This window comes from Aureimonas sp. Leaf454 (assembly GCF_001424685.1).
In the GTDB taxonomy this organism is placed as follows: Bacteria; Pseudomonadota; Alphaproteobacteria; order Rhizobiales; family Rhizobiaceae; genus Plantimonas.
The window spans coordinates 169,399-397,309 of record NZ_LMQT01000001.1; the positions used below are offsets into that span (position 1 = coordinate 169,399).

Consider the following 227,911-nt stretch of genomic DNA (forward strand, 5'->3'; position numbering starts at 1 on the left):
CGGCCCGCACCAGAGCCTCGATCGCATGCGGGTCGCGCTCGCCGCGCGCGACGGCGTCGCCGGCTCGATCCAACGCCGCCGGAATGACGGCCGCGGCCCTGCGGTCTTCCGCGGACAGGCGGACATTGCGCGAGGAGGCGGCGAGCCCATCCGCGTCGCGCACCGTCGGAACGCCCAGGATCTCGATGCCGAAAGACAGATCCCGCACCATCCGCCGGATCGTGGCGAGTTGCTGGTAGTCCTTTTCCCCGAAGACGGCGACGTCGGGCGCGACGATGTTGAAGAGCTTGGCGACGACGGTCGCCACGCCCCGGAAGTGTCCCGGACGTTGAGCCCCGATGAGGATGCCGGACAGGGACGTGACCTCGACGGCGGTCTCCATCGGCTGGGGATACATCTCGGCGACGTCGGGGGCGAAGACGATCGCGACTCCGTGGCGCGCGCAAAGCGCGAGATCGCCGTGGAGATCGCGCGGATAGGTCGACAGGTCCTCGCCCGGCCCGAACTGCGTCGGATTGACGAAGATCGAGACGACCACGGTGTCGCTGACGTCCCGCGCGCGGTCGACCAGCGCCATGTGCCCGCGATGCAGGTATCCCATGGTCGGCACGAGCCCGATGCGTCGCCCGCCGCGACGCTCCGCGTTCAAAGCCGCGCGCAGTTCGGCGATGGTCCTGGTGACGAGAGGAAGCTTCATGATGATCGCAGTGCCCAATTCCGGGGCAGCGTTTGCCAGTTTTGTCGCCCCGCGTCGACTTTGATTTCGGCCGAGGTCTTGCCGGACCCCGCGAACACTGGCAACGACCGGCGTAATCGTGTTTGTAACCCTTTGCGGATCGACGGGTTTCCGCCAATTTCGGGAGAGAGGCGATGCGCCGGACCACTGCTTTCGCCATCGGTTGGGTCCTGATCGGACCGGCCGCGGCTCAAACGACGGCGACGCAGGCCGGAGCCGACGCCCTGGCGGGAGCGCTCGCCGCCTATACGGGTCCGTCGGCCTTCGAAAAGAAGATCATCGCCGTCGCGCCGGAGGGCGCCGGCTACCGCATCACGCTGTCTCCGAACGCCGCGATCGCCGCCCTTCTCGAACCCGGCTCGACGTTCGATGTCGCGCCCGTCTCGCTCCTCGTCGCGGAGCGTGCCGACGGCAACTGGGATGTCTCGAGCGCCGAAGCACTGTCCATCCGGTTCGACGTGACGAGCCAAGGCGTGCGCCAGAGCGCGGACTACCGGGTCGAGGCCGGCACCTTCAGCGGCGTCTATGCGCCGAAACTCGGCACGTTCCTGTCGGGAAGCGCGAGCTATCCCGGCGCGACCATCACGGCGAGCGACGCGGCTTCGGACGTGAAGGCGACCATCGGCCGGATTGGCTACGAGATGTCCGGCAGGGATGGCGGGAACGGTGCGGTCGACGCGACGGTTCGCCAGACGGTGACCAATCTCGTCGAAACCGTTTCGATCAAGGCCGACCCCGCCGCCGGAACGCCGGACGCCACCGTCGACGTCACCGCCGCGACGATGGACAGCGCCAGCGTCTTCACTGGAATGAAGAGCCGCGCGCTCCTCGACCTCTGGGCCTTCGCCGTGTCCAAGGCCGACAAGGACTCCATCGTGGCCGACCAGGAGGAACTGCGGACCCTTCTGAATGCCGCCTTGCCGATCTGGACGACGATCGACGGTCATTCCACGTTCGGCCAGACCCAGATCTCGTCCGCCTTCGGGAAGCTTTCGATGACCAAGGTCGCCGTCAAGCTGCGGGGCGACGGCATCTCGAAATCCGGCGCTCTCGGCTATGCGCTGGAGCTGGAAGGCCTGTCCGCACAATCTCCCCTGATGCCGGGCTGGACGGCCAGCCTCATGCCGCAGGACATCACGCTGGCGCTGAAGGTCGACGGCCTCGATCTCGAGACGCCGGCCAAGCGTGCCATCGCGGAGTTCGACCTGTCGAAGGATCCGGCGCTTCCGGCGGAGACGTCGGACGCGATCGCCCTTGCCTTCTCCGAGAATCCGCCGCGCTTCACCCTCGAACCCAGCCGGCTGAAGGCCCGCGACTTCGACGTGACGTTCAGCGGCGACGTGGTTCTCGCCGGCATCCAGCCCGAGATGAACATGACCATCGAGGCCGCCGGTCTCGACACCGTCATCTCGACGCTCCAGGCCGAGGCCGCGACGGATCCCTCCGTCAACCAGATCGTCGGCGGCCTTTCGCTCGCCAAGGGATTTGCGAAGGCGCTGCCGGACGGTCGTTCGCAATGGATCGTGTCGACCAAGGCCGACGGCTCGGTGGTTCTGAACGGCAACATGCTCGTGCCCCCGACGGCCGAGACCGGACCGGCGCCGACGGACGAGAACGCCCTACCGACCGAAGATCCGCTCGGCCTGGACGAACCCGCCGAACAGTAAAGTCGCGCTGCGATCGACGCAGGGTCCCGACCGGCGATCATAGGCGCGCACGCGACGGGCTGGCGCCCGGGCCTTCGCTGAGGGCCGGGCGATCGATGACGTCTGGTGATGCCTTCCATCACCAAAAGCGGCTCACCCTCGGCGAGGAACCCGCATAGGATCGGCGCCGGGGCTCGAGGAGATCAGCCATGTCCACGCATGCCAAGCCGCAGACCTCGGGAGCCGCAACCCCGTGGCTGGTGATTCTCGCGGGCTGCACCATCGCCATGCTGACCTTCGGTCCGCGCTCGGCCATCGGCTTCTTCCAGCTGCCGATGCTGGCCGATACGGGCTGGGGACGCCAGGATTTCGCGATGGCGATCGCGGTTCAGAACCTTCTCTGGGGCGCGGGACAGCCGATCTTCGGCGCCATCGCGGACCGCTGGGGAACGGCGCGCGTCCTCGTCATGAGCGGCATTCTCTATGCCGCGGGGCTCGCCATCACCGCCGTGGCCCCCTCGCCGGCCTGGCTCACGATCGGAGCCGGCGTCCTCGTCGGCCTCGGCGTCGCCGCCGGCTCCTTCGGAATCGTCCTCGCCGCCTTCGCGCGCAACGTCTCGGCGGAGCAGCGGTCCTTCGTCTTCGGCCTCGGCACGGCCGCAGGCTCGCTCGGCATGTTCGTCTTCGCGCCCCTCAGCCAGGGCCTCATCGACCGCTTCGGCTGGAGCGATTCCCTCCTCGTCCTGTCCGCCATGATGCTCCTGGTGCCGCTTCTCGCCGTCGCCTTGAAGGGCAACCGCAGGAGCGGCGGCGTCACGCGCGAGGAGGTCGAACAAAGCATGGGCGCGGCCATGCGCGAGGCCTTCGCGACGAAGAGCTATCTTCTCCTCACCTCCGGCTTCTTCGTCTGCGGCTTTCAGGTCGCCTTCATCACCGCGCATTTCCCCGCCTATATCGCCGACCTCGGCATCGCTCCCGTCTGGGCGGTGACGGCCCTCGCCCTCATCGGCTTCTTCAACGTCATCGGCTCGATCGCGTCCGGGATCATCGGACAGCGCTATTCCAAGCCGATCTTCCTCGCCCTCATCTATATCGGCCGCTCGATCGCCGTGACCGTCTTCCTGCTGGTCCCGGCCTCGCCGACGACGGTCGTCGTCTTCTCCGTCGTGATGGGTCTTCTCTGGCTGTCCACCGTCCCGCCCACGAACGGGCTCGTGGCCATCATGTTCGGCACGCGCCATCTGGGGCTTCTCGGCGGCATGGTCTTCCTGTCGCACCAGATCGGCTCGTTCCTCGGCGTGTGGCTTGGCGGCAGGCTCTATGCGCAGACTGGCTCCTACGACGTCGTGTGGTGGCTGGGCGTCGGCATGGGCATCTTCGCCGCCATCGTGCATTGGCCGATCCGCGAGGCGCCCGTCGAGCGGGCTCTCGTCCCCGCCTGACGCGGAGACGGGAGGGGGGAAGACGATCGCGCCGATCAGCCCTCGGCCGCCACCGTCGCGGCGTGGATTGCGGCGATCATGCCGTCGCGCGACGGCGGCTCGTCGATGCCGCGGGCGTCCCAGACATGGCGGGCGAAGAAATGCCGCGTCAGCCGGAAGCCCTCCGCCAGCGCTCGTTCGTCGGCCCGTCCTCCCTCTTCGGCGAGGAAGCCCGGCAGAGCGAGCATCCGATCGTGCCAGGGCCGACCGGCTTGGCGACTGACCGCACGGCCGGATTTCGGCGAGACATAGACGAGGTCTTCGCTGGAACCCGTCGCGGCGCAGGTGGTCAGGTCGAGACCGAAGCCGAGCTCTTCCAGAAGCGCCAGTTCGAACCGCAGGAGAAGTTCTCCCGATCGCCGGGCGTCGCCCAGATGCTCGGCGATGATCTCCAAGCCGTCATAGAGGCGGGGATGGGGATCTCGCTCCGGCAGGAGTCGCAGATGCGCCGCCAGGAGCTGGATGCCGTGGAGACCGATCGGGGTCTCCATGAGGCGGGCTGCGCGCAGCTCCACCGGCTCGATGACGAACGTGCCCATGTGCTCGTCGAGCCGTGCCCGCCAGGTCGCCTCGACCTGGTTTCCCGGCTGGAGCACCGGCTGCTGCTTGCGCGATCGGCCGCCCCGCACGAGCCCGAGATGGCGCCCGCGCGCCCGCGTCATCAGTTCCGCGACGACGCTGGTCTCGCCGTGGCGACGAACCCCGAGAACGATGCCCTCCTCACGCCATTCCATCGCCCGGTTCTCTCATCGACCCATCCGCGTGACGGCATGCAGACGAAACGTCGCTCGCTGTCCTTCAGATAGGAACGGCAGGGCTCGGAAACCCCGGTCAGCCCGAAAAATCGAGGCCCATCTCGCGATAGCGTTCGGGATCGTCGCCCCAGTTCTCGCGGACCTTCACGAAGAGGAAGAGGTGAACGCGCTCTTCCGCGGCTTCGGTGATCTCGCGTCGCGCAGCGGAACCGATCGCCTTGATCGTCTCGCCCTTGTGGCCGATCACGATCTTCTTCTGGCTCTCGCGCTCCACGTAGATCGTCTGCTCGATGCGCACCGAGCCGTCGTCCCGCTTCTGCCAGAGCTCGGTCTCGACATGGCTCGAATAGGGCAGTTCCTGGTGCAGGCGCAGGAAGAGCTTCTCGCGCGTGATCTCGGCCGCGAGCTGGCGGATCGGGAGATCCGTGATCTGGTCCTCGGGATAGTACCAGGGGCCCTCCGGCAAACGCTGCGCCAGCCAGGCCATCAGATCGGCGCAGCCCGAACCGTTCAAGGCGGAGATCATGAAGACCTTCTCGAAGTCGACGCCCCGCTCGGTCAGGTCCTTGGTGAGGCCGAGAAGCTTGTCGCGCTGGATGCGGTCGACCTTGTTGAGGAGGAGGATCACCGGATTGCGGCTGTCCTTCAACCGCTCCAGGATCGCCTCGACCTCCTCGTTGACGCCTCGCTCGGCATCGACGAGCGCGGCGACGATATCGGCATCCTTGGCGCCGCCCCAGGCCGTCTTCACCATCGCGCGATCGAGCCGCCGCTTCGGCGCGAAGATTCCGGGCGTGTCGATGAAGACGATCTGCGTGCGATCCTCGATGGCGATGCCGCGCACGAGGGCGCGCGTGGTCTGAACCTTGTGCGTCACGATCGAGACCTTGGTCCCGACGAGCTGGTTGAGCAGCGTCGACTTGCCGGCGTTGGGCGCGCCAAGAAGCGCGACGAAGCCCGAACGCGTGGGTGCGGCCTCCTGCGTCGCAGCGCCCGCCGCGGGGGTCTCGTCCTGGTGTGCGTCGTCGCTCAACTCTCGTCCTTCCAAATGCCCTCGCGGCGCAGAATCAGCGCCGCCGCCTCCTGCTCGGCCAGACGCTTGGAGCGCCCGCTGCCGTCCGCCGGCTCGACGTTCTCGATGATCGCTCGCACGGTGAAGACGGGATCGTGGTCGGGACCGGTGCGGTCCACCATCTCATATCGCGGCGGCTTCGTCGTCCTCGTGTGCACCCACTCCTGGAGCGCGGTCTTGGCGTCTCGCCGGGCCTCGCCCACCGAACCGAACTTCTGCGACCAAAAGCGCAGGATGAAATCCCGCGCGTCGTCCATGCCGTTGCCGAGATAGATCGCCGCGATCAGCGCTTCCACCACGTCGGCGCGCACCCCCTTGGTCTTCTCGCCCTTGACCTTCTTGAGATCGCCGCCGTGGCGGATGAACGGGGCGAGGCCGATCTCGTCGGCGATCTCGGCGCAGGCCTCCGCGCTGACCAGCGCGTTCAGCCTGAGCGACATCTCGCCCTCGCTGGCGCTCGGAAACATCTCGAAGAGCTTCTCGGCGACGACGAGGCCGAGCACGCGGTCGCCGAGAAACTCAAGCCGCTCATAGCTCGAAGCGGCATTGGATTTCAGACTGGCATGGGTCAGCGCCCGTTCGAGCCGCGCACGGTCGGCGACCGTCAACCCGATCCGGCGTTCGAGCTCCTCGAGCGAGCGGTCGATCTTCAGCTGAGCCATGTGAAGAAGCGGCTCGGACGCAGCTCCGTCGGCCAGAGCCAAAGCTTCAGCGGCGACTCGCCGCCGTCGATGGAGAAGAAGATGATCTGCGCCTTGCCGATCAGGTTGTCGAACGGCACGTAGCCGACGTCGAACCGGCTATCGAGCGAATTGTCGCGATTGTCGCCCATCATGAAGAAATGGCCGGGCGGCACGACGAATTCGCGCGTGTTGTCGCCGGTCGAAGCGGGATTGAGGTCGAGCGTCAGATAGGTGACGCCGTTCGGCAGCGTCTCGCGGAACTGCGGAACGCGACTGCCGTCGTCGGCGATGAAGTCGTCGGTCGCCTCTCGCGGCACCGCGACGTCGTTGATGTAGAGAACGCCCTCGCGAACCTGGATCTTGTCGCCGGGCAAGCCGATCAGGCGCTTGATATAGTCGATCTCCTCCTCGTGCGGCTTGCGGAAGACGACGATGTCGCCCCGCTCCGGCACCGAGCCGAGTGCGCGCCCCTCGACCGGAACGTAGCCGACATACGGCGGCAACGACGGCAGCGAATAGCGGCTGAAGCCGTAGCTCCATTTGGAGACGAAGATGTAGTCGCCCTCGACCAGCGTCGGCATCATCGAGCCGGAGGGAATGGAGAAGGGCTGGAACAGGATGGTGCGGATCACCAGGGCGAGCAGAAGCGCCTGCACGATGACCTTGAGGGTCTCGCCGAAGCCGCCGCTCTCTTTCGTTTCGGTCCGATCGACCATGCTCAAACCCCGTCCTGACCCACGCGGCCCGGCCGCTGGCGCCTTATAACACCGCAAAGCCCCGTGGAAACCGCCCCGGCGCCGATTTACGAGGCCTCCGCCTCAGCCCTCCCGAAGCGGTCGCGCCTCGATGACGACGAAGGCCTGCGCGAGGGGATGGTCGTCGGTGATGGTGACGTGGATCGCCGCGACGCATCCAGGCGGCGTGATCGCCTCGAGCCGTGCCAGCGCCCCGCCGGTCAGCGCCATGGTCGGCGCGCCGCCGGGCAGGTTCACGACGCCCATGTCCCGCCAGAAGACGCCGCGCGAAAGACCGGTGCCGAGCGCCTTGGCACAGGCCTCCTTGGCCGCGAAGCGCTTGGCATAGGATGCGGCCCGCTGGGCCCGCCGGTCGGATCGCGCCTGCTCGATCTCGGTGAAGACGCGCGCCGTGAACCGTTCGCCGTGCCGCTCCAGCGTCTGTTCGATCCGCCGGATGTCGATGAGATCGCTGCCGATGCCGATGATCATGAAGCGGTCTCGACGGAGGACGGGACGAGCGAGCCTTTCGCCCGAAGCTCCTGGATGCGCAGCGCCCGCCGACGCTGGAACGAGCGCGCGCCGACGAAGACGGCGGCGTAGGCCACGCCGGCGAAACCGATGCCGAGCGGCAGAGAGCCGATCAGCATGGGCTTCACGATCGGGTCCCAGATCGCGAGAAGGTCGCGGTTCAGGAGCGCGTGGGCGATGCCGGCCGGGGCGGCGCCGTCGCCGACCGCCGGCGAGACGCCGAGCATCAGGCGGCCGACCTCGTAGGTCGCGGCCCAGACGGCGGGAAAGGTCAGGGGATTGCCGAGAAGGCAGCCCAAAGCCGCCGCCGCCATGTTGCCGGACAGGCAGAAGGCGATCGCGAAGGCGATAAGGAAGTGGAAACCCACGAAGGGCGTGAAGGACGAGAAGACGCCGGCCGCGATACCGGCCGCGATCGCATGCGGATGCGCTTTGAGGCGCAGCACGCGCTTCTGGAAATAGGCGGCGGAACGGCGGAAGGAGCGGCGCGGCCAGATGGCCGTGCGCGTCTTGGTCCAGAAGGTCTGCGGTTCGCGCCGCCGGAAGAGCATGACAGTCTCGATCGTCGTCGGGGCGATGGCGCCGGATCTTCGGTGTGGAACGGCTCGTCGTCGTTTGACGGATCGCCGTCGTCAAAAGTGCGGGCCGGTCGAGCCGCGCGTTCTAGAGGGATCGGCTACCGGGCTTCACCGGCGGAATTGCGGCAAGCTCGGGCGGCAGTGCGTCCGCGGGATAGGCCGGAACCTCGTATTCGGCCAGCGCGATCAGCGGCACGCCGACATCCGCCTTCCCCGCGGAGCGATCGATGATGCAGGCCGCAGCGACGACCTCGACGCCGAGCGCCGTCATGCAGGCCACCGTTTCGCGGATCGACAGACCGGTCGTCACGATATCCTCGACGATGACGACCCGCGAGCCGGGCGCGATCTCGAATCGACGAAGGCGGAAGACGCCGGCCTCGCGCTCGACCCAGATCGCAGGCACCTTCAGATGCCGTGACGTTTCATAGGCCGGAATGAGGCCACCGACGGCCGGGCCGACGACGGCGTCGATCCGGCCCGGAACCCCGGCCTCGATGCGCGCCGCCAAAGCCTTGCAGAGCCGCTCGGTGAGATCGGCATGCATGAAGACGCGCGCCTTCTGCAGGAAGATCGGGCTGCGCAGACCCGAGGTCAGGATGAAGTGGCCTTCCAGATAGGCGCCCGCCTGCCGAAAGATCTCGATGACCTCGCGCGTGTCCATTCCGTCCGCCTTCTTCCGCTCGAAACCGCTCAGCCGTTGATGCGGCTCGCTTCGGAGACGCAGGGCTTGCCGCGCAGCTGGTTGAGCGTGCGCGTCAGGTGCTGCAGATCCCACACTTCGAGGTCGATGACCATGCTCGTGATGTCGGGCGCCGGCTTGACCATCGAGAGATTGTGGATGTTCGCATCGTTGGCTGCGATCGTCTCGGCGACCTCGGCGAGCGTGCCCGGCTCGTTGGACACCGCGACGAGAATGCGCGCGGGGAACCGGATGCTCATCTCCGAGGAAATGTCCCAGCGAACGTCGACCCAGCGTTCCGGGTGATTGTCGAAGGCGGCCAGAGCGGGCGACTGGATCGGATAGATCGTGATGCCGCGGCCGGGATCGAGAATGCCGACGATGCGGTCGCCCGGCACGGCGCCCTCCGCGCAGAACTGCACCGGCGTATCCACGCCCGCCCCCCGGATCGGGATGGCGAGGCCCTGCTTCTCCGCTTCGGCGATGGACGGAATGCGAAACATCATGCCGGTTGCCGCGCGCAACTGAAACCAGCCGTCCTCGTCGCTGCGCACGCCCGCCTTCGTCACGCGGCTGTCCTGGAAGTCCGGGTGGACGGCGCGCAGGACGTCCGCGGTCGCGAGCTCCCCGCGTCCCACGGCGGCCAGCGCATCGTCGACCTCGCGATGTCCGAGCTTGGCGAGATAGGGCTTCAGCCCTTCCCGCGTGAAGGTCTTGCCCGAGCGCGAGAAACTGCGCGCGAGCATCTGCTGGCCGAGGCCTGCATATTGGCGGCGGATGGCGAGCCGGGTCGACTTGCGGATCGCCGCCCGCGCCTTTCCGGTGACGGCGATCGTCTCCCAGGCCGCCGGCGGCGTCGCGCCCTTGGAGCGGATGATCTCGACCTCGTCGCCGTTCCCGAGCTCGGTCACGACCGGCATGATGCGCCCGTCGATCTTGGCGCCGACGCAGGTGTCGCCGACATCGGTGTGGACCGCATAGGCGAAGTCGATCGGCGTCGCGCCGCGCGGCAGCGCGATCAGCCGCCCCTTGGGAGTGAAGCAGAACACCTGATCCTGGAACAGCTCGAGCTTGGTGTGCTCCAGGAACTCCTCGGGGTTGTCGCCGTCCGCGAGGAGTTCGATGGTCCGGCGCAGCCAGGCGAAGGCGTTGGACTCGCTGGACAGTACGACACGCCCCTCCCGGCCGGGCTCGGCTTCCTTGTAGACCGCATGCGCGGCCACGCCCTGCTCGGCGATCTGGTGCATGTCGCGCGTGCGGATCTGCAGTTCGACGCGCTGGCGCGACGGCCCGACGATCGTCGTGTGGATCGAACGGTAATCGTTCTGCTTGGGGATCGAGATATAGTCCTTGAAGCGGCCGGGCACCATCGGCCAGGCCCGGTGGACGATGCCGAGCGTGCGATAGCAGGCATCCTCGTCCTCGACGATGACGCGGAAGCCGAAGATGTCCGAGAGCTGCTCCAGCGAGAGCGCCTTTCTCTGCATCTTGGAGAAGACCGAATAGGGTTTCTTCTGCCGGCCCTTGACCTTGGCGACGATGCCGCTCTGAGCGAGACGCTCGGTCAGGTCGGCCTCGATCTGCGCGATGGTTCCGGCATGCTTCTCGCGAAGCTCGGACAGCCGCGCGGTGATCGTCTCGTAGGCTTCCGCATTCACATGGCGGAAGGCCAGGTCTTCCAGCTCCTCGCGCATGTCCTGCATGCCCATGCGGCCGGCCAGCGGCGCATAGATGTCCATCGTCTCCTGCGCGATGCGCAACCGCTTGTCCTGCCGCATGTGGCCCAGCGTGCGCATGTTGTGCAGGCGGTCAGCGAGCTTCACGAGGAGGACGCGGATGTCGTCGGCAATGGCGAGAAGCAGCTTGCGCAGATTCTCCGCCTGCTCCGCCTTCTTCGACACGAGGTCGAGCCGCTTCAGCTTGGTCAGCCCCTCGACGAGTTGGCCGATCTTGGCGCCGAAGAGCTGGTCGATCTCCTTGCGGGTGGCGTCGGTGTCCTCGATCGTGTCGTGCAGGAGCGCGACCGCGATGGTCGCCTCGTCGAGGCGCATCTCGGTCAGGATCGCGGCGACTTCGAGCGGATGGGAGAAATACGGGTCGCCGCTCGCGCGCTTCTGCGAGCCGTGCTTCTGCATGGCGTAGACATAGGCGCGGTTGAGAAGCGCTTCGTCGAGATCGGGCTTGTAGCTCGCCACCTTCTCGACGAGTTCGTATTGGCGCATCATCGGGCGGGGCTGGCGTCCTGCAGGTTGGGCGGGAATGGAGCGGGGTCGTTCGTCGGGAATCAAAAAGGGCGCCCCGCAGCCGCGAAGCGCCCTTCCCAATATAGGTAGACTTTCGTCTCAGCCGAAAGCCGAAACGTCACTCAAACCTCAGAAATCGTCGTTCTTCTCGGGCGCCACCAATCCCTCGATGCCGGCGAGAAGCTCGTCCTCGGACATGCGGTCGAAGGCGATGTTCTCGTCTGCATCTTCGGAAGAGCCGAACACGGTCGCGGCATCCTCGGCGATGCTGGCCGGCGCGGGCGCCTGCGGCTCCGGCTCGTCGACCTCGACATGCTTCTGCAGCGAATGGATCAGGTCTTCCTTCAGATCGCCCGGCGACAGCGTCTCGTCGGCGATCTCGCGCAGAGCGACGACGGGGTTCTTGTCGTTGTCACGATCGATGGTGATCGGCTGACCCTGGGCGATCTGGCGGGCGCGGTGGCTGGCGAGCAGGACGAGCTCGAAACGGTTCTCGATCTTGTCGACGCAATCTTCCACGGTGACGCGGGCCATGCCTGTCTCCCCTTACGCTCAGGACTCGGACGGTAAGCTGGTCTCCTTAAACCGTAGCCCCTTCGGGCACAAGCGCGTCTTTCGCAAAAAGCAAGCCGCTCCGCGATGTTTTTTGTTCGTTCAACCCTCGATCCGGTCCGTGCAACTTTCACGAAACGTTGGCAATGCGCCGCCCACAGCCTAAGACATGCAAAGGGGCCCGTCGCGAGGACGAGGGCCCTCTTGTATCGCCGCCCCTTCCCGCGAGGACGGGAGCGGACGCTTGGCAGGTCTCATTTCCCCATGTTCGATTCCCGCGAAAAGATCGCTCTCTTCATCGATGGCGCCAACCTCTACGCAACGTCGAGAAGCCTCGGCTTCGACATCGACTACAAGAAGCTGCTCGCGGCCTTCCAGAAGCGCGGATACCTCCTTCGTGCCCACTATTACACCGCCCTGATCGAGGACCAGGAATACTCCTCCATACGGCCGCTGATCGACTGGCTCGACTACAACGGATATCGTCTCGTGACCAAGCCGGCCCGCGAGTTCACCGACTCCGCCGGCCGCCGCCGGATCAAGGGCAACATGGACATCGAACTGGCCGTCGACGCCATGGAACTGGCGGACACAGTCGATCACTTCGTCCTGTTTTCGGGCGATGGGGATTTCCGTTCGCTCGTCGCCGCCCTCCAGCGCAAGGGGCGCAAGGTCTCGGTCGTGTCGACGCTGACGACGCAGCCGCCGATGATCTCCGACGATCTCCGCCGGCAGGCCGATCACTTCATCGATCTCGCCAGCCTGCGGTCCGAGATCGGCCGCAGCGCGGCCGAACGCGAAGCCCGCCTCGCCCGCAGGGCCGAATGCGAGCCCGAGGCCGAAGCCGACACGGACGACGAAAGCTGAGCGCCGCGACCGACCCGCGGACCGAAGCGGCGGCATCGAGCCAGACGGCCGCGCCGCCGCAGCCCGATCACGATTGTCCGCTCTGCCCGCGCCTCGTCGACTTTCGTGAGGTCTGGCGCGCCAAGGAGCCGGACTGGCACAACGCGCCGGTTCGCACCTTCATGCCACTCGGCGGACCGGACGCCGTCCAACTCCTGATCGTCGGGCTCGCGCCCGGCGTGCGCGGCGCGAACCGCACGGGACGCCCCTTCACCGGCGACTATGCCGGCGATCTCCTCTACGCGACGCTCGCCAAGTACGGTTTCGCCAACGATCGCTTCGCCGCGCGCCCCGACGACGGGCTGGAGCTTCACCGGACCGCAGTCATGAACGCCGTCCGGTGCGTGCCGCCGGAGAACAAGCCGCTTCCGGTGGAGATCAACACCTGCCGCCAGTTCCTGACGCCGACGTTGACGGGGCTTCGGAACCTTCGCGTCGTCGTCACCCTCGGCCGGATCGCGCACGATTCGACGCTGCGGGCGCTCGGCGTGAAGCTGAAGGACGCACCCTTCCGGCACGACGGCCGCCACGACGTCGCCGGTTTGCGCATCGCGTCGAGCTATCACTGCTCGCGCTACAACACGAACACCGGCGTCCTCACCACGGAAATGTTCGAGCGCGTCTTTGCGGGCGTCGCGGAATATCTGGATTGATCCTCGCGCGCCGGTCCTCTCATTCGAGAGTGACGGTGGCGACAACGCGTGAGCGGCACGGCGCCTCAGACGCGATCGAGCCGGCTTGAGGTTTCACGGGATGGGTCAACAAACGTCGCTGAAGCCGCGGTGTCGCGAGCTCTCTTCAGCCTAGCTCGGAACGCTCCGGTCCGCTAAAGCGCGAGCCCCCGCGAACGGTGGGTCCCGGATCGGCTCTCCAAGTCTCGGTGACGATCACCGGTCGCCGCACCACCGGCGATGCTCGACGCTCCTCAGCGATTTTCCTTCATCAGCCGCTGCTTCTGGCGGTTCCAGTCGCGTTCCTTCTCGGCCTCGCGCTTGTCCGGCGCGTTCTTGCCCTTGGCGACGGCGAGTTCGAGCTTGGCCATGCCGCGATCGTTGAAATAGATTTTGAGCGGCACGAGGGTCATGCCGTCGCGCTGGATCGCGCCGGCGAGACGGTTCAACTGCTTCTTGTGGACGAGCAGCTTCCGGCGTCGCTTCGGGACGTGGTTGAAGCGATTGGCCTGCAGATATTCCGGCACGTAGGAGTTGATGAGCCAGAGCTCGCCCCCCTCCTCCGTCGCGTAGGACTCCGCGATCGTCGAGCGACCTTCGCGGAGCGACTTGATCTCCGTGCCGGTGAGGACCATGCCGGTCTCCAGCGTGTCGATGATCTCGTAGTGGAACCGCGCCTTGCGGTTCTCCGCGGCGATGTTCGACTTCTGCTTCGCGGGTTTGGCCATGATCGTCCGGTCTCATGCGACGAGGGCCGGACCGTCCGGCCTTCGTCTGTCGGATATGGGGTGCCGAAGGCCTGCCAGCCAGACGGGCGATCCCGTCGGCCGCTCAGCCGCTCCCGGCCGAGGGCTTCAGTTCAGCAGTCCTGCATGCTGAAGGGCGGCGTCGATCGCGTCCTGCGTCGACGTCTCGATCGTCACCAGCGGCGAGCGCACGACGTTCTGCACCTTGCCGAGGCGCGACAGCGCATATTTGACGCCCGACACGCCGGGCTCGATGAAGATCGCCCGGTGAAGCGGATAGAGCCGGTCCTGGTACTCTAAGGCACGCGCGAAGTCGCCGGCAAGGCACGCCACCTGGAATTCGGAGCAGAGGCGCGGCGCGACATTGGCCGTCACCGAGATCGCGCCTTGCCCGCCCAGCGCCATGTGGGCGAGCGCGGTCGCGTCCTCGCCGGTGATCTGGAGGAAGTTCGGCCCGCAGGCATGGCGCTGTTCCGAGACGCGATCGAGCTTGGCGGTGGCATCCTTCACGCCGATGATGTTCGGGAAGTCGGCATGGAGCCGCGCCATCGTCTCGACGCTCATGTCGATCACCGAACGCGGCGGAATGTTGTAGATCAGGATCGGCAGGCTCACGGCCTTGGCGATGGCCGCATAATGACCATAGAGGCCGCGCTGCGTCGGCTTGTTGTAGTAGGGCGTGACGACGAGCAGCCCGTCCGCGCCGGCGCTTTCGGCGAAGCGGGCGAGGTCGATCGCCTCGGCCGTGTTGTTGGAGCCCGCGCCCGCGATGACGGGAACCCGACCCGCCGAGACCTCGATGCACATCTCGACGACGTGCTTGTGCTCGTCATGCGTCAGCGTCGGGCTTTCGCCGGTCGTCCCGACCGGCACGAGACCATGGGACCCCTCCCCGATCTGCCACTCGACGAAGGCGCGGAACGCCGCCTCGTCGACCGAACCGTCGGCCGCGAACGGCGTCACAAGCGCCGGCATCGAACCCTTGAACATGCCCTGTGTCACTCCCGACCTGTCCTGCCGCGCACCCGGCGCATCCTTATGAGCGATGCCAGGCTGCGGGTGCGGCGTTCGAGCGGCGAGGTCGCTCGGCCGAACCACCGGCATCCTCGACATGAAAACGGCCGCTTTGCCTTCCACGAAGGCCGGCACCATAGTGAACGACGCCCCGCGAAACAAGCGATGGAACCGGCGAGATCGAAGGAGAAAGACCCATCGGCAGCGGGCTTTACGATGTGTTCATGGCGCCCGTGCACAATCGGGAAACCATAGAGCGCGCTTTGTCCGTCGGCGCGCCGACGTGCCCACGGATCCGTCGAAAGGTTGCCATGCTGTTCCCGGCCCTCGCCAAGCGCATTCTCCTGCAGAGCCTTGCTGCGACCCTTGTCGTGCAGGTGGCCGGCGCGCAGTCCGTCTTGCCGCCGGTCGGCCCCATGCCGGTCGTTCGTCCGATGGGAGCGACGGGAGTCGCCATCGACCCCGCCCGGTTCGGACGCTCGGCGCCGGCTTCCCGCAATCCCCTCGTCGCGCCGGCCCAGCGCGCGGCGCCGGCGCCATCGGGCGTCGATACGAGCGCGCAGGCCTTCACCGCCTCGATCTCCGCCATCTCGTCCCGTCCGAGCGAGATACGGGCGATCGCGGGAGAACTCTCCGCCGGACTGAAGTCGCTCTCGGGCGGCGACGTCAATCGCGCCCGCGCCATCCGCGAGGGCATGCGCCGCGGCAGTCTCGACCGGCAGATCCTGACCTGGGCGATCGCGCTGAACGGCGGCCGCGACGTCCCGGCGCGCGAGATCGCCGATGCAGCCGCCGAGCTCGATGGCTGGCCGGGCATGAAGACTCTGCGCGCCAATTCCGAGCGCGCGCTCTACCGCGAGCAGCCGGCGGCCGGCGACGTCGTGCGCGCCTTCGGCAACACCAGGCCCCAGACGGCGGAAGGGGCGATGGCACTCGCACGCGCCCTGACCGAACTCGGCCAGGCCGGAGAGGCGCGGCGCGTGATCGGCCGCGTCTGGCACGAAGACAAGATGGATCGCGCCGTCGAGAGCCAGATCCTGAAGACCTTCGGCCCGATGTTGACCAAGGCCGACCACAAGCGGCGCATGGACATGCTGCTCTACGCCGATCGCGTCTCGGATGCCGAACGCCTGAAGACGCTCGCCAATTCCGAACGCCTGTTCGCCGCGCGCGCCGCCGTCGTGCGCGAAACCAAGGATGCGGGCAGCCTGCTGGCCGCCGTGCCGAGCAGCCAGCGGGGCGATCCCGGCTATCTCTATGCGCAGGTCGAGTATCTGCGCAAAGCCGACAAGATCGAGGAAGCCGCGCGCATCCTGCTGCAGGCGCCGACCGACCGCGACTCGCTGGTCGATGCCGAAGCCTGGTGGAACGAGCGCCGCATCATCGCGCGCGACCTTCTCGACCGCGGGCGGTTCAAGGATGCCTATCGGGTCGCGGCCGCGCATTCGGCGGAGAACGCGACCGAGGCTGCGGAGGCCGAATTTCACGCCGGCTGGATCGCGCTGTCCTTTCTCGGCGACACCAAGGCGGCCGGGCGCCATTTCGGCAAGATCGCGGAACTGTCCAACCGCCCGCTGTCGCAGTCGCGCGCCTATTACTGGCTCGGAAGGACCGCCGATCGGAGCGGATCCGGACGGTCCGCCGATTATTACAGCCGCGCCGCCGCCTATTCGACGACCTATTACGGGCAGCTCGCGGCATCGCGCCTCGGCAAGGGGCCAGGAAATGTCGCCTATCCCAAGCCGAGTTCGGCCGAGCGGCAGCGATTCGAGAGCCGCGGCGCGGTCCGCGCCATCCGTCGCCTCGAGGAACTGGGTCTCGAAAGCCGCGCGAACATTCTCTATCGCGCATTGGCCGACGAGCTGACCAGCCCCGGCGAGCTCGCTCTCCTGGCCGCGCAGGCCGAGCGGCGCGGCGACCATTATCTCGCGCTGAAGGTCGGCAAGCAGGCGAACTTCCGCGGCGTCGATGCCGCGGCCCTCGCCTTCCCCATCGGCGTCATCCCCGCCTCGGCCAACATCTCGGCCGCCGGCAAGGCGCTGGCCTACGCCATCGCGCGTCAGGAATCGGAGTTCAACCCAGGCGCCAAGTCGCCCGCGGGCGCGCTCGGCCTGCTCCAGCTGATGCCCGGCACCGCGAAGGCCGTCGCCAAGAAGGCCGGCGTCGCCTTTTCGCTCGCGCGGCTGACCAGCGATCCCGGCTACAACGCGGCCTTGGGCGCCCGCTTCCTCGGCGAGCAGATCGACAATTTCTCCGGGTCCTACATCCTGACCTTCGCAGCCTACAATGCCGGTCCGCGCCGGGCCCGCGAATGGGTCGAGCGGTTCGGCGATCCGCGCGGCAAGTCGATCGAGGAGGTCGTGGACTGGGTGGAGCGGATTCCGTTCACCGAAACGCGCAACTACGTCCAGCGCGTGATGGAGAACTACCAGGTCTACAAGATGCGGCTCGGTGCGGGATCCGACATCGAACGCGATCTCATCTACGGCCGCCGATCCGGCTGACCGACGGCGCCTTGCCCTTGAATGAAAAAAGCCTCCGGCGGTCCCGGAGGCTTTTTTCATGGGCTCATGTGACGCCGTTCTGGGTCGAGCGGGTCCTTGCCTTCGCGCAGAACCGGCCGCGTCCTGTCGAAACATCCGCCACCGCATCCCGCCCAAAGGCGCGGCATCCGCCCGACCTCGCCGGACACGCGCGCCGTCCGGGCGGACGAGCTTGGTGCGGCGAACCGCCGATCCTGCGCCGAAAGAACCATCCCTGCCCCCGGGACCGATGATCGCTCGTCGACCGCGGCATGGGTCGCCGCCTCCCCCGGAGGAGGCCGATGGCGCCCGAATGGAATCCTCCACACGACATCTCGTCGCTCGACGATCCCGGCCAGCGGCCGCCTTTCCCGGGAAACGTCCCCTGCCTCGCCTGGGCGCAGCGGGCATGGCAGACGCCGCCGCCGGGCCGAAACGACGAAAGGCCCGGCGTTGCCGCCGGGCCTCCCTGATCCGATCGGAAAGATCCGATTAGAACGTGCGCTTGAACTCGATGAAACCAGCAGTCGTGTCGAGGTCGTTGCTGATGGTCTGCGGCAGGTCGACTTCGCGGTACGAAACTTCGCCCAGAACCGAGAAGTTCGAGGTGATGTTGTAGCCGACGTTGCCGGCGACGCCCCAGTACTCGGCGCTGCCGAGGTTCTGCGTCTGCACGCCGTTCGCGGTGCCGGCGCCGGGAAGGCCGACCGGGATGAACGACTGGATCGAACGCTCGAGGTCGAAGGTCTCGCCGTAGACGCCGGAGACGGCGACGAACAGCTTGTCGATCTGCTGCTGGTAGCCAGCACCGATCTGCCACTCGCTCGACAGGAGGTAGTCCTGCGTGGAGTTCAGGTCGACGACCGAGATCGGGTTGCCCGGGAGAGCCGAGGTGAAGATGCCCTGGTTGCGGAAGCCGCCGTTCGGGACGATGTAGTTGCCGCCCGTGTCGCCAGCGTAGATCGTCGGATCGAACGCGTAGTGACCTTCAACCTTCAGCTGCGAACCGGTCGCGATGAGGTCCTTCAGGGTCACGCCGGCCTTCAGAGCGAAGGCGCCGTCGTCGGAGTCGTTCAGGTCGCCCTGGTAGAGAGCAGCGACGATCGGGTTGAAGCCGAGGACGTTCGGGTTGTCGATGACGAAGGTGTTGAGGAAGCCGGGAACGGCGAAGTTCGCAGCCGTCGTGGCCGAGGTGCCGAAGCGCTGGATGCTGGAGAAGCCGCTCTGCTCGTCGTAGACGCCAGAAACGTAGGCCTCGCCCCAGCCGCCTTCGTAGGCGAGCTGACCGACGACGTCGGGAACGAAATCGCCCGAGCCATCGTCTTCGGCCGAGATCGCGGCGGTGAAGCCGGCAACGGCGAAGGTGTAGGAGACGCGGTTGGTGGTCAGATCGCCGACCGACCAGTCGTTGTCGGTGAAGAGGCCGTCGCGCTCAGCCCAGAGGCTGTCGAGCTTGCCCATGGTGAGGCCGCCGAGCTGGATGTAGGCCTGGTCCATCGTGTAGGCAGCATCCGAACCCGAAGTGTTCGTGGCCTGGACGCGGGCGAAGGCGCGGAGCATGCCGAGTTCGGTCTCTTCGCGAGCATCGAAGTCGAGACGAGCGCGAACTCGCGAACGGACGCGGTAGTCGTCGTTCGAGAAGCCGCGGTTGAAGAGGCCGGGGATCGAGCCGATGACGCCGGCGTTGCCAGCCGAGATCGTGGTGCTGTTGCCGTTGACGTCGACGAGCGTGCCGTTTGCGAAGGCGGCGCTGTTCAGGTTGTCGAGGTCGATGTCGCCGTTCGAGATGTTGTCCCGGGCCTCGATGCGCATGCGGACGTAGCCGCCGATCTTGAGGCAGGTCTCGGTGCCGGGGATGTAGTAGAAGCCGGTGCCGTAGACGTCGCAAACGCGGACGTATTCCATCGGCTCGGGCTCGACCATGACGACGGCGTCCGCAGCGCGGGCGCCGGAAACTGCGTGTTCATGTCCTGACCTCCAGTCAAGTTACTAGGTTAGGGTTGGGCCTTGTTATGAAGGGCAAAGCCTTCCCTGCCCCATCCCCTGCGTCGAAAGCCCGAAGCGTTGACCGCGTTCTTTCTGTTCACGACATTATCGCGCACGGCGGCAGACGCAATAATTGAATGGCGCTACAGACCGTCTGGAGCCCTTTGGACACACCCGTGTGACCCGAATGCCACTAATTCGCTTACGGTCTGTTCACCTTCGTTAATCGAGGCTGAATCGAGGCTGGATCCGGTCAGTTTGAGGCAAGTTTCGACCGGGATCGCGGCGGAATCGGCCGCCCTCGTGGCGAGTCCGGGGCAGCGAGTCGCCGAGGGTGTGCGGGGAGTGGCGAAGGCGCGAAGTCCTTCTCGCGACAACGCAATGTATAAGGACACACGAACGGCCGCCCGACCCGCGGTTCGCCGACCGCCTGGACGGCTTGGCCGTCGCGCCGGTCTCAACGCGTCCTGTCGGCGCTTCGACGTCGATCGGACCGGACCAGCCGACCCCGCCAGCATCGCGGCGTCAGGCGGGTTCCGCCGGCCTCCCCCGGCCCGCATCCCGGCCGCCGATCTCGTCCGCGGTGCCCCTTCGATCGTCCTCTCCATCGTCGCAGGACGAGGAACCTCGGATAGTCCGGTGGATTCACTGGCCGAATCAAGGGCTTCCGGTGAGCGGCCAAGGGATTCAAAAGATTCAGGAAATGCGAGTCGGAACAGGGGCATAGCAGCGGCGTTCGACTCCCACGTCCAGCGTATGGCGCGTCCTCTTCTCGGAGTCTGCCGATGGCATCCCGTCCCGTCTGGAAAGGCCAGATCCGGCTTTCCCTCGTTTCCATTCCCGTCGAGATCTATGCGGCGACGACGTCGGGCTCGGCGATCGCCTTTCGGCAGATCCACCGGGAGAGCGGCAAGCGCATCCATTATCAGAAGGTGGCCGAGGGCATCGGCCCGGTGGACGCCGACGAGATCATCAAGGGCTACGAGGTGGAGAAGGACGAATACGTCCTCCTGACCGACGAGGAGATCGAGGGCGTGAAGCTGGAGACGAAGAAGACGCTGGAACTCGTCCAGTTCGTCGACAGCCACGAGATCCCGCCGCTCTATTTCGACAAGCCCTATTATGTCGTCCCGCAGGACGACCTCGCCGAAGACGCCTTCCGCGTGGTGCGCGATGCCTTGAGACAGGCCAAGAAGACGGGACTGGGTCAATTGTCGATGCGCGGCAAGGAATATCTCGTCGCGCTCCGCCCCTGCTCGAACGGCCTCCTCCTGGAGACGCTCCGCTACGAAGACGAAGTGCGCAAATCGGACGGGGTCTTCGCCGACATTTCCGAAGGTTCGGCGGAAGACGATCTTCTCAGCGTCGCGAGCGAACTCATCAAGCGCAAGTCATCGCCCTTCAAGGCGTCGAACTTCAAGAACCACTACACCGAGGCGCTGAAGCGCCTGATCGCGGAGAAGCGCAAGGCCGGCGGCGAGGACAAGCTCGTGATCATGGACGAGTCGTCCGATGCCGGGCGCGGCAAGAGCAATGTCATCGATCTCATGGCCGCCTTGAAGAAGAGTCTCGAATCGGGCGGCAGCGCGTCGGAGGAGGATGACGACGGCGCAGGCAGCGGAGCCGAAGCCGCGACGAGCCGCAGCAAGGCGGCGAGGCGTCCGCGTGCTGCGACGGCGAAGGCGAAAGCCGCCAAGACGAGCGCGGCCAAGCCGGCGGTGTCGAAGTCAACGGCCGCGCGCGGCCCGAAGCGCAAGTCGGCCTGAGGAGTCAACGACGATGGGCGCAGGGGCCGACGACCGACTTCGGACGTACCGGGAGAAGCGCGACTTCGAGGCGACCGCCGAGCCGTCCGGAACGAGCAAGCGTCGGCGCAGTGGCGATGCCGGTCTCGCCTTCTGCGTCCAGAAGCACGACGCGACGCGGCTCCATTATGATTTTCGCGTGGAGTGGCAGGGCGTCCTGAAAAGCTGGGCGGTGACGAGGGGTCCCAGCCTCGATCCGGCCGACAAACGCCTCGCGGTTCGCACCGAGGATCATCCGCTCGATTACGGTGATTTCGAAGGTACGATCCCGGCAGACCAGTATGGCGGAGGGACGGTCATGCTGTGGGATCGCGGCATTTGGGAGCCGGAACCCGGAACCGATCCGGAGACGGGACTGGCCGCGGGCAATCTGAAGATGGTGCTGCGCGGCGAGAAGATGAACGGCCGCTGGGCGCTGATCCGCATGAAGCCGAGAGCCCGAGAGAAGCGCGAGAACTGGCTTCTCATCAAGGAGAAGGACGCGACCGCCGATCCCGGCGCCGATCTCCTCGCGAGCGATCGCAGCATCAAGACCGGGCGCGGCCTCAAGGAGATCGCGGCGGGAGCCGCCCCGCGTTTCGTCGGCGCGGACGGTTCGAAGAGCGCCGGAAAGGCTTCGGCTGTCTCGAACCCGCCGGCCAGGACCGCGAAAGCGAAGGGGGTCGAGCCGCCCGCGAAGACGACGAGGCCGGCTCGCTCCGCCAGCCAGCCCCTATCCGTTCCCGCCTTCCGTCCGCCGCAGCTCGCCACGCTCGTCGATGCGCCGCCGGAGGGCGCAGGCTGGATCCACGAGATGAAGTACGACGGCTATCGCGTCCTCGTGGCGCTCGGCGGGGGCGTGGCGAAGCTGTTCACGCGGAGCGGCCTCGACTGGACGGATCGGTTCGGAGCGCTTCGGCCCGCCATGGAGCGGCTTGCCTGCCGGAGCGCACTGATCGACGGCGAGGTCGTCGCCTTCGACGGCGCCGGACGCACGGACTTCTCGACGCTCCAGGCACGCCTGAAGAATGGGGGCCCGCTCTCCTGCTTCTGCTTCGATCTTCTGGAACTCGACGGCGTCGACCTCGCCGCCGAGCCTCTCTCGGAGCGAAAGGCGCGGCTTCAGAACCTCCTGTCCGGCGAGCAGGACGGCACGCTTCTCTTCAGCGAGCATGTCGCGGGGCGCGGCAAGGCCGTCCTCGACGAAATCTGCAAGGCCGGTCACGAGGGCATCGTGTCCAAGCGCGCGGACGCGCCGTATCGGGCCGGACGCGGATCGGCCTGGCTGAAGACCAAGTGCACGCGCCGCCAGGAATTCGTCATCGGCGGCTATTCCGTCTCCGACAAGAAAGGACGCCCCTTCTCCTCGATCCTCGTCGGCGTCAAAGACGGCGACCGCCTCGTCTATCGCGGCCGGGTCGGCTCGGGCTTCGACGATCGAACGCTGGATGATCTCGCGGAGAGCTTCGACAGTCTCGCCAGCGCGACGTCGCCCTTTGCCGACCTGCCCGCACCGATCCGCCGGACCGCGCGCTTCGTGAAGCCGACCCTCGTCGCCGAGATCGACTTTGCGGAAATCACGGCCGACGGGCAGATCCGGCACGGCGTCTTCAAGGGCCTGCGGGCGGACAAGAAGGCGGACGAGGTCACGGGAGAGGGAGCGATGAGGACGACGCCGACGCCCCAGAAGCCTTCGAACCGCGCGACGTCCCGGCCGGACCCGGCGAGCCGAAGCTCGAAGGATGCGATCGCCGGCATTGCCCTCTCCCATGCCGACCGCGTGGTCTTTCCCGGCATCACGAAGGGCGACATCGCCGCCTATTATGAAGCGGTCTCGGAACGCATGCTGGTTCATGCGGGCCGCCACGCGCTGTCGCTCGTGCGCTGTCCGAAGGGGCCGAAACAGCACTGCTTCTTCCAGAAGCATGATTCCGGCGGCTTCCCCGACGCGATCCGAAAGGTTCCGATCGCGGAGAAGGACGGGGGAACGGAGGACTATCTCTTCGTCGAGGATGCGGCGGGCCTTGTCGGCTGCGTCCAGATGAACGCGCTGGAGTTTCACGTCTGGGGCTCGCGGATCGACCGGATCGAAACGCCGGACCGGATGGTCTTCGATCTCGATCCCGACGAGGGCCTCGGCTTCGGCAGCGTGCGCGAGGCCGCCGGCGACGTCCGCAACATCCTGAACCATCTCGGTCTCGAGAGTTACGCGCTGGTGACGGGCGGCAAGGGCATCCATGTCGTGGCGCCCCTGACGGGCCGGCAGAGCTTCGACGTCGTCAAGGATTTCGCGCGCACCCTTGCGACGAAGCTTGCCGACGGTGATCCCGCCCGGTTCGTGGCCACGATGTCGAAGGCCAAGCGCCGGGGCCGCATCTTCATCGACTGGCTGCGCAACGAGCGCGGCGCCACGGCCATCGCCCCCTATTCCACGCGGGCTCGCGACGGAGCGCCGGTCGCGACGCCGGTGTCCTGGAAGGAACTCGATACGCTGGAGGCCGCCAACACCTTCCGCATCTCCGATATAACCGCTCGATTGAACGACGAAGACCCTTGGGCAGCCTATGGCACGATCCGGCAATCCCTGACCAAGCCCGTCCTCGCTCGCCTTGCCCGGCTCTGATGCCCGGCTTGACCCTTCGAGGACCCTGAAGCAGTGTCCCGGCGCGAAAAGGGGACGGGCATGGCGATCTACGAACTCGACGGGCAAGCACCCGAACTGCCGGCGGACGGCAGCGCCTTCATCGCGGATGGCGCGCGTGTCGTCGGCAAGGTTCGCATCGGGCAGGACGTCAGCATCTGGTTCGGCGCCGTCCTGCGCGGGGACAACGAGCCGATGCGGATCGGGGCCTCGACCAACGTTCAGGAGAATGCCGTTCTTCACAGCGATCCCGGCTTTCCGCTGGAGATCGGCGAGGGCTGCACGATCGGACATGGCGCGATCGTGCATGGCTGCACCCTCGGCGAGAACGTCCTCGTGGGAATGGGCGCGACGATCCTGAACGGGGCCCGCATCGGCCGAAACTCGATCGTCGGCGCGAATGCCTTGGTGACCGAGGGCAAGGATTTTCCGGAGAACTCGCTGATCGTCGGCGCTCCAGCCAAGGTGGTGCGGGAACTGGATGCGGCCGCAGCGGCCGCCTTGAAGGCCTCCGCGGCGCATTACGTGGAAAATGGAAAGCGGTTCTCGACCGGGTTGAAGCGGATCGACCGGACTCCATGACGCCGGCAGCGCCTCTCCTCTTCACCCCGATCGCCCGCCAGCTTCCCGCAACGGTCCCCTTCGTCGGCCCGGAGGCCATCGAACGACGCAGCGGAACGCGCTTTCTCGCGCGTCTCGGCGCCAACGAGAGCACGTTCGGTCCCTCGCCTCTGGCGCTGGAAGCGATGCGCGCGGCGGCCGGAGAGAGTTGGGCCTATGCGGACCCGGAACTCTTCGACGTGAAGGCGGCGATCGCGCAACGGCTGGGCCTCGCGCCCGGCCATGTCGCCGTGGGCGAAGGCATCGACGGGCTGCTGGGAAACCTCGTGCACCTCGCCGTCGGTCCGGGGGATGCGGTCGTGACCTCGCTCGGGGCCTATCCGACCTTCAACTTCCACGTCGCGGGTCGCGGCGGCGTGCTTCACGCCGTTCCGTATCGCGAGGACCGGGAAGATCTCGATGCGCTTCTCGACGCGAGCCTCAGACTGCGGCCGAAGCTCGTCTACCTCGCCAATCCCGACAATCCGACCGGCTCGTGGCACGGCGCGGAGGCGGTCGTCGACTTCGCCCGCGCTCTGCCGGAAGAGACGATCCTCGTCCTCGACGAGGCCTATGGCGATATGGCGCCGGCAGGCGTCCTGCCAGCGTCGGATCTGCTGCGACCGAACCTGCTCCGCTTCCGGACCTTCTCGAAGGCCTATGGCATGGCGGGGGTTCGGATCGGCTTCGTCTTCGGGCGGCCGGAAACGGTCGTCGCCTTCGACAAGGTGCGCAATCATTTCGGCGTGTCGCGGATGGCCCAGGCCGGAGCGATCGCGGCGCTGGCCGACGATGCGCATCTCCATGCGACGCTGGACCTCATCGAGAGAGCGCGTCTCGTTCTCGCGGAGATCGCGGCGCAAGCGGGTCTTCGGGCGCTCCCCTCGGCGACGAACTTCGTCGCGATCGATGCCGGACGCGACGGGACCTATGCGGCCAGACTGCTGGAGGGCGTGATCCGGCGCGGCGTGTTCATCCGCAAGCCGCAGGTGGCGCCGCTCGATCGGCTGATTCGCGTCACGGTCGGTCGCAGCGAGGAGCTTGCGCTGTTCCGGACGGCTCTTCTGGAGACGGTGGCCGAACTCGGCTGAGCGATCAGTGGATCGTCAGCCAGTCGCGGGCGGCACGAAGCGCGCGGGAAACCTCGCCCTTCGACATCTGCGACGCGATTTCCTGGCGATGGAAGGCGGCATCCTCGACGCCGTTGCGGTCGGCGAGATTGAAGTACATGTGGGCCGAGACGAGATCGATCTTGCCGTTGCGTCCCGTGGCGCAGCGAAGGCCCATCTCGAAGAGAATGTCGCCCGAGGATGCGGAGAAGGCGGAGCCGGCGGTCGACATTTCGGGGTCGAGAAGTTCGAAGCGAGCCATGGTCGAGATCCCTGTCTGCGCCGGTCGTGGCCGGCTTGGTTTCGATGACCCAAGAGTGCCCGACGGCTTTCAAGAACTCGCTAAAATGCACGGCTAATTTGAGCTAAACGTCTTGTATAGGGATCGGTAAGACTTGCAGATCGCACAGTCGAAGATCCCTGCGCCGCAAGGACATCACAGCATCGAAAGCTTTCGTTCAGCAACACAGCGGAAAGGTCTTCGAAACCACGTCGGACGTTCCGCCGGGAAAAGCCCTTGGCGCATCGCGCAGCGGCGGGGGGATGACGCCAACTCGGGCAGCTGCGCGGCGAAGCCTCGCGTCGCACCGGCGAGCCCCTGAAGCGACGGGCTCTGCGATCGTCGGCCGGGGACGTCGTCGTGCGCCGTTCATGGCGAAAAAGCCGCTCTCGACGCCCGCCCTGCGCACGGTGAGGACGGCCCCGGCGACACCGGTCCTGGCAGAGGTTCGTCGGCCGAAGTCGCGGACCTTTTCCCCTTGGTTTTCGGCCGCGGCGCGGTTACGCTTACGTCAAGGGAAGAAGAACGGCCGCGGCCGTCGCCCTTCGATCCAACGGGAGGACAGAATGAAACGCATCGCCATCGCCACGGGCCTCGTCTTCGCGGGCCTTCTCTGCGCGCAGGCCGCGGAGCCGGTCGTCGGCAACTGGACGACGGCCAGCGGCGAGACCGCCAAGATCGCCTCGTGTGGCGGTGCCTATTGCATCACGCTGACGACCGGGCAGTTCAAGGGCCAGCAGATCGGTCGCATGAGCGGCTCCGGCGACTCCTACGACGGGGAGATCACCGATCCCAAGGCCGAGAAGACCTATGCCGGCAGCGCCGAGGTCAACGGCTCCAAGATGAAGTTGACGGGCTGTGCGCTGAAGATCTTCTGCAAGACGCAGAACTGGACCAAGCAGTAATCCTCTTCCCGTCGCATCCCGCCGGCATCGGGCCCTCCTGTCCCGAGGGTCCGACCAGGCCGGCGGGCCGATGCGGCTTCGATCCTGCCGCGCGCCCTCAGCGGGCGCGCTGATTGAAGAGGACCGCCTGCGCGTCCTTGTCCTCCGCGAGGTTCTTGCGCAGCTCCCGGCCGACGGCGAGCCCTCGCTCCACGGCGGGACGGGCCTTCACAGCCTCGAACCAGCGTTTGAGATGCGGCGTGTCGTCGAGGTTCTGACCTTGGTTCTCGTGGGGAACGATCCAGCCGATCGAGGCCATATCCGCGATCGAGTAGTCGGCGCCGCCGAGATAGGCGTTGTCGGCGAGCCGTCGGTTCATGACGCCGTAGAGGCGGTTGACCTCGTTCGTATAGCGGTTGATGCCGTATTCGATCGTCTCCGGCGCATATTGACGGAAGTGGTGCGCCTGCCCCGCCATCGGCCCGAGCCCACCCATCTGCCAGAACAGCCACTCGTCGACCGCCACGCGCGCCCGCTCGTCGGTGGGATAGAAGCGGGAGAACTTTCGGCCGAGATATTGAAGGATCGCCCCGGACTCGAAAACCGAGATCGGCTCGCCCCCCGGCCCCTCGGGATCGACGATCGCCGGCATGCGATTGTTCGGCGCGATCTTCAGAAAGGAGGGCTCGAACTGCTCGCCGGCGCCGATGTTCACGGTGTGGAGCTCGTAGGGCACGCCGAGTTCCTCCAGCATGATGGAGATCTTCCATCCGTTCGGCGTCGGCCAATAGTAGAGCTCGATCGGCTGCGTCTGGCTCGTCATCGGGGACCGTTCCTTCTCAAGACTGAGCGCGAAGCTAGCGCAGCCGGCGACGGACGCCAGCGTGGCGGCGTTGACGCATCGTTCAGACCGTCGAACGCGGGATGATCGAAGCGATCAGGCTCGGGCCAGCTTGGCCCCGCTACGGTGCTCCGGCTCGCCCGGAGGTTTTCCATGATCGCTCGCCTGACCATCCTCACGTCTCTCCTCGCCCTCTTCGCCCTGTCCTTCGCGGGGCTCATCGAGACCACGCGTCCGAGCCACGCGTCATTTTCGGCGACGGCCCCGGCCTGCCTCGATCGGGGCCTCGTCTGCCCCTCGAATTAGACGTGCGGACGACCTGCGGACACATGTTCCGGGCTTTTCGCGAAGCCGTCTTCCTCCGGTTGCGTCCGACGATGTAAGAGAGGTCATGACGGAGCTTTTCCAGGCCAGGACCACCCCCCTCTTCGTGACGCCGGACGCGATGCCGGGTCGGCTCTTCGACGATGCCGAAGCGGCCGTCGCCGAACTTCGCCGGCTCTACGACCGTGCCGTGACCTTCCTCTCCGACCGCTTCGAGGAGGTGCTGGAAAGCGGCGACACGTCGAAGCGGTATCGCGCCTTCTATCCGCAGGTGACGCTCGTCACCGACAGCCACGGCCGCGTCGATTCGCGGCTCGCCTTCGGCCATGTGCCCGGCCCCGGCCGCTACGCCGCCAACATCACGCGGCCGGATCTCTTCGAAGGCTATCTCACCGAGCAGATCGCCCTCCTGATCCGAAATCATGCCGAGCCCGTCTCGATCGGCGACAGCGATACGCCGATCCCGCTGCACTTCGCCTTTCCCGAGGGCATCTATGTCGACGGCACGGCGGCGGAGCGCCTGGACAAGCCGCTGCGCGACATCTTCGACGTGCCGGACCTTGCCTCCACCGACGATCGCATCGTCAACGGCAACTATCATCCCAAGGGCGACGAAGCGTTGCCGCTGGCGCCCTTCACGGCCCAGCGCGTCGATTATTCGCTGCATCGGCTGGCGCACTACACCGCGACCAGTCCTGTTCATTTCCAGAACTTCGTGCTGTTCACGAACTACCAGTTCTATGTCGACGAGTTCTGCATGATGGCGCGCGAGATCATGGCGCGCGGCAGCGGCGGTTACACGGGTTTCGTCGAGCCCGGCAATCTCGTGACGCGACCCGGCGCCAGCGAGCCCGAGCGCGGCATCGCGCCCCTGCGCCTGCCGCAGATGCCGGCGCACCATCTGGTGCGCGAGGACGGTTCGGGGATCACCATGATCAACATCGGCGTCGGCCCGTCCAACGCCAAGACGATCACCGATCACGTGGCGGTGCTTCGGCCGCATGCCTGGCTGATGCTCGGCCATTGCGCCGGCCTACGCAACAGCCAGGAGCTCGGCGACTACGTGCTCGCCCATGCCTATGTGCGCGAGGATCACGTGCTCGACGCGGACCTGCCCGTCTGGGTGCCGATCCCGCCGTTGGCGGAGGTGCAGGTGGCGCTGGAAGAGGCGGTGGCCGAGGTGACGGGCCTGTCCGGCTACGAGCTGAAGAAGATCATGCGCACCGGCACGGTCGCCACGATCGACAACCGCAACTGGGAGCTTCGCGACCAGACCGAGCCGGTGGAGCGCCTGTCGCGCTCGCGCGCGGTGGCGCTCGACATGGAATCGGCGACGATCGCGGCCAACGGCTTCCGCTTTCGCGTGCCCTACGGAACCCTGCTCTGCGTGTCCGACAAGCCGCTCCACGGGGAACTGAAGCTGCCGGGCATGGCGACGGACTTCTACAAGCGGCAGGTCTCGCAGCACCTCCGGATCGGCATCAGGGCCATGGAGAAGCTCGCCGGGATGGCACCGGAACGCCTGCATTCGAGAAAGCTTCGCTCCTTCTTCGAAACGGCCTTCCAATAGTCGCCGCCGCCGCGCCCGTCTCCGCCGTGCGGCTGCGCCGGTTCGATCGCCTCCTCGTGGCGGGCGCCTTTGCCTTGGCCTTCGGCATCGTCGGCGGCTTCTTCGGCCACGCGCTGCCGCTCCTCGATACGCTCGGTCAGTTTCGGGCGCATGGATCGGCGGTTCTCGTGATCCTCGCCGTCGTCCTGACGATCCGGCGCTTCCACGCCGCCGGTTTCGCCGCGCTCCTCGCCGCCGGGCTCGGGCTTTATACGGTTTGGCCCTTCATGATCCCCCTGTCGCAGACCGCGGAGGGCACGCTTCCCCCGAGCATGCCGCGCTACCGGCTTCTCCAGATGAACGTGCGCTACGATTCGAACGACAAGTCGAAGGCGCTCGATCGCATCCGGCAGCTCGACCCGGATGTCGTGACCGTCGAAGAAATGACGCCGGGTTGGGAGAAGGCGCTTCGCAGCCTCTCCGACCGCTATCCCTATCAGTCCTATTGCGCGCCGCCGGAGCGCTGGGGCGACGTCGCGATCCTGTCGCGGCGCCCCTTCGTCGAAGGCGCACGCGAGACGTGCCTGCCGCGGGCGGGTTTCGAGGCGCGCGTCGTCGACTTCGACGGACACCCCGTCACGGTGGGGTCCCAGCATCTTCGCTGGCCCTGGCCCGGCCGGCAATGGCGACAGGTCGACGCCATCGCGGAAGGGCTCGCGGCGCTGACGACGCCCGCGATCATCGGCGGCGACTTCAACGCCGCCCCGTGGAGCGCATCGGTCGCAGCCTATGCCGCGGCGGGCGGCTTGCGGATCGTGGCCGGCATCGGACCAACCTGGGGGCCGAACTGGCTGCCATCCTGGCTCGCGCGCTGGGCGGGCCTGCCGATCGACAACGTCCTCGTGTCGCGCGAGATCCTGATCCTGTCGGTGTCGCGGCCGGAGGCGACCTCGTCCGACCATCTCCCGGTGCTCGTCACCTTCGCGATACCGTTTCCGAAGGCCGCGGAGCCGGAGGTGCAGAGCGTGGAGCGACGGCCGAGCGGAACAAGCGACGCTTCGGCGGGCTCGCCGCCGAAGCGCGCCGTCGCTCCTCACATCGTCTGGTAGACGGGTCCCTCGCCGCCCTGGGGGGGGACCCAGGTGATGTTCTGGTTGGGATCCTTGATGTCGCAGGTCTTGCAGTGGACGCAGTTCTGCGCGTTGATCACGAAGACCGGCTCGGCATCGGGCGCCTCCAGCCACTCGTAGACGCCGGCCGGGCAGTAGCGCTGCGAGGGACCGGCATAGACGTCGTGCTCGGAGCGTTTCTGCAGCTCCATGTCCTTGACGAGGAGATGAACCGGCTGGTCCTCCTCGTGATTGGTGTTCGACAGGAACACGGAGGACGCCTTGTCGAAGGTCAGCTTCCCATCGGGTTTCGGATAGGCGATCGGCTTGTGCTGGGCCGCCGGCTCGGTCGAGGCATGATCGGGCTTGCCGTGGCTGAGGGTGCCGAAGAGCGAGATGCCGAAGACCTGATTCATCCACATGTCGATGCCGCCCAGACCGACACCGAGGACCGTTCCGAACTTCGACCAGAGCGGCTTGACGTTGCGCACGCGCTTCAGGTCCCGTCCGATCGACGAGGTGCGCCAGCCGTCCTCGTAGGCCTGAAGCCGGTCGTGCGCCCGTCCTTCCGCAATCGCCGCGGCGGCGATGTCGGCGGCCTGCATGCCGGACGCCATGGCATTGTGGACGCCCTTGATGCGGGGCACGTTCACGAAACCCGCGGAGCAGCCGACGAGGACGCCGCCGGGAAAGGCAAGCCGCGGCACCGACTGCCAGCCGCCCTCGGTGATGGCGCGCGCGCCGTAGGCGATGCGCTTGCCCCCTTCGAGAAGCTCGGCGATATCGGGATGCGTCTTGAAACGCTGGAACTCGTCAAAGGGCGAGAGATAGGGGTTCTTGTAGTTGAGGTGGACGACGAAGCCGACGTAAACCTGGTTGCCTTCGAGATGGTAGAGGAACGAGCCGCCGCCGGTGGCGAGATCGAGCGGCCAGCCGAAGGAATGCTGCACGAGGCCGGGCTTGGCCTTCGCCGGATCGATCTCCCAGAGTTCCTTGATGCCGATGCCGAACTTCGGGGGATCGCGCCCCTCGGACAGGCCGTAGTCGCGGATGACGCGCTTGGCGAGCGAGCCGCGCACGCCTTCGCCGATCATCGTGTACTTGCCCAGAAGCGCCATGCCACGCTGAAAGTTCGGGCCGGGCTCGCCATTGCGCTCGATGCCCATGTCGCCGGTCGCGACGCCGATGACGGCATTGGACTCGTCGGTGAGAAGCTCCGTCGCGGCAAAACCCGGATAGATCTCGACACCGAGCGCCTCGGCCTTTTCGGCCAGCCATTTGCACATGAGGCCGAGCGAAATGACGTAATTGCCGTGATTGTTCATCAGCTTCGGCATCAGCGCATTTGGCAGGCGCACGCCGCCATGCGCGCCATAGACGTAGAACTTGTCCTCCGTGACCTTCTGGCGGATCGGCGTCTCCTCGGAGCGCCAGTCCGGCAACAGCTGATCCAGCGCGGAGGGATCGAGCACGCAGCCGGACAGGATGTGTACGCCGACCTCGGACGCCTTCTCCAGGACGACGACGGACAGATCGGGATCGACCTGCTTCAGGCGGATGGCGGCGGACAGGCCGGCCGGACCCGCGCCGACGATCACCACGTCGAACTCCATCGCTTCGCGCTCGGGCAGAGCCTCGGTTTCGGTCATGTCCAAGATGGTCGTTCCTCTGCTGCCGTCTTCGAAAGCCAGGCGGTTTTGACGTGCACGTCAAACGGACATAGCAAAAGCTTGGAAGAATTCGAAGTGTCTCGACGCGCCGATGGCGTCGCAGATGAAACGAAAGCGGTGGTTTTGCAGCGCCATCGTCGCCCGGCTCCTGGCGAAGCGGGATCGCGCGTGTCGCGCGCGGCAGCGCGATAGGCTATGGAGACGCCATGACGGACAGCCCGATGGCCGATACGGCGCGCGATGCGCTCGGCGCCCTTCTCGACTGGTATGCGAGCGCCGGCGTCGACGCCCTGCTGGAAGAAGCGCCCCGCGATCGATTCGCGGAAACGGCGGCGGAGCTCGAAGCCCGGCGCCCGGCTCTGCGCCACGCCGAGAAGGCTGGCGACGACCGTGGCCCCGCGAGCCCGCCCCGCAACGCCGCTCCCCCGCCGCTCCCCGCGCCCGCCGTTCCTTCCACGCGCACGGTGGTGCCGGACGACGTCGCGGTCGCCGACGCGCGGGAACGGGCACGGGCGGCCGGGACGCTGGACGAACTCCAAGCCGCGCTGTCGAGCTTCGAGAGCTGCAATCTACGCCGCTCGGCCAAGTCGCTCGTTTTCGGCGATGGCTCCGCGACGGCGTCCGTCATGATGATCGGGGAAGCGCCGGACCGCGAGGAGGATATCGCGGGCGAGGCCTTTGCGGGACGATCCGGCGGGCTTCTCGACCGCATGCTGGCGGCGATCGGCCTCGAGCGTCCCGCCGTTCGCCTGGCGACCGCCCTGCCCTGGCGCCCGCCCGGCGGCCGGCAGCCGACGCCGGCCGAGATCGAGATCTGCCTGCCGTTCCTCGCCCGGCACATCGAACTCGTGCGCCCCAGAGCCGTCGTCAGCTTCGGAGCGCTGAGCGCGCGCATGCTGCTGCGCGCCGACGGCAACATTCTGCGCCTCCGCGGGCGCTGGCAGAGCTATGCCTTCGGTCTCGATCCCGGCGAGGCGGTGGACGTGCTTCCCATGTTCCACCCGACCTATCTTCTCCAGCATCCTGCGCAGAAGCGACTGGCCTGGGAAGATCTCCAGCGCCTGCGGTCCCGCCTCGACGAGAAAGGCTGATCCGCCGCCGTTTCCGCCACCCGTCGTCGTAAAGCGATGCGAGTTTGAGGATCCGCGTCGTTACTCTGGTCGAGACCTGTGACGCCGGCCGAAGCGCTTGCCCTCTTCGTGCCCTGCGAAAGCCCGTGCCATGTCCGCTCTCCTGCCTATCGTCTCGCTGCTGCTCTCGACCTTCTTCCTGATGGCCGGCGCGGGTCTTCAGGGCATCGTCCTGCCCGTGCGCGGCTCGCTCGAAGGCTGGTCGACCTACGAGATCGGCTTCATGGGAACCGGCTACGCCGTGGCCTTCACCATCGGCTGCCTCGTCGTGCCGCTGATCGTCCGGCGGGCGGGTCACGTGCGGACGTTCTCGAGCCTCTGCGCGCTTCTCGTGATCGCGGTCCTTCTGTTCGGGCTGATCGTCCATCCCATCGCCTGGATCTTCGTGCGCGGACTGACCGGCTTCACTCTGGCCGGCAGCTACATGATCATCGAGAGCTGGCTGAACGAGCGCGTCACCAACGAGACGCGCGGCAAGATCTTTTCGGTCTACATGATCGTCTCGATGACGGCGATGATGGGCGGGCAATACATCATGCCGCTCACCGATCCCGGCCTCGCGACGCCCTTCATGATCGGCGCCATCCTGTTCGCCCTGGCGGTCATTCCGACCTCCCTGTCGCAGGCGCCGACGCCCAAGCCCTTGAAGCAGGCGACGCTGGACCTCAGATCGATCTTCAAGAACTCGCCGGCCGCCGCCGTCGGCGTGTTTCTCGCCGGCGTCCTCTCCGCCTCCTGGAACAACATGTCGCCGGTCTTCGGGCAGCGCGTCGGCTTCTCCAACGCCGAGATCGCCACGCTGCTGGCCGCCACCATGGCCGGCGGCATCGTCTGCCAATATCCGCTGGGACGCCTCTCCGACCGCCTCGATCGGCGTTTCGTCATGACCGGCGCCGGGCTTTTCGGCGTCGCCGTCGCGGCCGCCGCGATGTCGCTCGACAGCAAGGCGCCGCTGACGCTCTTTGCGATCGCCTTCTGCCTCGGAGGCGTGATCTATCCCGCCTATTCGCTGACCGTGGCGCATGCCAACGATTACGCGCGGCCGGAGGATTTCGTGAAGGTCTCGGGCGGCCTGCTCATCCTCTACGGCTTCGGCACGATGGGCGGGCCGCTGCTCGCGGCCTGGCTGATGGAGACCTTCGGCCCCTCCGGCATCTTCGCCGCGACCGGCGCCGCCCACGCGATTTTTGCGGCCTATGCGTTCTACCGAACCTTCCGCAGACAGGCGCCGGCCGCGAGAGCCGACTTCCAGACGACGCCGCTCGCGCGAACGCAGACCCCCGCCTCCTTCTCCCTCGACCCCCGCGCCAAGGAGGCGCCGGGACACGTTTGATGCGCCGGACGCATCGGCGTCGTCGGCGGTCGGTGCGCTTCTCGCTCAACCCTGCGGCGGGGTCACCTTGCGGGCCTTGGCGCGTTCGATGCCGAGGCGGTGCTCGCGCACGATGATGAAGATGCCGGCGGAGATCACGATGGCCGCGCCGAGCAGCGTCGTCGCGCTGGCGGTCTCGCCGAAGAGCATCGCCCCGATGGCGATCGCGAGCACCATCGACGTGTATTCGAAGGGCGCGATGGTGGAGGCGTCGGCGTAGCGGTAGCAGGCGGTGAGAAGCAATTGCCCGACTCCGCCGCAAAGTCCGGCCAGGATGAGGAAGAAGGCCTCGTTCGCGCTCGGCCAGACCCAGCCGAAGGGGAGCGAGACCAAGGCTATTCCGCTCGACGTCAGCGAGAAATAGACGACGATCGTCGCGGTCTTCTCCGTGCGCACGAGGCGGCGAATCTGGATCATCGCGACGGCCGCGACGGCGGCGGCGGCAAGGGCTGCCAGCATGCCGATGCCGTGCGCGGTCGACACGCCCTCGTTCAGCATCGTGAGGTTCGGCACGGAGACGACGGTGATGCCGACGAGGCCGACCACGACCGCGCTCCAGCGGTAGAGCCGCACGACCTCCTTCAGGAACACCGCCGCGAAGACCACCGTCAGGAGCGGCGCGGCATAGGAGATGGTGATCCATTCGGGATAAGGCAGCCGCGTCAGCGCGAAGAAGCCCAGACTCATGGAGGTGACGCCGATCAGGCCGCGCCAGACATGGCCGCGAAGGTCCTCAGTCTTCAAGGCCGTGCTGAGGTCGCCGAGCCAGGCGAGGTAGATCGCGACCGGGATCAGCGCGAAGAACGAGCGGAAGAAGACGATCTCGCCCGCGGGAATGTCGGCTCCGGCCATCTTGATCGAGGTCTGCATGCCGACGAAGACCACGACGGAGAGGATCTTCAGCCCGATGCCCCGGATCGGGTCTTGATGCAGCCTCGCGCCGCCGCGGTCCTCGTCCATGTCATGCCTTCGCCCCGACGCCGCGCGGAAAGTCCGCGCAGCGTCAGCGGTCGTCCAGACGGGGCCGCGCCCCGATATTGCGGGGTTCGACCAGCCTTATGTCGCAGCCTGCAGCGCGTTCCAGACGCGCATCGGCGTCGCCGGCATGTCGATCGGCTTGGCGCCGGCCGAGCGAAGGGCGTCGGCGACCGCGTTCATGACGGCGGGCGCCGCCCCGATCGTGCCGGCTTCGCCCGCGCCCTTGATGCCCAGCGCGTTCGTCGTCGAGGGCACGTTGCGGGTGCGGAACTCGAAATACGGAAAATCCTCCGCGCGCGGCATCTGGTAGTCCATGAAGCTCGCGGTGACGAGCTGTCCGTCCGCGTCGTAGACCGCGTTCTCCGTCAGCGCCTGCCCGATCCCTTGCGCGACGCCGCCATGGATCTGTCCCGCCAGAAGCATCGGGTTCACCGTCACGCCGAAATCATCGACGATGGAATAGCGCTCGATCGTGACATGGCCGGTCTCGGGATCGATCGAAACCTCACACACATGCGTGCCGTTGGGATAGGTCGCTTCGGTCTGCTTGAACTCGCCGACGGCCTTCAGCTGATCCTCGCTCTTGGCGCTCGCGGCCAGGCCGGCGAAATCGATGGAGCGATCGGTGCCGACGACACGCGCGGTGCCGCCGGAAAGCTCGATGTCGGCAGCCGAGGTCTCGAGCTCGTCCGCGGCGAGCTTCTTCAGCTTCTCCGCAAGGCCCTCGCTCGCCCGCCGGACCGAAACCGCACCGAGCGGGATCGAGCGCGAGCCGCCGGTTCCCCCGCCGGTCGGCGTATCGTCAGTGTCGCCCTGTCGCACGTCGATCGCATCGTAGTCGAGATCGAGCGCTTCGGCGACGAACTGGGCATAGGCGGTGGCATGGCCCTGCCCGTTCGACTGCGTGCCGATCTTCAGTTCGACGCGGCCCGTTTCCCGAAGCTCGACATAGGCGGGCTCGGAGCCGGGAAAGGCGCAGGCCTCGACATAGGTCGCAAGCCCGATCCCGCGCAGCTGTCCCGCCGCCTTGGAAGCCGCGCGACGCGTCTCGAAATCCTCCCAGCCGGACTGGCGAAGGGCCTCGGCGAGATGGCCGGAAAAGTCGCCGGTGTCGTACATGCGACCGAGCGGCGTCGTGTAGGGCAGCTGGTCGGCCTGGATGAAGTTGCGGCGCCGTATCTCGTCGCGCGGCACACCGAGGTCGACCGCGCATTCGTCCACGAGACGCTCGATGAGATAGGCGGCTTCCGGCCGTCCCGCGCCGCGATAGGCGTCCACGGCCACCGTGTTCGTGTAATAGAGCTTGGCGTCGACGTCGATCGCCGGAATGTCGTAGAGCCCCGTCGCCATCGACATCCCGAACCACGGGATCATCGGCCCGTATTGCGAGGTGTAGGCTCCGAGATTGGCGGCAAGCTCAATGCGCAGCGCCAGGAAGCGGCCGCGGTCGTCCATCGCCATCTCGGCCGTGACGATGTTGTCCCGGCCGTGCGTATCGGACACGAAGTGCTCCGACCGGTCGGCCGTGCACTTGACCGGCTGGTCGAGGCGCTTGGCCGCGATGAGGACGAGCGCGTGCTCCCGATAGAGGAAGGCCTTCGTGCCGAAACCGCCGCCGACATCGCGCGTGACGACGCGGATATGATCGGCCGGAACCTTCAGAACGGCCTCGGCGAGCGTGTCGCGCATGCCGTGCACGCCCTGGCTGCCGGTCGTCAGGAGATACTTGCCGGTCTCCGGCGCATATTCGCCGATCGCCGAACGGACCTCCATGTAATTGCAGACGAGGCGGTTCTGGACGAGCCGCACCGAGGAGACATGCGCCGCATCGCGAAAGGCCGCGTCCGTCCGCGCGCGGTCGCCCTCGTGAAGACGGCCCGCCAGATTGCCGGCCTTGTCGTCCCAGACGAGCGGCGCGGCTTCCGAAATGGCCGCGGCGAGATCGCCGACGGCGGGCAGCGGCGTGTAGTCGATCTCGACGAGTTCGGCGGCGTCCCGCGCCTGGAGGGGCGTTTCGGCGACGATGAAGGCGACGGCGTCGCCGACATGGCGCACGGTGCCGCGGCACAGGACCGGAGTGTCGTGCGCGTCCATGGGCGTACCGTCGGCCTGCTTGGCGCGCGCCTGACAGGGCAGATCGCCGATGTCGGGAATGTCCTCGTGCGTCAAGATGAGGCGCACGCCCGGCGCGCTGCGCGCGGCCGAGAGGTCACCGAGGGTGAAGCGCGCATGGGCGTGAGGAGACCGCACGACCACGGCATGCAGCAGGCCCTCCCGCGTCTCGTCGTCGGTGTAGCGACCGAGGCCGCGAATGAAGGCGTCGTCTTCCTTGCGCAGGACCGAGGCGCCAAGGCCGAACTTCGGGGTCATGATCGTCATGGAATACCTCGGCTAGTCGACCGCAGCGATGAATCGGTCTTCGACCGAGAACGCGTTGTCACCAATACCATTCCATTTATGGCGGTGGAACGCGCCCGTCGAGCGCAAAGCGCGCTGGAACGTGCGAAGCGATTTGGCAAAGCCTTCCCACAGGGATAAGTCGTTCTCACGCTTCGCCATATCCAAGGAACGCCCGATGCTTCGCACCGACCAGGGACAGCCCATCCGCATCGAGGACTATCGGCCGACCGACTTTTCCGTTCAGGACGTCGGCCTGACGTTTCGCCTCTTCGACGGAGCGACCGACGTCGAAGCCATCGTCCTCATGGAGCGACGCGAGGGGGTCGCCGCCGACGCGCCGCTCGATCTCGTCGGTGACGAACTCTCCCTCGAAAGCGTGACGATCGACGGCGAGCCCCTCGCTCCGGATCGCTACGATGCCTCCCCCGACCGCCTCGTCATCCGTGGCCTCCCGGCATCGGGGACCTTTCGACTGGGTCTGACGACGCGTCTTCGGCCCGAGGCGAACACCAAGCTGATGGGTCTCTACCGGTCCAACGGCATCTGGTGCACGCAGTGCGAAGCCGAAGGCTTCCGCCGGATCACCTATTTCTACGACCGTCCCGACGTGCTCGCGACCTACCGCGTCCGGATCGAAGCGGACAAGGCCACCGTGCCGGTCCTCCTGTCGAACGGCAATCCCGCCGAGCACGGACTTCTCGAGGGCGGTCGCCATTTCGCCGTCTGGCACGACCCGTTCCCGAAGCCCTCCTATCTCTTCGCGCTGGTGGCGGGGGACCTCGATCGGCTCGACGACCACTTCACCACCATGAGCGGACGCAAGGTGGACCTTGCGATCTATACGGAGAAGGGACGCGCTCACGAATCGCTTTACGCCATGGATGCGCTGAAGCGCTCCATGGTCTGGGACGAGCGTCGCTTCGGCTGCGAATACGATCTCGACATCTTCAACATCGTCGCGATCTCGGACTTCAACATGGGAGCGATGGAGAACAAGGGTCTCAACGTCTTCAACCACAAATACGTCCTGCTCGATCCCGACACCGCCTCGGATGCGGACTATGCCGGCGTCGAGACGGTGATCGCGCATGAATATTTCCACAACTGGACCGGCAACCGCATCACCTGCCGCGACTGGTTCCAGCTCTGCCTCAAGGAAGGCCTGACCGTCTATCGCGACCAGGAATTCACCGCCGACGAGCGTTCGGCGCCCGTCAAGCGCATCGCGTCGGTGCGCGGGCTGAAGGCGCACCAGTTCCCCGAGGACCAGGGGCCGCTCCAGCATCCCGTCCGCCCGAGCCGCTATCGCGAGATCTCGAACTTCTACACCTCGACGATCTACGACAAGGGCGCCGAGCTCGTCCGGATGATCGACACCATTCTCGGCCGTGAGCGCTTCCGCACCGGCATGGATCTCTATCTCGACCGTCACGACGGCGACGCCGCGACGATCGAGGACTTCATCCGCTGCTTCGAGGAGGCGAACGACGCCGACCTTTCCCAGTTCGCCCTCTGGTACCACCAGGCGGGCACACCCACGCTGACGGTGGAAGAGGACTTCGACCAGGCCGCCGGCCGCCTGACGCTGAAACTCGCCCAATCTCTGAAGCCGGGGGCGGCCGGCACCGGCACGAAGCCGATGCACATTCCCGTCCGCTTCGGACTGGTGGGCTCGAACGGACAGGACATGGAGGCTCGTCCCGCCGCCGGCGCCGAGGTCGACGGCGACGTCATCCATCTGCGCGACGCGGAGGAGACCGTGATCTTCGAGGGACTGGCCGAGCGGCCCTACCTGTCCATCCTGCGGGACTTCTCGGCGCCCGTCGACCTCAAGTTCCAGCAGCGCGACGCCGACCGGCTGGCTCTCGCACGCCTCGACACCAATGCCTTCAACCGGTGGCGCGCTCTTTCGGACCTCGCCGGCGAGGCCCTCGAACGCGCGGCCCGCACCGCGCGCGACGGAGACGAGGCCGCATTCGATCCCGCCCTCGCCGATGCGCTGGTCGCCACCGCGACCGACGAAGCCCTGGAACCGGCCCTCAGAGCCCAGGCGCTGGCGCTCCCCAGCGAATCCGACATCGCCCGTCTTCTCGGCGACAATGTCGATCCCGATGCGATCCACAGGGGGCGACGCGACGTCGTGCGCCGCATCGGCCTGCGCGGCGCGGAGCGGTTCCGCAGCCTTCGACATGATCTCGCGGGATCCGGCCCGTTTTCGCCGGACGCCTCGAATGCAGGACGTCGCGCTTTGTCGAACGTTCTCCTCGACTACGTCGCCGCCGCGGAGGGCACGCCGGCCACGGCGGCGGCGAGCTATGCGGGCGCGGGGAACATGACCGACCGGCTCGCCGCGCTTTCGGTCCTGGCGCACCGCTTTCCCGATGCGCCGGACACCGAGGCCGCGCTCGACGACTTCTACAAGCGCTTCGAGGACAATGCCCTCGTCGTGGACAAGTGGTTCCAGCTGCAGGCGACGGCGCCTCACGCGGGGGCCCTCGACCGCGTTCGTCAACTGGCGCGGCATCCGAAGTTCAACCTCGCCAATCCGAACCGGGCCCGCTCGCTGATCGGCGCCTTTGCGGCGGGCAATCAGGTCGGCTTCAACCGGACGGACGGCGCGGGTTACGCCTGGGTGGCGGAAATGATTCAGTCCCTCGATCAACTCAACCCGCAGATCGCCGCGCGCATCGCGACGGCCTTCCGATCCTGGCGCTGTTTCGAGCCGCAACGACGCGAAACCGCACGCGCATCCCTCGTGCAACTGTCTGAAAAGGAAGGTCTTTCCGTCGATCTTCGAGACATTGTGGATAGATCGTTGAGCTGATTGACTCGGCGGCATCCAGCGCCTGAACAGATGCCCTCAAGGTCTAGACAAGGCGATTCGCCTCTGATCAATTCACATCGATTCGGATGTGCGGCGTGCCGAGTCGAGACGAGGTCAATCAAAAGGCGGCATGATGAATTCGGACGCGTCGAGCGTGCCGGCAGGGGGACGCTTGTCTCGAATCGAGGGCCTGCTCAAAGCACGTGAAGAGATCGTCGGACTGGCCCGCTGGCTGGCTCGACCCTCCTATCAAACACTTCTGAACGCGGAACCCGCGCTTCGTCGTGCCATCCCCGTTCTCATCGTCACCTTCCTGGCCATCCTGGCTCTGGCGCGGTTTCTGGCGCTTCTCGACGAGAGGCACGCCATCGAGGACAATGCGACGCGCCATCTGACGCTCGCGTCGAGCCTCATGCGCGCGGAGCAGACCGCCCTCGCCGCCGCCGATCTCACCGCCGAAGAGCAAGGCAGCGCGCTTCTCACGAGCGCCATGCCGGCGGGCTTTGCCGGCGAAGGCCGGATCGCGCTCGTCACCGATCCCGCCGGCCTCGTCGTCTCCACCGCGCCCGGCTACGAGCGCTATCTCGGCACCGACCTCGCGGACATGCTCGCGAGCGTCCAGCCCCTCATGATGTTCGGCGAACGTGCGGGCGTCCTGTCCACCATGTTCGACGGTCGCGCCGTCTATGTCGCCAATGCCACCCTGCGCGAGCCGCTCGGATCGGTGACGCTCATCCAGGACAAGACCGAGCTCTTTTCCGACTGGCGCCGCTCCGTGTCGGTCAACGTCACGATGTTCGCGCTGACCAGCCTCATCATGCTCGTCATCCTCTACGCCTACTTCCGGCAGGCCATGCGGGCCCGCGAGGCGGACGCGCTCTATCTCGTCGCGCATCAGCGGGTCGATACGGCGCTCTCGCGCGGCCGATGCGGCCTGTGGGACTGGGATCTCGCCCGCGGCCGCATGTACTGGTCGCGTTCGATGTACGAGATCCTCGGCATGCCGGCCAAGGACGGCGTCCTCTCCTTCGGCGACATCGCCCACCTCATGCATCCCGACGACGGCAGCCTCTTCGAGGTGGCCCGCTCCGTCGCATCCGGCCGGATCGGCAATCTCGACCGGTCCTTCCGCATGCGTCGCTCGGACGGCTCCTACATCTGGCTGCGCGCGCGCGCCGAGGTCACGCGCACGGCCGGCAACGACGTCCATCTCATCGGCGTCGCCGTCGACGTCACCGAGCAGCATGCCCTGGTGCGCCGCACCGACGAGGCGAATTCACGGCTCCACAATGCCGTCGAGAACATTTCGGAGAGCTTCGTTCTCTGGGACAGCCACAACAAGCTCGTCCTGTGCAACCATCGCTACCAGGAGGTCTTCGGCCTCAGCGACGAGGACGTGCGGCCCGGAACACCCTACGAGGACGTCGCCGCCCGGTCGCGCAAGCCGATCGGCATCAAGCAGATCACCAGCCCGAGCTTCGTCGAGGGTGAGCGCGTGATGGAGGCGATGCTGGCCGACGGGCGCTGGCTGCAGATCTCCGAGCGCACGACGAACGACGGCGGCTACGTCTCGATCGGCACCGACGTCACGCAGATGAAGGTGCACCAGGAACGCCTCAGCGACAGCGAACGCCGGCTGATGGCCACGATCAACGATCTCTCCTCCTCCCGTCGCGACGCGGAGGCCAAGGCGCGGCAACTCGCCGACCTCAACACCAGCTACGTCGTCGAGAAGGAGCGCGCGGAAGGCGCGAACCGCGCCAAGACGACGTTCCTCGCCAATATGAGCCACGAGTTGCGCACGCCGCTGAATGCCATCATCGGCTTCTCCGAGATCATGCGCGAAGGCTCCTTCGGACCGCTCGGCTGCGCCAAGTACACCGAATACGCGTCCGACATCCACGACAGCGGGCATTATCTCCTGAAGCTCATCAACGACATCCTCGACATGTCGAAGATCGAAGCCGGCCGTCTCGTCCTGGCGCAGGAGAAGATCGATCTGTCCGAAATCGTCATGGAGGCTTCGAAGATCGTCGAGGTGCAGGCCCTGCAGAAGGGCCTCAACATTCGCTCGGAGGGCTCGGAGCACCTGATGCTCTTCGCCGATCGCCGCGCAACGAAGCAGATCCTCCTGAACCTCCTCGCCAATGCCGTGAAGTTCACCGGCGGCAACGGCGAGATCACCGTGCGCGCGCGCGCCGTCGACGATGTCGCCGTCCTGTCCATCTCCGACACCGGCATCGGCATTCCCAAAGCCTCGCTCCAGTCGCTCGGCCGGCCGTTCGAGCAGGTCGAGAACGAACTGACCCGCACGCACAAGGGCACCGGCCTCGGCCTCGCCATCGCGCGGTCTCTGGTGGAACTGCACGGCGGGCGGATGCGCATCGCCTCGCGCGTCGGCCATGGCACCGTCGTGTCGATCCGCATGCCGCTGGATTGCCGCCGGGCGCTCGCGCCGGACGAAGTTCTGAACGCCAGGGCCGCCTGACGCGGAGAAGCGCCGTTCAAGGCAAGAGGCCCCCGGAGCGATCCGGGGGCCTCGTTTCATCAAGCCAGTCTCATCAGTCGAAGCCGCGCTCGCCGCCGGGCATCCGGTCCCAGCCATGGCCGCGCTGGTGCCAGCCCTCGCCAGCGTGCCGGCCGTGACGCTCGCCGTGACGACCGTAGCCGACCGGACGCTCATGCCGATCGCCGCCCCGCCGCATCTCCCCCGGTCCCATGCCACGATGGAGCGCGGCGAGTTCGCGGGAATCGAGACGACCGTCGTCGTTTCGGTCGTAGAGCGCGAAGCGCTTGTCGCGCATGCTCTCGATCTCCGCCAGCGTCACCCGACCGTCGCCGTTTATGTCGAGCCGCCGTTCGAGACGAGCCGCACGACGTTCGGCGATCTGCTGCAATACCATGGCCTCGAGCTCCGTCTTCGATAGGGTTCCGTCGCCATTCGCATCCGCCTTGCGTAACCGCTCGACGCGCTGGCCCTGGAATTCGTCCTTGCCGATCGCGCCGTCCTGGTTCGCGTCCATCCGGCCCATCCGATGCGGGCCGCCGCGTCGATCGCCGCGGGTCTCGCCGCTCTCCGGAGCGGCCGGTTCGGCGGAGGTCTCGGCCGAGACGTCCTCGTCGTCGGCGTCATCGTTCATCTCGTCACCGGGCAGGGACAGATCGTCGCCCTCCTCGCCGGGCTGCGCGGTGGACGGCGCGGGCGGCATGGACCCGGTGGATGTGTTCGGAGTGGCGGCGGGCGGCGCGGGCAGCGTGGTGGACTGACTGTGAGCCCAACCGGTCGCCGCCAGCGAGAGAACCAGTCCGGAAAAGGCCAGTGTCTTGAAATTCGTCATGGATCGTCCTCCTGGCATGCGATGCAATGCCGTTGGTGGGCGCATCGCCGGGCGATGCTTCAAACCGTCGGAGTCGCCTCCGACGGCGCGTGTGGCAACAGCGCCTCGAACGCGGGGGCGACGAGGGCCGCGATGTCGTCGACCTCCCGGTCGAGATCCCCGCCCGCTCCGGCACCGATCGCCGCCGCGATCCGCTCGCCGAGGCCACGGGGAAGTTGCTGCGTCTCGTGAACCCCGGAAGGGCCGAGACGCATCAACTGGAGAACCCGTGTGTAGGCGATGAGCGATGAATGCAGGCTGACGGCAGGCTTACCATTCGGTAAGACGCCGGCTTCGACGACCTCCTCCAGGATCTCCGCCGTCGAGCGGCCGATCGCGTCCAGCGGGACGAGGCCGGCGAGGACCGCCCACTGGGCGACGAATTCGAGATCGACCAGTCCGCCGGCGCGCAGCTTCACGTCGAGCGGACCGCGACCGGGCTTCTCCTCCGCGATGCGCCGGCGCATCGCGGCGACGTCCCGCGCGATGCCCGCCGCATCCCCCTGCCGGGACCGGATGGTTTCCCGGATGGCCTCCCGCGCCTCCCGCGCCAAGGTCTCGTCGCCGGCGATCGGGCGAGAGCGCGTCAAGGCCATTCGCTCCCAGGTGCGGGCCTCGCGCGCCTGATAGGTGCGGAACGCGTCGATATGGGTTGCGAGCGGGCCCTTGTTGCCGGACGGTCGAAGCCGGAAATCGACCTCGTAGAGAACGCCCTCGCCCATCGGGGCCGTCAACGCCGCGATCAGCCTCTGGGTCAGACGGGCGTAGTAGAGCGAGGGCGCGAGCGGTCGCTCTCCATCGGACGCTTCGGCCTCCTCGGCATGGTCGTAGAGGAGAAGGAGATCGACGTCGGAGCCTGCGGTCAGTTCGCCGCTGCCGAGACGGCCCATGCCGAGAAGCGCCAGTCGGCCGCCTGCAACGCGGCCGTGCCGCGCCGCGAACTCGTCCTCGACCGAGCGGAGCGCAGCCGCGATCACGAGATCCGCGATGGCCGTGAAGGCGGCGCCCGCGACCTCGCCTTCGATCGCGCCGGACAGGAGCCGGGCGCCGACGAGGAACTGCTGCTCGGAGGCGAAGATGCGCAGCCGGATCAGCAGGTCCTCGTAGTCGGTCGCATCGCCGAGAAACGCATCGAGGCGGGTTTTGAGGAGCTTCCGGTCGAGAGCCTCGGCGAAGAAGGCAGGGTCGAGCAGGGCGTCGAACACGTGCGGCCGACGGGACAGGGTTTCGGCGAGACGCGGCGCAGCCGTGATGATCAAAGCGAGAAGGTCGAGGATCTTCGGATTGGAGGCAATCAGCGCGAAGAACTGCAGGCCGGAGGGGAGGCGCGCCAGAAACGTGTCGAAGGCCGCCGCAGCCGCATCGGGATCGCGGCCCCGAGCGAGAGCGCCGAGGAGCGCGGGCAGAACGCGCACGAGATGGGTGCGCGTCGCCTCGGCCCGGGTCGCGCGATGCCGGCCGGCGCCCCAGGCGCGCAGGATGCGCAGGATGTCGGCCGGCCGCGCGAAGCCGAGCTCCGCCAGCATGTCCTCCGCCTTCGGATCGTCCCCGTCCCTCAAAAGGCTGCCGAAGCGGCTTTCGTCGTCCGCGCCGTCGCCGCTTCGTCCGGCGAAGAGGCCGGAGAAGCGACGCTCCACCAAGGCGAGCCGGGCGCCCAGCGAATGGTTGAAGTCGGCGAGTGCCGGAATGCCGACCAGCCGGGCGATGCGCAGCAGTCCCGCATCGTCCGCGGGCAGCGTGTGGCTCTGCTCGTCGGCCACCATCTGGATCGCGTGCTCGACCCGGCGCAGAAACCAGTAGGCTTCCGTCAGTTCCTCGGCCGTCTCCGGCGAGATCCAGCCCCCGGACGCCAAAGCCGCCAGCGTCTCGTCCGTCCGCCGGAGTCGAAGCGCAGGATTGCGTCCGCCGGCGATCAGCTGCTGCGTCTGCGCGAAGAACTCGACCTCGCGGATGCCGCCCGGCCCGAGCTTCACGTTGTGGCCGGCGACCGCGATGCCCTCGAAGCCGCGATGCCGGTCGATCCGGTCCTTCATCGCCTGAATCTCGGCGATGGCGGCGAAATCGAGATACTTGCGCCAGACGAAGGGCGTCATCTCGTCGAGGAAAGCCGCGGCCGCCGCCTCGTCGCCCGCGATGCAGCGCGCCTTGATCATCGCGGCGCGTTCCCAGTTGCGACCGCTCGCTTCGTAGTAGGTGATCGCGGCCGGCACGGGGATCGCCAGCGGCATCGCGCCGGGATCGGGGCGGAGCCGCAGATCCGTGCGAAAGACGTAGCCCTCGCCCGTCCGCTCGCCGACGATCCGAACGAGCCGCTTCACGAGGCGGGAATAGGTCTCGACACCCTCCTCCGGATCCACGAGGGCGGGACAGTCGGGATCGAAGAAGACGATGAGATCGATGTCGCTGGAATAGTTCAGCTCGCGGCCGCCGAGCTTGCCCATGCCGAGCACGAAGAGCCCGCATCCCGCTTCGGGATCCTGGCGATCGGGAAGCCGAATCTTTCCGCGCGCTTCGAGGTCCAGCAATCCGAAGCGGAGTGCGGCCTTCACCGAGGCTTCGGCGAGCCGGGAGAGATCGCGCGTCGTTTCGTCGGGCGACGCCGCGCCGAAGAGGTCGCGAAGCGCAAGGAGCAGCGAGACCTCGTACTTGGCCAAACGCAGATGCGCCATCAGCGCGCCTTCGCCTTGTCCTTCCCTCGGAAAAGCGGAGAGACCGTCGACGACGTCGGCGATGCGACGGCCAGCATCCGCGTGGAACAGCGTCTCCAGCCATTCGGGATGGGCCATGGCGAGATCGCGCAGATGCGTGGAGAGATCAAGGACGGCCCCGAGCCTCAGACGATCGGGATGAGAGCCCGAAAGGAAGGCCGCCAGTCGATCGGCTTCGGCATCGCGGGCACGCCTCAGGAGATCCCCGAGACGATCCTCGGCCTTGGCCGCGTCGAGCGCGACGAGATCCGCCGTGCCCCCGAGGCCGAGCCCACCGTCATGCGAACCTCGCGCTTCAACCGCTTCCCTCGGCTCGTCTTGCATCGCCACCCGAAGCCTCCCCGCTTCTTCCGTCCAGCGGGAGATCTAGCACGACGCGAAGACCCGGCGACGCGTCCTCCAGGATCAATCGTCCGCCATGCAGTCGCGCGACCGCTTCGACAAGGGAGAGGCCGAGGCCGGATCCGGGTTTGGAGCGGCTTTCGTCCAGCCGATAGAACCGTTCCAACACGCGTGCATGCTTGGCCTCGGGTATCCCCGGACCGTTGTCGGCGATGGACAGGCGATAGCGATCGCCGAGCAACTCGAGGCGCGCCGTGATCAAGGTCTCGCGGCCTTCGACCTCGGCATATTTCAGCGCGTTGTCGATGAGGTTCGAGATCGCCTGACCGATGAGTTCGCGGCTGATCGTGGCGACGACCGGCCCTGTCGTCTCGACCAGGATCCGTGCACCCGCGTCCTCCGCAACCGGCTCGTAGAGCTCGCAGACCTCGGCGACGACCGCAGCGACGTCGATCTGCGTCTTCTCCGCCGGATGAAACCCGGCATCGACGCGGCTGATCATCAGGAGCGCATCGAAGGTCCGGATCATCTGGTCGGCTTCGGCGATGTTGCTTTCCAGAGCCGGCCTCGGATCCTCGCCGCGCGATGCATCGGCGAGTGCCGCCTCCGCGCGGTTGCGAAGGCGCGTCAGCGGCGTCTTCAGGTCATGCGCGATGTTGTCCGACACCTGTCGCTGCCCCTCCTGGAGAAGCGAGATGCGGGCGAGAAGCGTGTTGAGATTGGCGGATAGACGGTCGAATTCGTCTTCGGCGCCGGTTACCGGCAGACGTTCGCTGAGATCGCCGGCGAGGATCCGGGCGCTGGACGCCGACATCTGGTCGAGCCGCTGCAAGGCCCGCCGTCCGACGAGCAGCCAGGCGAAGAGCGCGCCGGCGCTCATCAGCGCCAGAGCCAGGATCAGCGCACGCCGGACGATCAGGCGAAAGCGCTCCTGCTCCGTCTGATCGCGTCCGACAAGCACCCGCATGCCATTCGGAAGACTGACGATCTCGGCCAGTGCGAGATGGTAACGATCCGCCACGTCGTCGCTGAAACGCTCGTAGCCGAACGCCTCTTTCGTGAAGCCGGGATCGTCGAGAATGCCGGGTTCGAGACTTTCGACGTTCCCCGCAAGGATGCGGCCCGTCGGGTCCGTCACGAGATAGAGCGATGCGCCTGGCTGCCGCGAACGGCGCTCGATCGAACGGACGAGCCCGACAATCCCCGCATTGCGATAGATCCGCCCGAGCTCGCCGATCTCCTCGGCAATCGTCTCGCGGCTCTGCGTCTCCAGGATGCTCGCGGCCGTCGCGGTGACGTAGACGACGAGGACGACGCTGAAGATCGCGAACAACGCGAGATAGACGGCCGACAGACGCACGGAGGTCATGCGCAGGAGCGCACGCAGTCGCTTCATGTCTGGAGGCTCCGACCGGTCACAAGGCCGGCGTCAGTCACCGGCCCGCATGATGTAGCCCGAACCGCGCACCGTGTGGAGCAGCGGCGCGTTGAACTCGCGCTCGATCTTGGAGCGCAGCCGCGAAATGTGGACATCGATGACGTTGGTCTGCGGGTCGAAGTGATAGTCCCAGACGTTCTCGAGAAGCATCGTGCGCGTCACCACCTGCCCCGCATGCTTCATGAGATATTCGAGCAGGCGGAACTCGCGTGGCTGGAGCACGATCGGCTTGCCTGCCCGCTTCACCTCGTGGGACAGACGATCGAGTTCGAGATCGCCAACCTTGTAATGCGTCTCGACATCCTTGCCGCCGCGCCGCCGGCCGAGCACCTCGATGCGGGCGAGCAGTTCGGAAAAGGCGTAGGGCTTGGCGAGGTAATCGTCGCCGCCGGCGCGCAGACCGGTCACGCGGTCGTCGACTTGGCCGAGGGCCGAGAGGATCAGCACCGGCACGCCATTTCCCTTCTCCCGCAAGCCCGCGACCACGGAGAGCCCGTCCCGTTCGGGCAACATGCGATCGACGACGAGGACGTCGTAGTCGCGCGTCGTCGCCATGTGGAACCCGGTCTCGCCATCCGACGCCTGGTCGGTGACGTGGCCCGCCTCCTTCAGCGCCTTGACGAGATAGGCCGCCGCTTCCCGGTCGTCTTCGATGATGAGGATACGCATGGCCTCGGATGTAGCGGATGGGATGGTTTCGGCCATCATCTTTGAAGCTCCTCGCATGCCGCTTCCCGGAAAAACGGACGGCGGCGGATCGATGGGATCCGCCGCCGTCCGAGCTGTCCTGGCCGCGCGGCGGCCGGACGGATCAGCCCTTCGCGACGGGCAGCGCCACGAAGCGGTTCTGCTCGCCCGTCCGCAGCTGGAACAGCGCAGCCTTGCGGCCCGACTTCGACGCGTCCGTCAGGGCGTTTTCGACGTCGCGCTGGGAGGTCACCTCCTTGCCGTTGACCGAGACGATGACGTCGCCGGCCGCGACGCCCTTGTCGGCCGCCGAGGAGGACGGATCGACGTCGGTGACGACGACGCCCTGGCCGTCGTCGGACGGCGTCAGGGTCAGGCCGTAGCCGGACAGCGCGGAGGGATCGACCGGCGCACCGCCCTGCCCGCCGGCAGCCGAAGCGGACTCGTCGAGGGTCGAGAGATCGCCCAGCGTCACCTTGACGGTCGAAGCCTTGTTGTTGCGCCAGATCGTGACGTCGATCGCGGTGTTCGGGGCATATTCGGCAACCTTACGGGCCAGCTCGCGCGGGCCGTTGACCGTCTCGCCGTTGATCGCCGTGATGACGTCGCCGGTCTGGATGCCGGCCTTCGTCGCCGGCGTGTCCGAATCCGGCAGCGTCACGATGGCGCCCTGGTCGGTCGACAGACCGACGGCCTCCGCGATGTCGTCCGTGACCGGGGCGATCTGCACGCCCAGCCAACCGCGCTGGACATTGCCCTTGTCACGCAGCGACTGCACGACCGTCTTCGCCGTCGAAGCGGGAATGGCGAAGGCGATGCCGACATTGCCGCCCGAGGGCGAGAAGATCGCCGTGTTGACGCCGATCACCTTGCCGTTGAGATCGAAAGCGGGACCGCCGGAATTGCCGCGGTTCACGGCGGCGTCGATCTGGATGAAGTCGTCGTAGGGCCCCGCGCCGATGTCGCGACCCCGCGCCGAGATGATGCCGGCCGTCACCGAACCGCCGAGACCGAAGGGATTGCCGACCGCCACCACCCACTCGCCGACGCGGATCTTGGAGTCGTCGCCAAAATCGACATAGGTGAACTTCTGGTTCTTCGCGTCGACCTTGAGGACCGCGAGATCGGTGCGCTTGTCGGTGCCGATCAGGCGCGCCTCGTATTCCTTGCCGTCATCCATGACGACGGTGAAGTTCTCGCCGTCCTCGACGACGTGATTGTTGGTGACGAGATAGCCGTCCTCGGAGATGAAGAAGCCGGAGCCCTGCGCCATCGCTTGGCGGTTCTCCTTGCGCGGCTGGGCGTTGCGGGGGGCATTCTGGCCACCGCGCGGCGTATTCGGATTGCCGAACTCGAAGAAGCGACGCATCGGATGGTCTTCGGGAAGGTTCTCGAAGGGATTGTCGCCATCGCTGTTGAGGCCGCTCGCCTGAACCTCGGCCATCTTCTCCTTGACGCGGACGGAGACGACGGCGGGAGAGACCTTCTCGACGACATCGGCAAAGCCGAAATTCTGAGACGGCGCCGCCACGGAAACCGGCTCGGCGAAGCTCGGAACGACATTGCTGATCAGGCCGCCGGTGATGACCGAGCCGGCAACGCCTGCGGCCAGGGCCGTAGCGAGGAGACGGTTGCGCTTGGGTGATTGAACGGAAGTCGCCATGAAATTCCTCTTTCCCTCGAAGTCCGCGACACCGGGCGGACCGGTGGTCCGACGGGCGCCGCGACATGCTTGAAGCCTGGGGGCCGCGGGATGGTTCGTCCGCCGCCGACAGGAGGGAAGATAGGAAGGCAGAGCTTACGGGACCCCTTCAAGCCGGTGAAATCTTGGTAAGGTTGCGATCTCCGGCTCCTGCCCTCAGAAACCCTTTTCGCGCAGGGCCGCCTCGACCGCGCGCTCCTCGTCGGGCGTCAGTCTCACCGTCGGCCGTTCGGCCCGCCGACGGCGCGAAGACAGGAGCGCGAAGGCACCGCCGGCCAACAGCAACGCGACCGGCGTGCCCCAGAGGATCAGCGTCCCCGTGGAAAGACGGGGTCTCAGCAGCACGAACTCGCCGTAGCGCGCGACGAGGTAATCGATCACCTCTCCGTCGCTGTCGCCCGACTCGAGCCGTTCGCGCACGAGAACGCGCAGATCCTTCGCGAGATCGGCATCGGAATCATCGATCGACTGGTTCTGGCAGACGAGGCAACGCAGGCCCGCGGAAATCGCGCGCGCCCGGCGTTCCATCTCGGCATCGGGCAGGATCTCGCTCGGCTGAACAGCGTTCGCCGACATGCCGATGCCCGCCAGCGGATCGACCGGCAGCGGACCCGAGACCGGCAGAAGAAAAAGGCCGCCGGCGACAAGCAGGATCTCGCGAAGGTGCCTCATGCCGGTGCCGCCTCCGGAACCGCCTTCCCCTTCTGCCGCGAACGCGCGGGCGCGCCGACGCGCAGGCGGCGGTCGGCCAGCGAGAGCATGCCGCCGGCCGCCATCGCCACGGCGCCCAGCCAGATCAGCGTGATCAGAGGCTTGCCCCAGAGACGAACGACGACGGCGCCGTCGGGCGACGTGTCGCCGATCGCGATGTAGAGCTGGCTGAGCCACCGCGTGTGGATGCCGGCTTCGGTCGTCGGCATCTGGCGCGCGGGATAGAAGCGCTTGGAGCTTTCCATCGACGCCGCCGCGACGCCGCCGCGCAGCAGCGTGAAGCGCGCGACCTCCTCGTTGTAGTTGGAGCCCTGCCGCGGCTCCATCCGATCGAAGCGGACCTGATAGCCGCCGGCATCCCGAATTTCACCGGGACGCATCGAGGTCACGAGTTCGGTCTGGAACGCGGATGTCGAGATGACGCCGAGAACCGTCAGTCCGAGCCCGGCATGGGCGAGCGCCGTGCCGAAGGCCGCACGGGGAAGCCCGATCAGTCTTCGCAGGGCGACAAGCGGCGAAACCTTGGGCAGACCGGCCCGCCCCGCCAGATCGACCACGGAACCGGCCATGAGCCAGACCGCGAGGCCGAAGCCGAGCGCGGCGAGAATGCGCGTTCCCGACGTCGCCGCGATCACGGCGATCACGGCCAGGAGCGACACGCCGAAGGCGAAATAGAGCCTCTGCGCCGCCGCATAGAGATCGCCACGCTTCCAGGCGAGCAACGGCCCGAACGGAACGGCCATCAGCAGCGGCACCATCAGCGGCCCGAAGGTGAGATCGAAGAACGGTGCGCCGACGGAGATCTTTTCGCCGGTCAGGACCTCGAGGACCAACGGATAGAGCGTCCCCGTCAGAACGGTCGCGCAGGCCGTGGTCAGGAAGAGATTGTTGAAGACGAGCGCGCCCTCGCGGCTGATCGGTGCGAAGAGGCCGCCGGCCTCGAGCGTTCCCGCCCGCACCGCGAAGAGCGCCAGCGATCCCCCGATGAAAAAGATCAGGATCGCGAGGATGAAGACGCCGCGCGTCGGGTCCGTCGCGAAGGCATGGACCGACGTCAGCACGCCCGACCGCACGAGGAACGTGCCGAGCAGCGACAGCGAGAAGGTCAGGATCGCGAGCAGCACCGTCCAGATCTTCAGAGCGGACCGCTTCTCCATGACCACGGCCGAATGCAGGAGCGCCGTGCCGGACAGCCAGGGCATGAAGGAGGCGTTCTCGACCGGATCCCAGAACCACCAGCCGCCCCAGCCGAGTTCGTAATAGGCCCAGTAGGAGCCCATCGCGATCCCGAGCGTCAGGAAGATCCACGCCAGCAGCGTCCAGGGCCGCACCCAGCGCGCCCAGGTCGCGTCGATCCGCCCGTCGATGAGGGCGGCGACGGCAAAGGAGAAGGCGATGGAGAAGCCGACATAGCCGAGATAGAGCATCGGCGGATGGATCGCGAGGCCGATATCCTGGAGGATCGGGTTGAGATCCTGGCCTTCGAAGGGCGCCGGATCCAGCCGCTGGAACGGGTTCGACGTCAGGAGGATGAAGGCGAGGAAGGCCGTCGTGATCCATCCCTGGACGCCGAGGACGTTCGCCTTGAGGCTTGGCGGAAGATCGCGGCCGAACAGAGCGACGAGCGCGCCGAACAGGGTCAAGATCAGCACCCAGAGGAGCATCGAGCCCTCGTGATTGCCCCAGACGCCGGTGATCTTGAAGAGCATCGGCTTGGCCGAATGCGAATTGGCGAAGACGTTCATGACCGAGAAGTCGGATGTGACGTAGGCCGTCGTCAGGCATCCGAATGCGAGCGCCAGCAGCGCGAAACCGGCGATCGCCGTCGAGCGGCCCGTCTCCATCAGTCGGGCGTCCACGAGGCGCGAGCCGACCATCGGCAAGATCGACTGGACGATCGCGGTCGCGAGCGCGAGGATCAGCGCGTAATGCCCGATTTCGACGATCATGAGCCTGCTCCCAGCGATACCGGCATCGCCTTCGCATCGTCGCCGGATGCCGTCTTCGGCTTCCCGTCCTCCCAGAGGCCGCGCTTCTTCAGATCGTCCACAACCTCCTTGGGCATGTAGGTCTCGTCATGCTTGGCGAGCACGGTGTCGGCGACGAAGACCCGGTCCGGACCGAGCGTGCCTTCGGCGACGATGCCCTGTTCCTCGCGGAAGAGATCGGGAAGGATGCCTTCGTAGACGACCGGCACGCTCTCGACCGAGTCCGTCACGCGAAACCGCACCGTGCTCGCGCCGGCACGATCCACCGAACCCTTTTCCACGAGCCCGCCGAGCCGGATGCGCTGCGAGGAGCCCGGCGCCTGGGCGACGAGGTCGGTCGGCGAATTGAAATAGGCGAGCCCGTCCGACATGGCGGACAGGACGAGCCCGACGGCGCAGGCGAGGACACCGAGGATGGCCCCGATCGAGGTCAGCCGCTTCTGCTTTCGCGTCATCGATTCGTCCCGGTCATCGCTCGTCGCATCATCGCCTCGCCGTTCACGCTATCATTGCGCCGTCGTCTCGGACCCGGCTTGCAGGCCGAGTTCCAAAGCGAATCGCTCGATGTCCTGCCGCTCGGACGTTCCTTCGGCAAACACGGCGGAGGCCTGCCGGAGGGATTCCCTCGCCCGTTCCCCGTCGCCCAGCACCGTATAGGATCTCATCAGGCGCTTCCAACCTTCGACGTCGTTGGGGGCGGATTTCAGGCGCTCGGCGAGTTGCGACACCATGCCTTCGATCATCGCCGTCCGATCCGCCTGCGGCAGATCGGCCGCCGCGGCGACATCCCCCTCTGTCGGGCCGGGTTGCGCGGGGGGCGGGTTCGCAGCCGCAGCCACCCGCTTGTCGGCATCGGCGATGGCGAGATTTGCGATGTCGAGCCAGGGCGCACCGGGCGGGCTCTTCTCCACGAGATCGCGCCAAGCGCGGCCCGCTTGCGCAAATTGACCCTCCTGCGACAGGTCGAGAGCGAGGAAGAAGCGCGCAGGAAGAAAGTCGGGGTTCATGGCGAGGGCGCGCTCGAAACTCGCCTTCGCCTCGTCCGTGACCTCACCGGAAGCGGCCTGCGCCAGCGCCTCGCCCCGCGTCGCCTCGCGCTCCGGCGTCGGTCCCAGCAGCCGGATCGCCTCGCTGGCGGCCCGCAGCGCCTCCTCGGATCGCCCGCTGCGCAGATAGATCGGCGCCAGCATGTCCCAACCCGCACCGTCCTCGGGGCGAGCCCTCAGCTTGGCCTCGGCCTGCGCGATGAGGGTCGGCAGATCGGCCTTCGCCGGATCGACCGCCAGCCGCGCGGCAAGCGGGAGGTCCCCAAGGTTCGGGGAGCCGAACGTCGTGTAGGCGTAGAGCGTCGCAGCGGGCACGCCGAGCCCGACGAAGAACACGGAGAATGCCAGGAGGCCGCGTCGTCCTCGGGAGGGTACGAGCCGGGCTTCCGGTGCGGATGTTTTCAGAAGACGGCGCCCGATCTCGGCCCGCGCGACGGCCGCGTCCTCGTCGGAGATCGTGCCGCGCCGTCGATCGGCATCGAGTTCGCGCAACTGCGCCGCATAGACTTCGGCGTCGTGCTCCGATCGGGGAAGCGCCTCGACGGGATGGGCCCTCAGGATCGGACGCAACAGGACGGCGACGACGAAGACGGTGAGAAGGCCGGCAATGATCCAGAACAGCATGGTCGTCCCGTCTAGCGGCTCCAAGCGGCCGGCCCCAAGGTTTCCGGCCACGCCGAGCCTCTGTCGAGTTGCGCCTCTAGCAAATGCAGCATGCGGCCGCCACTCAAGTCGCCGTCAGGCGACGGGACGCCAGAACCCGTCCTCGGTCCGACAGGCGGTTCCCAAGGTCTTCGCCTCCCGGCCGTCGCGAAGGACGGTCTGCGAATAGCCGCGGCAATCCTGGGACCCCACACGATAGAGCTGCGTCGGCACCACGCTCCCCCGAACCTTGCCGGCCTCCCAGGCGACCGACTGCCCCGCCGGCATGAACTGCAGCGCCTGGTATTCCGCATCCAGCGCCCGCATGCGGGCCTCGGACGACAGCTTCAGCGCCTTGTCACGACCGATGAGACCGTCCCCCAGCGCGGCAGCGCCGGCCGAGATCGGCGCGCTCGTGCCGAAGCCGAGCGTCTCTCGGCCGATCGACGAACAACCGGTCGCGATCGGCAGGATCAGGAACGGCAGGCAAACCTTCGCCAGGCATCTTCTCATCGCACGATCCCACTCGGCACTCCGGCCGATGCACCCGCATCCAAGGGCCGACTCCCGCGGACTGGCCCGCGCTCGCTGCCTCTATCCTAGGAAGTCTCGGGATCGAGAGCCAGTGGTAGAACGAGCGCAGCGCACAATCCGCCGATCGAAGATCGCGAGAGCGTGAACGTGCCGCGATATTCCTCGGCCGTGTCGATCACGATCGAGAGACCGAGCCCACTTCCCGGCTTTTCCTCGTCGAGGCGCCGGCCGCGCTTGACCGCCTCCGCCGCGTCTGCCTCGTCGAGCCCCGGCCCATCGTCTTCGACGCTCGTGCGAAACGTGCCGTCGCCGAGCGGCGCGACGGAAAGACGGATGCGTCCACGCGTCCACTTCGCCGCATTCTCGAGAAGATTGCCGACCATCTCCTCGTAGTCCTGGCGCTCCCCGGCAAACACCAGCGGTTTCGCGTCGAGCCCGGCGAACTCGAAGCGAAGCTTGGGGTTCAGCTTGACGAGGACTCGCGCCAGGCGCTCCAGCGTGGACTGGACGGGCGTGCGAAAGACGATCCCTTCGCTTTGCGCCGCGATCCGCGCCCGGTCGAGATAATGCTGCACCTGATGGCGCATTCGATCGCCCTGGTCCGCGAAGAGCCGTCCCTTGTCCCCACCCATGGCCTCCGCCTCGTTCATCAAGACCGCGATCGGCGTCTTCAGCGAGTGCGCGAGATTGCCGACCTGCGTCCGCGCCCGTTCGACGATCCGGCGATTGTTGTCGATCAGCGCGTTCATCTCGACCGTCAGGGGACGGATCTCCGCGGGGAAAGCGCCCATCAAACGCTCGGCCCGCCCGTTCCGCACCTCGCCGAGCGACCGGCGCACGCTGGTCAGGGGCTTCAGGCCGTAGAGAATGGCGACGGCGTTGATGAGGATCGAGCCGAGGCCGAACAAGGAAAGATAGAAGAACAGCGTCTGGTCGAACTGGTCGATATCGGCCTGCACGAGGCTCGCATTCCCCATCACCCGGAAGCGGGCGATGTGATTGTCCTGATCGAGCACGATCTCGGTCTCGACGACCTTCAGCGCTTCGCCCTCGAGGCCCCTGGCTTCGTAATCGCGGCGGTATTGCGGATCGAAGGGAAGGAGCGCGGTCGAAGGAGATGCGATGTCGGCCGGCCCGAGCGAGATCGAGGCCAGTCGCCCCTTCGTGTTGTCGCTGGCCGGCAGCACCTCCCAGTACCAGCCCGACAGAGGCTGGGAATAACGGAGATCTCCGAGATCCGGCGAGCCCGACAGGTTCCCCTCGGGCGAGACGGAGACGACATTGACGATGTTGTAGAGCTGCGCGACGAGCAGCTCCTCGAAGCCGCGCGAAGCGGTCCGGCCGTAGATCGTGGAGATCAGCCCGCCGACGACGACGAGCCCGGTGATCGCCCAGAGGCTCGAAAAGGCGATGACGCGGACGGCGAGACTGTCAAACGCCCGGAGTTTCATCCCGGATCCTGTAGCCGAGGCCGCGCACGGTCTCGATCAGGTCAAGCCCGATCTTGCGACGCAGGCGGCCGACGAAAACCTCGATCGTGTTGGAGTCCCGGTCGAAATCCTGGTCGTAGAGATGCTCGATCAGTTCGGTGCGCGAAACGATCTCGCCGACATGGTGCATCAGGTAGGAGAGCAGTCGATATTCGTGAGAGGTGAGCTTCAGCGCCGTTCCGTCGACGGTCGCCTTGGACGCTCTGGTATCGAGGCGCAACGGCCCGCAATGGATATCCGAAGAGGCATGGCCGGCGGCACGCCGAATGAGGGCGCGCACGCGGGCGAGGATCTCCTCGATGTGAAAGGGCTTCGTCACGTAATCGTCAGCTCCCGCGTCGATCCCGGCGACCTTGTCGCTCCAGCGATCCCGTGCGGTGAGGATCAAGACGGGCATCGTGCGTCCGTCGCGACGCCAGCGTTCGAGGACGCTGATTCCGTCCATCGACGGCAGTCCGACATCGAGGACGACGGCATCGTAGGGCTCGGTATCGCCGAGGAAATGCCCCTCTTCGCCGTCGAAGGCCTTGTCCACGACATAACCCGCGCCCTGCAGGGCCTCGACCAGCTGCCGGTTGAGGTTCGGGTCGTCCTCGACGATCAGAAGTCGCATGAATTCCGTCCGCTCCGTCCTTCGTCCCGCCGCGGTCGGCCGGACGGCGTGGCGCTTGCGCGATCATTGCGGCACGGTGATGGTCCGCTTGCGCGGACGCTCTCCCTCGCCGCCCGGCACGAGCACGGTCACCACGCAGAGCGTGCGCCCGCCCTCCTCCCGGCTGGAGACGGACAGCACCTCCCCTCCGGTTTCCGCCGCCGCCTCGGCCGCGGCGGCCGAACAGTCGGCATCCGCCATGCGCACTCCCTCGGCGGCGGGGCTCCCCCTGGTCTCGGGCAGCGCCGCATCGGTCCAGATCGAGAGCGTCAGACTTGCTCCAGTCCGCAGGACGTCCGCTTTCGACGGCGACAGCGAGGCGCCCAGCAGCAGGGAACCGACGAGCACCGCCACGATCGGGATCTTGCGGAAATGGGCACGAGGGATCATCGGGCGTCCAACTCTTCAACGTGCATCGTTCTAGCCGATCCCCTCTGAATGTCGAATGAATGGACCGGCGCGGCTCCCGATCCGGAACGCCGCGCCGAGGCGTTTCAAGCGATGGGCTTGACCGCTTCCAGACGACCCAGGATGGCGACGATCGCTCCGATAGCGGAAGCCGCCTGCGTCAGGGCCAGCGTCAGCGCGCTCCCCTCGGCCGCGTCGAGATCGAGTCCGACGAGGCCTCCCATCGCGGCCAGAAGTGCGACGATGCCGCCCCAGATCGTCTTCGATCGATACCAGCTCTTCATCTCGTCCATTCCACGCTCTCCTTCTTCTTCCGTGGGTCGAAAGGGGGGTCTGCCTGCTGGAAAGGCACGCACGGCATCATGCGGGCCGCGCGAACACCGATCGCCTCGGCAAGCCTGGCCCGGCCGTCAGGCTGAGCTGGCGCACCTCCACGTCGAGAGTCTCGGGCAGCGAAGCGAAGGCCGCGAGCTGTTCGGCGACGGAGAGCGAGACGCTCGGCACCGGCGTTTCCCGTCGGATCTCGAGCCCGTTGGCGCTGACCCGGACGAGATATCGCTCGATCTCTTCGCCGAGCGGGACGTCGAGGCCTTCCCATCGATCGCCGCCGACGCGGGTCCGCCGCACGAAGCCGATCGACACGGCGCCGTCGGCCGCGAAGCTTGCGGTGAGATGCACCGGCGACAGCGGCAGAAGCGCGCGACCTCCGAGGGCGACCGCCGGGTACAGCCCCACCGAGGGATCGTCGAGCGGCCGCCCCACCGGCACGATTCGCCAATCCAGGGGCCGGGCGACATCGTCGGGCGAGAGATCGGGGGCAGCGGGTGCGCCGTCGAGCAGCACGAAGGCGGCGCCCACCTCTGCGCCGCTCGCCATCGCGTCCTCGCTCCCGTTGCCGCCTCGCAGAAGGAGGCTCAGCCGAAAGCGTCCGGGACCGATCTCTTCGGCGGTTTGAAACTGCAGCATCTCCCATGCGCCGTTCCGGCATTTCACCGCGCAGAGATTGGCACCGCCGAGCATCGCCTCCGGCGTGACGCTTTCCATCGCCCCGCGATGAAGCGAGACCTCGAGCCGCGTCGACCGATCGATCAGAGCGTCCGGCCCGGGTGACAGTTCGACGGCCAGAACCCCCATCGTTGCCGGGCTGGTCGCCGTCGCGAGCGTCCGTTGAGGACCGCCGGCAACCAGAGCCTGGATCACGACGGGCACGAAGGGTTCGGCATGAACGGCGATGCGCGACGCCTGCGAAGGCCGTTCGGCAGACCCGAGCGGTAGGTCCAGAAAGGCCAGGAGTGGGCGCGAGACGGTGACGGGTCCCTTCGGCGCAGGGCTTGGCACGCCGATCCGTTCGTCGACGGCCCCACGCGGGGCGTCGCCGATCCCGCGAGCCTCGATGCGCCGCGTCTCGCCATCCTCGATGCGCGTGATGATCCAGCGCCCCGGCAGGTCCGCCAAGGCCACGACGTCGCCCGGTTCGATGGCGATCTCGCTCGGTGGGAGCGAAAAGCGGATCGTGTCGCGCCCCTCCGCCTCTTCGGCCAGAAGAGCCGATGCGAAGCGCCGCGCCTCCTCTTCCCGAAGGATCACCGGCAGTTCCACCGTTGTCTTGCGGGGATGGCGGCTTCGGCTGCGAACGGCCTCCGCGGCGGCCGGCTGATAGGACCGCGCGGGATCGCCGAAGCCCACGACGACCTCCTGCGATGTTTCGCTGTCCTCCATCCGCCGTTGCTCGATCAGGGGTTCGCCGTCCCGCTCTTCCGCCAGACGGCTGATGGTTCGTGCGACGGAGGCTCGCGACAGAGACGAGAAGACGACCCGCCCGCCGCTGGCATGCGCCACGATTCCGCACAGGCGCATCAGTTCCTGCAATTCTCCACGCGCAGAGCCGGGGCCTGCGACGAGATAGCCGCCGACGAGGGCGTCGACGCCCGATACGTCGACATCGGCGCCGGATAGGACCGTTTCGTCGTCCGCGTCCGCGTGCTCGCAGAGAAGCTGCCGGATCAGTTCGGCCACCGGTGCGCGCCCCAGCCGTCCGGTCAGCCAGTGTCCGCGCCGCCAGTTGTCGCCGTCGCTCCAGATGTCGGTCCGATCGGGAAAGGCGGGAAAGGGCCGCGTGTCCCAGGTCCAGAGATGAACCGCCGCCGGCTCGACCATCCGCCCGCCGTAGAGGGGCGATACGGGATTGGCGGCTTCGACGAAGCCCGGAGATGCCGGATCCCAGTGTCGAAGCTGCGCTTCGAGAGCCCGCCGCTGCAGGAGGTCGTCTGGCGCGCCGGTGGAAAAGTTGGGGGCGAAGCTCTCGGACGATTTGGGGTCGAGGAAGACGTTCGGCTGGTTGGCGCCCTTGTCGATCGCGGGACAGCCGAGCTCGGTGAACCAGATCGGCTTCGACATCGGCACCCAGGCCGTCGCCCCGCTTCGCTCGATACCCGCCCGCCGCTCCACATGCGGGCGGCTCCACCAGTTGACGAGATCCTTCGCCCGATAGACCCAGGGCTTGCCCGCGCTTCCATCGGTGATCGGCGTCCGCAGACGCGCCTGCCGGTCGGCATTTGAGGCATAGAACCAGTCGGCATACTCTCCGTGATCGACCCCCCGATCGAGAGCAAGGGCATCGTAGGGAGACGCCGCCCCGTCCGGCCCCTTCCCGCCGGCATCCTCCGCCCGCCAGTCCGACAGCGGCATGTAGTGGTCGATGCCGATCATATCGATCGCGGGATGCGACCAGAGCGGATCGAGATTGAAGAACACGTCGCCGGAGCCGTCGGCTGGGTGGAATCCAAAATACTCGCTCCAGTCCGCGCCATACGTGACCTTCGCGCCCGGCAGGACCGATTTTACGTCGCTGGCGAGCGAGATCAGCGCCTCCACGAACGGAAAGGCGTCCGAACTGTCCCGCAATCGCGTCAGCCCGCGCATCTCGGAGGCGATCACGAAGGCGTCGACCCCGCCGGCCAGCACCGCCAGATGGGCTTGGTGCAGCACCATCCGGCGAAGGCTCCACTCGCCCGCCGGACCTGAAAACCGGACGGTCCCGCCGCGCGTCGAGAAGTGATGCGGGGACGCCGTTCCCACGAAGGCGGCGATATCGGCTCGGGTCGCCTGCGTGCGATCGACGCCGGCCGCCGCCGTCATCCGCCCCCGCCAGGGATAGGCGGCCTGCCGCAGGCCGCCATAGGGATCGGCGAGCGCGTTGTCGGCCGGCACGTCCATGAGGAGAAACGGGGAGAGAGTCACCTTGAGCCCGCGTGCCTTGAGGTCCTGGATGGCGCGCACCACCCCCCGGTCGCTCGGTGTGCCCCCATAGGCCGGTCCCTCCCCGGAACGGCTGATGAGATGAGCGTCGGCGCGCGCGACATCGCCCGCCCGCCAGGTCTCGGTCTCCTGCCGTTCGACGACCTCGACGCCCGGCTTCACCTTGCACTGCCCCACGCGAAGGTCGGTGCCGAACCAGCCGACGACGAGCGCGGCCCGTTCGAGCTGGGGACAAAGGCTCTGCAGTTCGTCGAGCGACGCCTCGTAGTCGCTGGCGCCGTGATGGACGGCGCGGTTCATCACCCGGTCCTGTCCGGGCCGGACCGTCTCGCGCACCGGCAGCGGATCGAGCCCGTGCTCGCTGGCGCCCGGAATGATCGTCACCGCGCGGATCTGGCCTTCGAGCTCGCCGACCGGGCGAAGGACCTCGCAGGCGATCTGCGGGATCCGGTTGCCGAAGCTCTCCAGCGCGAGGTTCTCGAAGACGACATAGGCAAGCCCGCGATAGGCGGGCGCCTGTCCCGCACCCTGTTTCGCTTCGATCAAGGGATCGGGCATCTGCCCGGCATCGCCACGATGAACGCGGTGGGTGACGGTCGCCAGGTCGAGTTCCTCGCCATCCGCCCAGATCCGGCGAAGGCCTGCGATCGGACCTTCGCAGAGCCCGATCGCGACATGCCCGAAATAGCTGTAGGTGGTGGTCTCGGTCCGCGGACCGGATCCGCCACCCTTGCCGCCCGAGCGCTGGGTCTGGCTGCGCTCCTCGAACCGCGTCGCCCAGATCACCTGTCCCGCGACCCGCGCGGTTCCATAGAGCCTCGCGATGCCCGCGCCTTCGTCCGCGTCGAGAAAACGCGACGCGCCGAGCCTCGGGCCCTGCACGCGTTGCGGACCGGGACCGAAGAAGCGGTTGTCGATCGCCGCTCCGCCGAGTGCGCCGAGCGCGCGACCCGCCATCGCGCCCGTCGGGCCGCCGAGAAGGCCGCCGACAAAGCCACCGGCGGCCTGCAGGAGAAGCGTCGCCATCGATCAGGCCTCCGGAAAACGAAAAGCGCCCGCCGTCCGGCGGATCCAGGCGGAACCGAGCGGCGAGGAGACGACGGCAGCCCCCTCGTAGGCGTGGATGAGCCGGCCCTCCGGCGCGAGGATTCCGCAATGCTTGGCCGTCACACCGGTCCGCCAGCGGAACACGAGAAGGTCGCCCGGCTCGGCTTCCTCCTGCCGAATGTCGTGAAAATGCCGCCGGGCGGCTTCCAGAAGGGGCTCGCCCACCGTGCGCTCCGCCCAATCCGGCGTATAGGGACCGGCGATCTCCGGCTCTCGCCCGTAAAGTTCGCGCCAGATGCCGCGGACAAGTCCGAGGCAGTCGCATCCGACGCCGCGCCGGCTTCCCTGATGCCGATAGGGCGTGCCGAGGAACGTCTCCGCCGCGGCCACGACGTCGCGCCGCTGGATCGAACCCGGTGCCGCGATCACGGAACCACCGGCATGCCGTCGTGCAGACCGCTCGACTTGGCGACGCCGAGGGCGGCATCGCTGCCCGGCAGATGCGGAAAGCCTCGAAAGTTCAGGCCGTTGCCGAAGCGGGACCGGCATGTGGAAAAGCTCCTGTCGCATCCCGCATGAAGACGCAGCCGGTCGCCGGCCGAGGGTTCAAGGCGGGCCGCTCCGATCGTCTCGACGCGCAGTCCGCCGCCGCCGGCCGGGTAGAGACCGGCAATCTCGGCGGACAGACTCTTGGCCACGCCGCTCGTCCAGACGAGATGCCCGCCGGAAAAGAGCACAGGGTCGACGTCCTCGGCCTCCGTTACGACGAGCGCACCGCTCGACATGCGTGCGTAGACCACGTCCCGCACGAGATGCGGGGCGGACAGGTCGATACCGCACCGGGCGTCGCCGAGCACGGCGTCGCATCGCCGGCGGTAGAGCCGACCCCGCCGACGGTCGAGCCGGCTCGCGATGCCGCGCAGTTCCGCGGTGAAGGCCGGTCCGCCCCGTTTCACCTCGCCGATCTCGTGAACGTCGAGAAGACAATGCTCGTCCGGCGTCTGCCAGTTGACGACATAGGTCTCCACGCGCGCACCGTCGTATCGACCGGCCAGAATGTCGGCCTCCTTGATGGCCGCAGACGACAGAGCGCCGTCGATCTCCTGCGTTCCCGCGCCGAGCCCGAGCATTGCTTCCGTCTCGCCGGCGGAAAGGCCGCTCGCGGCCTCGTAGCGCGTTCCCCCGAAGGTCAGGGGCGCGTCATGGTCCGTGAAGCCAAGAACGACGCCGTCGCTCCGCACGAGACGCCAAGCGCGCGCGACCGTCGTCGCCGATGCCTCCAGATGCGCCGACAGCGCCGCCGGAACACTCCTCATGGCCGGATCTCCGTCAGGGGAATGGAGGGGATGTCGCCGGCCTCGAAGGCGGCGAGGTTGACGACGAGCTGGTCGACGTCGAAGCGCACCGGCACGTCGAATTCGAAGCCCGCCGTCAGCTGCACACCGGCGGCGGGTGCCGTGGCGAAGGTGACGAGCCCGGTCGTCTCGTCGAGGCTGAAGCCGCGGCCGAGTTCGGCCCCGCTTCCAGCGAGCCGCAACGTGTCGGCCACAGGCTTCTCGATCGGTCGGAGATAGGCGCCGGCGCCTGTTCCGTAGGACTTCTGGAGAGCGAAGACCCGGGTGGCTCCGTCTCCGGTGCCGATCGCCTGGTCGAAGGGCGAGACGGAGCTCCCCGGTCGGGCGGAGCCATGGTCGAGCGGATCCCGGAACCGGAACCCGACGAGCTTGCCTCGTCGCGCTTCGAAGAAGTCGAGGACGGCGACGAGATCGCCGATGCTTTTGACGCCCGAGCCCGCATCATAGCGACGGAAGGAGTGGCGATGCCGCTGGTTGCGGGTCTCGAATCCCGTGGAAAGCCGGACGATTTCGGTCCGCCGTTCCGGCCCGCCGCTCGTCCCGAAGGCGATGCGAAGGGGGAAACGCTCTTCGCTGAAGGATGGAATGCTCATCGCGCGTCCTTCTATAGTCCACGCTGCCCGCGCCCGGCGGCGCGCGCGAGGAGGGCCTGCATCTGGGCTTCGGATCGGCGGAAGCTCGCCGCGTCCGGTGTCGCCACGTTGAAGACGATCGTCTGCGAACGCGCTCCGCCGCCGCCGGATGCAACGCCGAGCGTGCCGTCGGCGGCGCGTTTCAGCGGCAGGATCGCCTCCGCGCCGGCCTCGCCCATCAGCCCGATCTGGCGCCCGTTCGGGAAAAAGGTCGGCGCCGCGACCACGCCGCCCTTGGCGAACGGCGTCACCCTCGGCACCGCTCCGGCGGCATTAGGCGAAGCGCCCGCGATCCCCCCGAGACCGGTGATCACCTGCCCGAACATTCCGCCGATCGCGGTCTCCAGCGGCTTCAGGGCCGCTCCGAGCGCGATCGACGAGATCCGTTGCCCGAGTTGGCGCATCACGCCGTCGAGCGATCGGCCACCGCTCGCCGCTGCCGTCAACGCTCCGGTGAAAGCCGCGCCAAAGGCGCTGGCCTTTGCCGAAAGCGTGTCGAGGCTGCGCTCGAATCCTGTCGTGTCGGCTTCCACCGCCACCTGGAACGTCTCGTCGGCCGCCATGGTCATCTCCTGGGAGGGTCGGGGAAGCGGGCCATCAGCGCTTCGAGATCCGGTCGCCGCAGCGGCTCGGCCGTGCGCTCGGCGAAGGGCGCGATCGCTCTTGCGAATTCTCGCGGCGTCATGGCCCAGAAGGCGGCCGGGGCGAGACCGAGCAGCCCGAAGCCCGCCGTCATCGCCTCGTCGAACGGAAACGCGACCGCGCCGGAGCCCGCCTCGAACTCCGGCGCGGCGCTCAAGGGTTTGCGGTTGCGGCTCCGACCGATCCCGCTGCGCCGGCCTGGGTCGCGCCGGCATTCCCCAATTCGCCGAACGCCGCCGTGAGGAGTTCCGCCGCGATGACGGCCGCACCGGCCGCGCCGCCGTCGATGCGCATCGCGCCGACCTCGACATCGGCGACGCTCTCGCCGGCGCCGCGAAGGCCCGCACCGAGAATGCGCATCAGATCGCGCGCTCCGAGCCGGCCCGATCCGAAGCGCCGCATCAAGGCCCCGACATCCTCTGCCGCGAACGCGTCCTCCAGTTCGGCCAAGGCGCCCAGCGTGAGGCACAGCACACGCTCGCGCCCGTCGATGATGGCGCCGACCTCTCCCCTGCGTCGGTTCACGGCCATCGTCAAACCGCCACGAAGCTGAGGATACCGGCCGATTCCAGCGTCACCTCGAAGGTGACCTCACCATTGTATTCGCCGGCATATTCCAGCGCCGTGATCTGAAAGGGGCCGCTGACGGTTCCAAAATCGGGGATGACGGCCTGATAGGTCGCGATCGTCCCGGCGAAGAACAGGGAGCGGAAGGAAGCGTCCGTGCCGGCATCCCGAAAGATGCCCGAACCCGATAACGAAGCCCTCTGCACGCCGGCTCCGCCCAGGAGTTCGCGCCAGCGTCCCACGCTCGCCGCATCCGTGATGTCGACGGCCTCCGCGTTGAAGGCGAGCCGCTTGGTCCGCAGGCCCGCCACCGTCGCATAGGCGGTGCCGCCCGCCGGATCGACCTTCAGAAGGAGGTCCTTGCCCTTTTGCGCTGCCATCCTCGTCTCCGCGTTTCGACCGAACGGTCGGACCAAGAAAAAAGGCGGCCCTGTTGAGGCCGCCTTGTCATGCTTCGCTCATGTGCTCCGGGGTCCGGAGCGTCGTTCGATCGATCAGGCGATCGGCTCGGTAACCGCTCGGAAGCGCAGGATGCCGTGATAGGTCGCGGAATCCGGTTCCAGCCTCGCTTCGGCAAATTGCAGCTGTAGGTTCACCAGATGGTGCCCGTCGAGCGACAGATGCTGATCGTGGAGCTTGTTCGAAACCTGGTCCATGATCTGGTAGGTCGCCTGCTTGCCGCCGCCCTTCGCCCAGACGTGCAGCGTCAAAATGTGTTCGGAGCCGTCCTCGGTCCCGGTCGACCAGTCGACCACCGTCGTCCGACCGAGCGTGAGATACGGAAACGGGGCCCTCTCCGGCACGTGATCGAAGATCTTCGGTCCGCCGAGCAGCTTGAGGAGACCGGGATCGGCGCTCAGCGTCTGGTAGATCGAAGTCTGAAGTTCAGCACTCGCATGTGCCATGGCATCATCCTTTCGAAATGGTCGCGGCAGCGTCAGGGAACATCACGTCAAATATCCAGCCTGAATGTGACGTGATTGCCGGCCGGCGTAAACCATGTGACGGAAATTTCATCCCGGCGCGGCGGCGTCTTCGAAGGGGAACGGATCCTCGAGGGTCGCGGGGGCTCGCAGGTTCGACGTCGAGGGAAGAGCGATCCGCCGGCGCGGCGACGGCTCGCTCGATCGTCCCGCAGCCCCGGCGGCGCGCAGACGGGCCTTCAGCGCCTCGACCGGGAAAAAGAGCCTCGCATCGAGCCTCATCGCTCCTCCTCGCATCGGCAAACGAGAAACCGGCCGCTTTCGTCGGGATCGTGAAGCGAACGGATGGTCAGCCGGCGGTCCTTCAAGACGAAGGCCATGCCACGATCGATGTCGCTCCGGAAGCGGCAGATCACCCGGTGCGTGACGGTCTCTGCGCGCTGCCCGAACCGCTCGCGCGCAGCCGCCGACAAGGGTTCGACATGAGCCGACAACTCCGCCACCTCTCGCCATGCCGTCACCGCTCCGCCGCTTGCGTCGGCGATCATGTCGGGCGTCTGCAGGCGCACGCGCCGCCGGAGGAGGCCGGGATCGAGGAAGATCAGCGCCATCAGAGCCGCACCCGGCGATAGGGCAGCAGCAGGGCTTCCGCCGCGGGAGGAACGAGCGCCGGCTGCTGCTCGGGCGAGACGGCGGCCCTCACCTCGTAGCTTGCCGACACGATCCGGCGGATCGCGAGCTTCAACCCGTCCGGCGCCCCGCCCGCATCGTAACCCACCTCCATCTCGATCTCGACGCCGTTCGCGGCGACGGCCCGGACATCCGGCGACAGCCGGACGGCTTCGATCCCGAGCGCTCGCTCGATCACGGCATGCGCCGGGCCGAAGAGGGTCGGAGTGCCCGCTGCATCGAAGGCGGTCACGCTCGTCACGCTGCGGAGCGGCATGCGATGCATCTCGATCCAGCCGTCCGCGGGGAGGCTGTCCACGACGAGCCGAAACGCTCGACGCACCAGGATCATGCGCGTCAGGGCCTCGATCGTCTCCCGCGCGGCCCGCGCGAGCGACAGGACGATTCCGTCCTCGTCGTCGCGCTCGATCCGGCACCAGGTCTTCAGGTCTGCCAGCGTCAGCGGCTCGGCCGCCGGCGGCCCGAGGTCGATCAAGGTCATGGTTGGCTCCGACGGTGAGGGACGAAAAAGGGCCGGGCGCGCGGCGTCCGGCCCCGAAGGGCGCCGATGGATCGGGGCTGGTCGAAAGGACGGCGCCCGTCAGACGTTGAAGTTCAGGAACTTCGCCGCGTCGAAATCCTGGATGCCGCCGCCCACGCGCTTGGTCGTGTAGAAAAGGACGTAGGGCTTGGCCGAGTAGGGATCGCGCAGGACCCGCACGCCCTGCCGGTCGACGATGAGGTAGAAGCGGGCGAAGTCGCCGAAGGCGATGGCCTTCGCGTTGGCCGCGATGTCCGGCATCTCCTCGGTTTCCACGAGCGGGAAGCCCATCAGCGTTGCCCGCGCTCCGGCTGCGGCCGGCGCTTGCCAGAGGTAGTTTCCGTCGGCATCCTTCATCTTGCGGATCACGCTTTGCGTGCGCCGGTTCATGACGAAGCTGGCATTCTGCCGGTAGCCGGACTTGACCGAGTAGATGAGGTCGATCAGCGCGTCCGAGCCTCCGTTGGCCGCGAAAGCGGCGCTGACGCCGGTGGAAATCGTGCCGACCTTGCCCCAGGTCCAGGCGCTCTCGGCAACGGTCGCAGCGGTCATGAAGCCTTTCGGCTTGTTGACGCCGTCGCCGAGGACGAAGGCTGCCCCTTCCTGCGCGGCGAAGGCCTGCTCCACCTCTTCGCCGATCCACTGGTCGATATCGACCGCCGCATCGTCGAGCAGCGCGTTGGTCGCCGCGGGCATGGCATAGAGCTCCATGGTCGGAAACGTCAGCTCCGAGAGGGACGGGCTCGTCGTCTGTGGGCGCGCATCCGCCTCGCCCACCCAGCCCGCCTGCGCGCCGGCCAGCGAGAACGGTTTCTTCAGCACCATGGCCGACACGGTTCGCACCGACGCGATGGACCGGATTGGCGAGATGCGCGCGAGGCGCCGGCCGATTTCCCTCTCGGTCTCCGGCGGAACGACGAAGCCGCCGTCGGCGCCCGTCAGCGTCGACATCGCCTTTTCCTCGAGCCGACGCAGCCCCCGCTCGTCGCCGCCGCGGACATAGGTCTCGAAGGCCTGGCGATGCTCGCTCGGTCGCGCGCTTCGCCCCTCCTCGCCCGTCCCGTCGAGCTGCGGGCGCAACTCCTTGAGCATGAGCGCCTCCAGCTTCTTCTGCTGGTCGCCGATCGCCTTGTTGATCCGCTCGACCTTCTCCTCGGTCAGGACGTCCGCGCTCATTCGCCGTTCGATGTCCGCAAGGCGCGAGTCGTTGGTCTCGCGAAATCCGGAAAAGGTGCGCATCAGCGTATCGAACGCCTCGCTCACCTCGCGCGTCTCGGCCTTCGTCTCGGGAGCGTTCAGATTGATCTCGGGCATGGTCTCTCCTGGGGTTGAACGACGATGGGAGGGCGGCTGGATTCACCGCGTCGATGGAGATCTCGCGGCCATCTGCGACGCGGCTTGGCGAATGCGGTCGGCGAGGCTCGGCCTGTCGGACGGCGCGGCCGGGCTGCGCGCTTCCCTCAACCGGGCCCGTTCCTGCATCGGGAAGGTCACGACCGAGATTTCCCAGAGATCGATCTCCGAGAGCACGCGCTTCACGCCGTCGCCCGTCCCGCGCCGCGCGGTCCGGGTGCGAAAGCCGATGGAAAGCCCGTCGACCGCGCCGGCCCGGATCAGCCCGTAGGCTTCGCGCCCGCCGGCCGTCTCCAGCGCCAGCCGGCCCTCCGCGAGAAGCCCGCTTGCCGTCTCCGTCAGCGTCGTCCAGATCCCGATCGGCCGCGACGGATCGTGCTGCCAGAGCATCCGGACGCCGGCCGCGCCCCGCCGGGCGAGCGAGGCAAGGAACGCTCCGGGCAGGATGCGGTCGCCGGACAGGTCCGTTGCGCCGAAAAGGCTGGCGTAGCCGGAGATCCGCCCATGATCCTCGGTCCAGGCGGACGTCCCGTCGCGGGGGGCGACGAGCCGCGCCGCGCTCACGACCGGCCTCCCGCGCTCGGCTCGCGAAAGAGGGTCGCCGCGAAGCGCGACAGAACGCCGAGCGCCCACCAGGCCGACAGGCTCGCGGCGGCCGATCCCATCAGCACGAGTTCGGGCGGCGAAAGCGCGAGATCGAGTTGCAGGTGCCCCGCCAGCGCCAGCCCCGCCGGAGCGCCGAAGACGATTCCCGTCACGATGCCGACGAGGAACCGGGCGGCCGCATCGCGCCGGCTGGCGGGCAGGAGGTAGGCGACGGAGATCGCCGAGCCCGCGCAGGCTCCGACGATCTTGGCCGTCCACAAGGCGGCCCCCGACAATGGCTCGACGCTCATGGCGACACCTCCGGCGATGGGATGGATGGAAGAGGGCAACGTGTCAGCGGGACGGCCCGTAGCCGACGGCCTCGCGCTTCTCGTCATCGGTGAGGAAGCTGGCCGCCCCGACCCGCGCCCAGAGCGCCTCGCGCTCCAGGCTCAGACCGTCGACGCGATCGGGATCGGGCCTCAGCGCCAGGTGCGGCGCGGCGTGATGCGCGCCGAGCCAGGCTCCGACCGCGCCCGCGATCCGGTTCGCGAGCGGCAGCACGGTCAGGCGATAGAAGGCGCGGTTGGCCTCGGCATAATTGGCGTAGGTCGCGTCGCCGGGAATGCCGAGCAGCATCGGCGGAACGCCGAAGGCGAGCGCGATCTCCCGCGCCGCCTGGTTCTTCGCCTCGATGAAGTCCATGTCGCGCGGCGACAACCCCATGGCCTTCCAGTCGAGCCCGCCCTCCAGCAGCATCGGGCGCCCCGCCCGCGCCGCCCCGGTATAACCGCTCTCCAGCTCCGTCTTCAGCCGGTCGAACTGGTCCGGCGAGAGGTTCGCGCCGTCGCCGGGCTGATAGACCAGCGCCCCGGACGGCCGGGCCGAGTTTTGGAGCAGCGCGGTGTTCCAGCGCCCTGCCGCATTGTGGAGGGACAGCGCGGCCTCCGCCGCTCCGAGCGGGGCGAAGCCGAGGCGGTCGTCGAGCGGATGGAAGAGCTTGAGATGGAGAAGCGCCCACGGCTCGCCCGCATCCGTCCGGATCCGGCGAACCGAAGACCCGACGCGATATTCGTAGCCCTCCGGCCACCCGTCGCGCCCTTCAACGACGCGCATCCGGTCCGGGCGCAGCACGTGCAGCGCCCGCGGGCGCCCCTCCAGGAGCGACGTCTCGACATAGGCGTTGCCGGACAGCATCAGATGCCCGCACAGCGTCTCCATGAGGGCGGTGCCGTCGTTCGAGCCGTTCGGCCGACGCAGGAGTTCAAGGATCGGATGTTCCGTCACCTCCGCGCTTCCCTCGTAGAGAAGCAGCGGAACGGCCGCCGTCGTCTCCGCGATCAGGCGGATGCAGCGGTGCACGACGGGGTTCTGCATGAAGCCGGTCCGGCCGAGGGCCGCATAGCTCGGCTCACGTCCCGGTCCGCCGTCTCCCATCGCTCCCGTGAAGACGAACGCGCCGCCCGCCCCCGCATTCGATTTCACCTCGCGCGCCGTTCCCGTCGCGGCGCGGGTCGAGAACGCCGCGAGGATGGATCGCAGTCCCATGGATCGTCTCCGGAATGTGAGAAAACCTGTTTCGTCTCAGAGCCCGCGCACCCGCGGCTCGGCCTCCCGCGCCGACAGGGCCGTGATGGCCCAGACCATCGCGTCCAACCGGTCCGGCGATCGCCCGTCGGACAGCCCGTCCGGGCCGAAATCGGCCATTTCGTCCTCGAGCGCGGGAAAGCTTCCAGCATGGCGCACGCGGCCCTGCTCGTAGAGCGCGGCGACGGGCTCCGCCCGAGTCCACTTCCCGCGCGTCGCGCGCACCGATCGGATCGGCACGTCGGCGGAGATCGTTCGGATCACCGCCTCCACCATGTCGCCGCCCTGGTTCACCTCCGCGACGATCCGGTCGGCCTCCAGCCGCTCGTAGAGACGCACGGCCGCCCGCGCCCAATCCGCCGGCTTGGCCGCTTCCATACTTCCATCGGAAAGGACGTAGATCGTCCCATCCGCCGCAATTCCCGCCGCGACGATCCCGCAGGCGTCGGAGCGCTTTGTCGCCGTCGCCGGCGGATCCACCGCCACGACGATGCGGCGCATCGCCGGCGCCGCGCGCACCCGCAGGCGGTCGATGGCCGCGCGGTCGAACAGAGCATCGGTTCGCGCCTCGATCATCTCGCCTTCGAGCTCCTGCCGCCCGAGCCGCGATCCGCCGTATCGCGCGTTCATCGCGGTCAGAAATCCGCCCGCGAGGTTCTCCGCGTTTTCCGCCGTCCGCATGTGGGTGGTGGCCGTCGTGCGATCCTGGAGAAGGCGCTTCAAGATCGCGATCGGCCGCGGTGTCGTCGTCAGGAGCACACGCGGCCGGCTCCCCAGGCGAAGCGCCAGCTGCAGGTTGTCGAAGCAGTCGTCGGCATGCCGCCACTTGGCGAGCTCGTCTCCCCAGGCCGCATCGAACTGGTAGCCGCGCAGCGCATCGGGATCTTCCGACGAGAAGATCTGCGCGACCGCTCCGTTGGCGAAGACGAGGCGCCGCCGCGAGGCCTCGAAGACCGGGCGCGGCGGCATGGCGATGGCCCGGATGCCGCTTTCTCCCTCCACCATCACCTCCCGGGCATCGCCGAGCGTTTCCGCCACCAGCGCGATGCGTCCGTGCGGCGCCGAAGCCAGGGGCGGAAGACCCATCGCCATCGCGCCGATCCATTCCGCTCCCGCCCGCGTCTTTCCCGAGCCGCGCCCGCCGATCATCAGCCATTGCCGCCAGTCGCCCGGCGGCGGCAGTTGCTCGGCCCGCGCCACGTCGGACCAGCGCGGCATCGCCTTGGCGAGCGCCGCGCTCGGTGCCGACGCCACCTCCGCCTCTGCGGCCGCCCAGTAGGCCGCCTCGTCGAGATCGGCGGGGTGTTCCGCCGTCAAATCGGCAACGCGTCGAACGAGGCCGCGGGAGCAGGAACGGGTTCGTCCGCGCCCGCCGTTGCCCCCGCCGCAGCCGTGGCCCCGCTCGCCTCGGACCGGCCGACCGGGGCATTCCCCGCGCCCTCCCCGGCTTCACCGGTAAGGGTCGTCGGCAGCCCCGCCGCCCGCCGCCGCCGATCGAGGACCCTCAGCCGTCGCATGAGCTCCGCCGCCAGCCTCTCGGCCTCGGCATCCGGCCCCTCGGCGCCCGCCCCGGACGCCAGCGCCTCCAGCTGCTTCAGCTCCAGGAGCTTCTCCAGCGTGCGGACCATCTGCCCCAGCGCCTCGATCCGCGCCTTGGCGCCGACCCCGAAGTCACGCTCCCCCTCGTCCGCATCGGCCCGCAAAGGCTCCACCGCGCGCTCGAGCACGCCGAGCTCGAAGCCGAACAGCGCCAGCAGCCGATCCGCGAGCAACGTCCCCGACGCCGCCCGCAGCCTCGCCCGTTTCGCAACCTTCGCCATCGCACATCCCCGGAAACGCAAAAGCGGCGAAGCCTCTCCCGAAGCCCGCCGCCCGCAAATCTCTGACCGTGCCTGAACCCTACCCCGCCACCGTCACGGCGTCAAGGACTATTTTCCTATTTAAGACTCGCATCCTCTTCCGTTTCGCGGGTCCCCTTCGCCATGGGGTCTTCGCCCGGCCAGCGTGCGAGATGTTGTTCGAGATCGTCGAGGTCCATTCCCTCCTCGCTGATCGTGCGTCCGCGCACCGAGATGCCGGCCTCGTGCACGGTATCTGGATCCCCGGACACGAGATGGTGCCACCAGTAGAGGTCGCGCCCCTCCGAGATCAGCCGGTAGCCGCAGGTCGGCGGCAGCCAGGAAATCGTGCGGACCGCTTCCGGATCAAGCGGGATGCAATCCGGCACGGTCGCCTGTCGATGCTCGTAGTCCGAGCAGCGACACGACGTGCCGTCGAGCAGCTGGCAGTGGACGCGGGTCCAGGCGATGGCGCCGGTGTCCCAATCCTCCAGCTTGTTCAAGCAGCAGCGGCCGCAGCCGTCGCAGAGGCTTTCCCATTCCGCCGGAGAGAAGGCTTCCAGCGGCTTGCCCTTCCAGAAGGGCTTGTTGCCAATTTCACGCATCCGTTAAAATCATTCTCCGGCGGACGGCCGCTTTCTTGTTGTCGCCGCAAGGTCCCTCCACTTAATCTCGGTGTAGGGACCTTTGTGGTAGGACGTGCCGTGAACTGCGGCCCGGCCGCCGAACGTCGACGGTTTGGATTTGCGTGACCTCTTGAGCCCGAAGCCGAAGCTGCGCAGGCCATCACGGCTGATCGAGGTCGACGCTTGGATCGATAGCAGCCTTTGGCGCTTTTTTCATGGCTTCTCCACGTTTTGGGAGAGCGTCACGATCCTGTCGCGCCGCTTTCGTGCGCGCGGCTTCAACCGCGTTCTCGTCGAGCTGAGCTGCGAGGGTCTGACCCTCGGTCTCGTCGGCTTCGTCCTGATGCTGGTCCTCGCTCAGCCCGCGATGAAGCTGACGGCGAACGGGCTGCCGCTCGAAACCGATTATTCCGTCCTGATGCTCGATCGTCATGGCAACGAGATCGGCCGTCGCGGCGTGCTCCGCGCCGATGCGATTCCCATCGACGAGATGCCCGATCCCTTCATCAAGGCCGTCCTTGCGACCGAGGACCGGCGGTTCTTCGAACATTACGGCATCGACTTCTTTGGCCTCGTGCGCGCTCTGTCCGAGAACGCCCGGGCCGGCGGCGTCGTCCAGGGCGGCTCGACCCTCACCCAGCAGCTCGCCAAGAACGTCTTCCTCACGAACGAGCGCACGATCGACCGCAAGATCAACGAGGCCTTCCTGTCGCTGTGGCTGGAATCCCATCTGACCAAGCGCGAAATCCTCGGCATGTATCTCGACCGCGCCTATATGGGCGGCGGCACGTTCGGCGCCGCCGGGGCGGCTGAGTTCTATTTCAACAAGAACATCCGCGAGGTCAGCCTCGCCGAATCGGCCATGCTCGCCGGCCTCTTCAAGGCGCCCGCCAAATATGCGCCGCACATCAATCTGCCAGCCGCGCGCGCCCGTGCGAACGAGGTCCTGTCCAACATGGTGCAGGCCGGCTTCATGACGGAGGGCCAGGTGGTCGCCGCCCGTCGCCAGCCCGCCACCGCCGTCGATCGCTCCAGCACCATCTCGCCGGACTATTTCCTCGACTTCGCCTTCGACGAGATTCAGCGCATCGCGCAGAACATTCCGCACCGCAATTTCGTCGCCCGCACCACCTTCGACACCGGCATGCAGCAACTGGCCGACGAATCCGTCGAGTTCCACCTTCGCCAGTACGGCAAGACCTACAAGGTCGAGGAAGCCGCGATGGTCGTTCTCGACGACGACGGCGGGGTCCGCGCGATCGTCGGCGGGCGGGACTACGGTCTCTCCCAGTTCAACCGCGCGACCAAGGCGCTCCGCCAGCCCGGCTCGTCCTTCAAGGCCTACGTCTACGCCGCCGCGATGGAGAAGGGTCACAAGCCGACCGACATCATCGTCGATGGTCCGGTTCGCGTCGGCAACTGGTCGCCGCAGAACTATGGAAACTCCTTCGCCGGGCGCATCCAGATCCAGGATGCCATGGCGCGGTCCCTCAACACGGTGGCCGTTCGCCTCAGCCAGGAATCAGGTCCGGGCAAGGTCGCGGAGCTTGCCAAGGCCATGGGCGTCGAGACCCCCCTTCGTGGCGACAAGACGATCGCGCTCGGCACCAATGAGGTCACCGTCCTCGATCAGGCGACCGGCTATGCCGTGTTCTCGGCTGGCGGCATGGACGCGCACCGCCATTCGATCCTTCAGCTGACGGACACCAACGGCAAGGTCCTCTGGGATGCCGCCCGCGACATGCCGCCCCGCCGCCGTGTTCTGTCGGAGCAGGCCGCCAAGTCGATGATTGAGATGATGGTGCGCATTCCCGAGGTCGGAACGGCCCGCAGGGCGCAGCTTTCGATGACGCGGGCGGCGGGAAAGACCGGCACGACCCAGAGCTACCGCGATGCCTGGTTCGTCGGTTACACCGGCAATTTCACCGGCGCGGTCTGGTATGGGAACGACAGCTACAAGCCGACCAACAAGATGACCGGCGGCTCCCTTCCCGCCATGACTTGGCAGCGCGTCATGGAGGCCGCTCACCAAGGTATCGAGCTGCGGCCCCTGCCCTTCCTCGACAAGCCGTTCCCGGACACGAAGAAGGAGAAGGTCGCGGTCGCTTCGGACGGTGCGGCCCCGCGGCCGGTTCGCCCCCTGGCCCTGACGCTCGCGGCGCAGAAGGTGCTGGCCGATCTCGGCGATCGCCTGTCGGCCGCACCGCCGCTGGATCCGGAAACCTTCGCGTCGAACCGCGAGACGACGCCCTCCACCGTGCCTCAGTAGTGGCTTGATTCGGCAGAGGCGCGCCGCGGCGGAGTCGGCCGCGGCGCGGCGATCGTCGGATCTTGTGTCGCGCCCGCCCTTGCCTTGCGTGATCCGCTCATGGAAAGAGCGCTCTTTCGGCCCGTCAGCGAGCACCAGCGGCGTATGCGTTTTCTCTTCCTCCTCGCACTCTCCATCGCGATTGCGCTCGGCCTCGGCGGCTGGTCGGCCGAGCGTGCCTTGGAGGAAGCGGCCGATCTCGGCACCGAGACCGTCGGTCCCTGGCTCGCCAATCCGACCGCCGGCTCGCTCGACGCGGACCCCTATTCGAAGGCGCGCCTCGCCCGCATCGGCAATCTGACGCTCGGTATCGGCGAAGGCATCCAGTTCCGCGCCTCGCGCGACTCCGGGGGTGAACCCTTGCGTCTGGACTGTACCTATCGCCTTGCGGGTCAGACGCCCCCGGCCCGTGTCTGGACGCTGGCGGCTTTCGGATGGGATGGCCGCGTGGTGCAACCCGGTGCCGGCCGGCCCGGCTGGCTCGTCTCGCGCAACATCCTGCGGGCCGAGGACAACGGTTTCTCCGCCACGGTCGGCCCGCGCGCGGCGTCGGGCAACTGGCTGTCGGTGGTCGGCACCGGCCCCTTCGTCTTGATCCTCACGCTCTACGATACGCCCGCCAGTTCCTCCAGCGGCGTCGGCGATCTGTCCCTGCCCGATCTCGTTCGCCAGGATTGCGCCCGTGGGTAAGCTGTTCCTCAGCATCGTGATCGGCCTCGTCGGGGCGCTGGTCGTCCACATCGCCGTGATCTTCACCATTCCCCGCGTGGCGGAGAACAACGCCTGGGCGCGGCTGTCCCGGCTCGGCGAACCCTTTCGGATGGTGCGAATCGATGCCTTGCGCCGGCAGGCGCCGGATCCCGCCTCTCTCGATGTCGGCTCCAGCGAACAGGATTTCGCCTTCGTCGATCCCGCCTTCATCACCGCAGGCTGCCGCTTCTCGCTCGCGGAGGGGCCGGTCCGCGTCGTCGCGCCCGATCTCACGACCTTCTGGTCGGCCTCCATCTATTCGCGTCCGGGCGACAATCTGTATTCGATCAACGATCGCTCCGCGGTGGACGGCCGCTTCGATCTTCTCATCGGCACCCGGGATCAGTTGATCGAGGCGGGATCCGGTTCGACGGAACGGGACGAGACATCGATACCCGTCGAAATCGCGGCGGTCGAAGGCTACGTCACGCTTCGTGTCCTCGTCGACGAGGAAAGCGAACGGCCCGGAGCGGACGCATTCCTGCGATCGGTGGTCTGTGAACCCGCGCTGTCCCCGGCGGCCGACGATCGGCCGGATCGGGTCGGCTGACGGTTCGATCGATCGCCGGTTCGTCGGTTCAGGCTTGGCGCTGGGTGCAACGCGCGTCCGCAAGCCCGGAATAGACCGGCACCTCGCCCATCCGCTCACGTCGGATGCAGGGCAGGATGATGATCTCGGCAGGGCCTGCCGCGGTTGTAGTCGCCCGGCCGGCCGTCGGCACGGGGGCCGGAAAGCGCAGAAGCGTGGCCATCGGTTGGAACCTTGATCGAGACAAATCGAGACGGACGTTCGTTCGGGGCGACCATGGCCCACCGACCTTTCCCGGAGCTAGAAATCCATCACGGTTAACAGCTTGCTAATCTTTCTTGTCTAATTCTTTCCTTCGGTGAAACGACGGACGGCCGACAACCCATGAAGGATGCCAATCCCCGCATTTTCCGGAGCCTCGAGACGGCTGCGGGCTCGGCTGAATTCGATACGATCGTCGCAGCCGCCGTGTCGTCCTATGGCGCGCTGCGCCGGCCGAGCGAGCTTCAGGCGCGCGATTTCGCCCGCCTCGTCCTTCCCGTCTGGGATCGTCTACGCCCGGAGAGCAAGCGTGCGCTCGGCGCATCGCTGTCCCATTCGGAGAACGTGCCCCGCGGTATCGTTCAGAAACTCTTGGACGAACCGATCGAGATCGCGGCGCCCTTTCTCGTCTCGAGCCCGGTCCTGACCGATGCCGACCGGCTGAAGATCGCACGGGATCGCGACCTCCGCCTGCCCCGCGCACAGGGTCCCGGCCTGCCCCGCATCGAGATGGACGCCCCCGCGGCGGACGATCGAACGTCGGGCGGCGAGAGGGAGGGCGGCAGGACGGCCGGGAACGAGACGACCGGCTTCACCAGCGCCGCTGTCGCCGCTCCTCAAGCGGACCGTGCCGAAATCCGTGCGACGGCTTCGGCGATGGAGCGCCCGCAAGCATGGGAGCAGCGTCCCTCGGCAGAGCACAAGGAACCCGGCCAGGCCGCCGCCGCCGTCCGCGAGGCGTTGCGACGTCTCGTCCAGCCAGGTCGCAGGTCGGCCGCGCGGCGGATGACCCTGACGGACCTCGTCGAGCTTTCCGTTCGGGGCGACCGGCTGGAGACCATGTCGGTGCTGGCGGACATGGCCGGGATCGACGAACGGGCGGCCGAGCGGATCGCCGAAGACGAAACGGGAGAGCGTCTGGCGGTCGCCTTGAAGGCGATCGGCGCGAGCGATGCCGACGCCATGACGATCCTCATGATGCTGAAGCCGAAAATCGGCCTCGACGTCGCCGTCTTCGACATCATGGCCCGGTATTACAAGGCGTTGAAGCGCGACGACTGCGTTCTCATCGTGGGCGGACGGCGCCGCGTCGAGGCGCCGGCCCTGGAGCCGCTCTTCGAGGACATCGAGCGTCCCGAGCGCGCCGCGCAACCGCGCGCCGCCTTCGGCCGCCGAACCGAGCGCCCCGCAGCCTCGCAGCCGAAGTCCCGCAACGGCTGAGGCGGACCGGCGATCTGCCGCCCGCAAGCGTCGCGCCTGCACTGCCACGCGGCGCGGCGCGGCGCGGCCGTGTCGCTCTACGCTTCGACGATCTCGACATATTGTTCAGGCGTCGCGGTTTCGATTTCCACGACCCAGAAATCGGGATCGAACCGCGCCTCGCGCACCAATCGCGCCTCGAGCGCGGCTTCGTCCGTCAAGAATTCTCGCATGAAGCGCCGGCCGCCATCCTCCGACGAATGCGTTTGCGCGGCCGGACCATAGAGGTCGAGAGCGCCGTCCCGATGGCGCACGAGGAGGAAGATCGCGCCGGCCGCCTCGGCTCCCCGCCGTTCCACGGCTGCGAAGCCCCCGTCGGAAAAGACGCGTCGGACGAGCTGCGAAACGAAAAGGTCGCTCGTCACGCGCATGGACGGCGTCCCCGCATCAGTTCAGCGCGCCGATTTCGATCAGGCGCTTCAGGATCCGCTCGTTCGGCTCGCCCGTCACGTCGAGACCTTCCAGCGCCTCGAAGGTCCGGATCGCTGCGCGCGTCTGTTCGCCGGCGACACCGTCCGCCTTCAGCGGAGCGACCTCGGCCGCCGCAAGGCCGCTCTGGATGCGCTTGACGAGATCGGCGCCCGACGCGACCGGCACCGAGCCCGTGCTGTCGTCTGAGATACCGTCGGCAGTCGGCCCGCCGCTCGCGATCCGCACGGGTTCATCGGCCTCGGCCGAGCGGATCGCCGCCAGGAGCCTCGGCGTCGGTTGTCCGTCCACCGCGAGCCCCCGCGCGCTCTGGAAGGCGCGGATCGCCGCCGTCGTGGCGGCGCCCGGCTTGCCGTCGAGCGCGGCGTTGTAGTAGCCGCCGTCGTTGAGGGCCGTCTGAACCTCCAGCACCAGCGGCACGGACATCAGCCCGCTGTCGTTCGTGGCCTCCCGAACGTCGCCGGCTTTGGCGAAGTCGCCACGCGTCGCCATCAGGGGACGCGGATGGCGGCTCGTCTGGCCGTAGAGCGCGTTGGACGCGACCACGACGAGGAGCAAGCCGCCGGCGAGCACGCCCAGCGAAGCGGCCGGATGTGCCGCCAGCGGAGCGCTTCCCCTTCGAAGCAACCCGAGGCCGACGAGCCCCAGGCGGCGCGCGGCGCTAGGCCGTGCGACGCGCCTGGTCGTCGTCCGTCGAGGGGGTGTGAGACTTCTTGCGGGCATGGGCGAGCGCTACGACCGTTGGCGTTGAGGGCGAGGAATGATCGATTCGGGCGGGCCCGTCGAGAGGAAGCAGAACGCGGACCGTGGTCCCGACGCCGGGTTCGCTCTCGATGGTCATGCGACCGTCGTGGAGGTCGGCGAGACCCCTGACGAGAGACAGGCCGAGGCCGGTTCCCTGATAGCGCCGCGTGGTGCCGCTCGACAGCTGCACGAAGGGCTGCCCGACCCGCGACAGATCGGACGCGGCGATGCCGATGCCCGTATCGCGCACGGAGAGCTCGATATGCGGTCCGACCTTCCGGGCGGAGAGCGTGACGCTGCCCTCTTCCGTGAACTTCGCCGCGTTGGACAGGAGGTTCAGCAGCATCTGGTGGCAGGCACGACGATCCGCGACGATCCGGCCGAGCGCGGGTTCCAGCTTCAGCTCGAAGCTGAGGCCCTTGCGCGCCAGTTCGCCGCGCATCGTTCCGTCCGCCGATCGGCAGATCTCGTCCACGGAGACCGTTTCGAGCGCCAGTTCGTAGCGTCCCGCCTCGATCTTCGAGACGTCGAGAAGACCGTTGACCACGCCGAGAAGATGTTCGCCCGACTGGCGGATATGACCGACATACTCCTTCTGCCGGGGATCCTGGAAACCGCCGAAGAACTCCTGGTCGAGCACGTCGGAGAACCCGATGATCGCGTTGAGGGGGGTTCGAAGCTCGTGGCTCACGGTCGCGAGAAACCGGCTCTTGGCGAGCGAGCTTTCGCGCTCCGCGGCGAGCGTCCTTTCGAGAACCGCGAGCGCCTCCCCGGCGACGGGCGCCGGCCGCGCGACGACCACGATGGACACGAGGCGGCCCTGCCGGTCCCGATGGGCGCGAAGGTCGATCTCCACGTCCCGGAAGGTTCCGGCTCCGCCCGAGGCTCGGGCGCGCAGAACCCATCGGTCCGAACCGTTCCGGATCTCCGCGAAAGCCTGGAGATACGACACGCGGTCGGTCACGTGGATCGCTTGGACGATCCGGCTCGCGTTCATGGGGCTCGAACCGGAGAAGAGGTCCGCGGTCGCCGGGGAGGATTTCAGGAGCGTGCCCTCGTGGGAGAAGAGCATCACCGCTTCTTCGAGTGCGGCATCCGCCAGCGCCCGTTCCGCATCCTCCCGGACGCGCTTGGCCTTCTCCGCCTGGCGACCGAGGCCGAGACGCCGGGTGAGCACGGCCCCGTAGAGGACCGCGATCGCGATCGAGAGCGCGTCGAGCCCTGAGACCCAGTGGGACATCGAACGGGGCATCGCCGCCCAGTCGCTGAACGCGGTTGCGCCGAGAGCGAGAAAGCCGAAGGCGCCGGATGCCGTGGCCACCATGCGGCGCCCCTGCCGAAGGGCTTCGGCGGGCGCCAGAACCAGCATCCAGAGGCAGACGGACGCGACGCCGCCCGTCAGAGCCGCGGCCGTGGCGATGAGGGCGGCCGCCAACGCGGAGATGCCGAGGATCACGACATCGACCCGGCCCGTCGCGGAAAGGCTGCAGGCGATCGCGAGCAGAAGCCCCGCCACGATCACGGGTGCCGCGGACGCTTGAACGGCGTTCGTGCCGAGCCAGACCAGCGGAGCCAGGAGCACGCAGCAGAGCGCGGACAGGACGAGGATGCTCAGCACGTTCGCCTGCATGCGCCGCTCGTCCGTGGGACGGACGGACGGCGCTACGAGGCCTTCGCAGCGCGTCCGCAGTGCAGCGGCGAGCGTTGCGCCGCCCAGCGGGCCTGCCGCTCCGTCTGCCTCGCTCGAATGCGTCATCAACGATCCAGAATCATCAAGTTCGGACGCGCGAGGGACCCGTGGGTCCTATCCTGTTCACGACGCCTTGTTGTCCCGGATCATGCCCCCGACACTTTAAGGAAGGCATAAGCCGAGCTTCCATCGCTTCATGCGAATCGCGAACAACCATCGAGAACGACTCGCATTTGAGACAAAGGCCGCCATCGACTTGAACCTCGCCTTGGCCTGCGGCATGGCAGGGTCGCGTCGGATCGAACGAGGACCGATCCCGGCGCGTCGTCACCGGGATCGTCCGAAATTCGGCGAGCCCTTCGCGTTCGGGACCCTTTGTCCCGCTGCGCCCATCGAGTGTGAGGCATGATGCGTTTCATCCTGAAGTGCGCCTTCTGGCTGGGATTGGTCGCGTTCCTCCTGCCGTTCGGCACCGGACGCGGAGAGAGCGACGTCCAGATGTCGTGGCTGGGAGCCGTCGTCGGCATCCAGGAGGCGGTCCAGGATCTCAGCGGCTTCTGCGAGCGCGCCCCGACGGCGTGCGACACCGGCCGGGAGGCCGCGGTCTTCGCCGGCGAACGCATCGGCGACGGCCTCGCCATCGCCTATGCCTTCATCGACGATCGCCGTGATGCCGGCGCCGCTTCCGAGGAAGCGTCGAAGACCGCCCTTGTGGAAGAGGCGACGCCGGCCGGGCCGATGCTCGCCGGGACGGTATCGGCTGCGCGGGGCGAACCGTCGACCGATCCCGTGACGACCGGCACGCTCTCGAGCCCGCCGGTTGCGCCCGGCATGCCGCTCCCACGTGCCTATCTGGCGCCCAAGCGCTCCGCCGGCGTCGAGACCGGGACGGCAGGCCGGGTCGATGCCGCCGCCCGCGTCATTCCGACACCGGCCCCCCGCGGCTGACGGTCGGCTGACATCGGGCGTGCCAGGGCCTATATGCGGTGCGAGCCGCTCTGCCCTGAGCGGACGACGAACGGACCGCTGCATGCAGACGATCGACGACATCAAGGCCGATTTCGAACTCCTGGACGACTGGGAAGACCGCTATCGCTATCTGATCGAACTCGGCCGACAACTGCCGCCCATGCCGGACGGATCGCAGACGGACGCGTCCAAGGTTCCCGGCTGCGTCAGCCAGGTCTGGCTCTCCAGCGAGATGGAGGCGAACGAGCCGCCACGCATCGTCTTCCACGGCGATTCCGACGCCCATATCGTGAAGGGCCTCGTGGCGATCACGCTGGCTTTGTATTCCGGCCGCACGCCCGACGAAATTCTGCGAACGGATGCCGAGGCGACGTTTGCGGAACTCGGCCTTCGCGAGCACCTGACGCCCCAGCGATCGAACGGACTTCGCTCCATGGTCAAGCGGATCCGAAGCGACGCGGAGAAAGCGGACGTGCCGTAGGACGCCGAGCCTTCATCCGAGCAAGTCCTCCGAGGACACGGGGGGAGAAGCTGTGACGTGTTCGACGTTGCCCACGCCTTCGGACGATCCGGTTCAATGCCCGGGCTTCTCCTCTGGATGGTCGAGGCCGCTTCGCGACGCAGCGTTCATCGTCGGCCGGTAGCCGTCCGAACCCCAGCTACGCATGCCCCCGTGTCCGGCCGAAGCCGTGCCGATCAGTCCGTAGTGCCGCGCCAGCGCTCCGAGCCCCGCCTTCAGGAGGAGCTTGGCGGACCGCGCCGGCCATTGCCGCTCCCGCTCCACGATCTCGAGCCCTTTCAGGAAGCAGCAGACGTCGAGGAGAATGCCGGAGAGTTCCGGTCCGACCGCCGTCACGGCCGCATCGACACGGCGCTTCGCGTCGATCGCCATGTCCGAAAGATCGGCTCCCCCGCACGATCCGCCCCTGCCCTTGCCCGGTGTTCCGTCCCAACGCTGCGTGACGCCGGGGGTCAGGCCGGCGCGCGTGAAATCGGCCCGCAGCCGCTCGCCGGCAACGGTCTCCGCCTCGCAGAGGAACGGCTCGCCGCCCTTTCCCCGTCGCGATGCCAGACGAGCCAGCGGCGATTCGTCGAGATTGTAGCCGGGCGTGCTCATGCCGACGCATCCTCCCCGTTCCAGTCGAGACAAGCGGCGGCGAGCCGTTCCATCCGCCCGACGAGCGCGTCGAAGGCCGCCCCGTCGCGATCATCCTCGACCCGGCGAATGGCATGGGCGACGCTGGTGCGATCGCGGCCGAAACCGAGGCCGATTTCGGTCAACGGCACCTGAAACACGACATGCGCCAGATAGATCGCGATATGCCGTGCCTGGCAGGCATCCGACCGAGCGCGATTGGGCCGTGCGATCTCCTCGATCGGCACAGCCAGAACCGCGCTCGCGATCTCCCGCGCCATCCGGCAGCGGACGGATGCGTGTTCGCCGTCGAGCCGTGCTGGCCGCTCCGCGCGGCGGCGCGGCGGGCCCGCGCATCGGCGCGTGCCGGATCGCCCGGCGAATGCGAGAAGGCCCGCCCTTTCCGCAGAGTTCGGGTTCGACAACTCGGATCTCGGCATCGCTGTCTCCTCGGTTACGCAGCACGATCAAGAATTAGCCGATCCGCCCCAGGATAGGAAATCTTTCCTGTTGACGATGAGGATTTTCAACGTGGAGCGCGCCGCCCGCAGGGCTTTGCGACGCCATACCGCCGATCTCGGCGCGGACGGATCTCCTCACCTCGCTCCAGCGACATGAGAATTCTCCACCACCCGGGAGATCATCATGATGGAAAACACGGCAGCCGACCGCCTCGGCCAATCCCTCGCGGCAGCCGCTCGGCGCTATGGACAAGACCTCCGCGCCTCGCAACGCGCCGGTCTCGACACCGCCGAAGCGCGCTCGCTTTTGGCAAGGTTCGGTCTCCCCACGCATCTCGTCGATACAGCGGGAACCCGGTCGGCTCCAAGCACGCCGCAGGGCCTGGACGGACTCGCCCGCTTGCGCGACGAGGATCGGCGCCTCGTCCGTCTGGCGCGCAAGGCCAGCCCCCTCTACAGCCTCAACCGACACATCGCCGTCCGTCGCCTCGTCGCATACCTTTCACCAGCCGACCCCGGTGCGGGCGCGTCTCGATCGCTGCGAACGACTGCAAGCCGCCTGCGACCGACCCGGCTCCTTCGCTGCTCCAGGGCCCCCTATTCCACGAAAACGCGCGAGCTCGCGGCGGCGCCCGTGGCGTCGATCACGGAAATGTCGATGAACCCCGCTTCGTCCGGCGTCCACGAGGCCTGACGCTCGAACAGCGACCGTAGGACCGGAGAACCGTCGACATACCAGGTGAAAGGCGGCTCTCCGTTGCGAACTTTCAGGGACAGCCCGGCGGGAGAACCGCTGAGGAGACCCGTCTCGATCCGCGTCGCGTTGGGCGGGAACACGATTTCAGGCTTCAAGGCCGTCGATGCGGATGGGCCGGCGCGTCCCACCATGCGCATCGGCGGCGGCAACGTCTTTCCAGCTGCCACCAGAATGCCGGCCGGTGGACCCGGCAGTCGCGCGGGCAGGCCGATCCGCGCGAAGACGTCGCGCATCACCGGCACGGCCGCCTCTTGCCCGACGAGACCCGTCACGGGCGCCCCGTCCGGACGCCCGAGCCAGACCCCGACGACATGATGCCCGTCGTAGCCGATCGACCACGCGTCCCGATAGCCGAACGAGGTTCCGGTCTTGTGCGCGATCGTTCCCGGGGACCCCTTCGCCGTGTTCGGCGCCCCTGCGAGGATCGAGGTCACGTACCACGCGGCCTGCTCCGACAGGATCCGGCTTGCCCCCGCCCCGCCGATCGACGCCCCCGTGCCCGCTTCCATTCGCAGATGCCGGGCGACCCCGCCATTGGCGATGCCGCCATAGATCGCGACGAGATCGTTCAGCGAAAGGCCGAGACCGCCGAGACCGATGGCAAGGCCCGGGATCGTCCGGCTGCCGAGCTCCGGCCGGGCGCCCGCCCTTTGCATCCGCTGCACCAGCCGCGAGGGTCCCACCGCCGACAGGAGCGCCACGGCCGGCAGGTTCCGCGACAATTGCAGCGCCCGCCGCGCGGTGATCACGCCTTCGAACGCATGATCGAAGTTCTGCGGCGTGTAGCCGGCAAACGCCGTCGGCCGGTCGTCGATCAGGCTTTCCGGATGCGCCACGCCCCGCTCGAAGGCGAGCCCATAGATCAGCGGCTTCAGGGTGGAGCCCGGCGATCGAAGGGCGCGGGTCAGATCGACATGTCCCTGCCGTCCACCGTCGAAAAGGTCGGGGGAACCGACGGAAGCCAGGATCTCTCCGGTCCGGTGATCCGACACGAGAAGTGCCAGACTGAGGGGCTTGGCCATCGCGCCGGCGCGGGCCCGCGCATAGGTCTCGAGCCGCTCCTGCAGTCCTTTGTCGACGGTCAGCCGGATCTTCGCTTCGCCGGGATGGCTGGCCCGCATGCGCTCGGTCGCATGGGCGGCGAGGATCGGCAACGCGCGCCGACCCGTCGGCATCGGCTCCGCCCGGGCGCGCAGGGCCTCGCCCGGGGTCAGGATGCCGAGCACTGCCATCCGGTCGAGCACCCGGTCGCGCGCCCGCTTCGCCCGTTCCGGGTGAAGATCGGGACGGTAGCGCTCGGGAGACTGCGGCAGCGCCACGAGCAGCGCCGCCTCGGCGGCGGTCAGGCGTCTCGGCTCCTTACCGAACCAGGCAAGCGTCGCCGCGCGAATGCCCTCGAGATTGCCGCCATAGGGCGCGAGCTTCAGGTAAAGGCCGAGGATCTCGTCCTTCGTGCGCGAGCGCTCCAGCGCCAGAGCCGTCAGCACCTGCTCGCCCTTGGCGCCGATGCCCGTCGGCAGGCCCTTCGACATCCGCGCGACCTGCATCGACAGGGTGGAGCCGCCGGACACGACGCGCAGATGCCGGACGGACTGCCACGCCGCACGCAGGACCGCCCGTCCGTCGACGCCGCCATGCTCGAAGAACCGCTTGTCCTCCCAGGCGGTCAGCATGGCGACGAAGCGCGGATCGACGCCGCCGATCGACACGTCGAGCCGCCACCGCCCGTCGGCGATGGCGAAGGCTCGCAGCAGTTCGCCGTCGCGATCCTCGACAATGGTTCCGGTCGCCGGATCCCCCAGCGCCGCGACCTGCGCCTCCACGGCTCGATCGAGCGCCCGCCATGAGAGCCCGCCGGCGCTTGCGGCGAGCATCGAGAGGAACAGGATGGCGATCGCGCGCCGCTTCATGCGGCGGCGTTCCGGGGCTCCCGTCACCGTCGCATCGCCCATCGCTCCGGTCTCCGCCGCTTCAGCGAAGCGCGCCGGCGACGGTCACGCGCGTCTCGTCCGTGTGGCCCCGCCGCTCCGGCCGGTACATGTCCTCGACGGTCGCCGCGGGATGCACGAACTCGCCCGGCGAAACGGCCCGGACGACATAGGCAAAGCGCAGGGCGTCCTTGTTGCCGCTCGCCTTGTTGACCGAGGCGATGAAACGGTCTGCGCGGAACTCGGTGTGCGCCACCTGATCCGTCAATTCGAGAAAGCTCAGGGACGCGACGTCCCCGCCGCGCAGGATCGACGGATTGTCGATCTCGAAGCCGGCGGGCAGCGGATCGTTCACGATCAGACGCGATGCATCCTCGTCCACCGGCAGGACCTCGACGACCGCGACCAGCCGGTCGCCCTGACCGACCGTCGAGACGTCGGCCTCTTCGCCCTCCAGCGTGTAGTAGCGCCGGGTGATCTCATAGCCGCGCGTCTCCGCCGGCGGCGCCGACAGCGGCACGCCCGCGAGCGTCACGTCGGCCGAGACCGCCTCCGGGCCCCGGTTCACGAGCGTGATCGGCGTCTGCAGCCGGCGATCGTCGAAGCGTGCGCCGTAGGCTCCCTCCCGATCCTCGCCGTCGATCGAAAGGCTCGGCGGGCGTTTCGACAGGAGCGCATGCGCCGCCAGCAGCGACCAGCTGTCCTCCTGCGTGGACGTGTAGCGCTTGGCCTTGCGCTCCATCCCGACCTTGGTCACAAGCCCGTCGAAGGCGACGCCATCGATGCCGCTTTCGATGCCGAGCGTCAGCACCGCGGCCCCGTCGCGAAGCGGCGTTCCGTAGTCGCCCCGGTTCGCCAGGGACCCCGCCCCCGCCGTCGCGCCCGACACCGCCATCCGGAACAGCGTTTCCGCCCGAACCCGGTCGCCGTAGAGGGCGAGTGCGGCGGCGAGATGGGCCTGCGCCAGCGGCGTCTTGAACGACGCCGCCTCGTTGTCGGCCGTGTAGCGGAGATCGCCGATCGCCGCGCGTCCGTTGCGGGCGAGCACGTAATAGGCATAAGCGACCGGACCCCAATCCGGCTGCTCCGGCAGGTAGTTGATCGTGTTGCGCAGATTGTCGACCGCGAGCGTGAAGCCCTCCGTCGGTACCGCATATCCCGCTTCTCTCGCCCGCGTCAGGAAATCCGTGACATAGGCGTCGAGCCAGATGTCGCCGCTGTCCGGCGACCAGAGGCCGAAGCTTCCGTTCGAGGACTGGTTGGCGAGAACGCCTCTGATGGCGCTCTCGATTCGGGCGCGCACGTCGTCGCGGCCGGACAGGCCGGCCGACAGCACCGTCGCATCGAGATAGACCAGCGGCAGGGCGCGGCTCGTCATCTGCTCGGTGCAGCCGTAGGGATAGCGATCGAGCGCCCGCACGACCCCCGCGACGTCGAAGCCGCCAAGGCCGGTGACGCTCACCGTCGCCTCTCCGGTCCCCACTTGGAACTCGGTCAGGATGTCGCTCCCCAGCGTCAGTTGCCCGCCGCCTCCCGCGATCTCGAACTGGCTTTTCGTCACCACCTCCGGCTTGATCGAGCGCACCGGCAGACGCACGCTCTTGTTGAGGATCGTGCCGTCCGGCGTTGTCAGGGCGATCCGCAGCACGGCATCCCCGATCGCTTCCGCCGTAACCGGCAGCAGGATCCTCTGGCGCGCGCCTTGTTGCAGGTCGAGCATGCTCTGGAGATCGGCCCCGATGGACACGACCCCGGCTCCGCCCTCGACGGCGAGTTGCATCTGGCCCGCGGGTCCCTCGACATGAACGACGTCGATCGCGATCCGTGACGTGTCGCCGGGACTGAGGAAGCGCGGCTGCGCGACCTGCAGAACGACGGGATCGCGCACCACCATGTCGGCGCTGGCCTCCCCGACACCGGTCTTCGACCAGGAGACCGCCATCAGTTTCAGCGTGCCGTTGAAGTCGGGAATGTCGAGCGGCACGCTCGCCGTCCCGTCCGCCCCCACCGTCACGATGCCCGAGAAAAGGGCGACGAGTTCCTCCATCGGCGGCGGACTGACGATCTGTCCGCTGGAATCGCCGCCCGAGCGCACCGCGCCGGGCGCACCCTGCATGCGGTCGATCAGGCGGCTGTAGAGATCGCGCACCTCCACGCCGAGCCGCCGCTTGCCGAAGTAGAAGCCGGTCGGCGCGGGCGGTGCGAAAACGGTGATGTTGAGAATCCCGACATCCACCGCAGCCAGCGTCACATAGGCCGTCTCGCCGGCCCGCACGTTGCCGATGGCGAGGCCGATATCGATCCGGTTGCGCGGCTCGATCTTCGCCGGCGCATCGATCGAGACCGACAGGGCCTTGTCGCCGGGATCGACGCGCGCATGGGCCAGACCGATCGCCCGCCCCGGCATCCGCTTGGCCTCGATGTCCATCGGCCGATAGAGCACCGCCGTCACATAGGCGCCCGGCCCCCAGTCGCGCGTCACCGGCAACCGGACATCGGCGCCTTCCGCAGGAATGTCGGCGGTCGTCATGGCGATCACGCGCTCGTCCATGACGAGCACCTGGACCTTGCCGGCAAACCGCGGCTCGATATGCGCAACCGCCGTATCGCCGATCGCATACAGCGGCTTGTCCAGGGAGACCTTGAGGATGTCGGGGGTCTCCATCGACTTGGCGGCGACGTACCAGCCCGCGTCGAAGCGCGTGCTCGCCGGAACGGCGCCGCCCGACGCATCGGTCAGCACCAGCTCGAACCCGCCCCAGCTGACGGGAAGCGACAACCGCCCCGGCTCGCCGGCCGAGAGGTCGAGCGTGCCGTTCGCCACGCGCTCCGTGCGCTGGATCGGCTCGTAGTTCCAGCGGCCGTTGCTGGAATACCACTGATAGTCGGTCGTCACCTTGTTCAGCACCCAGCCGACGCCGGCAAGGTTCATCCGGGCGCCGTCCGCGTCCACCGCGATCACGTCGAGTCCGGCTGCCGATCCGTCGCCGACCGCGCCCTCGAAGAGCGGCTTCACGCCGAGCCGCGCCTTGGCGCCGAGAACGGCGAGATCGCTCGTGCGCTCGACCGGGCGGCCGCTGGCATCGGCGACGCGCACCTGCAGCGTCGCCGTCAGCGGCTTCGTCGTCGCGGGCAGATCGAACGGATCGAGCGAAACCGTCGTCGTCCCCGCCTCGTCCGTGACGTCGCCCGTCAACGGCAGCCGGAGGGCGGTCGGCTGGTCGTCGGCCAGGCCGAACCGGTAGCCGGGATAGGCGTCGAGCCGGTCCACCGCCGTCACCAGCGCTTCGCCGGATGGCTCCAGACCGCCCGCGGGCGCGCCGAAGAGATAGCGGACATCGAGCGATACGACGGGCGGCGCCGCGGGATCGAGAACCTTGTCTGCGACGGCGACGTCGAAATCGATCTTCTCCGGCTCGAAATCCTCCACCAGCACCGTTTCGTCCGCGATCGCGGGCTTCTTGGGATCCGTGTGGACCGCCATTCGCCAGCTGCCGCGCATCGCGGTGGCGGGAACGTCGACGGTCCAGTCGAAACCGCCGGCTCCCTCGTCGCCGAGCGCGACCCGCGCCGCCTCGACCCCGTCCGGCCGTGTGACGATGCCGGTGAGGTTCAAACCCTCGACGGCCTCTCCGCGGCCGTCCCGCACGAGGCCGGTGAGATGCACGCTGTCGCCGGCTCGATAGATGCCGCGATCGGAGGTCAGGAACACGTCGAGCGCCCCCGCCGGCTCCCGGCCGTCGACCCCGCGATCGGTCAGGTCGAAGGCGGATGCCGTGACGTCGAGAAACGCGAAATCCGCCGCCTCGCTCCCGGAACCGGTCCCGCCGGTCGCGGTCAGCACCGCCGTCTGGTCGCCTCCGGTTCCCCGCAGAAGTCCCGGCGCGAAGCGGGCATGACCCTTCTTGTCCGTCGTCGTCGTCCCGAGAATCTCGTTGTTCAGCGCGACGAGTTCGAGCGAGACGCCGGCAAGCGGCTCCGCGGTGCCGAGCGAGCGTGCGAAGACGTGGAATCCGTCCTCGCCGGAAAAGGTCGACAGTCCGATATCGGTCAGGATGAACCATTGCGTGGCGACCGCCTCCTGGTCGCCGCGCGCGTTCGGCGCCGATGCCGCCAGCACGTAGACGCCCGGCTTCCGGTCCTTGAGGATGTCGGAGACCGGGATCGCGGTCACGACCTCTTCGTTCGTCCGGTTCGCCACCGCGACCGATCCCGTCCAGACCGCCTCCCCCTGGCTGTTCTCCACCGCATCGAGGTCGTAGCTCGCCATCTGGCCGAGAAAGCGGCTGTCGCCGATTGTGCGCGCCAGTTCGCGATCGCCGATCCGCAGCAGCCGTGCCGTGATCGTGTCGGTGTTGACGGTCGTCACCGGGATCGCGGCGGCGCCCCCGGCCGGCAGAACATAGGCATTGCCCGAGAAGCGGACCGACGGGTCCCGGTCGCGGACATAGACGGAGAGCTCGGCTGGCTTGGCCAGCTTCTCGCCGCTCGCCGACAGGATGCCGGCCCGCGCGACGACGCGGTAGCGTTGTCCCTGCGTGACCCCGTCGACACAGATCTGGGAGCCGCTCGCATTGACCGCGAGATGGTCCCCGCCTTCGACCGAGACGTAATCTCCGGCCGTCTCGGAATTGACGATCGAGGGCGCGAGGTCTTCGGAGAAGACGAGGCAGAGCCGAGGACTGGCGGCATTGTTGTCGACCGTGTTGTCGACGATGCGGAAACCGTGGCTCGCCACCGCCTCGTCCAGCCGCCTGCGCACGTCCGGATTGTCGAAGGCGGCAAGGCTGGCGCGATAGGTCTTGATCGCGGCCTTCCAGTCCTCCGCGGCGGCCATGGCCTGCGCCAGGAGATCCAGCGCCTCGCCTTGCTCGGCCTTGTCGGGGGATGTCACATAGAGATTGACGGCGGCGGGATAGCGCAGGGCGTCGTTCGCCTGCTTCAGGCCATAATCGTCGGAGGCGAAGGAAAGAACGGCGCGCGTCAGTCCCGCCCAGGCCGCACGGTCGTTCGGCTCGCGCTTCAACGCCTCGCGGCTCAGCGTGGCGGCATCGCCGTAACGCTGTTCCGCATAGGCTTGCGCCGCGAGGGACAAAGCCTCTCCGTCCGCGATCCCTTCGTCCTTGGGCTCGTCGGCGAGACCGAGACGAAGCTGGCGCGCTTCCTCGATGCGCGCCTTCGGCAAGAAGGATAGGTCCGCCTCGCGCTCGGCCTGACCGTCCGCGTCGGTCGCGTCGGCGGCGGCCGTTACGATCCGCCCGGACATGGCGCCCTCGACGTAGCGCAGTTCCCCGACGCCTTCCTTCAGGAAGCACCATCGGGTCTTCTGGTTCAGCGTGAAGGCTTGGCAGCGATTGTCCGCAAGGCAGGCGGTTTCGCAGATGTTGGCGTCGACGTCTTTGAGGATGTCGTAGTCGCTGCCGAAATAGTCGGCGTTCGGGGAGGTGACGATCCGGCGCTCCGCCTCCTCGGCCGCGGCGAGGCTGAAGGAGGCCAGGAGAACGGCAAAGGACAGAGCCGTCCGGCGCCAGCTTGAACTGCGGATCATCGACCACTCCCCCGTCGCTGATGAGCGAGGCCGACGATAGGTCTCTTTGCGGCAGCTCGCCAGCGTGATTTGCGGAGCGAACCTGAAATTCAGCGGTCCACGTGGCGTGCCGATCAGGCGGGCGCGAAGGACCCGACGAGCGGAACGCTCCGGGCGCGCACGATCCGCGATGCCGGCTCGGCGGCGGCGAAGTTCATGAGGAAATGCGGCAGGTCGCCGATCGGCCGCGGACGGCTGAAGTGATAGCCCTGCATTTCCTGGCATCCTTCCGCGAGAAGGATGGCGAGCTGCTCCTGCGTCTCCACGCCCTCGGCGATGACGGCGATGCCCATCGCCCGGGAGAGCCCGATCACGGCCCGGACGACGGCGATGTTCTCGCGTTTGGAAAGGTCGCGGACGAAGGACTGGTCGATCTTCACCTTGTCGAACGGGAAGCGCGAGATGTAGCCGAGCGAGGAATAGCCCGTGCCGAAGTCATCCATGGCGATGTGGATGCCGAGCTTGCGCAAAGCGCTGAGCATCTCGAGAATGGCGTCGGTGTCGTGCAGCAGGACGTTCTCGGTGATTTCCAGCTGCAGGCGGGACGGCTTCAGGCCCGTCCGCTTCAGCGTCGACACGACGTCGTCGTAGAGAGTCGCGCTGCGGAACTGGGCCGGCGACAGGTTGACGGAAACGCTGAAATCGAGAGGCCAGTCGTTCGCCTGCCGACAGGCTTTTTCCAGAACCCAAAGCCCGATCGGTTCGATCAGGCCGATTTCCTCGGCGATGGGAATGAACTCGGCCGGCGAAATCGGCCCACGCTCGGGATGGCTCCAGCGCAGAAGAGCCTCGAACCCGGTGACGCGGTGGGCCGCGACATCGACGAAGGGTTGGTAATAGAGCTCGAACTCCCCCTTTTCCAACGCCAGCGCGAGATCCGTTTCGGTGCGGCGCCGCTGCAGGACGGCTTCCTCCATCGACGCCTCGAAGATGCGGAACACGTTGCGGCCCTGTCCCTTGGCCGCGTAGAGCGCAAGGTCGGCCTTCTTGATCAGCGCGTCCGCATCCGCGTCGCCGCCGCCGGACCTCGCGGCATCCGTCACGATTCCGATCGACACGCCGACATTCACCCGCTGATGCGTGATGTCGAGCGAGCGGGCGAAGATCTCGATGATCTGCTGCGCCAGGACCTCGGCCGCCTTGGGTTGCCTTTTCTTGGCCGTCTGCACGATGGCGAATTCGTCGCCGCCCATGCGCGCGACGATGTCGTCTTCATCGACCAGCGCGCACAGGCGCTCGGCGACGATGCGAAGAAGCTCGTCGCCGGCCGCATGGCCCAGCGTATCGTTCACGAACTTGAAGCCGCGAAGATCCAGCGTCAGCAGCGACGATCCCCTGGACCAGTTTCCGTTGGCGATGGTCGCCTGCAGCCGGTCCCGGAGATGGGGCCGGTTCGGCAGGCCCGTCAGCACATCGTGCATCGCCATGTGGTTCATCCGCTCGACGGCCCGATGGCGCTCCGTCACGTCCTCGAAGGTCATGACGCTGCCGCCGTTGGCGATCGACTGGCGGTTGACGGCGATCATGCGGCCGTCCTCCCCCTCATGGGTCGAGAAGGCGCCATGCGACGACTGCAGCAGGCCCTTGAACTGGGGAAGTTTGCCGAGCTTTCCGATGGTGAGGCCGAGTTGAACGGATCCGAACATCGCCTCGAACCGCTGATTGACGATCACCAGCTTATGTTGGCGATCGAACATGCAGAGCCCCTGCGTGATGTTGTTCAGGGCAGCTTCGAAACGGGCATTGTGAAGATCGATCTGTCCGTCGAAGGCGGTCGCCTGCACGGCCGCGCGGCCTTCCAGCTGCCCGATCTGGCGCGAGAGACTGTCCTGCATGTCCGACAGCGCCGACAGCAATTCGGCCGTCTCTCCCGTGCCTCCGGTCCGGATGTCGTTGTCGAACTTTCCGCCGGCGATCGACCGCGTGATCGCCATGGCGTTCCGCAGAGCCGGCACGATCGCCCAGATCAGAAAGAGCGTGATCGCGAGGGCGAGACCCGCCGCGATGCCCATGCCGATCCAGGTCCGCTCGACGGTGGTCGACACGAGGTCGCCGACGTCGCGGCGCACGCCGAAGGCATCGGCCTTGAAGATCTTCACCGCGCTGTCGAGCTGTGCGTTGATGTCCTGGAACTTGCGCAGCAACAGGCGTCCGGAGATCTTGCCCTCGGCGGCGCTCATCCGGGCGAGTTCGCTGCGGATGTCGTCGGCCGACTGCTTGCCCTCGGGCGAGATCGCCCCGAGGCTGGCAGTCGAAAGATCCGCCATGATCCCGGCGACCTCCGAGCGCAGGAACTGCGTCTGCTGAAGGCTGAGGCCGTTGGAAGGCGAAACCGGGGCTCCGGCCCCGTCGCCAGTTCCCGCTCCGGCGTCCAGCCGCAGCCCGACCTCCATGCGGATCATCGACGCCTGGGCGGAACGAAGCGCGCTCGTCGAGATCAGGGCGTCGTCATAGATGCGGACCGCCAGCGTCCCGATCTTCTGCTGCGCGATCTGCGCGAGGTGACCCACGACGAGCGTCATGAAGGTCAGGCAGAGACAGCAGGCGAAGACCTTCAGCTTAATCGACATCCGGCACCCGGCCGCGACCGTGCGGTGGCGATGGAGGTGCGTGCAGGGCCTCGGACGTCAAAGGTCCCGGACGGAATATCGCGATCGGTGGGTCTTCGTCATAGGTCATTGCGCACTCTCGACCCAATGCGGGTTTGGAGCCACTGTGACGACGATCTGCCAATACAATATGAATCCCACGACCGTAAATCGCGGGTGCGCTTCATGACTATTCGTTCGGCCCTTCGCAGTCCGCCGATCGCGACGACCGCCCGTCCGTCAAGATGTCAGGTCCGGAACTGACGTCGAACCACGAAAGCAGCGAGTGAGCATATCGCTCTGCGCTTGTGCCGACTTTCGTTCAAAGCAAACTGGGCGCTATAAAAGGCGACGTGCCACTAGAACTCGAAAAGAAACCTCGCCGCCTCCCCGGCGGCGAGGTCCATGGTGACGTGAAGGATGCGGAGCGGTCAGTTCGTCGCCGAACGAGCTTCCTGCAATGCTGCCATGCACGCGGCTTCATCCCCGCTTTTCTGGGCCGCACGCGCCTTGTCGAGAGCAGCGGTCATGGCCGGGCTCATCGACGACGACGCGTCCGTGCTGGCCGTCGTCTCGGAACTGGTCCCGCCGCTCGCCGTCGACTGCTGCGCCATGGCGTCCTGGTCGGAATTGGCGACGCCGGTGCTGCCCTGCCCGGCCTCGGCGGCGAGGGGTGCCGTCGTCCCGTCCTGGATGATCTCTCCGCCGCTTGGCGCAGGCGCGCTGGATCCGTCCGCCGCGGTCTGCGTGTTCGACTCGAAATTCGTCGTCGTTCCCGAGCTTGCCGCACCGCCCGTGCCGGCATCGGCGGACATGGCGGCACCCGCATTGCCGGTGGCGGCCGCCGCATCGGCCGGCGCCGTCGCACCGGTTGCCGTGGCCGTCGTGCTCATCGGCGCGGCGGACCCGTCCTTGGCAATCACGCCGCCCGCCTGACCCATGCCGGATTCCAGAGATGCGAGGTCTGCTGCGCAGTCGGCCTTGGCAGAGGTTGCACCGAGCGCGACAACGGCACAGGCCGACAGTAGAATTCCACGAAGTCTCATCGTCTTCCTCCCAATCGTTGATGCTCCCGAACGGGACCTTGGAAACATCAGTTCCCGCCTGACGAAATGCTGCAGAGCGAGTTTGGATAGCTGGGCACAGATTGTCGAAGCGCGTTTGCTTCCAGCGCATCGACTTTGGCGCTTCGAGGGATGAACGGAATCGCAGACGTGTCGTTTCGTCGCCATCATCCATCACCAACCGAGTGGAGTTTCAGATGGCCAAGACGAAGACGTTGGAGGATGCGTTCTACGAGACCTTGAAGGACGTGTTCTACGCCGAGAAGCAGTCGGTCCGGGCTCTCAAGAAGTCGGCCAAGGCGGCGCAGTCCGATGCTCTGCGCGATGCCTTCGAGACCCATGCCGAGGAAAGCCAAGGCCAGGTGGAACGCCTGACCCAGGTGTTCGAACTGATCGGCAAGCCGGCGCGCGGCAAGACCTGCGAAGCCATGCAGGGTCTGACGTCCGAGATGGAATCCGATCTCGAGGATTTCGGTGAGACCGAAGCTGCGGACGACGTCCTGATCGGTTGTGCCCAGGCGGTCGAGCACTACGAGATCGCGCGCTACGGCACGCTGAAATCCTGGGCGACCAAGCTCGGCTACGACGAGGTCGCCGAGCTTCTCGGTCAGACGTTGGAAGAGGAAAAGAAGACCGACGCGCTCCTCACGGAGATCGCCGACCAGGCATCCTCCGTCGGCGGTGCCGCGGTCGAGAAGACCGGCAAGGGCGACAAGGGCAGCTCCAAGGCCGCTTGAGCCTCGCGATCCCGCGCGAGAGGAGAGAGGGCGCCTCGTCGGTGACGGGGCGCCCTCTTCGTTTCGTCCGGTGTCAGTCGCCGGGGCCGGCCGATGGCAGGACGTCGGGATGAGCCGCCAGCGCCCGCATGATCCCTCGAAGTTCGGCAAGCCCCCTCATCCGGCCGATGGCGGGATAGCCCGGCGTCACCTCCTTGTTCAGATCGTCGAGCATCCGGTGGCCGTGGTCGGACCGGATCACGATCGACTGTCCTCGTTCCCGCTTGACGTCCTCGCGCATCAGTTCGCGCAGCACCGCCACCATGTCGACATCGCCGTCGAGATGCGCCGATTCATGGAAGCTGCGCGGGTCGGCCTCGCGTTTCGTCGCCCGCAGGTGAGAGAAGTGGATGCGCGGTGCGAAGCGGCGCACCATCGCCGGCAAATCGTTGTCCGGGCGCACGCCGAGGCTCCCCGTGCAGAAGCACATGCCGTTGGCGGGCGACGGCACCGCATCGAAGAGCGCGGCATAGTCGCTCTCGTTCGAGGCGATGCGCGGCAGGCCGAACAGCGGCCGCGGGGGATCGTCGGGATGCAGCGTCAGCCGCATGTCGAGAGCCTCCGCCGCGGGCGTGACGGCCTCCAGGAATTCGATGAGGTGCTGTCGAAGCTTGGCGGCGTCGACGTCGCGATAGGATTGAAGCTTGTCGCGGAAGCCCGGGATGGTCATCGGCTCGGTGGTCGATCCCGGAAGGGCGCTGGCGATGTTGCGCACGAGATCGGAGACCGCCTGCTCGTCCATCGCCTCGAAGGTCGCCTTCGCGCGGACCTGTTCGTCCGCCGTATAATCCCGCTCCGCGCCCGGTCGCTGCAGGATATGGAGCTCGAAAGCCGCGAAGGTCTCGAAGTCGAAGCGCATCGCCGTCGCGCCGGTGTCGGTGACGAAGTCGAGATCCGTCCGGCACCAGTCGACCACCGGCATGAAATTGTAGCAGATGATCTTGATGCCGGCCTTGCCGACATTCTCGAGGCTCGCGATCCAAGCCTCGATGTCCGCCTTCGCCGCTCCGCCCGTCCGCTTCACCGCATCGGGAATGGGGATGCTCTCCACCACCGACCAGGTCAGCGGCACGCGGCCGGCCGGCGTCGTCTCGATCATGTCGCGGCGCGCTTCGATCGCTTGCGTGCTCCACACCTGTCCGATCGGCTCCTCGTGCAGTGCGGAAACGATATCGCTCGCTCCCACCTGCCGCACGTCGTCGAGCGTGACGGGAGCCTTCGGCCCGAACCAGCGCCAGCCTTGCCGCATGGATGCGTCTCCTTCTTGGAATGGATCGTGGAACCTGCGGCCAAGGCGCCGATCAGGCGAAATAGGTGGGAAATCGGCCTCGAAGTTCCGCGACATCGGGTATGACGGCGCTGAGATGGTGGTCCATCGCCGTCTTCGCCGCGTCCCGGTCCCCGGACACGATGGCATCGCGGATGACGACGTGCTCCGCCATCACGCTCTGCATCCGGCCCAGCACCGGGAGCGTCAGGCGCCGCGCCCGGTCGATCTGCACCTTCACCTGCATCAGCAGCCGCCAGATCCCGGGATGGCCGGCGATGGCCGCGATCTCCGCATGGAACGCCTCGTCCGCCTCGTGGAAAAGGCCGACCTCGCCGTGTTCGGCGGCCATCCTCTGGCGCAGGATCAGACCGTCGAGCCGAAGGGCCCGGCGCGGATCGTCCGAGGCTGCCGCGGCCTCGACGGTGATGGCCTCCAGCGCCTTGCGCACCAGCACCGCTTCCGGAATGGCGTTCACCTGGACGCGGGAGACGAAGGTCCCCGACTGCGGGAAGACGTCGACGAGACCCATCTCGGCCAGTCGGATCACGGCCTCGCGCACGGGCGTGCGACTGACCTGGAAGCGCTCCAGCAGCATCTTTTCCTGGAGCGGCGTACCCGGCGGCAATGCGAGGGACACGATTTCGTCGAGCAGCGTCTCGAAGATCAGTCCTGCCGACGTCAATCGCTTGCGTTCCGGGACCGGGTTGCGCCGCGCGATCGCGACGGGAGCCGCCTCCTTCGCATCCGACATGCCCTGTCCCCTGCCACCGACAACCCACCCGCGATTGACATTCTAATATATCACTTGCTACGTCATGCCAAGGCCGCTGTCCGAACGCGACCGCTGAACCGATCATCGGACGGGAGGAGGACGAGGATGGCTTTGAACCGGGACCGGCTCCTGCCGCTCGAACCCGAGGCACGCGCCGTGGCACGGCGTCTCTTCGCGGCGGTCGAGACCCTGCCGATCCTGTCGCCGCACGGGCACACCGACCCTCTCTGGTATGCCGACAACCTTCCCTTTCCCGATCCGGCGACGCTCTTCGTCGTGCCGGACCACTATATCTTCCGCATGCTCTACTCGCAGGGCGTTCCGCTGGAGAACCTCGGCGTGCCACGCGTCGACGGCGGGCCGGTCGAAACCGATCCCCGTGCGATCTGGCGGCTCTTCGCCGGGCATTACGATCTCTTCCGCGCGACGCCGTCGCGCCTCTGGTTCGAGCATTCGCTGGAACGCGTCTTCGGGATCGAGGACCGTCTGTCGACCGCCAACGCGGACGCGCTCTACGACCGGATCGCCGAACGGCTGTCGGACGATGACATGCGTCCGCGCGCGCTCTTCGAGCGCTTCGGCATCGAGGCCATCTCGACGACCGACTCCGCCATCGACGACCTCGCCGCCCACGACCGCATCCGCGCCTCCGGCTGGACGGGCCGCGTCCTTCCCGCCTATCGGCCCGATGCCGTCATCGACGCCGACCGCCCCGACTTCGCAGCCTCGCTCGACCGTCTCTTCGAGTTGACGAGCCAGCCCCGCACCTATGCCGGATACCTCGAGGCGCATCGGCAGCGGCGGCAGTATTTCAAGGCGCGGGGCGCAACGGCCACCGATCACGGCCATCCCACGGCCCGCACCGCCGCGCTGGCGGCGTCGGAAGCGGCAACCCTCTTCGACAGGATCGCCGCCGGGCAGGCCGACCGGTCCGACACCGAACTCTTCCGCGCGCAAATGCTGACCGAGATGGCGCGCATGAGCCGCGACGACGGTCTGGTCATGCAGATCCATCCCGGCTCCTCGCGCAACCACAACGCGGACCTCTTCCGGCGATTCGGCCTCGACAAGGGCGCCGACATTCCGACCCGCACCGATTATGTCGGCGCTCTGAAGCCGCTTCTCGATGAGGTCGGCAACGAGTCCGCGTTGACGATCATCCTCTTCACGCTGGATGAGACGGCCTACACGCGCGAACTGGCGCCGCTTGCCGGCCATTATCCCGCCCTTCGCCTCGGCCCGGCCTGGTGGTTCTTCGACAGCCCCGAGGGCATGCGCCGCTTTCGCGAGACGACGACGGAGACGGCGGGCTTCTACAACACGGTCGGCTTCAACGACGACACCCGCGCCTTCCTCTCCATTCCCGCCCGGCACGACGTCGCCCGGCGCGTGGACTGCGCCTTCCTCGCCCGCCTCGTCTGCGACGGACGCCTCGACGAGGACGAAGCGCAGGAGGTGGCTCACGATCTCGCCTACCGGCTCGCCAAGGACGCGTACCGGCTCTGATGCGCCAGCATCTCTGGCCATCGACGACAGGATGAAACCGGCCCGCGGACGGGAGACCGCGACGGGCCCATCTCGGGAGGAACGAACATGCCCATCACGCGCAGACATCTCATGACCAGCGCCGCCGCAGGCCTGGCCGGCGCCACTCTCTTCGGCGGCAAGGCCTTCGCCGCGCTCGCCAAGCCCTCCAGCCCGGTCACGATCACGGTCGTCGACGTCGCCGGCAATCTCGCGCTGACGCAGGCCGCCATGCAGCGCTACACCGAGTTGAAGCCGGAATGGGCGAGCCGCATCGCCTTCACCAAGGCGCCCGCGCCCGAACTCCCCGCCAAGCTGAAGGCTCAGCAGAACGCCGGCCGCCTCGACATCGATCTCGTCCTGACCGGCACGGATGCCCTCTCCGCCGGCCTCGACCAGGATCTCTGGACCGACCTCTCGCCCTACAAGGCGGACCTGCCGAACCTCGAGAGCGTGCTCATCCCGCAGGCTTTCAAGATGCAGGCCATGGCCAAGGATCGCGGCGTCGTCGTCTCCTACTACCCGTCCGGCCCGCTGATCGAATACATGCCAGACCGCGTGCCGACGCCGCCGACCTCGGCCGAGGAACTTCTCGCCTACACCAAGGCCAACCCGAACAAGTTCATCTACGCCCGGCCCTCCAATTCCGGCCCCGGCCGCACCTTCCTCATGGGCCTGCCCTATCTCCTGAAGGATTCGGACCCGCGCGATCCCGAGAAGGGCTGGGACAAGACCTGGGCCTATCTGGAAGAGCTCGGCCAGAACATCGAGTACTACGCCTCCGGCACCACCCAGACCATGCGCGAGCTCGGCGAGGGCACCCGCGACATCGTCGTCTCCACCACCGGCTGGGACATCAACCCGCGCGTGCTCGGCGTCGTGCCGGCAGAGGCCAAGGTCGGAACGCTTGCCGGATTCCACTGGGTGACCGACGCCCATTACATGGTCGTGCCGAAGGGCGTCTCCGACGAGAAGCTCGCCGTTCTCCTCGACCTCATGAACTTCATGCTGACGCCGGAAAGCCAGGCCTACGCCTACGACCAGGGCTACTTCTACCCCGGCCCGGCCGTGAAGGACGTGACCCTCGCCATGGCGCCGCAGGAAAGCCAGGACGCGATCAAGGAGTTCGGCCGCCCCGAATACGACCAGTGGATCGCGGAGAACCCGCTGGAGACCCCGCTCGACGCCGACAAGATCGTCGCCGCCTTCCGCATCTGGGACGAGCGGATCGGCGCCAAGAAGAGCTGACGGCCGGCTCGGCGAAGGGGCGCCGTCCCTTCGCCGGCCCCGTTCGCGGATGCAGCCCTCGGTTTGAGCCTGTCGAGGAACGAGGGCGCCGGCCTGCGACGGCAGCGCGCCGCACCCGTCCCCCGACAAGCTCCCAATGACGGTGACGCCGAGACGCCGGCCGGCATCGAGACCTGAAACCGACCGCGCCTCGACGGTGTCGAAGCCCTCATCCCAAGACCTGACGAAGCCTCATCCTGAGCCTGTCGAAGGACCGGAGCCACCGCCATGAACGCTCATTCCGCCGCCGTGAATCCCACCGCTCCGCTCGGCTCGGCCCGGACTGGAGGGGGCCGGCTGGAACTCGTCGGCCTGCGACGCTCCTTTGGAACCTACAATGCCCTCGCCGGCATCGACCTCGCCGTGGAGAAGGGCGAGTTCATCGCGCTTCTCGGCCCCTCCGGCTGCGGCAAGTCGACGGCGTTGAACTGCATCGCCGGCCTGCTCCCGCTCACCGGCGGCGAAATCCGCCTCGATGGACGGCGCATCGACGAGCTGCAGCCCGAAGAGCGCGGTTTCGGCATGGTGTTCCAGAGCTACGCGCTCTTTCCCCATATGACGATCCGGAAGAATGTCGGATTCGGTCTCGCCATGCAGGGCGTCGCGAAAGCCGAGGCCGAGGAGCGCATCGACAGGGCGCTCGATCTCGTCCGCCTGCGCGACCAGGGCGGCAAGCTCCCCGGTCAGCTCTCCGGTGGCCAGCAGCAGCGCGTCGCGATCGCCCGTGCCATCGTCATCCGCCCGCCCCTCGTCCTCATGGACGAGCCGCTGTCGAACCTCGACGCCAAGCTCCGCCTCGAGATGCGCGCCGAGATCCGCGCCATTCACGACGCGATCGGCTCGACGACGATCTACGTCACCCACGACCAGGACGAGGCGCTGTCGCTCGCCGATCGGATCGTGGTCATGAGCCAGGGCGTCATCCGGCAGGTCGGCAAGCCGGAAGACCTCTACGAGCGCCCGAACCATCTCGACGTCGCCGACTTCATGGGCTTTCGCACGAAGATCGAAGGCCGCGTCGTCGAGACCGCCTCCGGCCGCACGATCGTCGAGGCCGAGGGCAGCCGCTTCGCGCTCGACCGTTCGACCGACGCCCCCGCGGGCGCGCCGATCACCCTTTCCATCCGCCCCGAGGATCTCGTCGCGGCTCGCTCCGGCGACGGCCTGAAGGCGACCGTCCGCTCCAGCGAGTATCGGGGCCGCGCCTATTTCGGCGTCGCCCAGCTCGCGGGCGGCGCCAGCGTCTACTTCCGCAGCGACGCGCCGGTCGCGAACCGCGAGACCGTCGTCCTCGCGCCCGATCCCCAGCGCACGCTCCTCTTTGCGGACACCGCTCGATGAGCGGCGCCATGGCGTCCGCCGCTCGGACCGAGCCGCGAACCTCGCTGCGCACCCGCCTCGCCGCCCGGGGCTTCGACGCGACGACGCTTCTCGTCCTGCCCGGCCTCCTCTCCATTCTCGCGCTTTTCGTCTATCCCTTCCTCTACGGGCTGGTGGACTCGCTGACCCCGGAGACGGGCGCCTGGTACGAGAACTACCGCCGCTTCTTCTCCGACCCGTTCCTCTACAACACCATCGGCGCGACGCTTTGGCTCGCCCTGCCGGTCACGATCCTGAACCTCGCGCTTGCCGTGCCGATCGCGTTTCGGGTCCGGCTGATGCGGCGCCAGAAGCTCCTGACGATCCTCCTCGTCCTGCCGATCACGCTCGGCACGGTGCTCGTCGCCGAGGGACTTCTGAACTTCCTCGGGCCGCAGGGCTGGTTCAACCGGACGCTGATCCTCGTCGGCGTGCTCGACACGCCGCTGCGCCTCACCAACAATTACTGGGGCGTCTTCGCCTCGCTCCTGATCACGGGTTTCCCCTTCGCGTTTCTCCTGACGCTCTCCTATGTGTCCGGCATCGATCCCGCGATCGAACAGGCGGCCGCGACGCTTGGCGCCAATGCGTGGGAGCGGTTCCGCTGCGTCTTCCTGCCGCTCCTGGTGCCGGGCCTCGCCGTCACCTTCTGCCTCGCCTTCGTGCAGGCCTTCGCGGTCTTCCCGTCGGCGGTGCTGCTCGGCGCGCCGGCCGGCCCGACCCGCGTCATCTCGATCGCGGCCTATTCGGCGGCCTTCGAAGAGTACAATCACTCGCTGGGCTCGGCGATCGCGATCATCATGGGCGTCGTCCAGCTGTTCGTCGTCCTCGCCGTCCTCGCACTGCGCCGCCTGTTCTATCGCGGCCCCACCGGCGGAACGAAGGGTTGAGCTCATGATCAGGGATCGCGGTCTCGGCTCCAGGCTCTGGCGCACCGGCGTCTGGGCCGTCACCATCCTCTTCGTCCTGAACCTTGTCGGCGTCATCGCCGCCGTCGTCACCAATTCGCTCGCCACCCGCTGGCTGGGCACTTGGCTGCCGACGGGCTGGACCACGCGGTGGTATTTCGACGCCTGGCGCGAATTCCAGCTCACCGACGTGCTGCTCGTGACCTTCCAGATCGTCTTCCTCGTGACGCTCCTGTCCGGCCTCATCGGCATCACGACGGCCTATGCGCTCGCCCGGCGCGAGTTCGCGGGAAAGCGCTTTGTCGTCCTCGTCTTCCTCCTGCCGCTGCTCGTGCCGCCGCTCACCTACGGTATCCCGCTGGCGACGCTTCTCTATCAGGTGGGCCTCGGTGGCACCTTCTGGGGGGTCGTCATCATCAACCTGGTGCCCTCGATCCCGTTCGTGGTGCTCGTGATGATCCCCTTCATCGAGCAGATCGACCCCCGCATCGAATCGGCGGCCCGCGTCTTCGGCGCGCGCACGGGCAGTCTGTTCCTGCGCATTCTCCTGCCGCTGCTCCTGCCCGGCATGCTGGCCGCGCTTCTCCTCGTGCTGGTGCGCACCATCGCCATGTTCGAGCTGACCTTCCTCGTCGCCGGTCCGACGAGCCAGACCCTCGTCGTCTCGCTCTATTATGCGGTCTTCGCCGCCGGCGTACGCGCCTCGCAGTCGATCGACGCGATGGCCGTGGTCTATATGGTAACGACCCTCTTCTGGCTGGTCCTCGCGCTTCGCTTCGTCAACCCGACGCAGATCGTGGCGCGCGCCAAGCAGCCCTCCAACGCACACTGAGACGCAACGACATGAAGCGCCTGTCCCCAGAGACCCTCGACGCCCTGCCGCCCGGCGTCGAGCGCCCCCGCTACGACCGGTCGGCGGTGAAGTCCGGCATCGTGCATCTCGGCCTCGGCGCCTTCCACCGCGCTCATCAGGCCGTCTACACCGAAGCCGTTCTGGCCGCAGGCGATCTGCGCTGGGGCACGGTCGGCGTGTCGTTGCGCTCCCCCGAGACGCGCGACGCCCTGGCGCCGCAGGACGGCCTCTACACCGTCGCCGTGCGGGACGGGTCCGGCGATCGGTTCCAGGTGATCGGCGGCATCCTGCGCCAGCTGGTCGCCCCGCAAGACCCGGCGGCCGTCCTTGGCGCTCTCGCTCATCCCGACGCCCGCATCGTGTCCTTGACCGTCACCGAGAAAGGCTACTGCCACCGCCCCGCGACCGGCGAGCTCGACGAGACCCATCCCGACATCGTCCACGATCTAGCGCATCCCAACGAGCCCCGCTCCGCGCCCGGCTTCCTCGTCGAGGCCATCCGCCTGCGTCGCGCGGCAGGTCTTCCCCCGCTCACCGTCCTCTCCTGCGACAACCTTCCCGCCAACGGCCACACCGTGGCGAGGGTCGTGCGGCGCTTGGCCGAGCTCCGCGATCCCGAGCTCGGTGCCTTCGTCGCGGATACGATCGCCTTCCCCTCCACGATGATCGATCGCATCGTTCCCGCCACCACCGATGCCGACCGCGCGCTCGTCGCCTCGGCTCTCGGTGTCGAGGATGCCTGGCCGGTCATGACCGAGCCGTTCACGCAATGGGTGGTGGAGGACGACTTTCCGAGCGGCCGCCCCGACTGGGCGCGAGCCGGCGTCACCTTCACGGCGCAGGTGGGCGCCTTCGAGACGATGAAACTGCGGCTCCTCAACGGAAGCCATTCCACGCTCGCCTATCTCGGTTACCTCGCCGGCCACGAGACGGTCGCGGATACGATGGCCGCACCCGGCTTCGCCGCGCTCGTCCGAGGGCTGATGGAGGAGGAGGCCTCGCCGACCCTGCCCCCCCTCGCCGGCTTCGATCTCGACGCCTATCGCCGAGAGCTTCGAGACCGCTTCCGCAATCCCGCCCTTCGCCATCGCACCTGGCAGATCGCAATGGACGGCTCGCAGAAGCTTCCGCAGCGCCTGCTCAACACGGTTCGCGATCGTCTGGCCGCCGGGGCTTCGATCGATCGCCTCGCGCTCGGGCTCGCCGCCTGGATGATCTACGCCGCCGGGCGAGACGAGACAGGGGCCGCGATCGACGTCCGGGACCCTCTTGCCGAACGCATCAGGACCGCGACAGCCGCCGCGGGGACGCCGCAGGATCTCGTCGCCGCCTATCTCGATTTCCACGAGGTCTTCGGCCGGGATCTCGCGTCATCGCCCCGGTTCCGCGAGACGGTAACGGCTGCCGTCGACCGGTTGAAGACCGACGGCGCGTCGCGATCCGTCGCCCGTTTCGCCGTCGAAGGGTCCGCTTGAACGATGGATCGGGACAGCCCGCCGGCGGATTGCGCCGCCGGAGCGTCGCCCATCCCTGTAGCCGCCGTCGTCGACGACAGCGACGGCGTCTGATGCCCTCCCGCGACGAATGATTCTCCACGGCCTCGGCCGTCGAGATTCCGCTCGCGCTGCGACCGGACACCGATGATGGGCCTTGACCACGAGGGCCCCGCGACCGGCCATGAAGTTCTCGTCTCGGTGCGAGAACGGGGTCTGAACGGCTGCCTTGAATCACGGTCGGCAAGCCGGCGGACGCGACGCGCGCGCTCGCGCGGACGACGACGCGGCACGCTTGAACGCGGCGCCGGTCGCGCCTGGACGCTCGCCTGAGTTCTGAGGATTCTCATCCTCCCCCCCGCCGCGGCGGCGTCCCCAGCGACCTCGACTCCATGTCGAACGCCGCGCGACCTCCGGCTTCGAACATGATCAATCCGCCGCATCCGGCACGGGTGGCCGCGCGCGGTCGTCCCGGATGGACGGAGCGCCCGCACGCTCTCGAACACCGACCTTCAGCGGCGCGAAAGTTCGGATCCACAGCCCACCACCGCCATCACCTTCCCTTAGGGAGCGCAATCGAACCAATCTAAGATTTTCACGAGTAATCTCGTCATAAAGGCTTAGATTTTTCAAAGTTTTGCATAGTAATAATGCGATAATTCGGCAACATCAGAGGGCCTAACAGGCCACATCCAAGTTCTGAGGATTGTCTATTCCGAGGCATTCGATGAGGTTGCGGTCAGATCGATCGAGGCACACCGCTTCGGACGTTCATGAGTGGGGCAAGAGGCAAAGAAATCCTTGTTGTTCAGAACAAGGCCCGTCCCCTACCGATTAACTTGACTGGAGGTCAGGACATGAACATTAAGAGCCTTCTTCTCGGCTCCGCTGCGGCCCTCGTCGCAGTTTCCGGCGCCCGCGCTGCGGACGCCGTCTACATCCCCGGCACCGAGACCTGCCTGAAGATGAAGGGCTTCGTTCGTATGCGTGTGAACGTGTCGAACAACGCGTCCAACAACAACATCGATCTCGACTCGCTGAACTCCTCCTTCGGCCCCGGCGTGTTCACCACGTCCGCCGGCTCGACCACGACCGCGGCGATCAACGGCGGCACGAACCTCGGCGGCGTCTTCGCCCGCGGCATGGCGAACGACGATTACAGCGCGTTCACCACCGTTCGTGGCCGCCTCGACTTCGACGCCCGCGAAGAGACCGAACTCGGCATGCTGCGCGCCTTCTTCCGCGTTGAAGCCAACGGTTCGAGCCTCTCCGCCGCCGGCGCGAACAACGCCGACTACCGGATGAAGAACGCCTACATCCAGCTCGGCGGCTTCACCGCCGGCGTGCTCGATTCGCTCTGGACTGAAAACGACGGCCTCTTCACCGACACGGATTTCCCGGTCGGCGACATCACGCCGAACCGCGTCTCCTACAGCTATGCCGCCTCCGGCTTCACGGCGACGCTTTCGGCCGAAGATGACGGCTCGGGCGACATCGTTCCCGACTTCGTCGGCGCCATCGGCTACGAGGGCGGCTGGGGTTCGGCCAACCTCTACGGCGTCTACGACGAGCAGCAGGGATCCTCGATCAATGTTCGCCGTTTCGGCACGCTCGGCGCATCGACGGCTGCTCTGTCGGCCGCGAACTCCGCATTCTTCGCGGTTCCCGATGACTTCAGCACGACGTTCATCGCCGACATCACCAACAACAACATCTTCGATCCGGTTTTCGTCACCGGCTTCAACGGTGATCTGAACGATGCGGACGATGGCGCTTTCGCCCTCAAGGCGAACGTCACCCTGAAGGATCTCATCGCGCCCGGCTCGCAGTTCAAGATCGAAGGCTCCTACGCCTTCGACCCGACGACCTACACCGAGCCGACGATCGGCGGCTTCTCGAACTCCGCCATCTTCACCCCGACAAACGGTCGCGCGATCATCGTCGGCGTGGACTCCAGCCAGAATTTCGCTCTCTCGAGCGAGTGGCAGATCGGCGCCGGCTATCAGCAGACGTTCGGCAAGCTGACGGCTGCGGTTTCCGGCGTCTACGGCGAGTCCTTCGACATCAAGTCGTTCCAGCAGGGCGTGACGGCTGCGAACACCTTCAGCGGTGTCAGCGTTACCAACTTCGGTAGCGCGGAATACTTCGCGGTCGCCGGCAACGTCGGCTACGACGTCACAACCAACCTCAGCGTCCTCGGCGAAGTGACCTACCGCGAAGTCGACCTTCCCGGCGTTCTCGGCAGCCAGGATGGCGTCAACGGCTTCCTCGAGCTCAAGCGCACGTTCTAAACCTGACGCAACCGTTTAACGGAGAGGCCCGGCGGCAACGCCGGGCCTTTTTGCTTGCAAGCTCGGCACCACGGTCTTTGCCGGCCGGCTCACGCTCCGTTGCCAAAACGTCTCTCCGGATGTCGGGCGTCCTGTCGAACGGCCTGATGCGCGGGGTCGCCGCACTGAGCGTCCCCTCTGCGTCCTGACGAACGCGCGGTCCTTCCAGGCTGCGAGGATCGACGCTTGCCTGAGGCAGAAGGTCGGCTGGCGTCAGGCCGGCGCGAGGTGAACATCGAGCCGTGCGCCGGGTTCGACATCGTCCAGATCCACCTCCACGCACCCGTCTCGGATTTGCGTGACGAGTGCCACGGCGTCGAGACGCGCCACAACGAAGCGCCTCGAAGCTTCGACGCCGAGCGTGAAGACGGCGGAACCGCGACACCCCTCGGCGAAGGTCACCGAAACCAGCCCGCGCTCGATCCGGATGTGGCGCAGCCGCCCGCGCAGGGTTGTCCGAAAGAGAAGCCCGGACCCATTCTCGACCTTCACCGCGCCGGCATCGTCGATCTCCACGACAACCGCACCGGCAGGGCTGATCACCGGTCCGAGCCGCACCGCCGCGCCCCTCGAATCGATCTCCCATCCGTTCCAGGGACCGACGTCCATGACGCTGGCGACGGCCATCATCGGCAGGAGGGCGCCCCAACTGTAGAACACGTCGTTGCCGCGATCGGCGTCGATCTCCCCCGTGAGAGCGCTGTAATTCTCGCCGCAATGCCGGTGCTCTCTCCACGAGCGCTCGAAAAGGGCAAAACTCGTCGAGGCGAGTTCGTCCGCCTGGGGCAGGCCGTAGCGGCGCAGGCCTTGCCAGACGAGATAGTTCACATTCGGCCAGATGCGCCCGCGCCAGTAGATGTCGTCGGCGAAGGCAGGGTCGCTTCGCGCGACATTGGGCAGGCCGAAGGCACCGCCGAACATGTGGGGATCGCTCAGATGGCCGGTGAGCCGCACAGCCTGATCACGGCTGGCGGCGCCGCAGAGAAGCGGAAAGAAACTCGTCGGCGAAACGCTCCGCACGAAACCGCCGCCGCGCTGCCGGTTGGCGAAGAGCCCGCGCGTCTCGTCCCAGAGTTCCCTGCGAATGTGCTGTCGGCTCTCTTCAGCAAGGCGTGCGAAATGCGCCGCGTCCTCCAAGCGTCCGAGTTCGCCCGCCATCGCCGAAAGCATTTCCGCATCCAGCGCCAGTGCCGAGTTGAGGCCGACATCGAGCGTCGAGAGCGTGCGCGTGCCGGCATCGTAGATCGCCTCGTCATGGGTCGGCGAATTGTCCATGCCGGATTCGTTGCGCGCGCCGAAGGCCGTGCCCCGATACATCGCATCGCCGAGATCCGACGTGCCGCAGGACACGAGACCTCGCCCGTCGGGGTCGCGATGGGTGCGCCACCAAAGCTGGTTGCGGGCCAGCGGCTCGAAGGCGTCGTCGAGAAGCGAGCGCTCTCGGCTTCGCAGATACATCGTCCAGGCGACGAAGGCCCCGTGCGGCGCCTGACTGCGATCGACCCAGTCGTCCTTCGGATTGACGAGGCAGGCGACGTTGCCCTGCGGGGTCGCCTGCGCCAGCGCGATGTCGAGATTGCGCCGTCCGGCCGCGGTGTCGAGCACGCCGGCCATCAGCGCGGCGAAGCACTGGTCGTTGAACCAGACGGCATCACCGAGCCCCCAGATCCGGCTCGCCGCCGTGGTCGGGCGCCGGTGGTGCCGGTCGAAGAGCGTGTTCCAGCCGAGGACGTCGCGCACCGCGTCGAGAGCGCCGGCATGGCGCCCCGCCTGCAAGGCCGGATCGGCTTCGCCGTCTGGCCCGTCAAGCACGGCCCGGGCTTTGGCCACCGCCAGCGCCTCGCTGTCGGCGACGGCGGCGGAAAAGTGCTGATCGGGCGACATTTCGAGGTTGAAGCGCAACGCCAGCATCGGCGCCCGCTCCGCCCGGGTCGACTTGTCGAAATAGCCGTTGATGTCGAAATCCTGGAGGAGACCGTCGACATCGCCGTGCCCGGTCACCAGCACGGGCGCTTCCTTCGCGACGAGGGCGACGAAGCGTCCGCCGACCGACACGATCGCCGCGCCGGACGTCGCATCGAACCTCACCGTTTCTCCGCCCTCGGCCGACAGGCAGAGAACGATCCAGTGGCGCAGCCCCCACTCCCCGCTTTTACGAAGATTCCAGCGGGCGTCGATGACGAAGGGATCGGGCTTGCGATAGGCGAAATCGACGCGGGTGCCTGCAAAGCGGGTCTGGAACTCGATGGGGTCTCCAGCCAGGCCGTGACGACCGAACCGGATCTCTTCCGGCGCGCGGATCGTCGTCGCGCGCCTTTCCTTGGCCGAATAGAGCACCGGAGCGATCCGAACCCCGAGCGGCAGGAACACGAGTTCGGCCGGCCTTTCCGACCACGTGTTCCAGGCCTCTGCGACGGAGATGGTCTTGTGAACGAGCATGGGATCGATCCGGATCGTGAAGGCGGCGTGACGACCGCTGGACGAGGGGAATGGCCCTCGACGGCCAACCTGCCGTAGAAGGAGGCGCGAAGCGCCGGGACGATGAGTCTCCTTGCACGCGGACCTTCGCAGGGGACAGCGTCTCAGGCCGTCGGCATGGGCCAATCTAAGGCATGCGGCGGTTGTTAAGAACAGGCCCTACCTTTGCGGATGGGCCCACCGGAGGACAAGACGATGCAGCAGTCTCGACGCGAATTCCTCACCATGATCGGCGCCGGGGCGGCAGCCGTGACCGGGCTGGCCGGAGCCCCCCGCGCGGCCCGTGCGGCCGGCACCGTCACCGTCCTCAACTGGCAGGGCTACGGCACCGACGAGCCCTGGGCGATCAAGGCGTTCACGGAAAAGACCGGGATCGAGGTCGTCAGCGACTACTTCAACGCCGAATCCGAGATGCTGACGAAGCTTCGCACCAATCCCGGCGTCTACGACGTCGTCCTCTTCAACAGCGCCCGCATCCAGCAGGCGGTGGACGAGGATCTTCTCGATCCCGTCGATCTCGCCGCCTTTCCGAACGCCGCCGGCCTCGCGCCGAAGCTCGCCAACCATCCGAACATCGTGAAGGACGGCAAGGTCTACGGCGTCGCCTGGGTCTGGGGCATGAACGCGCTCGCGATCCGCGAAGGCATCGCTGCGCCGGACAGCTACGCCGTGCTCGCCGATCCCGCCTACAAGGGCAAGGTCAGCCTCTACGACGACGCGGTGACGGCGGTCGCTCTCGGCGCCTTCATGACCGGCCAGGACATGAACGCTCCGACGGACCTCAAGGCCATCGGGGACTGGCTGAAATCCCTGAAGCCGAACGTCAAGGTCATCTGGAGCAGCGAAGACCAGTGGAACAAGGCCTTCTCGGCCAAGGAGTTCGACCTGTCCGTCTACTGGTCCGGCGCCGCGGCCCGCTCGCGCCAGAAGTTCGGCCTGCCCGTCGATTTCACGGTGCCGAAGGAGGGTGCGATCGGATGGCTCGATGCGCTCGCAATCCCGGCGACGAGCGAGAACAAGGACAGCGCCCGCGCCTTCATCGATTACATGATCGATCCCGCCTTCTACGTGGAATGGGCGACGACGGTCGGCTCGCCGGCCTCCGTCAACACCTCGGCGATGGACAAGCTGACGGCCAGCGACCTCAATCGCCGGATCCACGACCCCAAGTTCATCGAGACCATGACGTTGATGGCGCCGCTCGCCGACGAGACACGCGAGAGCTTCAACAACCTCTGGCAGGAAGTGAAGGCCTTCTATGCCGGCTGACGCCGCCGGCGGATCGTCGTCCCACGTCCCGGACCGCGCCCCCGGCGCGGTCCCGGACGGTCGTGGGCGGCGCTATCCGCCCTGGCTCGTCACGGCCACGCTGCTCCTGCCGACCTATGGCTGGCTGACGCTCGCCGTCCTCCTGCCGCTCGTCGCCATGTTCGGCTTCTCCTTCCTGACGGCGACGCCGCTCGGCAAGAAGGAGGTCGCCTTCACGCTTCGCAACTACCGCATCTTCATCGATCAGCCTTACCTTCTGGGTGTCGCCTGGACGTCGCTGCTGCTCGGCCTTTGGACGACGGTCCTGTGCGCCGCCATCGGCTTTCTGACGGCTCTCGCCCTGGTGAGGGCGACGGTCGGCCGCGTGCGCGAGACCCTCCTCCTTCTCATTCTCCTGCCCTTCTGGACCAACGGGCTCGTGCGCGTCTTCTCCTGGACCATGGTCATTCGCGAAGGCGGCTTTCTCGACGCGGCGGTTCGCGCGGTCTGGCCGGACGCCCCGACGCTCGGCTTTCTCTATTCGCTCCCCGCGATCGTCCTCGGCCTCGTCCACGGATACCTGCCGTACATGGTGCTGACCTGCTACATCGCGCTCGTCACGATCGACGACGCCATCATCGAGGCCGCCGCGAGCCTCGGTGCGCGCTGGTGGACAATCCTGGCGACCATCCTCGTGCCGATGGCCGCGCCCGGCCTCGTCTCCGGCGCGATCCTCGTCTTCGTGCCGGTCATCGGCAGCTTCATGGAGCCACGCATCCTCGGCGGCCCGCGCGGCGTGACGCTGGGAACGGTGATCGAGGAGCAGTTCACGCAGGCCTTCAACTGGCCGCTCGGCGCGGCCTTGTCCTTCATGATCCTCGGCGTCGTGCTCGCGATCTTCGCAACCTTCTCCGGCGTCCTGCGCCGGAACGCGGCCTTCTGAGGACCGCCCCGATGCGCCTGACCGCCCGCCTCTATCTCTGCGCCGTCATCGCCTTCTTCTACCTGCCGATCGCCGTCCTCGTCGCGATGGGCTTCAACCAGTCGCCGCTCTACGCCCTGCCCTTCACGTTCTCGACCACGTGGTACGAGGCACTCGCGGGCAATGCCAAGCTCCTGAAAGCCGGCTGGAACAGCCTTCTCATCGCCGGACTGACCGCGGTCGTCGCGACATTGCTCGGGACGATGGCCGCGGTCGCATTGTCGCGGCGGCGCTTTCGCGGCCAGACGCTGCTGCGCCTGCTGCTCCTCCCCCCGATCGCCATTCCCTGGCTGATCACGGGAACCGCCATGCTCGTGTTCTTCTTCTGGACGGGCATCGGGCGCGGCTTCCATGCCATCATGATCGGCCATGTCGCGCTCGCCATCCCCTACGTCGTCCTCGTCGTCGGGACGGGGCTCGCGGGCGTGCGGTCCGATCTCGAAGAGGCGGCGATGAGCCTCGGCTCGACGCCGCTCAATGCCTTCGCCCTCGTCACGCTGCCGCTCCTCCTGCCGAGCATCCTCGGCGCGGCGCTCTTCGCCTTCGCCGTGTCGCTCGACCAGTTCGTCGTGTCCTATTTTCTGGCGACGCCCGGCTCGTCGACGCTGCCGGTCGAGATCTATTCCGCCATCCGCAAGGGCTTCACGCCCGAGATCAACGCCATCTGCACGATCCTCCTCGCGGTCTCCATGGCCGTGTTCCTTCTCTTCGCCGTCTTCGCCAGACCAGGAGCCGTCCGTGACCGCCGTTGACGTCCTGTCCGTCGCCAAGAGCTTCGGGAAGACCGAAGTCCTGTCGGACATTTCCGTGCACTTTGCGCAAGGCTCCTTCACCAGCCTTCTCGGACCGTCCGGGTCGGGCAAGACGACGCTCCTGCGCATCCTTGCGGGCTTCGTCGCGCCCGATCGCGGGCGCATCGCCATCGGCGGGCGCGACGTCACCGACGTCCCCGTCTGGGCCCGCAACATCGGCATGGTCTTCCAGTCCTACGCGCTGTTTCCACATATGAGCGTCGAGGACAATGTCGCCTTCGGCCTCGCCCGCCGGGGCATCCGCGGCGAGGCCGCGCGGCGCGAGGTGGCGCGGGTGCTCGACCTCGTGCGGATGCCGGAGTTCGGCCGCCGAAAGCCGAGGGAACTTTCCGGCGGCCAGCAGCAGCGCGTCGCGCTCGCCCGCGCCATCGTCACGCAGCCGAGCGTGCTCCTCCTCGACGAGCCCCTGTCCGCGCTCGATCGCCGGCTGCGCCAGGAAATGCAGGTCGAACTTTCGCGCATCCAGCGCGAAAGCGGGCTCACCACGATCTTCGTCACGCACGACCAGGAGGAGGCCTTGAGCCTCTCCGACACGGTCGCGATCCTCGACCGCGGCGCGATCGCGCAGGTCGGCACACCCGCCGAGGTCTACGAACATCCCCGCACCCGCTTTGCCGCCGAATTTCTCGGCGACGCGAACATTCTCGACGGCATTGTCGGGGGCGGCAGGGTGATCCTTCCCGGCGGAGCGGCCGTTCGAACGCTGGCATCCCTCCCGCCCGAAGGCAGCGCCGTCAGCGTCGCGATCCGCCCGGAAAAGATCGACGCCGTCGAGAAGGACCGGCCGTCCGCAAAGGGCGAGGATCGCAATCGGGCGCCCGCGCGCATATCGGCCGCGCTCTATGCCGGCACTTCCTTCACCTACGACGCGGTGACGCCGGACGGGCTTCGCTTCAAGATCTTCGCCCAGAACCGGCAGGCGCGTCCGTTCGCGGTTGGCGACGACGTTCGTCTCGAATGGTCGCCGGCGCACACGGTCCTGATCGACGCCGACCGCGGCTGACGAACCCGTGTCACAGCGATCGGCCGGCCGGCCGGGCCGCGGCTCTCTTCTCCAAAGGGCACCGATCGACGTCCGCCGGCGCGGCGAGGCGGGGGGCACCCTTTCCCGGGATCCGCCCTACCTCAACGCAGATCGACCGACCTCACCTTCGAAAGCGCCCCTCATGAGCAGCCCGGCTCTCTTCCGACCCCTCACCGTCGGCGGCCTCGCCCTGTCCAACCGCATCGTGATCGCACCGATGTGCCAGTATTCGGCCGAAAACGGCTGCATGACGGACTGGCACCAGATGCATCTCGGCAGCCTCGCTCTGTCCGGTGCCGCGCTCCTGACGATCGAGGCGAGCGCCGTCGTCCCGGAAGGGCGCATCACCTATGGCGATGTCGGCCTCTGGAACGACGAAACGGAAGAAGCGATGGCGCGTGTCCTCGAGAGCGTGCGGCGCTGGTCCGACATGCCGATCGCGATCCAGCTCGCCCATGCCGGTCGCAAGGCCTCGACGGAGAAGCCCTGGCTCGGCGGCGCGCAGCTGCCCCCGGACCATGCGAACGGCTGGCAGACGGTCGGCGCCTCTCCGCTCGCCTTCGGCGCCAAGGATGCGCCGCCGACCGAACTCGACGAGAGCGGTCTGCAGCGGCTTCGCGAGGCCTTCGCCGAAGCCGCGCGGCGCTCCGCCCGTCTCGGCATCGACGCGGTGCAGATCCATGGCGCGCATGGCTATCTGCTTCACCAATTCCTGTCGCCCCTGTCCAATCGCCGCGAGGACGCCTATGGCGGCTCGCTCGAGAACCGCATGCGCTTCCCGCTGGAGATCTTCGACGCCGTCCGCGCCGCCTTTCCCGCCGACAAGCCCGTGACCATGCGCGTTTCCGGCACGGACTGGGTCGAGAACGGCTGGGACGTCGCTTCGACCGTCGCCTTCGCCAAGGTGCTGGAGGCGCGCGGCTGTTCGGCGATTCACGTGTCCAGCGGCGGGCTCGATCCCCGACAAGACATCCCGGTCGGCCCGAACTATCAGGTTCCCCTCGCGCGCTCCGTCAAGGAGGCCTGCGGCCTGCCCGTCGTCGCGGTCGGGCTCATCACGGATTACGAGCAGGCCGAGGCGATCGTGGGAACGGGCGATGCCGACATGATCGCGCTCGCCCGCACCATCCTCTACGATCCCCGCTGGCCGTGGCACGCCGCGGCCCATCTCGGCGCCAAGGTGAAGGCTCCGCCGCAATATCTGCGCTCGCAGCCCCGCCGCTACCGCGACCTCTTCAACGCGTGACGGGAGCGCGCGATCGGCCCGCGTCCGCCGACGGGTCGATCGCGCGGGATCAGTGGTCTCCGCCGAGATAGGCCGCGCGGATCGCCGGGTCGGTCTTCAACTGCGCGGCCGGCCCTTCCGCGCGCATGCGCCCGTTCTCCAGAACATAGGCGTAGTCGGCGACGCCGAGCGCGGCCATCGCGAACTGCTCGACGAGGAGCATCGTCACCTGCTCCTCCTTCAGCTGCCGGATGATCTTAAAGACCTCCTCGACGAGCTTCGGGGCGAGTCCCATCGAAGGCTCGTCCAGAAGGAGGATGTCGGGCTTCAGCATCAGGGCCCGTCCCATGGCGAGCATCTGCTGCTCGCCGCCGGACAAGGTGCCGGCAAGCTGCGTGCGCCGCTCCTTCAGACGGGGGAAGAGGACGAAGGCGCGTTCCCGGTCGGCCGAGACGTCGCCCTTGGCGCGCGATCCCGTGAGGCGCGGAAAGGCGCCGAGCGTCAGGTTGTCCTCGACGCTGAGTGTGGGAAAGACGCGCCGCCCCTCCGGCGAATGGGCAAGGCCCGAGCGCGCCACGGCATGGCTGTCGAGGCCGCCGATCTCGCGTCCGTTCAGCCGGATCGAGCCGCCCTTCGGCGCGATCATCCCGGACAGCGCGCGCATGGTCGTCGTCTTGCCGGCCCCGTTGGACCCGATGAGCGTCACGATCTTGCCCTTCGGCACGCTGAAGTTCAGCCCGTGCAGGACTTCGATCTGCCCGTAGCCGGCCGAGAGGTTGGAGACCTCAAGCATGCGCGCCTCCTGCCGTCACGCTGTCCTCGGGAACGCCGATATAGGCTTCGATCACCTTCGGGTCCTTCTGCACGTCGCGGGCCGGCCCTTCCGCGATCTTCTGTCCGAAGTCGAGCACGGTCACTCGGTCGCAAAGGCTCATGACGACGTCCATGTGATGCTCGATGAGGATGACCGTGATGCCGGCGTCGCGGATCTTGCGGATCGCGGCGGTGAGTTCGGCAATGTCCGGCGCCGTGAGGCCCGCCGCCGGCTCGTCGAGCAGGAGAAGCACGGGGTCGATGGCGAGAGCCCGCCCGATCTCCAGCATGCGCTGCTTGCCGTAGGGCAGGTTGCGCGCTTCGACATGGGCGACGGCACCGAGGCCGACGAAGTCGAGGATCGCCATCGCGCGCGCGCGCGCCTCGCCCTCCTCCCGCCGCCGGCGCGGCGTCGAGAGAATCGCATCGATCAGCGACCCCTCGAACGTGTGATGAAGACCGACGAGAACGTTCTCCAGCGCCGTCATCTCTCGGAAGAGCTGCACGTTCTGGAACGTCCGCGCAACGCCGGACAGGGCGATCTCGGACGGGGTGAGGCCGTCCAGTCGCTTTTCCCCGCCCGCCACCGCCAGGGTCACCGCGCCGCCGGTCGGCTTGTAGATGCCGGTCAGCACGTTCATCATCGTGCTCTTGCCCGACCCGTTCGGGCCGATCAGCCCGTGGATCGTGCCGGGACGGATGTCGAGATCGACATTGTTCAGGGCCTTCAGGCCACCGAACTGCATCAGCGCCCGATCCACCTTGAGAAGCGAGCCGGCAGCGCCCGTCTTGCCGCCCTTGGCGATCAGCGCGGTGCCGTCGGCCGCGACCGTGCCGCCCTGCCCCGTATGGGCCGGGCGCAGCGCCGGGATCTTGTCGCGCAGGAAGCCGATGATCCCGTCCGGCAGGTAGTAGACGACGAAGAGGATCATCAGGCCGAAGACCGTCAGGCGAAAATCCGTGACCGACTGCATGGCGAGGGTCGCGGGCAGGAACAGGATGCAGAGCACGACCGGAACGATGATCCGGAAGCGGTTCTCGCGGCGGCGCAGGAAGGCGTTGGCCCCGACGACGACGGCGGCGAGCGCGATGATGCCGGCCATGATGCGGACGAGCTCGATGTCGGCGAGGATGTTCGGCATCATGACGATGATGGCCGCGCCGATCAGGGGCCCCGCCCGCGACTTGCGCCCGCCCATCGTCACCGCCAGCAGGAAGAGAACGGTCAGCTCGAACCCGTAGGAGTTCGGCGCGACGTAGCGCTCCGACCAGGCGAAGAGCGCGCCCGCGAGGCCGGCCAGCGCCGCGGAGACGACGAAGGCGTAGATCTTGTAGCGGTAGACGCTGACGCCCATGCAGTCGCAGGCGATCGGCGAATCGCGCAGGGCCTCGAAGGCGCGTCCGAAGGGCGAGCGCACGATCCGGTTCACGACGACGATCGTGACGAGCAGAGCGAGGCAGACGAGATAGTAGAATTCGAGCTTGCGGCCGGCCGATCCCCACAACGGCTCCATGCCGACGAGCGAGAAGTCGAGGACGCGCGGCGGCGGCAGCGTGATGCCGAGCGGACCGTTGGTCAGGGGCGTCAGTTCGTTGATGAAGATCTGGATGATCGTGCCGAAGGCGAGCGTCACCATGGCGAGATAGGGTCCCGTCACGCGGAGCGCCGGAACCGCGAGAAGAAGGCCGAAGCCCGCGGTCACGCCGATGCCCGCGACGATCCCGAACCAGATGCCGAGCTTGAACTTCAGGAAGAGGATCGCCGCGGCGTAGGCTCCGATGCCGAAGAGCCCGGCATGGCCGAGGCTGACCTGTCCCGTATAGCCGACGACGATGTCGAGCCCGAGCACCAGGATCGCGTAGATGGCGATCACGGTCAGGAGGTGGATGTAGTAGGTGCTGGTCACCACCAGCGGAAAGACGGCGAGGACGAGGATCAGGAGCGCCGCACCGACGAGGCTCATGCCGCGGATCGCCGGTCTCGACGTTGCGGCGGCCGAACCGGCGGTGGCGGCTGAGGTCGATGGAGCCATTCGTGGTGATCTCTCGATGTCGAATGCGGGGACGAGACGGGCCGCCAGGGCTGGCCCGACCTCAGACCTTCTTGATGACGGCCTTGCCGAACAGGCCGACGGGGCGGACGGACAGGACCACGAGGAGGAGGATCAGGCCCGGCACGTCCTTGTAGCCGGTCGAGATGTAGAAGCCCGTCAGCGTCTCCGCGACGCCGAGGATCAACCCGCCGACGATGACGCCGAGGCCGGATTCCAGACCTCCGATGATCGCGACGGCGAAGGCCTTCAGCGCCAGAACCGCCCCCATGGTGGCGCCCGTCAGCGTGACCGGCGCGACGAGCACGCCCGCGAAGGCCGCCGTCATCGCCGAGATGGAATAGGACAGGGTGATGACCCGCTGCGTGTTGATGCCCATGAGGCCGGCCGCGTCGATATCGTCCGAGGTCGCGATGACCGCCTTTCCCCAGATCGACTTGCGGTTGAAGATCTCGACCGCCAGCATCATCAGGAGCGCGCCGGCGATGATCAGCATTTCCATCGGGAGCATGCGGATGCCGCCGAACTCGACGGCGGTCTCGGAGACGGGCGAGGGAAACTTCAGGTCGTCGCGGCCCCAGATGTTCTCGGCGAGATTGCGGAAGATGATGCCGAGAGCGATCGTCGCCATGATCCATCCGTATTCGGACTTGATCTTGATCGCAGGACGCACCGCCAGCCGCTCGACCACCGCGCCGAGCCCGAGGCCGAAGACGAGGACGAGCGGAATCATCAGCCAGTAGCCGGTGAAGGGCGCGAGCGTCAGCCCGAAGAGCGCACCCAGAGCCAGCGCCTCGCCCTGGCCGAAGTTCAGCGTCTTCGAGGTCGCGAAGGTCAGCTGATAGCCGAAGGCGATCGCGGCGTAGATCATGCCGATGGCGACGCCCGAGGCGATGAGCTGGAGGAAGATGGTCATGCGGTGGAACCGTCCGGCTGGTCTCGTTGCAGGCATCGCGGCACCGACGGCGTCGCGGGGATGGCGGCGGAAGGACTTGGACGATGGGCCGATGCGCGGCCCGGCACCGGTTCTTCGTCCCGGCCGATACCGCCCGCCCGGGACGACCGGACGCGGCCTGTCGAAACGGCGGCGCATCGAAATCGCCGCGCGCCGGGAGCGCGGTCGTCGAGGCGGCGGACCCGCGCCGCCTCCTGGCGACGCCGGCCCGCCGTCTTCTGGGTCTTATTGACCCATGTCGGGATTGGAGCTCGGATCCTTCAGGCGGACGACGCCGGCATTCTTGGCGTCCTCGTCCTTGTCGTAGACGATCTTGCCGTCCTGGACCCGTCCGAAGACCACCATGTTCCGGGTGATCGCGTTGTGATCCGTCGCCGAGAAGGGCTTCTCGTATGTCGTGACCACGCCCTCGACCTTGGCGTCGAGATTCTCCAGAGCCTCGCGGATCGCCGGACCTTCCGTGGAGCCTGCCTGCTCGATGGCGGCGGCGAGCAGATAGACCGAATCGTAGCTTTGCGCGCCCGCGACCGGCGTCGGGATCTTCTGCACGCTGTAGGCCTTGTAGTAGCTGTCGAGGAAGGCCTTGCGCTTGGGCAGCGTCGCATCCTCGATGAAGGTCTGCGGCATGATCACGCCGTTGCCGTTGGCGCCCGCGATGTCGATGAAGCTCTGCATTGAGGAGGGCCAGGAGGTGATCATCGGCACCTTCCAGCCCAGCTTGGCCATGCCGTTCGCGATCTGGCCGAGCTCGGGCCCGATGCCGTAGGCGAGGATCACGTCGGCCCCGGCCTGCTGCGCCTTCAGGAGCTGGGCCGTCATGTCGACGTCCTTGACGTTGAACTTCTCGACGGCGACCGGCGCCAAGCTCTTGGCGGCCAGGTATTTTTCGATGTCCTCGCGGCCGAGCTGGCCGTAGTTGCTGCTGTCGGCGAGGACGGCGATCTTCTGGTAACCGCGGGCGATCGCCTCGTCGACCATCATCGAGGCCTGCAGCACGTCATAGGCCGAGTTCCGGAAGACGTAGTTGTTGTCGTAATCCGGCTGGACGAACTGGTTGGTGATGATCGTGCCGGTCGCCACGTTGTTGAAGACCGGAATCTCGGCCTCCTGGTAGAAGCGCTGGGCGGCCAGCGCGACGCCCGTGTTGATGAAGCCGAGCGTCGCGACGACCTCTTCCTTGTTGATCAGTTCCTGCGCGACCTGCGCGCCGACCTCGTTCTTGGCTTCGTCGTCGCGCTCGATCAGCTCGATCTGGCGTCCGAGGACGCCGCCCTTGGCGTTGATCTCGGCGGCGGCGATCCGGGCGCCGTCGCGCATCGAGACGCCCATGGCCGAGGAACCGCCCGTGAACGGTCCGGAAACGCCGATCTTGATCGGATCCTCCGCCCGTGCCGGCAGCGAAGCGAAACCGGCCAGGACCGATGCGCCGAGAAGCACCCCCGCAAGCCTGCGCGTGATCTGTGTCATCTGAACTTCCTCCCCAAGTCTCCGGCCGACGCGCGTGCCGGGAGACGTCTGTCACGGACCGATGTGCCTCGGTTTTTCCGACGGGGAGCTTTGCGGCTGGCCGGCCGTTTGTCCAGTGCGGCCGGCAAGAGGCATCTAAGCCCTTAGTATGACGAGTGAAGCCAAGGCGGTGGAGATTGCGGTGCGCCGCATCGCCGTGCGGATCTGTCGATCCCCGGTTTTCCAGTCCGGCCGAAACCGAAGACGATCGGCCGATCCGCCGTCAGGCCGCGGCCTGGTCCGAACTCGGCAGCCAGGCGGGAGACGGTGCATCGCGCTGCAGAAGGGCCTCGAAAGCGGCGGCCTGCATCGGGCGACCAAAGAGGTAGCCCTGCGCCTCGCCGCAATAGGCGCGCATGAAGGAAGCTTGCTGAACGGTCTCGATCCCTTCCGCGATGACGTCGAGATCGAATCCGCGCGCAAGACGCACGATCGCCTCGACGATGGCGCGGTCGCCGTCGTGGAACGCGGCGCCCGAGACGAAGGAGCGGTCAATCTTCAGCCGCGTGACCGGCACGTCCTTCAGCATCGTCAGCGAGGCGTAGCCCGTGCCGTAGTCGTCGAAGGAGATGCCGACGCCGCGGTCGCGCAGGATGCAGAGGTCCGCCGTGATCCGGGTCTGATGCTGGAGCACGATGTTCTCGGTGATCTCCAGTTCCAGGGCGTCGGGAGGCAGGCCGCAATCTCCGAGCGCGCGCTCCACCACATCCGGCAGGTCGCCCGCCCGGAACTGGGCCGCGGAAAGATTGACGCCCATTCGAAACGGCGCATCGCGACCGCGGAGCCAGATTTCGGCCTGCGCGCAGGCCGTGCGCAGGATCCACTCCGACACCGGAACGGCCAGCAGACTGCCTTCGAGGATCGACAGGAAGGCGCCCGGCGCCACCACGCCACGCTCGGGATGATTCCAGCGGATCAAGGCTTCCGCGCCGACGATCGCGCCATCCTTCAGCCTGACCTGCGGCTGGTAGTAGAGCTCGAATTCCTGCCGCTCCCAGGCTTGCCGCAGGCCCGAGCCGATGGACACGCGCTCCTCGCTCAAGGGGCGAAGCTCCGGCGTGAAGAGCCGGGTCAGGCCCTTTCCGTCGCGTTTGGCGCGGTACAGCGCGAGATCGGCATCCGCCAGGAGGCCGTCCACCGTCCAGTCCCCGCCCTGCGTCGCCGCGATGCCGGCGCTGGCTCCGACATAGACGCTCCTCTCGCCGACCTCGATCGGCCGTTCGATCGCGGCAATGGCGGACCGGGCGACGTCGACGGCGCAGGAGGCATCGGCGTCCCCCACCGACAGGACGACGAACTCGTCGCCGCCCAACCTGGAGACGAGGCTGGTCTCGCCCGCCAGGTCCGTCAATCGCCGGGCGACCTCGACCAGCGTATCATCGCCGGCCGCATGGCCGAGACTGTCGTTCACCTCCTTGAAACCGTCGAGATCGATGAGGACGAGCGACGCCTCCCGGCCCGCCGCGGCGGCCTCGTCCATCCGGCGCACCAGGGCCGAACGATTGGCGAGATCGGTCAGGGCATCGTGCTCGGCAGCCCGTTTCAGGCGCCGCTCCGCCTCGATCCGATCCGTGATGTCGCGGGCGATCGCCCCGAAGCGGTGTTCGCCGCCTTCCGACCAGCGGGACAGCGACAGCTCGATCGGAAACTGGGTCCCATCGCGCCGCAACGCCTGGATCGTCACCAGAGAGCCGACGAGCTTGGTCGGGTGACCCGCAGCCGCCCGCGCCAGACCCGCCTCGTGCATGGGGCGCATGTCGGGAGGCACGATGAGGCTGAGGCTTTGCCCCACGACCTCGTCGGCGCCGTAGCCGAACATCCGCTCCGCCGCCGCATTCCACGACAGGATGCGATTGCCGCTGTCGGCGCAGATGATGGCGTCGATGGAGGCGCCTGCGACGGCCTCGAACCGGTGACGACCGCCATTCTCCGCAATTGCCAGCCGGCGCGCTTCGAGACGCTCCATCACGAGTTCGGACAGATCGAGGAGGGTTCTGCGCTCCTCGTCGCTGAGGCCGTCCCGCGGGACCCGGTCGATCGCGCAGAGACTGCCGATGACGCGCCCGTCCGGGGTGATGAGGGGCGCCCCGGCATAGAACCGCACGCCGGGTTCGCCGACGACGAACGGGGATTGCGCAAATCTCGGATCGAGTTCGGCATCGGGAACGACCATGATGTCGCCTGCCTGGATGGCGTACTGGCAGAAGGAGCCCGCCAGCGGGGTTCCGCAGATTTCGAGACCTCTTCGCGCCTTGAAGAACTGCCGATCGGCCGCCACCAGCGAAACAAGCGCGATCGGCACCCGCAGCGACTGGCAAGTCAGCCGCACGATCTGGTCGAAGCCGGGCTCCGGCTCGGTGTCGAGGACGTGATAGGCGTCGAGCGCACGGAGCCGCGCAGCGTCGGCGACGACCGTCTTCGTGTCGTGCGCCGGGCCGGACCGCAGGTCGTCCTGCGTCGCGTCCCCGGTCGATCGCGTTCTGGTCATGTCCGCCTGATCTTTCGCCGCCCGATGCTCATGTCGCCGGAAATTACGATGTAAAGATTACTTTCAAATTTTTAGAGATCCCACGAGATCTCGCGCTTCATGCCGCTCGCCTCGCAGAGTCCTGCCGGACGAAACGCCCCTTGTCTGCCCGTCTTGGTCTTGCTTCGGAAACCCACGAACCTTGATCGATCGAAGTCCCGTGAGAGGCGTCGATGAGGCGTGAACGCCCCTGTCGTCGGGGCTGTCGTGACCGGGGGATCTTCGCGATCCGCTGGACGCGCGAAGATCGCCGGGGACCGGGAGCCGGACGACGATCCGGGCATGGACCGGGCGGGATCTTCGACGAGCTCGGTTCGGGATCTCGCACTGAGCCGGGGATGCGGATAGGCTTTCGGGCGGAGAATGCGGCGACGTCCGGCCCCGGAGGTAGATCGATGAGACACAGAGCCAGGAAGCCCGTGGCGCTCGCTTGGACGCTGGCCTTGGCGTTGCCCTTTGCCGCACTGCCGCCGACGCGCGTCGACGCGGCCTCTCCGGCGCCGGTCGAAGCGCAGCACGGAATGGTCGTGACGGCGCAGCATCTCGCCTCGCAGGTGGGCGTGGACGTCCTGAAAAGCGGCGGAAACGCCGTGGATGCGGCGGTCGCCGTCGGCTACGCTTTGGCCGTGGTCTATCCCACCGCCGGCAATCTCGGTGGCGGCGGCTTCATGACGATCCGCCTTCAGGATGGGACGACGACCTTCCTCGATTTCCGCGAGCGCGCGCCGCTGGCCTCGACGAAGACGATGTATCTCGACAAGGACGGCAAGCCGCTCGCCGGCGCCAGCACCGAAGGCTACCTCGCGGTCGGCGTGCCAGGCTCCGTCGCCGGGTTCGAGCTGGCGCGCGAGCGTTACGGAACGAAGACGCGGCAGGACCTCCTCGCGCCGGCCATCCGGCTGGCGAAGGACGGTTTCGCGCTGGAGGCCGGCGACATCGCGTCCTTCGCGGAGGGCAACGAGATGCTGGCGAAGGACGACGCCGCAGCGGCGGTCTTCCTCGCCAACGGAAAGCCGCTGCCGCTCGGCGCGACGCTCCGGCAAGCCGATCTCGCGTCCTCCCTGACGGCGATCGCGGATCTCGGAACCGATGCCTTCTACAAGGGCGCCATCGCCGACCGGATCGTCGCGGCCAGCCAGTCCAACGGCGGCATCCTCGCGAAGGCGGATTTCGAAGCCTATCGGGTGCGCGAGCTCGAGCCCGTCACCTGTTCCTATCGCGGATTCGAGATCGCGTCCTCGCCGCCGCCCTCCTCGGGCGGCGTGATCATCTGCGAGATCCTCAACATTCTCGAAGGCTATCCCCTTTCCTATCTCGGCTATGGCTCGGCCGAGACGACGCGCCTGATGGTGGAGGCCATGCGGCACGCCTTCGTCGACCGCAACGCCTCGCTCGGCGATCCGGATTTCGTCGACAATCCCCTCGAGACACTGCTCGACAAGGATTACGCACGTGATATCCGCGCCCGGATCGATCCCTATCGAGCCGGCGTCAGCCAGTCGCTGATGCCGAAGGGCTTCGGCGAATCGACCGAAACGACGCATTATTCGATCATCGACGACGCCGGCAACGCGGTCGCCGTCACCTACACGCTGAACGGCTCCTTCGGCGCCGGCGTGATGGCGCCGGGCACCGGCATTCTCCTCAACAACGAGATGGACGACTTCACGATCAAGCCGGGCGTCCCGAACCTCTACGGCCTCGTCCAGGGGGAGGCGAACGCGATCGAGCCGAAGAAGTCGCCGCTCTCCTCGATGAGCCCGACCATCGTGTCCAGGGACGGCAAGCCCTTCATGGTCATCGGGAGCCCCGGAGGCTCGCGCATCATCACGATCACGCTCGAAGCCATTCTCAACGTCGTCGATCACGGCATGAACCTCCAGGAGGCGATCGACGCGCCGCGAATCCATCATCAATGGCTGCCCGACAAGGTCTACATGGAGCCGAACGCGCTCTCGCCCGACACCCGCAGGCTCCTCGCCGGCATGGGTTACGACGTCGCGGTGGATCCGGACTGGACCATCTGGGGCGAGGCGGCCGGCATTCTCGTCGGCGGCGCGAGCCTCGCGCAGAGCGAGGCAGGCACCGGCGCGAGATACACCGGCGCGATCGACAGCCGCGCCACCGCCGGCAAGGCACTCGGCTACTGAAGCGTCGTTCGACGCCGTGCCCCTTCGCGGCTGAGCCGTCCCTGTCCGGCGAGCGAAGGGGCCATCGACAAGCCACCGGTCTTCATGGCATGGCGTTCCCATGCGGTTCTGGCGGAACATAGCGGGCGACAGATGGTCGGGAGGCGTTCTCTGCGTCCTTCTCGTGACCCTCATCCTCGCGCAGATCGCCATGGCGGGCCGGGCGGCCGCGGCAATGGTCGCGCCCGATCCGTTGTCCATCATCTGCACCGCCCATGACGGCGTCCAGCGCCCGGCCGATCCCGTTCAAGACCGGCAATGTCCCTGCGCGGACCTCTGCCAAGCCGGCGTCTTCCTGCCGACGCCGCCCGCACCGTCCGACGATCTCGGCCTGCCCATCCGCTTCGCCGACCGCGTCGAACGCGGGACCGGCCCGGCGGAATCGCTCCCGGCCGCACCCTTTCTCCGGCGTCCCCGCGCGACGGGCCCACCCGTTTCTTTCGATCCGATCTGATCCGGCGGGGCGCGAGCCCCTTCTGTTCCGTTCGACGGCCGACCTTCCGGTGCCAGCAATCCCTTTCGGGACAACGCCGCGTCGAGCCGTCCGATTGAGAGACGACATCCTTGACCGACATGACCGCCCAAGCCCCGACGAGCGCCTCGACGCTCGCCTACGACACCTATCGCGCCATCTGGCGCTGGCATTTCTATGCAGGCCTGATCGCCGTTCCCTTCATGATCCTCCTCGCCGTGACGGGTTCGCTCTACCTCTTCCGCGATGAGATCGACGAGACGATCTTCAGCCACCGCAATGTCGTCGCCGAGCAGGCGTCGCCGATGCTCGCGCCGAGCCGCCTCGCCGAAGCCGCGCGATCCGCGGTTCCCGGATCGAGGCTGACGGCCTATCGCGAGCCGTCCGGCCCGCAGGCGTCGGCACGGATCTCGCTCGAGACCGACGACGGACCGGTCTATGCCTTCGTCGATCCCTATGACGGGCGCGTTCTCGGCTCGGTCGCCAAATCCGCCGAATTCAACGAGGTCGTGCGCCAGTTGCACAGCCTCGCCTTCTTCGGCCCCTATGCGAACCGGCTGATCGAGGCGATCGCGGGCTTCGCCATCATCCTCGTCGTGTCCGGCTTCTATCTCTGGTGGCCGCGCCGCCAATCCGGCGGGGTTCTGACGGTACGAGGAACGCCGGCCAAGCGGGTCTTCTGGCGCGACACCCATGCGGTGACGGGCGCCGTCGCCGGCCTCCTCATCGCCTTCCTCGCGCTGTCGGGCCTGCCCTGGTCGTCGGTCTGGGGCGGACAGCTCACGCGGATCGCGGTCGCCACCGGCACCGGCTACCCCGCCGCGCTCTGGGACGAGGTTCCGACATCGGGCGAGCACGCCGAGCACGCGATGGAAACGGTGGGATGGACGATGGAGTCTTCCCCGATGCCGACATCGTCCGGAGCGATGGCGCAGGGTGGGTCGATGGAGCCGATCTCGCTCGACCGCGCCGTCGCCATCGCGCGGGAGAAGGGCTTGGCGCCGCGCTTCGAGGTCAGCGTTCCGGCCGCCGAGACGGGCGTCTACACGGCCGCCATCTTCCCCGACGATCTCGACGCGGTGCGAACCATCCACATCGATCAATATTCCGGCGAGCCGCTGGTCGATGTCCGCTATGCCGATTACGGGTCGACGGCGAAGCTGACGGAGCTCGGGATCAACATTCACATGGGTCAGGAATTCGGGCTCGCCAACCAGTTGCTGATGCTGGCCACCTGCCTCGCCATCGTCCTGTCCTCGGTGTCCGCTCTCGTCATGTGGCTGAAGCGCAGACCGTCCGGCCGTCTCGGCGTTCCGCCCTACCCGGCGAGCCGGCGCGTCTATGGCTCGCTCTGGGCCATGGCCGTCGTCTTCGGCGTCCTGTTCCCGCTGTCAGGGATCCTCATGGTCGCGATGCTCGCCTTCGACCTCCTCCTCGTCCGCAACGTGCCGATCCTGCGGCGCATCTTCGCCTGACGAGGTCGCACCCCCGGGGGAACCGCAGCCCGGAGCCGGTGGCGCGTCGACAGATCGTCCTGCCGGCGACGGGACGGGACCGGGCAGATCAGGGCAAAGACCGGGCGCGGACGTCCCGCTCGGACCTCCCGGCGTGCCCGATCGTCGCCTTCCCTTCACCATCGACCGACAGACGCGCGTGACATCGCGTTGAAAAGGACGAAGATGACGGTCCGAAGGACCGGGCGGCCGCCGGGTCCGCGACGCGCCTCCAGCCCGGACTTGCAACATGATCGCCCGCATCCGATCTGCTGCCGCGATCGCGGCGTTCGTCGCGGCGGCGTCGTTGCTGTCGATGTCCGTCTGCGTCGCCGCAGGGGGAGACCGCATCTTCGACATCGTCGCGCCCTTCGAGATCGGGGACGCCGATCCCTCTCTCTTCGGCTTCGTGTTCCAGCGCATGGAGGTCGGCGAAACCCTGCTGGAGGTCGCTCCCGACGGCCAGCCGCGGCCAGGGCTGGCCACATCCTGGGACATCTCGCGGGACGGCCTGACGTGGACGCTTCCGATCCGCGACGGCGTCCGCTTTCACGATGGCAGCCGCCTGACCGCGGCGCTCGCGGCCGCATCCCTGGAGCGCGCCCGCGCCCGGTCGGGCGCCCTGAACCGCGCGGGCATCCGGTCCATCCGGGCCGAGAGCGGCGCGGTGGTGATCCGGTTGGAGCGCTCCTTCGCGCCGCTCTGGTCGCTCCTGGCGCATTACTCCACGATCGTCGTCGCTCCCTCATCCTTCGCCGCGAACGGAGCGGTGCGCGACATCGTCGGAACCGGGCCCTATCGCGTGACGAGGATGGACGTGCCGCGCCGCCTGGAGGTCGAAGCCTTCGCGGATTACTGGGGAGACAAGCCCGCCATCGGCGCCGCCACCTATCTCGCCGCAAGCCCCGGCGAAGCGCGCACGCGGATGGTGGAAAGCGGAGAGGCCGACATGGCCTTCACCCTCGATCCCACGAGCATCGCGCGGTTGAGAGCCACCGGATCGGCGACGGTGCTGCAGGCGCCGTCGCCACGCGTCCTGCAGATCAAGGTGAACGCCGCCGTCGCGCCCTTCGACACGCGGGCGGGGCGGACCGCGCTGAGCCAGGCCATCCAGCGCGAGGGCATCACCCGCGCGATCATCCGCGTGCCCGGAACGAGCGCGACCCAACTCTTCCCGCCGAGCCTCGCGGCCTGGTACGACCCGCGACTGCCGCCCCTCACGACCGATCCGGACGCTGCCAAGGCCGGCTTTGCCCAGCTTGGTTGGGTGGCGGGAGACGACGGGATCCTGCAGAAGGACGGAAAGCCGATGCGGCTGACGCTTCTGACCTATGCGGACCGGCCGGAACTGCCGCTGGTCGCATCGGTGATCGGCGATCAGCTTCGGCAGATCGGCGTGTCGGTCGACGTCGTGGTGACGGACGCAGCCGCGATCCCCGCCGGCCACGCGGACGGCACGCTCCGGCTCGCCCTCGTCACCCGCAACTATGCCCTCTTCCCCGATCCCTTGGTGACGCTTCTCGGCGACTTCGCGTCGGGAGGTTCGGACTGGGGACCGATGAACTGGGTCGATCCCGAATTCGAGACGGCGATGTCGTCGCTGTCGGTGGCAACCGATCCGGTCGAAGCGGCGCGGCTGCGCCGGGACATCACGGGCGTTCTCCAGCGCGAGCTGCCGGTCGTTCCCGTCGCCTGGTACGAACAGGCGATCGCGGTCACCAAGTCCGTCGACGGGGCCGTCGTCGACCCGCTGGAACGCACGTTCGGTCTATCGCGGATGAAGTGGACGTTCTGATCCGCCGTCCGGACGTCCGTCAGCTTTCGAGGACGGCGACCCAATCCGAGCGCCCTGTCCGGGTCGCCACGCCCGATGCGTCAGCGATGGGCCTTGAGATAGGCCTTGCCGGACCGCGTCAGCTGCCAGCGGCCTTCGACGCGCTCAACGAGTTCGAGGCTGGCGAGGCTGCCGATGATGTTGGGGTCGGGATCTTCCAGCGGCGAGCGCGCGATCAGAGACAACAATCCACGGCCTTCGGCCGTCATTCGAGCCAAGGCCATGGCTGATCCTTTCGGTGGCGGGGTTCTCGTCTGTGACGACGATGGACCCGCAGACATTGGACGCATCGCGACGACGTCAAGGCTGAACAAGCCCGGACGATCACACGCCTTCGCCGCCTCGACGAGCTGGAAGGAGGGTCATGGGTCGCTGTCGCCTGCGCGGCCTGCGCAGGACGATCCCCACCTCATCGTCTCGATGGTCTCGTCATGCAAGCCCTATTCGGCCTCGAACCCTCACCTGCGCTCCGATGAACCAAGGCCGTTCCGCGACGTCCCGCCCCTCCGTGCGGGTTTCGCACGGTCATCGGCGACGGACGGTGCGCCGCGCATGGGACCGGATCTTGCGCGATGACGGGGCGGCCGCAGGCCTCACAAGAAGACGCTGCCTTCGATCAGGATATGAGTCCGGCCTCCGACCAGAACCTCTCCGGTCCCGGCGGCGCCCGGCATCAAATGAACCTGCCCGTCTCGGCCGACCTTTTCGCCCTGGGCCATGACGATGGGATGAGTGAGCCGGCCGTCCTGTCGGAGCCACATGCCGATGGCTGCATTCAGCGATCCCGTGATCGGGTCCTCGAAGCGCGCGGTCCGCGCGGCCAGCATCCGCACGTCGTACTGGCTGGCGGCGCCCGGCCGGCTCGGGGCGAGAAGGCCGATCGCCAGACCGGGCAACGTCGCCGCTCGCTCGGCCTGCACCGCCATCAACGTGGCTGCATCGGCGAGTTCGAGAAGATGCCAGACCGATCCGTTGGCGAGGACGCAGGCCGACGTCACCGATCGCTCGTCGATGTCCAGCCCCGCGACGATCCGGCTTCGGATATCCCGCGGCATGTCGGCGACGTCCGTTTTCGGTGCGACGAAGGCGGGGAGCGCCTGGCCGAGATCAATGGAGACGAGCCCGAGATTGCCCTCCTGCAGAACCGTCCCCGCACGCCGCGGCCGCCCTCCCCCGTTCAGCCAGGCCGCACATGTTCCCAGCGTCGGATGTCCGGCGAAGTCGAGTTCCCGGTTCGGCGTGAAGATGCGGATCCGGTAGTCCGCCTCCCGTCGAACCGGCGGCAGAACGAAGGTCGTCTCGGCCAGCTGGGTCCAGGCGGCGAAGTCCTGCATCTTGCGATCGGTCAGTCCCGCGCCGTCGAGAACCACGGCGAGACCGTTCCCCTTCAAAGGCGTTGGGCTGAAGACGTCGCACTGGACGAAGCGGCGGTGGAGCATCGTGGCGTTTCCGATCGGGACGAAGGTTGTCGCTCCGTCTGTGATCCTTCCATCGGCAAAGTGGCAAGACGAGGCGCCGCGAAGCCCTCTCCAAAATGGGGAAAAGGCGTCGACGGTCCGCGCTCAGCGCCGGATCCGTCAAGGAGCCGCCGCAGCCGATAAGATTTACTGTCGTAAGCAATCGGTAGAATTAACTTTCCAAAGCAGTCCCGCGGGAGCACGTTCGGCATTGGGAGGACATTGCGGTGGCGATCGGGCACGACGGCGTTGCTGTTCCTGCAACGACGGCCCCTGCCGCAGTCTCTTCAAGAAACGAAGACATGGCGACGTCAGATCGCCGTGATATCTTGGGGATAGAGATGCACCATCATCCAGGTCTGTTCATTCCAGGTCCGACCAATGTTCCGGACGCCGTTCGCCGCGCCATGAACATTCCGCAGGAGGACATGCGCTCGCCGGACTTCCCTAAACTCACCTTGCCGCTCTTTGCGGACCTCAAGTCCGTGTTCAAGACGCAGACGGGCCAACCCTTCATCTACCCCGCATCGGGAACGGGCGGTTGGGAAGCGGTGCTGACCAACACGCTCAATCCGGGCGACAAGGTGCTGATCTCGACCTTCGGTCAATTTTCGAGCCTTTGGTCGGACATGTGCCGTCGGCTCGGCTTCGATGTCGAGGTCGTGGAGGGGGAATGGGGCGAAGGCGTCCCGGTAGAGCGATTCGCCGATATCCTGTCTGCCGACAAGGACCACCGGATCAGAGCGGTGCTCGGCACGCACAACGAGACGGCGACCGGCGTGACCTCCAGCATCGCCGGCATGCGCAAGGCGCTCGATGCCTCGGACCACCCCGCGCTTCTCTACATCGACGGCGTGTCCTCGATCGCCTCGATCGATTTCCGGATGGACGAGTGGGGTGTCGACGGCATCGTGTCGGGCAGCCAGAAGGGTTTCATGCTGCCGACCGGCCTCGCCATCATCTGCGTCAGCCAGAAGGCGCTGGCAGCGCACGCGTCGTCGAAGTTTCCGCGCTGCTTCTTTTCCTTCGAGGACATGCAGCGCGCCAACAAGGACGGCTACTTCCCCTACACGCCGGCCACCGTTCTGCTGCGCGGCCTGCGCGCCTCGCTCGACCTTCTCTTCGAAGAGGGCCTCGAAAACGTCTTCGCGCGCCATCACCACATCGCGTCGGGCGTGCGCGCCGCCGTGGCGGCCTGGGGGCTCGACCTCGTGGCGCGCGACAGGAAATGGTATTCCGACACGGTCTCCGCGGTCTATACGCCGGCCGGCGTCGACGCGGTCCAGGTCCTGCGCCGCGCCTTCGATCGCTACGGCGTTTCGTTCGGCTCCGGTCTCGCGCGTCTCAACGGCAAGGTCTTCCGCATCGGCCATATCGGAGCGACGAACGAGGTGATGATGCTCGGCGCCCTGGCCGCCGCCGAAATGGCGCTGGTCGACTGCGGCGCCAAGATCGAGCTCGGCTCCGGGGTCGCGGCCGCGCAGTCCCGATACGGCGCAAGGCCGCAGGTCCTCGCCAAGGCCGCCTGACCTTCAGAGCCACGACCCCGCCTCGTCGCAGGTGGGGTCGACGCTGCTCGGAAGCGAGACGCCGCGCCGTGCTTCTCGGCGTTCCGCCCCGTGGCGATCCGCCCGCTCGTATATGATATCATGCGCCATCAGCGGAGGATGGCGTGAGCAAGATCGAGTACCGGACCCTCAACGATCGAGCCTACGACCAGATCAAGGAGGGGTTGATGGCGGCGACCTTCCATCCCGGACAGGTCCTCGTCATCCGCACCCTCGCCGAGACCTACGGCGTGTCGACGACCCCGGTGCGCGAGGCGCTCCAGCGGCTCGTCGCCGAGCGCCTGCTCGTGCTCCTGCCCAACCGCAGCATCGCCGTGCCGGATCTCGAAGCCGACAAATATGCCGAGATCCTGCGCATTCGCTGCGAACTCGAGGGACTGGCGGCGGAACTGGCGGCGCCCCTCGTCGACAAGCCCGCTTTGCGCCAGCTGGACCGGCTTCTCCACGAGATCGACGTCGCCCTCCGGCGCCGGGATCACGATGCCTATCGTCGGCTCAACCAGTCCTTCCACTTCGCGGTCTATGCCCAGTCGGGCTCGCCGCGCCTCGTCGATATGATCGCGGACCTCTGGGGCCAGACCGGCCCCTACATGAAGGAGCTCTTCGGCGCGCCGGGCTACGAGATGCAGGCCAACGACGCGCACCGCGCCGTGCTGGCGGCGCTCGAGGTCTGCGACGGCGCCGCCGCCCGGCGCGCCATCGTCGCGGATCTGACGGTCGCGGCCGATCTCCTCGTGCCGCATCTGCGGGATCTGGAGCGGCGGCGCGCCGAACTCCGGCGATCGGGCTCGCTTCGGGCGGAGGCCTGACGAACGCGGGCGCGCGACGTCATTGCGTCCGGGCGAGTGCGCTCTCGAACACGTGGACGAAGAGGTCGGCATGCTCGCGCTCGAAAACGAGCGGAGGGCGGATCTTCAGGACGTTGTGGGAGAGGCCGGACACGCTGATGAGCACGCCTTCCTCGCGCATCGCATTGACGACGCGCGAGGCACGCTCGCGATCGGGCGTGCGCGCCGCGCGGTCGGAGACGAATTCGACGCCGAGGAAGAAGCCGGTGCCGCGAACGTCGCCGATCGCCTCGCAGCCGGTTGCAGCCGTCGTCAACCGATCGAGGAGATAGGCCCCGGTCTCCCGCGCGTTGCGTTGAAGCTCCTCCCGCTCGATCACCTGCAGGACCGCCATCGCGGCGGCGCAGGACACCGCATTGCCGCCGAACGTGTTGAAGTAGCGAGCCTCCCGACCGAACCGCTCGATCACGTCCGGTCGCATGACGACCGCGGACATCGGCTGTCCGTTGCCCATCGGCTTGCCGAGCGTGACCATGTCGGGCACGACGTCATGGCGCTGGAAGCCCCAGAAGGCATCGCCCGTTCGGCCGAAGCCGGGCTGCACCTCGTCGGCGATGAAGAGCCCGCCGGCCTCGCGGATCGCCTGTGCCGCACCGGCGAGGAAGCCGGCCGGGCCCGGCAGGACTCCGTCGCTGGTAAAGAGCGTGTCGACGATGAGGACGGCGGGCTTGATCCCGTGCCGCCGGAGATCGGCGATCGCCGCCTCGACATGGCCGCGAAAGGCGGCGCCCACGTCGGACGAACCGGCGCGGTAGCGGTCCGGCGCGGGAACCGTGCGCACATGGGCGCCGAGATCGACCGAGCGCCCGAGCGAAGGCGAGAAGGCTGCGACCGCGTCGGTGATGCCGTGATAGGCGTTCTCGGTGACGATGATGCCGGTGCCGCCGGTATAGGCCTTGGCCACCCTGAGAGCGAGATCGTTCGCTTCGCTGCCCGTGCAGGCGAACATGACCTGCGACAGCTCCGCCGGAAAGGTCGCGATGAGCGCCTCCGCGTAGTCGAGGATCAGCGTGTGGAGGTAGCGCGTGTTGGTGGCGAGACGGCCGACCTGAGAGCGGATCGCCTCCACGACATGGGGATGGCAATGACCGATCGAGGTGACGTTGTTATAGGCGTCGAGATAGGCCCGTCCCGTCTCGTCGTAGAGCCAGACGCCGTCCCCCCGCACGAGATGCAGCGGCGACTCGTACATGAGGCGATAGGCCGGCCCCAGCACGCGGGCGCGTCGCGCGACGAGCGCCGCGTCCGCCGGCGACAGATGTCCCCGCCCCGGGGTGAAGGCGTTCGGCATGGAAAGGTCCGCGGCAACGCTCATGATCGAGGCTTCCATCGCAGGGTGAGGATCGGCTGGGGCACGGATGGGGACGAGATGGCAAGAACCGTCCTGCTGCCCGGTCGCCCTTTTGTTGCAACATATATCATGAGCGATGGCGGGGGAAGTTCGCCTGCCGACCGGAGGTCCCAGCAGACCCCGTCGACAATACCTTGAGCGGCATATATGATATACCAGCAGCCGTTTGGATCGACGGGTGAAGCGCCAGAGGCCCCGGGGCGACCGTCCGGCTCCCTTGGCCGTCTCCTTTCAGGAAAGATCGCGTCCATGATCGACGATCCGGCGCTGCGACCGCGCTCCGCCTTCACGACGAGAGCGCCGGCCTTCACGCCGGCCGAGGTGGAGTCTCTCGTTCGCGCGCGCTATGGCATTGCCGGATCTGCCGTCTTTCTCAACAGCGAGCGCGATCTCACCATCCGCGTCGACGGGGCGACGGGCGATGTGTTCATCCTGAAGATCGCCAACGCCGCGGAGGATCCGCGCGTCACCGAATGCCAGAACCGCGCCCTCCAGCACGTCGCGCTCCACGCGCCTTGCGTCCCTGCGCCGCGGCTCGTGCCGACCCTCGACCGCGAGACGGAATTCATGGCCGAGCATTCCGGAGAGCGGCACGTCACGCGGCTTCTCACCTATCTGCCCGGGCGCGTCCTGTCCGGAACGGTGCCGTCCAGCGCCCAGATGCGCGGCGTCGGAACCGCGCTCGGATCGCTGGCCCGAGCGCTGTCGACCTTCCACCACCCGGCCGCGACGCATGAGATCGTCTGGGACATCCAACATGCGACGGAGCTTCTGGCCCTGACCCGCCATGTCGAGGAACCCGCCCTGCGCGACCGGGTCGAGACGATCCTGTCGCGCTTCGCTGCGGACATCGCTCCGCTCCAGCCGGGTTTTCGTCGTCAGGTCGTCCACAACGACTTCAATCCGTTCAATCTCCTCGTCGATCCCGAGGAAACCGACCGGCTGACCGGCATTCTCGATTTCGGCGATCTCGTCCTCACCCCGACGATCTACGATCTGGCCGTCGCCGCGTCCTATCAGGTCGCGCAAAGCGGCCCGCCGCTGCGCCTCGTCGCCGATCTCGTCTCGGCCTATCACGCGATCCACCCCGTCCTCGAGGAGGAAGCCGAGCGGCTGTTCGACCTCATGGGCGTGCGCCACGCCATGTCCGTGACGATCGCGGAATGGCGGGCCAGCCGCTATCCCGAGAACGCCGCCTACATCCGCCGCAACCATGCGAAGGCCTCCGCCGCGATCGCGCGCTGCGTCGAGATCGACCCCGGCGAAGCGCGCGCGATCCTTCGCGCGGCCTGCGGTTTCGACTGAGGCTCCGCCACGGCGTGGGGATGCGACGGTCGAAGGACGGCAAGCCCCACCTCAAGCACGGAGCGGCTCGCCGTTTTGGGGGCAAGCGGCGTCAGAGCGACGATGCACCGCCCTGCCCGCGCTCGACCCGTAGGGCAGCCGCACGGCGATGGCCTTCCAGGCCCTCGCTCGCGCTCTGGCGAACGGCGGCCGGCGCGACGGCGGCGACGCCGCGTTCGTCGAGCCACTGATGCGTCGCCACCTTGACGTAGGAGCCGACCCAGAGACCGCCCGTATAGCGCCCGGCTCCCATGGTCGGCAGCGTGTGGTTCGTGCCGCAGCACTTGTCGGAATAGACGACGCTCGCCATCGTCCCGATGAACAGCGAGCCGTAGTTGCACAGCCGCGCCGCCGTGGCATGCGCGTCGGCCGTGTGGACCTGGAGATGCTCGGCGGCGATATGGTCGGAATAGGCGACCATCGCGTCCTCGTCCTCGCAGAACACCACTTCGCCGAAGCGCTGCCACGCCTCGCGCGCCACGGCGGCCGTCGACAAGTCGCCGAGCTGGCGCTCGACCTCGGCCATCACGGCCTCGCCCAGCGCCCGGTCGGTGGTGATGAGGCCGACGCGGGTGCGCACGTCGTGCTCGGCCTGGGCGAGAAGATCGGTCGCGATCATCTCGGCATCGCCCGTCCCGTCCGCAAGGACGTAGATCTCGCTCGGTCCCGCCAGCTGGTCGATGCCGACCTGCCCGAAGACCTGCCGCTTGGCCTCGTTCACATAGGCGTTGCCCGGACCGACGATCTTGTCGACGGCGGGAATCTGGGCCGTTCCATAGGCCATGGCGGCGATGGCCTGCGCGCCGCCGAGGCGGAAGATCCGGTCGGCCCCGGCGAGATGGCATCCCGCGACCATCGCCTCGTGCGCGCCGGGCGGCAGGCAGGCGATGATCTCTCCGACGCCCGCGACCTTGGCCGGCACGATGGTCATGACCGGCGCGGACAGGAGCGGATACCGCCCGCCGGGAACATAGGCTCCGATGCGCCCGATCGGAATCACGCGATGACCAAGATGCACGCCCGGGAGCGGCTCCACGTCGAGCGGCAGGATGGTCGCAAGCTGCGCCCGGGCGAAAGCGGTGACGTTGGCGATGGCAAAGAGCGTGTCCGCGCGCGTCTGCGGATCGAGGGACTCCACGGCCTTCTGCCGATCCTCCATCGAGACCTCGAAGGTGGCGATGTCGACCTTGTCGTGGAGCGCACTGTAACGCGACAAAGCCGCGTCGCCATCGCGGCGCACATCCGCGACGATCTCCTTCACCGTGGCCTCGATCGCGTTTCCGCCGGCGACGTCGCGCTCGGGGGCCTTGAGGTGATGGATGCGCGAGCCCTGCGCTGCGGTTGAGGTCGACATCGGGATCTCCTGGGGGAAGGCGACCGGCTCTTCAGACAGCCGATCGGCCCGAACGATCGCAAAGCCGATCGAACTTCTCAATGACGCGCGCCGAAGCGGTCGATATAGTCACCAACGGGTCCGTGCGGTGCAAACCGGACAGGCACCCGCCCCCTGAGGACAGGACCGTCGGACCCGGGGACGGCCGGCCTGGAACGAGCGCTGCTCGCCGGTGCGCCGTCGCAAGGCCCATCCGTGTCGAGAAGGAGCGAGCCATGGCGGCGATCGGGCTGAAGATCCAGGAATTGCGGCGGCGACGCCAACTCTCCGCGCGGCAATTGGCCATTCGGTCCGGCATCTCCCATTCCACGATTTCGCTTCTGGAGCGCGATCGTCTCAGCCCGTCGCTCGACACGCTGAGCGCGATCCTGGAAGCCATGGGCTCGACCCTCACCGGCTTTTTTTCCGAACTGGAGGCGACCATGCCCTATTCGCCCTTCTACCGGTCGGACGAGCTCGCCGAAATCGGCCGCGCCGACGGGATCTCCTACAGGATGGTCGGAATCAACCACCCGAACCGTCATCTGCTGCTGCTCTGCGAAACCTACACGCCGGGCTCCGACACCGGGCGGGCCCTCTCCCACACGGCGCAGGAGGCGGGCGTCGTCACCCGGGGTGCGGTGGAGGTGACGGTGGGCGAGGAGACCCGCCTGCTCGAGACCGGCGACGCTTACTACTTCGACAGCCAGACGCCGCATCGCTTCCGCAACCCAACCGACGCACCGGCCGAACTGATCAGCGCCATCACCCCGCCGACCTACTGAAGCGTGCGCCGTGGTCCCAAGGCCCCCGGCGGATTGATCCGCTCCTGAGCAGTCTGCCCTGGGCAGTGCGCTGCAAACGTCGATTATTTTCAACAGTCGCAAGGATCGCTGCGCGGACCTGTTTTTTTATGCTTCAGTCGCCTTCCCAAAGGTTCGTGGAGAGGAAAAGCGATGCACGCGACGGGATTGTTGAAGACGATGGGTGCCCTCTTGGTCGGATCGCTCCTGGCGACCCAGCCGGTTCTGGCGCGCGACCTCACCGTGGTGTCCTGGGGTGGAAATTACCAGGACGCCCAGCGGCAGATCTACTTCCAACCCTTTGCGGCCAAGGCCGCCAAGCCGTTGCTCGACGAGTCCTGGGACGGCGGCTACGGCGTCCTCGCGGCCAAGCTCCAGGCCGGCACGCCGAACTGGGACGTCGTGCAGGTCGAGACCGAGGAACTGGCCCTCGGCTGCGCGGACGGCCTCTATGAGCCGGTCGATTGGGCCAAGCTCGGCGGCGAGGACAAGTTCATCCCCTCCGCGGTCAACGAATGCGGCGTCGGCGCGATCGTCTGGACGACCGGCCTCAGCTACGACGCCGACAAGATCGCGACGCCGCCGACCAGCTGGGCGGACTTCTTCGACGTCGCCAAGTTTCCGGGCAAGCGCGCCCTGCGCAAGGGTCCGAAATATGCCCTCGAATTCGCGCTGATCGCCGACGGGGTCGCGCCGAAGGACGTCTACACGACGCTCGCGACGCCGGAGGGCGTGGACCGTGCCTTCGCCAAGCTCGACACGATCAAGAAGGACCTGATCTGGTGGGAGTCCGGCGCGCAGCCGATCCAGCTGCTCGCCTCCGGCGAGGTCGTGATGACCTCGGCCTACAACGGTCGCCTCGCCGGCATCAACAAGTCCGAAGGCAAGAACTTCCAGATCGTCTGGCCGGGCTCGATCTACGCCGTGGACAGCTGGGTCGTCCTCAAGGGCTCGCCGAACAAGGAGGCGGCCTTCGACTTCATCCAGTTCGCGAGCCTTCCGGAAAACCAGTCGAAATTGCCGGAGTTCATCGCCTACGGCCTGCCGAACAAGGAAGCCGGCGCGATGCTGAAGCCGGACGTCGCGGCGCAGCTTCCGACCGCGCCCGCCAATCTCGACGTCTCGATCCCGCTCGACGGCGACTTCTGGGTCGACAATGTCGAGGCGCTGACGACGCGCTTCAACGCCTGGGTCGCCCAGTAAGCCCCTCTCTCCAAGCGGACCCGGCGGGATCGCCGGCCGGGTCCGCACAGTGCGCGCACTCCAACGGACGGACGGATGACACCCTTCATACACTTCCAGCAGGTGTCGAAATCCTACGGTCCGATCCGCGTGATCGAGGATCTGGAACTGGAGGTCGGCAAGGGGGAGTTCCTGTCCCTGCTCGGTCCCTCGGGCTCCGGCAAGACGACGACGCTGATGATGCTCGCCGGGTTCGAAACGACGACCTCGGGCACGATCCTCCTCGAAGGCCAGCGCATCCAGGGCCTTCCGCCCCACAAGCGCGGCATGGGCGTGGTCTTCCAGAACTACGCGCTGTTCCCGCACATGACGGTCGCCGAGAATGTCGCCTTTCCCCTCGACATGCGCAGGCTCGGCCGCGCCGAGCGGGATCGGCGTGTCGCCGAGGCGCTGGAGCGGGTGCAGCTCGGGCATCTGGCCGATCGCAAACCCTCGCAGCTGTCGGGCGGACAGCAGCAGCGCGTGGCGCTCACCCGCGCCCTCGTTTTCGAGCCGAAGGTCGTCCTGATGGACGAGCCGCTCGGGGCGCTGGACAAGCAGCTGCGTGAGGAAATGCAGCTCGAGATCCGAGCGTTGCACCGCCGGCTCGGCCTCACCATCGTCTTCGTCACCCACGACCAAGGCGAGGCGCTGACCATGTCCGATCGCATCGCGATCTTCGACAAGGGCCGCATCGCGCAGATCGGCAACGCCGCCGACGTCTACGACCGCCCGGCGAACCGCTTCGTTTCGCAATTCATAGGGGAGACGAATTTCCTACCCGGCCGGGTCGCCGGCACGGGCGAGGGAACGATCCTCGTTGATATCGGTCAGGGCCTCGCCGTCGAGGCGGCGGCCCCGGCGGCAGGGACCGTCGAGGGTCTTGTCGTCGTGTCGGTCCGGCCCGAGCGCCTCCATGTCGGGCCGCCGGAAAGCGCCGGGCCGAACGCTCTGTCGGCCATCGTGGAGGACGTCGTCTACCAGGGCGATCACCTGCGCCTCCATCTCGACATCGGGCCGCTCCGGGTCGTCGCCCGCCTCGAACGCCGTGCGGCCGCGCCGGCGATCGGTGAACGCGTGGCCGTCTCCTTCGCGGCCGCGGACTGCTCGGTGTTTCCCGCATGACCGGGGGGACCACCTCCCGGCTGACCGCCCTTGCGCTCGTCGCCCCGCTCCTTCTGTTCGTCGCGGTCTTCTTTCTCTGGCCGCTCTGGACGATGGTCTCGGTCGCCGTGCGCGACGATGCCGTGTCGGCGGCCCTCCCCCGCACGGCGGCCGCGATGGAGACGTGGAACGGCGAGGGCGAACCCGGCCCGGACATCGAGGCCGCGATCCTCTCGGACCTGCGCACCTCGCCCGCTTCGACCCTCGGTCCTGCGGTGAGGCGACTGAACGGCGACGTGAACGGCTTTCGCACGCTGATCGCCAAGACGACGACGGCGGCAAAGGCCGACGCGCCGCCCGCGCCGCTCCGGGACGTCGACCCCCGCTGGAGCGACCCGCGCTTCTGGCTCGCCATCCGGAACGCGACTTCGGCCTACACCGATCGCAACCTTCTCGCCGCGGTCGATCTCCAGCGCGATGCGGCCGGCGAGATCGCCTCGCTGCCCGCGACGGCCTCCGCGAACCGCCTGATCATCGGGCGCACCTTCGTGATCGCCGGCACGATCACGCTCGTCTGCCTCGCCATCGGCCTTCCCTATGCGATGCTGATCGCGGCGTCCTCGGGCTGGCGGCGCAACGCCCTGCTCCTCGCCGTGCTCCTGCCGCTCTGGACCTCGCTGCTCGTCCGCACGGCCGCCTGGTTCATTCTTCTGCAGGATCAGGGCATCATCAACCGGACGCTCGTCGACCTCGGCTGGATCGACGGCCCCCTGCCCCTCATCTTCAACCGGGCGGGCGTCGTGGTCGCGATGACGCACGTGCTCCTGCCCTTCATGGTCCTGCCGATCTACAGCGTCCTGTCGACGATCCCGAAGACGCTGATGCCGGCCGCAGCCTCCATGGGCGCGAGCCCGCTCCGCGCCTTCTGGCGCATTCTCCTGCCGCTGACGGTTCCGGGCATCCTGGCGGGCTCGCTCCTCGTCTTCATGGTGGCGATCGGCTACTACATCACCCCGGCTCTGGTCGGCGGGCCGAACGACCAGATGATCTCCTCGATCATCGCCTTCTACTCGCTGCAGACGGCCAATTGGGGCATGGCGGGCGCTCTCGGCCTCATCCTTCTCGTCGTCACCACCATCCTCTATCTGATCTACGGCCGGCTCTCCCGCGCCGGCTCGCCGCTGGGGGCCTGAACCATGCTGCGTCCGGTTCAGGCCGTCTTCGGCATCGTCGTGATGGCTTTCCTGCTCCTGCCGCTGGCCGCGATCCTGCCGCTCGCCTTCACGTCGAGCATCTTTCTCAACTATCCCATTCCGTCGGCGTCTCTGCGCTGGTTCGAGGAACTCGCGAGCGCCGATGCCTGGCGTCTGTCGATCGTGAACAGCCTCGTCATCGGCTCCGCCGCGACGCTTCTCTCCGTCGTGCTCGGCACGGCGGCGGCGCTCGGCCTCAAGGGCGGCCGGCTTCCCTTCGCCAACCTCCTGCGCACGCTCTTCCTGCTGCCCATGGTGGTGCCGGCGGTGGTGCTGGGCGTCGGTCTGCAGATCGCGCTCGTCCGGCTCGGGCTCGCCAATTCCTACACCGGCGTCGTCCTCGCCCACACGGTCCTCTGCGTGCCCTTCGTGATCGTCAGCGTCTCGACCGCGCTCGACGCCATCGACCGGCGAACCGAGCAGGCCGCCGCCAGCCTCGGCGCCCCGCCCGCCACCGTGTTTCGCCGCGTCACGCTGCCGCTGGCCATGCCGGGGATCGTCACGGGCGCGGTCTTCGCCTTCGCGACCTCGCTTGACGAGGTGGTGCTGACACTCTTCGTGGCCGGTCCGAACCAGAGGACGCTCGCCCGCCAGATGTTCTCCTCGATCCGCGAGAACATCTCCCCGACCGTCGCGGCCGCGGCGTTCCTCCTGATCGTCGGGACGCTGCTCCTCGCGGCCCTCGCCGCGCTCCTGCAGCGCCGCAGCCCGAAGAAGCCGGGCGCGGCGGCGGGGCCCTGATCGCCGTCGCCCTTCCTCGTCGGACCACCGGCGCAGAAAGAGCCTTTGGTCAGCGTCCGAGGGCCGAGACTTCGGTGCGAAGGCCTGCCATGTCGTAGCCCGCGCCCAGAAGGACGGCCGCCAGCAACCGCGCCTTCACGCCGCTGAGATCGCCCGCGAAGATCGCGCCGGCGCGCTCGGCATCCTTGCCCCCGCCATTGCCGTAGACGGGCTTCACCCGCCCCTCCGGGCATCGCGAACAGAGGATCACGGGCGTACCGGCGGCGACGATCTCGGCGATGGCGGCGGTGATGGCGGGCGTCGGGTTTCCCCGCCCGAACGCCTCGACGACGATCGCCTTGGCTCCGCCCGCCGCCGCCGCCCGGATCAGGCGGTCGGAGGAGCCCATCGCGAGCTTGATGAGCTCGACGTCCTCCTCGATGCGCTCGGCGGCGAAGACCTTGCGCGGGCCGGTCCGGCGATGAACCGCGACCACCGCGTCGTCGACCTCGCCGAGCTTGCCGTGCTCGCCGGACCGGAACGTGTCCGTCCGCGAGGTGTGCGTCTTCGTGACGTCGCGGGCCGCGTGGAAATCGCCCTCGAAGCAGATCATGGCTCCGAGCCCCCGCGCGGCCGGCGCTGCCGCGAGACGGATGGCGTTTGCGATGTTGCGGGGCCCGTCCGTGTCCGGGGCATCGGCGCTGCGCTGCGCCCCGGTGAAAACGACCGGTTTGTCCGAGGCGACGAGGAGATCGGCGAGATAGGCGCTTTCCTCCATCGTGTCCGTGCCGTGGGTGACGACGACGCCGTCGCAGCCGGGGTCCTCCAGATGGTCCGCGATGCGCCGGGCAAGCGCGAAGGACAGCGGCAGGTCGATCGCGAAGGAGCCGACCTTGCAGAAGTCGTCGAGTTCCACCGCGATGCCCTCCAGGGGATCGTGAAGGCTGGCCTTGAGCTCCGCTCCGCCGAGCTCGGCGACGACATCGGCCTTCGCCCCGCCGGGGCGGGAGGCGATCGTGCCGCCGGTGGTGATCAGTCGAATGGTCGTCATGAAGAGGGATCCTCGATGGTCGGGACATGCGCCCGCGGGGCCGCGGCTTCGGCTGCATCGGCGTCGGACGCAGCCGGGTCCAGTCCGCACTGTACCGGCAAAACGCGACCGGAGGGCGAAGACTCCTCTCTTCGATCCCGCAGCGCCGATCGCGCCGGGAGCCGGCTCATCCCGCATCGGTTCGACGGCCATTGGACGTTCGACGTCGAGCCGCGCGAACCGCCCGTTTGCGTCGACTCCTCTTTCCGTCGTCGCCTTGAAGGCTGCGACGGGACTTCGATCAGTGGTCGAGGCGACACGCTTCGGCCATCTCGGCCGCCTGCATGGCGGAGGACGTGCTCATGGCCATGCGCCGTCCTCGACCGGGCCGCGCGAGGCATTGGCCGCCGGACAGGACCACCTCTCCCCGAGACAGAACCGTCTCCGGCCATCCCCTTACCGTTCGGCCCGCGAAGGGATTGTAGCCGGTCGCGTCGTGCAGGTCGTTCTCGCCGAACGTCACCGTCCGCTCGGGATCCCATAGGACGATGTCGGCATCGGCGCCGACCTCGATCCGCCCTTTGTTCGCAAGGCCGAAGATCTCGGCGGGAGCCGTCGACGTCACCTCCACGAATTTCTCTGCCCCGAGCCGACCGCCATGGACCATCGCGTCGAACATGAGCGGCAGCCGGAGTTCCAGGCCGGGCATGCCGTTGGCGATGCGGTGGAAGGGCGCGTCCGGGCCGTGCGCGAACTTGCCGGATGCGTCCAGTCGATAGGGCGCGTGGTCCGACGAGACGATCTGCAGCGTCCCGTCCGCCAGCCCGTCCCAGAGCGCGTCCTGGTCGTCGGATCGCCGCTGAGGCGGGCTGCACATCAGCTTGGCCGCCTCTTGCCCGCCGACGTTCAACTGGTCGCCCGTCATGAACAGATAATGCGGGCACGTCTCCGCCACGACGCGAACGCCGCGCGACCGCGCGGCCCGCACGATCTCCACGCCCTCGCGCGTCGACACGTGGAACAGCATGATCGGTTGTCCCGTGAATTCGGAGAACACGCACATGCGCCCGAGGGCTTCGATCTCCGCGGCGCGGGGATGGGAGAGGGGATGGAACCTCGGCTCGACGCGGCCGCTCTCCAGCAGCCGTCGGGTCATCCAGCGGATGAGCCCGTCGTTCTCGGCGTGGAAGCACACCAGTGCGCCGGACGCCCTTGCCGCCCAGAGCACGTCGAGGATGGCCTCGTCGGCGAGACGAACCTTCTCGTAGGTCGTGAAGATCTTGATGGAACGATGCCCGTCCTCCATCAGGTCCGGCAGGTCGCGCGAGAGGTTGTCGCCGGATACGTCCGACACGATCATATGGAAGGCGTGATCGATCAGCGCGCCCTTTCCGGCGAGGTCTGCATAGGCCCCGACGACGTCGCGCAGACGCTGGCCCGGATGCTGGGCGGCAAACGAGACGATGCTGGTCGTTCCGCCGTGGAGAGCGGATCGCGTTGCGGTCTCGAACGTGTCGGCATTCAGGATCCCCGCGCCCGAGATCTGCTCCACATGGCAATGGGTATCGACGCCGCCCGGCATCACCAGTCTTCCGCGAGCGTCGATGCTCCGCTTGGCCGGGCCGAGGTTCGAACCGACGGCCACGATCGACCCGTTGCCGATGGCGAGGTCGGCCTGTACGGACTGCTGTGCCGTGACGATCAGGCCGCCCTCGATGAGCACGTCGTGCATGACTTGTCCTCGCGCTGCTCGTCGAATACGTTCTTATGGATACTCGCGGTATACATCAGTTCGCAAGGGGTGTCGGAACGTGGTTCGGCATGGCGCGGCCGACCGGGTCCGACATCGGGCGATGCCAAGGAGCCGACATGAAGCCGGACAGAAACCTCCCGCAGACGCTCGGCCAGTCCGTTCACGAACGCCTGCGCGCGATGATTCTGGCGGGCGAGCTTTCCTCCGGCACTCCGTTGCAGGAGAAGGTCTTCGCCGAGAGACTGGGCGTGTCGCGGACGCCCGTCCGCGAGGCCGTCGCCAAGCTGACGAGCGAGGGTCTGGTGACCCGCGACGGCGGCGGCGTTCCCACCGTCAGCCGGATCTCCGTCTCCGAAATCATGGAAATCCTGCATGTTCGCCGGCTGTTGGAAAGCGAGACCGCGCGCCAGGCGGCCGGCGTCAATGCCTCGCCCGAGCCGTTCCTGGCGCTTCGGGGGCAGTTGACCCGGTTTTTGCAGGGGGACCGGCCGAGCGTTGCCGAATATGCCGATTTCGATGAGGATCTGCACAGTCTCGTCGCCCGGACGGCCGGATCCCATCTGCTGACCGAACTGGTCAAGGGACTGAAGCTGAAGACCCGGATCTTCGACAAGGGATCGATACCCGAGCGGTTCGAGCCGGGCTGTCGCGAACATATCGAGATCATCGAAGCGATCCTGGCGCGCGACCCCGATCGCGCCGAACTCGCGATGCGCACGCATATCGAAAACGCGCGCAGCGCGATCCTCGGCCACCTCTCGCGTCTGTTCTGAACCATCCGCACACGGCACGTTGGACCACCCGCAAAAACCGCTTGCCATTTCTTGTGTATACCGCTTGGATGGCAATCGTATACGAAGCGGAGCATAATATGGTGGCGGCAGGCGGCGTCAGGCCCGAAGGACCGATCCTCGGCATAACCTTCCTCTACTATCGCGATCTCGACCGCGCGCTCGCGTTCTACGAGACGGTGCTCGGATTTCGGCTGGCCATCGATCAGGGATGGTCGAAGATCCTGTCGATCACGGGCGCCGCGCATGTCGGGCTCGTGGACGAAGCCCGCGGCATGCATCGCGCCTCCGATCAGAAGCCCGTCCAGCTCTGCATCCGCGTCCCCGACGTCGATGCCTGGCACGCCTACGTTCGAACGCATGGCGTCGACGGCCTGACCGATCCGAAGAGCAGCGAGGCCCTGCGCATCCGCGCCTTCGTCTTCAACGATCCCGAAGGCTACCAAATCGAAGTCCAGTCGGCTCTCGACTGATCCAGTCCCCAACGAGACGGCAAAGGCCGGCGAGTCCATCCTCAGAAGGAGAATGTCCATGACCCACCATTCGACGATGCGCCGCCTGCTGACCACGGCGACCCTCGCCTTCGCCATCGCCCTGCCCTTCGCCACGATGGCGGATGCCAAGGACCTGACGATCGGGCTGACGTCCGACCCCACGATCCTCGACCCGCAGGCGGGCGAGGAACTTTCCAGCAACATCATGTTCTACCATGTCTACGACCCCCTCGTCCGGCGCGACGCGGACCTGAAGTTCGGCCCCGGCCTCGCCGAAAGCTGGTCCCAGAAGGACGACAAGACCTGGCTGTTCAAGCTGCGTCCCGACGTGAAGTTTCACAACGGCGAGGTGCTGAAGGCCTCCGACGTGGTGTTCACCATCGAGCGCCTGAAGGCGTCGGTCATGTCCAATCTTTCGGCCAACATCGCCGGAGCGAAGGCGGTTGACGACCTCACCGTCGAGATCACGACGCCGGGCCCCTACGCCGCCCTTCCCAACGATCTCGCAGCCATCCTCATCCTGAACGAAGCCTACGTGACGTCGGTCGGCGACGCGGAAATCGGCCTGAAGCCGATGGGAACCGGCCCGTACCAGCTGAAGCAATGGGCGAAGGAAGACCGCCTGACGCTCGAAGCCTTCCCGGACTACTATGGCGGCAAGGCGAAGATCGACACCGTCGTGTTCCGCCCCATCACCAATCCCGCCACCCGCACGGCCGCCCTGCTGACGGGTGAGTTGGACGTCGTCCAGGATCTCGCGGTCCGCGACATCGAGCGCGTGAAGGCCGAGACCGGCGTCACGGTTCTGACCCGGCCGAGCCTCCTCAACATTCTCCTCGCGTTGGACGTCCGAGAGACGTCGCCGACCATTTCGCTTGACAAGAATCCGATGCAGGACCGCCGCGTTCGCGAAGCGATCGCGCGGGCCATCGACGTCGCCACGATCGACCGCGTGATCATGAACGGATTGGCGACGCCGTCGGCGCAATACGTGCCGGAATCGCATCTCGGCTTTGTCGAGGGGGCCGATTTCCGCGCGATGTACCCGTTCGATCTCGCTCGCGCCAAGGAACTGATGACGGAAGCGGGCTTTCCCGACGGCTTCACGATGACGCTGGACGCCACCAACAACCGCTACGTCAACGACGCCCAGGTCGCTCAGGCCCTGGCGTCGATGCTGGCCAAGATCGGCATCGAGCTGAAGCTCAACCTGATGCCGAAATCGAACTTCTGGGGCTACATCCGCGTCCCGTCCGACAAGTCCAGCCTCATCATGTCCGGATGGGACGTGCCCTCCGGCGACGCGGGCTCCATGTACAACGCGCTCTACTACAGCCGCGACAAGAAGCCGGGCTTCGGCGAGGTCAACCGGACGGGCTACTCCAATCCCGAGGTCGACGGTCTTCTCGACAGGGCGGACTCGACGTCGAAGCTGGAAGAGCGCGACGCGCGCCTGCAGGAGGCGACCAAGATCCTCCTCCAGGACATTCCGATGGTCCCCATCCACTACGAGCAGGATGTCTATGCCTCGCGCGACGGCGTGACGTTCACGCCGCGCGTCGACAAGTTCATCTGGGCCTACGAAATGGACGTCGCCGAATAAGAAATCCCATCGGCACGGCGCTCTCCGGCGCCGTGTCCTTCGGCTGAGGTTCCCGGATGTTTGCTTTCACGGTCAGACGACTGATCCAGATGGTCGTCGTCCTCTGGGCGGTGTCCGTCATCGTCTTTCTCATGATGACCTTCACCGGCGATCCCGTGTTCATGGTCGTCCCGATCGACGCGACGCAGGGCGAGATCGACCAGGCGCGGCGGATCCTCGGTCTCGACCGGCCGATGATCGTTCAATACGGCATCTTCCTCGCCGGACTGGTTCAGGGCGACTTCGGGCTGTCCTACGTGTTTCGCCAGCCGGCCTTCGGCCTGATCCTCGAACGGCTTCCCGCGACGATGGAGATCGTCGTGGTCGCCATGGCGATCGCGACGGTCGTCGCCATCCCGCTCGGCGTCTATGCCGGCGCCAATCCCGGCAAGCCTCTGTCGCGGCTGATCATGTCGGGCTCGCTGCTCGGCGTGTCCCTGCCGGGCTTCTGGGTCGGCATGATGCTGATCTGGGTCCTGGCGGTCGAATACCGGATCTTTCCGTCCTCGGGCCGCGGCACGGTCGGCACGATCCTCGGCATCGAGACGTCCCTCGCCACCGGTTCGGGCTGGCAGCACATCGTCCTGCCGGCCGTGACGCTGTCCGTCGGCACCCTCGCCATTCTCCTTCGCATGACGCGCGCCGGCATGATGGAGGTGACGCGCCAGGATTACATGAGGTTCGCTCGCGCCAAGGGCGTCTCGCGCCGCGGCGTCCTTTATGGACATGGCCTTCGCAACGCCCTGATCCCGGTCGTGACGATCTTCGGCCTGCAGCTCGGCGATCTCATCGCCTTCGCGACCATCACGGAGACGATCTTCGCCTGGCCCGGCATGGGCAAGCTGCTGATCGACAGCATCTATCGCGCGGACCGGCCGGTCATCGTCGTCTACCTGATGCTCGTCGCTCTGATCTTCGTGGTCATCAACTTCGTTATCGACGTTCTTTACACGTTGATCGATCCGCGCATCACGGTGAAATGAGATGATGACCGGATTTCTCGCCTCTCAAATGGCGTTCAACTGGCGCCGGAACGTATCGGCGATCAGCGGCACCGTCATCCTGCTGATCTGCCTCTTCATCGTCACGCTCGGCCCCTCGCTCGTTCGACAGAACCCCTACGACGTGATGCAGCTGGAGCTTCTGGACAGCTATCTGCCCCCGGCCTGGCTCGAAGGCGGAAGCGCGAAGTATCTCCTCGGCACGGACGGCCAGGGCCGCGACGTCCTGGCGGCCGTCGTCTACGGCACGCGGATCTCGGCGCTGATCGGCGTGGCGGCGACCCTCCTGTCCTGCGTGCTCGGCACGTTCCTCGGCTTGATGGCCGGTTATTTCGGCGGCTGGATCGACGCGCTCATCATGCGGATCGCGGACGTTCAGCTGTCGTTTCCCTCGATGCTGATCGCCCTCTTCCTGATGTCGGCCTTCGGCACGGGAATCGACAAGATCCTGATCTCGCTGACCGCCGTCGGCTGGGTCGTCTACGCCCGCACCGTGCGCGGCTCGACGCTCGGCGAGCGCAACCGGGAATACGTCCAGGCCGCGCAGGTCGCCGGCCTGTCCAACCGCGCGATCATCGCACGCCACATCCTGCCGAACGTCATGACGCCGCTGATCGTGATCGCGACGGTGCAGGTCGGCACCTTCATCCTCATCGAGGCATCGCTGAGCTTTCTGGGTGTGGGCGTGCCCGTCACGCAGCCCTCGCTGGGGCTTCTCATCAAGAACGGTTTCGACGTCCTGTTCTCCGGCCTCTGGTGGACCTCGCTGTTCCCCGGCCTGATGATCATGGCGATGGTGTTTGGCATCAACCTGCTCGGGGACTTTCTTCGCGACGAGCTGAACCCGCGGTTGAAATAGGGGCTCCATGACGGCTGAACCGCACCCTCTGTTGCGCGTGCGCGATCTGCGCACCTGGTTTCACACCTTCGCCGGCGTCGTGAAGGCGGTGAACGGCGTCAGCTTCGATCTGGCGGCAGGCGAGATCATGGGGCTCGTCGGCGAGTCCGGCGGAGGCAAGTCCGTCGTCGGATATTCGCTTCTGGGGCTCATCGACCCGCCGGGCAGGATCGAGGGCGGGTCGATCCTCTTCGACGGCGAGGATCTCGCGACGGCATCGGAGAAGCGGTTGCGCCAGATCCGGGGCCGGGAGATCGCGATGATCTTCCAGGATCCGATGACCTCTCTGAACCCGGTCCACACGATCGGTCGCCAGATGGACGAGATGCTGCGTCTGCACACCGATCTCGACAAGGCGGCGCGCCGCAGGCGTTGCATCGAGGTCCTCGAGAACAACGGCATCTCGCGGGCGGACGAACGCCTGGACAGCTACCCCCATCAGTTCTCCGGCGGCATGCGGCAGCGGGTCGTCATCGCGATCGCGCTTCTCGCCAAGCCCCGCCTGATCATCGCGGACGAGCCGACGACCGCCTTGGACGTGACCATCCAGGCGCAGATCCTCCGGCTGATCCGCCGCGAGATCCGCGAGCAGGGCACGTCCCTCATCCTCGTCACCCACGATCTCGCGGTCGTCGCCGAGATGGTCGACAAGGTCGCCGTCCTTTATTGCGGCCGCGTGGTGGAGATCGGTCCGGTCCGGCAGGTGCTGGAAGCGCCGAGCCATCCCTACACGCGGGGGCTGATCGACTCCATTCCCGATCCCGACCATCGAACGCCCCGGCTGAACCAGATTCCGGGCACGGTGCCGGACGTCCGGCATCTGCCGACGGGATGCGCCTTCCGCGCCCGCTGCTCCCGGTCGCAACCGCTCTGCGGCGAGGTCGAGCCTTCGCTCACGCCGCAGCTCGGCGGCGGCAGCGCGGCCTGCCATTTCCCCCTGCGCGCGGGAGAACGGCCATGACCGCCATGCTCGAGGTCGAGGGTCTCCGGCAGGAGTTCCGGCTCAATCCCGGCCTTCTCGAACGGATCAGCCTGAAAGGCGGTCGCCTTCATCTGAACGAGCTGGTGGTGCGGGCCGTCAACGGCGTCAGCTTCTCCATCGCCAAGGGAGAGGTCCTGGCGATGGTCGGCGAATCCGGTTGCGGCAAGTCCACGTTGGCCAAGGCCGTCGCGCGCATCTACCGGCCGACGGGCGGCGCCATCCGCCTCGACGGCGAGAACATCGCGGACCTCAGCCCTTCGGCCCTGCTGCCGCATCGATCGAAGATGCAGATGATCTTCCAGGATCCCTACGCCTCGCTGAACCCCCGGCAGAAGGTGCGCGACATCGTCGCCGAGCCGCTGCGCGCGCAATCGGGCCTCTCCCCTCGCGACATCCAGGAGCGCGTTTCGGTTCTTCTGGCGAAGGTCGGCCTGAACGGGGAACATGGCGGGCGCTACCCGCACCAGTTCTCCGGCGGCCAGCGCCAGCGGATCGGCATCGCACGCGCTCTGTCCGTCCATCCCGGCCTGATCATCGCGGACGAACCCGTTTCCGCGCTCGACGTCTCCGTACAGGCCCAGATCCTCAACCTGATGATGGATCTGCGCGACGAGTTCGGGCTCGCCTATCTCTTCATCAGCCACGATCTCTCCGTCGTGCATCACATCGCGGACCGGATCGGCGTGATGTATCTCGGCTTCCTCGTCGAGATCGCGCCGCGCGACGGGCTCTTCGCCCGGCCTCGGCATCCCTATACGCGGGCTCTTCTTTCGGCCGCGCCCAGCATCCATCCCGCGCGCTCGCGACCCGAGATCGTGCTGAAGGGCGAGGTGCCGAGCGCGCTGTCGCTTCCGAGCGGCTGCTGCTTCCGCAACCGCTGCCCCTACGCCTGGGAACGCTGCGCCGTGGAGCGACCTGTTCTTCGCGACGTCGGCGGCGACCAGTCCGTCGCCTGCCATTTGACGGACGAACCCGAAAGAGACACGCCATGACCGCGCCCGTCGTCATTCTCCAGCGGCGGGCCGAGCTCGTCGATCCCCACGACTGCACCGATGCCGCCGACGATCTGTCGATCCTTTCCGCCGCGCTGGAAACCCTCGTCCGCCGCGTCGGAAGCGACGTCGTCCCGCAGCTGGCGGAACGCTGGACCGTCAGCGACGATGCCTGCCGCTGGGCGTTCGTGCTCCGGGCGGGCGTCCTCTTCCACGACGGGACGCCATGCGACGCGCCGGCCGTCGCACAATCCCTCCGTCGCATGGCGCGCGAGGACAAGGGCTACACGCTGGGAGCGCCCGCCGTGTGGCGGCAATATCTCGGGACGGCCGAGATCCATGCACAGGGCCTCGATCTCCAGATCACCCTCGGCGAGCCGATGGCCGATCTCGTCGACGTTCTGGTGCAGGGCTTCATCCTGTCGCCCGCCTGCCTCGAACGATTGGACGACGGCGAACTCGACGCCATGGTCGGCACGGGTCCCTATCGGGTCGAAACCGCTTCTCCCGGCGAGGTGCAACTGACGCCGGCCGCTTCGTCATCGAACCTGCCGCCGCTGACCTTCCGGGCGATGCCGGACGCTGAAGACCGCGCGAACGCCTTGCGCGCCGGACAGGCGCATGTCGCCACGAACCTGCCGTTCGCGAGCCAGCTGGGACCGGGCGTCACGCGGGTGGAAAGTCTGAACCCCGTCGCGATCATCTTCCTCATGAACGCCGTCAAGGGGCCGCTGACGGACAGCCGACTGCGCCGCGCGCTGGATCTCGCGCTCGACCGCGAGGCGCTGGTTCGCGACGTCATGGAGGGTGGCGCGCATCCGCTCTACGGCTTCGTCAGCCCCGTCCATTTCGGCGCCGAACCGGCCGTGGCGCGTCCGGCCGACCGGGACCTCGCGCGCCGCCTGCTGGCGGAGGCCGGCCATCCCGACGGGCTGACGCTCGGCGTCTCCTGCCCGACCCGACTGCCGGACGAGGCGGTCCGGCTGACCGCGGCGCTGGCCGATCAACTGTCGCGGATCGGCGTCACGCTGGACGTGACCTATCACGAGGATCGCGAAGCCTATGCGCATCAGGTCCGCCGCAAGGAGATCCGGGACCTCGCCGTCTTCGACTCCAGCCCCCTGTCGACCTACCGCGTCCTCGTCGAAAAGCTCGACGCGCGGGTCGAGGGATCCTGGTGGGAAGGCTACCACAATGCCGAGGTCGAAGCGCTGATCGATGCGGGCCGCCGCTGCCCCGACCGGGAGAAACGGGCAGCGATCTACCGTCGGGCCTATCGCGCGTTGCAGTCGGATCCGCCATGGCTGACGCTCTACAATCCGGTTCGCGTCGTCGGTCTGGCCGGCGACCACCCGCACTATGCGCTGGGATCGGATGCGGTGCTCGATGCCGCCGGACTGCCGATGGTCGCCCATGGCTGATCTCATCGTCTCCGGCGCCTTCGTCATCACCATGGACCCCGCCCGACGGGTGATCGCCGACGGCTCGGTCGTCATCGAAGACGGCAAGATCCTCGCGATCGGTCGACGCGACGAGATCGAAAGCCGCTTCGCTGCGCCCGAGGTGCTCGACGCGGGCGGTACGGTGATGCTGCCGGGCCTCATCGACGTTCATGCCCATGCAGGGCACGGTCTGATCAAGACCATGGGCATGGAGCAGGGCGATCACTGGGAGGAGATCTGCGGCAAGGTCTACACCACCGCCTCGCCGCCGGAATTCTGGTATGCCGAAGCGCGGCTGGCGGCCCTGGAGCGGCTTCGCTTCGGCGTGACCTGTGGCGTGTCGCTGCTGGGCGGGGGCGACACGATCATGCGCACGGACGATCCGTGCTACGGGTCGGCGCATTGCGAAGGCGTCGTCGACATCGGGACGCGCTCCGTCGTCGCGGTCGGCCCGACCCGGGCGCCCCATCCCCTCGCCTACGCGACACGCGACGCGGACGACCGCCCGGTCCCCTACCCCGTCGGGTTCGATCGCCAGATGGCGACCTGCCGCGACCTCATCGACCGGTGGCACGGAACGGCGACGGTCGACATCGCGCTCCTCTACCCCGTCCTGCGCGACGAACACGAAGCCTCGATGCCGCCGGACGTCTATGCGCAGGCCTGCCGTCAGGCGCAGACCGTTCGCGCGCTGTCACGCGAGCGCGGCACCTTGTTCACGCAGGACGGGAACTGGCGCGGATCGATCCGCCGAGCCGAAAGGCTGGGCCTTCTCGGACCCGATGCTCTTCTGTCCCACTGCATCGATCTCCACGAGGACGAGATCGGGCTCTGTGCCGAGACCCAGACGCGGATTGCCCACAATCCCTCCGCCATCGCCTCGATCCTGGGGCGCTGTCCCGCGATCGAACTGATGGAGGCCGGCGCGGTGGTCGCCATCGGCTCGGATGCCACGGCGCCGGATCGCTCCGGGGACATGTTCCGCCACCTGCAGCAGGCGATGCATTACCACCGCCGCCATTTCCGCGATCCCTCCGTCCTGCCGCCCGGCAAAGCGTTGGAAATGGTCACGATCGACGCGGCGAAGGCGATCGGTCTCGACGATCGCATCGGTTCGCTGGAGACGGGCAAGGCCGCGGACCTGATCCTCATCGACATGCGGCGCCCCCACCTCCATCCCGTCAACATGGAGCCGTTTCGGATCGTCTATTTCGCCAATGGCAACGACGTGGATACGGTGATCGTCGGCGGCAGGATTCTGCTCCGCCAGGGCGTGCCGGTTCACACCAATCCCGCCGCGGTTCTGTCGGATGCGCAGCGCGAGGCGGAGCGGATGATCGACCGCATCGACGCCCGGCACCTTCTGGCGCTGCCGGACGGGTTCTGGGGCCACGCGCGCTATCCCGCATCCCCGGCATGACCACGGACATCCATCCATGACGATCTACATCATCAATCCCAATTCCAGCCGTCTCGTCACCGACGGCATCGACCGAGCCCTGGAGCCGCTCCGCGCGGCCAGTCCGGTCCCGATCGCGGCGATCCAGCTCGACGAAGGTCCGAAGGGCATCGAGACCCAGGCCCATGTCGACGGCGTCGTATCGCCGCTTCTCGCCCGCGCCGCGTCCCTGGAGGCGGAGGCGTCCGCGTTCGTCACGGCCTGCTTTTCCGATCCGGGCCTGGCGGCCTTGCGCGAGCAGAGCCGCCACCCCGTCCTCGGGATCGCGGAAAGCGCGATCCTCACGGCCATGACTCTGGGACAAAGGTTCGGGATCCTGTCCATTCTCTCCCGCTCGGTCCCGCGCCACCTGCGCATGCTTGGCGCGATGGGGGTGATGGATCGTCTCGCCGCCGATCTGCCGCTCGAACTCGGCGTCGCCGAACTGGCGGACGGCGACCGGACCCTTGCACGTCTGCGCGAGGTCGGATTCCACCTGCGCGACCGCCATGGGGCGGAGGTCGTCATTCTGGGCTGTGCCGGAATGGCGAGCCACCGCGCGGACCTTTCGGCAGCGCTCGGATGCCCCGTGGTCGAGCCCTGCCAAGCGGCCGCCGCCATGGCGATCGGGCGCGTGGCCCTCGCCAGAGCCCACGCATCGACGAAAGGACCGACCATTGCCACGTCTCACTGAAGCCGCCGAGGGCGTCTACGTCATCGCCGTCACGCCCTTCCACCCCGATGGGGCGCTCGATCTCGACAGCACCGATCGGATGGTCGACTTCTACCTTTCGGTCGGCGCGACGGGCCTGACCGTCCTCGGCATGATGGGCGAGGCGCAGAAGCTGACGATCGAGGAGTCGCAGATCGTCGTCCGCAGGATCCTGTCCCGCGTCGACGGCCGGGTCCCCGTCGTCGTCGGCGTCTCGGCGCCCGGTTTCGCGCAGATGGCGTCGCTGACGCAGATGGTGATGGAGGACGGCGCCGCCGGCGTGATGATCGCGCCGCCATCCGCTGTGCGAACCGACGACCAGGTGGTCTCCTACTATGCGCAGGCGGCAAGCTTCATCGGCGACGTTCCGTTCGTTCTGCAGGACTTTCCTCTCGTCACGAACGTGCAGATGTCGGTTCCGGTCATCCGCCGCATCGTGAACGAGCTGCCCGGCTGCGTCTGCCTCAAGCACGAGGACTGGCCGGGCCTCGACAAGATCACGGCGCTGCGCGCGCCAGGAGCGCTCGATCGCCGCATCTCGATCCTTTGCGGCAATGGCGGCATGTTCCTGCCCGAGGAGATGGGCCGTGGCGCGGACGGCGCGATGACGGGCTTCGCCTATCCCGAGATGATGACCGACGTCGTCCGCCTCGCCAGGGCCGGAGAGGCCGAGCGCGCGCGGGACGTCTTCGACGCCTATCTCCCGCTCGCCCGCTACGAGCAGCAGCCCGGCATCGGCCTCGCCGTGCGGAAATACACGATGGCGCGGCGCGGCATCATCGCCAACGGGGCCCTGCGCCGGCCGGGCATGGCCCTGGGCGCGCAGACGATCGCCGAGATCGAGCACCTCATCCAGCGGCAAGAGCGACGTTTGAAGGACCTGAACGAATGGATCTGAAGATCGACGGAAAGCGGGCGCTCGTCCTCGGCGCCAGTCGCGGCCTCGGGCGCGCCGTCGCCGAGGCCCTCCTTGCCGAAGGGGTCGAGGTCATCGCGGTGGCGCGCCGCAGGACCGCCATCGACGCCTGGGCGGGCACCTCGGCCGCGGTGACGGCAATGGAAGCGGACCTCTCGGACCTCGCCTCCATCGACGCTCTGGCGGACGCGGTGCTGGCGCGCGGCGGCGTCGACATCCTCATCAACAATTCCGGCGGCCCGCCTCCGGGCCTCGCGGCGACGACGAGCCGCGGCGACTGGCTCGTCCAGTTCGAGGCGATGGCCGCCCATCTCTTCCACCTGACCGGCAGACTGTTGCCCGGCATGCGCGAGCGCCGGTGGGGCCGGATCATAACCATCGCCTCCTCCGGCGTGGAACAGCCGATCCCCAATCTCGCGCTGTCGAACGGCGTTCGCGCCGCCGTGGTGGGCTGGTCGAAGACGCTCGCCGGTGAGGTCGGGGCGGACGGCGTTACCGTGAACGTCGTCCTGCCCGGGCGCATCCAGACGACCCGCGTCGACGAACTCGACAAGGCGTCGGCCGCCCGCACCGGCGCCTCCCTGGAATCGGTGCAGACGGCGTCGGCCGCCGCGATCCCCGTCGGCCGCTATGGACGCCCCGAGGAATTCGCCGCCGTCGTGACCTTCCTGGCGTCCGAGCAAGCGTCCTACGTCACGGGAAGCCGGTTGCGCGTCGACGGCGGCGCCGTCCGGTCGATCTGAAACGGTCAAGCTGCGCGAGGTCCGGACGGGGAGATCGGTCGCGCGATCGAACAGGCCCTGCGCCTGGCGGTCGACGCCGGCCCGATACCGTCCTGCGAACCCGTCTCGTCCGGGCGGCCGCAATGCCGGCTGCAGCCCCGCCTCCCTCCCGATCGGACGAGGCTCCCGTTCCTTGGGAACGCGCACCGGCGAGCGGTTGAAGGGCTAGAGGAGGAGGAGGTCGCCCGTGCGGCCTTCCAGAAGTCCGTAGCGGATGAAATGCAACGTCGCCTGCTCGTCGTTGTAGCTGCCGTGTCCGTCGGCGAAGGCGGCGCGCAGATCGTCGTAGTTCGAAAGGTAGTTGTCGACGCTGAAGCGGTCCGTCGCCCGGGCTTCGGCGAAGCCGGTGCTCTGATAATGGTCGAGCGCGGCCTTGCGAATGCTCGCTTCCGTTGCGCCGGCTCCACCGAACGCTTGGCGCAGATCGAGGGACGAGGCGACATAGTCGAGGGGATCGCTGGCCAGTCGATGTTCCGCCGCGCCGGTCTGGATGTAATGCGTGGTCGCCGCCGCCTTGTCCGATCCGAACGCCGACTGCAGGTCGGCATGGTTCTTCAGATATTGCGCGACCTCGAAGGTGATCCCGACGGATCGGTTCTCCAGAAATCCGCTCGCCGCGTACTGAGCAAGACCGCGGCTCGCGATATCGCTGCTCGAACCGGAGCCGAGAGCAGCCCGCAGATCGGCGAAACTGGCCACATAGGCCAGGGGATCGACGCCGAGCCGATGCTCGCGGACGCCGGATTCGAGGTAGTGCAACGTTGCGGCGTAAAGGTTGGAGCCGAACTGAGCGCCGAGATCCCGATAGCTCGTGAGATAGGCTGCGGGATCGAAGCCGTCGACCACGCGGCCCTCGAACGAACCGCTCTCGACATAGTGCCGAACAAGCGCCGCGGCGTCGCTGCCGAAGGCCATGGCGAGATCGAGATGGCTGGCGCCATATCGCAGCGGGTCGAAGTTCGGAAGGGCGTCGCGCGCGACGACCCGCCCCGAGCTCTCGATGGCTTCGGTCTCGACGATCGTGTCCGTGGATCCGTCGGCACGATCCATGGCGTAGAGCGTCGCGCCGTAACGAACGAGACGATGGCCGGCGCCGTTGAACGCCTCGAGAACGACGGAGTCGAAACCGCCGCCGCCATTCACGAGGTCCGAACCCTTCCCGCCCGTGATCTGATCGTTGCCGTCCTCGCCATAGAGCGTGTCGCGACCCACCCCGCCCCAGAGAACGTCGTTGCCGCCGCGCGCGAAGATCTTGTCGTTGCCGGTTCCAAGAGCGATGAAATCTGCGCCGTCGCTACCGGTTGCCTCGTCGCTCCCGGAAAGGCCTCGAGCCGTGACGGCAGCCTTGAGCTGGTCGAACTGGAACTGGGCATAGTCGTGGATCCGACCGGTCGCCGGATCGAACATCCATTCGACTGTCTGGGAGGCCGCCGCCGCGGTGGAGGCATCGAGATGATATCCGGCGCCGCTTCCGGCGGGATCGGGCGCCGAAAGCCCGATGAACTGGAAGCCGGCTTCCGCGGAGCCACCAATGGGCTCGATGTTGCGCCAGGGCCCAACGATGCTCGGTGTCGATGCCATTGCGATCTTCTCCGTCTGCCCGGCCTGCCGCCGGACGCCTGCGTCGACAGCCGTCTACTAAGGTCTGCTTACATCACTTGCGCGGCCAGCACGGATCCCCGAACCTGGAATCCCTTCGTATGGTGAAGAGAGCGGGTCTCCTTCCGGGCGTGCCGAGCCTGCGGCTCGAAGGCGGGAAGCACGGTGACGCTCGGCCGGCATCGAGCGTCGCGCCCCATTCGGCCGAACCGGGACCATCGCCGGTTTGATCGCCCGACCGGAGCGATCTGCGCACTCGCGCGTTGGTCGATCCGATGAGAGGCGGCGTTTGATCGCTGCCTAGGATTGGAGACGAGCATGCAGATTCCCAAGGGCGCGACGGTTGCCGTTGCCGATGGCCGCAAGATCAGCCTCTTTCACAATGCCGGCGACGAAGCGAACCCGAACCTGACCGCCGTGTCCGTCGGCGACGTCAACACCGACAACAAGAGCGGCGGAAAAGGCCATTCGAGCAGTTCGGCGAACCCCGACGACAACACGCAGGACGAGGACGGGTTCGTCGCAGGGGTTGTCGACATCCTGAACCAGCAGGTGCTGACGGGAAAGATCTCGAAGCTCGTCGTCATCGCCTCGCCGCGCGCCCTCGGCGAGATGCGCAAACACTACCACGCCAAGCTGAAGGACGTCCTCGTCGGAGAACTTCCCAAGGATCTGACGGGTCAGACCAGCGCCGACATCCTGAAGGCCCTGGCGGCCGCCTGACGCAGCACGAGACGTCCGTCGGCATCCCATGGGGTTGCCGGCGGATCACTCTCTCCACGGCCGGTTTGCCCGACGCAACACCACGTCCCCGCCGTCGAACGCGTCCCATCTCGCCCACCATGCCGAGTGCCCCGCCAACGGCGCTTGCGCGATCGAGATGCGCCGCGACGCGTCGCGGCAGCCAAAACAGAGACGGGCTACGTGGCAAGCGATTGTAGAGGTGAGATGGTAGCGGGAGAGGGACTTGAACCCCCGACACGCGGATTATGATTCCGCTGCTCTAACCAACTGAGCTACCCCGCCCCGGGAGCGCGAATTTCGTCGCGCTCAGGCTGGGCGGATATAGAGGGGGCGGGGGTCGGCTGTCAAGCGCCTGCCATCGGGATCGCGAGTGCCGTCGCCGGCGGTTGATCCGGCCGTCGGAGCATGGCAGTCGTCCCGGCGAGCGTCGTCGCGATCCCGGGCGGCCAAGACGTTCGGCCATGGGCAAGGAGCTTCTCATGTCACCTCGGATCGGCGTCATCGGCTGCGGGCAATGGGGGCGGAACCATGTGAAGACGCTCGCCGGCCTTGGCGCTCTGGCTTGCGTGGCGGACCGCGATGCGGAACGGGCAGAGGACCTGGCAGGCCGCTTCGGCGTTCCCGCCCTTTCCCCCTCCGCGGCGCTGGCATCGCCCGCGATCGACGCTGTCGTCCTCGCCCTCCCCGCTGCCCTTCATGGCCCGATGGCGCGCGAAGCGTTCGCCCGCGGCAAGGACGTCCTGATCGAGAAGCCGATCGCCCTCGATCAGGATGATGCAAACCGGACGGCGACGGCGGCGCGCGAGGCCGGGCGCATCCTGATGGTCGGCCATCTCATGCGCTTCCATGCGGGCTTTCGCGAACTCGCCCGGCTCGTCGCCGCAGGACGCATCGGACGGCTCCGGCATATCGTCTCCAACCGCCAGGGGCTCGGCCGCTTCCTCGGCATGGATGCCGTCTGGGATCTTGCGCCGCATGATCTGTCGATGGTGCTGCACCTCTCCGGCGAGACGCCGAACGGCATCGAGACCGCGCGCCGCACCGTGCTCTCGGATGCGACCGACATCGCCGACATCGCCCTCGCGTTCCCCTCGGGGCTGACGGCCGGAATCCACGTCTCGCGGGTCTCGGCCTATCGCGACCGGCGCTTCTCCGCGATCGGCACGGACGGCATGCTGGTGCTGGACGACCTGGAGCCGCAGGACCGCAAACTCGCCTTCTACGGCCACGAGGTGCGCCGCGACGGCACGGCCTTCACCTTCAAGACCGCAGAACCCGCTTATCTGCCCTTCGCCGCCGGGCAACCGCTCGACGCCGAGCTCCGCCACTTCATCGACTGCATCGCCTCGCGGCGTCAGCCCGAAACGGGCGCGTCCGAAGCCGTCGAGACGGTGCGGATCCTCAGCCTCGCATCGCCTCTCGCACCCTGACGGTCAGCCGACGGCCCGAAGGCGCTGCGGCGCCGCCGAGGCCATGCGATCGCCGCGGGCGATGATCCCGCCGCCGAGCACGCGGCTGCCGGCGGCCTCGGCTTCGTAGAAGACGCAGGCCTGACCGGGCGCGACCCCTTCCTCGCCGATGGCGAGGTCGACGACCGTCCCGGCCTCGGTTTCGAGAAGGCGAGCCGCGATCGGAGGCCGGGCGGAACGAACCTTGACCACGACGTCGCGTGGCTCGCCTTCGTCGAGCCGCCCCTCTCCCAGCCAGTTCACTTGGCGAAGCGTGAGGCGCCGCGTCTCCAGCGCCTCCCGTGGCCCGACCACGACCTGTGCGCTGGCCGCATCGATGGCGACGACGTAGAGCGGCTCGGCCGCCGCGACGCCGATGCCCCGGCGCTGGCCGACGGTGAAATGCAGGATCCCGGAATGACGGCCGAGGCGACGTCCGTCGAGGTGGACGATGTCGCCGGGCACGCCCGCGCCGGGCTTCAGCCGCTCGATGATGTCGCCATACCGGCCCTTGGGCACGAAGCAGATGTCCTGACTGTCCGGCTTGTCGGCGACCGCGAGACCATGACGAGCGGCGATCGCCCGCGTCTCGCTCTTACCGAGCCGGCCGAGCGGGAAGCGCAGGAAGTCGAGCTGCTCCTGCGTCGTCGCATAGAGGAAATAGCTCTGATCGCGATCGAGATCGGTCGGGCGGTGCAGCGTGCGGCGCCCGTCGGCGCCCGCCCGGCTCTCGATGTAGTGCCCGGTCGCCAACGCATCCGCGCCGAGATCGCGCGCCACGGCGAGAAGGTCGCGAAACTTGACGGTCTGGTTGCAGGAGACGCAAGGGATCGGCGTTTCCCCGGCCAGATAGCTCTCCGCGAACGGCTCGATCACCGAAGCGCGGAACACCGCCTCGTAGTCGAGGACATAGTGAGGGATGCCCAGCGTTTCGGCGACGCGCTTGGCGTCGTGAATGTCCTGACCCGCGCAGCAGGATCCCGCGCGCTTGGGCGCCGAGCCGGAATCGTAGAGCTGCAAGGTGATCCCGACCACCTCGTATCCCTCTTCCGCCAGCAGCGCCGCCACCACGGAGCTGTCGACGCCGCCCGACATGGCGACGACGACGCGCGTGTCGGCCGGCTTCTTCTCGATATCGAGGCTGTTCGTCATGGTCGCACCCTTGTTCCGCACCGCGGATATCGGCACCGAAACCATCCGCTTTTAGACGTGCGCCCTAAAAAAGCCAAACGTCGGGAACGATCGGCCGCAACGGCTCGCTTCAGTGCCAATCCACTGTAAACACGCGTCAATTGTGGCGAAGGCAGGGTTCCGGGATTGTCCCTTCGCCCATCGTTCGGGTCGATGCGTCGGCATCTTATCAAATCATTACAGTAGGTTTAGCGGATTTTTAAAAGCGCGGCGCTAGGGTCGGGGGCGATTAGGTCTTTGAGTGTAGTAGAGAGTGCAATGACCGATCAGGTTAGACCCAGAGTGAAGTACGTCATCGGCCCTGACGGCAGCCCATTGACGGTCGCAGACCTTCCGCCGTCGAACACCCGTCGCTGGGTCATCCGCCGCAAGGCGGAGGTCGTGGCGGCGGTCCGTGGAGGACTCCTCAGTCTCGAGGAAGCCTGCACGCGATACACGCTAACGGTCGAGGAGTTCCTGTCTTGGCAGATCTCGATCGACAGCCACGGTCTCGCAGGCCTGCGCACGACGCAGCTGCAGGAATACCGCAAGAAGGTCGACCTCCACCACTGAGGAGTTCGACCAAGCCGATCCGTTCGACAAATCAGCCGGCTGACGCCGGCTTTTTTGCGTTCCCGACTTTTTTACCGTCCCGGTCTTGTGCGTTCCCGATGTTGTGCGTCCATGGACCGGCTGGACATCCCGGTCGGGCAAGCCGCTCCCATACGTTCGACGTCGGAAAGAGCGGCTAGGTCCGGAGCGACGGGGCAACGGCAAACGTCCCGCGAGGGCGATGCCCTGCGGGACCGGCGTCTGGAGCGTCGTCTGCGTTCATCGGGCACCGAGCGGAAGGCTCTCGCGCCGGGAAGCGGCGCACCGGGCCTCCACGATATCGAAAACCGAACGTCCGAGGGGATGGGGCCGCCATGTCGAAGCGCCCGTCCCTCGCGCGCCGCCCCTCGGTCGCTGCGCGAGGCCCGGGCGCGACGCCCCGGGCTCAGACTGTGTCGTCAGGCGCTGGCGGAGCGGCGCTCCTCGGCCTCGTCGCGCTGCTCGAGCTTTTCGGCATTGACGAGTTCGGCTTCGGCCTCCTCCTGCACGATGCGGGCGGCGTTGAGCTGTACCTTCAGATCCTTGACCGAATTGGTCAGGTTGTCGCGCCGGGCCCGGGCGGCCTTGGCGAAGGTCGGATAGGCGAAATGCGTGATGTCGGTGATGCCGACCTTCTTCTCCTCGCTCAGAATCTGCGCGTCGAGTTCGGCCGCCATGCGGGCGAACTCTCCCATCATCAACTCGAGCTGTTCGACCTGACGGCGTTTCTCGTTCACCTTGAAGCGCGTCAAGCGCACGAGGTTGTCCCGCTTCATGATCTCATCCCCGGTCGTTCCAACGGCCGCGACCGGCCGCCTGTTGTCGAGCGCGGCGGAGGTTTCAGGCAAGCCTCGTGGGCTAACGCTTTAACCGTCTGTTTACGCGCACCGTTAATCATAGGCACGAGGATTTAAGGCACGGTAAATCGGATCAAAGAGTTGCGGGAAAAACGGTCGGGACCCGACTGGTTCTACCGATCCATCGTTGAAATGAAGACCTGGGCCCCGAATGCCAATGAAACATCGCTTCGATCTCTGGCCGTTTTGGATAGCAGCATTTGTTAACCACTTCGTGTCATTTTTCGAGAACGGCCACCGCACGAACGACAGACTTGCCATCTTTTTCATGATGGCGAGCTCTCCGGAGAGGACTACCTGATGCGCGTTCTTTTGATCGAGGATGATAGCGCCGTAGCGCAGAGCATCGAATTGATGCTCAAGTCGGAGAGCTTCAACGTCTACACGACAGACCTCGGCGAAGAGGGTGTCGATCTGGGCAAGCTCTACGACTACGACATCATTCTACTGGATCTGAACCTTCCGGATATGTCGGGCTATGAGGTGCTTCGGACCCTGCGCCTGTCGAAGGTGAAGACGCCGATCCTCATTCTGTCCGGCATGGCGGGCATCGAGGACAAGGTTCGCGGTCTCGGCTTCGGCGCCGACGACTACATGACGAAGCCGTTCCACAAGGATGAGCTGGTCGCCCGCATTCATGCGATCGTGCGCCGCTCGAAGGGCCATGCCCAGTCGGTCATCATCACCGGCGACCTCACGGTCAACCTCGATGCCAAGACGGTCGAGGTCAACGGCCAGCGCGTTCATCTCACCGGCAAGGAATACGCCATGCTGGAGCTGCTTTCGCTCCGCAAGGGCACGACGCTGACGAAGGAAATGTTCCTGAACCATCTTTACGGCGGGATGGACGAGCCGGAACTGAAGATCATCGACGTCTTCATCTGCAAGCTGCGCAAGAAGCTCGCCACGGCGACCGAAGGCAAGAATTACATCGAGACCGTCTGGGGCCGCGGCTACGTCCTGCGCGAGCCGGAAGCCGACACGCGCGCCGCCTGATCTTCCCATCGTCCGCCGCGAAATCGTGCGACCTCGGAGGCCTCCCGGCTTTCGGGGTCGTTTTGCACAGGGGTCTTCGACGCCATCAGGCGGCCGCGCGTTCGAAATAGGCGTCGACCCATCCCGAAAGCGAGGCGCGGTCGAAGGGCTTGTAGACGAAGCCGTTGGCGCCCGCCCGCTTCAGCCGCGTCATCTGCCCCAGATTGGCCTCGACGAGCGAGCCGAGAATCACCGTCTGCCGGCCTCCGGCCCGCGCACGGACGGTTCGCACGAATTCGTCCGCCGCCATGTCCGGCAGGGCGGAAGCGGTGACGACGAGATCGAAAGGATGACCCGCCGAAAGCAGCACCAGGGCTTCGGTGGCATTGGCGGCGCTCTGCGCCTCGAAGCCGAGCTGGAAGAGGATGCGGCTCGCCACCTTCCGGATGACGCTGGACTCGTCGACGATCAGGCAGGTTCTCATCGGGCGCGGTCTCCGGCGGGTTCACTCGGAGCCGCAATGCGCCCCGACGACCGGAAGACTACCGCAGTGACTTTTCCGCATCATTGCGAAGGATGGGAAAGATTGCATGAAGTCTCCGACGACCTCTGCACGCTTTCCTAACCCGTTGCGCCCGGATGACCCGGACCGCAAGACACCGACCCGGAACGCCTCCTTCGGAGTTCTGCGCCCGGAAAAGCCCCTGACGGCCGGCGGCCATGTCTCGCCGAGACCGCCCTCGTCCCGTCAGATCTTGGGATCGGCAGCGTCGACGGTCGCGGCCGCGACGGCCACGTCCGGGGTTCCCTGCGCGGGGAGACCAGGCGCAAGCGCCTCGGCCGGCGCGTCGAGCTGCGCCTCGGACGGGGCCTGCGAAGCGGCGGCGGTCGCTTCGCGCTGGGGCGAGATCGTGAAGATCGCCGCGTCGTCCTTCATCTCGAGCGCGATCTCGAGCCCCGCCTCGCGAGCGAGCAGCAACGTGTAATAAGGCTGGACGCCGTGCGCGTCGATCGGTTCGGCCGGCGTCTCGCCCGCGAGAAGCGCACGGAACTTGGCGGGAACGCGAAGCGGAGTTCCGCTCGCGCGCACGACCGCGTGCACCTCCGGCTCCAGAGACGTTATGTCGACGGACACCGTCCGCCCTCTTGGCACGGAGGCGTTGGCGACGACGACGAGATTGAGAAGCAGCTTGGCGATGTTCTTCGGAACATAGGCGCGCTGGCCGGTCCAGCTGAGCTCGGCGCGCTCGAATCCCATGAAGCCTTCCGCCACCTGCCGGGCGTCGCCGAGATCGATCTGCGCGGCCGACGAGCCGGAAGCGCCATAGGCGATGCGCGCGAACTGGAGCTTGGCCACCGCGCTCTTGGTGGAATTGCGCACGAGCGCCATCGATTCCGGATCGTTCGGCATCTCGTCGAGAAGCTCCAGGCCGCTCTGCACCGCGCCGACCGGCGAGATGATGTCGTGGCAGAGGCGGCTGGCGAGGAGAGCGGCGAGATCCGGCGCCGATACTTCGGGAAGGTCCGTCATCGAGATCCGTTCGGGTCTTTGCGGTGGCAGGCGAGGCGGTGGCCGGCGGAGCGGCGGCCAACGAGGCGATGGAAGACGGTGGGCGGCCGCGATTCGCGAGCGCGTCCCTCCGCGCGACCATGAGTCCCTGCCGGCGAACCGTCAACCGCGGAACGACCGCCGTTAGGGGTTTGGGAACCCTGTTCTGTTGCAATCGGGAAACCATACGGCGTTCGTTGACGAAAGTCGTCCGCCCTCAGCTCCTCGGAGGAATGCAATCCATGCAGCGCTTCCCGCATGGCTTCGGCCGCCTCGTCCTTGCGGCCCTCGCGGCCTGCCTTTTCGCTCTCGGCGTCTGCGCCCCCGCGCGGGCGCAGTCGAACGGCTACACGATGGAGGAGATCGTCTCCAAGGGACACCAGTTCTTCGGCTCGACCTCCGGCGGACTGGCGACGTTGATCGAGAAGGCCTTCTCCGACAACGGTCTTCCCAACGGCTACATCCTCGGAGAAGAGGCCTCCGGCGCCTTCATCGGCGGTCTTCGCTTCGGCGAAGGCACGCTCTTCACCAAGAATGCCGGCGAGCACCGGATCTTCTGGCAAGGCCCCTCGCTCGGCTTCGATGCCGGCGGCGACGGCGCGCGGACCATGATGCTCGTTTACAATCTGCCGTCCGTGGAAGGCGTCTACGGTCGCTTCGGCGGCGTTTCCGGCGCGGCCTATCTCGTCGGCGGTCTCGGCATGACCTATCTGGCGCGCGGCGACGTGACGATCGTCCCGGTCAAGACGGGCATCGGTGCGCGGCTCGGCGTCAATCTCGGCTATCTCAAGCTGACGCCGATGCCGACGTGGAATCCGTTCTGACCGCTGATATGAAGACGTCCGAGCCCAGACTTCCCCGACGCAGCCGCCTGACAGATGCGCCGCTCTGACATAAGTACGTGCTCCGACAGACGACGACGCCACCGCCCGGCACCCGCAGCCCTTCTCGATCGGGGGGCGGTTCGGGACGGGCGGTTCGGGATGCAAGGACGGCCATGATCGCCAACACGCTGATCTTCCTGATGGGGGTCCTTGTCACTGCGCTGCTGGCGCTGATTCTGGCCCCGATCGTCTGGCGCAAGGCGCAAAGCCTCGCCCAGCGCGACTTCGAGGCGACCGTTCCGATCTCGGCGAACGAGATCCGCGCGGAGTTCGACCGGGTGCGCGCCGAGGCCGCCGTCGCCATCCGGCGGCAGGAGGTCATCTCCGCCGAGATCCGCGGCAAGGCCGCCAAGGCCGAAGCCGATCACGGCCGCAATCTCGTGGAAAGCGCGCTCCTGCAGAAGCGCAACCGGGACATGGAGCGCGCCATCGCCGACCAGGACTCGGAGCTGTCGGCGCTTCGAAGCGCCTATGCCGGGCAGACGGCGGAGATCGACGACCTCTCGCGCCAACTCGCCGAGAGCCGCCTCGATACCGATCAAGCCCGCGAAGAACTCGATGCCCTGGGAACGCAGTTCCGCGAGCTTCGCGACATTGCCGAAGAACGCAAGATCGAGCTCGTCGCCGCCGAAGCCAAGATCGAACGCCTGACGGATCGGGCCCGCCTCACCGGGCGCACGGAGGGAAGCGAGCAGGATTCCATCGAGAAACTCGCGGCCGAGCTCGCCGCCGCCCAGCGCAGCCTGCGTCAGGAGCGCGCCGCGCATGCGGTTCTCGAGGAGAAGGTCGCCGACCTCTCGAAGACGCTCGCCGGGCGTGACAAGGCGGCGCCGGACACGGCTTTCGAAGCCGCGGCGGCAGCCGTTCCGACTCCGATGCCCGCCGCGCCCGCCCGCGCTCCCCGGTCCCGCAGCCAGTGGTCGAAACCCGCCGTCGACGTCAAGGCGAGCGGATCCGCCCGCGTCCAGGCCGCCCTCGGGCGGCGTGAGGTGGTCCCGCTGGAAGCGGTTGAGAAAGCCGATATTCGGGAGCGGATCTCGGACGTCGCGGCGCGCGTCATCCGGATGACGGCTCTCGCCGAAGGTCCTCAGTCCCCCCTCGCCGCCCTTCTCGAGACCGCGACCGAAGCGGACGGCACGCGTGTTCCCGGCGAGCGGCCGACCCTGGCCGAGCGCGTTCGCCTTCTGGCCGAGGCCGAGCGCAAGGCCGCCTCCTAAGCCGCGGGAGTCCGCGGTCGCGCCAGCATCGGAAACGAATTGACGGCGCGTGGCAGCGGAAGAATCCGCGCCGCCACGACCTCAAGACAGCCGCCGCCGGGTGAAATGATGAAGCGCGATGGCGCCCGCCGTCGCGACATTCAGGCTGTCGTATCCCCCGTCCATCTCGATCCGCGCGGTCCTCAGCCGTTCGATCACCGCGTTCGGCAGGCCGGGTCCTTCCGCGCCCAGAAAGAGGGCGACCGGTCGATCGGTTTCGATGTCGGAAATCCCTTGTTCGGAGCCGGGCGTCAGGGCCAGGCATTCGAAGCCTGCCGCCGTCAGCATGCCCGCGATCGCCAGGGGATCGTCGAAACGCTCGAACGGCACGGTGAAGATCCCCCCGGCCGAAACACGGATCGCCTTGCGATAGAGCGGATTGCAGGACGTCGCGTCGACGAGGACGATACCCGCTCCGAACGCGGCGGCGTTGCGGAAGATGGCGCCCATATTGTCGTGATTGGCGATGCCGACGGCCACCACCACGGGTGCACCTCGCCTGGCGAGCGCGGCGAGCGCTTCGCCGAGCGGGCACGCCTTCGCCTCCCTCACCCGGCCGTGCGCGAGAACACCGCGATGGATGGCAAAGCCCGCGATCGCGTCCATGACGCCTCGATCCGCGACGTAGACGGGGACGCTCGGCGGCACGCCCGCCAAGAGGTCTTCGAGACCGGCCAGTCGATTTTGCAGGATGAGAAGGGCGTTCGCCTCGAAGAAGGGCGAGCGCAGCAGTTGCTCGACGACCACCGTGCCTTCCGCGATCAACCCGCCGCGCCCGGCCAGATCGCGTTCGCGGATATCGCGAAACGCTTCGATCCGGTCGTCCGTAGGCTGCTCGACGACGATGTAGCGGTCCATTCGCGCAGAGCTCTTTTCGCGACGCGGACAGACCGCATCCTCACCTCGACTCGCAGACGCCATCGACGACCTTGCGAAAGGCCCGATCCAGCCGAACCCGTTCGGCTCCGATCTATCGCGCACCGGCTGTCCTGTCGATCGCCCCCGACCGCTCTCGTGGCGAGCCGACGCGGTGCCGGGTCCTCGCGCCACCGGACGAAATCCACCGGAGGATGTCGCTCGACGACGCCGTTGCGCAGCGGCCGCTTCGACGAAGCCCGCCGGCCGACTCCCCTTTCGATCCGATGCGTTCACATCTTGTCCCGGCGCGCGATCGACAGCATCGCCTGTTGCACGTCCGGTGGATGCCCGGCCTGCCGCCTCGGACGCCGTTTCATGCTGAGGGCACAAGCCGATGCGGCGGCGTCGATCGTCGAAAGCGTCGTGTCGGAGGTCGCAGGCGTCGGCCCGTTGAGCCCGATGCCGGGGGCGCGGGTCGCCACGGACGGCGCTCAGACGCTCTCCGGCGAGATCGAGACGCTGCGGCACCGACCTGCCGCTTCCGAACCGTCATCTCCGGCGACATCGTGGAAAGCTTCGAACCGGCTCCAGGTGTCAGGCTCGACGAAGCTCAAACCGCCGGGTCGCTGCATTGCTCTTCACGCAATGCAACAGACCGGTGTCATCAAGTGTCCTCGTAAACGTTATAGAAGTCTTTACAACAGCTTCGATTCAGACGAACAAGTGTGGCCATGATGTATCGCGCGCCTGCTCTCCTGTCGATCGCGCTGGGTCTCTCCGGTTGCACGTCCCCCGCCATGCCGAGTCTCGGCTTCAGCGAGATGACTCTGCCGCGCGTCGAGATGTTCAACTACGCCATTCCGGACCGGTCGGTCCCCACGCAGCCCTACCAGCTGACGCCGATCGAGATCGATGCGATCAAGTCCAGCCTCTCGGCGGCCTATCTGGATGGCCGCGTCCTGCATTTCGGCCCGATCTCGGGACGCCGCGCGGCCGACAGTTCGGTCGTGGTCTGCGGTCTCGTCGATGTTCCGACCAAGGCCGGCGAATATTCCGGCATGCACCTCTTCGACGGCCGCGGCCTTCCCCAGGGAGATGGCAGCTTCGCCTTCGAGCCGCGCCGGATCGCAGGGCGCAACGCGCCGAGCATGGACGTCTATATTTCCTGCCGCGACGCCGGCGTGATCTGAGGCGCACGGCGCCCGCCGATCCGTTTCTCCGCCACCAGGATACCGACGAGGACGAGGGTCAGCGCCACCGCGTGGTAGGGATGCGGACGCTCGTCGATCACGAGGATCGCCAGCACCGCTCCGAAGATCGGCGTGAGGTTGACGAAGACGTTGGCCCGGTTCGGCCCGATCATCTCCACGGCCTTGATATACATTGATTGCGAAGCGATCGAGGCGAACAGCGCCGTGAAGACGACGATCGCCCATCCTGGCGCATCCGGCCATTGGGCGGACCCGGCCGAGACTTCGACGAGGACGATCGGGATCGACGTCGCGAAGGCACCGAGCGACAGGACGAAGATCAGGCTCAGCCAGTGGATGCTCGGCTTGGAACGGATGCCGACGGTAAAGCCGGCATAGAGAAGGACCGCGACCAGCATCATCGCATCCCCGCGATTGAGCTGGAGGTCGATCAGCGTCGAGAGGTCGCCATGCGCTGCGGTGAGCGCCACGCCGACGAGCGTCAGCGCGAAGCCGACGATCTGGAAGCGCGTCACCTGGGCACCGAAGAGCAGGAAGCTCGCGCCGAAGACGAAGAGCGGCATGGAGGCCTGTTCGATGAGAACGTTCAGCGCGCTCGTATAGGTCAGCGCCAGATAGAAGATCGCGTTGAAACCGGTGAAGCCGGCAAAACCGAGCGCCAGGAGGAACGGAAGGCGCGGACGGATCAGCGGCCAGTCGCGCCTCAGATGGCGGCTCGCGAACGGCGCCAGCAACGCCACCGTCAGCGCCCAGCGCAGGAAGGTGAGGACCATCGGCGAGACGTGCCCGACGGCGAGCTTTCCCGCCACGGAATTGGCGCCCCAGATCAGCGAGACCGATGCCAGGATGAGGTAAGGGTGGAGTAGGATGCGACGCATCGCGCTCCTCTACGCCGCGCGGGTCCCGCTTCATAGGGCGATCCTCTCCGAAATCCGGCAGCCGGATGCGGCGCGGACGTGTTCCGAGGCGATGCCCGGTGGAAACTCCCCTTCGGCTCTCGCATCGCGGGAAGCCCGCGACTATAGTGCCGCCGTTTTGACGGGGTGGTTTCGGTCGCCGCGCCGCTCCATCATGGGCGCGCGGCCGCGCGCCGCGCCACCGGACCAGCATGGGCCCTGCGCCCGCAAGGAGATCGCATGGCCAATGTCGTCGTCGTCGGATCCCAGTGGGGAGACGAAGGAAAAGGCAAGATCGTGGACTGGCTTTCGGAACGCGCCGACGTCGTCGTGCGCTTCCAGGGCGGCCACAATGCCGGCCACACGCTGGTCGTCGACGGCGTATCCTACAAGCTCTCGCTCCTGCCGTCCGGCGTCGTTCGCACGGGCAAGCTGTCCATCATCGGCAACGGCGTGGTCTTCGATCCCCATGCCTTCGTCGCCGAGACCAAGCGCCTGGCCGACCAGGGCGTCGTGGTGACGCCGCAGTCCCTGCGAATCGCCGACAACGCCTCGCTCATTCTCTCGCTCCACCGCGAACTCGACGCGATCCGCGAGAATTCCAGCAGCGGCACCAAGATCGGCACGACGCGGCGCGGCATCGGGCCCGCCTACGAGGACAAGGTCGGCCGGCGCGCGATCCGCGTCATGGATCTGGCCGACCTCTCGGTCCTGCCCGAGCGCATCGAGCGGCTGCTGGCGCATCACAATCCCCTGCGCCGCGGACTGGGCGAAGCCGAAATCGATCCGCAGACGATCCTCGACGAACTGACCTCGGTCGCAGCCGAGATCGTGCCCTATATCGACCGCGTCTGGCGCCTCCTCGACGAGAAGCGCAAGGCCGGCGCCCGCATCCTCTTCGAAGGCGCGCAGGGCACGCTCCTCGACATCGACCACGGCACCTATCCGTTCGTCACCTCGTCGAACACGGTGGCGGGACAGGCCGCGACCGGCTCCGGCCTCGGACCGGCCAGCTCCGGCTTCGTGCTCGGCATCACCAAAGCCTACACGACGCGCGTCGGCGAAGGACCGTTTCCCACCGAACAGGAAAACGAAATCGGCCGCTTCCTCGGCGAGAAGGGCCACGAATACGGCACCGTCACCGGCCGCAAGCGCCGCTGCGGCTGGTTCGACGCCGTCCTCGTGCGCCAGGCCGTCGCCATCAACGGCATTCACGGCCTCGCCCTCACCAAGCTCGACGTTCTCGATGGTCTCGACGAGATCAAGATCGCGGTCGGCTACCGATGGAACGGAAAGGTGATCGACTACCTGCCCGCGGGTTTCGCCGCGCAGCAAGAGGTCGAGCCGATCTACGAGACGTTGGAAGGTTGGAAGGACACGACCGCGGGCGCGCGCCGCTGGAGCGATCTGCCGGCGCAGGCGGTCAAATACGTGCGCCAGATCGAGGAACTCGTGTCTGCGCCCGTCACGCTTTTGTCCACCTCTCCGGAGAGAGAGGATACGATCCTCGTCCGGGACCCGTTCCAGGACTGATGGGAGTCGAGTCGGGGTCGGATCGCCGACGGCACGGTTGCCTGCCATGGCATCCGATCCCGGGTTAAGGCTTTGGCGCGACGTGTTTCCTCGACTTTTCCGCGCAAGGCGGATGGTTTAGGATGGATGAATGATGGTTTCGGCGCCTACGTGGCACGCCGATGATAAGACGAGCACCTGCGATCCATGGCGGATTTAAGCGCGGTTCTGCGCAAGACGATTGACGGATTGCCGAAGGCATCGCCCTCTATGAGAGGCAAGGTCTACGAGAAGGCGCGCGCCGCCATCTCGCGCCAGATCGAGGCTGCCAATCCGCCGCTGGCCGACGAGGTGGTGGCGGCCCGGCGCCATGCGCTCGAAGATGCCATCGCCCGCACCGAATCCCATTACGTGGCGTTGGAGTCGCCCGGCGCAGATGCCGGAACGTCGCTGGAGAGCAAACGGACGACGCGACGGGATGCGCCCGCTGCGCCCCTCACGCCACCGCCGGCGCAACCGTCCTCGCAGCCGCGCGGCGCGGCGGACACCGAGAGGACGCAGGCCGATCTGCCGCGCGGGGCCCCTGTTCCGCCCGTTGCCGATGCGCCGGTTTCGCGCGTCGATCCGCCGACGGCGCGCACGCTGACGACGCCCGCTGCGCTGAAGCCACCGGCTCGAGCCGTCGAGGCTCCGTCGCGCAGGGAGCCCGTCTTCTCCGAAGAACAGGCGACACCGCCCGCCCTCCCCGCCGGGCCACCGGTCCTGCCCGCCGGAATCGAACCGCGGGACGGGCCGGATGCCGTCGAAGCGCCCTTCGCGACGAACGAGGTCAAGCCCAACGACCGGCGCACGCCGCCGCGTCTCGAGGCTCCGCGGATCCTCGCGACCGAACCGGATGTCGGCCTCGACGAGGGCGCCATCCCGGCTGCGGACCTGCGTGCCCCGCGACAGACGAACGGCGCGCGTCGCGCCAAGTCGACACGCGCGGGCCAGCGGCGCGCCCCGGTCCTCGCCGCCGCCGGCGTTCTTCTCTTCGTCGGCGCCGGCACGGCCGCCTTCCTCTATCTCGACGAGATCCGCTCCGCCCTCGGCATCGGCGGCTCCACCGTCGCCGGCACCTCGACGCCGCCGGCCGAGGGCGGCGCCGCGGCGCCCGGAGGAACGGAGACCGCGGCGGCACCGCCGGCCGAGAGCCCGAGCGGAGCCGCGACGCAACCCAAGCGCCGCTTCACGCAGCGCCTTCTGCCCGACGGCACGGAGGTCGACGAGGGACCGGCGCCCGCCGTCGCCAATGCTTTCGACGAGGGCACCAACGTCGCCGCCGCCTCTCCCCCGAGCGCTGAGACGCAGGCGAACGCGATGTCGCCGACCCCCGGCACCGGCGAGACGCCCGCGCCCGCGGCCACGCCGACGCCCGACGCACCCGCTGCGGCTCCGGCGACCGAGACGGCTGCCGTCCGCACGCCGCCGGTCGGCGATGCCACGACGCCGGCGGTCGCCCAGAAGGCCGTGTTCTACGAAGAGCGTTCGGAGACGGAGGCCGGCACCCAGCGCGGCGGCAATGTCGTCTGGAGCGTCGTCAACGAAGCGCCGGCCGAAGGCCAGCCGCCGGAGCCCGCGATCCGCGCCGTCGCCGACATTCCCGAGGAGAACATTCGCCTGACGCTGACCATCCGGCGCAACACCGATGCGACGCTGCCGGCAAGCCACGTGATCGAATTGATGTTCGACACGCCGCCGAACTTCCCCGGCGGCTCCGTCGCCAATGTCCAGCGCCTTGCCCTGAAGCCCACCGAGCAGGCGCGCGGAGAGCCCTTGATCGGCGTCGCCGGCAAGATTTCGGACGGGTTCTTCATCATCGCGCTGAACAACCTCTCGGAAGCGGCCAACGCCAATATCGATCTGCTCAGCCGCGAACAGTGGATCGACATTCCCATCGCCTACGCGACCGGCCGACGCGCGCTGATGTCGATCGAGAAGGGTGTTCCGGGCGATCGGGTCTTCAAGCAGGCCATCGACGCCTGGGCCAGCAAGACCTGAAAAGGTCGTCCTGAAGGCAGACGCACGAACGGCCCCGCATCGCTGCGGGGCCGTTTTTCTGTCGATCGTCCCTCTCGGCCGTTGCTGTCGGCCGTTGCTGTCGGAATGTCAGGCGTCTTCGAGCACCCGCAACTGCTTGCGAGCGGCTTCCGCCGTGTCCTTCACGGCCTTCTGCACCTTCTCGAAGGCCCGCACCTCGATCTGGCGCACGCGCTCGCGGCTGATGTCGAACTCGCCGGACAGGGCTTCGAGCGTCAGCGGATCTTCCGCCAGACGCCGCGCCTCGAAGATGCGACGCTCGCGCTCGTTGAGGACGCCCATCGCGGATTTCAGCATGCCGCGGCGCTGGTCCAGCTCGTCCTGCTCGACGAGCTGCGCCTCCTGATTCTCCGACTGGTCGACGAGCCAGTCCTGCCATTCGCCGGACTCGCCTTCGGTGGCGCGGATCGGCGCGTTCAGCGAGGCGTCGCCCGACAGGCGGCGGTTCATCGAGATGACCTCCTCCTGCGAAACGCCCAGCTGCGTTGCGATGTGCTGAACCTGGTCGGGCTTCAGGTCGCCCTCGTCCAAGGCCTGGATCTTGCTCTTCATCTTGCGAAGGTTGAAGAACAGCCGCTTCTGGTTCGCGGTCGTGCCCATCTTCACGAGGCTCCAGGACCGCAGGATGTACTCCTGGATCGACGCCTTGATCCACCACATGGCGTAGGTGGCGAGGCGGAAGCCGCGATCGGCCTCGAAACGCTTCACCGCCTGCATCAGCCCGACATTGCCTTCCGACACGACCTCGCCGATCGGCAAGCCATAGCCACGGTAACCCATGGCGATCTTCGCCACGAGGCGAAGGTGACTGGTCACGAGCTTGTGTGCAGCCGCGCGGTCGTCATGCTCGGCATAACGTTTGGCCAGCATGTATTCCTCTTGCGGTTCCAGCATGGGGAACCGACGTATCTCCTCGAGGTAGCGGCTGAGGCCGCCTTCGCCCGAGGCGATGCTGGGTAGATTGGCTTGGGCCATGGATATAGCACCCCTTCCTTGCTGGTCGGCCGCTCAGTCCCTCGAGCCGGCCGGCGACGGGGATCGCGATACGCCGATCCCGCCACGTCCAATGTAGTCATTCCCTCGCAGAATTTCACGACGGAAAGTGGGCGCGTTTGGTTACGGATCGTCAAGGAAGGAACGCGGCAAGACCGGATCGGATGCGCGCAGATCGCCGGATCGGCTAATCCGTCGCATCGATTCCCAGCGCGGCGGCGAGGCGCTGGAGATCCCGGGGCATCGGCGTTTCGAAGCTCAGGGGCTCGCCGGTCGCGGGATGCTCGAAGCCCAGGCGGAAGGCGTGGAGCGCCTGGCGCCGGAAATCGACGATGACGGCCTGCGCCTCCGGCGACAGCGTGCGCGCCTTCGACCGGAAGCCCGCGCCATAGACCTCGTCGCCGACGAGGGGATGCCCGATATGGGCCATGTGGACGCGGATTTGGTGGGTGCGTCCGGTTTCCAGCACGCAGTCGACGAGGGAGGTCGGCGCCCCCTCCCCCTTGGAACGCGCCTTGAGCGCGAAATGCGTCACCGCTTCGCGCGCATCCGAGCGCGTGGCCGGCACGACCTGCCGCTTCACGCGGTCGGTGCTGGAGCGGCCCAGCGGCGCGTCGACGATCCCGGCCGGGCGCTCGGGCACGCCCCATACGATGGCGCGATAGGCGCGGACCATCCGGCCGTCCCGCCCATGGGCGGCGAACTGCTCGGCGAGGTCCCGGTGGGCGGCGTCGGTCTTGGCGACGACCATCACGCCGCTCGTATCCTTGTCCAACCGGTGCACGATGCCCGGCCGCTTCACGCCGCCGATGCCGGACAGACTGTCCGCGCAGTGATGCAGCAGCGCATTGACGAGCGTTCCCGTCCAGTTGCCGGGACCGGGATGGACGACGAGCCCCGCGGGCTTGTCGATCACGATCAAGGCATCGTCCTCGTAGAGAACGGCGAGCGGAATGTTTTCGGGCTTGGGGTCGGCATCGACCGGCTCCGGCACGAAGAGCTCGATCGTCGAACCCGCCGCGACCTTCTGCTTCGTCGCCGTCGCCGGCACGCCATCGACGAGAACCTCGCCGGCCGAGATCAACGCCTGGATGCGGCTGCGCGAGAGGTCTCCGGCGAGCTTGGCGCCGAGAAACTGGTCGAGACGCGAGCCCGCCGCCGAAGCTTCCACCTCGAAGCGACTGGACTCGGCTTCTTCATCACCTGTAGGAGCGGGGGAGATGGCAGCCTCCAGGGACGGATCATGACGGATATCGGCGACGAGGCGGCGGAGAAGCCGCTCGATCCAGCCACCGAACGGCTGCGCCGCAAGCTGGTGCGCCTGCTCGCGCTGTCGGTCTCGACGCTGTTCATCGGCGTTATGGCCGTGCTCGGTGCCATTGTCTACAAGCTGAACCGCGACGCTCCGCCGGCGAACCCGGCATCGGCCGACCTGTCCGTCTCACTCCCCGCAGGCTCGCGCCTCCTCGATCTCGCCGCATCGGGCGACACCGCGCTGCTTCGGCTCCAGTCCGGCGCGAACGGCACGCAATCGCTGCTGCGCATCGATCTCTCCACCGGCACCGTTCTCGCGACCTATCGCCTGGAGGGCCTCGCGGACCCATCCGGCGACGATCGGCCCCTTGCCGCCCCGGCGACCACGGGCACCGGCACGCCTGCGCCGATGCTCGATCTCTTCCGGACGCCCTGAACCGACTTTTCCACAGGGCTCAAAACCCTCTTGCCAAGCCGTCCATCGCCTTCTATACACCGCTTCACCGACCGGGCGCCCATCGTCTAGCGGTTAGGACGGCGCCCTCTCACGGCGCAAACAGGGGTTCGATTCCCCTTGGGCGTACCACTTCCCCCTTTTCATTCGTAAATCTGTGTTGGCGCGCCATCGTTTTGCGGTGCGCGGGTAGCCGATGTCCTGCGGGTCGCCGCCGTGACCGGATGACGCTCGGGGATCGGCGCTTCGCGCCTCCGGGCATACGTGTCTCCCTAAATTCGCTGAATCTGCAGCGCCGTCAGAGCGGCGAACAGATGGAGTGAGGGCAGGAACGCGCATGTCGGCAGACCGAGGTCTGCGCTCTCCGGATCGATCGTCGCTTCGAATGCGTCTTCCTTGACGTGACGCCGTGACGAGGATGGACAACGCCGACGTCTCGATATGGACCAAATAGCTTCGCCGAATGCGGTTTGCCCGAACGCGTTTCTCCTGCTCCCGAAGCGAGGTTGCCGATCAGGGTAAGCGCAAACGGACGGGGCGACGATCGGCCTGCGAGACTGGCTCGGCCGTGGAGCGTTTGGCGGGAATCCGCGTCGCCTGGTTTACGTGGTTCCATCCGCGCTGCTTTGCGCTTCGAACCATTGTGCATAGGGCGTGTTCCTGGCGAGATGCCGGTTGAGGTCCGGCGCGCCGTCCGTCCACCAGACGGGACCCCGCTCGCCGAGCCCCTGCTTGGCCGCATCCACGAGCGCGCGGGCGCGTCGTCGGGCGGCCTCGTCGTCGCCGGCATCGCGGACCGCCCGACGGGCCGACATCAGCTCCGCGACGAGCCGTTGGCGCTCGGCATCGGCAAGATCGGGATTGCTCGTGCGCCAGAGGCGGCCGCGCACCACGATGTAGCGCCCGTCGGGCGTCTTCAACGGCCCGCCGGGCGGCGCCTCGGCCGCTCCGGAGGCCGACGCCCCGGGCGAAACGGGGTCCGGCTTCTTCGCGCGCATCCGTCTCACGGCGCGTCCACCAGATCGACGGTCTCGACGACGTGATAGCCGAGAGGATCGATGATGAAGCCCTTCACCTCCTTGCGCGCCGCGACCATGAAGAGGGAGTGAGCGATCGGAACCCAGGGCGCCTGATCGTGGAAGATCGCTTGCGCCTTGGCGTAGAGTTCGGTGCGGCGAGCGACGTCCGCCATGGTCTTGGCCTCCACCACGAGCTCGTTGAAATCCTTGTCGCACCAGCGCGCGATGTTGTTGCCGCCGACACGGGCGGCGAGACAGCCGAGAAGCGTGTGCAGGAAATTGTCGGGATCGCCGATATCGGCATACCAGCCGAAGATCGCAAGCGTGAAGTCGCCGCTCTGCATGCGGTCGCGATAGTCCGTCCATTCCGCCGACCTCAGGTCGAGCTTCATGCCGAGCTTGGCGAGATCGGCCTGCATCATCTCCGCGATCCGCTTGCCGTTCGGCGCATAGGGGCGGTCGACCTCGGGATACCAGAGATCGACCGTCAGCCCCTCCGTGATCCCGGCCTCGGCGAACAGTCTGCGAGCCGCCTCGATGTCATAGGGATAGGGCGCGATGTCGCGGTTGTAGCCCCAGAGCGTCGGCGGCATCGGGTTGACGGCCGCGACGCCCGTTCCGGGATAGACGGCGGACAGGATCGAAGCCTTGTCCACGGCCATGTTGATCGCGCGGCGCACCCGGACGTCGTCGAAGGGCGGCCGCGTCGTGTTCATCGCGAGATAGCCGACATTGATCCCTTCGGACGTATGGAGCGTCAATCGCGGATCCCCGCGGATCTCCGCCGCGTCCTCCGGTGGAGGAAAGGCGGAGATGTGGCATTCTCCGGCCTTCAGCTTGGTCAGGCGTGCGGCGGCCGTCGGCGTGATGGAGAAGACCAGCGTGTCGATCGGTTGCCGGCCGCGCCAATAATCGGCGAAGGCCCGGTAGCGGATCGTCACGTTCGGGCGGTAGCTGGCGAACGTATAGGGTCCGGTGCCGATCGGCTGCGTGTCGAAGAGCTCCTTCTTGCCCGCCTTCAGGAGCACGTCGGCATATTCCGCCGAGAGGATCGCGTTGAACGACATGGCGAGGTCCGACAGGAACGGAGCTTCGGCCCGCGTCAAGCGGATGCGCACGGTGTGATCGTCGGGCGCATCGACATTTTCGAGGAGATCGGCCATGCCCATGTCCTGGAAATAGGCAAATCCTCCCCCCTCGGTCGCGTGGTAGGGATGATCGCTCTTCCACTGCCGCATCAGGGAAAAGACGACGTCGCGGGCGTCGAAGTCGCGTGTCGGCGTGAACAGCGCGTTGGAATGGAAGCGCACGCCGCGGCGCAGCTTGAACACGTAGTCCCGGCCGTCCGCGGACACCGTCCAGCTTTCGGCAAGCGCCGGCATGATCGTCGTGGTGCCGATCTTGTACTCCACCAGATTGTTGAACATCGGATGGGCCGCATCCATCGCGGTTCCGGTCACCGCGAGCTGCGGATTCAAGGTCTCGGGATTTCCCTCCGAGCAGAAGACCAGCGTCTTCGCCTGGATCGGCGCGGCACAGGACATCGCGGCGAGAAGGCCGAGGCAGGCGAGCGACAGGCGAGGCGAACGCATCATCGGCGGGGTCCGGGGACGGGTTGCGGTGCCGCCTCGGCGGCGCCTTGGATGGGCGCGCGAAGCGGCAGATCGATCGTGAAGCGGGCGCCGGGCAGCGGATCGCGTCCGAAGCGGACGCTGTCGGGCGCTCCCATGACGATGGTGCCGCCGAGCGTCGCGGTCACGAGGTTGAAGACGATGTGCAGGCCAAGGCCCGTGGAACCGGTGCCGCGCCCGGTGGTGAAGAAGGGATCGAACACGCGACGCCGGTTTTCCAGAACGATGCCGCGGCCGTCGTCGGAAAAGATCAGACGAACGCCGCGCCCCCGACGTGCGATTTCCAGGCGAACGATGCCTTGCACGTCCGGGGGAAAGGCGTGCGCGAAGGCGTTGGACAGGAGGTTCGTGAGAACCTGCGCCAGGGCGCCGGGATAGGAATCCATCTCGATATCGGCTTCGCAGTGGATCTCGGTCGCGTGCCCGGCCCGCTTGATCAAAGGCCCGAGGCTGGTGAAAAGCTCCTCCGTGAACGCCTGGAGTTCGAAGCGCCGGCGCTCGCCGCTGGCCTGGTCCACGGCCACCTGCTTGAAGCTCTGGACGAGATTGGCGGATCGTTCGAGATTGGCGAAGATCAGCCGGGCCCCCTCGCCGGCGCGCTCGACGAAGCCGTCGAAGGCGGCGCGCGTCACGCGCCCCTCGCGCGCATCGGCCTCGAAGGCGCGGACCTCCTCGCTCATCACGGTCGCCGTGGTCAGCGCGACGCCGAGCGGCGTGTTGATCTCGTGCGCGACGCCGGCGACGAGTTGGCCGAGCGAGGCGAGCTTCTCGGCCTGGATCAGTTCCGACTGGGTCTGCTTCAGCTGCAGCAGCGCCTCTTCCGTCCGTTCCTTGGCTCCGCGCAGAGCCCCTTCGCGCTTGCCGAGCTCGCGCAGGAAGTGGTTCGTCGCCCGCGCCATGGAGCCGATCTCGTCGCGCCGGTCCTCGTCGGGCAAGGGGCCGCTCGCGCGCCGCGCCGCGCGGTCGAGCATCCCGTTCTCCAGCCGCTTGAGGGGCGTCAGGATCGATCGCGCGACGAACAGGGCGGTCGCCGCGCCGAGCACCAGGCCGATGATCGCGCCGACCACGAGGATCTGCCGGACCGTGGCGCCGATCGCCTCGGCATTGGCCGAGAGCTGCGTGTTGAGCGATGCGACTTCGAGCAACATGATCGAAGCGACGTCGCCCATGCCGCCGAGAATGGCGTTCTGGTCGGACAGGCCCGTCTCGATACGGCCAAGCCCATCGCGCCATATGTCCAGCGCATCGAGCATTTCCGTCTGGATCAGCGGCGAGATCGGCTGGGATGCGATCGTATCGCCGAGACGGATGCTTTCGCCGATGATGTCGGCGACCGCCGCCGCATCGCGACCGGAAAAAGCCGCCAGCGTCCGCTCCCGGAGCTTCAGCGTCGCGATGGCGATGTTCTGCGTCGCCTGCTCGGTCTCGTGCGCCTGCACCGTGTAGGTCAGCAGCTCGGCGACCTGGTCGTGCAGGGATCGCTGTTCGCTCGACTTCACCTTGAGGAGACGGTCCAGCCAGTCGAGGGCCTTGTCCGCGGGCTCTCCGGCCAGCAGCCCGGCTGCGAGCGTGCGGAAATTGCGCGCCTCCGCATCGGCGCCGGAGATCTGGAGCGCCGCGCCGAGATCGTCGGTCGCATGGGCGAGACGGGCGCTGGAAAAGGATCGCGACGCCCTGGCATCGTCACGGCCTCCGCCGCGTTCCTGGTCCGTGATCGCGATTCGGGCGGCGAAGGCGGTGTCGACGATGCCCTGCGCGGAGCGCAGTTGAGCATCGCGTTCGGTGAGGGTGCTGACGACGTCGGCATTGGACTGGTGCTGGCGCTTTCGCGCTTCGTCGGTGAGCCCGATCAGACTGTTCAGCCTCTCGTCCATTTCCGCAAACAGCATGTCGTTGCGCGCCGTCATCCGCGCGAGGTCCCGCATCGCGCCGAGATACCGGCCGGCATTCTCGCGGATCGAGGCGATCGCTCCGTCGTTGTCGGCGCCGAAGCTGCGCTCCTGCAGGGATCGCAGCCCGTCCTCGGCGGAGGAAAGCGAAGCGTCGAAGGCCGCGAAATAGCGTGCGCGCGCGCTGTTCGAGGCAAGATAGGCATCGCGGGCGCTCATGGCGGAAACGATCTGGCGATAGATGGTCGCGACCTTCAAGGCGCCCTCATGCGCCGTGTCGGCGCTCTGCAGGAGGCCGAAGGAGGCGATGGCGAGCGCCGTCGCGATGAGGATCGGAATGGCGCCGACCAAGAGGATGGAATGACGGATCCGGATTGGGAGGATGCGGTGCGCACGCGCGCCGATGCCGGCTTGGGCCGGGCCGCTCAAGGCCGTCGGAGGCTCATGGCGCAAGGCGGCCTGCCTCGTCCGGCGTGTCCTTCGTCCGAGCCTCCGGCCAATCCGTCATGCGCTGATGTCTCCCCAACGTCAGTGAACATCAGAATGTCGATCCGATGTTTCCGGCGCATTTCGCGACGAAACGGCCGCGCCACGCGGATGGCACGCGCTGTCCGGACTCAACCCTCCGGCGCGAAGAGATAGCCCGATCCCCGGATGGTACGGATGATGGTGGGATGAGCGGGATCGGCCTCGATCTTGCGTCGGATGCGCGTGATGCGAACGTCGATGGAGCGATCGAAGGGATCGGTGTCGCGGGCATTGGCGAGCGTCAGAAGCCGTTCGCGCGAGAGGACGCGGCGCGGGTTCTCGGCAAAGGCCTTGAGGAGATTGAACTCGCTCGGCACCAGTTGCAGCTCGTTGCCCTCCTCGTCGCGCAGGAGCTGCGTGTCGAGATCGAGGATCTTGGCGCCGAAGCGCACCTCGCGGCGCGGCAGCGCGGGAAAAACGGACGGGGCGGCCGACGACGGCTGGCTCCGCCGGATGACCGAGCGGATGCGCGCCAGAAGCTCGCGCAACTCGCAGGGCTTGGCGAGATAATCGTCGGCTCCCAGTTCCAGCCCGACCACCCGGTCGACGAGGCTCGCGGTGGCCGTCAGCATGATCACCGGCACGCGATGTTCGCTTTTCAGGAAGCGGACGATCGAAAGGCCGTCCTCGCCCGGCATGTTGAGGTCGAGCACGACGAGCGCGGGCTCCTCCTCCGCCAGCACCGCGCGAAACGCGGTGCCGCCGTCGCAGAGCGTCACGCGGAAACCGTTCAGCGCGATGTAGTCGCCGATCATGTCGCGTGTCGCGGCTTCGTCGTCGACGACGATGATGAGGGGATCGCGGCTCATGCCTTCGCCTTCGTGCGGAGCGGCAGGGCAAGGGCGAAGCTCGCCCCGCCGAGCGGTCCGGTTTCCTCGATGTCGATGCGTCCGCCATGGAGGTCCACGATCTTGCGGACGATGGAAAGGCCGAGCCCCGTCGAACTTTCGCCGCCGGTCGGCTGGGCCGAAAGGCGTTGGAAGCGGCCGAAGAGCCGTGTGACGTCCTCCGGCTTCAGGCCGGGACCGCTGTCGGCGACGCAGACGAGCGCTTCCATGCCGAAGCGACGCGCCGAAACGCGGATGCGGCCGCCGGCGGGCGTATACTTCACCGCATTGCTCATGAGATTGTCCACCGCCTCCATCAGGCGATCGGGATCGGCCGAAATCGGCAGGCCCGGTTCGAGGTCGACCTCCAGCACCTGATCCTTTGCACCCGCCAGTCCCTCGTTCAGATCCGTCACCGCGCGTACGATGGCGGCCAAGTCGACGTGACGGCGATCGATGGAGATATCGAATGCGTCCGCCATCGCGTCGGCGACCGATCGGTCGACGATCCGGTTCATCCGCTGCGCAGCCGTGCGGACATGTCCGATCTGCAGACCGATCGCGGCGGCTGGCTCCTCCGGCAAATCCGCCACCAGCGTCGACATCATCTCCGTTCGCCCCAGAATGACGGCGAGAGGGTTCTTCAGATCGTGGGCGATCGTTCCCAGGATGTCGTTCTTGAAGGCGTTGACACGTTTCAGCTGCGCGCCCTGGGCTTCGAGCCGCTCGTTGGCGCCGGCAAGCTCCGCCGTTCGCTCCTGCACCCGCCGTTCGAGATCGGCATTGGCGCGCGCGAGGCTTTCGGTCAGTCGCACATTGTCGAAGGCGACGCCGAGCTTGGCGGCAAAGACCTGGACGAGGGAGCTCTGCGTCGGCGTCAGCGCGTTCGGCGCATCGAGGAGCACCAGAATTTCCGATCCGCCATTCGTCCGGAGATAAAGCCGCTTGGGCCCGGCGGCGCCGAACGCGTGCCCGCTTTGCGACGCGTCGGCGAAATGCGCCGCCACGTCGAGATCAGCCGGGTCGAGCGATAGGAACGGTCCGGTGCTCGCGAGGATCGAATGGACCCCGTCCGCGGCCTCCCGGAGGACCAGAATGCCGCCGCAATCGATTTCGAGGAGCGCATTCAGCTGGATCAGCACGCCCTTCGCCAAGGCCTTGAGGCATCGGCTGTCATAGAGCGCGGCGGCCGATGCGACGATCATTTCGAGACCGAGCCGCGTGTCGTCGAGGCGGCGCAACTGCTCGTAGCTCCGCAGGGAGGCCGTCAGGGTCGTGAAGAGCCGCTCCGCGGTCAGTTCGGTCTTCGCCTTGAAATCGTTGATGTCGTAGTCGACGACGATCCGCTGCTCGGGAGCCTGTCCCGGTTGCCCGGTCCTGAGGATGATCCGAACCAACGCGTTGCCGAGATCCTCGCGGATGCGACGCGCGAGCTTCAACCCGGCATCCTCGCTCTCCATGACGACGTCGAGGAGGACGATCGCCGTGTCGGGGTGATCGCGCAGGAGGCCGAACCCCTCGGCGGCCGAGTGAGCGGACAGAAGCTGGAAACCCCGTCCGTTCAGGCGGTAGTTGCGCAGGGCATAGCGCGTTCCATCGTGAACGGCCTGATCGTCGTCGATGACCGCGAGCTTCCAGGCGCCCGTCTGCGGAAAATGCGCCGAGCGCTCGTCGGAGATCGTCGGCGGGGCGAAGGTCATGTAGTCGGTCGACATCGCAAGGGATCCCCACCCTCTGCGGCCCTTTCCCCGGCCACGGAGATTTAGCAAGTGATACACATCTTTTTGAACGGGGGGAGTCGTTTCGGCACGGTGGAACCCGTCGATCGCGCGTGCCCGACCGAGAAACGTCGATCGCACGCATCGATCGACGCAGACCGGCAGGCACGGCGTTGCCGCTGCAGGTCGACGCAATCGGAATCGTCGAACTCGCAGTGATCATGCGTCGGCGCCGGTCGCGGCAGCCGCTCTCTCTGCCGGGCGCACCCGAGCCGCCTTAGCGCGCGGAGAAGACCGGTGCCGAAGGAGAAACGTTCGGACGGCCGAAAGCGCGCCTTGCAGAGGGACGAGGCATCGGCTTCGCCGGCAGGTCCGCGAACGATGATCTTCGGCATGATGGTCTCCCTCCCGCGCTCGCTCGAGGCGTCAGCCGTTCCGCACCCGGAGGGCGGGACATAGGAGAGAGTTGTTTCGCGAGAGGTTCGGACAAGAAGCGAATGGTTTCGCTTCGATTTCGTTTTCGCGTCCAGGGACGAGGACGCCAACGCGTCGAAGTCCCGGCGGCCGATCGCGAAGCCCCGCTCGTCGCGAGAGAGTTCGACGCCGGTCCAGTGCGTCCGCTGTCTGTCGGCGGACCGCCGGCTCGGCCCGGTCGGGGCGACGGAAACGGCCGGCACCCCACCGACGCACGAAACGGCCGGCCTTGCGGCCCGGCCGTTTCGTCCTTCCCGATCCGATCCCGTCGCCCGTGCGGGCGACAGGATGTCTTCGATTCCGCTCAGATGTCGAAGGACAAGAGCTTCGCCTGACCGATCTTCTTGAGATTGCGGATCTCTTCCATCACCCGCTCCTCCAGCGGCTCGTCGAGATAGAGAATGGCGATGGCATCGCCCCCCTTCTCGTTGCGGCCGAGATGGAAGTTCGCGATGTTGATGCCGTTCTTGCCGCACATCGTGCCGAGCTCGCCGATGATGCCGGGCTCGTCCTTGTTCGTCGTGTAGAGCATGTGGCGGCCGACCTCGGCCTCCATGTTAATGTCCTTGATCTGGATGAAACGCGGCTTGCCGTCGGAGAAGCAGGTGCCCGCGACCGAGCGCGAGAACTTCTCCGTCGTGACGGTCAGCTTGATGTAGCCGTCGAAGACGCCCGACTTGTCGCGCCGCACCTCGGAGACGATGATGCCGCGCTCCTTGGCCATCAGCGGCGCGGACACCATGTTCACCGACTGGACGAGCGGCTTCAGGAGCCCGGTCATGGCCGCGCTGGTCAAGGCCCGCGTGTTCAGCGTGCCGGGAAGGCCATCGTAGACGATCTCGACGGATTTGATCGGATCTTCCGTCACCTGTCCGACGAAGGCTCCGAGGATCTCGGCCAGCCGCACGAAGGGCGTCAGGATCGGCGCTTCCTCGGCGGTGATCGAGGGCATGTTCAGCGCGTTCTGCACGGCGCCCGCGATGAGATAGTCCGACATCTGCTCGGCGACCTGAAGGGCAACGTTCTCCTGCGCCTCCTCGGTCGAGGCGCCGAGATGGGGCGTGCAGACGACGTTCGGCAGGCCGAAGAGCGGGCTTTCCTTGGCGGGCTCGGTCTCGAACACGTCGAAGCCCGCGCCGGCGACCTTGCCGGACCGGATCGCCTCGGCGAGATCGGCCTCGACCACGAGGCCGCCGCGCGCGCAGTTGATGATGCGCACGCCGTCCTTCATCTGGGCGATCGCCTTGGCGTCGATGATGCCCTTGGTCTTCTCGGTCATCGGCGTGTGGAGCGTGATGAAGTCCGAGCGCTTGAAGAGACCGTCGAGCTCCACCTTCTCGATGCCGAGCTGGGCGGCGCGCTCGGCCGACAGGAAGGGATCGTAGGCGATGACCTTCATCTTCAGGCCGACGCCGCGGGTCGCGACGATCGCGCCGATATTGCCGCAGCCGAGAATGCCGAGCACCTTGCCCGTGATCTCGACGCCCATGAAGCGGTTCTTCTCCCACTTGCCGGCCTGCGTCGAGATATCGGCCGCGGGCAGCTGCCGGGCGACGGCGAACATCAGCGCGATGGCGTGTTCGGCCGTGGTGATCGAATTGCCGAAGGGCGTGTTCATCACGATGATGCCCTTTCGGCTGGCGGCGGGAATGTCGACATTGTCGACGCCGATGCCGGCGCGCCCGACGACCTTCAACCGCGTCGCCGCCTCGATCAGCTTCTCCGTGACCTTGGTCGCGGAGCGGATGGCGAGACCGTCATACTGGTCGATGACGGCGAGGAGCTGGTCCTTGTCCTTGCCGAGATCGGGCATGTAATCGACCTCGACGCCCCGATCCTTGAAGATCTGAACGGCGGTCGTGGAAAGCTGGTCGGAAACGAGAACGCGGGGTGCCATCGGATGGTCCTTCGGGAGCGTTGACGGCCGGGCGCCATCCTCTCCCCTTGGGAAGACGATGAACGGCGCGAAGCGGCGGCCGATTGATGGAATCGGTTGATAGCACCGCAGACCCCTTCATCCGGCCCTTGGGCCAGCTTCTCCCGCTAGGGGAGAAGACGAAGGCGCTCATGCGGTGGAGATCTGTCAGGCGGCCTGCGCGAGCGAAGCCTTCTGCGCCCCGTAGGCATAGCCGAGCCAAGGCATCAGGGCTTCCAGATCGGATGCCTCGACGGTCGCGCCGCACCAGATGCGAAGACCGGGAGGCGCATCGCGATAGGCGCCGATGTCGAGGGCGACCCCCTCCTTCTCCAAGAGAGCGACGACGCCCTTGGCGAAGGCCTCCTGCGCGTCCGGCGTCAGCGCCGAAACGGCGGGATCGACGAACTGCAGGCAGACGGAGGTGTTCGAGCGGATCGCTTTCGACGTGGCGAGAAAGCCGAGCCAGGGATTGGCCTCGACGAAGCGCTCGACGACGGCGAGATTGGCGTCGGCGCGCGCCTTCAGCGCATCGAGCCCGCCGATGGACTTGGCCCAGGCGAGCGCGTCCAGATAGTCCTCGACGCAGAGCATCGACGGCGTGTTGATCGTCTCGCCCTTGAACAGACCCTCGATCAGCTTGCCGCCGGAGGTCATGCGGAAGATCTTCGGCAGCGGCCAGGCCGGCTTATAGGTGAGGAGGCGCTCCACCGCGCGCGGACTGAGGATCAACATGCCGTGGGCCGCCTCGCCGCCGAGAACCTTCTGCCAGGAGAAGGTCACGACATCGAGCTTGTCGTAGGGCAGATCCTGCGCGAAAGCGGCCGAGGTCGCATCGCAGATGGTGAGTCCGGCGCGACCGGTCGGGATGGCGTCGCCGTTCGGCATGCGCACGCCCGAGGTCGTGCCGTTCCAGGTGAAGACGACGTCACGATCGAAATCGACCTCAGACAGATCGACGATGTCGCCGTAAGCCGCCTCGAAGGTCCGGACGTCGGCGAGCTTCAGCTGCTTGACGGCATCCGTCACCCAACCGGCGCCGAAGCTTTCCCAGGCGAGAAGATCGACGCCCCGCGCCCCGAGCAGCGACCACATGGCCATCTCGACGGCGCCCGTGTCGGAGGCCGGAACGATGGCGATGCGATAGTCGGCGGGAACCCCGAGAATTTCGCGGGTGTCGTCGATCGCTTTCTGAAGCTTGGCCTTGCCGGCCTTGGCGCGGTGCGAGCGCCCGAGCGGCGCGTCGGACAGAGCCTCCAGCGACCATCCCGGTCGCTTGGCGCAAGGGCCGGACGAAAAACGGGGATCGGCCGGACGCAAGTCCGGTTTTGCGAAGGTCGCCATCTGATCTATCCTCACAGATAGTTTGCATCCCGTTGGGGGGATGTGTCCCACCGCTGGAGGTATTCCCAAGTGCGGCGGCCGTCAAGCGACATTTGACCAAACATTTGCGACAGGTTCGAATGTAATATGGGCGACGAAGCATCGCTTCGCCGCCCTTTCGCTGTCCGTTGGTCGTCGGTCCGAAGATCTAGAAGAGCGAGTAGCGCAGGCCTGCCTGGATCGTGTGGCGATCGAAGCCCTTGTCGAAACCCTGGGTACCGACGGCTCCGCCCGCGGCGGTGTCCTTGTCGAAGCCGAACATGTCGCCCTCCTCGACGTTCACATAACGGTAGCCGACGTCGAGCTTCAGGGCCTGCGTCAGATCGTAGGACGCGCCGGCCATCAGGGCGTAGGCGAAGCGCCAGTCTTCCAGGCCGGGATGCGTTCCGGTGTAGGCCACCGCGCCGACCTGGCCGTTGACGACGTTCTGCGCGGTGTTGGTGAGCGCATCGTACTCGATGTGGACCGCGCCGACGCCGGCGCCGACATAGGGGGTGAAGCCGGCATAGGTGCCGAGGTCCACATAGGCGTTGGCCATCAGCTCCCACGCCGTCATCTCGGTCTTGTCGGTCGAGACGCAGCTCGAGCTCGACCGTGCGACGCCGAAGCAGTCGATGCCGAAGCCGCCGGTATCGGTGCCGTGCGCGTCGCTCTTCCAGTAGTGCGCCGTCAGGTCGCCGCGGAGGAATTCGTTGAACTGGTAGCCGACACCGACGCCGACATTGGCGTTTTCCTCGATCTTGAAGCCGTCGTATTCCTGCGTCTCGTAGAAGGGCGAGCAGTTCTTGCAGAGCGGACCATAGGTCCGATAGCCGGCGTCGAGGTCGCTCTCGAAATCGTAGGACACGTCGCCGCGCAGGTACCAGCCGGAGCCCACCTCGACGGGGACGACTTCCGGCGCCGGCTCGTAATACGGCTGCTCGATGATGTCGGCGGCCTGAGCCGCAGACGCGAGCGCCGCAAGACTCGCGGCGCCCAACAGGATGGTTCTGACGACGGCATTCATGTCTACGCTTCCCCAGGCTTCTGCCCGTTGGAGCAACGGGGCAAATCGAACTGGAGCAACTCTGCCGCAAAAGCCTTAAGCGGGGATTAACCGTGTTCCTTAACCGCGTTTCGAAGCCGTTTTTTTACCATGACGGCGGGAAAGCCGATCCGGAAGAACCGCACCGAAAACGACGAGGGCCGCCGTCGCAAAGCGACGGCGGCCCTCGGGGGCAAGACCGCGAAGGTCTTCAGTAGAATTCGTAGCGAAGGCCCGCGCGGACCGCATGCACGTCGAAGCCGTCATCGCGGCCCTGGACGCCCGTCGCGCCGTACTTGGTGTCGGCGGCGTCATAGCCATAGGCGTCGCCGTCGTCGATATGCGTGTAGCGGTAGCCGGCGTCGAGCTTCAGCGACTGCGTGATGTCGATCGTGGCGCCCGCCATCAGGGACGTCGCGAGGCGCCAGTTCTCCTCGCCGGGATGAACGCCCTTGTAGGGCGCGACATTCGCGCAGCCGGGCTGCGTCCCGCAGAAGATCTGGCGGTTCACGTCGTCGTAGGCGACATGGGCCGCACCGATGCCGGCGCCGATATAGGGCGTTACCGGACCGAAGCGGGCGATATCGACATAGGCGTTCGCCATCGCGGTCCAGATCGTCGCTTCCGACTTGTCGTGATACTTACAGCCGCCGGCGACAGGGCTGATGTTGTAGCCGATCTCGACGAGATAGGCGCAATCGCTGGTGCCGTCGACATCGGTCTTGAAGCGATCGACCGTCACGTCGGCGCGGAACTGGTCGCTGAAGCGAAAGCCGGCGCCGACGCCGATCGATGCGCCGTCGCGCAGCTTCATCTCGTCGTAATGGACGACCTCGTCGATGCCCCGGTCGACCGTGCCGGAACCATAATTGTAGGAACCGTCCTGGTTCCGCTTGCCGTCATGGCCGTAGTTCCAGAAGCCGTAATCGCCTTCCGTCTTGCTCTTGAAATTGTAGCCGACGTCGCCGCGCAGGTACCATCCGCTGACAACTTCGGGAAGCGGCTCCGGCTCGTAGACCGGCTGCTCGATGATGTCGGCGGCGCGGACGGGCACTGCGCCGGCCAGCAGCCCGAGGGCGATGAGGGAAAGAGTGCCGATCGCGCGCATTGCGTTGAATCTCCGGACCTTTTGCGGACCCAGCCGCATTGACGTCGAGATTCTTTTTAGCGCCGGATGGTTAATGCCCTCTTAATGCGATGTTGGCATTGCGATCGGCCAGCACGAAGCGGCGATGGGCACGGGCGGTTCCGAGTTCCCGCTTCAGGCCGCCACGCGACCGAGCGCCCCGACGATGTCGTCGACGATCGTCCGCACCAGGATCGGGTCGTCTCCCTCCGCCATCACGCGGATCAGGGGTTCCGTGCCGGACGGACGGATGACGATCCGGCCCGACTGGCCGAGCCGGTCGCGGCCGGCGGCGATCGCATCCTGCACGCTGAGCATTTCCAGAGGCTCGCCGCCGGAAAAGCGCACGTTCTTCAAGACCTGCGGGACCGGCTCGAACTTGCGGCAGGCTTCCGACACCGAGAGCCCGTTCTTGCGCACCACCGCCAGAACCTGGAGCGCGGAGACGAGACCGTCGCCCGTCGTGCCGTAATCGGAGAGAATGACATGGCCGGACTGCTCGCCTCCGACATTGTAGCCGTGCTCGCGCATATGCTCGACGACATGCCGGTCGCCGACCTTCGTGCGGGCGAGTTGGAGCCCCTTCTCCTCGAGGAAGCGTTCGAGACCGAGATTGGACATGATGGTGGCGACGATGCCGCCAGCCGCGAGGCGGCCATCCTCGGCCCAGGATTCCGCGATCACCGCCATGATCTGATCGCCGTCGACGACGCTGCCGTTCTCGTCGACGATGATGACGCGGTCCGCGTCGCCGTCGAGCGCGATGCCGATATCCGCCCTCACCTCGCGCACCTTCGCGCAGAGAGCCGCGGGGCTGGTCGAGCCGCAGTTCAGGTTGATGTTCGTGCCGTTCGGATCGACGCCGATCTTCACGACATCGGCGCCGAGTTCCCACAGAACCTCCGGCGCCACCTTGTAGGCCGCACCGTTGGCGCAATCGATCGCGACGCGAACGCCTTCCAGGGACAGCGCGCGCGGCAGGGTCCGCTTGGCGAATTCGATGTAGCGGTCATGGACGCCGTCGACGCGCTTGGCGCGGCCGAGCCGCGTGCCGTCCGCGAGGCGCCGCGACAGGTCTTGGTCGATCAAGGCCTCGATCTCGGCCTCGCCCTCGTCGGAAAGCTTGTAGCCATCGGGGCCGAAGAGCTTGATGCCGTTGTCCTCGAAGGGATTGTGCGACGCGGAGATCATGACGCCGATATCGGCCCGCAGCGAGCGCGTGAGCATCGCCACGGCCGGCGTCGGCATCGGACCGAGCAGGAAGACGTCCATGCCGGCGGCGGTGAAGCCGGCGACCATGGCGTTCTCGAACATGTAGCTCGACAGGCGCGTGTCCTTGCCGATGACGACGCGGTGCCGGTAGTCGCCCCGCTTGAACGACAGGCCCGCCGCCATGCCGACCTTCATCGCGATCTCGGCGGTCATCGGGAAGGTGTTGGCCCGTCCGCGAATGCCGTCGGTGCCGAAGAATTTCCTGCTCATGGCGCTTCCCCGCAAGCGATGACGAACGATCGTCGTTTCGGGCAGCCTTCGCAGGAAGATGCGAAAAACCCGTGAGCGGGCGGCTGCAGCCGGCCATCCTACCGGCAATCCCTTTTCATAGGCCTAATCAAACGAAAAGGGCGATCGTCAAGACCGCCCTTTCGTCAGCAAGGATTTTCGGCGGAGGGAATGATCCCCAGCCGCAGTGCCGTCAGGCCGTCGGCTGCGGCTCCAGACCGCCCTCGCGCGGACCCGAAGGCTTGATGGAGCCGGTCTTCGGCACGGCGGAGCCGCGCGACGGCGGCGTGTCGTCACCCATGTCGCGCGCGAGCGGCTTGCCCGCGATGAGGTCGCGAACCTCGTCGCCCGACAGGGTCTCGTATTCGAGAAGCCCCTTGGCGACGATGTGCAGCTCGTCGATATGCTCGTTCAGGATCTTGCGCGCCTTGTTCTCGGCGACCTCCACGATGCCGCGCACCTCGGAATCGATGAGCCGCGCGGTGTCCTCCGACATGTTCTGCTGCTGCGAAACGGAGTGACCGAGGAAGATCTCCTCCTGGTTCTGCCGGTAGCGCAAGCGGCCGAGCTTGTCGCTCATGCCGTATTCCATGACCATCGCGCGGGCCATGTTGGTCGCTTGCTGGATGTCGTTCGAGGCGCCCGTCGTCACGTTGTCGAGGCCGTAGATGATCTCCTCGGCGGCGCGTCCGCCGAAGATCATGGCGAGACGGGCTTCCATCTCGTTCTTGCGCATGCCGTAGCGATCGCGCTCCGGCAGGTTCATCGTGACGCCCAGCGCCCGGCCACGCGGAATGATCGTGACCTTGTGCAGCGGATCGTTGAAGGGCTCGTGAATGCCGACGAGGGCATGGCCGGCCTCGTGATAGGCGGTCAACGCCTTCTCATCCTCGGTCATGGCCATGGACCGGCGTTCGGCGCCCATCATCACCTTGTCCTTGGCGTCCTCGAATTCCAGCATCGTCACCAGCCGCTTGGAGCGGCGCGCCGCCATGAGGGCGGCCTCGTTGACGAGATTGGCGAGATCGGCGCCGGAGAAGCCGGGGGTTCCCCGCGCGATCGTCTTCAGGTCGACGTTGGGCGCCAGCGGCACGTTGCGGACGTGAACCTTCAGGATCTTCTCGCGGCCGCCGACATCGGGATTGGGAACCATGACCTGACGGTCGAAACGGCCCGGCCGGAGAAGCGCGGGATCGAGCACGTCCGGACGGTTGGTGGCGGCGATGAGGATGATGCCCTCGTTGGCCTCGAAGCCGTCCATCTCCACGAGAAGCTGGTTCAGCGTCTGCTCGCGCTCGTCGTTGCCGCCGCCGAGGCCCGCGCCGCGATGACGACCGACAGCGTCGATCTCGTCGATGAAGATGATGCAGGGGCTGTTCTTCTTGGCCTGCTCGAACATGTCGCGCACGCGGCTCGCGCCGACGCCGACGAACATCTCGACGAAGTCCGAGCCCGAGATCGTGAAGAAGGGGACGTTCGCCTCACCCGCGACGGACCGCGCCAGCAGCGTCTTGCCGGTGCCGGGAGGCCCGACGAGCAGCACGCCGCGCGGGATCTTGCCACCGAGGCGCTGGAACTTCTGCGGCTCGCGCAGGAATTCGACGATCTCCTCGAGATCCTGCTTGGCCTCGTCGACGCCCGCCACGTCCGCGAAGGTCACGCGGCCGTGCGCCTCGGTCAGAAGCTTGGCCTTGGACTTGCCGAAGCCCATCGCCTTGCCGCCGGCGCCGCCCTGCATCTGCCGCATCAGGAAGATCCAGACGCCGAGGATGAGGAGGATCGGTCCGAAGGACAGAAGCATCGACCAGATCGGGTTGGAATTGTCCGAGGGTGGGCTGGCCGTGATCGTCACGCCCTTGCCTTCCAGGCGCGAGACGACGTTCGGATCTCCCGGCGAATAGGTCTGGAAGCCGTTGGCCCCATCCGAATAGTTGCCGGTGATTCGGGGACCCTGGATCGTCACCGACCGAACGCGGCCGGAATCGACGTCGGACAGGAACTGCGAATACGGAATTTCACGCGACCCGGCGCCCTGCGATCCGCTGGAGAAGAGCTGGAACAAGGCGATCAACAGAAGCGCGATGATCGCCCAGAGCGCGAAGTTGCGAAAATTCTGGTTCATGTTGTGTCCTGCAAGTGGGCGGCGATCGCCCTTTCGGCGCGTGTTTCGAAGATAGGTGTCGATACAATCCTTGCCAACTGTCTCCCACGCTTTTGCGGCAATATGCGGTCCGCCCGGTTAACCCGTCGCACCGACGGCCGCTGGGGAAGGCAGGTCGGCGGCCAGCCGGGCCGCGACGCGTGACGTCAAGGGGAGCCGCGCCGCGTCGGGGACCTTGCGGGCCAGGATGTCCGGCACGGCGAGGACCCGGCCCGCTCCGTCCACCAGCACCGGCATCGTTCGTTCCCGGGTGTTGCCGAGGCCGAGCGAGCCGAAGGCCACGAGCCGACCACCGCCGTCAGTCGATCCGAACGGCCCCTCCCGCTCCAGCGACACGTTGAAGCGCCGGTCGAAGACGACCGCACCGTTCGATCCCGTGAGGTCGACGGCCTCCGGCCCGCGTCGGCCGTATTCGCGGGAGAAGACGACGTCGTCGCCGTTCTCGACGCGCACGCCCCCGAGGGTCGCCGCGGTCGGCCCGACATCCACGGGCACCGCGGGAAGACGCTCCAAGGCCGCGCGTTCCGGCGCGTGCTCCAGGCCGGACACCGCCGTCAGAACTCGGGCCAGGAGGTCGGCCCGGACATCGGAGGCGAGACCGGCGATGCGGGACGCCGCCAGCCGCACGGCGCCGTAGCCATCGACCCGAGCCGCCATGCCCAGCTCACCGTGAAAGAGCGCCAGTGCCACGCGGAGGTCGGCGGCATCTCGGCGGGCCCCGTGCTCCGACATCGCGGCGAGGATGCGTTCGCGCTCTTGGCGTCCGAATCCGGCCGCTTCCCGCCTCAGGCGAACCCGCAAGAACCGCTCGTCGCGGTTGCTCGGGTCCTCCACGAAGGGCAGTTCGCGGGCACCACCTGTCGCCCGCAGCATCGCACCGGGAAGATCGAGGAACGGCCGCAGCAGCGCGACGCCCGGACCGAGCTCGCGCCGCGCCCGCATGCCGGCAAGCCCGCGATCCCCTGCCCGCCGAAGACGGGCGAGGAGATGCGTCTCGATCTGGTCGTCCTCGTGATGAGCCACCACGACGCGCGATGCGCCGATGCGCCTTGCATGCGCCTCCAGGAGAGCGTAGCGCGCCTGCCGCGCGGCCTCCTGGAGGTTCGAGACGGGCTTGGCGCCGGTCCAGCTGAGGATATCGTGGGGAAGGCCGCAGTCCCGGGCCACGCGTCCGACGCCGGCCGCCTCCTCGCGGGACGCCGTCCGCAAGCCATGGTCGACGGTCGCGACGTGAAATTCGACGCCCTGGCGGCCGACTTCGCCTCGGATGTCGAGGGCAAGAGACAGAAGCGCCATTGAATCCGCCCCGCCTGACACGGCGAGCAGGACGGGACCTTCGACGGATGATGAGTCCGACCCGCACAGCGACTGGAGCAGCCGCGACGACGCAGGGAGCCTCGTGTTCGATCGGGGGCTTGCGCCGCGCTCGATCGTCCCGCTCAGCAGTTGGTCGCCTTGCTCTCGACGTCGAGCTTGCGCTTGACGTTGGCGCTCATCTGCGGATAGCGGCGCGTCACCTCCTTGAAGGTCACGCAGGCCGTCTCGCGATTGTCGAGCTTGGACAGCGACATGCCGAGCTTCAGCATCATTTCCGGCGCCTTTCCGCTTTTAGGATAGGCTTTCTGCGCGTTGAGAAAGGTCTCGGCGGCATCGGCGTATTTCGCCTGGGCGAAGAGGCTCTCGCCCAGCCAGTACTGTGCGTCCGGCACGTCCTTCGCCGTCGGATAGGTCTGGGCATATTGCCGGAACGAACTCTCGGCGAGCTGGTAGTCGCCGGCGAGGAGATAATTGTAGGCGAGATCGTAGAGCTCTCCCGCGCTGGCCGGCGTCACCGATGCGACGGTTCCCGACGCCGCCGAGGAAGCTCCCGCGGACGGCGCCGCGACGGAGCCGACGTCGAGACCGCCGCCCAGAAGATTGCCGATCTCGTCGCCGCTCGGTGCAGGTCCTCCCGCGGCGACGTCCGGCGCGGCCGCGCCCATCTCCGCGTCGCCGCTGCCCGCAAGCGTTCCCGTGGTGCCGGACGCCGGTCGCGTCGCCGGCGCGGCATCGGTGCGCTTTTCGCCACCGGCCGACGCGGCACCTTCGATCTCCTGCAGGCGGAAATCGGTGTCCTCCTGCATCTTCCGGATCTGCTCCTGGATCTGCAGCATCTGGAAGGACAGCTCTTCGACCTTGCCGTTGAGGCGCCGGTTCTCCTCCTCGAGCTGCATGATCCGCTGCCCGGCATCGCCGGCCTGGGCATATCGCACCGGCGGGTTCTCGCGCGTTTCGGGCGCCGCGCGGACGCTGTCGCCGCGATCGGAGGGCGCCCCCAGCCCGAATGGCAGGTTCAGCGCCGAGGCGGGCGCGGTGATCGCCAGCAGCACTGCGGCGGCGGCCGTCCAGCGGGCGGGAAGTGCCATGGTCATTCCTCTTGTGTCTCTCGTGTCCTCGGCCGCGAAGGTCCTCGCCGCGCCGCACCCAAGGCCCTTACCAGATTCCTCGGCCAAATTGGGGCCGTCAAGATGATGCACCCGAAGCGAAAACGCGAAAAGGACGGCCCCTTTCGGGAGCCGCCCTTTTCGATCGAAGCGAACGAGGCCGAGATCAGCTGCCGGCGCCGTTCAGAACGGTGACCGCGCGGCGGTTCTGCGACCAGCAGGAGATGTCGTCGCAAACGGCGACCGGACGCTCCTTGCCGTAGGAGATCGTTCGCATCCGGTTGGAGGCGACGCCGCGCGAGGCGAGATACTCGCGGGTCGCGGCGGCACGGCGGGCGCCGAGCGCGAGGTTGTACTCGCGGGTGCCGCGCTCGTCGGCATGGCCTTCGACGGTGATCGAATACTGCGAATACTGGTTCAGCCACTGCGCCTGGGCGGCGAGAGTCTGCTGCGCGTCGGCGCGCACGACCGAGGAATCCGTGTCGAAGAAGATGCGGTCGCCGACATTGACGGTGAAGTCCTGGCTCGTGCCGGGTGCGGCGCTTCCGCCGGCTCCACCGAGGCCGCCCGCACCGCCGAGACCGCCGGCGCCGCCGAGGCCGAGGCCGGCCGCGTTGTCCGGCAGGTTGTTCTTCTTGGCGCAACCGGCGACCGCGAGAGCGGCGACGAGGGCGAGTGCGATGCGGCTATGAGCCAAAACAGACATCCGGCGCATGGCCAGCTCCTTCGATTTCGATTGAATTTCGTAAGGCGACGTTTACTGCGTTCACACTTAAGACCAAGTAAACGTTCACAATAAATCGAACGCCAACCATTTGATTCCGTACCGGCCCTTCAGCGGGACGGCGCGTCTGGCGGTCCCCGCGATCCCCGCCGAGAGCCAGGAGACGTCGAATGCGAGGCGCGCTCCGCCGTGGCACGCGCCTTCGCCGATCGGGCGATCCGTTGCCGGCCTAGGGGCCGCTCCTACTCGCGGGCTGGCGACCAGGCGGGATCGGAAGCAAAGCCCGGCGTCGCGATGCGCTGCTCGTTCGTGCCGGTGAGATCGATCGAGAACAGCTGCGGCCCGCCCCCGCCCTTCTGGTCGCGGAAGAACATGAGGACGCGACCGTTCGGGGCCCAGGTCGGACCCTCGTTGTGGAAGCCCGAGGTCAGGATGCGCTCGCCCGACCCGTCCGGCCGCATGACGCCGATCTGGAACTGCCCGCCCGACTGCTTGGTGAAGGCGATGAGATCGCCGCGCGGTGACCAGACGGGGGTCGAGTAGGAGCCGTCGCCGAAGGAGATGCGGTTCTGGCCAGAGCCGTCCGCGCCCATCGTATAAAGCTGCGGGCGTCCGCCCCGGTCGCTCTCGAAGACGATGCGCGCGCCGTCCGGCGAATAGGAGGGCGAGGTGTCGATCGCGGCGGTCGAGGTCAGCCGCGTCGTCGCGCGGGACCTGAGATCCATCGCGTAGATGTTGGCGTTGCCCTCCTGCTGCAGGCTCATCACGACCTTCTGCCCGTCCGGCGAGAAGCGCGGCGAGAAGGTCATTCCGGGGAAGTTGCCGACGACCTCGCGCTGTCCGGTCTCCAGCTGCAGGAGATAGACGCGCGGCTCGCCACGGCCGAAGGACATGTAGGTGATCTCCTGCCGGCTCGGCGAGAAGCGCGGGGTCAGGACGAGGTCGCTGCCGTCGGACAGATAGTTCACGTTGGCGCCGTCCTGATCCATGATCGCGAGACGCTTGACGCGGCTCTGCTTGGCGCCGGTCTCGGACACGAACACGACGCGCGTGTCGAAATAGCCCTTCTCGCCCGTCAGCCGCTCGTAGATCGCATCCGCGATGATGTGGGCGACGCGGCGCCAGTTCTCCGGCGTCGTGTAGAACTGCTGGCCGTCGAGCTGCTGGCCGGCGAACGTGTCCCAGAGGCGGAACTCGACGCGAAGCCGGCCGTCGGCCTCCGGCGAGACCTTGCCGGTGACGAGCGCCTGCGCATTGATGACGGTCCAGTCCGCGAAGCGCGGCGCGACGTCGGGGCTGATGTCCTTCTGCACGAAGGCGGCGGGATCGATCGGCGCGAAGAGGCCGGAGCGCCGGAGGTCGGCGGTGACCACTTCGGTGATCTGCCGCCCGACCGGATTCTGCGTCTGGAACTGCGTGATGGCGATCGGCAGCGGCTGAACGTTGCCCTTGGTCACGTCGATCTCGACGACGGCCTTGGCTGGCGGCGCCGCCACGAGCGCGCCGCCGAACAAAAGCAGGCAGGCCATGGCGAACGTCTTGGTGAAATAACGCATTCCGGAGAGCCTCTTGGCTTCTGGAGATCATCCGGCGACCAGGGGCCGCCGGATGATCTCCAGCTCTTCGTTGTCAGCCGCAAGGTCCGAGCGCGCGGCGGTTCCGCTTCGCTCGGACAGGGCTTTGTAAGGAGCGGGGTGATCCGGCCAAGGCTCAGAACATCTCGCTCGGATCGAAATTCACGACGACTTCGGCCCAGATCTCGGCCTTGTCCTGCGGCAGACTGAATCCCTCGCGGTCGCATTTCTGGACCGCGCGCACGGCACTCTCGTCGAACACGCGGTTGCCGCTGGACGCGTCGACCACCGGTCGTCCGTCCAGCTTGCCGGCGCCGTTCAGGTTGAAGCGCACGGAGACCTTCAGGTTGCCGCCATCCTCGACGCCGGCGGGAATGCTCCAGCACCCCGACAGCTGATCGCGCAGCGCGTCCGTCTCGCCGCGCGAGAGCTTGGCGCCGGTCGTCTTCCTGGAGCCGAGCGAGGCGGTCTCGGTGGAGCGCTTCGCGCCGCCGCCGGCCGACTTCTGCTTGTTGATCGCAGCCGCCGCCATGGCCTCGAAATCCATGTCGCTGTCGGGCGCGTCCTCGGAGGCGGTGTCCGCCTTCGCCGCCTTTTCCTTCTTGGGCGCGGACTTCTTCGCTTCCGTCTTCGGAGCGTCGGGCTTGGCTTCGGCGACCTTCACCGGTTCGGGCGGCTTCGGCTTGACCGCGTGCTTCACCACCTTCTTCGGTTCGGGCTCCGGTTCCGGCGTCGGCTCGGTCTTGTCCTCGGCGATCATCTCCGCCAGCGGATCGATCTTCTCGACCGTTTCCTTCGGCGGTGTCGGCTTGGGCTTTTCCGTCACCGGCTCGGGTTTCGGCTCCGGAGGCTTGGGCTCGGGCTTCTGGGGCTCCGGCGGCTTCGCCTCCGCCACCTTCGGCGCCTCCTCGACCGGCGTCGGCTCGATCTCGGGCCGTGCGGTGGGTTTGGGCGCGCCGGTCTGCGGGGTCTGGTTGCGTGTCTTGTCCGGCGTCGGCGGCGTCGCGAGGTCGGCCTCGTTGTCGCCGACATTCTCGGCGGCCATCGGCAGCGTCTCGGGCTTGGTCGTCGGCTTGGGCGCCGGCTTCTCGCTGACGGGCGCGTCCTTCTCGCCCTTCACGCCCTCGAAGCTTTCCGCCATGACGATTTCGACCGGCAGCGCCTCGGAATAGGCGACGTCGAGCGGAGGCGGCGACGAGAAGGCCCACAATCCCCAGGTGAGGACCGCGAGATGGATGCCGGAGGAGACGACGATGCCCGATTTCATGACGATAGCGCCGGTCAGCCCGTGGTTTCGGGCGCGGTGACGAGACCGATATTGGTGAAGCCCGCGGTCGAGATGCGCGCCATGACCTCGGCGACGCGGCCGTAATCGGCGGCACGGTCGCCCTTCACGAAGATGCGCTCCTTGTAGCCGGTCTTGGCGACGGCGGTCAGCTGGGTCACGACGTCCTCGATCGCGATCGGGTTCTCGCCGATGAAGATGTTGCCGTCGGACTTGATGGAGATCTCGATCGGCTGCGTCTCGGCATTCAGCGCCTTGGCCTGCGTTTCCGGCAGGTCGAGCGGCACGCCGACCGTCAGCATGGGCGCCGCGACCATGAAGATGATAAGAAGCACGAGCATCACGTCGACCATCGGCGTCACGTTGATCTCGCTCATCGGCGCGCGGCGCGCACGCCGTCCGCCGCGCCGAGACCCGCCTCCACCCGCTCCACCTGCCGACATGCCCATTTCAGTACCTCGTATCGTCGTGCCGGACGGATCGCCCGAGACCGCCCGCGTTCAGCGCGCGGCCTTCTCGTCGATCTGACGCGACAGGATGGCGGAGAACTCGTCCGCGAAGGCTTCGAGCCGCATGCCGAGCTTGCCGGCATCGGCCGACAGCTTGTTGTAGGCGATGACGGCGGGAATGGCCGCGACGAGGCCGATGGCCGTGGCGAGCAGCGCTTCCGCGATGCCGGGCGCGACGACGGCGAGATTGGTCTGCTTGGAGGCCGCGATGGCCTGGAAGGAGGTCATGATGCCGACGACGGTGCCGAACAGCCCGATGAAGGGCGCGGCCGAGCCGATCGTGGCGAGGAAGCCGAGGCGCGACTCCAACTGGTCCATCTCGCGGGCGAGCGTGACGTCCATCGCCTTCTCGATGCGCGTGTGAAGCCCGATCGGAGAGCGGGCGCCCTTCTCGAACGACTTCTTCCATTCGCGCATGGCGGCGACGAAGAGTGCGCCCATGCCGTTGGTCTTGCGCTCCGAAAGCGTGTGATAGAGCTCTTCCAGCGACTGGCCGGACCAGAAATTGTTCTCGAACGTGTTCAGCTGGCGCCGAAAGCTGCCGTAGCGCATGGTCTTGTCGACGATGATGGCCCAACTCCAGACGGACGCGCCCAGAAGCCCCAGCATCACCATCTTCACGATGAAGCCGGCCTGCCAGAACAGTCCCCAAAGGGATACGCTGTGCTCGGGTGCGGCCAGAGCGCCTTGAGCGATCTCGTTCATATCGTCTTCAGACCCTCGAAATGGGAGCCGGCCGGCTCGCGCGTCATCGCTCGGCCGCCGATGCATCGGTGACGGGTTCCTTCGCGAAGGAACGACCGTTTCCCGTCTCATGCGTCAAGTTTTCGATAAACCCCGCCTATCTCACACCGTTTGAATGGAGCGAAAGAATGGCGTTGCCATCGGCACTGGCCGCGAAGGCATATCAAGCAGCATTAAGGTTAAGCATTCGTTGCGAAAATGCTGCAGTGCCGTTCACGTGGACGCGATGTCGGTCGACAGGATCGCCGAAACGGCGTCCGGCATCCGCCTCGGCTTGCCCTCCGGCGAGATCACCGCGACCTTGACCTTTGCCTCGACGAGAACGGTCTGGTCCGAAAGGATGCGCTGCTGGAGGATGACCCGCGCTCCGCCGAGGAGGATCGTACGGGTCTCGACCGCCAGCACGTCGTCGATGCGCGCGGGCCGCAGGAAGTCGATCTCCATGTGCCGGACCGCGAAGGCCATCGGCTCGCCATGGATTCCATCGGCCAGTTCGCGATGTCCGATGCCCTTGAGACGCAGGTAGTCGCTGCGGCCCCTCTCCAGGAAATGGAGATAGCGTGCGTGGTAGACGACGCCGGAGAAGTCGGTGTCCTCGAAATAGACCCGTACGAGAAGTCGGTGGCCGAAGTCGGTCAGCTGGCCGGCAAGGTCGCTCTGCATGTCCCGCGCTTACCCCATCGCCTTGCGGGGGACCAGAGAAAGAGGCGGACGGACGGACGTCAGGTTTCCGGCAGAGGGTCCTCGAAGAGGCTCGCCTGCGCCCCCTGCCAGCCCTGCGGCACCGCGAGGCCGATATGGCGGAAGGCATGGGCGGTCAACATGCGCCCTCGGGGCGTGCGCTGGAGAAAGCCGTTCTGCAGGAGATACGGCTCGACGATGTCCTCGATCGCATCGCGCGGCTCCGAGAGCGCGGCCGCGATCGTCTCGATGCCGACGGGTCCGCCGCCGAAGGTCAGCGAGATCAGATCGAGATAGCGCCGGTCCAGCTGGTCGAGGCCGAGACTGTCCACTTCGAGACGCGTCAGGGCCTCGTCGGCGATCCGACGATCGACCAGGGCGACCTTCGCGACGTCGGCGAAATCGCGCACGCGGCGCAGGAGGCGGCCGGCGATCCGCGGTGTGCCGCGCGAGCGACGGGCGATCTCGCGTGCCCCGTCCTCGCCGAGCGGCAGGTTCATGATGCGCGCGCCGCGCCGGACGATCGATTCCAGTTCCTCCACCGTGTAGAAGTTCAGCCGGACCGGAATGCCGAACCGGTCGCGCAGCGGCGTCGTCAGGAGGCCGAGGCGCGTCGTCGCCGCGACCAGCGTGAACTTCGCCAGATCGATCTTCACCGAGCGCGCCGCCGGCCCCTCGCCGATGATGAGATCGAGCTGGAAGTCCTCCATCGCGGGATAGAGGATTTCCTCCACCGCCGGGCTGAGGCGATGGATTTCGTCGATGAAGAGGACGTCGCGGTCTTCCAGATTGGTGAGGAGCGCGGCGAGATCGCCGGCCTTGGCGATCACCGGGCCGGAGGTCGAGCGGAAATTGACGCCGAGCTCTTTCGCCATGATCTGGGCGAGCGTCGTCTTGCCGAGACCCGGCGGCCCGACGAAGAGCACGTGATCCAGCGCCTCGCCCCGCCCCTTCGCCGCCTCGATGAAGACCTTGAGGTTCGCGCGCGCCGCGGCCTGCCCCGTGAAGTCGTCGAGCCTCTGAGGTCGCAGGGATTGATCGATGTCCTCGCCCTGCTTGTCCGGCGTGAGGAGCCGATGTGCGTCGCTCATGAAAGAAGGCTCGTTCCTGGAACGGGGTTGGCGACGTTTCGATCGACGGCGGCCGTCGCCGTCGATGCGGCCGGCGATGACTCGACATCCCGGCCGTCAGGACGGGTCTTCGGCATCGTCGACGGTGTCTTCGACGTCATCCCTGCACTTGCCAATGACGATCTCCTGACGACGTGGCTATCATCGTAACGATGCGGCTTTGGCTTCACAACGCTTGCTCAAACCCGGCTGAGCGCCTTCAAGCCCAGCCGGATCAACGTCCGCGTCTCCGCTCCGTCCCCCGCTTCGCGCGATGCGGTCGAGACGGCGCTCGCGGCCTGATCGCGCGAGTAGCCGAGATTGACGAGGGCGGAGACCGCATCCGCGACCGGAGCGGGCGCGACGCCTTCACCCAGATCGCGCTTCAGCCCGATGTCCGACGACTCGAACGCGCCGGCATAGGCCGGTGTTTTGTCCTTCAGCTCCGCCACGATCCGCGCGGCGACCTTCGGCCCGACCCCGGGGGCTCGCGCCACCATGGCCTTGTCCTGGAGCGCGATGGCGCTGCCGAGCTCGCCCGTCGAAAGCGTGCCGAGAATGGCGAGCGCCACCTTGGAGCCGACGCCCTGGACGTTCTGGAGCAGGCGGAACCAGCCGCGTTCCAGCTCGCTCAAAAAGCCGTAGAGACGCAGCATGTCCTCGCGCACATAGGTCTCGATGAACAGCGTCACCGCCTCCCCCGCCGCCGGCAGCGTCGACAGCGTGCGCACGCTGCAATAGGCGACGTAGCCGACCCCGTGGACGTCCACCACCACGTGGTCGTCGCCGATCTCGTCGACGACGCCCTTCAGCTTTCCGATCAAGAATGGGACTCCGGCGAAGTGAGATCGAGGGTCGGAAAATAAGCGCGATAGCGTTTGGGATCTCGGGTCAGCAGCCGATGCCCGGCCACCAGAGCGTGGGCTCCGATCAGGAAGTCAGGAAGTGTGCGCTCGCGCTGCCCCCCGCGATCCCGATAGGACCAGTGTGCCAAACCCGCGGCATAGGCTGCTTCGAACGGAAACGGCTCTCGCCTTGGTCGCAACCAAGCCAGGCGGCGCATCAACTGCTCCTCCTGAACCGCTGACGTGGCGAGTTCGGCCCAGACCACGGCACCGATCACGATCGGCCCCGCATCCGCCTGACGCAGGACGGCGTCGACGGACCCTTCGAAGACGGGTCCCGTCCCCAGGAGATCAATCAGAATGTTGGTGTCAATGAGTGTCGACATCGTCGCGCGGTCCCCTCAACCAATCGACGAACGCCTTCCCATCCATTCCCATCGTGTCGATCGTCCCCCGCATCGCGACGATATGAGGTTCCATCTCCGCCCGCCGCGTCGCGGGGTCGGATGCCGCGTCCCGACGTGAGATCACGACCACATCCCCATGCTCCACGAAGTCGACCTCGCTGCCGGGCCCGACGCCCAACCGCTCGCGAATGGCCTTCGGGATCGTCACCTGACCTTTTTCCGTGATCCGCACGAAGGTCGCCCCAAAGTAATACCACTGCGGTATTACCTACCGCGCGAATGAGAACACGTCAAGAACATCACAGGCCCGCAAAGGCCGCCCGGGCCTGCGCCGACTGACGGTGATGAGTGTGGCAGATGGCGATGGCGAGCGCATCGGCCGCGTCGTCGGTGTCGAAGGTCGCCCGGGGCATCAGGACCTTCACCATCATGTGGATCTGCTTCTTCTCGCCATGGCCGACGCCGATCACGGCCTTCTTCACCGCATTCGGCGCATATTCCGCGACGGGCAAGCCGGCCAGAGCCGGAACCAGCATGGCGATGCCCCGCGCCTGCCCAAGCTTCAGCGTCGCCACCGCATCCTTGTTGACGAAGGTCTGCTCGACCGCCGCCTCGTCCGGGCGATAGGTCTGAAAGACGGTTTGCAACCCGTCGTGCAATTGTCGCAGGCGCGTCGCCAGATCGAAAGAAGCGTCGGACGTCACCGTCCCCGAGGCGACGAAGCGCAACGAGTTGCCGACCGTCTCCACGACGCCCCATCCGGTCCGGCGCAGGCCGGGATCGATTCCCCAGATGCGAATGCTCGTCTCCTGCAACATGAAGGCCTGTCCCGTTCGAGAGTGACACGACGGACCGCTAAAGACAAACCATGAACGAACCAAAAACAACGGAGAACGACCGACACGGTGATCTCAACTCGAGGTGACCCCGGCTGGCACACGCTCGATCATCGTCCCATTTGCCCCGGATGTTGAACCGACGATCCTTCGCCCTCGCTTTTTCGTTCGTCGCCTGGGGCGCTTCGGCTCAGGCGCAGTCGCCGGCCTCCGCGACCATGACGCCGCCCGTCGCATCGCCCGTCCGGGATGTCGCGAGCTTCGACGAGGCGGTCCGACGAAGCCGGGCGCTGCCGGCGCTCGAAACCCTGATGATCGCGCAGGACGGCGAGACGGTCGTCGAGGAAGGGTTTCGCGGCGCACGGACCTCGCGATCGACCAACATCAAGTCGGCGTCGAAGTCGATCGTCTCGGCCCTTGTCGGCATCGCCATTGACAAGGCCCTGCTGACGGGACCCGACCAGAAGATCGCCGAGATCCTCGGCGCGGACTTCCCACAAGATCCCGATCCGCGCCTCGCCACCGTGACGATCGGCAACCTCCTGTCCATGCAGGCGGGCTTGGAGCGGACATCCGGGGCCAATTACGGCGCATGGATCTCCTCGCGGAACTGGGTCCGCGATGCGCTGGCGCGCCCCTTCGTCGAGGAACCCGGCGGCTCGATGCTCTATTCCACGGGATCGACGCATCTTCTGTCCGCGATCCTGACGAAGGTCGGCGGCAAGTCCACCCTGCAGCTCGCGCGCGACTGGCTGCGACCGGCCGGCGTCGAGATCGCGAGCTGGGAGCGGGACCCGCAGGGCGTCTATCTCGGCGGAAACCAGATGGCGATGACCCCACGCTCGCTCCTGGCCTTCGGCGAGCTCTACCGCCGAGGCGGGACGGCCGAGGACGGAACGCGGGTTCTCTCCCGGGATTGGATCGACCGGTCCTGGACGCCGCGCACGACCTCGCGCTTTCACGACGGTCGCTATGGCTATGGCTGGTTCATCGACGATTTCGCGGGCCGCACCGGTTATTACGGCTGGGGCTACGGCGGGCAGATGATCTACGTCTTCCCAGATCTCGCCCTCACCGTCGCGATCACGTCGGACGAGACGCAGCCGTCCGGGCGCGGCGGCTATGTCGAGGATCTCCATCGCCTCGTAACCGAGACGATCCTGCCCTCGGCGGCGGAGCGCAAGAGCCGCGGCGATACGGGCTGACGAGGAGCGCAGCCCGCGTCTCGGCAGGCTCCGCTCGCGCCCGGTCGGAAGAGGTCAGGCGGCGGAAAGCTTCGCCATGACGGCGTCGTCCACCTCGAAATTGGCGTAGACGTTCTGCACGTCGTCGTCGTCGTCGAGATTGGCGATGAGCTTCATCACGCTTTCCGCCTTTTCCTCGTCGACGGGCGTTCCCGTCTGCGGCTTCCAGACGATCTTCACGCTCTGCGGCTCGCCGAGCGAGGCTTCCAGAGCGGCCGAGACTTCGCCGAGGGTTTCGAAGGCGGTGATGATCGTGTGGCCGTCGTCATCGGAGACGACGTCGTCGGCGCCCGCCTCGATCGCGGCCTCCATCACCTTGTCCGCGCTGCCGGCTTTCGCCGGAAAGACGATTTCGCCGACGCGATCGAACATGAAGGCGACCGAACCAGATTCGCCCATCGCGCCGCCGGACTTGGTGAAGTAGGAGCGCACGTTCGAGGCCGTGCGGTTGCGGTTGTCGGTCAGCGCCTCCACGATGACGGCGACGCCGCCCGGACCATAGCCCTCGTAGCGGACCTCGTCGTAGCTCTCGCCGTCCGCGCCCGACGCCTTCTTGATCGCGCGGTCGATATTGTCCTTGGGCATCGACTGCGCCTTGGCATTGGCGATGGCGAGGCGAAGACGCGCATTCATCGAGGGATCGGGCAAGCCGCCCTTGGCCGCGACGAAGATTTCGCGCGCGAGCTTGGAGAAGAGCTTGGATCGGACCGCATCCTGGCGGCCCTTGCGGTGCATGATGTTCTTGAACTGTGAATGGCCGGCCATGGGGCACCCGTGATGTCGACGTCTGGAAAGCGGTGCTTCTTAGTCAAAAAGCCGCCAAGCGTCCAGAAGCGAGGTGCTGGCCCTCAACGTCGGAGGTCGGCGAGGATCGGCAGCATGTCGCGGGCCGTGCGGTTCGAAGCCTCCGCCACCTCGCCGAGCCTCGCCTGGCTGGAGGCGACGACGAGGCCCCTGCCCCGCATCGCTTCGGCGAGGCTGTCGGGCGTATGGCCGAAGAGCGGCGCGAGATGGGCGATCGTCCCGTTCTGCACGGCGCCGAGAACGGCCTGCATCGGGTTGCCGCCGCCGGGCGGCGCCAGCATCGCCGGCACGGCGAAGGCGAGCGCGCCGACGAGCGAGGCGAGCAGCGCGACCGTCATGGGCGGACGCTTGAAATAGGAGACGAGCGGGCGCCAGTTCTTCCAGAGGTGGAGACCGAAGGGGACGGCGAGGATCATGCTCAACCACTCGTGCATCGCCTTAAAGAGCCGACCCTCGAAATGGAAGAAGAGGGCGACGCCGGAGACCAGCGAGACGATGAAGAGACCCGTCGTCAAGGGCGTCGCGTAGCGGAGGAGGATCGAGCGCAAAATATGAGTCTCGTTGTCTAGTTTTAGCCGCATTCTCGTTAGGCCTGCTCCGTCGAGTGAGCAAGCGGAAAGACGAGCCGATCTCGAGGCTCCGCTCACGCGATCATGAACGCACGCGGGCGCGAGACTTGGTTACCTTCCGAGATCCGCCGACCCTGGTCATGCACTCGACCCCATCGCCCCGCTTACGGAAAGGCTCGCCCCATGCGCCCGTGCCTCGTTCCCGCTCTCCTCGTCAGCCTCTTCGCAGGACTGCCCCAGACGGGCAAAGCCTCGGCGCAGGGCGTTCCAAGCACCTGCCATGCGATCGCGGACGCTGTGCCGAAGGCGAGATACGCGTCCTTCGACGCCCGGCCCTCGAGCCTCCTTCTCGCCGCGCTCGGCCGGGACGAGGTGCGGATCACCTACGCCCACCACTCGACCTACATCATCGAGAGCCCGAACGGCGTCACCGCGGCGACCGACTATTCCGGCTTCTCCGGAGAGGGCCCGCCGCCGCGCATCGCCACCATGAACAAGGCGCATTCGACCCATTTCACGAACGTTCCCGATCCCGCCATCGAAACGGTCTTGCGGGGTTGGAACCCGGACGGAGGACCCGCCCGGCATGCCGTGACCGTCGACGATCTCTACGTCCGCAATGTTCCGACCGATATCCGCATGGGCGGCGGCGACGTCGAGGCCGACGGAAACTCGATCTTCGTCTTCGAAGTGGCCGGGCTCTGCATCGGACATCTCGGCCATCTCCATCATCGGCTGACGGACGAGGACTTCGCCGACATCGGACGGCTCGACATCGTGATGGTACCGGTCGACGGCTCCTGGACGCTGAGCCAGGCGGGAATGGGCGAAACGGTGGAGCGGCTGCGCTCGCAGATCGTCCTGCCCATGCACCGCTTCGCCGGGCCGATCGAGCGCTTCCTCGAGCGCCTGCCGGGCTTCGCGGTCGAACGGCGCGACGAACGCAGTCTCACCGTCTCGATGCGAACGCTTCCCGAGCGCCCCACCGTGATCATCCTCGACGGCGTCTGATGTCGGCAGCCTCGCCACCGGAAGCAGAACGAGGAAAGCCGGCTTTCGCCGGCTTTCTCATGTCGCGTTGCCGGACCGAGGGAGATCAGAGTCCCTTTCGGCTGTCCGATCGGCTTTTCAGGAGACTGGCGACCGTCGTCACGACGAGGATGCCGATGATCACCGAGAGCGAGAAGCTGGTTTCGATGTGCGGCAGGCCTTCGATCGGCTGACCGCCGTTCAGGAAGGGCAGCGTGTTGGCCTCCATCGCGTGGATGATCAGCTTGACGCCGATGAAGGCGAGGATCAGCGACAGGCCGAGGCCGAGATAGACGAGCCGGTCGAGCAGGCCGCCGAGCAGGAAGTAGAGCTGAAGGAGGCCGAGCAGCGCGAAGGCGTTGGCCGTGAAGACAATGTAGGGCGCGTCCGTCAGGCCGTAGATCGCCGGGATCGAATCCAGAGCGAAGAGGAGATCGGTCATGCCGAGCGCCAGGATCACGATGAACATCGGCGTGAAGTAGCGCTTGCCGTTCTCGATCACAGTGAGCGCGTTGCCCCGATAGTCCGGCGTCGTCGGCAGATGGCGCTGGAAGTATTTGACGATCGCGTTCGGCTCGTATTCCTCGTCGGTCGACTTCGCGCCGTGCTTGAAGCTCTCCGCCGCCAGCTTCCAGGCGGTGTAGAGGAGGAAGAGGCCGAAGAGGTAGAACACCCAGGAAAAGCGCTCGATCGCCGCCGCGCCCGCCGCGATGAAGAGGCCGCGCATGACGAGGGCGATCACGATGCCGATCAGCAGCGCCTTCTGCTGATAGGCTCGCGGCACCTTGAAGCTCGCCATGATGATGACGAAGACGAAGAGATTGTCGACCGACAGCGACTTCTCGGTGATGAAGCCCGCGAAATATTCGATGCCGTGGTCGCGGTCCCAGAAGTGCCAGACGCCCCAGCCGAAGAGAAGCGCGATGGTGACGTAGAAGGTGGACCAGAGAGCCGCTTCCTTGAAGGTCGGCTCGTGCGCCTTGCGCGTGTGGCTGAAGAAATCGAACACGAAGAGAGCGGCAATGGCGCCGATCGTTGTGAGCCAGACCCAGGTTGGCACCGCATCGGCCGCCATTCCCGTGAGCGCGGTTTCCGCGACCGCATTCGACACTGCTTGGTCCACTCATCCTCCTTCGCGCCCGATCGCTCCGATCGCGGCGTGCGTTTTGAAGCGGCATCCCGCCGCCTGTGTTCACGGCCCTGGAGGGACTGTCGGACGCGGAGAACGAAAAATGTTCGCCTACCTTACAATCCCTTGAAACGCCTGATTTGAAGGGCCCCAGTCAATCCGGCTTGCGACACATGGCGATGGGTTTTCGAAAGACAACGTGCCGCAATGCAACACGGGAAAGATTCTTACGCCCAGAAGGTCGGAATCGCTTCTTCGAGCCGCGCGCCGAGCCGGACCGGTGCGACTTTCTCCGCCAGGCCCGTCCGATCCGAGATCTCGACGGCCAATCCGCAGATCGTCGCCGGCCCCTGCGCGGCCTCGAAGCGACCGCGCGCGATCTTGGTGAGGAACCGGTTCAGCGGCTCCTCCTTCTCCATCCCGAGCGAGGAATCGTAGTCTCCGCACATGCCCGCATCCGACTGATAGGCGGTGCCGCCGGACAGGATCTGGTGGTCGGCGGTCGGCACATGCGTGTGCGTTCCCACCACGACGCTCGCCTTCCCGTCGACGTAATGGGCGAAGCACTGCTTCTCGCTGGTCGCCTCCGCGTGAAAGTCGAGGATCACGGCGTCGGCCTGCTCGCCGAGCGGACAGGCCGAGAGGAGTTCGGCCACGGCACGGAACGGATCGTCGAGCTCGGGATGCATGAAGACGCGGCCCATGACGTTGGAAACGAGGACGCGCGCCCCGTTCCTCGCCTCGAAGAGCCCCGAACCCTTGCCCGGCGCGCCCGCCGGATAGTTCAGCGGACGCAGGAACCGGTCGTGCCGCGTCGAGAATTCGAGAGCCTCCCGCTGGTCGAAGACATGATTGCCCGTGGTCATGACGTCCGCGCCCGCGGCCAGCGTCGCCTCGAGGATCTCCTCCGTCACGCCGAAGCCGCCGGCCGCGTTCTCGCCGTTGACGACGACGAAATCGAGCCTCCAGTCCCGGATCAGCCCCGGCAGCCGATCGAAGACGGCCGAGCGTCCCGCGCGCCCCACCATGTCGCCGAGAAAGAGGAACCTCATCCCTGCAGCTCGTCCTTGGCGGCCTTCAGGCGGCCGAGGCCGCGCACGACCGAGTCGCGGCGGGCGATCCGGTCGACCCATTCGGCCAGCGCGGGAAAGTCGCTGCGCGCGTTCAGTTCCTCGATCCCGGAACGCGCCCAGGAGAAGTTCATGATGTCGGCGATCCCGTAATCGCCGGCGAGCCATTCGAAGTCGGCGAGCCGCCCGTCGAGAACGCCGAGCAGCCGCCGCGACTCCTTGGCATAGCGATCGATCGCATAGGGCAGCTTCTCCGGCGCGGCGGTGTTGAAGTGATGCCACTGTCCGATCATCGGACCCGTCCCTCCCGCCTGGAAGAACATCCACGACAGAGCTTCCGCCCGGTGCGGCTGCGCCTGCGGCAGGAGCTTGCCGCTCTTCTCCGCGAGGTAGAGGAGGATCGATCCGGATTCGAAGACGCGCGTTTCGCCGCCCTCGTCCGTCCGGTCGACGATGGCGGGAATGCGCCCGTTCGGATTGACCGCCAGGAAGCCCGCCTCCTTTTGCGCGCCGGTCGAGATGTCGACGAGCTTCAGTTCGTAGTCGATGCCGGCCTCTTCGAGGAAGAGGACGGGCTTCTCGCCGTTCGGCGTTGTCCAGGTGTAGAGATCGATCATGGCGTCGTCGGGCCTTCGGCTGTCGTCTTCGGGGATTTCGCGCTTGATCTAGGGCGCTCCGCCGCAGGATCGACGCGATCTCGCGTCAATCGTCCCGAGCTTTTCACCGAACCGGACCATGCCGCCTTGCAGCCGACCGCCCGCTCCCTCCTCGCCCTGTCGCTGGCTCTCCTCGCCGCCGGCTGCGCCGCGCTTCCCGAAACCTCCGCGCCGACGGACCTCGTCATCATCGATCGCACGAAAGCGCTCCAACGGGTCAACGCCTTTCGCGCCGAAAACGGCATGCCGGCGCTGCGCATGGAGGATCGTCTGATGGTAGCCGCCCTCGCCCAGTCGAGGGCCATGGCGAAGAAGAACCGGATGGACCATGCGGTCGACGGCGTCCTGCCCGACCGGGTCCGCGCCGCCGGCTACGACTGGACGACGACGGCCGAGAACATCGCGCAGTCCTATCGGGACTACGACAGGGCCATGGCCGGCTGGGTCGCCTCTCCCGGCCACCGGAAGAATCTTCTCAATCCCGACGTCACCGAAATCGGTTTCGCCGGCGCAAGGGCGCCGGACGGTCGTCCCTACTGGACCCAGATCTTCGGCAGGCCGCGCGGGCGCTGACAGAGCCCGGTTCAGGCGGGATGCCGGATGCCGGCCTCCGTCGCGATCAGGTCGAGCGCCACGTCGTGCGCCTCGGTCGGAACGGTCTCCACCTCCTGCACGGCGAAGGCGACGCCGACGAGCCGTGGCGAGACGCCCTTGTCGCGCAGCCGGGTGATCGCGCGATCGTAGTAGCCGCGGCCGTAACCGATGCGATGACAGCGCGCGTCGAAGGCCGACAGCGGCACGAGCATGAGAAGCGGATCGAGGACGGCGGCGCCCTCTCCCGGCGCCAGCGTGCCGAAACCCTGCGGAACCAGCGGTTCGCCGCGAACGAGCTGACGGAACTCCAGCTCGCCGCCGACGATCGCCGGCACGCAGAGCCGCGCGCCGCGATCGGCGAGCCGCGCCATCAGCGGGCGCAGATCGATCTCGGATCGGATGGGAAGAAACCCGGAGACGATCGTTCCCGGATCGAATTCCATGGTGTCGCCGAGCAGGTCCGCGACGGCGAGCGACGCCTCGATCCGAGCTTCCACGCCCATGGCGTCGCGGCGCGAGAGGGCTTCGGCCCGCAGCCGGCTCTTCTTGGCCCTGAGGTCGTCCTGCGCTCCGCCGTCGATGTCCATGCCGCTCCCCCCGCGCTGTGCCGAGCGGGTTTAGGACGGATGGCCATGCGATGAAAGCAGGACGAACGATAGCGAGACGAAGGAGTGGCGAGCCACCTCGGTCGATGGAGAAGTCGATCCCGGGAACCTACAGTGTAGGTGGGCGCCGTGTGCCCCAGCCCACGGGCCGAGGCAGGGACAGCTCCCTAGGGGATGCGTAAGGCCCCGAGGAAATGTTACCCCTGTCGCACCGCGCAGCCCGCCGCAACGGGATATAGGCTCTTGCGGTCGCGGTGGCCAGAGCGTCGCGCCGTGTTTCGTCGAACGGTCTGAATGCCAGAGCTCCCTTGCAATAGCGCGGGAAAGCGCGAGGTTGCCCCGAAAGCCAGACGCGGCGCAAGGATCGACATGGGACAGCCAGACATGGGGGCGTCGACGTCCGCCATCATCGACGTGCGAGGTCTCACCAAGACCTACGAGACCGGCTTCGCCGCCTTGAAAGGGATCGATCTCCAGATCCGGCGCGGCGAGATCTTCGCGCTGCTCGGCCCGAACGGGGCAGGCAAGACGACGCTGATCTCGGTGATCTGCGGGATCGTCAGTCCGACGACGGGCACCGTCAGCGCCGACGGACACGATATCCGGACCGACTTCCGCCACGCACGCTCGATCATCGGGCTCGTGCCGCAGGAACTGACGACGGACGCCTTCGAGACGGTCTGGGCGACGGTGTCGTTCTCGCGCGGCCTGTTCGGCAAGCGCGCGAACCCCGCCCACATCGAGACGGTTCTTCGCCAGCTTTCGCTCTGGGACAAGAAGGATTCCAAGATCATGACGCTGTCGGGCGGCATGAAGCGGCGCGTTCTCATCGCCAAGGCCTTGTCGCACGAGCCGAGCATCCTCTTTCTCGACGAGCCGACGGCGGGTGTCGACGTGCAATTGCGTCAGGACATGTGGAACGTCGTGCGGGCCCTTCGCGACAGCGGCGTCACCATCATCCTGACGACGCACTACATCGAGGAGGCCGAGGAGATGGCCGATCGCATCGGCGTCATCTCCAAGGGCGAGATCATCCTCGTCGAGGAAAAGGCCGAACTGATGCGAAAGCTCGGGCGCAAGCAGTTGCGCCTCGCCTTGACGCATCCGATCGCTGCCCTTCCCGAGAGCCTCGCCGACTTCGCGCTCGAGAGATCCGCCGACGGCGGCGAACTGGTCTACACCTACGACACCAAGGGTCCGCGCACCGGGATCACGACGCTTCTCGGCGCGCTCGCCGACGCCGGCATCACCTTCCGCGACCTCTCCACGCATCAGAGTTCGCTGGAAGACATCTTCGTCAGCCTCGTGAAGGAAGCCACGTGAACCTTCCCGCCATCCGCGCCATCTATCGCTTCGAGATGGCCCGCACCTTCCGCACGCTCGCTCAGAGCGTCGTCGCGCCCGTCATCTCGACCTCGCTCTATTTCGTCGTCTTCGGCTCGGCGATCGGCTCGCGCATGGACGAGGTCGGCGGCGTCAGCTACGGCGCCTTCATCGTGCCCGGCCTCATCATGCTGACGCTCCTGACGCAGAGCATTTCCAACGCCTCCTTCGGCATCTACTTCCCGAAATTCTCCGGCACGATCTACGAGATCCTGTCCGCGCCGATCTCGGCCTTCGAGATCACGGCGGCCTATGTCGGCGCGGCCGCGACGAAATCGATCATGCTCGGCCTGATCATCCTCGCGACCTCATCGCTCTTCGTCGACATCCGCATCGAGCATCCCGTCGTCATGGTGCTCTTCCTTGTCCTGACCGCCGTGACCTTCAGCCTCTTCGGCTTCATCATCGGCGTGTGGGCGGACGGATTCGAGAAGCTCCAGATCGTCCCGCTCCTCGTCGTGACGCCGCTGACCTTTCTCGGCGGAAGCTTCTACTCGATCGATATGCTCCCGCCCTTCTGGCAGACGGTCACGCTCTTCAACCCGGTCGTCTATCTCGTCTCGGGCTTCCGCTGGAGCTTTTACGGGGTGTCGGACGTCTCGGTCGGCATTTCCATCGCCATGACCCTCGTCGTCATGGCACTCTGCCTTGCCGGGATCTGGTGGATCTTCAGGACGGGATACAAGCTGAAGGCATGATGGCATGATCGGTTTGTCCGGTATTGGCGGCGAAACTTCCGTCGTGGCCCGCGAAGGCCCGTCGCGGCGCGCAAGGACGACGCGAATGCGCCGCTGGATCGTGCTTGCTTCGCTCCTCGTCCTGACCGGTCCGGCGACGGCCGCCGGTTTCGACTGCGCCAAGGCGTCGACGCCGGACGAGACGGCGGTCTGCGCCGACCCCCGCCTGTCGGATCTCGACGCGCGCCTGTCGACATCCTACGCGGCCGCGCGGAAGGCCGCCGCCTTCGACGACGTGCAGACCGTGGCGCGCGACTTCCTCGCCGACCGGCGCGCCTGCGGCGCCGACCGCGCCTGCATCCTCGCGACCTATGTCGGCGTGTTGGACAGTCTCGCGCAGCGGAGCGGGCCGGTTGCGCGTCCGGCGGACATCACCGCGACCACCATTGCCGGTGGAAAGGCCGCGGACACCGGCGCGTTGCCGGAGACGATCGGCCAATGCGTCGCGACGAGAGTCGACTCGGTCCATTCGCGGCTGGAGGGCGGCGACTTCGACGCCGGGACGGGCATCGAATATCGAAATGGAGGCTACCAGGTGTCCTACGACCGGGAGGAGGCGCTGATCGCCTCGAAGCCGGGCGACAGGGTCACGATGTGTCTCGTCGGCATTCCCCGGCGCTGCCCGGAGGGCGACGACCGAGGGCGGACCTACCTCGTCACCAACGAACGCACCGAGGACACTTGGCTCCTGGCGGACTCGCAGCACATGTGTGGCGGCGCCTGACGGGCCCGGCCGGACGACGCCGGAGGCCCGCTCGTCAGACCCGCCGCTCCAGGCGCTCCGCGGCTTTCTCGATCGCCTCGGTGACATGTTCGACATGGCCGACGAGCCGCTTGTCGCTGTCGGCGAGCCGGCGCACGGCGTCCTCGCGCGCCTTGTCGGCTTCCGCCAACGCCTTTTCGAGCCCAGCGATCCGCCGGCGCTGCTCGGACAACTCGTCCGCCGTCATGATCGCGGCCATCATCACCAGACGCTGGTCGCCGATCTCGCCGAAGCTCTTGCGCAGCTCGCCGATCCGCCCGTCCACCTCCGCGGCGAGGCTTTCGAGATGGCGCTCCTCGCCATCCGCGCAGGCCATGCGGAAGGTCTTTCCATCGATCGTGACGACGACTTGCGGCATCGGATCCTCCTTCCTCGCTGTCAGCCCTCGCGCCGACGCTCGAGAACGCCGCGGATCTGCTCCATGGCGTTGACGAGCCGGCGCGAGACCTCGCGATTCGCCTTCTCCAGACGTTCGGCCCGCGCCAGGGCACCGTCGAGTTCGCCGGCAAGGCGCGAGCGGTCGGCCGTCATGCGCTGGACCTCCTCCTCCGCGTCGCGCACGAAGACTTCCCGCTCGATCTGGCCGTCGATGGCCCGGTCGAGGCGCTGCAGGGCGCGGTCGAGGCGTTGGGAGGCGAGAGTGAGCGGATCGACTGACATGGATTCCCGTGGCCTCCCCGATACTTCGCGGCCCGGTCGAGGCGAGTGCGGTAACTGGCGACGAGTCCTGCGACATTCGAGCCTTCGTTGCAACCACCAAAGCGGCGGGATGCGGGACCTCCGGTGGAAAATCGACCGGGCGGCGCGCGCCCGCGGCGATCCCGCCGCGCCCGATCCCGAACTCGGTCGAAGCGGCTTTACGTCGGGTCGAATTGCGGTAAGAGAAGGCCGAGAGGTCCGATGGCCGAGCGCCAGCGGGATCGTAAGATCCGCTTCGAAGTCGCCGGTCCAGGCCGGCAGAGGCGGCCGCACCATGGCTGGGCCCGACCCTGAAGGAGCATTGAAATGACTGTTCGCGTCGCCATCAACGGGTTCGGCCGCATCGGCCGCAACGTCCTGCGCGCCATCATCGAGTCCGGCCGGACCGACATCGAGGTCGTCGGCATCAACGATCTCGGCCCGGTCGAGACCAACGCCCACCTCATCCGCTTCGACTCGGTCCATGGCCGCTTTCCCGGCACCGTGACGGTCTCCGGCGACACGATCGACGTTGGCCGCGGGCCGATCAGGGTCTCGGCCGAGCGCGACCCCAAGAACCTTCCCTGGAAGGAGCTCGGCGTCGACATCGCGATGGAGTGCACCGGTATCTTCACCGATGCGGCCAAGGCCTCCGCGCATCTGGAAGCCGGCGCCAAGAAGGTGCTGATCTCGGGTCCCCTCTCCTCGGCGGGCGACGAGAAGACGATCGTCTTCGGCGTCAACCACGACACGCTGACGGCCGGCGACCGGATCATCTCCAACGCCTCCTGCACGACGAACTGCCTCGCCCCCGTCGCCAAGGTCCTCAACGACGCCATCGGCATCGACAAGGGCTTCATGACGACGATCCACTCCTACACGGGCGACCAGCCGACGCTGGACACGATGCACAAGGATCTCTACCGGGGCCGCGCCGCCGCGCTCTCCATGATCCCGACTTCGACCGGCGCGGCCAAGGCCGTGGCGCTCGTCCTGCCCGCGCTGAAGGGCCGTCTCGACGGCGTCGCGATCCGCGTGCCGACCCCGAACGTCTCGGTCGTCGACTTCAAGTTCGTCGCCAAGCGCTCCACCACGGTCGAGGAGATCCAGGGCCTCATCCGCGCGGCGGCCGACGGCCCGATGAAGGGCATTCTCGGCTATACCGACGCGCCCAACGTCTCCTCGGACTTCAACCACGACCCCCATTCCTCGGTCTTCCACATGGACCAGACCAAGGTCATGGACGGCACCTTCGTGCGCATCCTCTCCTGGTACGACAACGAGTGGGGCTTCTCGAACCGCATGTCCGACACCGCCGTCGCCTTCGCCAAGGTCGGCTGAACCAGGTCGGCCGACACCGATGCCCTTCCGGCCCCCGTTCGAACGGAGCGTCCGCTGGCGCCCGGCACCGGACGAGGGCTCGGACGGCCTCGAACACTGCCATGTGGCGCCGGTTCCGACCGGCGTCGCCATCCGCTCCGTCGTCATCGGCGCGCGCGGCGGCGGACCCTACGGCGTCGCCTACGCCATCGACTGCGATCGGGACTGGCGCGTCCGCGCCTTCCGCCTCCAGGTCGTCGGCGGCCCATCGCTCGCTTTGACCTCGGATGGCGGCGGCCTCTGGTTCGAGGCGGACGGCACCGAGCGGCTCGACCTCTTCGGCTGCATCGACATCGACCTCGCCGGCACGCCCTTCACCAACACGCTCCCCATCCGCCGCCTCGACCTTCGGCCGCACGACGGCACGGTCGAGCTTTCCATGCTCTACGTGCCCTTCGACACGTTCGAACCCGTGATCGACCGCCAGCGCTACACCGCCCTCGACGACCGATGCTTCCTCTACGAAGCCGCCGACCGCAGCTTCTCGGCGGAACTGGCCGTGGACGAAGATGGATTGGTGCTGGACTATCCGACGCTGTTCGAGCGCGCTTAAGCGGCCACGGTCCGCGCATTCCCGCCGTCTCCGCGACCGTTTGATCAACCGCTTCATTCTCGACGACAGCCAGGGCAGCTCGAAAACGTATTCCTATCCGCCTCGCCCAGGCGATCCGATCTCCGGATCGGACAGGGGCGAGCGGAAGGCCATATCGACCGAGTGAACCAAAGGCAGCGGGGACAACATTCGGCATCAGTCTGGTCGGAGGCCACCGTGGCTTGGAACTTCTCCGCATGAAGGCGGAACGTTCCGGCCTGCGCGTATGGCTCGACGGCTGGCGCCTTGTCCGGCTTCCGCGCAAGGCAAATTTCGACCCCGCTCAACCACGCCTCCCCGCAGGACGAACCGGCGGCGGGCGATGGGCGAACGGGAATGCTGGAGCCGGTCGGCCGTCGGAGCATCCGACGGGCGGTCCGATCCGGATGGCACAGGCGCGAGGTGGCCGGGGGCGAGCAGGTCCGACGCTTCGTCTTCCTGGCGGCGTTGCCGAACTGTCGACTGCTCAGGCTGCTCGCTATGATTCGGCCCGCATCCGCGCAGAGATTGAAGTGGCGCGGCTGCGGACCGTTCCCGGCAACGAAAACTGGAAACCGCCGACCGGTCTCTACGAAACGGTGGAGGGTGCGATCCGCCATCAGCAGGCGATCGGCGATGCCGCGCTCGCCTATCGCTACGGCCGGATCGGGCACAATAGCGGGACCGTCGAGCCGCTGCGAAGCGGCGACACTCAGCCCTTCGCGCCCGGCACGCTCAAGACGCTCGCGCCAAACGGCGTGCCGCTCGGCTCCCGCCTTGGAAGCGCTGGCCCGAACATCTTTACGCTGGACCGGGAAGCGTTCGATCGTGCTTTGACGGACCTTCTTCGCGGCAGCCGCCCTGTCCGCACGCCCGAAAGCTACATCGACAGGGGATACTGGATCGAACATGCCGACCGTTGCATCGTCGGCATTCGATGGAGCAAGGACAACGGGCTCACAATGGAGATTATGAGGCTTCCACATACGTCATCGGACAATACGAAATTCAAATTCCATCGGAGTGAGAGATGATCGACGGCAGACTGAGTCTTAATGGAACGCCTGTCGAAGTGGTCATAGGCTGGTGGGCCTATCGGGCACGCGACGAATTCGAGACTTTGGATGGAATCATCGAGTCGGGAATGCGCGCATTCCAGTTCCGAGGCGACGATCTCGTGGAGTTCGTTCGCCGCTCGATCTACGCGATGATCGACGCTGGTGCGAAGCCGTTCGCCGGCGACATTGGCGGCGTCGCGCCGGACTTCTATCCGACTGATCGCTGGGGCACGACCCGCGAGGAGATCGCGGATGCCCTGATCACAGAATGGCAGAAGAGGGGCGGCGGCGAGTTGGAAATCTGGTCCTACCCCTTCGCCTTCGTGGAGGTCTACTATCCCGACGGCTGGACGGGCCCCGAGAGGTGACGCCTCAATCCCCCTCGTCCTCGTAGCCGACGAGATGCAGCGGCCGGGCGCGCGTCTGCCGGAGCTCGCACCAGCGCACCAACGCCTCCTCGCGCCCATGCGTCACCCAGACCTCCTCGGGGTTCAGCTCCGCGATCGTCTCGGTCAGCTCGTCCCAGTCGCAATGGTCCGACAGGATCAGCGGCAGCTCGACGCCGCGCTGTCGGGCGCGCTGGCGAACGCGCATCCAGCCGGAGGCGAAGCAGGAGACCGGATCGGGAAAGCGCCGCGCCCATTTGTCGGCGAAGGCCGACGGTGGACCGACGACGACCGCGCCCGCGAAGTCCGCCTTGCCGCCCCGCTCCAGCGTCGCCGGCCGGAGATCCCCGAGCCGGATGCCTTCCGCCTCGTAGAACGCGCAGAGCCGCTTCAACGCACCGTGAATGTAGATCGGCGCGTCGTAGCCTTCCTCCCGCAACATGCGGATGACGCGCTGCGCCTTGCCCAGCGCATAGGCCCCGACGAGATGCGCGCGCTCGGGAAACTGCTTCGTCGAGGCGATGAGGCGGCGGATCTCGACGCGCGAATCCGGATGGCGGAAGACGGGAAGCGCGAAGGTCGCCTCCGTGATGAAGACCTCGCAGGGCACCGGCTCGAATTCTTCCGCCGTCGGGTCCTCCCGCCGCTTGTAGTCGCCGGACGCGACGATCCGCAGCCCGTCCTTCTCCACGCGGATCTGCGCCGAGCCGAGCACATGCCCCGCGGGATGGAAGGAGACCGTGACGCCGTTGATCACCGTCCGCTCTCCCCAGTCGGCGATCTGACGGGACGCGGCGAAGTCCTCGCCGTAGCGAAGAGCCATGATATCGAGCGTGCGCCGGGTCGCCATGACCTTCTCGTTGCCGGGCCGGGCGTGGTCGGCGTGGCCATGCGTGACGAGAGCCCGCTCGACGGGCTTCACCGGGTCGATGTAGAAGTCGCCGGGCGGGCAGTAGAGCCCCTTCGGCGTCGGTCGGAGGAGGTCGTCGGGGCGCATCATGCGCGGTGACATAGGCCCCGCATGGGTGAAGAGCAGGCCCGGACCCAACCGCAAGGCACCGCGAGCCGCCAGTCAGGATGTCGCATGAATCACCGCCATCTCTCGGGCGATCCGCTCGCCGATCGCCGCGCGGACTATGCGAAGGGCCTCGCGGCGCAGGGCAATTCCGCGGCGGCGGCCGATCTCATGCGCCAGGCCCTCGACCTCGCCCCCTTCTGGATCGCCGGCTGGACCACGCTCGGCACCTATCATCTCGACGCCGGCAGCCCCGACGCGGCGGCGGACGCTTTCGCCCATGCCCTCGCGCTCGATCCCGCCGATGGCACCGGAGCGGCCCTGCGCCTCGCCGCCATGGGCAGGGCCCCGGCACCCGCCACCGCGCCGCCGGCCTTCGTGAAGGGCTTGTTCGATCAATATGCCGGCCGCTTCGACACCGCGCTCGTCGACGGCCTCGCCTACGAGGCGCCCGACCGCCTGTCGGATGCGATCCTCGCCGTCGCCGGCTCCGCCTCGACCTTCGACGCCGCGCTCGACCTCGGTTGCGGCACCGGCCTCATGGGCGAGCGCCTGCGGCCGCGATGCGACCGGCTCGAAGGCCTCGACCTGTCGCCGGAGATGCTTTCGCGCGCGCGCGGCAAAGGCCTCTACGACGCGCTGGAGGAAGCCGACATCCTCGCGCTCGATCCGGCGCGCGGCCGCTACGATCTCGTCGCCGCCGCCGACGTCCTCAACTACGTCGGCGACCTTCGTCCCGTGATCGCGACGGTCGCGGTCCTCCTGTCGGCGGGCGGCCTCTTCGCCTTCACGTTGGAAGCCTTCGAGGGACCCGAGCCCTACCGGCTCGGCGAGGCCCTGCGCTACGCGCACCATGCGCCGGCCATGGAAGCCTTGCTCGTCGAGGCCGGACTGATCCTGCGTCGGCGCACCGACGTCGTGCTGCGCCGGGATCGCGGCGCTCCGGTCGCGGGCCACGTCGTGGTCGCGGCGAAGGGCGACTGACGGCTTTGCGGCGAACCGGGAAGGGGCTATGCTCTTCGCATCTGCGAAGACGACCATCCCGGAGAGAACGAACGCGTATCCGGGCGCGAAGGGGCAGCATGGCGAGCATCGACGGCGCACCCGGCGGATCCCCGCGACTGACCAACGGGGAAAGCGCCCGCAAGGCCCATCGCTTCGGCTCCTGGGCCGCGACGGCGACGCGCCATTCCCCGATCGAGGATGCGCTCGGAATCCTCGCCGGCACGCTCCTCACCGCCCTCGGCATCGCGCTTCTCGGTCATCTCGGCTTTCTCACCGGCGGAATGGCGGGTCTCGCCTTCGTCGTCCACTATCTCACCGGCTGGAACTTCGGCCTCGTCTTCTTCGTCTTGAACCTTCCCTTCTACGCGCTCGCCGTCGGACGCATGGGCCGGTCCTTCACGATCAAGACGGCCTTCGCCGTCGGACTTCTCTCGACCATGACCGCGTTCAGCGGCGAGGTCTTCCGTTTCGGCGAGGTGCAGCCGCTGCTCGGCGCGACCCTCGGAGGCCTTCTGGTCGGGTTCGGACTTCTCGCCCTCTTCCGCCACCGATCCTCGGCGGGCGGCATCGGCATTCTCGCCGTCTACCTGCAGGACCGCTTCGGCTGGCGCGCCGGGCTGACCCAGATGACGGTCGATCTCCTCGTCCTCGTCACCGCCTTCGCGGCCGTCCCGCCGCTGGCGGTGCTCTATTCGGTGATCGGGGCGATCGTTCTCAACCTCTTTCTCGCCATCAACCATCGCACCGACCGCTACCTCGCCGTCTGAGGACTTGCGCGATGCGCCACCTTGGCGAAACCGGGTCCGCCACCTAGTTCATCCTCCGTGGACCTGTCGCCCCCGCCCGCCCCCGCCGATGCCGCCGCCTTCCACCTGCCGGAGCCGTTCCTGCGCTGGTTCGCGGCCAAGGGCTGGTCGCCGCGTCCGCACCAGCTGGATCTCCTCGCCAAGGCCGAGGCCGGCGCCTCCGTCCTCCTCATCGCGCCGACCGGCGCCGGCAAGACGCTGGCGGGCTTCCTTCCCTCGCTCGTCGATCTGACGCGGCGCGGCAGGGTCAAGCCGGGCACGCGCCCGCGGGGCGTCCACACGCTCTACATCTCGCCGCTGAAGGCGCTCGCCGTCGACATCGAGCGCAATCTCGCCAAGCCGGTCGCCGAGATCGGCATCGACGTGACCCTGGAGACGCGCACCGGCGACACGAGCCAGGTCAAGCGCCAGCGCCAGAAGCTGAAACCGCCGGACATCCTCCTGACGACGCCGGAACAGCTGGCGCTTCTCATCGCGGGCAAGGACGCCCGCGCCTTCTTCTCGGATCTTCGCTACGTCGTCTTCGACGAGTTGCACGCCCTCGTCACCTCCAAGCGCGGCCAGCTCCTGGCGCTGGGCCTGGCGCGGTTGCGCCTGCTCCGGCCCGATCTCCAGACGATCGGCCTGTCCGCGACCGTCGCCGAGCCGGACGAGCTGCGCGAATGGCTGGTCGCCCAGACGCCCGAGCGCAGCGATCCCGAGACCGGCGAGGTGTTCCCCGCAGAGAGCCCGCTCGCCGAGCTCATCACGGTCGAAGGCGGCGCGCGGCCGGAGATCACGATCCTCAAATCCGAGGCTCGCGTGCCCTGGCAGGGGCACACGTCCCGCTATGCCATGCCGGAGGTCTACGAGGCCATCAAGGCGCACCGGACGACGCTTCTCTTCGTGAACACGCGGAGCCAGGCGGAAGGTCTGTTCCAGGAGCTCTGGCGCATCAACGAGGAGACGCTGCCGATCGCGCTCCATCACGGCTCGCTCGACGTCGGCCAGCGCCGGCGCGTGGAAGCCGCCATGGCCGCCAACGAATTGCGGGCCGTCGTCGCCACCTCGACGCTCGATCTGGGCATCGATTGGGGCGACGTGGATCTCGTCGTCCATGTCGGCGCTCCGAAAGGCGCCTCGCGCCTCGCCCAGCGAATCGGCCGGTCGAATCACCGCATGGACGAGCCGTCCAAGGCGATCCTCGTGCCGGCCAACCGCTTCGAGGTGATGGAGTGCCAGGTCGCGCTCGATGCGAACTATCTCGGCCACCAGGATACGCCGCCGCTGCGGGAAGGCTGTCTCGACGTCCTCGCCCAGCATGTCCTCGGCATGGCCGTCGCCGAGCCGTTTCGCGCCGACGACCTCTTCGCGGAGGTGACCTCCGCCGCCCCCTACACCGGTCTCTCCCGCGAGACCTTCGACCGGGTTATCGATTTCGTGGCGACCGGCGGATATTCGCTCCGCGTCTACGAGCGCTACGCCAAGATCAAGCTCACCGAGGACGGAACCTGGCGCATCGCCCATCCGCGCGTCGCGCAGGGCTACCGGATGAACGCCGGCACGATCATCGAGTCCGAGACGCTGAACGTGAAGCTCATCCGCAAGAAGACGAAGGCCGCGATGGCGCGGGGCGGACCGACGCTCGGCAAGATCGAGGAGAACTTCCTCGAAACCCTCTCGCCCGGCGATACCTTCCTGTTCGCCGGCAACGTCCTGGCCTTCGAGGGCATCTTCGAGAACACCTGCCTCGTCACCAAGGCCGTCTCCGAGGAGCCGAAGGTTCCTTATTACGGCGGCTCGAAATTCCCGCTGACGACCTATCTCGCCGCCGAGGTGCGCGGGATGCTGGCCGACCCGGCCCGCTGGCAGGCGCTCCCCGAACAGGTTCGCGACTGGCTGGAGATCCAGGAGCGGAAATCGATCATCCCCGCCGCGGATCAGCTCCTCGTCGAGACCTTTCCCGTCGGCAAGCGCTTCTTCCTCGTCGCCTATCCCTTCGAGGGCCGGCTCGCCCATCAGACGCTGGGCATGCTCCTGACGCGCCGGCTGGAGCGCGCGCGGGCCCGGCCGCTGGGTTTCGTCGCCACCGACTACGCCCTCTCCATCTGGGGCCTCGAGGACATGGGTCAGATGTTCGCCTCCGGGTCTCTGCCGATCGGGGATCTCTTCGACGAGGACATGCTCGGCGACGATCTCGACGCCTGGATGGCCGATTCCTGGCTTTTGAAGCGCACGTTCCGCCAATGCGCCGTCATCGCCGGCCTCATCGACCGCCGCCATCCCGGCCAGGAGAAGACCGGACGGCAGGTCACGGTCTCGGCCGATCTCGTCTACGACGTCCTTCGCGCGCACGAGCCCGACCACATCCTCCTGCAGGCGACCTGGGCGGACGCCGCCACGGGCCTTCTCGACGTGCGCCGTGTCTCCGACCTCCTCGCCCGCATCAAGCACCACGTCGTGCATCAGCGCCTCGACGAGATCTCGCCGCTGGCCGTTCCGATCATGCTCGAGGCCGGCCGCGAGCGGATCGTCGGCGAAGCGCAGGACGACCTCCTGTCCGTCGCCGCAGAAGCGCAACTGATCGAAAAGGCACTGTCGGAGAAGGGCAGGTTTTACACAACTAAGTGGACTTAGGCTGAGGACGCTAGGAACCTTGCTAGACAAAGGCTTGCCGAGCTACACAGGCAGTCACAAAACGGTTTCAGGCACTTCGAATAGCTCCTCACAAGCGTCTCGACTACCTAACCCGGAAGGCTAAGGGCGGGCCATGGGTGATTCAGAGACGAGTACCTGAGAAGCTTCGGGGAACGCCTCCATTCGGCCAATCCGCATTCTTCACGAAGTCGACC

General features: G+C 67.2%; 200 protein-coding genes, 2 tRNA genes, 1 other RNA gene and 2 pseudogenes (1 of these 205 cut by a window edge). 85 read left to right on the forward strand and 120 right to left on the reverse strand.

All coding sequences use genetic code 11. The features are described 5' to 3' along the window. On the reverse strand, window positions 1-697 hold the 5' portion of the coding sequence (panC, locus tag ASG43_RS00785) for a pantoate--beta-alanine ligase (RefSeq protein ID WP_056499189.1). 191 nt of this gene lie to the left of the window's left edge; the window shows 697 of its 888 coding nt (coding positions 1-697); its start codon is at window positions 695-697; its stop codon lies beyond the left edge, outside the window. Window positions 698-870: 173 nt separating this feature from the next. Between panC and ASG43_RS00790 the strand changes: the two genes are divergently transcribed. Further along, window positions 871-2,403, forward strand: a complete 1,533-nt coding sequence (locus tag ASG43_RS00790) for a hypothetical protein (protein WP_056499191.1) — start codon at window positions 871-873, stop codon at window positions 2,401-2,403. Window positions 2,404-2,591: 188 nt separating this feature from the next. Then, the gene (locus ASG43_RS00795; RefSeq protein ID WP_056499194.1) at window positions 2,592-3,824 is read left to right on the forward strand and encodes an MFS transporter; all 1,233 of its coding nucleotides are present in this window, start codon (window positions 2,592-2,594) and stop codon (window positions 3,822-3,824) included. A gap of 35 nt (window positions 3,825-3,859) precedes the next feature. Here the strand turns inward: ASG43_RS00795 and recO are convergent, their stop codons facing one another. The 9 genes from recO to rpoZ all read right to left on the reverse strand — a co-directional run bounded on the left by recO (window position 3,860) and on the right by rpoZ (window position 11,675). Then, entirely contained in the window at window positions 3,860-4,597 is a 738-nt protein-coding gene (recO, locus tag ASG43_RS00800) for a DNA repair protein RecO (protein ID WP_056499195.1), read from the reverse strand. 97 nt (window positions 4,598-4,694) lie between these two features. Continuing rightward, on the reverse strand, window positions 4,695-5,651 hold the full coding sequence (era, locus tag ASG43_RS00805; RefSeq protein WP_056499198.1) for a GTPase Era: 957 nt from the start codon (window positions 5,649-5,651) through the stop codon (window positions 4,695-4,697). Beyond that, entirely contained in the window at window positions 5,648-6,352 is a 705-nt protein-coding gene (gene rnc / locus ASG43_RS00810) for a ribonuclease III (RefSeq protein WP_056499202.1), read from the reverse strand. The genes era and rnc overlap by 4 nt, the downstream gene beginning before the upstream one ends. Beyond that, on the reverse strand, window positions 6,340-7,089 hold the full coding sequence (gene lepB, locus ASG43_RS00815) for a signal peptidase I (RefSeq protein WP_056499205.1): 750 nt from the start codon (window positions 7,087-7,089) through the stop codon (window positions 6,340-6,342). The genes rnc and lepB overlap by 13 nt, the downstream gene beginning before the upstream one ends. Before the next feature lie 102 nt (window positions 7,090-7,191). After that, window positions 7,192-7,599, reverse strand: coding sequence for a holo-ACP synthase (acpS, locus tag ASG43_RS00820; protein WP_056499208.1), 408 nt, complete (start codon window positions 7,597-7,599; stop codon window positions 7,192-7,194). After that, a complete protein-coding gene (locus ASG43_RS00825; protein WP_056499210.1) occupies window positions 7,596-8,189 on the reverse strand; it encodes a DUF2062 domain-containing protein in 594 nt (197 codons plus the stop codon). The genes acpS and ASG43_RS00825 overlap by 4 nt, the downstream gene beginning before the upstream one ends. Window positions 8,190-8,301: 112 nt before the next feature. Beyond that, window positions 8,302-8,880, reverse strand: a complete 579-nt coding sequence (pyrE, locus tag ASG43_RS00830; protein ID WP_056499212.1) for an orotate phosphoribosyltransferase — start codon at window positions 8,878-8,880, stop codon at window positions 8,302-8,304. A gap of 29 nt (window positions 8,881-8,909) precedes the next feature. After that, the gene (locus ASG43_RS00835) at window positions 8,910-11,123 is read right to left on the reverse strand and encodes a bifunctional (p)ppGpp synthetase/guanosine-3',5'-bis(diphosphate) 3'-pyrophosphohydrolase (RefSeq protein ID WP_056499216.1); all 2,214 of its coding nucleotides are present in this window, start codon (window positions 11,121-11,123) and stop codon (window positions 8,910-8,912) included. Window positions 11,124-11,270: 147 nt separating this feature from the next. Beyond that, on the reverse strand, window positions 11,271-11,675 hold the full coding sequence (gene rpoZ / locus ASG43_RS00840; RefSeq protein ID WP_056499217.1) for a DNA-directed RNA polymerase subunit omega: 405 nt from the start codon (window positions 11,673-11,675) through the stop codon (window positions 11,271-11,273). A gap of 282 nt (window positions 11,676-11,957) precedes the next feature. On the opposite strand from rpoZ, the gene ASG43_RS00845 reads away from it, so the two are divergent. Together ASG43_RS00845 and ASG43_RS00850 are read left to right on the forward strand one after the other, a co-directional pair. Then, window positions 11,958-12,560, forward strand: coding sequence for an NYN domain-containing protein (locus ASG43_RS00845; protein WP_056499221.1), 603 nt, complete (start codon window positions 11,958-11,960; stop codon window positions 12,558-12,560). Then, complete coding sequence (locus tag ASG43_RS00850; RefSeq protein ID WP_082490510.1) at window positions 12,518-13,252, forward strand: uracil-DNA glycosylase; 735 nt, start codon at window positions 12,518-12,520, stop codon at window positions 13,250-13,252. Before ASG43_RS00845 ends, ASG43_RS00850 begins: the two co-directional genes overlap by 43 nt. Window positions 13,253-13,524: 272 nt before the next feature. Here the strand turns inward: ASG43_RS00850 and smpB are convergent, their stop codons facing one another. Together smpB and dapA are read right to left on the reverse strand one after the other, a co-directional pair. Beyond that, window positions 13,525-13,998 carry an SsrA-binding protein SmpB gene (smpB, locus tag ASG43_RS00855; RefSeq protein ID WP_056499224.1) on the reverse strand — a complete coding sequence of 158 codons (474 nt, stop codon included), beginning with the start codon at window positions 13,996-13,998 and terminating at the stop codon, window positions 13,525-13,527. Window positions 13,999-14,124: 126 nt separating this feature from the next. Continuing rightward, on the reverse strand, window positions 14,125-15,006 hold the full coding sequence (dapA, locus tag ASG43_RS00860) for a 4-hydroxy-tetrahydrodipicolinate synthase (RefSeq protein WP_056499228.1): 882 nt from the start codon (window positions 15,004-15,006) through the stop codon (window positions 14,125-14,127). Window positions 15,007-15,341: 335 nt separating this feature from the next. Between dapA and ASG43_RS00865 the strand changes: the two genes are divergently transcribed. Then, window positions 15,342-17,534, forward strand: coding sequence for a lytic transglycosylase domain-containing protein (locus ASG43_RS00865; RefSeq protein WP_082490511.1), 2,193 nt, complete (start codon window positions 15,342-15,344; stop codon window positions 17,532-17,534). Between the two features lie 510 nt (window positions 17,535-18,044). Here ASG43_RS00865 and ASG43_RS00870 read toward each other — a convergent pair. Further along, on the reverse strand, window positions 18,045-19,475 hold the full coding sequence (locus ASG43_RS00870) for a porin (RefSeq protein WP_056499231.1): 1,431 nt from the start codon (window positions 19,473-19,475) through the stop codon (window positions 18,045-18,047). A gap of 848 nt (window positions 19,476-20,323) precedes the next feature. Here ASG43_RS00870 and ASG43_RS00875 point away from each other — a divergent pair. The 4 genes from ASG43_RS00875 to ASG43_RS00890 are packed head-to-tail and all read left to right on the forward strand — an operon-like array spanning window position 20,324 to window position 25,654. Next, window positions 20,324-21,304, forward strand: a complete 981-nt coding sequence (locus ASG43_RS00875; RefSeq protein WP_056499235.1) for a Ku protein — start codon at window positions 20,324-20,326, stop codon at window positions 21,302-21,304. 13 nt (window positions 21,305-21,317) lie between these two features. Continuing rightward, on the forward strand, window positions 21,318-23,945 hold the full coding sequence (ligD, locus tag ASG43_RS00880; RefSeq protein ID WP_056499238.1) for a DNA ligase D: 2,628 nt from the start codon (window positions 21,318-21,320) through the stop codon (window positions 23,943-23,945). Window positions 23,946-24,005: 60 nt separating this feature from the next. Beyond that, entirely contained in the window at window positions 24,006-24,545 is a 540-nt protein-coding gene (locus tag ASG43_RS00885; protein ID WP_056499240.1) for a gamma carbonic anhydrase family protein, read from the forward strand. Further along, window positions 24,542-25,654 (forward strand): pyridoxal phosphate-dependent aminotransferase, encoded by a 1,113-nt coding sequence (locus tag ASG43_RS00890; protein ID WP_056499242.1) that lies wholly within the window; start codon window positions 24,542-24,544, stop codon window positions 25,652-25,654. Before ASG43_RS00885 ends, ASG43_RS00890 begins: the two co-directional genes overlap by 4 nt. A gap of 4 nt (window positions 25,655-25,658) precedes the next feature. Here the strand turns inward: ASG43_RS00890 and ASG43_RS00895 are convergent, their stop codons facing one another. After that, on the reverse strand, window positions 25,659-25,934 hold the full coding sequence (locus tag ASG43_RS00895; protein ID WP_056499246.1) for a hypothetical protein: 276 nt from the start codon (window positions 25,932-25,934) through the stop codon (window positions 25,659-25,661). A 584-nt stretch (window positions 25,935-26,518) separates the two neighbouring features. Between ASG43_RS00895 and ASG43_RS00900 the strand changes: the two genes are divergently transcribed. Then, window positions 26,519-26,857 carry a DUF2147 domain-containing protein gene (locus ASG43_RS00900; RefSeq protein ID WP_056499251.1) on the forward strand — a complete coding sequence of 113 codons (339 nt, stop codon included), beginning with the start codon at window positions 26,519-26,521 and terminating at the stop codon, window positions 26,855-26,857. A gap of 97 nt (window positions 26,858-26,954) precedes the next feature. Here the strand turns inward: ASG43_RS00900 and ASG43_RS00905 are convergent, their stop codons facing one another. Further along, window positions 26,955-27,659, reverse strand: a complete 705-nt coding sequence (locus ASG43_RS00905) for a glutathione S-transferase N-terminal domain-containing protein (protein ID WP_056499254.1) — start codon at window positions 27,657-27,659, stop codon at window positions 26,955-26,957. 171 nt (window positions 27,660-27,830) lie between these two features. Between ASG43_RS00905 and ASG43_RS22425 the strand changes: the two genes are divergently transcribed. From ASG43_RS22425 to ASG43_RS00915, 3 genes are all read left to right on the forward strand, one after another. Then, window positions 27,831-27,983 carry a hypothetical protein gene (locus ASG43_RS22425; RefSeq protein ID WP_156386318.1) on the forward strand — a complete coding sequence of 51 codons (153 nt, stop codon included), beginning with the start codon at window positions 27,831-27,833 and terminating at the stop codon, window positions 27,981-27,983. Window positions 27,984-28,122: 139 nt separating this feature from the next. After that, window positions 28,123-29,571 carry an AMP nucleosidase gene (locus tag ASG43_RS00910; RefSeq protein WP_056500873.1) on the forward strand — a complete coding sequence of 483 codons (1,449 nt, stop codon included), beginning with the start codon at window positions 28,123-28,125 and terminating at the stop codon, window positions 29,569-29,571. A gap of 26 nt (window positions 29,572-29,597) precedes the next feature. Further along, window positions 29,598-30,659, forward strand: coding sequence for an endonuclease/exonuclease/phosphatase family protein (locus tag ASG43_RS00915; RefSeq protein WP_156386319.1), 1,062 nt, complete (start codon window positions 29,598-29,600; stop codon window positions 30,657-30,659). Here ASG43_RS00915 and ASG43_RS00920 read toward each other — a convergent pair. Continuing rightward, window positions 30,644-32,308, reverse strand: coding sequence for an electron transfer flavoprotein-ubiquinone oxidoreductase (locus ASG43_RS00920; RefSeq protein WP_056499259.1), 1,665 nt, complete (start codon window positions 32,306-32,308; stop codon window positions 30,644-30,646). The genes ASG43_RS00915 and ASG43_RS00920 overlap by 16 nt on opposite strands. A gap of 227 nt (window positions 32,309-32,535) precedes the next feature. On the opposite strand from ASG43_RS00920, the gene ASG43_RS00925 reads away from it, so the two are divergent. Then, window positions 32,536-33,420, forward strand: coding sequence for a uracil-DNA glycosylase (locus ASG43_RS00925; protein WP_082490513.1), 885 nt, complete (start codon window positions 32,536-32,538; stop codon window positions 33,418-33,420). 130 nt (window positions 33,421-33,550) lie between these two features. Continuing rightward, a complete protein-coding gene (locus ASG43_RS00930; RefSeq protein WP_056499262.1) occupies window positions 33,551-34,792 on the forward strand; it encodes an MFS transporter in 1,242 nt (413 codons plus the stop codon). A 45-nt stretch (window positions 34,793-34,837) separates the two neighbouring features. Here the strand turns inward: ASG43_RS00930 and ASG43_RS00935 are convergent, their stop codons facing one another. Together ASG43_RS00935 and ASG43_RS00940 are read right to left on the reverse strand one after the other, a co-directional pair. Beyond that, a complete protein-coding gene (locus ASG43_RS00935; protein ID WP_082490514.1) occupies window positions 34,838-35,791 on the reverse strand; it encodes a DMT family transporter in 954 nt (317 codons plus the stop codon). A 96-nt stretch (window positions 35,792-35,887) separates the two neighbouring features. Continuing rightward, window positions 35,888-38,188, reverse strand: a complete 2,301-nt coding sequence (locus ASG43_RS00940) for a xanthine dehydrogenase family protein molybdopterin-binding subunit (RefSeq protein WP_056499264.1) — start codon at window positions 38,186-38,188, stop codon at window positions 35,888-35,890. 196 nt (window positions 38,189-38,384) lie between these two features. Here ASG43_RS00940 and pepN point away from each other — a divergent pair, with 196 nt between their 5' ends. Both pepN and ASG43_RS00950 read left to right on the forward strand, forming a co-directional pair. Next, entirely contained in the window at window positions 38,385-41,033 is a 2,649-nt protein-coding gene (pepN, locus tag ASG43_RS00945; RefSeq protein ID WP_056499267.1) for an aminopeptidase N, read from the forward strand. Window positions 41,034-41,205: 172 nt separating this feature from the next. Next, the gene (locus tag ASG43_RS00950) at window positions 41,206-43,521 is read left to right on the forward strand and encodes an ATP-binding protein (RefSeq protein ID WP_244487941.1); all 2,316 of its coding nucleotides are present in this window, start codon (window positions 41,206-41,208) and stop codon (window positions 43,519-43,521) included. A 73-nt stretch (window positions 43,522-43,594) separates the two neighbouring features. On the opposite strand, the gene ASG43_RS00955 is transcribed toward ASG43_RS00950, so the two are convergent. The 33 genes from ASG43_RS00955 to ASG43_RS01115 form a co-directional block, all read right to left on the reverse strand. Then, window positions 43,595-44,371, reverse strand: a complete 777-nt coding sequence (locus tag ASG43_RS00955) for a hypothetical protein (protein ID WP_056499270.1) — start codon at window positions 44,369-44,371, stop codon at window positions 43,595-43,597. A gap of 59 nt (window positions 44,372-44,430) precedes the next feature. Beyond that, complete coding sequence (locus tag ASG43_RS00960) at window positions 44,431-47,442, reverse strand: bifunctional [glutamine synthetase] adenylyltransferase/[glutamine synthetase]-adenylyl-L-tyrosine phosphorylase (RefSeq protein WP_056499271.1); 3,012 nt, start codon at window positions 47,440-47,442, stop codon at window positions 44,431-44,433. Next, on the reverse strand, window positions 47,414-48,856 hold the full coding sequence (locus tag ASG43_RS00965; RefSeq protein WP_056499275.1) for an ATP-binding protein: 1,443 nt from the start codon (window positions 48,854-48,856) through the stop codon (window positions 47,414-47,416). The genes ASG43_RS00960 and ASG43_RS00965 overlap by 29 nt, the downstream gene beginning before the upstream one ends. Before the next feature lie 33 nt (window positions 48,857-48,889). Beyond that, on the reverse strand, window positions 48,890-49,567 hold the full coding sequence (locus ASG43_RS00970; protein ID WP_056499278.1) for a response regulator transcription factor: 678 nt from the start codon (window positions 49,565-49,567) through the stop codon (window positions 48,890-48,892). Between the two features lie 142 nt (window positions 49,568-49,709). Then, a complete protein-coding gene (locus ASG43_RS00975) occupies window positions 49,710-51,248 on the reverse strand; it encodes a Do family serine endopeptidase (RefSeq protein ID WP_056499281.1) in 1,539 nt (512 codons plus the stop codon). A 195-nt stretch (window positions 51,249-51,443) separates the two neighbouring features. Further along, window positions 51,444-51,863 (reverse strand): cytochrome c-type biogenesis protein, encoded by a 420-nt coding sequence (locus ASG43_RS00980; protein ID WP_056500883.1) that lies wholly within the window; start codon window positions 51,861-51,863, stop codon window positions 51,444-51,446. A 92-nt stretch (window positions 51,864-51,955) separates the two neighbouring features. Continuing rightward, window positions 51,956-53,947: a heme lyase CcmF/NrfE family subunit gene (locus ASG43_RS00985; protein ID WP_056499282.1), complete on the reverse strand. Its 1,992-nt coding sequence runs from the start codon at window positions 53,945-53,947 to the stop codon at window positions 51,956-51,958. Then, on the reverse strand, window positions 53,944-54,441 hold the full coding sequence (gene ccmE / locus ASG43_RS00990) for a cytochrome c maturation protein CcmE (protein ID WP_056499285.1): 498 nt from the start codon (window positions 54,439-54,441) through the stop codon (window positions 53,944-53,946). Before ccmE ends, ASG43_RS00985 begins: the two co-directional genes overlap by 4 nt. Window positions 54,442-54,492: 51 nt before the next feature. Beyond that, a complete protein-coding gene (ccmI, locus tag ASG43_RS00995) occupies window positions 54,493-55,656 on the reverse strand; it encodes a c-type cytochrome biogenesis protein CcmI (protein WP_056499287.1) in 1,164 nt (387 codons plus the stop codon). A 114-nt stretch (window positions 55,657-55,770) separates the two neighbouring features. Beyond that, window positions 55,771-56,187, reverse strand: a complete 417-nt coding sequence (locus tag ASG43_RS01000; protein ID WP_056499290.1) for a hypothetical protein — start codon at window positions 56,185-56,187, stop codon at window positions 55,771-55,773. Between the two features lie 86 nt (window positions 56,188-56,273). Further along, entirely contained in the window at window positions 56,274-57,659 is a 1,386-nt protein-coding gene (locus ASG43_RS01005; RefSeq protein WP_056499292.1) for a HAMP domain-containing sensor histidine kinase, read from the reverse strand. Further along, window positions 57,640-58,311, reverse strand: coding sequence for a response regulator transcription factor (locus ASG43_RS01010; RefSeq protein ID WP_056499295.1), 672 nt, complete (start codon window positions 58,309-58,311; stop codon window positions 57,640-57,642). The genes ASG43_RS01005 and ASG43_RS01010 overlap by 20 nt, the downstream gene beginning before the upstream one ends. Before the next feature lie 63 nt (window positions 58,312-58,374). Then, the gene (locus ASG43_RS23685; protein ID WP_056499298.1) at window positions 58,375-58,740 is read right to left on the reverse strand and encodes a hypothetical protein; all 366 of its coding nucleotides are present in this window, start codon (window positions 58,738-58,740) and stop codon (window positions 58,375-58,377) included. Between the two features lie 104 nt (window positions 58,741-58,844). Then, window positions 58,845-59,051 carry a hypothetical protein gene (locus ASG43_RS01020; RefSeq protein ID WP_056499300.1) on the reverse strand — a complete coding sequence of 69 codons (207 nt, stop codon included), beginning with the start codon at window positions 59,049-59,051 and terminating at the stop codon, window positions 58,845-58,847. Between the two features lie 67 nt (window positions 59,052-59,118). Then, window positions 59,119-63,042, reverse strand: coding sequence for a glycoside hydrolase/phage tail family protein (locus tag ASG43_RS01025; protein ID WP_056499304.1), 3,924 nt, complete (start codon window positions 63,040-63,042; stop codon window positions 59,119-59,121). Between the two features lie 3 nt (window positions 63,043-63,045). After that, window positions 63,046-63,492 carry an NlpC/P60 family protein gene (locus ASG43_RS01030; RefSeq protein WP_200939469.1) on the reverse strand — a complete coding sequence of 149 codons (447 nt, stop codon included), beginning with the start codon at window positions 63,490-63,492 and terminating at the stop codon, window positions 63,046-63,048. After that, window positions 63,489-64,379, reverse strand: coding sequence for a DUF2163 domain-containing protein (locus ASG43_RS01035; protein WP_056499305.1), 891 nt, complete (start codon window positions 64,377-64,379; stop codon window positions 63,489-63,491). Before ASG43_RS01035 ends, ASG43_RS01030 begins: the two co-directional genes overlap by 4 nt. Then, complete coding sequence (locus ASG43_RS01040; protein ID WP_056499306.1) at window positions 64,376-65,011, reverse strand: DUF2460 domain-containing protein; 636 nt, start codon at window positions 65,009-65,011, stop codon at window positions 64,376-64,378. Before ASG43_RS01040 ends, ASG43_RS01035 begins: the two co-directional genes overlap by 4 nt. An 11-nt stretch (window positions 65,012-65,022) precedes the next feature. Beyond that, window positions 65,023-65,613 (reverse strand): phage tail tape measure protein, encoded by a 591-nt coding sequence (locus ASG43_RS01045; protein ID WP_056499307.1) that lies wholly within the window; start codon window positions 65,611-65,613, stop codon window positions 65,023-65,025. A 2-nt stretch (window positions 65,614-65,615) separates the two neighbouring features. Then, a complete protein-coding gene (locus ASG43_RS01050; protein ID WP_056499310.1) occupies window positions 65,616-65,849 on the reverse strand; it encodes a phage tail assembly chaperone in 234 nt (77 codons plus the stop codon). Next, window positions 65,846-66,223: a gene transfer agent family protein gene (locus ASG43_RS01055; protein WP_056499311.1), complete on the reverse strand. Its 378-nt coding sequence runs from the start codon at window positions 66,221-66,223 to the stop codon at window positions 65,846-65,848. The genes ASG43_RS01050 and ASG43_RS01055 overlap by 4 nt, the downstream gene beginning before the upstream one ends. A gap of 2 nt (window positions 66,224-66,225) precedes the next feature. Beyond that, window positions 66,226-66,639: a phage major tail protein, TP901-1 family gene (locus ASG43_RS01060; protein ID WP_056499313.1), complete on the reverse strand. Its 414-nt coding sequence runs from the start codon at window positions 66,637-66,639 to the stop codon at window positions 66,226-66,228. A 114-nt stretch (window positions 66,640-66,753) separates the two neighbouring features. Further along, on the reverse strand, window positions 66,754-67,164 hold the full coding sequence (locus tag ASG43_RS01065) for a DUF3168 domain-containing protein (protein ID WP_056499316.1): 411 nt from the start codon (window positions 67,162-67,164) through the stop codon (window positions 66,754-66,756). Window positions 67,165-67,272: 108 nt separating this feature from the next. Next, window positions 67,273-67,464, reverse strand: coding sequence for a hypothetical protein (locus tag ASG43_RS01070; RefSeq protein ID WP_056499320.1), 192 nt, complete (start codon window positions 67,462-67,464; stop codon window positions 67,273-67,275). Next, on the reverse strand, window positions 67,461-67,793 hold the full coding sequence (locus ASG43_RS01075) for a phage head closure protein (protein WP_056499322.1): 333 nt from the start codon (window positions 67,791-67,793) through the stop codon (window positions 67,461-67,463). Before ASG43_RS01075 ends, ASG43_RS01070 begins: the two co-directional genes overlap by 4 nt. Next, complete coding sequence (locus ASG43_RS01080) at window positions 67,793-68,353, reverse strand: phage head-tail connector protein (protein ID WP_056499325.1); 561 nt, start codon at window positions 68,351-68,353, stop codon at window positions 67,793-67,795. The genes ASG43_RS01075 and ASG43_RS01080 overlap by 1 nt, the downstream gene beginning before the upstream one ends. 99 nt (window positions 68,354-68,452) lie before the next feature. Further along, window positions 68,453-69,706, reverse strand: a complete 1,254-nt coding sequence (locus tag ASG43_RS01085) for a phage major capsid protein (RefSeq protein WP_056499329.1) — start codon at window positions 69,704-69,706, stop codon at window positions 68,453-68,455. Window positions 69,707-69,748: 42 nt separating this feature from the next. After that, window positions 69,749-70,309, reverse strand: coding sequence for an HK97 family phage prohead protease (locus tag ASG43_RS01090; RefSeq protein ID WP_082490516.1), 561 nt, complete (start codon window positions 70,307-70,309; stop codon window positions 69,749-69,751). Further along, complete coding sequence (locus ASG43_RS01095; protein WP_056499331.1) at window positions 70,306-70,641, reverse strand: DUF6107 family protein; 336 nt, start codon at window positions 70,639-70,641, stop codon at window positions 70,306-70,308. The genes ASG43_RS01090 and ASG43_RS01095 overlap by 4 nt, the downstream gene beginning before the upstream one ends. A gap of 43 nt (window positions 70,642-70,684) precedes the next feature. After that, entirely contained in the window at window positions 70,685-71,878 is a 1,194-nt protein-coding gene (locus tag ASG43_RS01100; RefSeq protein WP_082490517.1) for a phage portal protein, read from the reverse strand. Between the two features lie 36 nt (window positions 71,879-71,914). Continuing rightward, window positions 71,915-73,135, reverse strand: coding sequence for a terminase family protein (locus ASG43_RS01105; protein ID WP_056500895.1), 1,221 nt, complete (start codon window positions 73,133-73,135; stop codon window positions 71,915-71,917). 95 nt (window positions 73,136-73,230) lie between these two features. Next, window positions 73,231-73,737, reverse strand: a complete 507-nt coding sequence (locus tag ASG43_RS01110; protein WP_056499334.1) for a hypothetical protein — start codon at window positions 73,735-73,737, stop codon at window positions 73,231-73,233. Window positions 73,738-73,853: 116 nt separating this feature from the next. Next, window positions 73,854-74,351 carry a YcgN family cysteine cluster protein gene (locus ASG43_RS01115; RefSeq protein WP_056500898.1) on the reverse strand — a complete coding sequence of 166 codons (498 nt, stop codon included), beginning with the start codon at window positions 74,349-74,351 and terminating at the stop codon, window positions 73,854-73,856. Window positions 74,352-74,499: 148 nt separating this feature from the next. Between ASG43_RS01115 and ASG43_RS01120 the strand changes: the two genes are divergently transcribed. The 3 genes from ASG43_RS01120 (at window position 74,500) to ASG43_RS01130 (ending at window position 77,989) form a co-directional block, all read left to right on the forward strand. Next, entirely contained in the window at window positions 74,500-76,650 is a 2,151-nt protein-coding gene (locus tag ASG43_RS01120; protein ID WP_056500900.1) for a PBP1A family penicillin-binding protein, read from the forward strand. Between the two features lie 144 nt (window positions 76,651-76,794). Then, entirely contained in the window at window positions 76,795-77,379 is a 585-nt protein-coding gene (locus tag ASG43_RS01125) for a DUF1214 domain-containing protein (protein WP_056499337.1), read from the forward strand. Continuing rightward, complete coding sequence (locus ASG43_RS01130) at window positions 77,372-77,989, forward strand: hypothetical protein (protein WP_056499340.1); 618 nt, start codon at window positions 77,372-77,374, stop codon at window positions 77,987-77,989. The genes ASG43_RS01125 and ASG43_RS01130 overlap by 8 nt, the downstream gene beginning before the upstream one ends. A gap of 28 nt (window positions 77,990-78,017) precedes the next feature. Here the strand turns inward: ASG43_RS01130 and ASG43_RS22430 are convergent, their stop codons facing one another. Beyond that, a complete protein-coding gene (locus ASG43_RS22430; RefSeq protein ID WP_156386324.1) occupies window positions 78,018-78,191 on the reverse strand; it encodes a hypothetical protein in 174 nt (57 codons plus the stop codon). Between the two features lie 161 nt (window positions 78,192-78,352). Here ASG43_RS22430 and ASG43_RS01135 point away from each other — a divergent pair, with 161 nt between their 5' ends. Beyond that, window positions 78,353-79,450, forward strand: a complete 1,098-nt coding sequence (locus tag ASG43_RS01135) for a DUF2336 domain-containing protein (protein WP_056499343.1) — start codon at window positions 78,353-78,355, stop codon at window positions 79,448-79,450. A 77-nt stretch (window positions 79,451-79,527) separates the two neighbouring features. On the opposite strand, the gene ASG43_RS01140 is transcribed toward ASG43_RS01135, so the two are convergent. The 3 genes from ASG43_RS01140 to ASG43_RS01150 are packed head-to-tail and all read right to left on the reverse strand — an operon-like array spanning window position 79,528 to window position 82,292. Further along, the gene (locus ASG43_RS01140) at window positions 79,528-79,860 is read right to left on the reverse strand and encodes a DUF1491 family protein (RefSeq protein ID WP_056499346.1); all 333 of its coding nucleotides are present in this window, start codon (window positions 79,858-79,860) and stop codon (window positions 79,528-79,530) included. Between the two features lie 16 nt (window positions 79,861-79,876). Then, complete coding sequence (locus ASG43_RS01145; RefSeq protein ID WP_162244655.1) at window positions 79,877-80,545, reverse strand: peptidoglycan-binding protein; 669 nt, start codon at window positions 80,543-80,545, stop codon at window positions 79,877-79,879. Window positions 80,546-80,579: 34 nt separating this feature from the next. After that, window positions 80,580-82,292 carry a HAMP domain-containing sensor histidine kinase gene (locus tag ASG43_RS01150; protein WP_156386325.1) on the reverse strand — a complete coding sequence of 571 codons (1,713 nt, stop codon included), beginning with the start codon at window positions 82,290-82,292 and terminating at the stop codon, window positions 80,580-80,582. 465 nt (window positions 82,293-82,757) lie between these two features. Here ASG43_RS01150 and ASG43_RS01155 point away from each other — a divergent pair, with 465 nt between their 5' ends. Both ASG43_RS01155 and ASG43_RS01160 read left to right on the forward strand, forming a co-directional pair. Next, window positions 82,758-83,300, forward strand: coding sequence for a DUF5330 domain-containing protein (locus tag ASG43_RS01155; RefSeq protein ID WP_056499355.1), 543 nt, complete (start codon window positions 82,758-82,760; stop codon window positions 83,298-83,300). 82 nt (window positions 83,301-83,382) lie between these two features. Next, window positions 83,383-83,802 carry a SufE family protein gene (locus ASG43_RS01160; RefSeq protein WP_056499358.1) on the forward strand — a complete coding sequence of 140 codons (420 nt, stop codon included), beginning with the start codon at window positions 83,383-83,385 and terminating at the stop codon, window positions 83,800-83,802. Between the two features lie 222 nt (window positions 83,803-84,024). On the opposite strand, the pseudogene ASG43_RS01165 reads toward ASG43_RS01160, so the two are convergent. The 6 genes and pseudogenes from ASG43_RS01165 to ASG43_RS01195 form a co-directional block, all read right to left on the reverse strand. Then, window positions 84,025-84,411: pseudogene (locus ASG43_RS01165) on the reverse strand (DUF6456 domain-containing protein); the annotation flags it as partial. 23 nt (window positions 84,412-84,434) lie between these two features. Then, on the reverse strand, window positions 84,435-84,896 hold the full coding sequence (locus ASG43_RS01170) for a helix-turn-helix domain-containing protein (protein WP_082490520.1): 462 nt from the start codon (window positions 84,894-84,896) through the stop codon (window positions 84,435-84,437). A 618-nt stretch (window positions 84,897-85,514) separates the two neighbouring features. After that, window positions 85,515-87,626, reverse strand: a complete 2,112-nt coding sequence (gene pbpC / locus ASG43_RS01180; protein ID WP_244487942.1) for a penicillin-binding protein 1C — start codon at window positions 87,624-87,626, stop codon at window positions 85,515-85,517. A 19-nt stretch (window positions 87,627-87,645) separates the two neighbouring features. Next, window positions 87,646-93,150 carry an MG2 domain-containing protein gene (locus ASG43_RS01185; protein WP_056499370.1) on the reverse strand — a complete coding sequence of 1,835 codons (5,505 nt, stop codon included), beginning with the start codon at window positions 93,148-93,150 and terminating at the stop codon, window positions 87,646-87,648. A gap of 113 nt (window positions 93,151-93,263) precedes the next feature. Continuing rightward, window positions 93,264-95,759, reverse strand: coding sequence for an EAL domain-containing protein (locus tag ASG43_RS01190; protein ID WP_056499373.1), 2,496 nt, complete (start codon window positions 95,757-95,759; stop codon window positions 93,264-93,266). A gap of 449 nt (window positions 95,760-96,208) precedes the next feature. After that, window positions 96,209-96,823: a hypothetical protein gene (locus ASG43_RS01195; RefSeq protein ID WP_156386326.1), complete on the reverse strand. Its 615-nt coding sequence runs from the start codon at window positions 96,821-96,823 to the stop codon at window positions 96,209-96,211. A gap of 215 nt (window positions 96,824-97,038) precedes the next feature. Here ASG43_RS01195 and ASG43_RS01200 point away from each other — a divergent pair, with 215 nt between their 5' ends. Further along, window positions 97,039-97,578, forward strand: coding sequence for a ferritin-like domain-containing protein (locus tag ASG43_RS01200; protein ID WP_056499376.1), 540 nt, complete (start codon window positions 97,039-97,041; stop codon window positions 97,576-97,578). 73 nt (window positions 97,579-97,651) lie between these two features. Here the strand turns inward: ASG43_RS01200 and uxuA are convergent, their stop codons facing one another. Beyond that, window positions 97,652-98,866, reverse strand: a complete 1,215-nt coding sequence (gene uxuA, locus ASG43_RS01205) for a mannonate dehydratase (protein WP_056499377.1) — start codon at window positions 98,864-98,866, stop codon at window positions 97,652-97,654. 52 nt (window positions 98,867-98,918) lie between these two features. Next, a complete protein-coding gene (locus ASG43_RS01210) occupies window positions 98,919-99,638 on the reverse strand; it encodes a GntR family transcriptional regulator (RefSeq protein ID WP_056499379.1) in 720 nt (239 codons plus the stop codon). Window positions 99,639-99,764: 126 nt separating this feature from the next. On the opposite strand from ASG43_RS01210, the gene uxaC reads away from it, so the two are divergent. The 7 genes from uxaC (at window position 99,765) to ASG43_RS01245 (ending at window position 109,374) form a co-directional block, all read left to right on the forward strand. Beyond that, window positions 99,765-101,165, forward strand: a complete 1,401-nt coding sequence (gene uxaC, locus ASG43_RS01215) for a glucuronate isomerase (protein ID WP_056499381.1) — start codon at window positions 99,765-99,767, stop codon at window positions 101,163-101,165. A gap of 87 nt (window positions 101,166-101,252) precedes the next feature. Continuing rightward, the gene (locus ASG43_RS01220; RefSeq protein WP_056499383.1) at window positions 101,253-102,431 is read left to right on the forward strand and encodes an extracellular solute-binding protein; all 1,179 of its coding nucleotides are present in this window, start codon (window positions 101,253-101,255) and stop codon (window positions 102,429-102,431) included. 267 nt (window positions 102,432-102,698) lie between these two features. Next, complete coding sequence (locus ASG43_RS01225; protein WP_082490521.1) at window positions 102,699-103,811, forward strand: ABC transporter ATP-binding protein; 1,113 nt, start codon at window positions 102,699-102,701, stop codon at window positions 103,809-103,811. Next, window positions 103,808-104,719, forward strand: coding sequence for a sugar ABC transporter permease (locus tag ASG43_RS01230; protein ID WP_244487943.1), 912 nt, complete (start codon window positions 103,808-103,810; stop codon window positions 104,717-104,719). The genes ASG43_RS01225 and ASG43_RS01230 overlap by 4 nt, the downstream gene beginning before the upstream one ends. Before the next feature lie 4 nt (window positions 104,720-104,723). Beyond that, window positions 104,724-105,569, forward strand: a complete 846-nt coding sequence (locus ASG43_RS01235) for an ABC transporter permease subunit (protein WP_056499386.1) — start codon at window positions 104,724-104,726, stop codon at window positions 105,567-105,569. A gap of 11 nt (window positions 105,570-105,580) precedes the next feature. Continuing rightward, a complete protein-coding gene (locus ASG43_RS01240; protein ID WP_056499387.1) occupies window positions 105,581-107,065 on the forward strand; it encodes a mannitol dehydrogenase family protein in 1,485 nt (494 codons plus the stop codon). An 875-nt stretch (window positions 107,066-107,940) separates the two neighbouring features. Further along, window positions 107,941-109,374: a porin gene (locus ASG43_RS01245; RefSeq protein WP_056499388.1), complete on the forward strand. Its 1,434-nt coding sequence runs from the start codon at window positions 107,941-107,943 to the stop codon at window positions 109,372-109,374. Between the two features lie 252 nt (window positions 109,375-109,626). On the opposite strand, the gene ASG43_RS01250 is transcribed toward ASG43_RS01245, so the two are convergent. After that, the gene (locus tag ASG43_RS01250) at window positions 109,627-111,852 is read right to left on the reverse strand and encodes a trehalase family glycosidase (protein WP_056499390.1); all 2,226 of its coding nucleotides are present in this window, start codon (window positions 111,850-111,852) and stop codon (window positions 109,627-109,629) included. A gap of 234 nt (window positions 111,853-112,086) precedes the next feature. Here ASG43_RS01250 and ASG43_RS01255 point away from each other — a divergent pair, with 234 nt between their 5' ends. The 5 genes from ASG43_RS01255 (at window position 112,087) to ASG43_RS01275 (ending at window position 117,203) form a co-directional block, all read left to right on the forward strand. Then, window positions 112,087-113,160 carry an extracellular solute-binding protein gene (locus ASG43_RS01255; RefSeq protein WP_082490617.1) on the forward strand — a complete coding sequence of 358 codons (1,074 nt, stop codon included), beginning with the start codon at window positions 112,087-112,089 and terminating at the stop codon, window positions 113,158-113,160. After that, entirely contained in the window at window positions 113,150-114,082 is a 933-nt protein-coding gene (locus tag ASG43_RS01260) for an ABC transporter permease (protein ID WP_056499392.1), read from the forward strand. Before ASG43_RS01255 ends, ASG43_RS01260 begins: the two co-directional genes overlap by 11 nt. Before the next feature lie 11 nt (window positions 114,083-114,093). Then, window positions 114,094-114,873 (forward strand): ABC transporter permease, encoded by a 780-nt coding sequence (locus ASG43_RS01265; protein ID WP_056499394.1) that lies wholly within the window; start codon window positions 114,094-114,096, stop codon window positions 114,871-114,873. Continuing rightward, complete coding sequence (locus ASG43_RS01270; protein WP_056499395.1) at window positions 114,860-115,936, forward strand: ABC transporter ATP-binding protein; 1,077 nt, start codon at window positions 114,860-114,862, stop codon at window positions 115,934-115,936. Before ASG43_RS01265 ends, ASG43_RS01270 begins: the two co-directional genes overlap by 14 nt. 163 nt (window positions 115,937-116,099) lie before the next feature. Next, complete coding sequence (locus ASG43_RS01275) at window positions 116,100-117,203, forward strand: NADH:flavin oxidoreductase/NADH oxidase (RefSeq protein WP_056499396.1); 1,104 nt, start codon at window positions 116,100-116,102, stop codon at window positions 117,201-117,203. A gap of 49 nt (window positions 117,204-117,252) precedes the next feature. Here the strand turns inward: ASG43_RS01275 and ASG43_RS01280 are convergent, their stop codons facing one another. The 5 genes from ASG43_RS01280 to ASG43_RS01300 all read right to left on the reverse strand — a co-directional run bounded on the left by ASG43_RS01280 (window position 117,253) and on the right by ASG43_RS01300 (window position 124,995). Then, window positions 117,253-117,975 (reverse strand): ABC transporter ATP-binding protein, encoded by a 723-nt coding sequence (locus tag ASG43_RS01280; RefSeq protein WP_056499398.1) that lies wholly within the window; start codon window positions 117,973-117,975, stop codon window positions 117,253-117,255. Beyond that, on the reverse strand, window positions 117,968-120,028 hold the full coding sequence (locus tag ASG43_RS01285; protein ID WP_082490522.1) for a branched-chain amino acid ABC transporter ATP-binding protein/permease: 2,061 nt from the start codon (window positions 120,026-120,028) through the stop codon (window positions 117,968-117,970). The genes ASG43_RS01280 and ASG43_RS01285 overlap by 8 nt, the downstream gene beginning before the upstream one ends. 61 nt (window positions 120,029-120,089) lie before the next feature. Beyond that, the gene (locus ASG43_RS01290) at window positions 120,090-120,962 is read right to left on the reverse strand and encodes a branched-chain amino acid ABC transporter permease (protein WP_056499400.1); all 873 of its coding nucleotides are present in this window, start codon (window positions 120,960-120,962) and stop codon (window positions 120,090-120,092) included. A 264-nt stretch (window positions 120,963-121,226) separates the two neighbouring features. After that, window positions 121,227-122,468: an ABC transporter substrate-binding protein gene (locus ASG43_RS01295; protein ID WP_056499402.1), complete on the reverse strand. Its 1,242-nt coding sequence runs from the start codon at window positions 122,466-122,468 to the stop codon at window positions 121,227-121,229. Window positions 122,469-122,730: 262 nt separating this feature from the next. Further along, complete coding sequence (locus ASG43_RS01300; protein ID WP_082490523.1) at window positions 122,731-124,995, reverse strand: EAL domain-containing protein; 2,265 nt, start codon at window positions 124,993-124,995, stop codon at window positions 122,731-122,733. Window positions 124,996-125,429: 434 nt separating this feature from the next. On the opposite strand from ASG43_RS01300, the gene ggt reads away from it, so the two are divergent. From ggt to ASG43_RS01320, 4 genes are all read left to right on the forward strand, one after another. Next, entirely contained in the window at window positions 125,430-127,184 is a 1,755-nt protein-coding gene (gene ggt / locus ASG43_RS01305; RefSeq protein ID WP_056499404.1) for a gamma-glutamyltransferase, read from the forward strand. Window positions 127,185-127,347: 163 nt separating this feature from the next. Next, complete coding sequence (locus ASG43_RS01310; protein WP_156386327.1) at window positions 127,348-127,677, forward strand: hypothetical protein; 330 nt, start codon at window positions 127,348-127,350, stop codon at window positions 127,675-127,677. A gap of 119 nt (window positions 127,678-127,796) precedes the next feature. Next, window positions 127,797-129,170: a PepSY domain-containing protein gene (locus ASG43_RS01315; RefSeq protein ID WP_056499407.1), complete on the forward strand. Its 1,374-nt coding sequence runs from the start codon at window positions 127,797-127,799 to the stop codon at window positions 129,168-129,170. Between the two features lie 268 nt (window positions 129,171-129,438). Then, entirely contained in the window at window positions 129,439-130,983 is a 1,545-nt protein-coding gene (locus ASG43_RS01320) for an ABC transporter substrate-binding protein (RefSeq protein ID WP_056499409.1), read from the forward strand. A gap of 80 nt (window positions 130,984-131,063) precedes the next feature. Here ASG43_RS01320 and ASG43_RS22435 read toward each other — a convergent pair whose 3' ends face one another. Both ASG43_RS22435 and ASG43_RS01325 read right to left on the reverse strand, forming a co-directional pair. Next, entirely contained in the window at window positions 131,064-131,246 is a 183-nt protein-coding gene (locus tag ASG43_RS22435) for a hypothetical protein (RefSeq protein WP_156386328.1), read from the reverse strand. A gap of 369 nt (window positions 131,247-131,615) precedes the next feature. Beyond that, complete coding sequence (locus ASG43_RS01325; RefSeq protein ID WP_056499411.1) at window positions 131,616-132,461, reverse strand: PhzF family phenazine biosynthesis protein; 846 nt, start codon at window positions 132,459-132,461, stop codon at window positions 131,616-131,618. A 359-nt stretch (window positions 132,462-132,820) separates the two neighbouring features. Between ASG43_RS01325 and ASG43_RS01330 the strand changes: the two genes are divergently transcribed. Together ASG43_RS01330 and ASG43_RS01335 are read left to right on the forward strand one after the other, a co-directional pair. Beyond that, window positions 132,821-134,008 (forward strand): aminotransferase class V-fold PLP-dependent enzyme, encoded by a 1,188-nt coding sequence (locus tag ASG43_RS01330; RefSeq protein ID WP_056499413.1) that lies wholly within the window; start codon window positions 132,821-132,823, stop codon window positions 134,006-134,008. 143 nt (window positions 134,009-134,151) lie between these two features. Further along, window positions 134,152-134,856, forward strand: coding sequence for a GntR family transcriptional regulator (locus ASG43_RS01335; RefSeq protein WP_056499414.1), 705 nt, complete (start codon window positions 134,152-134,154; stop codon window positions 134,854-134,856). Window positions 134,857-134,875: 19 nt separating this feature from the next. Here the strand turns inward: ASG43_RS01335 and ASG43_RS01340 are convergent, their stop codons facing one another. After that, complete coding sequence (locus ASG43_RS01340) at window positions 134,876-136,186, reverse strand: aspartate aminotransferase family protein (protein ID WP_156386440.1); 1,311 nt, start codon at window positions 136,184-136,186, stop codon at window positions 134,876-134,878. Between the two features lie 309 nt (window positions 136,187-136,495). Here ASG43_RS01340 and ASG43_RS01345 point away from each other — a divergent pair, with 309 nt between their 5' ends. Further along, entirely contained in the window at window positions 136,496-137,551 is a 1,056-nt protein-coding gene (locus tag ASG43_RS01345) for a phosphotransferase (RefSeq protein ID WP_056499416.1), read from the forward strand. A gap of 91 nt (window positions 137,552-137,642) precedes the next feature. On the opposite strand, the gene hisD is transcribed toward ASG43_RS01345, so the two are convergent. Beyond that, window positions 137,643-138,944, reverse strand: a complete 1,302-nt coding sequence (gene hisD, locus ASG43_RS01350) for a histidinol dehydrogenase (protein WP_056500916.1) — start codon at window positions 138,942-138,944, stop codon at window positions 137,643-137,645. A gap of 80 nt (window positions 138,945-139,024) precedes the next feature. On the opposite strand from hisD, the gene ASG43_RS01355 reads away from it, so the two are divergent. The 5 genes from ASG43_RS01355 to ASG43_RS01375 all read left to right on the forward strand — a co-directional run bounded on the left by ASG43_RS01355 (window position 139,025) and on the right by ASG43_RS01375 (window position 144,084). Next, window positions 139,025-139,747: a cupin domain-containing protein gene (locus tag ASG43_RS01355; protein ID WP_280137181.1), complete on the forward strand. Its 723-nt coding sequence runs from the start codon at window positions 139,025-139,027 to the stop codon at window positions 139,745-139,747. 198 nt (window positions 139,748-139,945) lie between these two features. Next, window positions 139,946-140,968, forward strand: coding sequence for an ABC transporter substrate-binding protein (locus tag ASG43_RS01360; protein WP_244487969.1), 1,023 nt, complete (start codon window positions 139,946-139,948; stop codon window positions 140,966-140,968). 75 nt (window positions 140,969-141,043) lie between these two features. After that, on the forward strand, window positions 141,044-142,111 hold the full coding sequence (locus ASG43_RS01365) for an ABC transporter ATP-binding protein (RefSeq protein WP_056499422.1): 1,068 nt from the start codon (window positions 141,044-141,046) through the stop codon (window positions 142,109-142,111). Beyond that, window positions 142,108-143,283 carry an ABC transporter permease gene (locus ASG43_RS01370; protein WP_056499424.1) on the forward strand — a complete coding sequence of 392 codons (1,176 nt, stop codon included), beginning with the start codon at window positions 142,108-142,110 and terminating at the stop codon, window positions 143,281-143,283. The genes ASG43_RS01365 and ASG43_RS01370 overlap by 4 nt, the downstream gene beginning before the upstream one ends. 3 nt (window positions 143,284-143,286) lie before the next feature. After that, complete coding sequence (locus tag ASG43_RS01375) at window positions 143,287-144,084, forward strand: ABC transporter permease (RefSeq protein ID WP_056499426.1); 798 nt, start codon at window positions 143,287-143,289, stop codon at window positions 144,082-144,084. A 49-nt stretch (window positions 144,085-144,133) separates the two neighbouring features. Here ASG43_RS01375 and ASG43_RS01380 read toward each other — a convergent pair whose 3' ends face one another. Together ASG43_RS01380 and hydA are read right to left on the reverse strand one after the other, a co-directional pair. Continuing rightward, the gene (locus ASG43_RS01380; RefSeq protein ID WP_056499428.1) at window positions 144,134-145,114 is read right to left on the reverse strand and encodes an asparaginase; all 981 of its coding nucleotides are present in this window, start codon (window positions 145,112-145,114) and stop codon (window positions 144,134-144,136) included. 280 nt (window positions 145,115-145,394) lie between these two features. Then, the gene (hydA, locus tag ASG43_RS01385) at window positions 145,395-146,825 is read right to left on the reverse strand and encodes a dihydropyrimidinase (protein ID WP_056499431.1); all 1,431 of its coding nucleotides are present in this window, start codon (window positions 146,823-146,825) and stop codon (window positions 145,395-145,397) included. A gap of 137 nt (window positions 146,826-146,962) precedes the next feature. Between hydA and ASG43_RS01390 the strand changes: the two genes are divergently transcribed. From ASG43_RS01390 to ASG43_RS01445, 12 genes are all read left to right on the forward strand, one after another. Next, the gene (locus tag ASG43_RS01390) at window positions 146,963-147,619 is read left to right on the forward strand and encodes a GntR family transcriptional regulator (protein ID WP_056500921.1); all 657 of its coding nucleotides are present in this window, start codon (window positions 146,963-146,965) and stop codon (window positions 147,617-147,619) included. 98 nt (window positions 147,620-147,717) lie between these two features. Then, a complete protein-coding gene (locus ASG43_RS01395; RefSeq protein ID WP_056499432.1) occupies window positions 147,718-148,110 on the forward strand; it encodes a VOC family protein in 393 nt (130 codons plus the stop codon). Between the two features lie 58 nt (window positions 148,111-148,168). Next, entirely contained in the window at window positions 148,169-149,734 is a 1,566-nt protein-coding gene (locus ASG43_RS01400; RefSeq protein ID WP_200939451.1) for an ABC transporter substrate-binding protein, read from the forward strand. A gap of 56 nt (window positions 149,735-149,790) precedes the next feature. Further along, complete coding sequence (locus tag ASG43_RS01405) at window positions 149,791-150,756, forward strand: ABC transporter permease (RefSeq protein ID WP_056499434.1); 966 nt, start codon at window positions 149,791-149,793, stop codon at window positions 150,754-150,756. 1 nt (window position 150,757) lies between these two features. Next, complete coding sequence (locus tag ASG43_RS01410) at window positions 150,758-151,633, forward strand: ABC transporter permease (RefSeq protein ID WP_244487944.1); 876 nt, start codon at window positions 150,758-150,760, stop codon at window positions 151,631-151,633. A 7-nt stretch (window positions 151,634-151,640) separates the two neighbouring features. Next, entirely contained in the window at window positions 151,641-152,633 is a 993-nt protein-coding gene (locus ASG43_RS01415) for an ABC transporter ATP-binding protein (protein ID WP_056499436.1), read from the forward strand. After that, window positions 152,630-153,646: a dipeptide ABC transporter ATP-binding protein gene (locus tag ASG43_RS01420; RefSeq protein WP_056499439.1), complete on the forward strand. Its 1,017-nt coding sequence runs from the start codon at window positions 152,630-152,632 to the stop codon at window positions 153,644-153,646. Before ASG43_RS01415 ends, ASG43_RS01420 begins: the two co-directional genes overlap by 4 nt. Then, complete coding sequence (locus tag ASG43_RS01425) at window positions 153,643-155,067, forward strand: ABC transporter substrate-binding protein (RefSeq protein WP_056499442.1); 1,425 nt, start codon at window positions 153,643-153,645, stop codon at window positions 155,065-155,067. Before ASG43_RS01420 ends, ASG43_RS01425 begins: the two co-directional genes overlap by 4 nt. Beyond that, on the forward strand, window positions 155,060-156,508 hold the full coding sequence (locus ASG43_RS01430) for an amidohydrolase family protein (protein WP_056499445.1): 1,449 nt from the start codon (window positions 155,060-155,062) through the stop codon (window positions 156,506-156,508). The genes ASG43_RS01425 and ASG43_RS01430 overlap by 8 nt, the downstream gene beginning before the upstream one ends. Before the next feature lie 16 nt (window positions 156,509-156,524). Continuing rightward, window positions 156,525-157,220, forward strand: a complete 696-nt coding sequence (locus ASG43_RS01435) for an aspartate/glutamate racemase family protein (protein ID WP_056499446.1) — start codon at window positions 156,525-156,527, stop codon at window positions 157,218-157,220. Further along, window positions 157,204-158,136, forward strand: a complete 933-nt coding sequence (locus ASG43_RS01440) for a dihydrodipicolinate synthase family protein (protein ID WP_056499447.1) — start codon at window positions 157,204-157,206, stop codon at window positions 158,134-158,136. The genes ASG43_RS01435 and ASG43_RS01440 overlap by 17 nt, the downstream gene beginning before the upstream one ends. Continuing rightward, window positions 158,127-158,897 carry an SDR family oxidoreductase gene (locus tag ASG43_RS01445; protein ID WP_056499448.1) on the forward strand — a complete coding sequence of 257 codons (771 nt, stop codon included), beginning with the start codon at window positions 158,127-158,129 and terminating at the stop codon, window positions 158,895-158,897. The genes ASG43_RS01440 and ASG43_RS01445 overlap by 10 nt, the downstream gene beginning before the upstream one ends. 204 nt (window positions 158,898-159,101) lie before the next feature. Here ASG43_RS01445 and ASG43_RS23690 read toward each other — a convergent pair whose 3' ends face one another. Then, window positions 159,102-160,517, reverse strand: a complete 1,416-nt coding sequence (locus ASG43_RS23690; protein WP_056499449.1) for a calcium-binding protein — start codon at window positions 160,515-160,517, stop codon at window positions 159,102-159,104. A gap of 336 nt (window positions 160,518-160,853) precedes the next feature. On the opposite strand from ASG43_RS23690, the gene ASG43_RS01455 reads away from it, so the two are divergent. Further along, window positions 160,854-161,258, forward strand: a complete 405-nt coding sequence (locus ASG43_RS01455; protein ID WP_056500929.1) for a host attachment protein — start codon at window positions 160,854-160,856, stop codon at window positions 161,256-161,258. Window positions 161,259-161,484: 226 nt separating this feature from the next. Here ASG43_RS01455 and ASG43_RS01460 read toward each other — a convergent pair. Then, window positions 161,485-161,561, reverse strand: a tRNA-Met gene (locus ASG43_RS01460). Window positions 161,562-161,758: 197 nt separating this feature from the next. On the opposite strand from ASG43_RS01460, the gene ASG43_RS01465 reads away from it, so the two are divergent. Continuing rightward, window positions 161,759-162,709 carry a Gfo/Idh/MocA family oxidoreductase gene (locus tag ASG43_RS01465; RefSeq protein ID WP_056500932.1) on the forward strand — a complete coding sequence of 317 codons (951 nt, stop codon included), beginning with the start codon at window positions 161,759-161,761 and terminating at the stop codon, window positions 162,707-162,709. Between the two features lie 3 nt (window positions 162,710-162,712). Here ASG43_RS01465 and mnmA read toward each other — a convergent pair whose 3' ends face one another. Then, a complete protein-coding gene (mnmA, locus tag ASG43_RS01470; RefSeq protein WP_056500935.1) occupies window positions 162,713-163,879 on the reverse strand; it encodes a tRNA 2-thiouridine(34) synthase MnmA in 1,167 nt (388 codons plus the stop codon). Between the two features lie 297 nt (window positions 163,880-164,176). Between mnmA and ASG43_RS01475 the strand changes: the two genes are divergently transcribed. Continuing rightward, complete coding sequence (locus ASG43_RS01475; RefSeq protein WP_056499450.1) at window positions 164,177-164,470, forward strand: DUF1153 domain-containing protein; 294 nt, start codon at window positions 164,177-164,179, stop codon at window positions 164,468-164,470. A gap of 437 nt (window positions 164,471-164,907) precedes the next feature. Here the strand turns inward: ASG43_RS01475 and ASG43_RS01480 are convergent, their stop codons facing one another. Then, window positions 164,908-165,267, reverse strand: a complete 360-nt coding sequence (locus tag ASG43_RS01480; RefSeq protein ID WP_156386442.1) for a flagellar export protein FliJ — start codon at window positions 165,265-165,267, stop codon at window positions 164,908-164,910. Between the two features lie 378 nt (window positions 165,268-165,645). On the opposite strand from ASG43_RS01480, the gene ctrA reads away from it, so the two are divergent. Further along, the gene (gene ctrA / locus ASG43_RS01485; RefSeq protein ID WP_056499452.1) at window positions 165,646-166,341 is read left to right on the forward strand and encodes a cell cycle two-component system response regulator CtrA; all 696 of its coding nucleotides are present in this window, start codon (window positions 165,646-165,648) and stop codon (window positions 166,339-166,341) included. An 85-nt stretch (window positions 166,342-166,426) separates the two neighbouring features. Here ctrA and ASG43_RS01490 read toward each other — a convergent pair whose 3' ends face one another. Together ASG43_RS01490 and ASG43_RS01495 are read right to left on the reverse strand one after the other, a co-directional pair. After that, window positions 166,427-166,804: a response regulator gene (locus ASG43_RS01490; protein WP_056499454.1), complete on the reverse strand. Its 378-nt coding sequence runs from the start codon at window positions 166,802-166,804 to the stop codon at window positions 166,427-166,429. A 426-nt stretch (window positions 166,805-167,230) separates the two neighbouring features. Next, window positions 167,231-167,851 (reverse strand): annotated as a pseudogene (locus ASG43_RS01495) (histidine phosphotransferase family protein); the annotation flags it as partial. Between the two features lie 260 nt (window positions 167,852-168,111). Here ASG43_RS01495 and ASG43_RS01500 point away from each other — a divergent pair. Both ASG43_RS01500 and ASG43_RS01505 read left to right on the forward strand, forming a co-directional pair. Continuing rightward, window positions 168,112-168,693 carry a DUF1134 domain-containing protein gene (locus tag ASG43_RS01500; protein WP_056500942.1) on the forward strand — a complete coding sequence of 194 codons (582 nt, stop codon included), beginning with the start codon at window positions 168,112-168,114 and terminating at the stop codon, window positions 168,691-168,693. Between the two features lie 173 nt (window positions 168,694-168,866). After that, window positions 168,867-169,970, forward strand: coding sequence for a hypothetical protein (locus ASG43_RS01505; RefSeq protein WP_056499456.1), 1,104 nt, complete (start codon window positions 168,867-168,869; stop codon window positions 169,968-169,970). An 81-nt stretch (window positions 169,971-170,051) separates the two neighbouring features. Here ASG43_RS01505 and ASG43_RS01510 read toward each other — a convergent pair whose 3' ends face one another. Further along, entirely contained in the window at window positions 170,052-170,867 is an 816-nt protein-coding gene (locus tag ASG43_RS01510) for an RNA methyltransferase (protein ID WP_056499458.1), read from the reverse strand. A 375-nt stretch (window positions 170,868-171,242) separates the two neighbouring features. Between ASG43_RS01510 and ASG43_RS22445 the strand changes: the two genes are divergently transcribed. After that, complete coding sequence (locus ASG43_RS22445) at window positions 171,243-171,602, forward strand: hypothetical protein (RefSeq protein WP_156386329.1); 360 nt, start codon at window positions 171,243-171,245, stop codon at window positions 171,600-171,602. Then, a complete protein-coding gene (locus ASG43_RS01520) occupies window positions 171,599-172,057 on the forward strand; it encodes a hypothetical protein (protein WP_056499461.1) in 459 nt (152 codons plus the stop codon). The genes ASG43_RS22445 and ASG43_RS01520 overlap by 4 nt, the downstream gene beginning before the upstream one ends. Here ASG43_RS01520 and ASG43_RS01525 read toward each other — a convergent pair. Next, window positions 172,024-172,956: a DMT family transporter gene (locus ASG43_RS01525; protein WP_056499462.1), complete on the reverse strand. Its 933-nt coding sequence runs from the start codon at window positions 172,954-172,956 to the stop codon at window positions 172,024-172,026. The two genes, ASG43_RS01520 and ASG43_RS01525, sit on opposite strands and share 34 nt — an antisense overlap. Before the next feature lie 258 nt (window positions 172,957-173,214). On the opposite strand from ASG43_RS01525, the gene ASG43_RS01530 reads away from it, so the two are divergent. Beyond that, window positions 173,215-174,507, forward strand: coding sequence for an adenylosuccinate synthase (locus ASG43_RS01530; RefSeq protein WP_056499464.1), 1,293 nt, complete (start codon window positions 173,215-173,217; stop codon window positions 174,505-174,507). A gap of 249 nt (window positions 174,508-174,756) precedes the next feature. After that, window positions 174,757-176,526: a hypothetical protein gene (locus ASG43_RS01535; protein WP_056499466.1), complete on the forward strand. Its 1,770-nt coding sequence runs from the start codon at window positions 174,757-174,759 to the stop codon at window positions 176,524-176,526. 108 nt (window positions 176,527-176,634) lie between these two features. Here the strand turns inward: ASG43_RS01535 and rpoH are convergent, their stop codons facing one another. Further along, the gene (gene rpoH, locus ASG43_RS01540; protein WP_056499467.1) at window positions 176,635-177,540 is read right to left on the reverse strand and encodes an RNA polymerase sigma factor RpoH; all 906 of its coding nucleotides are present in this window, start codon (window positions 177,538-177,540) and stop codon (window positions 176,635-176,637) included. A gap of 205 nt (window positions 177,541-177,745) precedes the next feature. Continuing rightward, the gene (locus ASG43_RS01545) at window positions 177,746-178,729 is read right to left on the reverse strand and encodes an RluA family pseudouridine synthase (protein ID WP_056499469.1); all 984 of its coding nucleotides are present in this window, start codon (window positions 178,727-178,729) and stop codon (window positions 177,746-177,748) included. A gap of 72 nt (window positions 178,730-178,801) precedes the next feature. Between ASG43_RS01545 and ASG43_RS01550 the strand changes: the two genes are divergently transcribed. After that, entirely contained in the window at window positions 178,802-179,248 is a 447-nt protein-coding gene (locus ASG43_RS01550) for a hypothetical protein (protein WP_056499471.1), read from the forward strand. 75 nt (window positions 179,249-179,323) lie between these two features. Further along, window positions 179,324-179,398, forward strand: a tRNA-Glu gene (locus tag ASG43_RS01555). 470 nt (window positions 179,399-179,868) lie between these two features. On the opposite strand, the gene ASG43_RS01560 is transcribed toward ASG43_RS01555, so the two are convergent. The 25 genes from ASG43_RS01560 to ruvC all read right to left on the reverse strand — a co-directional run bounded on the left by ASG43_RS01560 (window position 179,869) and on the right by ruvC (window position 207,580). Continuing rightward, complete coding sequence (locus ASG43_RS01560; RefSeq protein ID WP_244487945.1) at window positions 179,869-180,273, reverse strand: hypothetical protein; 405 nt, start codon at window positions 180,271-180,273, stop codon at window positions 179,869-179,871. After that, a complete protein-coding gene (locus tag ASG43_RS01565; RefSeq protein WP_244487946.1) occupies window positions 180,270-181,880 on the reverse strand; it encodes an ABC transporter substrate-binding protein in 1,611 nt (536 codons plus the stop codon). Before ASG43_RS01565 ends, ASG43_RS01560 begins: the two co-directional genes overlap by 4 nt. After that, entirely contained in the window at window positions 181,877-184,258 is a 2,382-nt protein-coding gene (locus ASG43_RS01570) for an ATP-binding protein (protein WP_056499472.1), read from the reverse strand. The genes ASG43_RS01565 and ASG43_RS01570 overlap by 4 nt, the downstream gene beginning before the upstream one ends. Before the next feature lie 164 nt (window positions 184,259-184,422). Beyond that, the gene (locus tag ASG43_RS01575) at window positions 184,423-185,142 is read right to left on the reverse strand and encodes a response regulator (RefSeq protein ID WP_056499474.1); all 720 of its coding nucleotides are present in this window, start codon (window positions 185,140-185,142) and stop codon (window positions 184,423-184,425) included. Continuing rightward, window positions 185,139-186,875 carry a DUF3369 domain-containing protein gene (locus ASG43_RS01580; RefSeq protein ID WP_082490527.1) on the reverse strand — a complete coding sequence of 579 codons (1,737 nt, stop codon included), beginning with the start codon at window positions 186,873-186,875 and terminating at the stop codon, window positions 185,139-185,141. The genes ASG43_RS01575 and ASG43_RS01580 overlap by 4 nt, the downstream gene beginning before the upstream one ends. A gap of 47 nt (window positions 186,876-186,922) precedes the next feature. Continuing rightward, window positions 186,923-187,273, reverse strand: a complete 351-nt coding sequence (locus ASG43_RS01585; RefSeq protein ID WP_056499476.1) for a hypothetical protein — start codon at window positions 187,271-187,273, stop codon at window positions 186,923-186,925. 383 nt (window positions 187,274-187,656) lie between these two features. Continuing rightward, window positions 187,657-189,249 (reverse strand): phosphoglycerate dehydrogenase, encoded by a 1,593-nt coding sequence (gene serA / locus ASG43_RS01590; RefSeq protein ID WP_056499478.1) that lies wholly within the window; start codon window positions 189,247-189,249, stop codon window positions 187,657-187,659. Window positions 189,250-189,435: 186 nt separating this feature from the next. Then, window positions 189,436-190,611, reverse strand: coding sequence for a phosphoserine transaminase (locus ASG43_RS01595; protein WP_056499480.1), 1,176 nt, complete (start codon window positions 190,609-190,611; stop codon window positions 189,436-189,438). Window positions 190,612-190,798: 187 nt separating this feature from the next. Beyond that, window positions 190,799-191,656: an outer membrane beta-barrel protein gene (locus ASG43_RS01600; RefSeq protein WP_056499481.1), complete on the reverse strand. Its 858-nt coding sequence runs from the start codon at window positions 191,654-191,656 to the stop codon at window positions 190,799-190,801. Window positions 191,657-191,885: 229 nt separating this feature from the next. Further along, complete coding sequence (locus ASG43_RS01605; RefSeq protein WP_056499483.1) at window positions 191,886-192,782, reverse strand: outer membrane beta-barrel protein; 897 nt, start codon at window positions 192,780-192,782, stop codon at window positions 191,886-191,888. Between the two features lie 153 nt (window positions 192,783-192,935). Next, window positions 192,936-194,282: a phosphoglucosamine mutase gene (gene glmM, locus ASG43_RS01610; RefSeq protein WP_056499485.1), complete on the reverse strand. Its 1,347-nt coding sequence runs from the start codon at window positions 194,280-194,282 to the stop codon at window positions 192,936-192,938. Between the two features lie 211 nt (window positions 194,283-194,493). Continuing rightward, the gene (gene ftsH, locus ASG43_RS01615) at window positions 194,494-196,422 is read right to left on the reverse strand and encodes an ATP-dependent zinc metalloprotease FtsH (RefSeq protein WP_056499487.1); all 1,929 of its coding nucleotides are present in this window, start codon (window positions 196,420-196,422) and stop codon (window positions 194,494-194,496) included. A 117-nt stretch (window positions 196,423-196,539) separates the two neighbouring features. Beyond that, entirely contained in the window at window positions 196,540-197,778 is a 1,239-nt protein-coding gene (gene tilS / locus ASG43_RS01620) for a tRNA lysidine(34) synthetase TilS (RefSeq protein WP_280137182.1), read from the reverse strand. A gap of 122 nt (window positions 197,779-197,900) precedes the next feature. Then, a complete protein-coding gene (ybgF, locus tag ASG43_RS01625; protein WP_162244656.1) occupies window positions 197,901-198,866 on the reverse strand; it encodes a tol-pal system protein YbgF in 966 nt (321 codons plus the stop codon). 184 nt (window positions 198,867-199,050) lie between these two features. Then, window positions 199,051-199,599, reverse strand: a complete 549-nt coding sequence (gene pal, locus ASG43_RS01630; RefSeq protein ID WP_056499494.1) for a peptidoglycan-associated lipoprotein Pal — start codon at window positions 199,597-199,599, stop codon at window positions 199,051-199,053. A gap of 251 nt (window positions 199,600-199,850) precedes the next feature. Further along, entirely contained in the window at window positions 199,851-201,137 is a 1,287-nt protein-coding gene (tolB, locus tag ASG43_RS01635) for a Tol-Pal system beta propeller repeat protein TolB (protein ID WP_056500955.1), read from the reverse strand. A 181-nt stretch (window positions 201,138-201,318) separates the two neighbouring features. Then, a complete protein-coding gene (locus tag ASG43_RS01640) occupies window positions 201,319-202,449 on the reverse strand; it encodes an energy transducer TonB (RefSeq protein WP_056499496.1) in 1,131 nt (376 codons plus the stop codon). A 14-nt stretch (window positions 202,450-202,463) separates the two neighbouring features. After that, window positions 202,464-202,916, reverse strand: a complete 453-nt coding sequence (gene tolR, locus ASG43_RS01645; RefSeq protein WP_056499498.1) for a protein TolR — start codon at window positions 202,914-202,916, stop codon at window positions 202,464-202,466. A 51-nt stretch (window positions 202,917-202,967) separates the two neighbouring features. After that, window positions 202,968-203,672: a protein TolQ gene (gene tolQ / locus ASG43_RS01650; RefSeq protein ID WP_156386446.1), complete on the reverse strand. Its 705-nt coding sequence runs from the start codon at window positions 203,670-203,672 to the stop codon at window positions 202,968-202,970. Between the two features lie 261 nt (window positions 203,673-203,933). Beyond that, window positions 203,934-204,383: a tol-pal system-associated acyl-CoA thioesterase gene (gene ybgC / locus ASG43_RS01655; protein ID WP_056499502.1), complete on the reverse strand. Its 450-nt coding sequence runs from the start codon at window positions 204,381-204,383 to the stop codon at window positions 203,934-203,936. Window positions 204,384-204,442: 59 nt separating this feature from the next. Continuing rightward, entirely contained in the window at window positions 204,443-205,492 is a 1,050-nt protein-coding gene (gene ruvB / locus ASG43_RS01660; protein WP_056499504.1) for a Holliday junction branch migration DNA helicase RuvB, read from the reverse strand. A 218-nt stretch (window positions 205,493-205,710) separates the two neighbouring features. After that, window positions 205,711-206,334 carry a Holliday junction branch migration protein RuvA gene (gene ruvA, locus ASG43_RS01665; protein WP_056499506.1) on the reverse strand — a complete coding sequence of 208 codons (624 nt, stop codon included), beginning with the start codon at window positions 206,332-206,334 and terminating at the stop codon, window positions 205,711-205,713. Continuing rightward, window positions 206,331-206,741, reverse strand: coding sequence for a type II toxin-antitoxin system VapC family toxin (locus ASG43_RS01670; RefSeq protein ID WP_056499507.1), 411 nt, complete (start codon window positions 206,739-206,741; stop codon window positions 206,331-206,333). The genes ruvA and ASG43_RS01670 overlap by 4 nt, the downstream gene beginning before the upstream one ends. Further along, window positions 206,725-206,994, reverse strand: coding sequence for an AbrB/MazE/SpoVT family DNA-binding domain-containing protein (locus tag ASG43_RS01675; protein ID WP_056499509.1), 270 nt, complete (start codon window positions 206,992-206,994; stop codon window positions 206,725-206,727). Before ASG43_RS01675 ends, ASG43_RS01670 begins: the two co-directional genes overlap by 17 nt. A 67-nt stretch (window positions 206,995-207,061) precedes the next feature. Further along, window positions 207,062-207,580 (reverse strand): crossover junction endodeoxyribonuclease RuvC, encoded by a 519-nt coding sequence (gene ruvC / locus ASG43_RS01680; RefSeq protein ID WP_056499510.1) that lies wholly within the window; start codon window positions 207,578-207,580, stop codon window positions 207,062-207,064. Window positions 207,581-207,816: 236 nt separating this feature from the next. On the opposite strand from ruvC, the gene ASG43_RS01685 reads away from it, so the two are divergent. Continuing rightward, complete coding sequence (locus tag ASG43_RS01685) at window positions 207,817-208,803, forward strand: serine hydrolase (RefSeq protein WP_156386331.1); 987 nt, start codon at window positions 207,817-207,819, stop codon at window positions 208,801-208,803. Window positions 208,804-208,857: 54 nt separating this feature from the next. On the opposite strand, the gene ASG43_RS01690 is transcribed toward ASG43_RS01685, so the two are convergent. Continuing rightward, window positions 208,858-209,607, reverse strand: coding sequence for a YebC/PmpR family DNA-binding transcriptional regulator (locus ASG43_RS01690; RefSeq protein WP_056499515.1), 750 nt, complete (start codon window positions 209,605-209,607; stop codon window positions 208,858-208,860). A gap of 83 nt (window positions 209,608-209,690) precedes the next feature. Next, entirely contained in the window at window positions 209,691-210,194 is a 504-nt protein-coding gene (locus ASG43_RS01695) for a DUF4405 domain-containing protein (protein ID WP_156386332.1), read from the reverse strand. Window positions 210,195-210,398: 204 nt separating this feature from the next. Here ASG43_RS01695 and ASG43_RS01700 point away from each other — a divergent pair, with 204 nt between their 5' ends. Further along, a complete protein-coding gene (locus ASG43_RS01700; protein WP_056499519.1) occupies window positions 210,399-211,226 on the forward strand; it encodes an MBL fold metallo-hydrolase in 828 nt (275 codons plus the stop codon). Between the two features lie 85 nt (window positions 211,227-211,311). On the opposite strand, the gene ASG43_RS01705 is transcribed toward ASG43_RS01700, so the two are convergent. The 3 genes from ASG43_RS01705 to ASG43_RS01715 form a co-directional block, all read right to left on the reverse strand. Further along, the gene (locus ASG43_RS01705) at window positions 211,312-212,367 is read right to left on the reverse strand and encodes a TerC family protein (protein ID WP_244487947.1); all 1,056 of its coding nucleotides are present in this window, start codon (window positions 212,365-212,367) and stop codon (window positions 211,312-211,314) included. A gap of 233 nt (window positions 212,368-212,600) precedes the next feature. Beyond that, entirely contained in the window at window positions 212,601-213,425 is an 825-nt protein-coding gene (locus ASG43_RS01710) for a YmdB family metallophosphoesterase (protein ID WP_056499521.1), read from the reverse strand. Beyond that, on the reverse strand, window positions 213,422-214,060 hold the full coding sequence (locus ASG43_RS01715; protein ID WP_056499522.1) for a glutathione S-transferase N-terminal domain-containing protein: 639 nt from the start codon (window positions 214,058-214,060) through the stop codon (window positions 213,422-213,424). The genes ASG43_RS01710 and ASG43_RS01715 overlap by 4 nt, the downstream gene beginning before the upstream one ends. Before the next feature lie 126 nt (window positions 214,061-214,186). On the opposite strand from ASG43_RS01715, the gene ASG43_RS01720 reads away from it, so the two are divergent. Then, window positions 214,187-214,672 (forward strand): CAP domain-containing protein, encoded by a 486-nt coding sequence (locus tag ASG43_RS01720; RefSeq protein ID WP_056499524.1) that lies wholly within the window; start codon window positions 214,187-214,189, stop codon window positions 214,670-214,672. 11 nt (window positions 214,673-214,683) lie between these two features. Here ASG43_RS01720 and ASG43_RS01725 read toward each other — a convergent pair whose 3' ends face one another. Next, window positions 214,684-215,280 (reverse strand): 5-formyltetrahydrofolate cyclo-ligase, encoded by a 597-nt coding sequence (locus tag ASG43_RS01725; protein ID WP_056499527.1) that lies wholly within the window; start codon window positions 215,278-215,280, stop codon window positions 214,684-214,686. Window positions 215,281-215,365: 85 nt separating this feature from the next. Next, window positions 215,366-215,523, reverse strand: a non-coding RNA gene (gene ssrS, locus ASG43_RS21920) — 6S RNA. 144 nt (window positions 215,524-215,667) lie between these two features. Between ssrS and ASG43_RS01730 the strand changes: the two genes are divergently transcribed. The 3 genes from ASG43_RS01730 to ASG43_RS01740 all read left to right on the forward strand — a co-directional run bounded on the left by ASG43_RS01730 (window position 215,668) and on the right by ASG43_RS01740 (window position 218,142). Then, complete coding sequence (locus ASG43_RS01730; RefSeq protein WP_244487948.1) at window positions 215,668-216,621, forward strand: ABC transporter ATP-binding protein; 954 nt, start codon at window positions 215,668-215,670, stop codon at window positions 216,619-216,621. Then, window positions 216,618-217,379: an ABC transporter permease gene (locus ASG43_RS01735; protein WP_056499530.1), complete on the forward strand. Its 762-nt coding sequence runs from the start codon at window positions 216,618-216,620 to the stop codon at window positions 217,377-217,379. The genes ASG43_RS01730 and ASG43_RS01735 overlap by 4 nt, the downstream gene beginning before the upstream one ends. 85 nt (window positions 217,380-217,464) lie before the next feature. Next, the gene (locus tag ASG43_RS01740; protein WP_056499532.1) at window positions 217,465-218,142 is read left to right on the forward strand and encodes a lysozyme inhibitor LprI family protein; all 678 of its coding nucleotides are present in this window, start codon (window positions 217,465-217,467) and stop codon (window positions 218,140-218,142) included. Between the two features lie 34 nt (window positions 218,143-218,176). On the opposite strand, the gene ASG43_RS01745 is transcribed toward ASG43_RS01740, so the two are convergent. Together ASG43_RS01745 and ASG43_RS01750 are read right to left on the reverse strand one after the other, a co-directional pair. After that, the gene (locus tag ASG43_RS01745; protein WP_056499534.1) at window positions 218,177-218,539 is read right to left on the reverse strand and encodes a cell division protein ZapA; all 363 of its coding nucleotides are present in this window, start codon (window positions 218,537-218,539) and stop codon (window positions 218,177-218,179) included. A gap of 20 nt (window positions 218,540-218,559) precedes the next feature. Then, window positions 218,560-218,841, reverse strand: coding sequence for a DUF4164 domain-containing protein (locus ASG43_RS01750; protein ID WP_056499536.1), 282 nt, complete (start codon window positions 218,839-218,841; stop codon window positions 218,560-218,562). Window positions 218,842-219,186: 345 nt separating this feature from the next. On the opposite strand from ASG43_RS01750, the gene gap reads away from it, so the two are divergent. From gap to ASG43_RS01770, 4 genes are all read left to right on the forward strand, one after another. Further along, on the forward strand, window positions 219,187-220,200 hold the full coding sequence (gene gap / locus ASG43_RS01755; RefSeq protein WP_056499538.1) for a type I glyceraldehyde-3-phosphate dehydrogenase: 1,014 nt from the start codon (window positions 219,187-219,189) through the stop codon (window positions 220,198-220,200). Window positions 220,201-220,219: 19 nt separating this feature from the next. Beyond that, on the forward strand, window positions 220,220-220,792 hold the full coding sequence (locus ASG43_RS01760) for a putative glycolipid-binding domain-containing protein (protein WP_056499539.1): 573 nt from the start codon (window positions 220,220-220,222) through the stop codon (window positions 220,790-220,792). A gap of 221 nt (window positions 220,793-221,013) precedes the next feature. Then, complete coding sequence (locus tag ASG43_RS22450; protein WP_156386333.1) at window positions 221,014-221,844, forward strand: hypothetical protein; 831 nt, start codon at window positions 221,014-221,016, stop codon at window positions 221,842-221,844. After that, the gene (locus ASG43_RS01770; protein ID WP_156386335.1) at window positions 221,841-222,236 is read left to right on the forward strand and encodes a hypothetical protein; all 396 of its coding nucleotides are present in this window, start codon (window positions 221,841-221,843) and stop codon (window positions 222,234-222,236) included. The genes ASG43_RS22450 and ASG43_RS01770 overlap by 4 nt, the downstream gene beginning before the upstream one ends. A 4-nt stretch (window positions 222,237-222,240) precedes the next feature. On the opposite strand, the gene ASG43_RS01775 is transcribed toward ASG43_RS01770, so the two are convergent. Beyond that, window positions 222,241-223,251, reverse strand: coding sequence for a ligase-associated DNA damage response exonuclease (locus ASG43_RS01775; RefSeq protein ID WP_056500961.1), 1,011 nt, complete (start codon window positions 223,249-223,251; stop codon window positions 222,241-222,243). Window positions 223,252-223,338: 87 nt separating this feature from the next. Between ASG43_RS01775 and ASG43_RS01780 the strand changes: the two genes are divergently transcribed. The 3 genes from ASG43_RS01780 to ASG43_RS01790 all read left to right on the forward strand — a co-directional run bounded on the left by ASG43_RS01780 (window position 223,339) and on the right by ASG43_RS01790 (window position 227,696). Then, the gene (locus tag ASG43_RS01780) at window positions 223,339-224,253 is read left to right on the forward strand and encodes a methyltransferase domain-containing protein (RefSeq protein ID WP_056499545.1); all 915 of its coding nucleotides are present in this window, start codon (window positions 223,339-223,341) and stop codon (window positions 224,251-224,253) included. Window positions 224,254-224,351: 98 nt separating this feature from the next. Beyond that, window positions 224,352-225,041, forward strand: a complete 690-nt coding sequence (locus ASG43_RS01785; protein ID WP_056499547.1) for a YitT family protein — start codon at window positions 224,352-224,354, stop codon at window positions 225,039-225,041. A 57-nt stretch (window positions 225,042-225,098) separates the two neighbouring features. Continuing rightward, window positions 225,099-227,696 carry a ligase-associated DNA damage response DEXH box helicase gene (locus ASG43_RS01790; RefSeq protein ID WP_056499548.1) on the forward strand — a complete coding sequence of 866 codons (2,598 nt, stop codon included), beginning with the start codon at window positions 225,099-225,101 and terminating at the stop codon, window positions 227,694-227,696. Window positions 227,697-227,911: the final 215 nt, after the last annotated feature.

Excerpts from the sequence above, each read along its gene's own strand:
- ASG43_RS00790 (WP_056499191.1), top strand. The coding sequence starts at position 871 with ATGCGCCGGACCACTGCTTTCGCCATCGGTTGGGTCCTGATCGGACCG.
- ASG43_RS00795 (WP_056499194.1), top strand. The coding sequence starts at position 2,592 with ATGTCCACGCATGCCAAGCCGCAGACCTCGGGAGCCGCAACCCCGTGG.
- recO (WP_056499195.1), bottom strand. The coding sequence starts at position 4,597 with ATGGAATGGCGTGAGGAGGGCATCGTTCTCGGGGTTCGTCGCCACGGC.
- rnc (WP_056499202.1), bottom strand. The coding sequence starts at position 6,352 with ATGGCTCAGCTGAAGATCGACCGCTCGCTCGAGGAGCTCGAACGCCGG.
- lepB (WP_056499205.1), bottom strand. The coding sequence starts at position 7,089 with ATGGTCGATCGGACCGAAACGAAAGAGAGCGGCGGCTTCGGCGAGACC.
- acpS (WP_056499208.1), bottom strand. The coding sequence starts at position 7,599 with ATGATCATCGGCATCGGCAGCGATCTCATCGACATCCGGCGGATCGAA.
- ASG43_RS00825 (WP_056499210.1), bottom strand. The coding sequence starts at position 8,189 with ATGCTCTTCCGGCGGCGCGAACCGCAGACCTTCTGGACCAAGACGCGC.
- pyrE (WP_056499212.1), bottom strand. The coding sequence starts at position 8,880 with ATGGACACGCGCGAGGTCATCGAGATCTTTCGGCAGGCGGGCGCCTAT.
- ASG43_RS00835 (WP_056499216.1), bottom strand. The coding sequence starts at position 11,123 with ATGATGCGCCAATACGAACTCGTCGAGAAGGTGGCGAGCTACAAGCCC.
- rpoZ (WP_056499217.1), bottom strand. The coding sequence starts at position 11,675 with ATGGCCCGCGTCACCGTGGAAGATTGCGTCGACAAGATCGAGAACCGT.
- ASG43_RS00845 (WP_056499221.1), top strand. The coding sequence starts at position 11,958 with ATGTTCGATTCCCGCGAAAAGATCGCTCTCTTCATCGATGGCGCCAAC.
- ASG43_RS00850 (WP_082490510.1), top strand. The coding sequence starts at position 12,518 with ATGCGAGCCCGAGGCCGAAGCCGACACGGACGACGAAAGCTGAGCGCC.
- smpB (WP_056499224.1), bottom strand. The coding sequence starts at position 13,998 with ATGGCCAAACCCGCGAAGCAGAAGTCGAACATCGCCGCGGAGAACCGC.
- dapA (WP_056499228.1), bottom strand. The coding sequence starts at position 15,006 with ATGTTCAAGGGTTCGATGCCGGCGCTTGTGACGCCGTTCGCGGCCGAC.
- ASG43_RS00865 (WP_082490511.1), top strand. The coding sequence starts at position 15,342 with ATGCTGTTCCCGGCCCTCGCCAAGCGCATTCTCCTGCAGAGCCTTGCT.
- ASG43_RS00870 (WP_056499231.1), bottom strand. The coding sequence starts at position 19,475 with ATGGTCGAGCCCGAGCCGATGGAATACGTCCGCGTTTGCGACGTCTAC.
- ASG43_RS00875 (WP_056499235.1), top strand. The coding sequence starts at position 20,324 with ATGGCATCCCGTCCCGTCTGGAAAGGCCAGATCCGGCTTTCCCTCGTT.
- ligD (WP_056499238.1), top strand. The coding sequence starts at position 21,318 with ATGGGCGCAGGGGCCGACGACCGACTTCGGACGTACCGGGAGAAGCGC.
- ASG43_RS00885 (WP_056499240.1), top strand. The coding sequence starts at position 24,006 with ATGGCGATCTACGAACTCGACGGGCAAGCACCCGAACTGCCGGCGGAC.
- ASG43_RS00890 (WP_056499242.1), top strand. The coding sequence starts at position 24,542 with ATGACGCCGGCAGCGCCTCTCCTCTTCACCCCGATCGCCCGCCAGCTT.
- ASG43_RS00895 (WP_056499246.1), bottom strand. The coding sequence starts at position 25,934 with ATGGCTCGCTTCGAACTTCTCGACCCCGAAATGTCGACCGCCGGCTCC.
- ASG43_RS00900 (WP_056499251.1), top strand. The coding sequence starts at position 26,519 with ATGAAACGCATCGCCATCGCCACGGGCCTCGTCTTCGCGGGCCTTCTC.
- ASG43_RS00905 (WP_056499254.1), bottom strand. The coding sequence starts at position 27,659 with ATGACGAGCCAGACGCAGCCGATCGAGCTCTACTATTGGCCGACGCCG.
- ASG43_RS22425 (WP_156386318.1), top strand. The coding sequence starts at position 27,831 with ATGATCGCTCGCCTGACCATCCTCACGTCTCTCCTCGCCCTCTTCGCC.
- ASG43_RS00910 (WP_056500873.1), top strand. The coding sequence starts at position 28,123 with ATGCCGGGTCGGCTCTTCGACGATGCCGAAGCGGCCGTCGCCGAACTT.
- ASG43_RS00920 (WP_056499259.1), bottom strand. The coding sequence starts at position 32,308 with ATGACCGAAACCGAGGCTCTGCCCGAGCGCGAAGCGATGGAGTTCGAC.
- ASG43_RS00925 (WP_082490513.1), top strand. The coding sequence starts at position 32,536 with ATGACGGACAGCCCGATGGCCGATACGGCGCGCGATGCGCTCGGCGCC.
- ASG43_RS00930 (WP_056499262.1), top strand. The coding sequence starts at position 33,551 with ATGTCCGCTCTCCTGCCTATCGTCTCGCTGCTGCTCTCGACCTTCTTC.
- ASG43_RS00935 (WP_082490514.1), bottom strand. The coding sequence starts at position 35,791 with ATGGACGAGGACCGCGGCGGCGCGAGGCTGCATCAAGACCCGATCCGG.
- ASG43_RS00940 (WP_056499264.1), bottom strand. The coding sequence starts at position 38,188 with ATGACGATCATGACCCCGAAGTTCGGCCTTGGCGCCTCGGTCCTGCGC.
- pepN (WP_056499267.1), top strand. The coding sequence starts at position 38,385 with ATGCTTCGCACCGACCAGGGACAGCCCATCCGCATCGAGGACTATCGG.
- ASG43_RS00955 (WP_056499270.1), bottom strand. The coding sequence starts at position 44,371 with ATGACGAATTTCAAGACACTGGCCTTTTCCGGACTGGTTCTCTCGCTG.
- ASG43_RS00960 (WP_056499271.1), bottom strand. The coding sequence starts at position 47,442 with ATGCAAGACGAGCCGAGGGAAGCGGTTGAAGCGCGAGGTTCGCATGAC.
- ASG43_RS00965 (WP_056499275.1), bottom strand. The coding sequence starts at position 48,856 with ATGAAGCGACTGCGTGCGCTCCTGCGCATGACCTCCGTGCGTCTGTCG.
- ASG43_RS00970 (WP_056499278.1), bottom strand. The coding sequence starts at position 49,567 with ATGCGTATCCTCATCATCGAAGACGACCGGGAAGCGGCGGCCTATCTC.
- ASG43_RS00975 (WP_056499281.1), bottom strand. The coding sequence starts at position 51,248 with ATGGCGACTTCCGTTCAATCACCCAAGCGCAACCGTCTCCTCGCTACG.
- ASG43_RS00980 (WP_056500883.1), bottom strand. The coding sequence starts at position 51,863 with ATGTCGGCGAACGCTGTTCAGCCGAGCGAGATCCTGCCCGATGCCGAG.
- ASG43_RS00985 (WP_056499282.1), bottom strand. The coding sequence starts at position 53,947 with ATGATCGTCGAAATCGGGCATTACGCGCTGATCCTCGCGCTCGCGACC.
- ccmE (WP_056499285.1), bottom strand. The coding sequence starts at position 54,441 with ATGACGCGAAAGCAGAAGCGGCTGACCTCGATCGGGGCCATCCTCGGT.
- ccmI (WP_056499287.1), bottom strand. The coding sequence starts at position 55,656 with ATGCTGTTCTGGATCATTGCCGGCCTTCTCACCGTCTTCGTCGTCGCC.
- ASG43_RS01000 (WP_056499290.1), bottom strand. The coding sequence starts at position 56,187 with ATGAGAAGATGCCTGGCGAAGGTTTGCCTGCCGTTCCTGATCCTGCCG.
- ASG43_RS01005 (WP_056499292.1), bottom strand. The coding sequence starts at position 57,659 with ATGAAACTCCGGGCGTTTGACAGTCTCGCCGTCCGCGTCATCGCCTTT.
- ASG43_RS01010 (WP_056499295.1), bottom strand. The coding sequence starts at position 58,311 with ATGCGACTTCTGATCGTCGAGGACGACCCGAACCTCAACCGGCAGCTG.
- ASG43_RS23685 (WP_056499298.1), bottom strand. The coding sequence starts at position 58,740 with ATGATCCCTCGTGCCCATTTCCGCAAGATCCCGATCGTGGCGGTGCTC.
- ASG43_RS01020 (WP_056499300.1), bottom strand. The coding sequence starts at position 59,051 with ATGGACGAGATGAAGAGCTGGTATCGATCGAAGACGATCTGGGGCGGC.
- ASG43_RS01025 (WP_056499304.1), bottom strand. The coding sequence starts at position 63,042 with ATGGCGACGCTTCTCCTGCAGGCCGCCGGTGGCTTTGTCGGCGGCCTT.
- ASG43_RS01035 (WP_056499305.1), bottom strand. The coding sequence starts at position 64,379 with ATGAGGAGTGTTCCGGCGGCGCTGTCGGCGCATCTGGAGGCATCGGCG.
- ASG43_RS01040 (WP_056499306.1), bottom strand. The coding sequence starts at position 65,011 with ATGAGCATTCCATCCTTCAGCGAAGAGCGTTTCCCCCTTCGCATCGCC.
- ASG43_RS01045 (WP_056499307.1), bottom strand. The coding sequence starts at position 65,613 with ATGGCGGCCGACGAGACGTTCCAGGTGGCGGTGGAAGCCGACACGACA.
- ASG43_RS01055 (WP_056499311.1), bottom strand. The coding sequence starts at position 66,223 with ATGGCCGTGAACCGACGCAGGGGAGAGGTCGGCGCCATCATCGACGGG.
- ASG43_RS01060 (WP_056499313.1), bottom strand. The coding sequence starts at position 66,639 with ATGGCAGCGCAAAAGGGCAAGGACCTCCTTCTGAAGGTCGATCCGGCG.
- ASG43_RS01065 (WP_056499316.1), bottom strand. The coding sequence starts at position 67,164 with ATGGCACATGCGAGTGCTGAACTTCAGACTTCGATCTACCAGACGCTG.
- ASG43_RS01070 (WP_056499320.1), bottom strand. The coding sequence starts at position 67,464 with ATGAGGCTCGATGCGAGGCTCTTTTTCCCGGTCGAGGCGCTGAAGGCC.
- ASG43_RS01075 (WP_056499322.1), bottom strand. The coding sequence starts at position 67,793 with ATGGCGCTGATCTTCCTCGATCCCGGCCTCCTCCGGCGGCGCGTGCGC.
- ASG43_RS01080 (WP_056499325.1), bottom strand. The coding sequence starts at position 68,353 with ATGACCTTGATCGACCTCGGGCCGCCGGCGGCCGAGCCGCTGACGCTG.
- ASG43_RS01085 (WP_056499329.1), bottom strand. The coding sequence starts at position 69,706 with ATGCCCGAGATCAATCTGAACGCTCCCGAGACGAAGGCCGAGACGCGC.
- ASG43_RS01095 (WP_056499331.1), bottom strand. The coding sequence starts at position 70,641 with ATGAGCGTCGAGCCATTGTCGGGGGCCGCCTTGTGGACGGCCAAGATC.
- ASG43_RS01100 (WP_082490517.1), bottom strand. The coding sequence starts at position 71,878 with ATGGGACTGCGATCCATCCTCGCGGCGTTCTCGACCCGCGCCGCGACG.
- ASG43_RS01105 (WP_056500895.1), bottom strand. The coding sequence starts at position 73,135 with ATGCCGCGCTGGTCCGACGTGGCGCGGGCCGAGCAACTGCCGCCGCCG.
- ASG43_RS01110 (WP_056499334.1), bottom strand. The coding sequence starts at position 73,737 with ATGGCGAAGGTTGCGAAACGGGCGAGGCTGCGGGCGGCGTCGGGGACG.
- ASG43_RS01125 (WP_056499337.1), top strand. The coding sequence starts at position 76,795 with ATGCGTTTTCTCTTCCTCCTCGCACTCTCCATCGCGATTGCGCTCGGC.
- ASG43_RS22430 (WP_156386324.1), bottom strand. The coding sequence starts at position 78,191 with ATGGCCACGCTTCTGCGCTTTCCGGCCCCCGTGCCGACGGCCGGCCGG.
- ASG43_RS01135 (WP_056499343.1), top strand. The coding sequence starts at position 78,353 with ATGAAGGATGCCAATCCCCGCATTTTCCGGAGCCTCGAGACGGCTGCG.
- ASG43_RS01140 (WP_056499346.1), bottom strand. The coding sequence starts at position 79,860 with ATGCGCGTGACGAGCGACCTTTTCGTTTCGCAGCTCGTCCGACGCGTC.
- ASG43_RS01150 (WP_156386325.1), bottom strand. The coding sequence starts at position 82,292 with ATGCAGGCGAACGTGCTGAGCATCCTCGTCCTGTCCGCGCTCTGCTGC.
- ASG43_RS01155 (WP_056499355.1), top strand. The coding sequence starts at position 82,758 with ATGATGCGTTTCATCCTGAAGTGCGCCTTCTGGCTGGGATTGGTCGCG.
- ASG43_RS01160 (WP_056499358.1), top strand. The coding sequence starts at position 83,383 with ATGCAGACGATCGACGACATCAAGGCCGATTTCGAACTCCTGGACGAC.
- ASG43_RS01170 (WP_082490520.1), bottom strand. The coding sequence starts at position 84,896 with ATGCCGAGATCCGAGTTGTCGAACCCGAACTCTGCGGAAAGGGCGGGC.
- pbpC (WP_244487942.1), bottom strand. The coding sequence starts at position 87,626 with ATGGGCGATGCGACGGTGACGGGAGCCCCGGAACGCCGCCGCATGAAG.
- ASG43_RS01185 (WP_056499370.1), bottom strand. The coding sequence starts at position 93,150 with ATGATCCGCAGTTCAAGCTGGCGCCGGACGGCTCTGTCCTTTGCCGTT.
- ASG43_RS01190 (WP_056499373.1), bottom strand. The coding sequence starts at position 95,759 with ATGTCGATTAAGCTGAAGGTCTTCGCCTGCTGTCTCTGCCTGACCTTC.
- ASG43_RS01195 (WP_156386326.1), bottom strand. The coding sequence starts at position 96,823 with ATGAGACTTCGTGGAATTCTACTGTCGGCCTGTGCCGTTGTCGCGCTC.
- ASG43_RS01200 (WP_056499376.1), top strand. The coding sequence starts at position 97,039 with ATGGCCAAGACGAAGACGTTGGAGGATGCGTTCTACGAGACCTTGAAG.
- uxuA (WP_056499377.1), bottom strand. The coding sequence starts at position 98,866 with ATGCGGCAAGGCTGGCGCTGGTTCGGGCCGAAGGCTCCCGTCACGCTC.
- ASG43_RS01210 (WP_056499379.1), bottom strand. The coding sequence starts at position 99,638 with ATGTCGGATGCGAAGGAGGCGGCTCCCGTCGCGATCGCGCGGCGCAAC.
- uxaC (WP_056499381.1), top strand. The coding sequence starts at position 99,765 with ATGGCTTTGAACCGGGACCGGCTCCTGCCGCTCGAACCCGAGGCACGC.
- ASG43_RS01220 (WP_056499383.1), top strand. The coding sequence starts at position 101,253 with ATGCCCATCACGCGCAGACATCTCATGACCAGCGCCGCCGCAGGCCTG.
- ASG43_RS01225 (WP_082490521.1), top strand. The coding sequence starts at position 102,699 with ATGAACGCTCATTCCGCCGCCGTGAATCCCACCGCTCCGCTCGGCTCG.
- ASG43_RS01230 (WP_244487943.1), top strand. The coding sequence starts at position 103,808 with ATGAGCGGCGCCATGGCGTCCGCCGCTCGGACCGAGCCGCGAACCTCG.
- ASG43_RS01235 (WP_056499386.1), top strand. The coding sequence starts at position 104,724 with ATGATCAGGGATCGCGGTCTCGGCTCCAGGCTCTGGCGCACCGGCGTC.
- ASG43_RS01240 (WP_056499387.1), top strand. The coding sequence starts at position 105,581 with ATGAAGCGCCTGTCCCCAGAGACCCTCGACGCCCTGCCGCCCGGCGTC.
- ASG43_RS01245 (WP_056499388.1), top strand. The coding sequence starts at position 107,941 with ATGAACATTAAGAGCCTTCTTCTCGGCTCCGCTGCGGCCCTCGTCGCA.
- ASG43_RS01250 (WP_056499390.1), bottom strand. The coding sequence starts at position 111,852 with ATGCTCGTTCACAAGACCATCTCCGTCGCAGAGGCCTGGAACACGTGG.
- ASG43_RS01255 (WP_082490617.1), top strand. The coding sequence starts at position 112,087 with ATGCAGCAGTCTCGACGCGAATTCCTCACCATGATCGGCGCCGGGGCG.
- ASG43_RS01260 (WP_056499392.1), top strand. The coding sequence starts at position 113,150 with ATGCCGGCTGACGCCGCCGGCGGATCGTCGTCCCACGTCCCGGACCGC.
- ASG43_RS01265 (WP_056499394.1), top strand. The coding sequence starts at position 114,094 with ATGCGCCTGACCGCCCGCCTCTATCTCTGCGCCGTCATCGCCTTCTTC.
- ASG43_RS01275 (WP_056499396.1), top strand. The coding sequence starts at position 116,100 with ATGAGCAGCCCGGCTCTCTTCCGACCCCTCACCGTCGGCGGCCTCGCC.
- ASG43_RS01280 (WP_056499398.1), bottom strand. The coding sequence starts at position 117,975 with ATGCTTGAGGTCTCCAACCTCTCGGCCGGCTACGGGCAGATCGAAGTC.
- ASG43_RS01285 (WP_082490522.1), bottom strand. The coding sequence starts at position 120,028 with ATGGCTCCATCGACCTCAGCCGCCACCGCCGGTTCGGCCGCCGCAACG.
- ASG43_RS01290 (WP_056499400.1), bottom strand. The coding sequence starts at position 120,962 with ATGACCATCTTCCTCCAGCTCATCGCCTCGGGCGTCGCCATCGGCATG.
- ASG43_RS01295 (WP_056499402.1), bottom strand. The coding sequence starts at position 122,468 with ATGACACAGATCACGCGCAGGCTTGCGGGGGTGCTTCTCGGCGCATCG.
- ASG43_RS01300 (WP_082490523.1), bottom strand. The coding sequence starts at position 124,995 with ATGACCAGAACGCGATCGACCGGGGACGCGACGCAGGACGACCTGCGG.
- ggt (WP_056499404.1), top strand. The coding sequence starts at position 125,430 with ATGAGACACAGAGCCAGGAAGCCCGTGGCGCTCGCTTGGACGCTGGCC.
- ASG43_RS01315 (WP_056499407.1), top strand. The coding sequence starts at position 127,797 with ATGACCGCCCAAGCCCCGACGAGCGCCTCGACGCTCGCCTACGACACC.
- ASG43_RS01320 (WP_056499409.1), top strand. The coding sequence starts at position 129,439 with ATGATCGCCCGCATCCGATCTGCTGCCGCGATCGCGGCGTTCGTCGCG.
- ASG43_RS22435 (WP_156386328.1), bottom strand. The coding sequence starts at position 131,246 with ATGGCCTTGGCTCGAATGACGGCCGAAGGCCGTGGATTGTTGTCTCTG.
- ASG43_RS01325 (WP_056499411.1), bottom strand. The coding sequence starts at position 132,461 with ATGCTCCACCGCCGCTTCGTCCAGTGCGACGTCTTCAGCCCAACGCCT.
- ASG43_RS01330 (WP_056499413.1), top strand. The coding sequence starts at position 132,821 with ATGCACCATCATCCAGGTCTGTTCATTCCAGGTCCGACCAATGTTCCG.
- ASG43_RS01340 (WP_156386440.1), bottom strand. The coding sequence starts at position 136,186 with ATGCCGAACGCCTTCACCCCGGGGCGGGGACATCTGTCGCCGGCGGAC.
- ASG43_RS01345 (WP_056499416.1), top strand. The coding sequence starts at position 136,496 with ATGATCGACGATCCGGCGCTGCGACCGCGCTCCGCCTTCACGACGAGA.
- hisD (WP_056500916.1), bottom strand. The coding sequence starts at position 138,944 with ATGTCGACCTCAACCGCAGCGCAGGGCTCGCGCATCCATCACCTCAAG.
- ASG43_RS01355 (WP_280137181.1), top strand. The coding sequence starts at position 139,025 with ATGACGCGCGCCGAAGCGGTCGATATAGTCACCAACGGGTCCGTGCGG.
- ASG43_RS01360 (WP_244487969.1), top strand. The coding sequence starts at position 139,946 with ATGGGTGCCCTCTTGGTCGGATCGCTCCTGGCGACCCAGCCGGTTCTG.
- ASG43_RS01365 (WP_056499422.1), top strand. The coding sequence starts at position 141,044 with ATGACACCCTTCATACACTTCCAGCAGGTGTCGAAATCCTACGGTCCG.
- ASG43_RS01370 (WP_056499424.1), top strand. The coding sequence starts at position 142,108 with ATGACCGGGGGGACCACCTCCCGGCTGACCGCCCTTGCGCTCGTCGCC.
- ASG43_RS01375 (WP_056499426.1), top strand. The coding sequence starts at position 143,287 with ATGCTGCGTCCGGTTCAGGCCGTCTTCGGCATCGTCGTGATGGCTTTC.
- ASG43_RS01380 (WP_056499428.1), bottom strand. The coding sequence starts at position 145,114 with ATGACGACCATTCGACTGATCACCACCGGCGGCACGATCGCCTCCCGC.
- hydA (WP_056499431.1), bottom strand. The coding sequence starts at position 146,825 with ATGCACGACGTGCTCATCGAGGGCGGCCTGATCGTCACGGCACAGCAG.
- ASG43_RS01390 (WP_056500921.1), top strand. The coding sequence starts at position 146,963 with ATGAAGCCGGACAGAAACCTCCCGCAGACGCTCGGCCAGTCCGTTCAC.
- ASG43_RS01395 (WP_056499432.1), top strand. The coding sequence starts at position 147,718 with ATGGTGGCGGCAGGCGGCGTCAGGCCCGAAGGACCGATCCTCGGCATA.
- ASG43_RS01400 (WP_200939451.1), top strand. The coding sequence starts at position 148,169 with ATGACCCACCATTCGACGATGCGCCGCCTGCTGACCACGGCGACCCTC.
- ASG43_RS01405 (WP_056499434.1), top strand. The coding sequence starts at position 149,791 with ATGTTTGCTTTCACGGTCAGACGACTGATCCAGATGGTCGTCGTCCTC.
- ASG43_RS01410 (WP_244487944.1), top strand. The coding sequence starts at position 150,758 with ATGATGACCGGATTTCTCGCCTCTCAAATGGCGTTCAACTGGCGCCGG.
- ASG43_RS01415 (WP_056499436.1), top strand. The coding sequence starts at position 151,641 with ATGACGGCTGAACCGCACCCTCTGTTGCGCGTGCGCGATCTGCGCACC.
- ASG43_RS01420 (WP_056499439.1), top strand. The coding sequence starts at position 152,630 with ATGACCGCCATGCTCGAGGTCGAGGGTCTCCGGCAGGAGTTCCGGCTC.
- ASG43_RS01425 (WP_056499442.1), top strand. The coding sequence starts at position 153,643 with ATGACCGCGCCCGTCGTCATTCTCCAGCGGCGGGCCGAGCTCGTCGAT.
- ASG43_RS01430 (WP_056499445.1), top strand. The coding sequence starts at position 155,060 with ATGGCTGATCTCATCGTCTCCGGCGCCTTCGTCATCACCATGGACCCC.
- ASG43_RS01435 (WP_056499446.1), top strand. The coding sequence starts at position 156,525 with ATGACGATCTACATCATCAATCCCAATTCCAGCCGTCTCGTCACCGAC.
- ASG43_RS01445 (WP_056499448.1), top strand. The coding sequence starts at position 158,127 with ATGGATCTGAAGATCGACGGAAAGCGGGCGCTCGTCCTCGGCGCCAGT.
- ASG43_RS23690 (WP_056499449.1), bottom strand. The coding sequence starts at position 160,517 with ATGGCATCGACACCGAGCATCGTTGGGCCCTGGCGCAACATCGAGCCC.
- ASG43_RS01455 (WP_056500929.1), top strand. The coding sequence starts at position 160,854 with ATGCAGATTCCCAAGGGCGCGACGGTTGCCGTTGCCGATGGCCGCAAG.
- ASG43_RS01465 (WP_056500932.1), top strand. The coding sequence starts at position 161,759 with ATGTCACCTCGGATCGGCGTCATCGGCTGCGGGCAATGGGGGCGGAAC.
- mnmA (WP_056500935.1), bottom strand. The coding sequence starts at position 163,879 with ATGACGAACAGCCTCGATATCGAGAAGAAGCCGGCCGACACGCGCGTC.
- ASG43_RS01475 (WP_056499450.1), top strand. The coding sequence starts at position 164,177 with ATGACCGATCAGGTTAGACCCAGAGTGAAGTACGTCATCGGCCCTGAC.
- ctrA (WP_056499452.1), top strand. The coding sequence starts at position 165,646 with ATGCGCGTTCTTTTGATCGAGGATGATAGCGCCGTAGCGCAGAGCATC.
- ASG43_RS01490 (WP_056499454.1), bottom strand. The coding sequence starts at position 166,804 with ATGAGAACCTGCCTGATCGTCGACGAGTCCAGCGTCATCCGGAAGGTG.
- ASG43_RS01500 (WP_056500942.1), top strand. The coding sequence starts at position 168,112 with ATGCAGCGCTTCCCGCATGGCTTCGGCCGCCTCGTCCTTGCGGCCCTC.
- ASG43_RS01505 (WP_056499456.1), top strand. The coding sequence starts at position 168,867 with ATGATCGCCAACACGCTGATCTTCCTGATGGGGGTCCTTGTCACTGCG.
- ASG43_RS01510 (WP_056499458.1), bottom strand. The coding sequence starts at position 170,867 with ATGGACCGCTACATCGTCGTCGAGCAGCCTACGGACGACCGGATCGAA.
- ASG43_RS22445 (WP_156386329.1), top strand. The coding sequence starts at position 171,243 with ATGCTGAGGGCACAAGCCGATGCGGCGGCGTCGATCGTCGAAAGCGTC.
- ASG43_RS01520 (WP_056499461.1), top strand. The coding sequence starts at position 171,599 with ATGATGTATCGCGCGCCTGCTCTCCTGTCGATCGCGCTGGGTCTCTCC.
- ASG43_RS01525 (WP_056499462.1), bottom strand. The coding sequence starts at position 172,956 with ATGCGTCGCATCCTACTCCACCCTTACCTCATCCTGGCATCGGTCTCG.
- ASG43_RS01530 (WP_056499464.1), top strand. The coding sequence starts at position 173,215 with ATGGCCAATGTCGTCGTCGTCGGATCCCAGTGGGGAGACGAAGGAAAA.
- ASG43_RS01535 (WP_056499466.1), top strand. The coding sequence starts at position 174,757 with ATGAGAGGCAAGGTCTACGAGAAGGCGCGCGCCGCCATCTCGCGCCAG.
- rpoH (WP_056499467.1), bottom strand. The coding sequence starts at position 177,540 with ATGGCCCAAGCCAATCTACCCAGCATCGCCTCGGGCGAAGGCGGCCTC.
- ASG43_RS01550 (WP_056499471.1), top strand. The coding sequence starts at position 178,802 with ATGACGGATATCGGCGACGAGGCGGCGGAGAAGCCGCTCGATCCAGCC.
- ASG43_RS01565 (WP_244487946.1), bottom strand. The coding sequence starts at position 181,880 with ATGATGCGTTCGCCTCGCCTGTCGCTCGCCTGCCTCGGCCTTCTCGCC.
- ASG43_RS01575 (WP_056499474.1), bottom strand. The coding sequence starts at position 185,142 with ATGAGCCGCGATCCCCTCATCATCGTCGTCGACGACGAAGCCGCGACA.
- ASG43_RS01580 (WP_082490527.1), bottom strand. The coding sequence starts at position 186,875 with ATGTCGACCGACTACATGACCTTCGCCCCGCCGACGATCTCCGACGAG.
- ASG43_RS01585 (WP_056499476.1), bottom strand. The coding sequence starts at position 187,273 with ATGCCGAAGATCATCGTTCGCGGACCTGCCGGCGAAGCCGATGCCTCG.
- serA (WP_056499478.1), bottom strand. The coding sequence starts at position 189,249 with ATGGCACCCCGCGTTCTCGTTTCCGACCAGCTTTCCACGACCGCCGTT.
- ASG43_RS01595 (WP_056499480.1), bottom strand. The coding sequence starts at position 190,611 with ATGGCGACCTTCGCAAAACCGGACTTGCGTCCGGCCGATCCCCGTTTT.
- ASG43_RS01600 (WP_056499481.1), bottom strand. The coding sequence starts at position 191,656 with ATGAATGCCGTCGTCAGAACCATCCTGTTGGGCGCCGCGAGTCTTGCG.
- ASG43_RS01605 (WP_056499483.1), bottom strand. The coding sequence starts at position 192,782 with ATGCGCGCGATCGGCACTCTTTCCCTCATCGCCCTCGGGCTGCTGGCC.
- glmM (WP_056499485.1), bottom strand. The coding sequence starts at position 194,282 with ATGAGCAGGAAATTCTTCGGCACCGACGGCATTCGCGGACGGGCCAAC.
- ftsH (WP_056499487.1), bottom strand. The coding sequence starts at position 196,422 with ATGAACCAGAATTTTCGCAACTTCGCGCTCTGGGCGATCATCGCGCTT.
- ybgF (WP_162244656.1), bottom strand. The coding sequence starts at position 198,866 with ATGGCACTTCCCGCCCGCTGGACGGCCGCCGCCGCAGTGCTGCTGGCG.
- pal (WP_056499494.1), bottom strand. The coding sequence starts at position 199,599 with ATGCGCCGGATGTCTGTTTTGGCTCATAGCCGCATCGCACTCGCCCTC.
- tolB (WP_056500955.1), bottom strand. The coding sequence starts at position 201,137 with ATGGCCTGCCTGCTTTTGTTCGGCGGCGCGCTCGTGGCGGCGCCGCCA.
- ASG43_RS01640 (WP_056499496.1), bottom strand. The coding sequence starts at position 202,449 with ATGAAATCGGGCATCGTCGTCTCCTCCGGCATCCATCTCGCGGTCCTC.
- tolR (WP_056499498.1), bottom strand. The coding sequence starts at position 202,916 with ATGGGCATGTCGGCAGGTGGAGCGGGTGGAGGCGGGTCTCGGCGCGGC.
- ybgC (WP_056499502.1), bottom strand. The coding sequence starts at position 204,383 with ATGCAGAGCGACCTTGCCGGCCAGCTGACCGACTTCGGCCACCGACTT.
- ruvB (WP_056499504.1), bottom strand. The coding sequence starts at position 205,492 with ATGAGCGACGCACATCGGCTCCTCACGCCGGACAAGCAGGGCGAGGAC.
- ASG43_RS01670 (WP_056499507.1), bottom strand. The coding sequence starts at position 206,741 with ATGTCGACACTCATTGACACCAACATTCTGATTGATCTCCTGGGGACG.
- ruvC (WP_056499510.1), bottom strand. The coding sequence starts at position 207,580 with ATGTTGCAGGAGACGAGCATTCGCATCTGGGGAATCGATCCCGGCCTG.
- ASG43_RS01685 (WP_156386331.1), top strand. The coding sequence starts at position 207,817 with ATGACGCCGCCCGTCGCATCGCCCGTCCGGGATGTCGCGAGCTTCGAC.
- ASG43_RS01690 (WP_056499515.1), bottom strand. The coding sequence starts at position 209,607 with ATGGCCGGCCATTCACAGTTCAAGAACATCATGCACCGCAAGGGCCGC.
- ASG43_RS01700 (WP_056499519.1), top strand. The coding sequence starts at position 210,399 with ATGCGCCCGTGCCTCGTTCCCGCTCTCCTCGTCAGCCTCTTCGCAGGA.
- ASG43_RS01710 (WP_056499521.1), bottom strand. The coding sequence starts at position 213,425 with ATGAGGTTCCTCTTTCTCGGCGACATGGTGGGGCGCGCGGGACGCTCG.
- ASG43_RS01715 (WP_056499522.1), bottom strand. The coding sequence starts at position 214,060 with ATGATCGATCTCTACACCTGGACAACGCCGAACGGCGAGAAGCCCGTC.
- ASG43_RS01725 (WP_056499527.1), bottom strand. The coding sequence starts at position 215,280 with ATGGACATCGACGGCGGAGCGCAGGACGACCTCAGGGCCAAGAAGAGC.
- ASG43_RS01730 (WP_244487948.1), top strand. The coding sequence starts at position 215,668 with ATGGGACAGCCAGACATGGGGGCGTCGACGTCCGCCATCATCGACGTG.
- ASG43_RS01740 (WP_056499532.1), top strand. The coding sequence starts at position 217,465 with ATGCGCCGCTGGATCGTGCTTGCTTCGCTCCTCGTCCTGACCGGTCCG.
- ASG43_RS01745 (WP_056499534.1), bottom strand. The coding sequence starts at position 218,539 with ATGCCGCAAGTCGTCGTCACGATCGATGGAAAGACCTTCCGCATGGCC.
- ASG43_RS01750 (WP_056499536.1), bottom strand. The coding sequence starts at position 218,841 with ATGTCAGTCGATCCGCTCACTCTCGCCTCCCAACGCCTCGACCGCGCC.
- gap (WP_056499538.1), top strand. The coding sequence starts at position 219,187 with ATGACTGTTCGCGTCGCCATCAACGGGTTCGGCCGCATCGGCCGCAAC.
- ASG43_RS01760 (WP_056499539.1), top strand. The coding sequence starts at position 220,220 with ATGCCCTTCCGGCCCCCGTTCGAACGGAGCGTCCGCTGGCGCCCGGCA.
- ASG43_RS01770 (WP_156386335.1), top strand. The coding sequence starts at position 221,841 with ATGATCGACGGCAGACTGAGTCTTAATGGAACGCCTGTCGAAGTGGTC.
- ASG43_RS01775 (WP_056500961.1), bottom strand. The coding sequence starts at position 223,251 with ATGCGCCCCGACGACCTCCTCCGACCGACGCCGAAGGGGCTCTACTGC.
- ASG43_RS01780 (WP_056499545.1), top strand. The coding sequence starts at position 223,339 with ATGAATCACCGCCATCTCTCGGGCGATCCGCTCGCCGATCGCCGCGCG.
- ASG43_RS01785 (WP_056499547.1), top strand. The coding sequence starts at position 224,352 with ATGGCGAGCATCGACGGCGCACCCGGCGGATCCCCGCGACTGACCAAC.